Consider the following 230686-nt stretch of genomic DNA (forward strand, 5'->3'; position numbering starts at 1 on the left):
TGCAGGCGAGATCCTCACCGCCGCGCAGCGCGTCCGCGCCAGGAGGTGTAGCGCCAAGCACGGCGTCGTAGTCGTGCGCGTTAGCGAAGATCGGGCCGGGCCCGGCGCGCAGCACGGCCTTGACCGATGGCGCGGCGGCGGCGAGCTGCGCACCGATCTCGGCAAAATTTCCGTCGACGATCAGGACCACGGGGCCGGCGTCGCGGATCTGCTCGATCATTTCAGGCAGTGCAAACCGCGAATTGATCGGGACGATGACGCCGCCGCCCCACAACACGCCGAAATAGAATTCGATATAGTGCTGGCCATTGGCCGCCAGCATCGCGACCCGATCGCCCTCGCCCATGCCGAGGTCGCTCAGCGCCGCGCCAAGGCGCGCCACCCGATCGACAAAGCTGCGATAGTCGAGCCGGACATCGCCGCACACCAGCGCCTCGGCGTCGCCGCCATGCGCGACCGCCTTTCGAAGGCCCATCGTCAGGTTCATCGTTTCCCCGATATCTTCTTGCTTGTTGCGGCCAGCGTACACGCAGGCCCCACGCGACTCAATATGCGAAACTGCATTTCATTTTCCGCACATTTGCTCTAAGGCTTGCCTCCAAGCCGGATCGCAACAACCGGAACACATGCAGCGGGAGGAACAGATGGGTCCCAAGGAAAGCGGTGCCGACGCCGTCTTGATCGAGCGCCATGACGACGTTGCGCTGATCCGGCTGAACCGGCCGCGCAGCCGCAACGCGCTCGACAGCGACATCAAGGCCGGACTTGAATCGGCGATTCCCGCGCTGATGGATGACAGCGCCGTGCGCTGCCTGGTGATCACCGGCACGGACGACGCTTTCTGCGCCGGCGGTGACATCAGGAACATGAGTGATCGTAACGCCACGGCGGTGCGGGCCCGGATGCTGCGCAGCTACACCTGGTCGCAGCGCATCCTGACCGGCGAGAAGCCGGTCGTGGCCGCGGTCAACGGCGCATCGGCGGGGGCCGGATTCTCGCTGGCGCTGCTGTGCGACATCGCCATCGTCGCCGACACCGCCTATTTCCGGGCGGCCTTTCCCGGCCTCGGTGCCGTGCCGGATCTCGGGCTCGCGCTGACCCTGCCGCGCGCCATCGGCAGCGCCCGCGCCAAGGACATTCTCCTCACCAATCGCCGCATCGAAGCCGCCGAGGCCGTCGCCATCGGCATCGCCAAGCGCATGGTGCCCGCCGCCGAACTGACTGCCGATGCGATGCAACTGGCCAAAGAACTCGCCGCCGGGCCGGCGACCTCGTTCGGCCTGACCAAGATGCTGCTGAACAGCGCCTTCGGCCCCATCAACGATTTCTTTGCCCAAGAAGCCATGGCCCAGGCGGTTGCCTTCGGCAGTCCCGAATTCGCCGAAGGCGTCAGCGCGTTTCGGGACAAGCGCAAGCCCGATTTCAGGTCCAACGGCCAGACCTGACTGTGAATCAGCCTTAGTCCGGTCGGCACGGGACAGCGTCTACGCTGAAGCAATCGGCCGGCGAAGGCCGCGCCTGATCCGCGCCGAGCGCCTGACGCCGAATTCGTGGCAATCGCGAACAGTAGCCGCCGCAATCCGCGTCGTCGCCCTGACGAAACGCCACCCTAGCACCTATATCAGGACAAGCACTCGCCGCTCGGCCCCTGCTGCGTTGAGGACGTCAACCTCGCAAACATGCGCCCCGCCCGGGGCCTATCTCCACCCAGCATTCACGCCCGCCATCGACACCAAGCCGGATCGCCGGCTGTCAGCGGTCGTCCAAGCGGGCCAACCTCTCGGAAAGCAACCAGCATGGCCTATGCCACAATCAATCCCTATAGCGGCGAAACGCTCAAATCCTTCGATGACGCCACCGACGCGGAAGTCCGCGAGGCGATCGGCAACGCGCATAATGCCTTCCTGGCCTGGAAGGAGACAGGCTTCGCCGAACGGGCCCGCATCCTGCAAAAGGCCGCCGATATCCTGCGCCAGAACAGCGACGCCTATGCCAAGCTGCTGACGCTCGAAATGGGCAAGCTGTTCTCCGAGGCACAGGCCGAGGTCGAGCTGTCGGCCAAGATCTTCGAATATTATGTCCGCAACGCCGAGACGCTGCTCAAGCCGCAGACGCTGCCGGTGCTCGATCCGGCCGAAGGCAATGCGATCGTCGTGCACGAGCCGCTCGGCGTGTTGCTCGCCATCGAGCCCTGGAATTTCCCCTATTATCAAATCGCCCGCATCCTCGCGCCGCAGCTCTCGGCCGGCAACACGGTGCTGCTGAAGCATGCCTCGAACGTGCCGCAGAGTGCGGCCGCCTTCCAGGACCTGATGAAGCAGGCCGGGCTGCCCGACGGCGCGTTCCGGAATCTCTATGCCACGCGCGCGCAGATCGAACTGATCATCAACGACGAGCGCGTGCAGGGCGTCGCCCTCACCGGCTCGGAAGCGGCCGGCGCGGTGGTCGCCGCGCAGGCCGGCAAGGCGTTGAAGAAGTCCACCCTGGAGCTCGGCGGCGCGGACCCCTTCGTGGTGTTGGCTGATGCCGATCTGGAGAAGACAACCAAATGGGCGGTGTTCGGGCGGCATTGGAACGGCGGTCAGGTCTGCGTCTCGTCCAAGCGCATGATCATCGTCGATGAGGTCTATGACGATTTCCTGAGCCGCTACCGCAAGGGCGTCGCCGGTCTCGTCGCCGGTGATCCGTTCGACCCGAAGACGACGCTGGCGCCGCTGTCGTCGCAAGGCGCCGCCGACGAGGTGAAGGACAAGATCCGCGAGGCCGTGAAGCTCGGCGCCAAGGCCGAGGAAGTCGGCCCGCCGGTCCCCAATCAGGGCGCTTTCGTCCAGCCGACGATCCTGACCGATCTCGCCCAGGACAATCCCGCCCGTTATTGGGAATTCTTCGGGCCGGTCTCGATGCTGTTCCGCGCCAAGGACGAGGACGACGCCGTTCGCATCGCCAATGATTCACCGTTCGGTCTCGGAGGCTCGGTGTTCACCGGCGATCCCGCACACGGCGCTGAAGTGGCGAAGCTGATCTCGACCGGCATGGTCTTCGTCAACCACCCGACCAAGGTCGAGGCGGACCTGCCGTTCGGCGGCGTGCGCCGGTCAGGCTACGGCCGCGAACTGATCGGGCTTGGGCTGAAGGAATTCGTCAACCATAAGCTGATCGATGTGGTCGATATCGACGCGCCCTTCTAACGTCGTCCAAGGGTCCCGAACCCCAATGGTCCCGGACCGCAACGGTCCGGGACCGCGAGGTCCTCGCGCCTTGCGCCACGCATGTTCATCGCGTCGCTCGGCGAAGTGGGACGGCCGCTGTATTACATCTCGTCCATGAAGGCGCCATCGGGCGCGCCGATGCTGGCGCCGCCGCCATGGCCCTTCTATATCAAAGAGGTGTTCCTCAGCTTCCGAGTGGTTTCTCATGGCTAGCGATCTGTCCAATATGATGCTGGTGATTTCGGTATGGGCGCTTCCGCTCGTCATCGCGGTCACCTTTCACGAAGCCGCGCATGGCTATGTGGCCAGGCTGTGCGGCGACAACACCGCCTGGATGCTCGGCCGCGTCACCTTCAATCCGCTCAAACATATCGATCCGTTCGGCACCATCCTGCTGCCGCTGATCCTGTTGTTTCTGCACTCGCCGTTTCTGTTTGGCTACGCCAAGCCGGTGCCGGTGAATTTCCGCGCGCTGCGCAATCCCCGTCGCGACATGGTGCTGGTCGCCGCCGCCGGCCCCGCGATCAATCTGGTACTGGCCGCGGTCGCCGCGCTGTCCTTTCATTTGGTCGGCTATGTGCCGGGCGAGGCCGGGCAATGGCTGGCGAAAAATCTGGTCAATGCCCTGCTGATCAACGTGTTGTTGGCGATCTTCAATCTGATTCCGATTCCGCCGCTCGATGGCGGTCGCATCGCCGTCGGCATCCTGCCGCGCGCACTGGCGCGGCCGCTGCAGAACCTCGAACCCTACGGCATGCTGGTGCTGCTCGGATTGATCTTCATCCTGCCGCTCGCCGGCCTCGACGGCACCACTCAATTGATCTCCCAATCCAGCCATTATGTGGTCCAGGCCATCCTGGCTCTGACCGGCAACGCCTGACGCGCGTCGGCGGCTGCAACAATAGCCATCCCATCGCGGCAGATTAATTATCCGACACAAAGCGGGGCCGTCTGGAACCAGGCATCAGCGACGGCTTTGTCAACTCAAGGGGGCGCAGATTAGTTCACGGCGCAAAGCGATCCGAAAGATCGCAGCACGCCGCGCTACCGGGACGACAATCATGCAAAGCTCGACCGATTCCTTGCCCGCGACGGACTCATCCGATCACCAAGAGCCGACGCGGCGCGATTTCCTCTTTATCGCAACTGGCGCCTTTGCGGCGGTCGGCGCGGTGGCAGCGATCTTCCCTTTCGTGTCGCAAATGGAGCCCGACGCCGCCACCCTCGCCGCCGGCGCCCCGATCGATTACGATCTCAGTCACCTCGAGCCTGGGCAGCAGATCGTGGTGCGCTGGCGCAACCGGCCGATCTTCATCACCAACCGGACTCCGCAGAGCATCAAGACGCTGCAGGACCCCAAGCTGATCGCCCGCCTGTCCGATCCGAATTCGAGCGAGCGGCAGCAGCCGGACTATGCCGACAATTGGCATCGCTCGCTGAAGCCCGAATATGGCGTGATGGTCGGGATCTGCACCCATCTGGGCTGCATTCCGAATTTCGAGCCGCTGCCGAGCGACATGCAGGCATCGGACAATTGGCTGGGCGGCTATTTCTGCCCGTGCCACGGCTCGAAATACGACCTTGCCGGCCGGGTCTATTCCGGCGTGCCGGCGCCTTACAATCTGCCGGTGCCGCCCTATCACTTCGTCAACGCGACCACGATCCGGATCGGCGCCAATCCACCGAACAGCCAGTTCGATTTCTCGTCGATTAAGGCGCTGTGACCCCGCGCCTTGCGGCGCGCAGGCCGGTCGATCCTTAACCGGCGATTAGCCGCCGGTCACATTGATGAAGCGGCGCACCGCGCCGGGGCGCACGATCGAGAAATCGTGGCCTTTCGGCTTGTGGCGAATGGCTTCGCGAATGCTGTCGATCAATTGCCCATCGTCGGGGCTGCGGCGCAACGGCGCGCGCAGATCGACGGCGTCGTCATGGCCCAGGCACATGCAAAGCTGGCCGGTGCAGGTGATGCGGACCCGGTTGCAGCTTTCGCAGAAATTATGGGTCAGCGGGGTGATGAAGCCGACCCGCTGACCGGTCTCCTTCACGGTCATGTAGCGCGCCGGGCCGCCGCTGCGGTGCGAACTTGGCTGCAGCGTCCAGCGCGCTTCCAGCGCGGCGCGGACCTGGCTCATCGGAATGTATTGATCGGTGCGCTCGATTCCCCCGAGCGGCATGATCTCGATGAAGGTGAGGTCGTGACCGCGCTCGCCGCACCAGCTCACCAGGCGATCGAACTCGTCGTCATTGATCCCCTTCATCGCCACCGCGTTGATCTTGATCTCGAGCCCGGCATCGGACGCCGCCTGGATGCCGTGCAGCACTTTCGACAGGTCACCGAACCGCGTCACCGTGCGGAATTTCGCGGCGTCGAGCGTATCGAGCGAGACGTTGATGCGCCGCACGCCGGCGGCCGCCAGCTCGCCGGCATATTTGCCCAGCAGCGTGCCATTGGTGGTCAGCGTCAATTCGTCGAGCGCGCCGGATTTCAGATGGCGGCCCAGCGCGCGGACCAGGTCCATCACGCCGGAGCGCACCAGCGGTTCGCCGCCGGTCAGCCGCAGCTTGCGGGTGCCGAGCGCGATGAAGGTGGCGCACAGCCGGTCGATCTCTTCCAGCGTCAGCACTTCGGCCTTGGGCAGGAAGGTCATGTCCTCCGCCATGCAGTAATGGCAACGCAGATTGCAGCGATCGGTCAGCGACACCCGCAGATAGGACACAGCCCGGTCGAACGGATCGACCAACGGAGCCAAAGCGGGCGGCGGCTCGATCCGCCGCGGCTCTGGGGCGATCCGCCCCAGCGGATCGGTTGAGGGGGCGTGGCCGATCATTGGATTGCGAGATTGCCGAGCCGATCGACGCCGACATTCAAATTGATGCCGGAGCGCTCGGCCCTGCCGCGCCAGATGCCTTTGTCGTCCAATACCAGATCGCTCACATTGGACAGACCGGAGCGCATCAGACGACGCTTGGCCTGCTTCTCCGTCAACGTGTTTTCGCCCGTGGCCAATGGGCCATCATTGATCTTCGCCGGACCACTGAGATCGACTTTCGCCGCGGGAGCGGCAGGCGCGGCGGTCTGAGCGCAAACCGGGCCGGCGAGCGCGAGGCTGAGCAGCGCGGCGGTGATGGCAAGACGGGACATGGTAGGCTCCTTGCTTTGACGTCAGGGGAGTTCGGGCGCCGCCGGGAATATCTCCCGGCGGCGGTCGTAGGTGTTGACCGCGATCAAGCGTTGGTCGGGGCGTCGAACACCGTCACCTTCGGCAGGGTGCCGGTGTATTTCTCGACATCCACCAGGCAGGTGTGGGCCGAGGTCGCCTGCGCCAGACGCGAGCTGCCGATATCCAGCGTCAGCACATTGACGTCACCGTGCTTGCACAGCGTGTTCGGATCCTTGACGTCGACCGGATCGTACCAGGCGCCTTCCTGCAGCTGGATCACGTTCGGACGGATGTCGTCTGAGACCACCGCGCCGGCGAGACATTGGCCGCGACCGTTGAACACCCGCACCACGTCACCGGACTTGATGCCGCGCGCCGCGGCGTCCTTGGTGTTGATCAGGCAAGGCTCGCGATCGGCGACCTCGTAGATCTTGCGGACCCGCGTGCCATTGAGCTGCGAGTGCATCCGGTGCAACGGATGGTTCGAGTTCATGTGCAGCGGATAGGTCTTGTCCTTCTGGCCCAGCCATTCCATTGGCTCCAGCCATGAGGCGTGCGGCGGGCAGTCGTCGTAACCCATCTTCTCGATCGGTTTCGAATACAGCTCGATCCTGCCGGTGCCGGTCGGCAGCATGTTCTCGACCGGATCCTCGCGGAAATCCGCGTATTTGGTCCAGCTGAGGTGCTTGGTCGGGGTCTCGAATTCGACGATGCCCTTTTCCCAGAACTCCTCGAAGCTCGGCAGCGTCACCGCCTTCTTGGCGTCGGCGGTTTTCTTGGCCGCGGCGTAGACGTCGCGAACCATGTCCATCTCGCTCTTGCCGCCGGTGAACTCCTGGCCGACGCCGAGCCGTTCAGCGAGCGCGGTGAAGATCGCGTAGTCGGTCTTGGATTCGAACACCGGATCGACGACCTTCTTCATCGCGATATAGGCGCGCTTGGACACGGCGCCGACCATCTCGATGTCGTCGCGCTCCGTCGTCGTGGTGGCGGGCAGCACGATGTCGGCGAAGCGGGCCGAGGCGGTCCACTGGAAATCCTGGACCACGACGGTCTCGAATTTCCGCCAGGCCTTGCGCATCCGGTTGCGGTCCTGATGGTGATGGAACGGATTGCCGCCGACCCAGTAGGTCATCTTGACGTCGGGATAGATCTTGGTCTCGCCGTTGTGCTCATAGGTCTGGCCGGGCTTCTCCAGCATATCGACGATGCGGGCGACCGGGATCGATTGCGCGCCCTTCTCCTTCGGCCATGGCTTGTTCGCCTTGCGGGTGCCGCCCGACATCCCGGGCGCGAGCGCGGGCGCCAGACCCGCGGGAGATCCGAGGCTGTAGAGATGATAGTTCTGGCAGAAGCCGCCGCCGGGCATGCCGACCTGACCGACCATCGACGCCAGGGTCACGAAGGCCCAGGGCCATTGTTCGCCGTGGTGTTGACGCTGGCAGCTCCAGCCGCTGGCCAGCATGGTGCGGTTTTCGACGAACTGGTGCGCCAGCCTGCGGATGACCGCAGCGGGAATTTCGGTCACCGACTCGCCCCATTCCGGCGTCTTCTCGACCTTGTCCCAGCCCTTGCCGAGCAGATAATCGGACACCTTTTCGAAGCCGAAGGTGTAGTCCGAGATGAACTTGGCGTCGTAGAGCTTTTCGGTCAGCAGCACGTGAGAGATCGCCAGCGCCAGCGCCACATCGGTGTTCGGCCGGATCGCCAGCCATTCGGCGCCGAGATATTTGCAGGCCTCGAGATTGACCGGATTGATGAAGATCGCCTTGATGCCGGCCTTCTTCATGTCTTCGAACCACTTGTATTCCTCGTGGTCGGGCAGCGCGAAGCCGATCTGGTTGGTCTTGAACGGATCGGCGCCCCAGAACACGATGACCTTGGTGTTGTCGAGCACGGCCTGGTAGGTGGTCTGCGGGCCGGCGGCGTCGATCGAACCGACGACGTAGGGCATGATGCCTTCGAGCGCCGCCTTCGAGTAGTTGCTCGACGAGCGCACCGCGCCGCCGTTGAGGTTCATCAGTCGGGTCAGCATGATCTGCGGATTGCCGATCTCGCCCGAACTGCGCCAGCCATAGCTGCCGGCATAGACCGCCCACGGCCCCTCCTGCTCCTCCAGCCGCTTGATCTCGCCGGCGACCAGATCGAGCGCCTTGTCCCAGCTGACGCGGACGAAATCGCCATTGCCGCGGGTGTCGCGATCGGCCTTGATGCCGTTCTCGAGATAGGCGCGGCGCACCATCGGATAGCGGATACGGCTCGACGAATAGACCACGTCCTGCACGCCATCGAGCGCCTTGTTCGGATGAAAATCCTTCTCCCACGGGCGCAGGCTGGCGAAGCGGCCATTGTCGACCTTGGCGTAAAACGCGCCCCAATGCGACCCGGTGAGGATTTCCTTCGGCGCGTCGGCCGCAAACGCACTGCCGAGCACGCCCGGAAGCATCACGTCGGCCACGGCGAGCCCCGAGAGCGCCGAGGTCGCGCTGAGAAAGCGACGCCTCGACAAGGTTTTGGCTTCGAACATGGTGGTCTCCTTCAGGTTCTGGAGCATGGCGGGCTCATCCGAGCATCCATCTCCGCAGCATGATTCAGTTCGTTCGGCATGCGGCACGGCTCAGGCCGCGCGTGACGCCGTTCCGAGAATTGGCAGGTTCAGCAACCGTTCGAGCACGCCGGCCGACGCGGCGTAGAACCCGGTGGTGTCGTGCATCTGGCAGGCGGCGGCGAAATCCGGCACCCAGCGGCGCAACCGCGCCAGCAGCTCGTTGGCGACCTCGGTGTCGTCGACATTGCCGGAGGCGGCGGCGAGCTCCAGCGCCTCCGACAGCAACGACAGCTCGATGACCAGGTGATCGGGGGCCTCGGGGAAATCTTCCGCAGGGCCGCGGCCGCGGCGTCGCAGCAGCAGGGCCATTTCGCCCGCCGGCTCCTGATATAACCGCCCGCTGCCCTGATAGGCCGATTCATAGGGCGGCGCCGACATCGGCCCGCCCGAGCCCAGAAACAACCGGCAGAACGCCGTGTTCAGCACCGACTCGGCTTGCGCGATATCGGGCAGATCGCACACCGCCTTGACGGCGGTCTCGACCCCTGGACGCAACGCGTCGATACCGGCCAGCGCGGCCAGCGGCCCGGAATTCGCAGGCAGCAGCCGCAGCGCGGCGAGATCGGATTGCTCCAGCGGAGCTCCGAACAACGCCGTGACGGTGGCGATCGCCTCGGCATACGCAGTCAGGGGAAGCGAAGCGGATTGAGTGGTGGTCATGACGATCGAGCCTCGTGGGGTTTGGCGCCGCAAATCAGTGCGCGGCTTTCGGCATGTCCTTGGCGCGGAGCTGGAAGTAGGCCTGCAGCAGGCGAACCTCGTCCGCTCCGAGCGCGGTGCCGTCTTTCATCTCCTTGATCACGCCGATCCATTGGTTCGCCGGCAGATGACCGGGCTGCGGCAGGCTGTGGCAGGCCCCGCAGGCGGCGCTGGCCATCTCGGCGCCGTAGGAGCTCAGACCCGCATGGTCGCCGGTGAAGGCCGCGGCCTTGACCCAGCCGCTGATGCTGGCCTTCTGCCAGGACAGCGTGGTGTCAGGATCGATTTCGGCCTCGCCCAGCGTGACCGTGTCGGCGAGCTTGTTGCTCATGCTGAGTTCGAAGATGCGCCGCGCCTTGGCGGCAACCATCAGGCGATTGACGCCCTCCTGCACCCAGCCATTGACCTCGACCTTGATATTATCACCCTTGCGCTCGAGCACTTTGACCTCGGTGAGCGGATAGACCTTGCCATCGCCGTTGCCGGCGTCACCCTCGGGCGGCTCGGCATAGAACGGAGTCGACGACAGCGCGTAGAGCGTGTCGGCGCTGCCGCTCTTGGCCACGGCCTGGCTCTTGAGGTCGTCGAACAGCGATTTGTAGCCGCTCGACATGTCGGGCAGTTTGTGGGCAATGCCCTTGTGGCAGGAAATGCAGGTCTCGCCTTTGGCCAGCCCCTTCTGCATCACGGTCACGGCCTTCGGGCGCTGCTTGTGAATGTCCATCGCATCCTGCGAATGGCAGCTGCGGCACTCGCGCGAATCGGTGGCCTCCATCTTGGCCCAGACCCGCTTGGCCATTTCGAGCCGGTGCTGCTCGAATTTCTCCGGGGTGTCGATGGTGCCGAGAATGGTGTGCCAGACATCCTTCGCGGCCATCACCTTGGCGACCAGCTTGGGACCGAGGTCCTTGGGCACATGGCAATCCGAACAGACCGCGCGAACGCCGGAGGCGTTCTTGTAATGCGGCGATTTTTTGTATTCCTCGAAATTGCCCTTCATGGAGTGGCAGGAGACGCAGAACTCCAGCGAATTAGTCTTGTGGAGCGCCACAGAAAATGCACCCCAGCCAGCCAAAGCGCCCCCGGCTGCAACAATGGCGACAAGCGCCACCGTGCCCATTCCTACGGGTTTCTTTAACCAAACCTTCAGCCGTGCAATACGTGAGCCCATCGTCGTTCTCCTGCTCCTCGCGACGAGGAAATGCTGGGCAGGAGATACGGGCGTGATGTAAATGCCCTTGCCTTGACTTGCGAATGAGATGTTAACAGGGCATCGTGCTCACCCCCTAAGTAAAGATACGTATGGCCAGCCGAAAGCATCTAGTTGTCGTCGATGACGAGCCCGTGGCGCGCGAGTCGCTCGCAGCCTATCTGGAGCGCGAGGGATTTCGCGTGACCATGTCGAAGGACATCCGCGATCTGCGCGGCGTGCTGGATCGCGAACCCGTCGATCTGATCCTGCTCGACATCCGACTTCCGGGCGAAGACGGCCTCAGCTTCTTGCGCAAGTTGCGTTCGCGTTCGGATCTGCCGGTGATTTTCGTCACCGGCCGCGGCGATGAAGTCGACCGCGTCATCGGGTTGGAATTGGGCGCCGATGACTACGTCACCAAACCCTTCGCGCACCGCGAATTGCTGGCGCGGATTCGCACGCTGCTGCGCCGGACCTCACAAGGCTTTCGCTCCGAACGCCCGGACTGTGCCCGCCACTTCGCCGGCTGGACGCTCGATCTGTCGAAGCGCTGCCTGACTGCCACCGACGGCGAAGAAGTGCGGCTGACGCGCGGCGAGTTCGATCTGCTGGCGGCGCTGGTACGCAGTCCCGGTCAGGTGCTGTCGCGCGACACGCTGCTCGACGAGAGCGGCCATCGCGACGGCGCGCCGAACGACCGCACCGTCGACGTGCTGATCGCGCGGCTGCGCCGCAAGATCGAGGTCGATTCGGCCGATCCGCGGCTGATCGTCACTGAGCACGGGGTGGGCTATCGCTTCGCCGGGCCCGTGAGCTGAGCAGCACAGCCCAGGACCGCCGCAGGGCGGCGATCCTGATGGGGGCCCGCGCCGCCATCACCCGCGCGCAGCGCCGCATCGCCACCACATCATCCGCCGCCGCGGCGCGTTCGGCCAATTGCGCGAGCCGCGCCAGATGCGTGAGGCCGAGATTGCCCGCGGCACTTTTCAGCCGATGCGCGGCGTCGCCGAAAGCCCGCGCATCGCCGGCTTCGATCGCCTTGCTGGCTTCCTCCAGTAGCGCCGGGGCCGTTGAGACAAACAGCTCGACAATGTAGCCGGTTTTCTCCTCGCCGAGATCCTCGCAGCGCTGTTCCAAAACTGACCCGCTGGAGGCCGGTGGCGGCGGACCATCGTCCCCGGCGCCGACCGCATCGGCCAGCTCCCGTCGCAAGGTCTCCTGCCGGAATGGCTTGGCGATATAGCCGGTCATGCCGACGGCGAAGCATTGCGCGATCCGCGCCGGTGACACATTGGCGGTCAGCGCAATGATCGGCACCTCGCGGCGCGTCGGATGCGCCAAAGCGCGGATCGCCTGCGCCAGGCCGATGCCGTCGAGACCGGGCATGGCGAGGTCTGTGAGCACGACGTCGTAATCCTGCTCGGCCGCCAGCGCCGCCGCGGTGAGCCCATGGGTGACGTGATCGACGCTGTGCCCCATCTGCTCCAGCATCGCGGTGGCGACGGCGGCGTTCACCTCATTGTCTTCCGCGAGCAGGATCGACAGTTTCGGAGTCGCATCGACCGCAACGGCGTCGGACGCGGGCAAATGCGGGCGCGCGACGACGAGATCGAGCGCGACGCTAAACACGCTGCCGCAGCCCAACGTGCTTTCCACGGTGATGCTGCCGTCCATCGCATCGACGATGCGCTTGCAGATCGCCAGCCCCAGGCCGCTGCCGCCGAACCTGCGGGTGATCGAGGAGTCGCTTTGCGAGAACGCGTCGAATATATGGTCGAGCGACTGGCGGGCGATGCCGATGCCGGTGTCGCTGACGCGGAATTCCAACCGTCCGCGGTCCGGGCGCGCGACGCTGCGCAGCCAGACCACGCTCAGCACCACCTCGCCGCCGCTCTGGGTGAATTTGACGGCGTTGCCGACCAGATTGAGCAGCACCTGGCCGATCTTCGCCGGATCGCCGATCAGCGAGGCCGGCAGATCGGCAAATTCAGTGCGAAACGCCACGCCCTTTCCGTCGGCCTGCGGGGTCATCGTGGCGGCGATGGTGCGCAGCAGATCGTCGGGACTGAACGCGATGGCCTCGAGCTCCATGCGGCCGGCCTCGATCTTGGAAAGATCGAGGATGTCGTTGAGGATCGACAGCAGCAGCGAGCCTGATTGCGCGATGGCGTCCAACCAGCGCCGCTGCTGCCCGGAGAGCGGACTGCCGGCCAGCAATTGCGCCATCCCCAGAATGCCGTTCAGGGGGGTGCGGATTTCGTGGCTCATGGTGGCGAGAAACGCGGTCTTGGCGCGGCTCACTTCGTTGGCGCGCTCGATCTCGACCTCCTGGGCCTTCTCCAGCAGCCGTTGCAGGTGCTGCGCCTTCAGCGCGCCGACGCGCAGCTCCTCCAGCGCGCCGGCCATCGCCCCCATCTCGTCGGGATAGCCGGTGGCGGGTACCGGCGTTGCGAATTCCTGCCGCGACAACCGACCGATGGTGTCGACCAGCAGCTTCATCGGCGACGACAGCCGCCGGCGAACCGTCAGCAGCCAGAACCCGACCAGCAGAATGCCGATCGCCGTGACGGCGGCCATCGTCACCAGCATGATCGAGGCGCTGGTCTTGCGGGCCTCGGCCTGCGCATTGGCCAGATCGAGGGCGTCATTGCCGAGTTTCAGGATGGCGTCATAGGCCGAAATGCACAGTTGCGACCATTCGGCGGCCGGCATCGCGGGCTGGCCGGAGCCGTCGAGATTGTACAGCACGTCATCCATCTTCTTTTGCACGATCTCGGTGGCGATGCGGCCATTGGCGACGTCCGCCACCAGCTGCGGCGGCGCGCCGGGTCGGCTCAAATAGGATTCGAGCAGCTGCCAGCGCCCGGTATATTCGCCGACACCTTCGCGCCAATCCGCCAATTGCGCGCGATCGAGCGGCAGGTTCTTCTGCACATTGGCTCGCAGCGCCGAACACGGGCGGCCGTAGCGCTCGCGGATCGCGTAGGACGACTGCCGTAGCAGCACCAGTTCGGCGATCGCGGGATCGAGCATCCGAACCATGTTTCCCGCCGCGACCGAGGCATCCTGCAGCCGTTGGGCGACGTCGTACATCGCCAGCCGCCAGGGATCGGCGACGCTCATGTCGCGTTGCGCCAAAGGCCGCCGCATGATCGCCGAGAGCAGCGAACGGCTGCGCGCAAGCGCGTCATGAGCCCCGCGCAACCCCATCAGCAATTCGTCGCCGCCGTCGAGGTTGGTATCGGTGATCGCCGCGGCGGCGGAATCGTAAAGCGCATCGACCGTGCGGTTCGACTTTTCGACCGTCGGCCCCGCATCATCGCGCGACAACACCGCGACGCCGGCGACGCCGACTTCGAAACGGATTCCCGTCATGGCGTTGAACAGCACCCGGTCGGTATGCGTCAGATCCACCACCCGATCGGCATCGACAAAGGAGCACCATTCATGCACCGCCACGAAGGAGGTGATCGTCATCAAGGCAAGGATCGAGGTCCAGTGCAGCGCCAGCACCAGTTTCGCCAATGAGTGTTTGAACACGCAGGATCCTTCCGCTTGGTCCGATCATCGTTCGGGCCGTGTCGATGGCGCGCCGGCGAATTGGACTCCGGCGCAGCCAAGTCCGCCAAAGCCAAGTCTGCCCAAGCCAAGTCCGCCGAAACCGGCACTGTGTCAACGCCACAATGCTCGGTCGCGGCGATTCGCCGATCCGTCAGACCTCGGCGCCGCCAATATCCCTTTTGATATTCGGCTGATCCCCCGTAAGCTTGCGCCGAGCCCGCGAGGATTGTTGCAGACCATATGACATCACATCACCAACGAGCCAGCGCCTGGCGGGTCGGCGTGTTGTTTTCGCAATCGGGCACAACTTGCGGGATCGAACAAACCCAGTTGAACGCCACGCTGCTGGCGATCGACGAAATCAATGCCGCCGGCGGCATTCTGGATCGGCCGGTCGAGCCGGTGATCTATGATCCGGCGTCCGATCCCAAACAATTCCGGGCGCTCGCAGAGCGGCTGTTCCTCATCGACGGCGTCCGGCTGCTGTTCGGCTGCTACATGTCCAGCACCCGCAAGGCGGTGCTGCCGGTGGCTGAGGCCAATCGCGGCCTGCTGTTCTATCCGACGCTGTATGAGGGGTTCGAATATTCGCGCCATTGCGTCTATACGGGCGCCGCGCCGAACCAGAATTCGCTGCAGCTGGCCAAATTCCTGCTCTCGACCTACGGCAACCGATTCCTGCTCGTCGGCTCGAACTACATCTATCCGTATGAATCGAACCGGCTGATGACCGATTTCGTGATGCAGGACCGCGGCAAGATTCTCGACGAGATCTACGTGCCGCTGCGGGCCGAGCCGGCCGATTTCACCAAGGTCATCGCCCGCATCAAGAAGACCGCGCCGGATGTGATCTTCTCGACCGTGGTCGGCCAAAGCACCGCGACCTTCTATCAGGCCTACCGGGCGGCCGGGTTCGATCCGGCAAAGCTGCCGATCGCCAGCCTGACCACCAGCGAGGCCGAAGTGGCCGAGATGGGGGCGGAGGCCGCCGAGGGCCACATCACCGCCGCGCCGTTTTTCGAAACGCTGTCGACCGCCTCGGCGCGCCGCTTCGTCGCCAGCTTCAAGGCCAAATACGGACCCGACGCGCCGGTCACCGCCGCCGCCGAAGCCGCCTATTTCCAGGTCCATCTGGCGATGCGCGCAATCGGGCGCTGCGGCACCGACGAGCCCGACCGGGTGATAGCGCAGCTGCACGATGCCGAATTCGACGCGCCGCAAGGCCGCGTCCGCATCGACCCGTCCAACAATCACACCTATCTTTGGCCGCGCATCGCCAGGCTGGATCAATCCGGCCGCTTCCGGACGGTGTGGAATCCGGGCGTGCGGATCAAGCCCGATCCCTATTGCGTGGTGCAAAGCCTGGACGATTGGTCGGCCGACGACCTGCAGACCGCACCGCAATAGTTGCGAACCCCGGAGCACACATGGTGGCGATTCAAATTCTTCGCGACCTTCGGGGCTTGCGGGTCTGCGTTGTGCATCCGCCGGACTCCGAGCGCGTCAGCCTGATCGAACATCTGCGCCGCATCGGCTGCATGGCGGACAGCCAATGGCCGATTCCGTCGGGCTGGAGCGATAGTTACGACGTCATGCTGCTGGTGATCGAGAACGAGCTTCGCGACGATATCCAGCGCCTGTTGAAATCCACCGACCACCCGCGCCCGACCCTGATCGCCATCGTCGGCTACGAGGATCCTACCACATTGCAACTGGTGCTCGAGGCCGGCGCGATGGCAGTGGTGGAGCGGCCGATCCGGCCGTTCGGCCTGCTGACCCAACTCACCATCGCGCGCAGCCTGTGGCTGGAAAAACGCGAGGCCGAAAAGCGGACCCGCAAGCTCGAGCGCAAGCTGGCGGGCATAGCCCGAATCCAGAAAGCCAAGACCGTGCTGATGGAAGCCCAGGGCCTCAGCGAGGCCGATGCTTACGACAGCATCCGGCGCCAGGCTATGTCCAAGCGGGTCTCGATGGACGACATGGCGGCGGCGATCATCAACGCAAACGAGCTCTTGCAGTACCGTCCCAAAGATGGTTAGCTTTATGCATCGTTGCCGCAACTGATCGTTGTCGCGCGAGTTCACCGAACCACCGATGATGCTGGTTCGGCATAGGCTACGCAGCCCGAAAGATCCGCGAGGATCGTTCGGGCTTTTTTGTGTTTGGCGGCCTTTTGTGTTTGGCGACCGGAGGCCGGAGCGGCGACGACCTTGTCGGCCGACCGCCTTTGACGATTGCAATTCCGAGCAACACGCTTCGGCGTGGACGATGGCGGCTGTCATCGTTCGCCCCGCGCGTTGCCGCACCGAGCTAACAACGCAGGGAAACCCCAGGAGAGCGACATGCATCACGGCGATATTTCATCCAGCAAGGACACCGTCGGCGTTGCCGTCGTCAACTACAAGATGCCCAGCCTGCACACCAAGGCCGAGGTGCTGGCCAACGCCCAGAAGATCGCCGACATGCTGGTCGGGATGAAGCGCGGGTTGCCGGGCATGGACCTCGTCGTCTTCCCGGAATATTCGACCCACGGCATCATGTATGATTCCAAGGAAATGTACGACACCGCCTCGACCATCCCGGGCGAGGAGACCGAGATCTTCGCCGAGGCCTGCCGCAAGGCCAAGGTCTGGGGCGTGTTTTCGCTGACCGGCGAACGCCATGAGGAGCATCCCAACAAGGCGCCCTACAACACGCTGATCCTGATGAACGACAAGGGCGAGATCGTGCAGAAATATCGCAAGATCATGCCCTGGGTGCCGATCGAGGGCTGGTATCCGGGCAATTGCACCTACGTCTCCGACGGACCCAAGGGATTGAAGATTTCGCTGATCATCTGCGACGACGGCAACTATCCGGAGATCTGGCGCGACTGCGCGATGAAGGGCGCCGAACTGATCGTGCGTTGCCAGGGCTACATGTATCCGGCCAAGGATCAGCAGGTGCTGATGGCCAAGGCGATGGCCTGGGCCAACAACGTCTATGTGGCGGTCGCCAATGCCACCGGCTTCGACGGGGTGTATTCCTATTTCGGCCATTCGGCGATCGTCGGCTTCGACGGCCGCACGCTCGGCGAATGCGGCGAGGAGGAATACGGCATCCAATACGCGCAGCTGTCGATGTCGCTGATCCGCGATTTCCGCGCCACCAGCCAGTCCAACAACCACCTCTTCAAGCTGGTGCATCGCGGCTACACTGGCATGATCAATTCCGGCGACGGCGACAAGGGCGTGGCGGATTGCCCGTATGATTTCTATTCGAAATGGATCGCCGATCCGCAGGGCACCCGCGAGATGGTGGAATCCTTCACGCGGAAAACCATCGGCACCGAGGAATGCCCGATCGACGGCATTCCAAACCAGACGACGAGCCATCGTTAACGACGAGCGCCCGCGACTGATGTCGCAGGCGTTGTAGTCCGACCTTCCAACACCGTCATGGCCGGGCATGTCCCACGGCCATGACGAAGGAGAGTCACGCTGGCGCGTCTGAGAATGTCATTCCGGGGCGCGAGCAGCGTCAGCTGCGAGCGAACCCGGAATCTTGCCGCTTGTGCCGTGTCGCGAGATTCCGGGTTCGCTCGGCCTGCGGCCTCGCGCCCCGGAATGACACCATTGCCGGAATGACGCCATTGAAGTGCTTGGCCGTCGCGCCGAGCGCAATGCGTCAGCGCCGCGCCAAACGAAAATACAATTCCGACAACCGGCTCGGCAGATCCTCGACGCGGTGCACCAGCATGGTGTTGCCGCGACCGAAGATACGCGCCGCCGCGCTCATGCCGCCGGGATCGAGCACCACGCCGAAACCGTCGATCCCGCGATTCTTCAGGCCGAGCGCGGCGCGGCGGGCGTCCTCGACCAGGTCGCGCGGATCGGCGTCGATGTCGGACGGCTCGCCGTCGGTCAGCACGATGACGAGCTTGCGAAAGCTGCGGGCCTGGCTGATCACCTCGCCGCCATGGCGCAGCGCGGTGCCGAGCCGGGTCGACAGGCCGGAGCTCAGACCCGCCAGCCGCGCCACGCTGGCGCGGTCATAGCGCTCGGCAAAGCTCTTGACGCAGGTCAGTTCGACATCGTCGCGGCCATTGGAGGCAAAGGCCAGCAGGCAGAACGGATCGCCCAGCGCCTCCATCGCCTCGGCCAGCACCGCCACGGCGAGACGTTCGACGTCGAGGATGGTGGCGCCGGAGGCGAGCCGGTCGCGGGTCGATTCCGAGATGTCGATCAGCAGCAGCACCGCGAGGTCGCGATGGGTCGCGGCGGTCGAGCGGAAGATCCGCGGGTCCGGCTGCTGGCCGCTGCGCAGCGCGATGCCAGCCTCCAGCATCGCATCGACGTCAAGGTCGTGGCCGTCGCGTTGGCGCTTCAGCCGGACCGATCGACCGACGCGAACGGCGCGGACCAATTGGCGGATCCGGTTGCGCAACATGTCGGCGCGTTCCAGCGCGTCTTCGACAATGCGCGGATCGCCCGGCCGCGGCGCGCCTTCGCGCACCGTGGTCCAGTCCGGCCGCGCGCAACTCTGCGCCAGATCCCACTCCGGATAGCGCGCCATCACGCGGCCGCGCTGATCCGGCGGCACAGGCCTGGCGCGGCCGGCGGCGGCGATATCGGCGCTCGGATCAGGCTCCACCTCGCCGTCCCCGTCCCGCTTCTCGGGCCGCGCGGCATCGACGCTGAGTTCGAGCACGTCGCCGGATGGCGGCGTATTGTCGCCGAAGTCCCACAGGCCCAGCCCGTCGTCGCGATACAGCGGCTCGACCACATAGGTCCTGGCGTTGAACTGCACCCGCATCTGGCCGAGATCATTGCCGAGCAACATTCCGATCTCGCGGCTGATCGCCGCATCGGCGATCCGTGGCAGCGCCGCGTCGAACAGAAGGCGGCCCTTGGCGACAAAGCCGTCATCGTCCGCGTAGTCCGCATCGAACAGCGCGCGGGCCAGCCGCGCCAGCAGCGACGGCGCGGTGGCAACACCGCCGGCTTCTGCGACATGGTAAGGCGCCCACAACCGTCGCAAGCCGGGCAGTTCGCGCATCGCCAGATATTCGACGCGGGCGTCCTCGATCAGCGTCACCAGCGCGACCTGCAGCGGCTTCAGCTTGCCGAGTTCGAACGGCGCGCCGCCGAACACCAGATGCGCCTGCGCATGCGCGGCGGCGGCGCGGTATAGCATCGGCGTCGCTTCGGCGGCGACGCCGCGATAGAAGTCCGGCAGTCGGATCAGCGGCCCGGCAATCGACGCGCGCCGCTGCGCGCTGTGGCCCGGCTGCATCGGCAAGGGCCGCAACAGCGGCGCCCTGCCCCATAGCGCGGTGACGAAGGCCTTGGTCGGGCGCTCGGCCTCGGCAAAGCCGGGGCCGGCAGCGGCGCGCTCCAGCAGGCGGCGTGACAACTCGTCCTGCAGCGAAAAGAACGCCAATTGCCGTGGCTTGTTGCCGGCCGCCGCTTTCAGCCCGGCGGCGATGAAAGTCTCGAATGCCGCGATGTCGCCGCCGGCCAGGATCTCCGCCATCCGCGACGCCAGCGGCGCGACGCAATCCGGCGCCTCGCAAGCAAGCCGCGCCAGCGCGGTCCACCATCGCGTCAGCGCGGCGCCGTCGCCGAGCCGCTGCCGCGCGATCGCATAGGCCGCAAGCGAGGCGGTGGCGGCCTGCCCGCCGGCGTGGCGGCAAATATCGGCGGCGCCAGCGGCCGCCGCGACCAGCGCCAGCGGCTCGCCCTCCGTCTTGCTGATATCCCAAAACGCGATCAGGCACGATGCGCCGGCATTGACGTGGATCAGCGCGAGCACGCCGCCAGCCCAGCGCTGCAATTCGTCGGCGTCAAAGCGCGCCGCAAGCTCGTCGCTGGTGGCGCGAAACAGCGGCCACAGCCGCTCGCGTTGCCGCATCATCTGCGCAAGCCGGCGCATCGCGTCGCCGGCCGCGACCGGCAGCGCCAATCCGCTCACGGCAGGCACGCGTCGATCGCGGCGCTGAGCGCCTGCCTGATATCGGCATTGTCGGTGATCGGCAGGACAATGCTGGAGCGCACCGCGGCGGCGAGCGGCAGGCCGGCGCGCACCAGCCGTCCGGCATGGATCAGCATCCGGGTCGAGGCGCCCTCGTCCAGCCCGTGGCCCTGCAGATTGCGCGACCGCGCCCCGATCGCCACCAGCACGGCCGCCAGCGCCTCGTCGGTGCCGGCCTCGCGCGCCACGATCGCGGCCTCGACCGCGGCCGGCGGATAGTCGAAATCGATCGCGAGGAAACGCTGCTTGGTGGATTCCTTGAGATCCTTCACCGCGCTCTGGTAGCCCGGATTGTAGGAAATCGTCAGCTGGAAATCGGCATGCGCCGCCACGATCTCATTGTGCTTTTCGAGCGGCAGGATGCGGCGCGCATCGGTCAAGGGATGGATCACCACCGTCGTATCCTGCCGCGCCTCGACAATCTCGTCGAGATAGCAGATCGCGCCATGGCGCACCGCCAGCGTCAGCGGCCCGTCGTGCCACACCGTGCCATGCGGCTCCAGCAGATAGCGGCCGGCGAGATCGGAGGCCGTCATGTCCTCATGCGCGGCGACGGTGACCAGCGGCTTGCCGAGCCGCCACGCCATGTGCTCGACGAAGCGGGTCTTGCCGCAGCCGGTCGGCCCCTTCAGCATCACCGGCAGGCGTTCGGAAAACGCCGCCTCGAAGATCGCGATCTCGTCGCCGGCCGGCTGATAGAAGGGTTCCTGGGCGATGCGATAGGCTGCGAGGGTCATGCGTGCTCCACGATGTAAGCGTGGCAACGGCAGCCAGAGGACAGACGGCCGCGCCCAGCGAATGGGTGACGGCGGGCTCTGCCTATCGCACGCCGCAGCATCGGGGCGCGCGCTCAGGCGCCGATCGGCGCCTCGAAGCCGATTAGACGTCGGAAATGATCATCGCACAAGCCGCTTCGCCGATGCGGCGAGCTCGGCAGCGGGCAAGCCGCCCGGCAAGACTTCGATGAGGTCGGCCATCTCCAGAATGCCGACGGCGGCGCGGATCAGCGGCACCGCCATCACCGCGCCGGTGCCCTCGCCGAGCCGGAAGCCGAGATCGAGATAGGGCTCGGCGTCGAGCGCCTGCAGCAGCGCGGCGTGGCCGCGTTCGGCGGAGCGATGCGAGAACACGCAATAGTCGCGCGCCGCCGGCTGCAGCCGCACCGCGACCAGCGCCGCCGCAGCAGCAATGAAGCCGTCGATCACCACGGGGCGCCGGCGCGCGGCGGCGCCGAGCACGGCGCCCGCCATCATCGCAATATCGTAGCCGCCGAATTCGGCCAGTACGTCGAGCGGCGCGGTGGCGTTGCTGCGGCGGCTGGCGCGCTGCGCCACCGTGAGCTTGCGGGCGATGCCGGCGGCGTCGAGGCCAGCGCCGGCGCCGACGCAATCGGCCAGCGGCACCGAGGTCAGCCGGTGCATCAGCAACGCCGCCGAGGTGGTGTTGCCGATCCCCATCTCGCCGATCGCCACCACATCGGTGCCGGCATCGATCGAGGCGCCGACGATCGACGCTGCGGCCGCGATCGCTGCGCGGGCCTCCTCGATCGTCATCGCCGCTTCGCGCGTCGCATTGCGGCTGCCGCGGCGAATCTTGGCGTCGATCAGATCGGGCCGCGCCGGCATCTCGGAATCGATGCCGGCATCGACCACGCACAGCTCGACATTGGTGGCCCGCGCCAGCACATTGATTCCGGCGCGGCCGGCCAGATAGGTCTCGACCATCGCGCGGGTGACGCTGGCCGGATATAGCGACACGCCTTCCGCCGCCATGCCGTGATCGGCGGCGAACACGAACACCACGGCGCGCTCGGCGCGTGGCGGCAGCGGATGCCAGATCAGCCCGAGCTGGATCGCCAACTCCTCGAGCCGGCCGAGCGAGCCGCGCGGCTTGGCCTTGCCGTCGATCCGGGCGCGCAAGAGCTGCGCCGGCGCGCGATCGAGCGGCGCAATCGGCAAAGGAAACGGTTCGATCGACGGCGAATGGGACGGCATGGCGGTGCTCTGCGAGACGGGCGCGCGACGCTGGCGGGGGCGGATCAGGCCAAGGCGCGATTGATCAACCCTAGGAGCACGACCCTGGCGATCCCGCAAGCGCGAGCGCGCTATCCCATCGTGGGGGTTGCGTGAGCGCTGCGGCGCCTCGAGCGCCAGCGGTTGACAAGGCAAGGCCGGCCTTCCTATCAGTGCGGCGATCCGCCGACAGCGCGTGATGCGAATGCCGTCGCGGCCCAATGCGGAGAGCGCGCGTGACTATGACTTGCCCTCCGGGGCTGCTGATCGCCGCGCCTTCGACGCATAGCGGCAAGACCACCTTGACGCTGGCGCTGCTGGCGGCGCTGCGCCGCCGCGGCCGCATCGTGCAGCCCTATAAGAGCGGACCGGATTACATCGATCCCGCGTTTCACGCCGTGGCCGCCGGGCGGCCGTCCTATAATCTGGATTCCTGGGCGCAGCGCCGCGCGCGCATCGATGATTTGCTCGGTGCCGGCGCCGATGCGGATCTCTGCATCGCCGAGGGCGTGATGGGGCTGTTCGACGGCGTCGCCACCCAAGGCGCCTGGGGCAATGGCGCCAGCGCCGACATCGCCGCGGCCACCGGGTGGCCGGTGGTGCTGGTGCTGGATGTCGCCGGACAAGCGCAATCGGCCGCGGCAGTGGCGCTCGGCTTCAAACATTATCGCCACGACATCACCATCGCCGGGGTGATCCTCAACAAGGTCGCCAGCCCGCGCCATGCCGATCTGGTGCGCGCCGGCTTTGCTGACCACGGCATCACGGTGTTCGGCGCGATCGCCCGCGACAAGATGCTGGTGATGCCGGAGCGCCATCTCGGCCTGGTGCAGGCGCAGGAAGACGGCGCGCTCGCCGCACGGCTCGCGGCGATGGCCGATCTGGTCGAGCGCGACCTCGATCTCGACGCGCTGCAGGCGGCGGCGCGGCCGACCCTGCGGCTGCCTAATGCTGCGACGCCGCTGCTGCCGCCCGGCCAGCGCATCGCGCTGGCGCGTGACGCGGCGTTCTCCTTCGTCTATCCGCATCTGCTGGCCGGCTGGCGCGCCGCCGGCGCCGAGATCGTGCCGTTCTCGCCGCTCGCCGACGAGCCCCCCGACGATAGCTGCGACGTCGTCTGGCTGCCGGGCGGCTATCCCGAACTGCACGCCGGCCGGCTTGCCGCGGCGTCGCGCTTTGCCGCGGCGATGCGGGCCTTCGCGCAGACCAAGCCGGTGCATGGCGAGTGCGGCGGCTACATGACGCTGGGCGCCGGCCTGATCGACGCCGCGGGCACCCGTCACGCGATGCTCGGCCTGCTCGGGCTCGAGACCGATTTCGCGCAGCGTCGCCTGCATCTGGGCTATCGCACCGCGACCCTGCTGGCGCCGATTCCCGGCTGCGCCGCGGGCAGCGTGCTGCGCGGCCATGAATTCCATTACGCCAGCATAACCGCCCAGCCCGATCCGCCGCTGGCCGAGATCCGCGACGCGTCGGGCGCCGTGACGCCAGAAACCGGCGGACGCCGCGGCCATGTCACCGGCAGCTTTTTTCACATGGTCGATATCAGCGATTGACGCCGACCACGCGCCAGCTCTCCGCCAGCCGATCGATCCTGGTCACCGACAGCGGATCGATCACAAAGCGCAGCGCCGGCTCGGGCGCGAGCCCGAGCGCAATCGCCAGCGCCGCCCGGATCGTTCCGGAATGCACGACCAGTATCACGTCGCCGCCCGGCAGCGCGGCCAGTCCGTCGCGCACCCGCGCGATCTGATCGGCAAAGCTCTCGCCGCCGGGCGGCCGGTTGTCGGCCGGCGCCGACCAGAACGCCAGATAGGCGGCGCCCAATTCAGAGGCGAGGTCGTCATGGCGGCGGCCGGTCCAGGCGCCGAAATGCTGTTCGGCAAAGCGCGGATCGGCGACCGGCCGCAGCCCCAGCGCCGCGGCGGTCTGCATCGTGCGGCGGCTGGGGCTGGCGAATGACGGCGCCGCGGCTGGCAGCCGGGCACGTAGTGCCGCGAAGGCCGCGGCATCGCTCACGTCAGCGGGCGCGTCGGAATCATGGATCACGCCGCGCGGGCCAGCCACCGGCGCGTGGCGGACCAGCCAAAACCGCGCATCGTCACTCATGCCACCACCGCTGCCGACAATCGCGCTGCGAGCAGCACCAGCACCGCGGTCTCGGCGACCTGCTCGGCGGCGCCGAATACGTCGCCGGTCACGCCGCCGATCTGCCGCCATGCCAAAGCCGCGACCGCCGCCGCCCCGGCCGCGGTCAGCAGCAGCGCCAACAGCGCATTGGCCGTCGGCAGACAGATCAGCGCGATCACCACGGCGATCATCACGGCGGTGACGGCGCCGGCGGTTTCGGGCCGTCCTGCTCTCTTGCCGAGTCCGTCGGTCCGCGCATACGGCATGGTCGCCGCCAGCACCGGGATCGCCGCGCGCCCCAGCGCATGGGCGACGATCAGGCCGGGCACCACAGCCGCCGCCGGCAGGCTCGCCAGCGCCGCCCATCGGGTCGCAAAACCGACCAGCAGCGCGACGCTGCCATAGGTGCCGAGCCGGCTGTCGCGCATGATCGAAAGCTTGGCGGCGCGGTCGCGGCCGCCGCCAAACCCGTCGCCGACATCGGCCAGCCCGTCCTCATGCAGCGCGCCGGTGAGCGCCGCGCTAAAGCCCAGCGCAAGCGCGGCGGCGGCCAGCGGCGGCACGCCGAGCCTCAGCAACAGAACATCGACCAGACCGACCGCCAGACCGATCAGCGCGCCGACCAGCGGAAACACGCGTTGGGCGCGGCTCAGCGAAGGCGGCATCGCGCCGTCCGGATGCGGCACCGGCACCCGCGTCAGCATCCCGGTGGCGACGCGCAGATCCGCGATCCAATCCTGCAGGTGGCGGTTGATCATCAAGGACTCCGGCGCGAGATGGCTGCAGCCGCGCAGCATCACTGAGAATAAAACCTATGGGAGCCCAATCGATCTCGTCATTGCAAGGAGCTCTTCCGACGAAGCAATCCAGGTCTTGCTTACCGCCCTGGATTGCTTCGCCGTCGGACGGCGCTGCGCACCGCCCTCGGCTCGCAATGACGGAGTCAACCGGTTGATTCGATCATCCCTTGGTCAGTCTCTCAGCATGGCCGGGCGCGGCGCTCAACCCCGCAATGCGACGAACCGCGCGCGCCGTCGCATTTTCCAGAGTGGAGTCATTCCGGGTTCGCACACCTGCATGACAGCGCCGGGCATGTGGTCGGTCAATTCGGCCACATGCGCTATCCGGTCCACCAGCCGGGCTGGCCGTCCGGCACCGGGATTCGGACGTCGTCGAGCCGCGACAGCGCCACCTGCTGGTCGCTGGTCTGGGTGAACAGAGTCAGCAGCAGGCCGATGAAGGCGCCGGATTGGCTCGGATCGAAGCTGGCCTGCCAGTCGCGCAGCGCCGTGACCAGATCCTGCTTGAAGGTCGCGAGACTCGCCGGGTCCGACGGCGCCACCGTCAGGGCGATCTGCTGGTCGGCGAGGAAGATCGCCGAGCGGCTGAGCAATTGCTGATCCGGGCCGCCATCGGCGAGCGTATAGGCATAGCCGCCATTGACCAACAGCCGCATCGTCGCGGCTTCGACGCCGGGCACCGGCGGGCCATCGACGAAGGGTTGCAGCAACAGATCGACCGCCGCCGACAGCGTGGCGGCGCCGCTGCCGACGATGATCGGCGTGGTGACTTCCAGCGCCGGGCCGATCGGGTCCTTCAGCTCGGTCCAGGGCGTGGTGTAGACGAAGCCGGGATCGACGCTGGTGCCGGCCGGCATGCCGGGCGGCACCAGATTGGCGTTGCGCACCACATTGGCCATCACATGGGCGCTCTGCCCCGCCACCATGAACAGTTCGGCCAGCGCAAACGCCAGACTGGCCGGCACCTCGCCCGATCCGATGCGCTTGTAGACCGCCTTCGACTCGCTGCCCGACGGCGTGGTGTAGCCTTCGATGCTCGGCCAGGGCGGCAGCGTGCCGGACTCGTCGATGCTCCGCGTCACCGTGAGGTCGGGCCGGGTGCTGAAATCCACCACATAGCGCCAGGTGGCGCGCGGCACGCTCGCCGTCGTGGTGGCGCGTTGCAGCCGCTTGGTCAGCCGCGTCGCGCGGGCGCCGAGATGCCCCGCGATCCAGCTCGCCCAGGTCAAGGCGACGCCGCCGATCAACTCGTCGAAGCGTTGCAGCGCCTTGCGCGGCACGACCGGATCGGCGCCGTCGAAGGCGGCCGCCGGCACCTCGGCGAGGTGCGGCGATATCTGCGGATATTCGAAGGCAAAGCGCGCCAGCGCCTCGAACAGATCGGCCGGCGGCGGACGCGGCGGGTCGTCGCCGCCGACATTGGCATGCAGCGACCGCGTCGCCCGCGCCATCTGGCCGGCGAGCGGCGGATCGTTGAGCAACACCAGCAGGGTCAGCTCGTCCTGCGCCGCGCTCGGCGCCGACACCGTGAAGCTATAGGCCCATAGCAGCGCCTCGGCGATGCTGACAATGTCGGAGGACACAGCGACGGCCTGGCTGGAAATCACCGGCATCGCCGGATAGGAGCGCAGCGGCACCGGAATCGCATTGCGGCCGGTGGCGAAATTCAGCGCCGGCTTGGCTGTGTCGGCCGGCAGATAGGCCGGCACGATGAAGCTCAGCCAGGACGACGGCTCGTAGCCATAGCGTTTGCGGTCCGGCTCGAAATCGTGCTCGAGGAACGACACGTCGTAGTCGGTGTGCAGATCGAGATAGGCCGCAGCAGCGGGGTTGCGCGCCGACGCCAGATAGATCAGCGGCTCGGCGCCATCCGCCAGCGTCAGATTGGCCGAGGACAGCGTGAAGGCCTGCCGCGCCGCCGCCGACAGGCTGGGATCGCTGACCTTGCCGAATAGTTGCGGCGGCGCGCTCGGCTCATCGGTGCCGGCCAGCGCCACGGTTGCGGGAATCTGCACCACCGAGGCCAGCGCGTAGTCCGTGGTCAGGGTTTGCAGCAGCGCCTGACGGAAGCGCTCGACCGCGTCGCCGATCTGCGCGCTCTGCCCGGGGATCTGCAACACCGCGGCCAGACCGGTTGCGATCTGATCGGCCAGCGATTGCTTGTTCGCGGCGAGATCGGCGTAGCGGGCGGCATCGAGCGTGGCGGTCGCGGTCGCCATCAGCGGCTCGAAGACCGCGTCGACGGCGGCGAGGAACTGGGCGCCCCAGACATCCATGTCGATGCCGGTGAACAGATGATCCTGATCGGCGATCACGTCGCGGCCGGTGCCGGTCCAGGTCGCCGCATAGACCCGCACCTTGACGATCTCGGTGATCAGGATGGTCGACAGCGGCAAGGGCGAACAGCACAGCGGCAGATCCGCCGCGGCCGGCGTGGCAGCCGCATTGGGGAACGTCACCGCGATGCCAGCGCCGGCGCCGACCCGGACGCACCATAGCGGCGCCAGCGCCTTGGTCGGCGCGGCGTCGACCGCCGCCGCCCGCACGGCGCCGAGTTTGGCCACCCGCTTGGCGCGCGCCTGGGCATTGCTGGCGGCGACTCCTTCGGCCAGTTTCAACTGGGTACTGCCGCCGTCGAAGCCATACCAGGCGGATTCGAACGCCTGGGCGAAGGCGCTGAGCTGCATGTCCGGTCCGTCCGTCGTCGCGCCCTGCGTCGCCAGCGACACCGCCGCGGCGATCCGCGAATTGATGCGCTCAACGCCGGGCATAGCCGCAGCGATCGCCGGCACCACGGTGTCGGCGGCGCGCGCGAACACCAGATCGACCGTCAGTTCGAAAATATCGGACGGCAATTGGCCGACATAGTCCTTCTGCAGCGAAAACTCCGCCAGCAGCGGATCGGGCACCGGCGGCTTGTTGCCGGCGATGGCGCTGACCAGATAGCCGATGATGGTTTGCACATAGGCGGTGAGCACCGCGCGCAGCGCCTCACCATCCTTGGTCTGCGCCAGGGGCGCCGCCGACAGGATCGTCTCGAGCTGGATCGCGGCGCCCGGATTGCCGACCTGCAGCGGATCGCTGAGCTGATCGTAGATCTGCTGATAGGCGCCCAGCGCGTCGCCGAGCGCGACCGGATCATCGGCCGACAACGCGCCGGCGCCGAGATCGGCTGGATTGAATGTCAGCTGCAAGGTCATGGCGACGTCGCCGCTGCCGGCGGCGAAGGCGTAGTAGGAGCGAAGCCCCGGCCAGGCCTCCACCCCGAGCAGCGCGTCATTGTAGACAAAGGGCACGCCCAGATTGTTGTCGCCGGGCAGCGCGTTGCCGTAGATGTCCAATAGCTGGATCGAGAACCCGACCGTGGCGCCGATCCCCGCATAGCGGTTGCTCTGGCCGAGCAAGGCCGCCACCGCGACGCTGTTGGTGAAGATCCAGTCGGCGTCGCGCTCGGCCTGGTTGGGGCCGATCGGCAGGCTCCAATTGGTCGGCAGGCTGACGGCGCCGCCGACCAATGCGGCGACCCGCGGCGTGGCCGCCTCGATCGACACCACGCGATATTGCAGCAGGCTGTACAGCGCCTCCGCATAGGCGGCCTGCTGCTGCGGCGTCGGCGTCGCTCCCAGGCCGGGCGTCGCCGGCGGCGCCGGCCAATCGATCGAGAAGCCGACGCTGCCGGCCAGACTGGCCGGCGTGGTCGTGACCCAGTCGCCGCTCGCGTCCGACACCGTCGCCGCCACCGCGCCCTTGGCGTTGTCCGGAACCGCGTCGAGCACGAAGCAATTGCTCCAGGGCTGCAATGCGGAGGTGGCGCCGACCGGCGCGAATTGCGCCAGCAGCGCGATCTGCGCGTCGCCATTGCGGAAGGCGTCGTCCGGCACGTCGTCGATATGCAGGTAGAAGCCGTCGGCATTGACCACCGACACTTCCCAGACCAGCTGCGCGAAGGCGTCGGCATCGGCCAGCGTCGCCGAGCTCGGCGGCAGCGCCGCCGCGGCGCGCAGCATCGGCGTGGCGTCGGCCATCAGCGTCGGCGGCTCGTTCAAGGTCGACAGATTGGCCTTGGCCAGCACGATGGCGTCCTGCTTGGTCGCCGTCGCGTAGCTGCTGGCGCCGCTGCCGAGCAGCATGGTCAGCGTCGCGCCCGACGCCGCGCCGGCATCGATCAACTCGTCGAGCAACTCACGGGTGGAATCGTCGGTGCCGATCAACCGGAACACATTGCTCAACGGCGTGCTCTGGCCCTGCGGAACGATCCGGCGCAGCCCCAGCGGCACCAGCAGCGCCGCGCTCGCGGCCAGCGCAATCGGCGCGGCATCGCCGGGCAATTGCGCCAGCGCCGCCACCGCGCCGCTGCCACCGCCGGCGTAGAACAATGCGAGCCGGCTCATCAGCACGTCGGAGATCGGGCGCAGATTGCCGACCTGGCTGTCGGCCTTGGTCCAGGCATAGGTCCGCGGCAGATAGAACGGGCACGGCTGGGTGGCCAGCGGCGGTAGTGCGACGAAGCCGCCGCCGGCGCCGAGCCAGCTCGGCTGCACCATGGTATCGAGCACCAGCCCTGCCCCGAGATCGTCCGCCACCGATTGGCCCTTGCCGTCGGCGCCGAACACGATCCAGCTTGCGGCGGCGCCTTGGCCCGGCGCGTAGCCCAGCGTGAAGCCGGTGATCCATTTGCCGCTTTGCTGCGCCAGCGCGACCTGCTGCCCGGTGAGCTGGTACACGCCGGTCAGCTCACTGCCGAACGGCACGCTGCCCGGAACCGGCAGCCGCAACCCGTATAAGGCAAAGCGCGACATGAAGCCGGCGAGCTTGGCGAAGCCGGCCGGCCCCAGCAGCGTCAGCGCTTCGTCGAAACTCAGATCGGGATCGGCCTCGGCGATGTCGTCGAGATTGGAGATCAGCTGCTTGGCCAGCAGCACGATCATGTCGCCGCACACCAGCCCCGCCGCCGAGGTCGGAAAGTCCGACGTCGCCGCCGCCTTCATCGCCGCCTGGTGCAATTGCAGACCTTGCGCCAGCTGGTTGAAATATTTCTGCAACTGCTCGGCATAATCGGCCGGCAGCGGCGGCGCGTCGAACGCGATCTGCGCGCCGTTATAGCTCAGCGCCAGCTGCGGCAGCATCGGGAAGAAGGCAAAGTCTGCCGCCTCGGTCAGGTTGGCCTGCGGCAGAATCTTGAATTTCAGGCTCGACAGAAAGTCGCCGACCGCGCCGTCGAAGGTGCCGTCATCGAGCCGCAGCGTGATCGCCGCCAATTGCTCGGTCAGCGTCGTGCCGGCGCCATAGGCCTGCAGCAGATATTGCGCCAGGCTGGTGACCAGATTGGCGAAATCGTCGGGATCCTGCGACTCCGGCTCGAGCTGGATCGCCAGCCCCGCCACCGCCTGCGGCGCCGCCGCGCTGGTGCTGTTGATCACCGCCGGCTGCACGGTGAAATACAGCGTCAGTTCGACCGGCGCCGCGGCGACATCCGCCGCCGCGAAGCGCGCGGCGACCTGCGGATGGATCTGCTTGCGCAGCCGCGGAGCCAGGACCGGCTGCGGTCGAGACTCCACCATTCGCGCGGTGATCGGGGTCGGGCCAAACATCTGCGCCGGCGGACCGCTGCCGATCTTGAGCGGCGGCAGCACGTCGATATCGGCGTCGAAGCTGAACGAGATCCGGATGAAGACGATGTGGAACGAGACATAGATCGAGACCCGGAACGCGAAGCGGATGATAGTGGTATGCGCGGTCTCATAGGCGACCTGGAGTACCAGCGTGGCGCTGATCGAGATCGAGGCCGAGATGATCTTGAGATCGATCGAACCGCTGAAATAGGCCTCTAGGCCCAATTGCCCGGCGAACCATTTATATTCGACGCCGGCTTCGTCCAGCGTGCCGTGGGTCGAGGCCAAGAATCCCTCGAAGGTCACGAAGGCGATCAGGCCGGCATTCAGGGACATCGGCCCCTTCTGGAAATCCTTGTTGATGCCAAATGACAGGCCGAGCCCGAAGCGCCAGATGATCGCGAAATTGTCGCCGAGCTCGCCGGGCGCGTCGGCCGAGCGCAGCTTCGCCAGATACAGCCCGCCGGCGGCGCGCAGCGGCACGCCCTCGATCGAGAATTGCACCGCGAATGGTTGCGTCAGGCCGATGCCGTCCGGCGTGAACGGCCAGCCGATATCGATGCGGAAATCATTGTTGGTGTAGATGATCAGCCCGACGGTCGGCAGCAAGATCTGGTAATCGTCGGTGCCGATCGGCTTGGTCCAGGTGAACGAGCCCGACCAGGCGCCGAGATTGTCGCTGATGCGGCGATAGGCGATCTCCAGCACGAAGCCGCGCAGGCTGCTGAGGATGCCCTTCTTCTTCGGCGGCTCGTCGTCGACCCGCAACACGGCGCCACCGGCCGATGTCGGCTTCGGCGGCTCCGGCTCCGCGGCGATCGACAACCGCGCGCCATAGACGAACGGATCGGAGAACACGAACTGGAAGCTGACCGGGGTGAATTCGAGATCGACCGCGACGGTGACGCCGGCGGCCGGATCATAGCTCACCGGAATCATCACGCTGCCGGCGACGATATCGTCGAGCGCTGCCTTGGTCGACAGCGGCACCTGCGACAGCATGTTGATGATGATCGGAATCACGTCGTTGGACTGGACATCGTAATTGACCTTGATGCCGGCCACCACATAGACCGCCGGCACCACGCTCAGCGCCGGCGTCGTCGTGCTCAGCTGCGCCTGCGCTGGCGGCGTCGAAAGGTCGGGCTCGCCGAAGAACCACGCCAGGTTGACGCCGCCGTCACCCTCATCACCGCCCTCGCCGCCCGGAATGCCGAAGAAGGTCAGCGACCGCTCGCCGGTCGAGGGGATGTAGAGCGGAAACGCGCCGAGCGCGAACAGCACGTTGCGCAGCACCAAGACGTAGACGTAGCTCTTGTCCAGCAGCGGCCGCAACAATTCCACCGCGCCGTATTGGGTCGGCAACACGCCTTGCAGATGGAAGGTGCCGTCGTGCATCGAGGCCGGCGGCGCCAGCAGCAGCCCGACCTTGTCGGATTGGGCCGTCGTCGCCCCCGGCACCCAGCCCAGCATCAGCCGGCCGTCGAGTGGCGCCGCAGTGGTGAGCGCCCCCATGGTGCCCATCATCACTTGCAGCTCGATCGCGAAACTCGGGCTGACGCCGTCAAGCCCGGTGCCGGTGACCAGCACGGCTTTCAACGCGGCCTGATCCGGCGCCTGGCTGAAGCCGAGCATCTTCAGCGGCAGCGTCGCCATCAGGCTCTGCTGCCGCGGCGTGCTGGCGGCGGGATCGAGCAACAACCCGTCGAGATGCAGCGCGATGGCCGGCGGCGGGGTCAGGCCCTGGGCGGGGATCTGGCTGAGCAGCCGGAAGCCGTAGCCGGTATAGCCGAGCCCGCCGGCATAGTCCGCATCGAGGCCGTAGGAGAACAGATCGATCGGCACCGGGGAAATGCCGGGCTGGGTGGTGAAGCCGAGCGCGCCGTCCAGCGTGAAGCCGGCGATCAGGGTGGTGGCGCCGGCGTCCTGGCTTTCCGACACCGGCGCCAGCCCGGCGCTGTCCACGGTCAACGCCGCCAGCGCCCGATAGGCGCCGCCGTCGACCGGGAAGCTGAAGACGCGCTGCTCGCTGGTGACGAACACCACCGAGGTCTGGCCGTCGCGCAATTGCAGCGCGCCGTCGATGACGATGGTGTTGGTGGCTGGAAAATCGTTCTGTCCCGCGACCGTCAATTTGGTCGGATCGCCGAACAGCGCCGCCAGCGAATAGGCGATCCGGGATTCGAACTGCTTGATCAGGCTGTTGGCGAACAGCGCCTTGAGCGACAGGGTCTGGAAGTCGAGCGCCGTGGTCGGGGTCTCGAAGCCGTAATCGTAATAGATCAGCCCAAACAGCGAGGAGTGCTGCAGCGTCTCCTCCACCGTCGCGGCCTGTTTCGGCGCATTGGTGGTGATGCCGAAATGATGGCAACATAGCGGTTTGCTGGAGCGCATACCGCATAACAGCATAGCGATGTCGGGCGGCAGATGCTGCAATTGCAGCGGCGCGTCGAGCGCCAGAATGCCGGTCCAATTGACGTCGGTGACGCGGGCCAGGAAGTCGGCGAAGTAATCATAGCCGCCGGTGGCGCGCGCCTCGTCGCTATTGGCCTGCGCCTGCTTGATGTAGGCGAGGATCTGGGCGGAGATCGTCGCGGCCCGGCCGACGCCGACAAACAGATCCGGATCGGTCCAGCCCGACGGGTCCGCCGCCAGCTCGACGAAGGAGCGGCCCTTCGCCAGCTTGAACACCAGCACGCAATTGAGGTCGAGCCTCGGCCCGGTGTCGGCGTTCGACACCGCGATCTCGATCGGATATTCGCCGAGCTGCAGAACATTGTCGAATGCGCCCAGATAGGTCGGATCGGCCGCCACCAGAAAGGCGGACGGATTCATCAGCGCGGTCGACAGATAGGGGCTGACCACGTCGAACGGCCCGACACCGCCGGGGCAGCTCGAGGGCGTGGTGCCGTGCATGAAGCGCAGCAATTGCGCCGGGATCTGCGGGCTGCGCGCCAGCAGCAATTGCTGCCAGCTGCCGGCCGGCGTCGCGGACTCCATCGCGCCGGCATTGAGGCCAACCAGCAGGCCTTGCGGGGTCTGCACGAAGCCGCCGCTCAGCGCCTCGAGCGTCGCCATATCGAAGAACAGCGGGCCGAGGCAGCGATCCGCCGCGACCGCGTCGAACCGCGCCGGCGACAGCACCGCGGTCTCGAACCCGGTGAAGGTCGCGGCGACGATATCGGGATTGGGATTGGCGATGCTCTGATCGGAGTAATAGACATAGCCATAGGGCGCCAGCGGCAGGATTTGGCCGGCCGCGACCTGCGACAGATCCGCGATCCGCGCGCCCACGGCGATCGGAAACGGCTCGCCGGACGGCGCGGCGCTTTGATAGTACACGGTGTCCACCGCCTGCGCGCAAAAACTCTGCTTGATGTAGCCCGGAAAGGTGGTGGCGCTGTCGGGGCCAGGGATCACCTGAATCCAATTGGTGGTGAAGGCATCGGACAGCAGCGCGGTGTCGCCCTGCCCCGGTTCGACCGGGGTGTCGAGCGGCGGATAGCGCGTCGCATAGGCCGGCCGCGTGCCCTGGAAATCGAGCAGGTCATGGTCGGCCAGCAGCAGGAATTCGCTGCCGAAAATGCCGCACATCAGCGCCAGCGGATCGTTGGCGATCGGCGTCTGCGCCGCGACATCCAATAGCGGCGTGCGGGTGAGCTGATAACGTCCGGCGGGCGTCAGATAGGCAGCCTGCGTCGCACCGGCGCCGGGGCGCAGCGCCAGGCCGAATCCCGCGTCCGATTGCGGCTGCAAGTACAGCGCCGCGCCGGCGGTGCTGCGCAACGCGGCGCTGACCGGCAGCACCGGCCCGGTGCCGCCATATTGCGACAGATCGAACGCAAAGCGGGTGCGCACGCAATCCGTCGGCCGCAGCGGATCGATGGTGACCAGCATCGGCAATTGCGCGGCGATAGGCGCCCGCGGATCCGGGAACGAGCCGAGCATCACCGGAAAGCGCAGCCGGGTCGGCGCGCTCGCCGCGCCACAGAAATAGCGGATCTCGGCCGAGGCCGGTGGGCTTTCGCTGTCGTCCTCGGGCGCGAACAGCGCGAAGAAGCTGCCGCGATCGGGGGCAAAACCGAAGCTGAACGCGCCGAGCGACGCGCCCGCAAAGGGGATCAGCACCGGCCGATCATTCGGCAGCGCCAACGACGCCTGCCCCGCCCCTTGCCGCTGTAACACCAGGCCGCTGGCGCCGCTGACATTGGGTATCAGCGACAGTCCCGGCGGGGTGCCGTCGAATGACGGCGCGACTTCCAGCTCGGCGCTGATCTGCAGCGACAGATTGACGAAGGTCACGGCGGAATTGCCCTTGATCCGCCCGCTGCCGGCGCCGAGTGATTTGGCGATGGTCAGGATCTGCGCCTTGGCGATCGCCGCCGGATTGGGATCATCCGCCCACACCAGCCATTGCAGGCCGGGCGATTGCGGCTGCAGCCGTGCATTCACCGCCGCCACCGTGGCCTTGGCGTCGGCGACGCTGGCACCGGGGGCCACGAACACAAAGCCGCCGGAATAATCCGACCAGGCCGTGTCGGCGGTCAGCATCGACGGAAATTGCGCCGGATCGCCGACCAGCACGTAATACAAAGTGGGCGCCGTCAGCGGCGTGGCGCCGTCCGCCAGATATAGCGGAACGCCCGGCTGCAGCAACGAAAAGCCGGGACCAGAGCCAGACCTATCAGCACGAGGTTGTTTCGCCATGATGGCACCTCTTCCATGCCGTTCTCGATATGCGACCGCGCCGATCGCCCGGTTATCACGATCGGGACCTGTCGCGACTCCAGAGCAATTCCGGTTCTGATAGATCAGAACCGAAGCTCTGGATTCTTGTCTGACGCGTTGTCTTCACGCGAACCGGTACCCACTTCGCTCGAAAACGCTCTACAGCGTGATCGCGGTGACCGCGCCGGATTGAATCACCCTTCCCAGCGAGTTGAGCAGGTAGAAGTGAAGCTGAAAGACGTACAGCGCGAGGTCCTCGAATAGTGGATCGAGATCGCCGTCGATCGCGACGGTGAAGCTGCCGATCCGGCCAGACCATTTCACAACGATACTGTTCGTGCCGTTGAAGAACTTTCCGCCGCCATCGCTCGAATTCAGGGTCCGCGGCACCTGCAGGCCTGACGGCGAATATTTCAGCGGCGTGGGGCCAGCCCCCCACGCCGCGATCGCTGGATCGCCGCCGACCTGGCGGCCGTTGACGCTGAACGTATCCATGTCCTCACTGAAGACATTGAACACGAACACGCTGCCCGGCGGGGTGGCGAGGGCGTCGACCGCCAGATCCTCGTTCGATTCCGTGTCACTCGCTCCAGGCGAAGCCGATTGCAGCCTCACGCCTTGGCGAAGATCGGCGCCAGAATGTCGAAATCGGCGACGCCGAGCACCGGCCCGTTCTCCACCTCGATGCCGTATTGGTTGACCAGGCTCCAGCTGTTCTTGTCGATGAACAACAGCAGGTCCTGGATGATCGGATATGACTTGCCGTCGATCGGCACCTGGGCCGCGAACAACCCGTCGGCCCAGGAGATCGTCAGCGCGTTCTTGCCGTTGAAGAACCTGCCGGGACCGTCGCTAGCATTGAGAGTGCGCGGCACCGCGATGGCGTTGGGGCGATATTTCGGGGTGGCGTTGGTGAACCAGCCGGGGATCGCCCCGGCCGCGACGGTGGCGCCATTGGTGCTGAGCGTCAGCGTTTCGCTATAGACGTTGAACACGTAAACCGAACCGAGATCATCTGCCATTGCTCGACCCTTTCGTGGTCTAGGTGGGAAAACGCGTGGAGTTACCGGGAATTCCGCTCGCCGCCATGCCGAGATCGATCGCGCCGGATTCGCAATTCACGCCGAACTCGTCGAACAGGAACCAGCGGTCCCGCATCAGATAGAGCAGCAGGTTCTGGATCAGCGGATATTGATTGCCATCGACCGGCAGCGAAAACGTTCCGACGGTTTCGGTGATCACCGTGATCTTGTTCAGGCCGTTGAAGATCTTGCCCTGGCCGTCGCTGGCATTGAGCACCTGCGCCACCGGAATGTCGGAGGGCGTGTAGATCGCCGCGCTGGCGCCGTCGCTCCAGGCCGGGATGTCGGCGACCTTGGCGCCGTTGCAGCTGAAACTGAGTTTCTCGCTGAACAGATTGAAGACGAAGACCGAGCCCGGCGTGGAGTCCACGCCATGGTGCTGCGCGCGCGCGAGGGGCTCGGCCGCGCTCGCGCTCGACGACGAGATCGCTTGAAATGTCCGCAGATAGTTGCCGCTGCTGGCGATCAGCACGATCTGGGCGCGAAACAGGTAGGCGATCAGATCGCCCGGCAAGCCGGTCAGATCGAAATCATAATTCCAGATCAGATCGTTGGTGATCATCAATGTATTGCTGTCGACGAAGCTGTTGCCGGACGGCTGGTTTCCCGGAATGCGGGCGCCGGAGGTCGAGAACGGCACATAGGCAATCTGCGGCGAGGTGTTCTTGATGATGTAAGGCAGCGTGGCGTCGGAATTGACCACGATCTTCTGGCTCGGACCGTAGCGGGCACTGATCAGCGGATTGAACAAATAGACGCGCGCCATCGTCCGCCCCCTGGAGCAGCAGCGACGCGATCATGCGCCTTGCTATACCCGTATAGGTTGTATTCCTACCCAACATATCCGAATTAGAATGGATTGCAATTGATGCGGTGAAATTTTTTGACGTGCATCGACCACTCCGCAGGGACGCGGATGCGCACTGGGCACGACATCAAAGGAGCCGCCGCGGCGGCAGCCCGTCGGGTAAGCGTGGAATTGAACTCGCCCTTGCGCGGCATCCTATGTCCCGCGACGAATCCGGGACGCCGAGCGCGCCGAAGACGTCGTCGGGTGTAACGAGACGGTTCGTCGCGCTCCCGCGTTGGTGCGTGGTCCTGGCCATCGGCGTTCGTAGAACGACAAGAAGCCGACTGCTATCGCCTCACCTTCCACCCGCCGCGCATTCTGCCAAATAGTCTACGAAGCAACGCACGCGGGCGGGCGTATGGACGCCGCCGACGAAGACCGCGTTGATTTCTTCGACGTCGCCCGGATTAAACTGTTCAAGCAGGGGGACGAGCGCGCCAGACGAGATCACGCTAATCACCGTGTCGGTGCCGACCCGCGTTATGCCAACGCCTTCGGCCGCCAGTTGACCGAGCGTTTCGCCATTATTCGCCTCGACGCTCCCGCTGACCGCCAATGAATAATCGCGACCATCCTTGCGGAACGGCCATGTGGGTGCCGAGCGCTTGAAATTGAACCCGAGACAGTCATGGTCATGCAGGTCCTCTGGAATCAGAGGCGTACCGCGGCGCGCCAGATATTCCGGAGAGGCCACTATCACCTTTCGCGTCTCCCCGAGTTTGCGGGCGATCAGCGATCCATCCGGCATCGGACCGAAGCGGATGCCGACATCCGCCTGTCCTGCGGCGATATCGACAACCGCATCCGTGAGGTTGATATCCAAAAGGATGTCCTTATACCGACGCCTGAAATCGCCGAGAAGCGGCACCAGGGACATTCGGCCGTACAGGATTGACGTGGTCACTCTGATGCGGCCGCGCGGCAGGCCATTCTCGGCGATCGCCTCCTCGACCTCCTTCAGGTCGGCAAGGATGCGACGTGCAGCGGTCAGATAGGCGGTTCCCTCGGCCGTCAAGGTCAGCGACCGTGTCGATCGAAGCAGCAATCGAACACCAAGGCGGGCCTCGATCCGATCGATGATCCGTCCGACCGACGAGGGCGCCAGATTCAGGCGGCGGCCGGCGGCGGAGAAACTGCCGGCCGCCATCACCGACGAAAAAATGTCCAAATCACTCAAGCGGTCAGAAGAGAGGTTCATCTTTGCATTTTACGCACAGGTGATGACCGGCACAAGGTCTAGATCATCGTTCGACGTGACAATACGTGTAGAGCATCAATCGAGATACGACATTGTCCATACAACGCAAAAATCAAACTGTGCGGTGAGGAATGCGAAGACGATTATCTCCAGGTCTCGTCGCTCGATCGCAGTTTCGGAAGGCAATATGATCGTCCCATACACCATCGACATTCCCGACGAACGGCTCACCTCGATCAGAACCCGGATCGAGTCGTATAACTGGAGCCAGCTTCCTGATGCAGGCGGCTGGAGTGCCGGCGTTGGAGTCAGCGACTTGAAGCGGCTCGTTGGTTACTGGCAGGCCAGCTACGACTGGCGCAAGGCCGAGCGACTCCTCAATCAGCTTCCGCACTTCACCACCGTTGTCGAGGGGGAGCAAATTCACTTCATCCATATGCGCGGCGATGGTTCGAAGCCGCCGCTGCTTCTTCTGCATGGGTGGCCGGGTTCGTTCATCGAGTTTGAACGTCTGCTCGAACCGCTGGTGACAGACGGTCACGACGTTGTGGTTCCCTCGCTGCCAGGCTTCGCCTTCTCCACGCCGATCACGGGCGTGATTGGCCCGCGTCGTGCCGCCGAACTGATGCACGACCTCATGGTCCGACTGTTCGGACCATCGCGCTACATCGTCCAGGGCGGAGACTGGGGAGCCCATATCGCGAGCTGGATGGCGTATAAACAACCTGACGCATTGCTCGGTTTTCATATCAACATGGTCAGTATCTTCGCCGAGGACGCCCGTCCGACGACTCCTGAGGAAAAGGAGTTGGCGGCCAGGCGGGCCGTGATCCTCGATTGGGAGACTGGCTACAACCACGAACAAGAGACCCGCCCACAGACGCTCGGGGTCGCGATGGCCGACAGCCCGGTCGGCGCCGCCGCCTGGATCCTCGAAAAATTCGGCAAATGGGCCGACCTGCCGACACTCCCCGACGGCAGTCCGGACCTCTGGAGCAAGTTTACCGAAGAGCAGCTGCTGACCAACATCATGCTCTATGTGGCGCCCTCGTCGGTGGTCACCGCAACATGGATCTATCACGGTAAGCGTCTGGAGCGATCGGACAGGTTTCCCGTTGGAACGCGTGTCCGCGCGCCGATGGGCGTCGCGGCGTTTCCCGATCCGGTTTTTCTGCCGTTGCCTCGCTCCTTTGTCGAGAAGACCTACAATGTCGTTCATTGGACCGACATGCCGAGGGGCGGCCATTTCGCGGCTCTGGAACAGCCTGACCTGATGCTGGCCGACCTGCGGGCCTTCGTGACTACGGTATCGGGACAACGACGATGAAAGCAGAGCTGTGAACCCTCTGCGGCGCCGAACCGCGCCCCTCTGCAAACACGCAAAGATGAGTCCATGGTCGAGCATTCGGTGAAAAGCGTCGAGACCGCCGTATTGCGGATCGCCTATGTCGAGCAAGGTCACAGCACTGGTTGGCCGGTGATCCTCTCGCACGGCTTTCCTTACGACGTGCACGCATTCGATGACGTGGCTTCCATCCTGGCCCAAGCGGGAGCGAGGGTCATCGTCCCGTATGCACGCGGATTCGGTCCGACCCGCTTTATCTCCGACGACGCCATCCGGAGCGGGCAACAAGCCGCCCGCGGCGCCGACATCATCCAACTCGCCGACGGCCTGGGGCTGCAGCGACCGATCCTCGGCGGATTCGATTGGGGCGGCAACGCCGCCTGTAGTGCAGCGGCGCTGTGGCCCGACAAGATTGGCGGCTTGGTGTCATATGCGGGCTACGACATCATCGATGTCAGCGCACAACGCCATGCGAACGCGCCATCTTTCGAGCGCGTCGTCTGGTATCAGCATCTTTTTCAAACTGAACGTGGCCGGGAATGCCTGGCTGCGCATCGCCGCGATCTGTGCCGGATGTTGTGGGAGGAGTGGTCGCCCGGCTGGCATTTCGATGATGCGACGTTCGCCCGCTCTGCGATCTCCTTCGACAACCCCGACTTCGTCGACATCGTGATCCATTGCTACCGCTGGATCTTTGGCCTCGAGCGGGGCGATCGCGCGCTGCAACCGCTCGAAGACCGTCTGGCCGAGAAACCCGTGGTGACGGTGCCGACGGTGACGATTGACGGGACAACGGACCCCCTCAAACCTGGAGGGACGGCCGATCATGCACGCATGTTCGTCGGGCCGCATGAACATCGCGTCGTCAATGCCGGCCACAACCTGCCTCAGCAAGCGCCAGAAGCCTTCGCTGACGCAGTCATGAGAGTTCAGGACTGGTTGGCTTGAAGCCGCGGTGAGATCGCCGAACGACCCGCCGAGCCCGGCGCGCAATTCGCGCCTGTCGGATTGCCGACGTGATGCAGTTTGAATGCGCCACACTTATTGAGCCCGCTCAAAGCAATGTGGAATCGCCAGGCGGGCGATTCCACATTTGAACTCGGGACCGCCGCTACGGCCCCTCTCGATCGCGCATCCGCGCGCTATTGTGCGCGCTAGCGGTTAAGGCCTGGCGTTAATCGACGATCCGCACCACCTTGCGGTTCTTCGGATTGACGATCACGCGCTGGTCGTTGACCACGGCGTAGCGATAGTTCTTGTTGTTCTTGATCGGGTACAGCTTGATGCTCGGCGGCAGGCGCTCACCGAGAGCAACTTCCTGCTCCATCCGAACCGAGGGCGTATCGACGCCGCGCACCGAATTGATCACCGCATTCGGAATTTCGACGGCTGCGCCGACTGCCGCGCCGACAGTTCCGCCAACAGCTTCACCGATCGGACCGGCGACAGCGCCGCCGCTGCGGGCGCCATTTGCCGCGCCGGTTGCGGTGGTCGATTGCGCCAGCGCCACGCCGGGGGCCAGAAGCGAAAGGGCCAAAATGGAAACTGCGAAACGATTGGTCATAAGTGACTCCATATTGCTATCAGATGTAGAACTAATCGCCTGGACGCCTTGTCGTTCCAAATTTGCTGTGACGGATTGGAGGTAACAATACGGCAAAAAAGCGCCACGCGGCGTGTCGCGCGGCGCTGTCGATTTGCGATTTCATCGCAGATAGTTGTCGGATTTCATTGCAGGATTGCAGCCTAAAGCAGTCCACCGGCGGCAACGGAATGCCGCAGGCGAATTCCAAATGTCGCGCAGGCTGCATGCCCGATCACGCCGCATTGGTTGAACGTGGCGTTAGAGATCTGGTCATGGCCGGCCAACGCGGCGGCCTGCGAACTCCCGCCTTGACGCCGGCCAGTGCGCCCGGCCTTCAGCACCACGATCGGCTTCCTGTTCCTGAAACGTCCGGAGAATCGTCGAACCCCGCTGCAAGGCAGCCGACTTTGGCGTTGCGTGTGCCACCAATTCGATTGTCAACCCACGAAACCCCGTGGAATCAAGGTTTTGGGCATGTTAACACTGCTTGACAGTCTGGAATTTGGTATGCCAAAAACCACGCGAAGCCCGCTGGCGCCAATGTCCAGCGGCGGAGATATCATGGCAATCCGCACTAACCCGAAGGCGCCGTCAATCGTGGCTGAGCCGGATCTCGCGATCGTTCGGATCGCGCCGGAGACCAGCTTCAAGAACAAGGCCTATGAGGCCTTGAAGGCCGCCATTCTCAAGATGGATATCTACGCCACGCAAGAGCAGGTGATGCTGGACGAGCGCGCGCTGTCGGAACGGCTCGGCGTCAGCCGCACCCCGATTCGCGAGGCCATCGCGATGCTGGAGCAGGACGGCTTCGTCAGGACCGTGCCGCGCCGCGGCATCGTCGTGGTGCGCAGAACCAAGACCGAGATCGTCGACATGATCCGCGCCTGGGCGGCACTTGAGAGCATGGCGGCACGGCTGATTACCAATGCGGCGCGCAAGAAGGACATTTCGGCGCTGCGCGATTTCTTCAAGGATTTCGGTCCCGACCGTCGGCCGCAGGACCACATCCAGGAATATTCCGACGCCAATATCGCGTTCCACCAGGCGCTGATCTCGCTCAGCGAATCGCCGGTGCTGGTCGATATGACCAACGACATCCTGCTGCATGTGCGCGGCTATCGGCAATTGACCATCGGACGCGCGGATCGCATCGCGACCTCGCTGCCCGAGCATATGGCGATGATCGAGGCGCTCGAAGCGCGCGACACCGATCTCGCCGAAAAACGCGCGCGCGATCACACCCTTGGGCTCGCCGCCTATGTCGAGGCACACGGACAAGAACTGTTCGCCTAGGCAGGACGAACACCTCGATGACGATCAGAACAATCCGGGAGATCACGCATTGTCCGCTGTCATCACAAGCCTTGCCGCTGCGCACGACACCGAGCGGGAGCAGATCGACGGCTTGAGTCTGTTGATCGACGCTCTCAAGCTCACCAGCGCGACGTGATCGATGGCGTATCCGGGATTCCGATCACCGATTTCGCCCGGATGGCGCGGGCGACGAGGATCCGGGTGATCTCGTTCCGCCACAAGCAAAGCGCCGGCAACGCCGCCATGAATTCCAGTCGGCCGATTGATCAACGCGGTGGTCGACCCCACCGCCGGCAGCAAGAGCGGCGGCATCGGCAACCGCAACCCGCAAAGCAAACTTCGCAACAAATGAGCCCGCGGTCGCGGGATCAGAAGACAACGTTACAGGGAGCAAAATCATGACCAAGGCGCTCGAGGGCGTTCGCATTCTCGATTTCACCCACGTCCAGTCGGGACCGACCTGCACGCAATTGCTGGCCTGGTTCGGCGCCGACGTGATCAAGGTCGAGCGCCCCGGCGTCGGCGACATCACCCGCGGCCAGCTGCAGGACGTGCCCAACGTCGACAGCCTGTATTTCACCATGCTGAACCACAACAAGCGCTCGATCACGCTCGACACCAAGAACCCCAAGGGCAAGGAAGTCCTCACCGCGCTGATCAAGAGCTGCGACGTGCTGGTGGAGAATTTCGGCCCCGGCGTGCTCGACCGCATGGGATTCTCCTGGGAGCAGATCCAGGCGATCAACCCGAAGATGATCGTGGCCTCGATCAAGGGCTTCGGTCCCGGGCCATATGAAGACTGCAAGGTCTATGAGAACGTCGCGCAATGCACCGGCGGTGCGGCGTCGACCACCGGCTTTCGCGACGGCCTGCCGCTGGTCACCGGGGCGCAGATCGGCGATTCCGGCACCGGGCTGCATCTGGCGCTCGGCATCGTCACCGCGCTCTATCAGCGCACCGTGACCGGCCGCGGCCAGAAGGTCACCGCCGCGATGCAGGACGGCGTGCTCAACCTGTCCCGCGTCAAGCTGCGCGACCAGCAGCGGCTCGCCCACGGCCCGCTCAAAGAATACAGCCAGTTCGGCGAAGGCATTCCATTCGGCGACGCGGTGCCGCGCGCGGGCAATGATTCCGGCGGCGGCCAGCCCGGCCGGATCCTGAAGTGCAAGGGCTGGGAGCAGGATCCCAACGCCTATATCTACTTCATCGCCCAGGCTCCGGTGTGGGAGAAGATCTGCGACGTGATCGGCGCGCCGGAATGGAAGACTCATCCGGAATTCGTCAAGCCGGCGGGCCGGCTCAAGCACCTCAACTCGATCTTCGCCCGAATCGAGGAGTGGACCATGACCAAGACCAAGTTCGAGGCGATGGACATCCTCAACAAGGACCACATCCCCTGCGGTCCGATCCTGTCGATGAAGGAACTGGCAGAGGACCAATCGCTGCGCGCCACCGGCACCGTGGTCGAGGTCGATCACCCGACCCGCGGCAAATATCTGTCGGTCGGCAATCCGATCAAGCTGTCGGACAGTCCGACCGAGGTGACGCGCTCACCACTGCTGGGCGAGCATACCGACGAAATCCTGCGCCAGGTTCTCGGCTTCAGCGACCATGAGGTCGCGGAGATCCAGGATTCAGGCGCACTCGAACCGTCGCGCAAGGCGACCGCCGGATAGTTGCGATCGCACAATCCACGCTCGTGTGTTCTTACGCTCAACCTGGGATGATCGATGAAAGTCTGTATTTACGGCGCCGGCGCGATCGGCGGCTATCTCGGCGTGCAGCTGGCGCAGGCCGGCGCGGATATCAGCCTGGTGGCGCGCGGCGCCCATCTGGCGGCGATGCAGGCCAACGGCCTGAAGCTTTTGATCGGCGACGAACAGCGCGTGGTGAGGCTGCGCTGCACCGATCATCCCGCCGAACTCGGCCAGCAGGACATCGTCATTATTTGCCTGAAGGCCCATTCAATCACCGGCGTGATCGCGCAGATGCAGCCGCTGCTGGGGCCGAATACAAGGATCGTCACCGCGGTCAATGGCATTCCCTATTGGTACTTCTACAAGCATGGCGGTGAATACGAGGGCTCGGTGCTGGAAAGCGTCGATCCCGGCGGCCAGCAATGGGGCGAGTTCGGCGCCGAGCGCGCGATCGGCTGCATTGTCTATCCGGCCACCGAAATCGAAGCCCCCGGCGTGATCCGTCACGTCTATGGGGACAAATTTCCGCTCGGCGAGCCGTCGGGCGAGACCACCGCCGACGTCCAGAACCTGTCGAAGCTGTTCGAAACTGCTGGGCTGAAGGCGCCGGTGCTGGACCGGATCCGCGACGAGATCTGGCTCAAGCTATGGGGCAATGTCTGCTTCAACCCGATCAGCGCGCTGACCCATGCCACGCTCGACGTGATCGCTTCCGATCCCGCCACCCGCGCGCTGGCCAAGGCGATGATGCTGGAGACCCAGGCGATCGCCGAGACCTTCGGCGTCAAGTTCCGGGTCGATGTCGAACGCCGGATCGAAGGCGCCCGCAAAGTCGGCGCCCACAAGACCTCGATGCTGCAGGATCTGGAGCGCGGCCGGCCGATGGAGATCGATCCGCTGGTCACCGTGGTTCAGGAAATGGGGCGGCTGACCAAGATCCCGACGCCGGCGATCGACGCCGTGCTCGGCCTGGTGATCCAGCGCGCCAAGATGGCAGGTCTGTATTGATCGACGGATCGGCGTTTGCGCGTCATCACAACAATAACCGTCATTCCGGGGCGCGAGCCGCGTCAGCTGCGAGCGAACCCGGAATCTCGCTCAGCGCTCTGCCTTGCCGCAGGATTCCGGGTTCGCTCGGCCTGCGGCCTCGCGCCCCGGAATGACAAGCTTCGATACATCGTCGCTTGAACAAGAGTACTTCACAGGAGTTTCGTCATGACGTGTTGGGTTCGCTTTCGCCATAACGGCACCATCGGCTTCGGGACGCTGTCGCAATCGACCATCGCCGTGCATGTCGGCGATATGTTCGATGCGCCGACCTCTACCGGCCAGACGCTGGCGCTCGCAGAAGTCGCATTGCTGGCGCCGGCTGCGCCATCCAAGATCATCGCCTTGTGGAATAATTTCCACGCGCTGGCGGCGAAGCTGAAGTCGCCGGAGCCGGCCGAGCCGTTATATTTCCTCAAAGCCCCCTCCAGCGTCGCCGCGCCCGGCGCCGTGGTCAACCGGCCGGCGTCCTACGACGGCAAGGTGGTGTATGAAGGCGAGCTCGGCATCGTGATCGGCAAGCCGTGCAGCGGCATTTCCGAACAGGAGGCCGACGCCCACATCTTCGGCTACACCTGCGTCAACGACATCACCGCCGCCGAGATTCTCAACCGCGACCCGACCTTCCCGCAATGGGCCCGCGCCAAGAGTTTCGACGGTTTCGGGCCGTTCGGCCCGGCGATCGCCGCCGGCATCGATCCGGCGAAACTGAGCGTGCGCACCATCCTGAACGGCGCCGAGCGGCAGAACTATCCGGTCGCCGACATGATCTTCAGCCCGCAGCAAGTCGTGGCCAGGATTTCGCACGACATGACGCTGCTGCCCGGCGATCTGATCTGCTGCGGCACCTCGGTCGGCGTCGGCGCGATGAAGGAGCCGATCAATAAAGTCACCATCGCGATCGACAGCATCGGCGAATTGCACAACGAATTCCACGGCTGAGCGCGCAGCGTCATTCCGGGGCGCGCGCCGCGCCGACGCCACGCGAGCCCGGAATCTTGCGCCACGCCGTGTCGCGAGATTCCGGGGCCGCACGGCATCGATGTTCGCAACCCGGAATAACGAAACCAGCATTACCGCACCCCGCTCCCGCGGTGGACATTTCCACGCGCTGGCGGCATCCTGCCGCCCAATTCAAAAGCCCGAAACGGGCGCATATTGGGGAGCAACCATGATCAAGACGCGATTTACCGAGCTGTTCGGCATCGAACATCCGATCGTTCAGGGCGGCATGCAATGGGTCGGCCGCGCCGAGCTGGTCGCCGCGGTCGCCAATGCCGGCGCGCTCGGGCTGATCACCGCGCTGACTCAGCCGACGCCCGAGGATCTCACCAAGGAGATCGCGCGCTGTCGCGACCTCACCGACAAGCCGTTCGGCGTCAACCTGACCATCCTGCCCTCGATCAAGCCGCCGCCTTATGCCGAATACCGCCAGGCGATCATCGAAAGCGGCATCAAGATCGTCGAGACCGCCGGCAACAAGCCGCAGGAGCACGTCACCGAATTCAAGAAGCACGGCATCAAGGTCGTGCACAAATGCACCAGCGTCCGGCATGGATTGTCGGCGGAGCGGATGGGCGTCGATGCGATCTCGATCGACGGTTTCGAATGCGCCGGCCATCCCGGCGAGGACGACACGCCGGGGCTGATCCTGATTCCGGCCGCGGCCGACAAGATCAAGATCCCGATGATCGCCTCGGGCGGTTTCGCCGACGGCCGCGGCCTGGTCGCCGCTCTGGCGCTCGGCGCCGAGGGCATCAATATGGGCACGCGCTTCATGTGCACCAAGGAGAGCCCGATCCATCAGCTGGTCAAGGAACGCATCGTCGCCAATGACGAGCGCGAGACCGATCTGATTTTCCGCACCATGCGCAACACCTCGCGGGTCGCCAGGAACGCCGTCAGCCAGCAGGTGGTGGCGCTGGAAAAGCAGGGCGCGAGCTTCGAGCAGGTCCGCGATCTGGTCGCCGGCAGCCGCGGCAAGCTGGTCTATGCCAATGGCGATACCGATGAGGGAATCTGGTCGGCCGGACAGGTGCAGGGACTGATTCATGATATCCCGAGCTGCGCCGAACTGGTATCGCGGATCATGCACGACGCCGAAAGCATCATTCGCTCGCGGCTCGCGGGCATGATGTCGGGCGGGCAGCGCGAGGCCGCCGAATAATCCCCGCCATGGCGGCAAAGGAAGGCAGTGAGATGAAGGCCTATGTCTACGGCGCCGATGGTGCCGCGATCGCCGACGTGCCGCAGCCGGCCCCGCAGGGGCCGCAGGTGCTGGTCCGGGTCCGCGCCTGCGGGCTCAACCGTGCCGATCTCGGCATGACCAAGGGCCATGCGCATGGCTCCGCCGGCGGCGTCGGCACCGTGCTGGGCATGGAATGGGCCGGCGAGATTGTCGAAGTCGGCGACGCCGCCCAGGAGGTCAAGGTCGGCGATCGGGTGATGGGATCGGGCGCGGCGGCCTTCGCCGACTACACGCTGGCGGATTACGGTCGGCTGTTCCACATCCCCGACGACATGAGCTTCGAGGATGCCGCCGCCCTGCCCGTCGCGCTGACGACCATGCACAATGCGCTGGTGGCGATCGGCGCGCTCAAGCCGGGGCAGTCGGTGCTGGTCCAGGGCGCCAGTTCCGGCGTCGGCCTGATGGCGCTGCAAATCGCCCGGCTGAAAGGCGCCAAACTGGTGATCGGCTCGTCCACCGATCAGGGCCGGCGCGACCGGCTCAAAGCGTTCGGCGCCGATCTGGCCATCGACTCCTCCGATGCCGGCTGGGTCGAGCAGGTCCTGAGCGCCACCAATGGCGCCGGGGTCGACCTCATCATCGACCAGATCTCCGGCAATCTCGCCAACCAGAATCTCGCCGCCACCAAGATCAAGGGCCGCATCGTCAATGTCGGCCGGCTCGGCGGCAGCCATGGCGATTTCAACTTCGACCTGCACGCCGCGCGGCGCATCAACTATGTCGGGGTCACCTTCCGCACCCGCAGCGTCGAGGAGATCCGCGAAATCTTCACCCAGGCGCGCGGCGATCTGTGGCCGGCGGTGCAAGCGCGCAAGCTGAAACTGCCGATCGACCGCGTGTTCCCGTTCGCCGAGATCGACCAGGCGTTCGCCCACATGGAGGCCAATCGGCATCTCGGCAAGATCGTGGTGACGCTGTGACGCGCTGATCCCCGGCGCAGAAATTTGATTGGGAATAATTCGCAAACGCCGTCGATCAATTGATCGGCGACGGCCGGTCCATTCGGCTTTTCTGTTGCCGACCGGGCTGCTACACCGCGCCGATGAGCATCCCCCTCGCCAATGTCAAAATGCGCGTCGCCGCCATCTCGATCGTGGCCAGCGCCAGCATGGCGGCGATCAAATTCGCGGTCGGCATCGCGATCGGCAGTCTGGCGCTGATCTCCGAGGCGTTGCACTCCTCGATCGATCTGGTGGCCACCGTGATCACCTGGCTGGTGGTGCGGGTGTCGGACCGACCGGCCGACGACGCGCATCATTACGGCCATGGCAAGATCGAGAGCCTGTCGGCGCTCGGCGTGATCGCGATGCTGTATGTGCTGGCGGGCGGCATCGTGGTCGAAGCCGTTGGTCGGCTGCGCGAGGGCGTGGTGCCGCCGTCGTTCTCCGCCTTCGCCTTCGTGGTGCTGGCGATCGACATCGCGGTCAATCTGTGGCGGGCGCGGGCCCTGCACCAGACCGCGAGGGCGACCAAGAGCCAGGCGCTGGCCGCCGACGCGCTGCATTTTGCTTCCGACGTGCTGGGATCGATCGCGGTGATCATCGGTCTGACGCTGTCGGCGTTCGGCTTCGCCTGGGGCGACGCCGCCGCCGCACTCGGGGTCGCGCTGATGATCTCGCTGCTCGGCCTGCGGCTCGGGCGCTCCACCGTCGAAACCCTGCTCGACCGTGCCCCCGATGGCGCCTCGGAAAAGGCCCGGCAGGCGATCAGCGCCGTGCCCGGCGTGGTCGGGATCGAGCGGCTGCGGGTCCGGATGGTCGGCCCGACGCATTTCATCGACGCCGACGTCGAAGTGCCGCGGACATTTCCGATCGACCGCATCGACGACATCAAGCGCCGGGCGCAAGCCGCGGTCAGCGAGGCGCTCGACGACGCCGATCTGAGCTTCACCGCGATTCCGGTGGCCCGCGACAATGAGAGCGTCCGCGAGCGCATCATGGTGATCGCGCGCAATTCCGCCCTCGCGATCCATCACGTCACGGTTCACGATCTCGGCGGCAAACTCACCGTCAGCATCGATCTCGAGGTCGACGGCGACATGCCGCTGCTCGAGGCCCACGACATCGCGCACCAGCTCGAGCAGCATATCTGCGAGGAGTTCGGCCCCGACATCGAGGTCGACAGCCATATCGAACCGCTCGAACCGGAACTGCCGCTCGGATCCGACGCCGCCGCGGCCCGCGTCGAGGAAATCCGCAAGGCGTTGGTGGGGCTGGCGGCCGACGGCGTGATCTACAACATTCACAGCGTCCGGGTGCGCGACACTGACGCCGGCGAGGTCGTCAACTTTCATTGCTACGCCCCGCCCTCGCTCAGCGTCATCGCCGTTCACGACCAAGTCGATGCGATCGAGCGCCGGCTGCGCCGCGCTTATCCGAGCGTGAAGCGCGTGATCAGCCACGCCGAACCGCCGAACGCCGACTGAGATCGCGCGCGCGGCCCCGACGTTCTCGTTTCGGACTCACTTTTGCGACTTGGTACTCGGGGTTCCACGGGGATTTTCCGGTGGGAAAAGTTTATTTGAATTGCCGATTCGTTGACTCTCGACAGGCCGGCCAAACTGGATTCAAATCGGTTTGATTCGAACGGCGGGGGTGTCGTTCGAACAAGGTGCAGTCAGACATTTTTGGGGGCCAGGCATGGCGCGCGCACAAGTGGCGAGCGCCTGCGCTCAATCCGATTCGATCAAGGGATTGGCGCAGTCGATAGCTAAACCGGCCTACCATCGGCTGCTCATCGCAGAGCCCGTGCTGCGCCGTGCCGTCCCCACCCTGATCATCGCCTTCCTCATCACCATCTGCATCGGCGCGGTCGTCCAGATCGTCGACCAGAGCCGGCAGAAGCGCACCGCGACCAACCGCGACCTGTCGGCGCTGGCCGATCTGCTCGCCGAGCGCCTCAACCATGTCGGCGTCATCAGGCTGGATCGCCCGGCATCGGTCGAACGCCTGCAAGGGCTGCTGCCCGGCCTGCTGCCGGCCTGGGGCATCGCCGCCGGTCGGCACGTCATCGTCATCAGCGCCGACCAGCGCATCCTGGCGCGCATTCCCGGCGACGACGCCGCCGGCGATTCCGGCAAGTTCCTCGAGGTCGCCAGCGCAGCGCAGCCGCTGACGGCGGCCGGGCCGCAGAGCGGCATCGCCGAGATCATCCTGCCCAGCGGCGCCACCGCGCTGGCGACGCTGCGCACCGTGAAATCCTTGCCCGGCCAGATCGCCATCATCCAGGAGGACACCGCCTCGATCTGGCAGTCCGACATCGCGCTGCAGGTCACGCTGTCGTTCACCACCGGCTTCGTCGTGCTGATCCTCGGCTTTGCGTTCCACTGGCAGTCGACGCGGGCGCGCGAGGGCGATCTGATCAACGACGCGGTGCGCAGCCGGATCGACACCGCGCTCAATCGCGGCCGCTGCGGATTGTGGGACTGGGACCTGTCGCGCGGCCGGATCTTCTGGTCGCAATCGATGTTCACCATGCTGGGGCTGGAAAGCCGCAACGACCTTCTCACTTTCGGCGAAGTCAACGCCTTGGTGAAATCCGACGACATCGACCTGTTCGCGATCGCCGATCAACTGATCTCCAGCAAGCTCGACCACATCGACCACGCCTTCCGGATGCGGCACATCAACGGCCACTGGATCTGGCTGCGGGTGCGCTGCGAACTCAGCCAGGAATCCGCCGGCGGTCCGCATCTGATCGGCATCGCGGTCGACATCACCGAACAAAAGAGCCTGGCGGAGCGCACCGTCGAAGCCGATCTGCGGCTGCGCGACGCGATCGAGACCATCCCCGAGGCCTTCGTGCTGTGGGATGCCGACAACCGCATGGTGCTGTGCAATTCGCACTTCCAGCGGCTGCACAAATTGCCGGATTCCGCGGTGTCGCCGGGCACCTCCTACGAGACCGTGATCGAGGTCGGCCGGATGCCCGAAATCCGCTCGCGGCTGTGCGGCGGCGGCAACACCGAGCCGGGCGCGCGCACCTTCGAGGCGCAACTCGACGACGGCAGCTGGCTCCACATCAGCGAACGCCGCACCAAGGATGGCGGTTACGTCGCGGTCGGCACCGACATCAGCCGCATCAAGGCGCATGAGCAGAAATTGATCGACAACGATTTGCGCCTGCGCGCCACCGTGATCGACCTGAAGCGCTCGCAGACGACCCTCGAACGCCAAGCCATCGAACTCGCCGATCTGGCGCAGAAATATTCCGAAGAGAAAAACCGCGCCGAGGAAGCCAACCAGACCAAATCCAAATTCCTCGCCAATATGAGCCATGAGCTGCGCACCCCCCTCAACGCCATCATCGGCTTTTCGGAAATCATGGGCAGCGGCATGTTCGGCACGCTCGGCTCGCAGAAATACCAGGAATACTGCCACGACATCCTGACCAGCGGTCACTATCTGCTGGAAGTGATCAACGACATTCTGGACATGTCGAAGATCGAGGCCGGGCGGATGAAGCTGGAATTGGAAACGCTGGACCTCGGCAAGACGCTGGCGGAATCGCTGCGGGTGGTCGCCGGGCGCGCCGAGGACAAGAACCTGGTGCTGCGCGCCGACATCGGCGAATCCATTCCGATCATCGCCGATCGGCGCGCGATCAAGCAGATCCTGATCAACCTGTTGTCCAACGCGGTCAAGTTCACGCCCGACGGCGGCAGCGTCACCGTGCGCAGCCGGGTGCGGGACAATTCGATCGCGCTGATCATCGCCGACACCGGCATCGGCATCCCGCAGCCCTCGCTACGCCGGCTTGGGCAGCCGTTCGAGCAGGTCGAAAGCCAGCTGACCAAGACCTATCACGGCTCCGGCCTCGGCCTGGCGATCGCCAAATCCCTGACGAATTTGCATGGCGGCTCGATGCGGCTGCGCTCGACGCTCGGCGCCGGCACCGTGGTGATGGTCAACCTGCCGCGCGACGGCCAGCGCAAGCCGTCCCGGGTGCCCGCCGCGGCCTGACAGGCCGCCGTCCGGTCGCCGCCGCGACATAGCCGAAATCCGTATTGTCGATCCCGGCCCCCGCCGTGTATGAGCGCCGCTACCGTCCGCGGAGGGTTCGGCGTTGAACTGGAGCGCGTATTTTCACCTCACTTCGGTCTGGCTGTTCCGGATCGCCATCGCGGCCGGCGTGGCGGGCGTCGTCTATCTCTACCTGACCAAGCCGGATAGCGGCCGTGTCGACGCGTCGGTCGCCCCGCCGGCGATCGCCGGCCCCGACGCCCGCGCCTTTCCGCCGTGCCAGCCGCTCGGCCGCACCGCCTCCGGCAAGCTGGTCTATTCGATGGATTGCGAGACTGTTCCGGACCCGTCGCGGATCGCGGGCGCGCGCGCGCCCGACGCGGCGGATGCCGCCGGGAGATAGCGCCCGGGCTGCTGCCGCGAGGCCGTGGATGGCGCCACGCAATCGGCGGCGGGGCGCCCCCCGGACGCGCCGCGCTGTGGTCGAAGCTTTCGCCGCGACAGATACAGCAGCAAGCCGGTGACCATGAACAGCGGCATCAGCGCCGCCGCGATCATGAACAGCAGCCTGCCCGGCCAGCCCAGGATCGCCCCCCGGTGGATGTCGAGCACGCGCGCCAGCACGCGCTCGCCAAGTGGCTTGTCGGCGTAGATCTGCGCCGAGACCACGCGGCCGCTGACGCCGTCGATGCGGAATTCGTCGCGCTCGCCGCTATCCTCGGAGCCGCGCCGCCACGACCGGATCCGCAGCACCGTGCCGCGCCCCGGCGGCAGGGTCAGCTGCGCCATGGCGTAGCGTTGCCCCTGAGCCTGCAGGAACGTCGCCCAGGCGCGGTCGAAACCTGGTGCGGTCGCACCGGCCACGCGGGGCGACATCGCTTTCGGCGACGCTGCCGCCTTCGAGGAGTCCGACAACAGCCAGACCGCCCCGGCCCTGTACCAATCGAACGAATACCACAGCCCGGTGAGCGCCATGGTCAGATAGATCAGCATGACCCAGGTGCCGGCGACGGAATGCAGCGACCAATGCAGGCCGCGGCCGCGCATCGCCAGGTTCGGCTTCAGCCAGGCCTTGACGCTGCCGGCGCGCCGCGGCCATCGCAGCACCAGGCCGGAGATCAGCATCACGATCAGCCCGATCGCCACCACGCCGGTGATCTGCCGGCCGATCCCCTTGCCGTCGCCGGGCAGCAGCAGCCAGCGGTGCAGCTTGCGCACGGTGGCGAAAAATCGCTCGCCGCGCGGCGTGCCGAGAATGCGCCCGTCATAGGGATCGAGATAGAGCGAATCCGGCCGTACGCCGCTCTCGTCGCGGGCAAAGCGAATCCACGCCGCGGCCGATCGATCACGCGACAGCGTCACGGCCGACAGCTTGCCGACATCCCGCGCCGCCCGCAGCCGCGCCACCAGCGCATCCGGCGTCAGCAACGGCGCCGGGCGCGGCTCGACCCGCATGATCGCGGCGTTCAACCAGGCGCCGATCTCGTCCTCAAAGCTCATCGTGGCGCCGGTGATGCCGATCAGCGTCAGCAGCAGCCCGATGGCAAGGCCGATGATCGAATGCACCTGGCGCAACGAAGCCTTGATCGGGGTCCGGCTCATGACGTCGGCGCGTCCTGATTGCTCACCTAGAACGCCATCGTCGCCGACACCGACACCCGCCTTGCATCACCCATCGCAACCGCGAGATTGGAGACGCTCGACGGGTAGTACACGGTATCGAAAATATTCTTGATGTTGAGCTGATAGGTGACGTCGTGATTGTCGATCCTGGTGTCATAGCTGGCGAAGGCATCGGCGACCGTATAGGACGGCAGCACGAAGCTGTTGGCGGCATCGCCGGGCCGCTCACCGACATAGCGGGCGCCGGCGCCGATCCGCAAACGCCCCGGCAGGGCGTCGCGGAAATCATAGGTCAGATACAGCGCCGCGCTGTTCATCGCGACGTTCTGCAGCCGGTTGCCGGCATATTGCGTATCGGCGGTCAGCAGCGCGTCGGTGTAGGCATAGTTGCCGATCATGCTGATGTTGTCGGTGAGCCGCCCGGTGACGTCGAATTCAACGCCGCGCGAGCGCGCCGCGGCGGCGGTGCGGGCCTCGTTGGTGCTGGTCGCCGTATTGTATTGCGACAGCAGCACGTTCTTCTTGTCGATGGTGTAGAACGCCAGCGTGCCGGACAATCGCTTGGCGATATCGAATTTGACGCCGGTCTCCCAGGACACGCCCTCTTCGGGCTTGGTCGCGGAATCGAACACCGCGCCATTGGCGGCGATGGTCGAATTCGGCTTCAGCGACTGGGTGTAGCTGCCATACAGCGAGACCTCGTCGGTGAGTTTGTAGATGACGCCGCCGAGCGGCAACAGCTTGTCGCCGGTGAGATCGGTATTGGCGACGAAAGGCCGCCCCTTTCCGGCCAATTGATCGAACTGCATGTAGCGCACGCCGCCGACCACCGCGAGCCGGTTGGTCAGATGCAGCGTGTCCTGGAAGAACAGCGCCTGGGTGCGGAGCTTGTCGGTCTGGTCGCTGTCGGCGGCAGAGACGGTGGTGCCGGGCTGCACCAGGCCATAGACCGGGTTGTAGATGTTGAACGCGGGCGTCGCCTGCCGGATCATGTCCTTGCGGTAGATCGAGCGATATTGGGCGTCGCCGCCGAGCAGCACGTCGTTGCGCAGACCGCCGAGCCAGAAACTGCCCTGCAGATCCGCGGTGCCGTAGCTGACGCTGCTGAGCGAGCCGTCGGTGCCGTCGTTCCTACGGGTCTCGACGCCGGTGACCGGATTGATGCCGGTGACGCGCAGCTGATTGGCGCTGAAACTTTCGGTGTTGAAGCTGTAGGCCGCATGGGCCTTCCAGTTTTCGTTGATCTTGTGATCGACCGAGGCCTGGATCAGGTCGGACGTTCCCCACATCGCGTTGAACGGCTCATCGAGACGCCGCGTCGCCGGCAGCGCCAGCGGCTTGCCGGTGCGGGAATCGATTGCGGTGCCGCGGTCGAACGGATTGGAAAAGTCGCGATGTTCGTAATTGAGCTGAACCGTGGTGCTTTCGCCATACCAGGCCAGCGACGGCGCGACCAGGGTCTCGTGGCGGCGGCCGAAATTGCGCCAATAGGTTTCATCGAGACCATCGACGATCAGCCGATAGGCGAGCCCGCCATCGGCGATCGGTCCGGTGATGTCGACGGTGCCGTTGATGCCGTTCTTGGCGGCGCCGAAGGTCGAGCCGCCGAGCGTCACGGTGCCCTTCTGCACGAGCTGCGGGCGCTTGCTGATGGTGTTGACGATGCCGCCGGGATCCATCACGCCGTAGAGCAGCGAGGCCGGCCCTTTCAGCACTTCGACGCTTTCGACCGTCGCATCGAGGCTGCGGCCCTGGACCAGCGGCATGCCGTTGCGCATGATCGAGCCGTCGCGGTTGTCGCCGAAGCCGCGCCGCATCACCGCGTCCTGGGTGCCGGCAAGGGTGTTGGTCTGGGTGATGCCGCTGATATTGACCAGCGCGTCGTCGAGATTACGCGGCTGCTGATCGCTCAACACCTGGGCCGGGACGACGTTGACGACTTGCGCGGTGTCGAGCGGCGACGCGCCGCTGCGCAAGGTGGTCGAACTGGGCGCTGGACGATAGCCCAGCCGCGCTTCGGTCGCCGCCGCTTGCGCCGCTGCGGTCGCAGCGGCCTCGCGTTCGGCCGCGCTGGGCGCGGACGCGCGCTGTTGCGACGGCGCGGTCACCGTCATGGTTGGCAGGGTCGTCGTCTGCGCGCGCGCGATGCTCGGACCGATGGCGACACCGCCGAGCAGCAATGCCGTTCCCAGCGCAACATGCGGCTGGCGCCCGACGCAGAAAGAGCGAAGACGCACCGGCCGGCGATCTGTTTTGATTGTCACGTCGCTTCGCTTCCACGCTGGAGAGATCAGGTGGTCGCGTCTAACAGGGCAGGCTGATGGAAAGGAATACCGTTAAGGTTGAAAACAGCGGCGACGGGATTGAATCCCTCTAAACAGCCCGGCTCGCCGAAACGCCAGTCCGTTGCGTCTGCCAATTTCGTCACACCCGCTCGGGAAAACATGCCGCTTTTAATTCGGGTGCAGGGGGCCAAGGATCTCATTCTCGCTTTGCATCTTCGTCGCTTTGCATCTTCGAGCGATTGAATTTCTTATACGAATAGTCGGCTTTGACCTGTTCTGCACTGGCGCGGCAGCCGCGCCGCCAACCGCTTCAGGGAGCGTCGGGCTCGACGCTATAGATCCACGGCCGCCGCACCCGGTCGCTATCGCCGAATTCCGCGATCCTGGCCTGCTGCCGCAAGGTGAGGTCGATCTCGTCGAGACCGTCGAGCAGCGCCTCGCGGCGCCGGCGCGACACCGCAAAGCCGAGCTGTGGGCCGCCGGCGAGGCCGAGCTCATTGCGCGCGAGATCGACCACGAGCTGCCGGTTCGGCGGATCGAACGCGACGGCGGCGGCGAGCCCGGCAACCACCTCGGCCGGCAAGGTCAGCGCCAGGATGCCGTTCTGAAAGCAGTTCGCCGCGAACAGATCGGCGATGGTCGGGGCGATCACGCAGCGGATGCCCATCCCGGCGATCGCCCACACCGCGCCCTCGCGCGCGCTCCCACAGCCGAAATTCCGCCCGGCGAGCAGGATCGTGGCGCCGTCGTAGCGCGGGTCGTTCTGGAAGAACGATGGGTCGGCCGAGCCGTCCGGCAATCGCCGCAGGCTCTCCAGACAATAAAGGCCGAGATCGGCGCGCGGCACCGCATTGAACAGCCGCTCGACCCGGATGATGGAATCGGTGTCGACGTCGTCGCGCAGCAGCGGCGCCGCGATTCCCTGAATGCGCGTGAACGGTTGCACGATCAGTCTCCCATCTGCCGGAAATCGCTGATCGCGCCCCGGATCGCCGATGCGGCCGCCACTGCCGGGCTCGCCAGATGGGTTCGGGCGCCCGGCCCCTGGCGGCCGACGAAATTGCGGTTCGAGGTCGACACCGCGCGCGCGCCGGGCGGCACCGCCTCGCCATTGGCGGCCAGACACAGCGAGCAGCCGGGTTCGCGCCAGGCAAAGCCGCTGTCGATGAAGATGCGGTCGAGGCCCTCGGCTTCGGCCTGGCGCTTGACGGTCTCCGAGCCCGGCACGATCCAGGCCGAGACGTGGCCGGCAACCTTGCGGCCCTTGACGATGCTGGCGACGATGCGCAGGTCGGAGATCCGGCTGTTGGTGCAGGAACCGATGAAGACCCAGTCGACCTTCAGCCCGAGCAGCGACTGCTCCGGCGCGACGCCCATGTAGTCCATCGCCTCGCGGAACGATGCCTGCTGCGCCGCCGAGGCCGCCGCCAGCGACGGCACGGTGCCGTCGATGTCGATCACCTGCGCCGGGCTGGTGCCCCAGGTGATCTGCGGCTGCAGCGACGCCACGTCGACCGCGATTTCGGCATCGAACACCGCATCGGAATCGGACGGCAGCTGGCGCCAGGCCGCCAGCGCCTGCGCCCACAATTCGCCCTTGGGCGCGAACGGGCGGCCTTCCAGATAGGCGAAGGTGGTCGCGTCCGGCGCCACCATGCCGACCTTGGCGCCGAGTTCGATCGACAGGTTGCACAGCGTCAGTCGGGCTTCGACGTCCAGCGCCCGCACCGCTTCGCCGACATACTCCACCGCGTAGCCGCTGCCGCCGCCGGCGCCGAGCCGGCCGACCGCTGCGAGGATCAGGTCCTTGGCGGAGATGCCGGCGCCGGCGGCGCCGACGAAGCGGATCCGCATCGTCTTCAGCTTCGCCTGCACGATGGTCTGGGTCGCTAGTACGTGCTCGGCTTCGGTCGAGCCGATGCCGAACCCCATCGCGCCGACGCCGCCATGGGTGCAGGTGTGGCTGTCGGCGCAGACCACGATTGCGCCCGGGACGCTGACGCCCAGTTCGGGGCCGATGACGTGAACGATGCCGTTCCCGGAGCGGCCGACGTCGAATAGCCGGATGCCGGCCGCCGCCACCCCTTCGCGCAGCGATGCGATGGTGCGGCTGCGGTTCTCCGAGGTCGCCGGCCGGCCGGCGGCGGTCGACACCACGTGATCGAGCGTGGCAAAGCACAGCGCCGGCTGCGCCACGCGCCGGCCGCTGGCGTGGAGCCTGGCCAGCACTGGGCCGGAGCCGTCGTGCAGCAGGTGGCGGTCGACATGCAGCAGAGAGAAGCCGTCGCCGAGATCGGCGATTTCGTGCGCTTGCCAGATCTTGTGATACATCGTTTGCGCCGTCACGGCTCGATCTCCGCGTCCTCATCGGACAACGCGTCCACATGGACGATCAGCCGATTTAGAATGCTCCAGAACTGCTCGCGCTCGGCTTCGGTCAACAGCCGCAGCAGCGCGGCCTGGCGCTGCTGCGCGAACGGCATGATCTTGCGATAGGCGGCGTCGCCGGCCGCCGTGGTGCGAACCACCACCGCCCGCCGGTCGGCCGGATCCTCGGCGATCGAGATCAGCTTGCGCTGTTCGAGTTTCTTCAGCAGCCGGCCGATCAGCGCCTTGTCGCTGCCCAGATGGAGCGCGAGGTCGCTGGCGGCGCAAGGCTGTTGCTGAACGATCGCCGCCAGCGTCCGCCATTCGGTGACGGTGATGTCGAACGCTTCCGGATAAGCCTTGGCCGAATAGCGCTTCAGCGCCCGCGCCAACGTGTTGACCTTGGCGGTGAGAAAGTCGGGGGTCGACAGCGTGTGCCCGTCCGGGGCGATCCGCCGCCAGGGGTAGCGTTCGCCCATCAGGCCGCCTCCGTCCGTGCTGACGTCGTCGCCGCCGGGATCGACCAGGTGTCGCCCAGCGTCACCGACAGCGTGACGTCGCGATCGACGCCGACGTCGTTCTCCGGCGCAGCATCGACCGTGAAGGCAGTGTCGCCGACGCGGACGATCAGGGTGCGTCGCGAACCGCGGAACACGTTCTTCTCGACCCGGCCGCGCCAACTGATCTCCTGCTGGTCGACGGCATGCACCGGGCTTGCATCGACGCGAATGCTTTCGGCGCGGACGATCACCGACACCGGGCGACCCTGCGCCACGTGGTCGGACGCCTGCACGCGACCCGACCAGCCGTCGCCCTGCACCTCCAGGATGCGCGAATCCCTGCCGGCTTCCGAGGAAATCACGGTCGCCGGAATGATGGTCGAATTGGTGCAGAATTCGGCGACGTTCAGCGTCGCCGGCCGGAAGTAGATGCCCTCCGGGGTGTCGTTCTGCAGGATCGCGCCCTGCCGCATCACGATGATGCGGTCAGACAGCGCCATCGCCTCCTCCTGATCATGGGTCACGAACACGGTGGTGATCGCGAGGCGCTGCTGCAACGCCCGCAACTCGATCCGCATCTCGTCGCGCAGCTTGGCGTCGAGATTCGACAGCGGCTCGTCGAACAGCAGCACCGACGGCTCGAACGCGATCGCGCGGGCGATCGCGACGCGCTGCTGCTGGCCGCCGCTCAGCAGCGGGGCCGGCCGCTCGGCATAGGCCGACATCTTCACCAAATCGAGCGCCCGCATCGTCTTGGCGTGAACCTCCTGCCGCGACAGCCGGCGCAGCCTCAGCGGATAGGCGACGTTGTCGAACACCGTCATATGCGGCCAGATCGCGTAGGACTGGAACACCATTCCGGCGTTGCGCTTTTCCGGCGGCAGGAAGATCCCCCGGGCGGGATCGCTGACGGTGCTGTCGCCGATCGAGATCACGCCGCCGGTGTTGGACTCCAGCCCTGCGATCATCCGCAGGGTGGTGGTCTTGCCGCAGCCCGACGGCCCCAGCAGGGTGACGAAGGCGCCGTCGGGAATGACGGCCGTGACGTCCTTGACCGCGGCGAAGTCACCGAAGCGGCGGCTGACTGAGTTCAGGTGGACGCTTGGCAAGACCAGTCTCCGGGGTCGAGGATGCGCGGCGATCGACGATCGCTACTTGTAGATCTCGGTGGCGAGCTTGAGATCGGCGTTGATGGTGGCGGGGTTGCTGGTCCCGAGCAGCTTCGCCTTGACGATGTCCTTGACGTCCGCCGGGATCTTGTCGTCGAGCCCCTTGACGGTCGGGACCCGCGCCGACCGGACATAGACCAATTGCGCCTCGTCCGACAGGAAGAAGTCCATCAGCAGCCGCGCCGCGTTCGGATGCGGGGCGTTATTGGTCAGCGCGAGGTCGAACTGCGCGTAGACGTCGCCCTCGATCGGCGTGATGCCGACGATCGGTAGCCCCTTGTTGAGCAGTTGATCGGGCAGCGAGAACGGGATGTAGATCGGGAACTCGCCGCGCGCGACGCGGCGAGCGTTCTCGCGCACCGAGCGGCTGAACTGCGGCTTCTGCGCCGCCAGCTTCTCGTGAAATTCGCGGCCGAACTTGGCGTAGGTGGTGGCGAACATCGTCGACCCGCCGCCCAGCGCGCGCATGTCGTCGGACAGGATCTTGCCCTGCCATTTCGGATCGAGCAGATCCTTCCAGCTCTTCGGCCGATCCTTTTCCGGCACCAGCTTGGTGTTGACCGCGATGCCGTAGCCCTGGATGTAGATCGGCAGCCTGGTGCCATCGAGCTCGAGATCGCCGCGCAGCTTTCCGAGCGCCGGCAGCTCGCCATAGGGCGCGAGCGCCTCCTGGTTCTTCAACAGCCACAGCGCGCCGGCGCCGTTGAGGATGACGTCGGCGGAGACCCGGCCGGTGGCCTTCTCGGTGCGGACGCGTTCGGCGAGGTCGCTGGCGCGCAGGTCGAGGATCTCGACCGGGATGCCGTATTTGGCCTCAAACATCTTGGCGACTTCCGGATGGTAGGGAACGCCGACATGGCCGCTGTACAGCGTCACCTTGCCCTCGGCTTTCGCCGCCTTGACGACCTCGTTCCAGTCGGCGGCCTGCGCCGATGCCGACGTCCCGATTGCGATCGCGACGATCGCCGCGGATAGCCTGTTTGCCCAGTTGATCACGTCGCCTTCCCTTTCCTTGTTGTTATTTCGCCGCAACCCATCGGTTGACGATGAGCAGATGGAGCCCGCGGAACACCAGCACGACGATCAGCATCATCACCGCCACCGCGCTGACGTCCTCGGCCTTGCCCTCCTCCCACAGCCGCAGCACGGTGACCGGAAGCACCTCGTTGCCTACCGAATAGAGCAGGATCGACGCGCTGAGCTCGCGGAAGATCATGAAGAAGGTCAGCACCCAGCCGACCGAGAACGACGGCAGCGTCAGTGCCAGCACGATCTTCCCGAACGTCCTCAGCCAGCTCGCACCGTGAACCCGCGAGGATTCCTCGAGATCGTAGGAGAGCTGCATGAACGCCGTGCTCATGGTGCGCACGCCGAGCGGCGTGCCCAGCGACATATAGGCCAGCAGCAGCGCCCACAGCGTACCGTAGATGCCGATGCTGTGCGGCAGCAGCGCAAACCCCCACAGGAATCCCAGCCCCAGCACCATGCCGGGCATCATCCACGGCAACCACGCGATCAGGTCGATCAGGTGCCGGAGCGGCAGCCGGGTCCGCACCACCACATAGGCGATGATGCTGCCGAGAATCATCGTCAGGGTGGCGCCGATGAAGCCGAGTCGCGCGGTGTTCGATGCCGACCGCCAGAACAGATCGCTGTGCAGCACGTCGCGATAATGCGACAGCGTCAGCATGTCGACGCTGTAGAAGCCGTAATATCGCGAGAACGAACTGACCACCAGCTGCAGGACCGGCAGGCAGGTGAACACGACCACGTTAGCGACGCAGAACGCGAAGACCGGCCAACGCCACGCGCCCAATGCAACCGGCCGCGGCGCGAACGCCTTTCCGGACACCGTCTGGAAACTGCGGCCGCGCAGCAGTCGCCATTGCCAGGCAACCATCAGCGCCATCAGCAGCACGATCGCGAACGACAGCGCCGCCGCATATTGATAGTTCGGCGTCGCGCGATTGTTGATCGAATCGTATATCTCGGTGGTGACGACGTGGATCCCGGCCGGAACGCCGAAGAACAGCGGCGATTCAAACGCCTCGATGCCGCCGATCACCGACAGGATCGCGACGCTGGAGATCGCCGGCAGCATCAACGCCAGCGTGATGGTGCGGAACGTCCGCAGCACCCCGGCGCCGCAGGTGCGGCTGCTCTCCTCCAGCGAGGGGTCCATCGCGCGGAACGCCTCGATCAGCAGGATGAAGGCGAACGGCACGGTGAACTGCATCATGTGCCAGACCACGCCGCCATAGGAGTAGACGTTGACGAGCGGCCAGCTCGCGCCGGTCAGCGCCTGCCAGACCTGATTGATCGAGCCCGCGGTCGGATTGCCCAGCATCGCCCAGCCCATCGCGGTGAGGATCGGGGGAATGAAGAACGGCAATCCGATCAGCAACTCCAGCATGGTCTTGCCGGGAATGTCGGTGCGCGACACGGCCCAGGCCAGCAGCACGGCGAGCACCAGGCTGAGCACGGTCTTCACCAGCGAGATCGTCGCCGTGGTGGCGAGAATGCCGAGCGTGCGCAGGTTGAACAGCGCCGCATAGCCCGACAGGTCGAACGTCCCGGTCTCGCCGGGCGGCCGCGTGCTTAGGCTGCCGTACAGCAGCGTACCGATCGGATAGACCGTCAGCGCCGCCAGAATGACGACCAGCACCAGCGGCGCAGCCAGCCGGCCAAGCCGGCCAAGCCGGAGATTGCCGCGCGCCGTGGCGCCGATGGACAGGGCTTGCATCGCCATTGCGAGGTGGTCTTTTTTGCCGAGGACGTTTCCGGCAGCCTTCTTGCCCGAAACAAGTAGACATGTCTACCAATTAAAAGACATGTCTACGATCTCGGCCGCGGTGCGGCGCATTAACACATCGGCCTGGGAATGGCAGCAAGCGCCGGCCTGGACGGCCAAGGCACGACTCAGAGATTGATGTTGCTGCTGCAGCCTGGCGGTGAGGTTTGAAAGGCTATCGATTCGGTTCGGACCGAGATGTCCAAGCGGGGAAGTCAGGCCGACTTAGTCTGCCCGCGGACGACCTGTTGAGCCGCCACAGCTAGAGCAGGATGACTTATCTTCGAATCGTCATCCCGCTCTAGCTTCTCGTTTGAGCATGATCTTTTCCGAAAAACGGGATCCACTTTTCGGGATCATGCTCTAGCCCGCGCCCTCGATCAGCTTGAGGAACACCGCCCTCACCTCGGCCTGGGTCTCCTTGACCCGTGCCTGCAGCGCGGAGAAGTCCGGCGCGTCGCCGGCGCGCACCAGCACCCGCAACAGATCCTCGCCCGCCGTCTCCGGCTTGAATTTCTCGCTGACGCACAGCCGCAGGATCTGCGTCAAATCGTGATACAGCCGCGCCGCCGGACGCAGCACATTCGCCGCGGCATGCGGCAGCAGCCCGAGCCGCGTGGCATTGTCCAGCACCGCCAGCGTATTGACGTTGAGAATCTCCGGCGCCTGCGCGGCGTGGATCAGCTGCAGATATTGCGCGATGAAATCGATATCGACCAAGCCGCCGGCGGCGTATTTGAGGTCCCAGACATCGTCTTCGCCCTTTTCCTGCGCGATGGCGCGGCGCATCTCGGCGACGTCGGAGGCGATGATGGCGGCGTCGCGCGGCCGGATCAGGATGTCGCGAATGATGCCTTCGATCCTAGCGCGGAAATCCGGCGAAGCCGAGATCACCCGCGCCCGGGTCAGCGCCATATGCTCCCAGGTCCAGGCTTCGTGCTCCTGATACTCGGCAAAGGAATCCAGCCGCGAGGCCACCGGGCCGGCGCGCCCCGATGGCCGCAGCCGCATGTCGACCTCATACAACACGCCGTAATTGGTGCGCGTGGTGAAGGCGCTGATCAGCCGCTGGGTGAAGCGGGCGAAATATTGCGCGCCCTGCAGCGCGCGCTCGCCGTCGGAATCCGGCTGCTCATGGTCGAAATCATAGATCAGGATCAGGTCGAGATCGCTCGACGCCGTCATCTCCTGGCTGCCGAGCCGGCCCATCGCCAGGATCGCGGTCTGCTCATCCTTGATCCGGCCATGGCGCTCGGCGAATTGCCTGGCCACCAGATCGTCCACGGTGCCGACAATGCCCTCGGCGACATTGGCGAAGGCGGTGCTGGCCTGTTGGGTCGAGACCGTGCCGGACAGAATTCGGGTGCCGATCAGAAACAGGCTTTCCTGGCCGAACAGCCGCAACCGATCGAGGAATTCCTCATAGGAATTGGCGTCGGCCAGCGTCGCGGCCAGCCGCGCCGACAATTCGCCGCGGTCGGGCATCGCGCCGAAAAACCGCGGGTCGATCAGGCCGTCCATGATCTGCGGCTGCCGCGCCAGCATGTCGCCGAGCCGGGGTGCCGCGCCCAGCACCAGCGCGATCAGCGCCAGGAGATCGCGGTTCTGGCTGAGCAGCGAGATCAGCCGGCCGCCGCGATGCAGCGCCTGCAACAGCCGATCGAACGCCACGATGGCATTGTCGGGCTCCTCGGCCCGCGCCAGCCCGTCGATCAGCGCCGGGACGAATTCGACGAAGGCGCGCTGCGTGGTCTCGACCCGAAGCACGCGATAGCCGCCCGACATCCATTGCTGCAGCGTACCGGCCACCATCACGGGCTTCTTGTAGCCAAGCCCGGCCAGATGATCGACCAGCCGGCGGTCATCGGGGCCGGCCGCATAGTCGATATCCGGCAGCTTCTCGGTGCCGGTCGGATCGCCCTCGAACAGCTTGCCGTAATGCCCCTGCACGCAGTCCAGATGACCGAGCAGGTCCTTGGCAAAGGCCGCGCGGCTGTCATAGCCGAGGAAGCGCGCGAAGCGCTCCACCGCCTCGACCGTGTCGGGTAGCGTATGGGTCTGCTCGTCGGCGATCATCTGCAGCCGGTGTTCGACGCGACGCAGGAATTCATAGGCCGCGGTGAGTTCGTCGCGGGCCCGGTAGGTGATCCAGTCGCGCTCGGCCAGGATGTTCAAGGCCGCCAGCGTCGGCCGCACCCGCAATTCGGGATGCCGGCCGCCGGCGATCAATTGCTGGGTCTGGGCGAAGAACTCGATCTCGCGAATGCCGCCGCGGCCGACCTTGACGTTGTGGCCCTCGACCGCGATTTCGGTCTGGCCGCGAAACGTCTGCATCTGCCGCTTCATGTCGTGAACGTCGGTGAGCGCCGCGAAATCCAGATGCTTGCGCCAGACGAACGGCGCGATCTCGGCGACCAGCGCCTCGCCGGCCACGGCATCGCCGGCGCAGGGCCGCGCCTTGATCATCGCGGCGCGTTCCCAGGTGCGGCCTTCGCGCTCGTAATAGTTCAACGCCGACGCCATCGAGATCGCCACCGGCGTCGAGGCCGGATCCGGCCGCAGCCGCAGATCGACCCGGAACACATAGCCGTCGCCGGTGCGCTGCTGCAGCATCCGGCTGAGGCCCTGGGTGACGCGGACGAAGAACGGTTGCGGCTCGATATCCGGCGCCAGCGTATGGGCGTCGAGGTCGAAGAACACGATCAGATCGATGTCGCTGGAGTAGTTGAGTTCGCCGGCGCCCATCTTGCCCATCGCCAGCACGACCAGGCCGCTGCCCTGCTCCGGATGCTCGGGATCGGGCGGCTTGAGCCGGCCGCGCGCCGTCTCCTGGCGCAGCAGAAACCGCAGCGCGGCGCGCACCGCGACCACTGCGAGATCGGTGAGCGCCTGCGTCACCCGCAACACCGGCCAGACCCCACCGATGTCGCACAAAGCGATCAGCAGCGCCGCCTCGGCCTTCATCCGCCGCAAAGCCAGCATCGCGTCGGCTTCGACTCCGGCGGCGGCGACCTCCGCATCGGTCTTTTGCATCAGCGCCGCCAGGCCCTGCTCCGGATCGGCGCGTAGCAGCCGGATCAGGCGCGCGGCATCGGCGCGGATCAGATCGAACAGATAGGGCGAGGCTTCGGCGATCGACCGCAGAATGGTACCGGCATGCGGGAATTGGTCGGCGATCGTCCGCAGCGCATCGGCTTGCGCCGGGGCCAATTCGCCGAGCCAGCCGTCGAGCCGTTGCGCGGCCTCGACCGGCGCAAACAGAAGCGGACCGGCCGCGAACCGCGCGGCCAGTTGCAAATGGTCCGCGTCGCCGGTCGCGGAAGAAATCATGCGGAGATCTGTTCAATCATGGCTTCGGCACGTGCATCGCCCGCGCGGGCAGGAATTGCAAGTGTCGCGCGCAGACCGGGCTGCGCATCGGTGAGCCGAAGTTCTCCGCCATGCAGCGTGGCCACCGCCGACGCCAGGCTCAGCCCCAGGCCGGATCCGGGCAAGGTGCGGCTGGCCTCGAGCCTCACAAAGCGCTGCACCGCATGTCTGCGATCGACCTCGGGAATCCCCGGGCCGTGGTCGGTGACGCTGAGCAGCACCGCGTCGCCGTCGCGCCGCGCCTCGATCAGGATTCCCTGAGCGGGCGTCGGCGCGGCAGCGTCGACCGCTGTCGTGGCAGGCACGGCGTCAGGCACAGTATCAGGCATAGCGTCAGGCGCGGCGTCGGCCTCAAGCGGTTGCGCGGCGATTTGTCGCTGGCCGTATTTGATGGCGTTCTCCACCAGATTGGCCAGCGCCTGGCTGATCAATTCGCGATTGCCATGCAGCAGCGCCGGCTCGGCCTCGACCTGCAGGGTCAGGCCATTGTCCTCGGCCAGCGGCTCGTACAATTCGTGGATGCCATTGGCGATGTCGGCGGCGTCGAAATCCACCATGTTGTCGCGCGCCTGTCCGGATTCCGCGCGCGCGATCATCAGCAGCGCGTTGAAGGTGCGGATCAGCCCGTCGGATTCATCGATGGTACGCTCCAGCGCCGCGCGATACTCGGCCTCGTCGTGGGACTGCGCCAAGGCCTCCTCGGCGCGGTTGCGCAGCCGCGTCAACGGCGTCTTCAGATCATGGGCGATGTTGTCGGAGACTTCCTTCAGCCCCGTCATCAGCGCCTCGATCCGCTCCAGCATGGCGTTGAGATTTTCCGCGAGGCGATCGAGTTCGTCGCCGCTGCGCCCGACCGGCAGCCGGCCCGACAGATCGCCGGCCATGATCCGCCGCGTGGTGCCGGTCATGGCATCGATCCGCCGCAGCACGCGACGGGCGACGAAGATGCCGCCGCCGAGCCCGAGCACGATCACGATCAGCACCGACCAGCGCGCCGCATTGGCGACCACGCCGAACAGCCGCCGCCGCTCGGCGAGATCGCGGCCGATCAGCAGCCGGAAGCCATTGCTGAGTTCGGAGACCCGCACCAGCGCCCGATGATCCGGCTTCCCTTCATCGTCGAGCCGCTGATACACGGTCTCCGACCAGCCGGTGCGCGCCATCACGCCGGGCGCCAGCGCGCCGACATTGCCGGCCACCGCCTGCCCGGCCGGCGTGGTGACCAGATACAGATTGGCGCCCGGCCGCAGCGCGCGGTTCTCGATGGTGAACACCAGTCCGCGCAGACCGCGGCGGCCGAAAATATCGTCGATCTCGCCGATCTCGGCATTGACCGTGGTGGTGATCTGATCGGTGATCAGCCGATGCGTATTCCAGGCGAAATAGGCCAGGAGCGACGCGGCGAACAGCGCGAACAGGAATAGATAGACCAGCGTCAGCCGAAACGCGGTGGTGCGAAACAGTTTCCCGAAGGCGGTCACGGCAGCAGTCTGGCGGAAGGCGGCAGGCGCTCTGATAATGTCATCATGATCAATCATACGCGCTGCGCGGCGCGGCCAGAAGTGACAAATCGGTCAGGTTGCGGCGCGCAGACTTGGTCAATTGGGCTCAACCCGAAGTTTGCGCACGTCGATCCGGCGCGACGTGGCCATGACGGTGATTTCGAAATGATCGGTCTGGACAATGTCGACAATATTGCGTGGCCGATGCGCGACGATGCCGACGCCGCCGCGACGCCGCAGGCTGTCGTAGATCAGCCCCGCGCCGCCCGAGGCGCGCACGCGCTCGCCGAAAAGCTGCGCGGCGGCGTAGCGGTTGCTGGCATAGATCTCGGGAAGCCGATCCCGCTCTCCGCGAATGTCGAGATAATCGCCGCGCAGCGTCGCGCTGTAAGCCCGAAAGGTCCGGCGCATGGTCGCGACACCGCGCGCCACCGTTTCGCGGCGCAGATGATGGCCGACCTCAGCCGCGGCGGTCGGCAGCGCGTCGGCCGCATACCAGGCGCCAAGCTCCGGCCCGTTGAACCGCATCCCGCCGGGCGCGACGTGGAGAAACGCCGCCATGACGATGCTGGCATTGGCCACGCCATAGACCCATTCGCTCTGCGGCAGCCGATGGATGCGCTCGGCCACCAGCCGATCATTGGTCCAGCCGACCAGCTCCATCACCGCGGCGAGATCGGCGGCGGTCGCCACGCTGTCGAACAACCCGATCGGCGGAAAGCGCGAGGGGATCAGCCGATGCGACGGAGCTGGCGCGGCGGCGTAGCGATCGGTCACCGGATCACGATGTCCGCATCGTCATAGGGGGTGAAGGCGTCATCGATGCTGTTGGGCGCCATGTAGACGCCGCCGCGCGCGCCGTCGAGAAACCGCCGCACCGTCAGCAGCCCGTCCTGCGATCCGCTGGTGACCAGCTCCAGCGGCGGCCGGCCGCCGAACACCAGCGCCTGATGCGGGCCGCGCAGCCAGTCCACGCCCTGCCGCTCGTCGGCGAACAGCGTGCCCAGCGCCTGATGAATCCCCAGCACCGCGGAGATCCGGGTCAGCACGTCGACATCCAGCGTGAACGCGCCATGCTCGCGGGCCTGCTTGCACCAATTGTGATAGGTCGAGCGCGACGGAAAACCCAGCACCAGCAGCCGCTGCTGCTCGCTCAGCCCCCACAGATCCGCAATCGCCAAAAACGTCCGCAACGCCGGCGCGCTGAGCCGTCGACGGTTGGCCGGCGCAAAGCGCGCGGGGTCGAGAAGCTGGGCGGCGTGCCCGGCCTTCGAGGGATCGGTTTCGGGGTGATTCAGCATGGGCTGCTCCTGCGTCAGAAGCAGATATAGTCCAAATCTGGACTTTTTCAATTGGACGCACAGAGCATGCAGGCGAACTTTGGAATCCGACTGCCACTATCGACGGATGATTAGCGGCACGAGACGTGGTCCACGATGCACTGCCTGAATTTCACGAACGTCAGCCGCATCGCCGATATCCCGTTCCTCAAATTCCATTTCAGAGAATACATCCGCGAGAATAGCACGCGCTTGAGCGCCGGCGACCCAACTCACATAGCTAGCAGCAAGCAAGCCCGCGTGCGAAGCAATAGCTGCGTGACGAACCAGATCTGGATACGTTTTGAAGAAAGCCGCAAATTTCTCATCTACTACCTGACTGGATCTGGCCGGCCGCTTGTTCTGAAGCTTCCGCTTAAAGACGCTAATAATACCAATAGGCGCGTCTTTTTGAGCTATGAGAACATTCAGCCCTTCAATCAGGGAAATTATATTGGAAGGGGTGTCGGAATTCGCAACAAGTGGCTTCGCAGATGAATAGAATCGATCTGACCAATATTCATATCGAGCGAGACGATACAGCTCAGACTTAGCAAAAGCGTAGTACGCCCCGAGAACTATCAACATACAGGAAAAAATACCGACGATTGCCATGCTCATGTCGACCCTCCACGTCCATTCCTCTTACGAGCATCCAAAGCAGCATTCAAATTCTGTTGCTTGTTCTCCACCTTGTTCGGAATACGTTTCTTTTCTTTTTGATACTTTAGAATTGTTGCGAGCACTTCGTTGAATGCCCGAATGTAAGCTGGCCCCCGAAATACGAACGACACTCCCAGTCCGAGTGCCAGAATGAGTAGGACCGTATTTCCAATTCCAATCCGTTCGACCGCCGAGACCCACTGTCCCGGATCAGGCAACACCTCTTTCCCCATGAAGTTCCCCTAACAACCTTCACGGGTCAATATATATAATGCTCGCTTTGGGCAACTGAAACGTTAACGACTTCCCGAAACCTTGGGCTTATTTCGGCTCAAAGCTAAAATTGACTCCCCCCTACTTCACCCCGTCCCGCACCATATACCCCGCGCCCCGGATCGTATGCAGCAGCGGACGCTCAAATCCCTTGTCGATCTTGCTGCGCAGGCGCGAGATGTGGACGTCGATGACGTTGGTCTGCGGGTCGAAATGATAGTCCCAGACGTTTTCCAAGAGCATGGTGCGGGTGACGACCTGGCCGGCATGCTTCATCAGATATTCGAGCAGACGGAATTCGCGCGGCTGCAGCGTCAGCTCCTCGGTGCCGCGGGTGACGCGATGCGACAGGCGGTCGAGTTCGAGATCGCCAACGCGGTAGCTGGTCTCCTCGGCCGGGCCGCCATGGCGGCGTGACAGCACCTCGACCCGCGCCAGCAGTTCGGCGAAGGCATAGGGTTTTGGCAGATAATCGTCGCCGCCGGCGCGCAGGCCCTTGATGCGGTCGTCGACCTGGCCGAGCGCCGAGAGGATCAGCGCCGGGGTGCGGTTGCCGTTTTCGCGCAGCGTGCCGATCACGCTCAAGCCGTCGCGCTTGGGCAGCATGCGGTCGATCACCAGCACGTCGTAATCGCCGGAATCGGCCAGCGCCAGGCCCTCCTCGCCGTCGCCGGCGAGATCAGCGACATGACCGACCTCGCGAAACGCCTTGACCAGATAATCGGCGGATTCGCGGTCGTCCTCGATGATCAGCAGGCGCATATTGGTGTCGGATTCGCTCGAGGTCTGTTGGGGTATGGTCACCATGGCTTGCCTTCCCTCGCCATGCAAGGCGATCGGCGCGCTCCCTGATCGACATGAAACGGGCGGTGAAGCTGGGGGAAACTTCACCGCCCGCCGAACCTTTCGGCGGAGGGGGGCTTGCTCCTGCCGGAAGGTAGAGATGGGGACGAGTTTTCACTCGTCCCCTGGAAGGCGCCATCGGCTGGGGGCGATATGCCGACGGCACTTTCCAATTGGGCGATCAGCCTCGGCCGACCGGAACCGCGATGAAGCGCGACGAACCGCCGCTGCGCACCCGGATCAGCACGCTGTTCTTGTCGTCGTTGCGCGCTGACTTGATCGCATCGCGAATATCGTCGGCATTGCTGACGTTCTTGCCGCCGACTTCGAGAATCACGTCGCCTTCCTTGACGCCGCGATCGGCCGCGGCACTCTTCGGGTCGACATCGGTGACCACGACGCCCTCCTTGCCGGCGCCAGCAACCGAACCGGCCGGAGCCACGGTCAGGCCGAGTTTCGCCACGTCGCTGCCACGGCTGTCGGACTGGCCGCGATCATTGTTGTCGTTGCCGGCCTTGGCCTCGATCGTGTTCGGCAATTTGCCGAGCGTGAGGCTGACGGTCTTGTCCTGCCCCTTGTGGAAGATCGTGAGCTTGACCGAATTGCCCGGCGCGAAGCCACCGATGGTGCGCGCCAGCTCGCGAGCGTCCTTGACCGGGGTGCCGTTGACCGCGGTGATGACGTCGCCGGATTCGATCCCGGCCTTGGACGCCGGACCGCCCTGCTGCGGCTCGGCCACCAGCGCGCCTTCGGCCTGCTTCAGCCCGAGGCTGTCGGCGATATCCTTGGTCACCGGCTGAATCTGCACGCCGATCCAGCCGCGGCTGACCGATCCCTTCTCCTTGAGCTGGGTGATCACGGTCTTGACCGTATTGGCCGGGATCGAGAAGGCGATGCCGACGCTGCCGCCAGAGGGCGAATAGATCGCGGTGTTGACGCCCATCACTTCGCCTTCGGTGTTGAAGGCCGGGCCGCCGGAATTGCCCTTGTTCACCGGCGCGTCGATCTGGATGAAATCATCATAGGGGCCGTTGCCGATGTCGCGACCGGAGGCCGAGACGATGCCGGCGGTGACGGTGCCGCCGAGGCCGAACGGATTGCCGACCGCCAGCACCCAATCGCCGATCCGCGGCTTGGTTTCGGCCAGCTTGGCGAACGGGAAGTCGGAGCCGCCCTCGACCTTGATCAGCGCCAGATCGGTGCGCGGGTCGGTGCCGATCACCTTGGCCTTGTAGGTCTTGCCGTCGTCAGTTGTGACCTCGACCTTGTCGGCGCCGTCGACCACATGATTGTTGGTCACCGCATAGCCGTCCGACGAGATGAAGAAGCCGGAGCCCTGCCCGGTCACCGCGCCATGGCCGTGGCGACGGCCGTGCATGCCCGGGGGCATCCCGTCCAGACCGCCGAAGCGCTTGAAGAAGCGCTCCATCGGCGAGCCGGGCTGGAACGGCGACTCGTCATTGTCGTCATTGCTGGCGACCTTCTCGGCGATGTTGACCTTGACCGAAATCACCGACGGCTTCACCTTCTCGACGATGTCGGCAAAGCCGATCGGGTGCTCAACCTGCTTGACCTGCTTGTCGACCTGCGCATGCGCCGGCGTCGAAAACACATTGTCGAAGGAATGCGGGGTCGGGCTGAGGCCATAGCCGGCGACGCCGAGGCCGGCCACCACCGACGCCATCAGGGCGAATTTGCGCGCGGAGAACAGCGAGCGACGGACGGGCTTGGCGGATGGTAGCGAGTTCAAATCAATCGGGCGGTCGGTCATGCGTTTGGTCTCCAGAGCCAGTGAATCGGCGGTGCGGGGGCGAGCACCTTGTAGGCCTGAAGATGGGGGACGCCGCCTTACGGTGCGCTGGCTGGGGAATTAAAGATTTGTAATATTGACGGAATTTGTCGTCGCGGCGCGGCGGGGGGCGCGGCCGACCATTGTCGCCGACCTTACACGGATGTCGGGAATCCGATCCCGTTGTCGGCGCCCCGCGCCTCCCTGCGCACCCAACAACCTGATTTCCAAGCATTTTCCCTGTGGCCTGCTTCTTGCCAAGCGGCAGCCAGAGACGCCGGGGCGCGTCGATTGGGTTCGTCTAGGAAACAGGAGACTCCTCGTGGCTAATATTACCTTTTCATCACCCGTCATGGCGAAAGACGTCACGGTTTATGCCGTCGCCGGAGATCGCGGCACCATTCTGGCGGTCGCCAAGGCGCACAAGATTCCGATTCCGTTCGATTGCCAGGACGGCGAATGCGGCTCCTGCCTGGTGCAGGTCGAGCATTTCAATCCGCACGCCAAATACGCGGTCGCGTTGACCGAAAAAGAAAAAGAGATGCTGAAGCAGCTCGGCAAGATCACCAAGGAAGAGATCCAGAACGCCGAAGTCAACGACATGCCGCCGCGCTATCGGCTGGCGTGCCAGTGCTTCGTGCGCAATGAGGATATTCTTGTCAGCTTTGAGGGCGACCAGACCCTGCCGGTGCAGCGCCCGCACATCTCCACCGCCGCCAAGCGCTACAAGGGCGGCACCGAGATCAGCTCGCTGGCGGAATTCTACGGCTACGCCGCCAAGGTCGAACAGGACGCCGCGGAAAACTACGACGCTCTCGCAGCCGCAATGGCAAAGGTCGGCAATGATGAGGTGACCAAGCTGTTCACCCAGCTCGCCGACTTCTCGCGGCTGCATCTGGCCGAAGTGAAAGCGCGCGCCGGTACGATCGATCTGAGCAAGAACGTGCCGCCGGACTACGCCTGGCCCGACCACGCCACGCCGGAATCCACCGCCGTCTGGGCGGCCGATCCGTCGATGTCGCGGCTCGGCGGGCTGAAGGTGGCGCTACAGGGCGAGCGCCGTGGCTTCGAATTCTATAGCGCAGTCGAAGCCACCGCGAAGGACCCCGAGATCGCCGCGGCCGCCAAGGAATTCGTCAAGGAAGAGGCCGAGCACGTCAAGATTCTGGAAGCCTGGATCACCCAGGAAGAATGGGCCGTGAAGAACGCCAAGGCGACCGAAAACGCCTGATCGCAACCGGACACATCACAAGCGGACAGCGCCGCCGGCAGGATGCCGGCGGCCGAACAGCGAAGGACATGGAATGATGGATACGGTCGAAGAGTTTCTCGCCCACTCGATCAAGCTCGAACAGGAAGCCGCGTTGCGGTTCGGTCAATTGGCCGACGCGATGGAATCCTGCGGCAATCGCGAAGTCTCGAAATTGTTTCGGCAATTGTCGGACTATTCGCGGATGCACCAGGCCGACGCCCAGGCCCGCGCCGGCTTTCGCGAAATTCCGGAGCTGAAGCCCGACGATTTCAGCTGGCCCGGGCTGGAAAGCCCGGAGACCGCAGCGATCTGGGGCACCGATCCATTCATCGGCCGCGATCTGGCGCTGGAAATCGCGCTGGAAGCCGAGACCGGCGCCTATGAGTGGTACAAGAACGTGCTCGACACCACCACCGATCCGGAAATCCGGGCGCTGGCCAAGGAGTTCGTCGCCGAAGAAAGCGGCCACGTCGCCGAACTGCACAAATGGATCGCGATGCACAAGGCCGGCCAGCCGCTGCCGCAGGAAATCACGCCGTTCTGAGCGGCGAAGTTATCAGCTCAACCGCGTGGCCTTGCTGCACCGGGGCAGCTCGGCCAACGCGGCGAAGTCCGCCGATCCATAGCGGACACTAGAGCAGGATGACTTAATCTTCGAATCGTCATCCCGCTCTAGCTTGTTTGTTTGAGCATGATCTTTTCCGAAAACCGGGATCCACTTTCGGGATCATGCTCTAAGCCGCATAGGCCGGGCGGTCCGTCGGCGCGACCGATCAGGGGATCAGCTCGGTCGCGGCGCGTTGCATATTCGCCGACATCTCGGCGGTGACCACGCTCTGTTCTTCCACCGCGGCCGCGGTCGTGTTCACGAATTCGCCGACGCCGGCGATCGCCGCCCGGATCGACAGCAGCGCCGCCACGACGTCTTCCGAAATCCCATTGAGCAATCCGATTTCGGAATTGATCTTGTCGGTCGCGGTCTTGGCCTGGGTTGCCAGGTTTTTGACCTCGGAGGCGACCACCGCGAAGCCCCGGCCGGCCTCTCCGGCCCGGGCCGATTCGATGGTGGCGTTGAGCGCCAGCAGATTGATCTGTCCGGTGATGTGGCCGATCAATTCAACAATGCCGCCCATCGAACTGGCGGCGTCGGTGAGGCGCTTGGCCTGCAGTTCGGCGGACTCGACCTGGGACACCGCAGCGCCGGCGCTTTGCCGGGATTTTTCCATGGTCTGGGCAATCTCGCAGATCGACGAACTCATTTCCTCGCTGCCGGCGGCGACAGATTCGATGAAGCCCCGGGCATTCTCCGCCTTCTTGCGACCGACCGCTTCGGCCGTGACGTCGGCGGCGAATTTCACCACTTTGAACGGATGACCATCGAGATCGAGGATCGGGTTATAGGACGCCTGAATCCAGATCTCGCGGCCGCCCTTGCCGAGACGCTTGAATTCACCCGATTGATATAGTCCGGCCTTCAGATTATTCCAAAACTCCGCATAGGCCGGCTTCGCGCGATCCGCGGGTTCGATGAACATGCTGTGATGTTTGTTCTGGATTTCGCTCAGCGCGTAGCCCATCGTGTCGCAGAATTTCTGGTTGGCGGTCAGCACGATTCCGTCAAGGCTGAATTCGATCACCGCCTGTGATTTCTGTATCGCGGCGAGCTGGCCGTTGGCGTCGGCGGCCTTGAGGCTCTGAGCGGTAATGTCAGTGGCAAATTTCACCACCCTGAACGGTTTGCCGGACTGGTCCAGCACTGGATTGTAGGACGCCTGGATCCAGATCTCCTTGCCGCCCTTGCCGAGCCGCTTGAATGTCCCGGCCTGGTATTCGCCGCGGTTCAGACTAGCCCAGAATTCGCGATAGGCCGGGCTGGCGGCGTCTGCGCCGACGAACATGCTGTGGTGCTTGCCCTCGATCTCGCGCAGCGTATAGCCCATCGTCGCGAGAAAATTGTGGTTGGCAGTGACAATCGAACCGTCGAGCTCGAATTCGATCACCGCCTGCGATCGGTTCAACGCGGCAATCTTGCCGGCATCGGCGAGGCTCTTGATTTTCAGCTCGGTGATGTCAGTCGCGAATTTGATGACGCTGACCGGCTTGCCTGCGGCGTCGAGTACCGGATTGTAGGACGCCTGGATCCAGATCTCCTTGCCCGATCTGGTGATACGTCTGAACTCGCCGGACTGGTATTCGCCGCGATTGAGCGCCGCCCAAAACTCGCGATAGCCGGCGCTGTCCCGCAGCTCAGGGACCACGAACATGCGGTGGTTCTTGCCCTGGATGTCGGTCAGCTCATAGCCGAGCAGGCCGAGAAAATTATCGTTCGCGGTGATAATCGTGCCATCAAGCTTGAGTTCGATGATCGCCTTCGACCGCTTCAACGACGCCATCCGAGCCAGAGCAGCACGACCTTCGGCGATGCCGAAAATATTGTTCATCCGATCGTGTCTTTCCTAGGAGCCTCTGTGGATCAATTCCGAGAAATCGCATCAAGGCGACAGGCTGGACCAGATTGTGCCGCTGCATCTTCGCGAAGATGATTGTTTTCATTGTTTCACCAAAATTCCGTTAAGCCATGTCTCCCGTAGCCTCGTGCAACTACGAACTATGGATCACGTCGAGCAATCCAAGCAAGTTGTTAGCAATCGAACGACGACACGCGGCAAGCCACGAGCACCGGCCAACCTGAATATCACGCGCGCATCAAGCCGGGCACCAGCGTTCCCTCTGCCGCTCAACCTAGGCCTTCCATGCTGCGATGTGCAATTTCGCACACCTCGTACCAGCCGCGGCGCATGATCTGGATCAAGCCCCGACCTGCCCGGGCAAGCCAGATTGCGAGCAAAATCACGCGCAGGGGTGGACATGTCCAGCACACATCGTCAGAGCATTGGCGACAGCCAGCGCCATCTCACCATCCCGGCCTCGCTGGTGGCGACCTTCATGTATTCCAGCAGCGACGCCATGGCCACGCTCGACCCGGTCGGCGTCATTCAACACGCCAATCCGGCCTGGCGCGCGGCCATGGAGGTCACCTCGGACGCCGAGCTCGCCGGCCTGAACTGGCAGGATCTGTGGCCTACCGACATGCGCGGCGAAGCCGTGCAGGCGATCCAGCGCGCGCATGCGCGATTGACGACGCGCTTCACCGCGCGGTGTCAGACCCTGAAGGGGCAGCTGCGCTGGTTCGACCTGACCATCGGCCCGGTGGCCGATGCTTCCGGCAATCTGTCACAGATCCTCGTGCAGTCGCGCGACGTCACCTGCTACAAACTACGCGAAACCGACCTGCAGAATTCCGTGAGCGCCGCCGAGGCGGCGCTGGATGGGGTGACGCGCCGACTGGAGACGGAGTCGCAGCGGCTCGCGCAGGCCACCGCGCGCGCCGAACAGGCCAAGGATGTCGGCCTCGTCAACCAACACGTCGGCGATATCGTTCACGACTTCAACAATGTGCTGATGGTGCTGAGCAGCTCCTCCAGCCTCCTGCATCGCGGCGTCACACCGACCATGCAGGCCGAGATTCTGGACAATATCGATCTGGCGATCGAGCGCGGCTATCTGCTGGTGCGGCATCTGCAAGATCTGCTGCGCGACGACGCTGCCCGGCCGGAGCCGATCGATTAGCCCGAGCGGCGGCCCGACGATTCGGCCGGCGGATAGCGGCCGGGTCCGAGCGCTCAGGCCGGCTTGTCCGGCGCGGAATCGGCGCCGAGCAGCCGCTCGATCCGGGCTTCCTCCTCGGCGGTCAGCGTCGTGGCGGCTTCGCCATTCGACCCGCCCCTGGAGCGCCGACGGTTGTTCGCCCACAGCGCCGCCGCGCCACCGATCAGTACCAGCGGCGGCAGCAGCCACAACAGCAGCGTATGGGTCTCGAATCGCGGCTTGAGCAGCACGAACTCGCCGTAACGCGCCACCAGAAAATCGATCACCTGCTTGTCGCTGTCGCCATTGGCGATGCGCTCACGCACCAGCAGCCGCAGATCCCGCGCCAGCGGCGCGTTGGAATCGTCGATCGACTGGTTCTGGCACACCATGCAGCGCAATTCCTGCGACAGATTGCGCGCCCGCGCCTCCTCCGCCGGATTGGCCATGAGTTCGTCGGGCTGCACCGCAAATGCGGGTGCGGCGAGCACGACGAACCATGCCACCAGCATGAGGGCCAAACCCGGCGAACGGCCTTGACCAAAATATCGCATTATGCGATATTTTTTCGGATGGCCGATATCGTGTTCACCCCTGCCGCTCTGCGGCAATGGTTGAAATTGACGCCGCAAGCGCGCGAGCGCCTCGACGCCAAGCTGAGTGACTTTGCAGATACCGGTCAAGGCGACATCAAGAAACTGCAAGGGCAGGACAGGTTTCGCCTTCGGGTGGGCGATTACCGCATCCTTTTCTATCGCGAGGCTACGACCATCATTGTTGTCGGCGTTGGACATCGGCGTGACATATACGAATAGGCTTCTGAGATGAAGGTGCAATTCAAAGACACTCCGGAAGGCAAAATCGTCATTTTGCCGCGCGCCGAATATGAGCGTCTCAAGGCCATTGAGCAAGAAGCAATGGAAGATGCCGCGAGCGTCCGTCTGCTTGATAAGGGCATGAAGGACGTCGCCGCTGGTGCGCCGCTTATTCCATTCGCGATCGTGCGGCGGCTGGCCGAGGGAGAGAATCCGATCCGGGTGTTGCGGCAATTTCGCGGCATGACTCAGGCTGAACTTGCCGCAGCCGAGAGCGTTCAGATCACACAAAACTATCTGTCCGACCTGGAGACCGGCAAGCGCAAAGGCCCGTTCGAGTTACACCGCAAAATCGCGGCATGTCTGGACGTGCCGCTGGACTTGCTGACGACCACCGCAGCGTCGGACCCGGCAAGCAATCCGCCGCGCAGCGCCAAATCCAAGCAGGACGAGGCCAAGCGCAGCCGGCGCTGAGCGCGCCCTACTCCGCCGCCTGCAACACCCGCGACGGCTTTGCCGGCTTCGGCGCGCCGACCCGCAGGCGGCGGTCGGACAGCGACAGCAAGCCGCCCAGCGCCATCAACAGCGGGCCGAACCAGATCAGCAGCACCATCGGCTTGTGATAGATCCGCACCGCGGTGGCGCCATCGACGGCGGTTTCGCCGAGCGAGACGTAGAGCTGGCTGACACCGCGCGTCAGCAGCGCCGCCTCGGTGGTCGACGAGCCGCGGGTGGTGAAGCTGCGCTTCGACGGCGTCATCGTGGCGATCTGCTTGCCATTGAGGCTGACGTCGAAGCGGGCGATCACCTCGCGGAAATTCGGCCCCTGCCGCTGCGAGGTGCCCTCGAGCTTCATCACATAGCCGGCGATCGGCGCGACATCGCCGGGCTTCATCGTGGCGATGTATTCGCTGTTCCAGGTGGTCTCGCAGACGATGCCGATCAGCGCCACGCCGACGCCGGCATGGGCGAACATGGTGCCCCAGGTCGAGCGCGGCAGGCCCCAGGCGCGCCGCATCGCCACCGGAAAGCGGTTGCGGAACAGGCCGATCCGTTCGCCGATATCGCTGAGCGCGCCGAAGATCACGAATACCGCGAGCCCGATCGCCAGCGGCGCCAGCACCGCGCCGCCCGTGGTCCAGGCCCACACCATCGCGATCGCCAGCAAGGCGGTGATTCCGGCGGCGAGCAGGCGCTGCGCCGCGCCGGCCAGATCGCCGCGCTTCCACGCCAGCATCGGCCCGAACGGCACCGCCAGCAGCAGCGGCACGAACAAGGGGCCGAAGGTCAGGTTGAAGAACGGCGCGCCGACCGAGATCTTGTCGCCGGTGAGCACTTCGAGAGCCAGCGGATACAGCGTGCCGACGAACACCGTGGCGCAAGCGGTGGTGAGGAACAGATTGTTCAGCACCAGCGCGCCCTCGCGCGAGATCGGCGCGAACAGCCCACCCTGCTTCAGCGCCGAGGCCCGCGAGGCGAACAGCGACAGGCTGCCGCCGATGAAGATGCACAGGATCAGCAGGATGAAGATGCCGCGGGTCGGATCGGTGGCGAAGGCATGGACCGAGGTCAAGACGCCGGAGCGCACCAGGAAGGTGCCGAGCAGCGACAGCGAGAAGGTCAGGATCGCCAGCAGGATGGTCCAGACCTTGAGCGCGTTGCGCTTCTCCATCACCACCGCCGAATGCAGCAGCGCGGTGCCCGCCAGCCACGGCATCAGCGAGGCGTTCTCGACCGGATCCCAGAACCACCAGCCACCCCAGCCGAGTTCGTAATAAGCCCAATACGAGCCCATCGCGATGCCGAGCGTCAGGAAGATCCACGCCATCAGCGTCCACGGCCGCACCCAGCGCGCCCAGGCCGCGTCGACGCGGCCCTCGAGCAGCGCGGCGATGGCGAAGGCGAACGAGATCGAGAAGCCGACATAGCCGAGATAGAGCATCGGCGGATGGATCGCGAGGCCGATATCCTGCAGCACCGGGTTGAGGTCGCGGCCCTCCATCGGCGGATTGGCGATGCGCAGGAACGGATTCGAGGTCAGCAGGATGAACAGATAGAACGCGGTGGCGATCCAGGCCTGCACCGCCAGCACATGGGCGCGCAGGCTCAGCGGCAGATTGTTGCCGAACGCCGCCACCATGCCGCCGAACAGCGCCAGGATCGAGACCCACAGCAGCATCGAGCCTTCATGATTGCCCCAAACGCCGGTGATCTTGTAGAGCAGCGGCTTCATCGAATGCGAATTCTCGTAGACATTGACCACCGAGAAATCCGAACTGACGTGCAGCCACACCAGCGCCAGGAAAGAGCCGCCCGCGAAGGCCAGCTGCGCCAGCGCGGTGGAGCGCGCCACATTCATCAGCCCGCCGTCATTCAGCCGCGCGCCGATGATCGGCACCGTGCCCTGGATCAGCGCCAGACAAAGCGCCAGCACCAGCGCGTAATGGCCGGCCTCGGCGATCATCGCACCGCCCCCTGGGGTGCCGCGTCGGCGGTCTGCCCGGCCGGCGGCGCGCCCGGCTTGTCGGCGTAGTCGTCTTTCCAGTGGCCCTGCTTCTTCAGCGCGTCGGCGACGTCCTTGGGCATGTATTTTTCGTCATGCTTGGCCAGCACGGTGTCGGCCTCGAACACGCCGGCGGAATCCAGCGCGCCCTCGGCGATCACGCCCTGCCCCTCGCGGAACAGATCGGGCAGGATGCCCTTGAATTTCACCGGCAGAGTGGCGCCGCCATCGGACACTTTGAACGCCACCGCCAGATCGGCGCCGCGCTGCACCGAGCCCTGCTCGACCACGCCGCCGAGCCGAAACCGCTTGCCGGGGCCGATATGTTTTTCCGCCGCCATCGTCGGGGTCGAGAAGAACACGATCGAGTCGCGCATCGCGTTCAGCACCAGCGCCGCCGCGATTGCGAGCACGAGACCCGCGCCTCCGATCATCGTCAACCGTCGCTGTTTCCTGGTCATGCCAACCTATCAGTGTTGAGTGGGGCTCAGCCGTCGAGCCCGAGATCCTTCAGCCCGTCATTGAGCCGCCGCAATGTGTCAGCATTGCCGCCGACCGCCTGGCGGGCCTGGGTTCGCGCGTCCTTGGCCTTGTCGGCGTCGCCCAGCACCATATAGGCACGGACCAGCCGCAGCCATCCCTCGACGTCGTCGCCATTCTGCTTCAGCCGGCTCGCCAGCCGGTCGACCATGCCGCGAATCATGGCGTTGCGGTCGGCCGGGGTCATGTCCTTGGCGGCGGCGACCTTGTCGTCCGGCAGCGCCGGCACCGCGACGCCGCCGACGCGGGCCAAGGCGGCCTGCAGCATCGGCCGCCACGGCGCATCCGCCGGCGCCTTCTCCAGCAAGGCGCGCCAGATCGTGGCGGCGTCCTTGGGCCGGCCGTCCTGTTCGGCGGCAAGCCCCAGGAAATAATGCGACTTGACCTCGTCGGCGTTCAACGTCAGCGCCTTTTCGAACTCGGTCTTGGCCTCGTCGGTGACCACGCCGCCGGCCGCCATCGTGATCATCTCGCCGAGATCGGCGCGGCGCTGCGCGGTATCCCCCGCATAGGTGATGGCGTTGCGATAGGACCGCACCGCGTCGTCGAACCGGCCGAGTTTGGCCTGCACCGGCGCCAGCACCGCCCAGCCGCGGCCATCAGTCGGGGTCTTTTCCAGATGGGCCTCGACCTGCTCAACCAGATTTTCCAGCGGCTGCGAGGTTGGCGGCGCCTGGGCCCGCTGCGCCAGCGGCGCGTCATCAAGTCGCGGCGAGCCGAGCGGAAGATAGAACGCCACCGCCAGCGCCGGCAGTCCGACCAGCGCGATCACCGCCACCGCGCGGCGCAATCCCTTGCGCGACGAGGTCGGCGGCGCACGTTCGGAATCGGCGCTCGCGAGCAGCCGACGGCTGATTTCGACCCGCGCCGCGGCGGCCTCGGGCGCCGCGATCAGGCCAGCGGCGCTGTCACGGTCGATCTCGGCAAGCTGATCCTTATAGACATTGGCCTCGGAGCCCTGGCGCGATCGACGCCCGCCACGTGCCAGTGGCCACAGCACGGCAAAGGCCGCAGCAGCCGTCATCATCGCGAACACAAACCACAGCGTCATTCAAAGAGATTCCGGTGACAACGTCGGCGCAAGGCGCATCAATGGGCGGCGCCCAGGCCCGGTTACATGGCCGGAACGCAGCCGCCATTGTCAATGGCCGTACACCGCCACGGCGATCAAATCTTGATATGAATCAAGGGCGCGATCCGCCGGCGCGGACCGGCTTGCGCTCCACCACGACCATCGCGCTCTCGGCCGCCCGGCTCATCAGCGAGGCATAATCCTGGCCGAACAGCAATTCGCAGAACCGGATCGCGGTCTGCGCCTGCATCTGCCGGAACGGCTTCACCCTGGCATCGGCGCCGCGCAGCGACTGCACTAGGGATTCGGTCGATTTCTCGACATATTGCTGCAGGTCCGAATAGGTCCGCAGCGTCACCTCGTTGATCGCCAATTCGCTGGCGTAATTGCGGCACACCGCGACGAAATCGATCAGCCCCACGGCCTCGTCGATTTCCAGCTGGTCGAGCCTGGCCCCGGTGGCGATGTCCTTGTCGGGACGCTGCCGCAGCAGCCGCCGGACCCGGCCGGGAACGCTCTCGATCTCCGATTTGAGCGAATTCGAGATGTCGACCCGGATCGACGACAATTGCTTGCCCCAGGGCGAGTCGTTGCGCAGGTCGAGTTCGGTGCGCAGCCCCCGCACCCCGTCATGGATGGTCTTGAGGTGCTCGGAGACATTGAGGAATTGGCCGCGCTTGATTTCGCTGCGCAACATGCCGGCGGCCTGGGCGAGGTCGCGGATTGCCATCGTCACGGCGACGCCATAGGGGGTGGCGGCCACTTTGATTTCGTCGTCGGAACCGGCGACCTTGAGCGCCAGCCGGATGATCTGCCAGGGCGAGCTCAAATTCTGCATGACCAGCGACAGCGCAAACGGCAGCAGCACCGGCGTCTGCAGCGCCGGGACGTTCAGCGCCGCGATCGTCGAATTGACCTGGGACTCGCCGAACACCCTCAGATTATTGTTGAGCTTGCCGTTGAAAGTGTCGAGCGCATCACGGTTCTTGAGCACCGCGCCAAGCGGCACCAGATCCTCGACCACGGCCGGCGAACCGACCCGCGACAGCGCGCGCTGGCGGTCCACGCCGGGTTCGGGATTGGCGATCTTGGTGATCGCATCGGCGGCCGCGGCCTGCAACTTACGCACCAGATTGTGGATTTCGGTTGAACGGCTGGCGCCGCGCAAGCCGGCCAGCCCGGCTTCGAATTCAGCCACCTGCTGCGGGATGCCGTCGCGCACCAGCCATTGCCAGATCGGCATCAGCGAGGCGCGCCGGATCTGGCCCGGCCGGGGCGTCTGATCTTGCTCGACCAGGAACGGTTCCAGCACGCGGAAGGCGAGCCGCGCCGGGTCGTCGGTGCGGGGTGGAACGTCGTCTTCGGAACCGCGGACGATCTTGCGCAGTTCCCCGAGCACAAAATTGGCGACCGCCAGATCCTCGCCGCGTTCGATCGCGCGCTCGAACTCCCGCATCAGCAGCGCCTTTGACTGAGGCGGAAGCTGCGCGAGGTACTCCCTCAGCCGCTCGATCGATGTCTGGCTCATACGCCCAAATCTGCACGCTTTGTCCGCGCGCCGGCCGCATCTTGTGCGATTGCCACGCCACGGCGTTAGCCCAATCGATAGCAGAGACGGTGTTAAGAAGGGGTTGAAGCCGGCGCTAAAATGATCGCGACCGAGATCCAAACAGCCTCAGCTTGTTCCCGCAAACGACTGGTTCCGCTTGGGTTTTCGGCCAACCTGGGAAGATCGCGGTTGCGCTAGCCGGCCGCCGTCCAGGGACCGTCGTCGCTGCGGCAGGCGGTGCCGCGGGCGATTTCGAGGCGGCCCTCGATGGTCACCGTATGGGAAAAGCCGCGGCAGGTCGCGCCCTGCTTGGCATAGGCCGGACCCGGAACGATGTTGCCGAACCGGCCCGAGGCCGGATTGCGCCACGGCACCGGAGCGCCGGACGCGCCGGTATCGAGCGCGGCGAGTTCGGCCTGAAGCGCCAGCCGGCGGTCCTCGTCATCCAGCAAGGCCCCGATCTTGGCGTCGATCAGCCCGCCCATCGCGGCATTATTGACCGCTGCGGCAGCGCCATCCCCGGCCCGGCCGAAGCCGGTCCCGAAACCGGATCCAAGATTGCTGGCGAAGGAATCGACGCCGGTCGCAAGGCCGGTGGTGCGATCGCAGCCGGCCAGCGCCAATGCGCCTAACATCAAAAGCAGTGCCGATGGCTTGATCATAGTGTCCCGTAGCTGTCCCAGCGCAGAGTGAAGATCACACATCATGCTTTAGGTTAACAGACCGAAAAAATCGGGCGGGAACAGGGCGGCGCCTATGGGGAGTTGAATTCGGCCTTGTCCGCAACGACGGGCGGCGGTGATGGCTCGGGAACCGGATTCCCGGGCGCTTCGCGCCGCAAGCTGCCAGGCCACGATGGCATCCCTCGACTCGGCGACCGCCTGTTCCTGAGTTTCGCCGAATGCCGAGCAGCCCGGCAGGTTCGGAGCAAGCGCGATGAAACCCTCGTCCTCGTCACGATAGAACACGTGAGCTGGATACCGTTCTGCGCCGTTCTCGAACCGGCCTCCCCGCTCTCGTCAGGCTTCCAATATTTGTCGATCATCCGCTGCAACTGCAGAACCTGATAGGGTTTTACGGCCTTAGGTAGCAAATGCACCAAGCTAATTGGTGGCTTTAAGCTACCTTCCGCATTGCACAATGGCGGCGCCCGCTTGTTGCGGGTGACAGGGCAACCGCCAGACCGCATATTCCGTCCAATTTTTGCGGTGGGGAAAATATGGCGGGACGCACGTTATACGAACGTATTTTGCGGATTGAGCCAGGGGTATCTCTCAGCAGTTGGACTTACGACCGCATCAGCAACAACTGGGAGCGAATTGCCGCCGCATTCGTCGCGGGTGGCGGCATGACCTATCTATCTCAGATTACAGATTGGGTGTCTGTATGGGGGCCAGCTGGCGTTGGGTTCGTCGGGTTAGTCTCTGCGCTTTCGGTGTGGGTAGCTTTGGCTCTGGCGTCATCGTTGCGAGCAAAGGCTAAATTGCGCATGGCTAACACCGAAGTGATTCAAAAATGGAAGGATCAAGTAACTTCAGCTAACCCACTCGCGCCGGAGTTTCATAGAGAGCGATTGAGAATCGACGATGTCGCCCACCCAATTAGCAAGAGTATAACAGGTAAAAGATTTATTGATTGCGAATTGATTGGTCCGGCAAACTTGTTCATGTCAAGAGTAAACTTGAGCCATGTAGGATTCATCGACTGCGACGTTGTAGTAGCAAGAGAGCGCTCAATAATTCGAAATGCAACATTAATAGATAACGTCCAGATGGTCGGCGGTCAGATATGGAATTGTACATTCATCATCCCGCCTAACCTTGTTGAGACGTTCGCTAGCATGGGCGGGAAATTCGTCACTCTGACGGGAGTGTCAAAGATCGACAACCAACCGCCTCTAGACACTGCAGAAGAAAAGCGGCCGTGAAGCCGCCGCGACTGATCTTGTTGGCAATGTTGCGCTCGGTCTCAGGTGTGCCCATCGCCGTCAGCTTTTCGGCAAGTTCCCGGTAGCCGACGTTCCGCCGCTTCAATTCAGCCTTTAGCACCCCCTTGGCCCGTTTGGCCCAATCTGTAGTGTCCGGCACGGAATACCTCGTATCTGATGATTTTATCATCATATAAGATGTATTTATCATTGAAAATGGGGTGGTACCACATCATCATATCCGCGTAGACACATCGGATATGGCGACAATGGCACGGCATTTCCTTCTCTCGGCAAAAGCCCGCACCCTCTCGCTCAAAGGCGATTTACGCCGCTGGCGAGAATGGGGCTTACGAGACGTTCTGCAAGCTGCGCTGGCCTGCCACGGATGGCGCTCCGGTTTGCCCGTTCTGCGGCGGCTTAGACGCCTGCAGCATCACCACGCGCCGCCGGTTCAAGTGCAAGCCTTGCCTGCGCCAGTTCTCGGTTACGAGCGGGACCATTCTCGCCTCGCGCAAAATGTCGTTTGTCGACTTGCTGGCCGCGATCTGCATCATTGTGAACGGCGCCAAGGGCATCAGCGCGTTGCAGCTCGCGCGCGATATCGACTGCCAGCCCAAGACGGCTTTCGTGCTCTCGCATAAGCTGCGCGAGGCCATGGCCTCAGAAACCAAGGACGCGATGCTGGACGGCGACGTTGAAATCGACGGCATGTATCACAGCGGTTCGATCCGCCCCGCCAATGAGGCTGCAAACCGCGTTGACCGCCGCTTGGCTCAGCACCAGACCGGAACGCGCCGCGTCGTCATCGCACTCCGCCAGCGCAAGGGTCGCACCATGACGTTCGTCCGCAAGACGGAAGGCGAAGGCGTCGAAATAGCCAAGCGGATCATGAAGCGGTCGGCCGTCATGCACGCCGACGAAGCCTCACATTGAGATGTGTTGCCGGCTGGCAGGTTCACCGGATCAACCATTCGCAGGCCTATTGCACTGGCGACGCCTACACCAACCAAGCCGAGTCGTTCTTCTCTCGGCTGCGACCGTCGCCTTGACAACGGCGCGCTGGCGCATCGCGTGGTCGGGCTGGCGATGGCGCACGGGGTGTCGCGGCAGTGGAAGGGGTATTGGCAGAGGGGTCTAAGCCGCTAAGCCGACGCCAGTCGCATATGCGATAATACGCGGGCGTGTATTGTCCGAAGAAAAAAGACCAGCAACGACCTTATGGAAAAGCCCATCAGTCACGTCAGCTTTCGCAACATAGTATCTCTTATCCACCATGTTGCCGATGTGCTTTGCGTTGGGAGTTTCAGCTTGTCGATAAACCACAGAGCTTTTGAGGGTGATAAACTCATGGACGCCCGGCTCCAGTACGCAAGCCGAGTCGTAAGGTTTGTTTTCCTTGATTGATGAGATCATTACGGACAAGCACATACCTTGCCTGCATGGATCGTTCAACAAGATGAAAAGATGCGGAGAACTGTGAAACGGAATCAATAATGAAGCCCGCCTATACGGTACGTAGGCCATGCATACTACCCTGCCAGCAGATCCAATCTAAGTTTTCTCTCTGCGGCTATTTCCTCTGCCATTTCTCCAGGGTCTGACTTTTTCAGCTTCCGAAAAATTGTAGAGAACTCAATTGGAATAGAGGACTCACCTGGATTTTGCCACTCCGGGCAAAATCTGTGGGTCCATTCCGCCAACTCATATTTATCGATATCCTTGAACTGCTCCCATGTATCTTCGAGAATTTTCAGGTCAGAACGGCTAAGCTCGTCCAAAGATCCCAGCGTTACCCCTTTAGCTAAAGGAAGATCGTAACCCGCCCGATTTGATATGAAGGATGACCACTCGTTCTGACGAATGGAGCCTTTTCCGTTCATGTAATCATAGGTATTCGTATTTACCGGCCCAAACGGCATTGAAACATAACTGTCGTTCGTGATCGCATGGTCACGCCGCTCGATACTCAGGCGGTCCGCCAGGTAAACAAGCTTAGTCGCCTTGAGTATGTTAATTTTTGTGCCGAGTTTCAGCGCAAAAAAAGCCACCGCTTGGGCAGCCTTTCGCGTGTCAAACCATTCCGGTGTTTTTGGTCGATACTTTGCCATCTCACTCACGTTGCCGTCGAACCGTGGCACAAACGCACGACCCACCAAAGGCAAAGTGACGAATCGAGAAAACAAAAAGGTACTTGCTAGTTTTACAATGAGCATTTTTGTTTTGTCAAGAGCGATAAGCACGAAAGGAGAACGTATTTAAAATTCTTGTCATCCCATTTGCGATTGGATGGCCAAGCTCTGGTGGTGATCGATAGTCGCCATAGCGCTGCGGACCGATTGCCGGACTTGGTTACAGTCCGGCAATTGCATGTTTCTGGCCGCAATCTTATAGGAGAGGTGGCAATGGCAACCACCGCGTCTATGGATAAGCTGTTCTTGCATATTGAATTGGCGATGCAACATGCGCGCGGGCTCCAGCACAAGCACCTGATCTATCTGCTTTCCATGGCTGTTGTTGAAGCCGCAGAGATATCTGCAGCGTGATCTTGGGCGATCTGACAGTTTCCCGAGAGTCAGGTGTTGGCGCTCGGGGCGAACGCCCATTTAGCGGAGGCGCGGTCACCAGCCTTGCAAACGGCTCCGCGCCTATTGAGCAGGTGGGTTAGGTTCGCCCGCGCGCACCGCGCTAAAGCCGGAAGGCAATCCCCGCCGCCCCCCTTCGCCTCGACAATGGCGCGGGCAATCTCTTGATTCGACATAGGCCGCCCCTCAGCCCGCCTCAGATCGTCCAGAATGAGCCGGTTCAACTCCCCGCCGCCGAACAGCTTGACGTTCCGCAGCCGCTTGGGAGGCACTGTATCGGCCCTGTAATCCGGGTCTAGAATCCATAGGGCCGCGTCTAGGTGGGATAGCTGCTTTTCCCGGTCAGGGATGCCTTGCTTGAATTTCTCGACCTCCCCGGCCAATGTGGCGCGGCGATCCTTTAAGGCGTGGATAGCGTAGCGGTTTCCGTTCTCTGTCATGCGGACAGAGTGGCAAAATCAGCGCAAATCGGCCAGAATCCCCTTGGTGCATTTGCTACCTAAGGCCGGGGTTTTATCAAACCGTCGCGGTTCTGGAAATTCAGCAACTCACGTTCGCCCGCTCGCGCAAATGCATTGTGGTCGCCTTTTTGGCCCTTGGCGGTGAAGCCAAGCCATTCAGCGACCTTGCATGCGTCAGCGTAGCGAGCGTTTTTCGAGTTCTGTAGAATTGATGCGATGAGTTTTTCGCGACTTGCCATCGATTGCAACGTCAACAACAACGCCCTCAAGGTTCAACCGCCGGAGAGAGCCGCCCAGACTCCGCTCATGGCATGAATCTAGTTCGATTTCGGTGCGGACGGAACCAGATCCTCACACCGCCGGCAGCACCAGCTCCGCCCGCAGCCCGCCGATCGGGGCGTCGGCCAGCGTCAGTTCACCGCCATAGAGTGCGGCGAGGTCGACGACGATCGACAGGCCGAGGCCGGAGCCCGGCTTGGTTTCGTCGAGCCGCTGGCCGCGTCGCGCCACCACGGCGCGCTCGGCGGCCGATAGGCCGCGGCCGTCATCGTCGACCTGGATCGTCAGCAGCGGCGCCGGATCAGCGGCAGGACCACGCTTGACCGCGACCGCGACGGCGACCCGGGAATCGGCCCATTTGCAGGCATTGTCGACCAGATTGCCGACCATCTCCTCGAGATCCTGGCGTTCGCCGCGAAACTTGACCCCGGCGGCGACCTGCATGTCGATGGCGATGCCGCGGGCGCGATGGATCTTCTCCATCGTGCGGCACAACGCGGCGACCACCGGCTCGACCTCGGTGACGGTGCCGATGATGCTGACCCGCGCGGCGATCCGCGCCCGCTCCAGATGATGCGCGACCTGGTCGCGCATCACCCCGGTCTGCTCCAGCACCTTGGCGGCGAACGGATCGCCGGGGCGCGCGGTGGCCTCGTTGACCAGCACCGACAGCGGCGTCTTGATGGCATGCGCCAGATTGCCGACATGGGTGCGGGCGCGCTCGACGATCTTGTGATTGGCGTCGATCAGCGCGTTGGTCTCGCGCGCCAGCGGCGCGATCTCCACCGGGAACTCGCCGACCAGCCGTTCGGCGCGGCCGGAGCGGATGTCGGCGATCGAGTCCGAAATCCGCTTCAGCGGCGCCAGGCCAAAGCGGACCTGGAAGATCGTGGTCAGCACCAGGCCGATCGACAGCGCGATGAAGGTGCCGGCGAGATAATAATCGAAGGTGCGGGTTTCCTCGAAAATCTCGGTGGCGTCGCCCGCCACGGTGATGCGGAACTTGCCGTCGGCGCCGAGATCGACCGGCCGCTCGACCATCCGCAGGGTCTGGCCTTCGGGGCCGTCGACATAGCCCTGCCGCACCCCGGCGGCGCTGAGTCCGACGCCCTGATCCGCGAGTTTCGGCAGCTTGCGGTCCCACAGCGACCGCGACGCGCGCGGATCGACCTTGTCGGTGTCGGTGCGGACGATCTGCCAGTACCAGCCCGACAGCGGCAGATCGAACAAGGGTTCGCCGAGCGACTGGAACTGGTCGGATGGAGCATCAGGGGTGGCGACGTCGGCCACGATGGTGCGCAGATAGAGATTGAGCCGGCGGTCGAAGGCGCGCTCGGAGGCCTGGCGATATACCGACGACAGCACGATCCCGGTAATCGCCAGGATGATCACCACCCAGGCGGTCGCCGACAGGAACAGCCGCGTCGCCAGCGAGCTGGCGCGGCGGTTGGCGGCGTCCTGGGCGGATGGCGCGTCCATCAGGCCGGCTTGTGAACCCAAGCCGCGGCGGGCCTATGGTTCATGGCCGCGGCCCTGTTGCGCATCGACCGGCGGGGTCAGCAGATAGCCGAGCCCGCGCACGGTCTGGATGATGTCGACGCCGAGCTTGCGGCGGATGCGGCCGACGAACACCTCGATGGTGTTGCTGTCGCGATCGAAGTCCTGGTCGTAGAGATGCTCGACCAGTTCGGTGCGCGACACCACCCGGCCGGCGTGATGCATCAGATAGGCCAGCAGCCGATATTCGTGCGAGGTCATCTTGATCGGGTTGCCCTCGACGCTGACCCGGCCGGTGCGGGTGTCGAGCACCACCGGACCGCAGGTCAGTTCGGATTGGGCATGACCGGCGGTGCGGCGCAGCAGCGCCCGGATCCGCGCCAGCACTTCCTCGAGATGGAATGGCTTGGCGACGTAATCGTCGGCGCCGGCGTCGAAGCCCTGCACCTTGTCGCTCCAGCGGTCGCGCGCGGTCAGGATCAACACCGGCATCGCGCGTTGATTGCGTCGCCACGCCTCCAGCACCGAAATCCCGTCCATCTTCGGCAGGCCGATATCGAGCACCACCGCGTCATAGGGTTCGGTGTCGCCGAGGAAGTGCCCCTCCTCGCCGTCGAAGGCGCGGTCGACCACATAGCCGGCGTCGGTCAGCGCGGTGGTCAGCTGGCGATTGAGATCGGGATCATCCTCGACGACAAGAAGGCGCAAGATCAACTCCGCAGGCTCGCGCATCGGCGCGGGTTCATCGCAAGCTGAGCCGCCGGGGCGTGAATGCCCGATGAACGACGCTGCCGCGATGGATTACTTTTTCTTCACGACCGCCTTCACCAGCTTCTCGATCACGCCGGGGCTGTCCTGACCGGTGGCGGCGCAGACCTTTTCGCGGGTGCGGCCGCTGATATAGACGCCTAGCACGCCGAATCGGAAGCCCCAATAGCTCACCAAGAGCGCGGTGGCGCCGACCAGCGCGTTGATGGTGGCGACGTCGCCGGTCCAGAATTCATGCACCATGACGCCCCACAGCGCCGCGCATTCCAGCGTCAACTCCCAGGCATAGGCCGGTCGCCACCAGCGCTGCACCGGATCGTTGCTTGCGATCTCGGCGCGGATCGTGGTCTGGGTCTCGCTGATCGCGGTGCGCTGGGTCTCGGCCTCGGTTCGGATCGCCTCGGCCCAGCGCGCTTCGGCTTCGGCCAATTTATCCGGCTCGGCGGCCGGCAGGCTGGCCTGCACCGCCGCCGGCGTCGGCGCCGCGGCGCCGACCACCTCGGACAGGATCTGTCCCGCGGCGCCGCCGAGCGGCCCGCCGAGCGCGGTGCCGAGCAGCGGCGCGCCGAGTTGAATCACTTGTTTGGCCAGATCGCCCCATTCCATGGTCAGCTCCTCTTGAAGGCCGCGACCAGCGCGGCGATGATTGTCTGCAGACGCGACGGTGGCGACGCCGATGCTCCCGGTGCCGGCGTCGGAAGCTCCGGCGCCAGCGGCGGCGACGTCACGTCCGGCACCTCGTCGAGCGCGGCCCGCCATTTCGCCAGCCAGACGCGGCGCTGCTTGAGCCCGATCGTGCCGCCATTCAGCCGGCGCGTGACGCCGACGATGTCGTCGGCCAGGGCGAAAGGCAGGCAGCCGCAATTGATGAAATCGGCGACGCCGCACAGCAGGAAGTGGCGCGGGTCGTTGACGAGGTCCGGATCGTCGACCAGGTCGAGCCCGGTGGCCTTGGCGAGGCGCTGATAGCCTTCGCGCCCGGTGGTCTGCACCGCGCCGCGACCGCGGAAATTCCAGCCGTCGTCGGAGCCGGCACGATTGCCCATCCGGCCGTTATAGACCTTGTTGGCCAGGGCCTTCGGATTATGCGCATAGGGCTGCGCGCTGGCCAGGGTCGGAAACCGCGACGGCCACACCTGCATCATCCGGGCCGCGGTGTAGTTGAGGTTCTCGACCACATCGCGCCCGGCCCCGCATTCGTGGGAAATCTGCGCCATCACATGGGCGGTCAGCAGAGGGGTGGTGATACCATGGTGCGCGAACACCTCCGGCGCCGCGGCGATGATTCCAGCGCGCAGTCCGGAAATCTTCTGGTTCCCATTGGGCCACAGGCGCGTCAAAGCACCATCGAAAGACGTCATGCCGGATTCTCCGATGTTGATGAGCTGAACTATTGCGGATGACGCTCGGAGCGGAACTACTTCAGCTGTCGGACTTCCTCGCCCGGGGACGGCACAGGCCTGAAACTGCGCCCAGCTCCAGCTTGACCATCCCTGCGGTCAGCCCTGAGGCAGACACGCACTGGAGGTGAGAGCTCACCCGCGCGCCCGCTAATTTTTCAAACTGTGGCGGAATTGCGCTTTACACGCGAGGATTGCCTACCTACGAATGGTAGAAATAGTGGAGCGACGCAGGAAACAATGAGCAATCACCACCCGAGAATTGCGGTGCTCGTGCCCTGCTTCAACGAAGCGGCCACCGTTGCGGATGTCGTCTCGGCATTCTCGAGAACACTCCCCACTGCAACCATCTATGTTTACGATAACAACTCGACAGATGAGACCGCGGCCGCTGCCAGAGCTGCCGGCGCGATCGTCCGATCCGAAACCAGGCAGGGAAAAGGTTTCGTTGTTTCCAGAATGTTTTCCGACATCGAAGCAGATATTTATGTGATGATCGATGGCGACAACACATACGATGCGAGCGCAGCGCCCAAGCTGGTCGACTATATGGTCGAACATCGGCTCGACTTCGTGAATGGTCTGCGCCAGTCCGAGGCGGAAGACGCCTATCGAAAAGGCCACCGCTTCGGCAATTGGGCCTTGAGCCGGTTGGTCCAGGCTTTTTTCGGCCGTCAATTCGACGATATGCTGTCGGGCTATAAAGTTCTGTCTCGCCGCTTCGTCAAAACTTTCCCGGCAATTTCGCGCGGCTTCGAGACAGAAACCGAATTGGCAATCCACTCGCTGCGACTGCGCATGCCATGCGCGGAGCTGCCGACGCAGTACCGAGAGCGTCCCGCAGGATCGGAAAGCAAACTAAACACCTACCGGGATGGATTTCGAATCCTCATGTTCATCGCCCAGTTGGTGAAGGACGAGCGCCCGCTGATGTTCTTCGGCATGACCGGGATCTTGCTCATGACCATCGGCTTCCTTTTGGGAATCCCGGTGGTGATCGATTATGCCGAGATCGGCCTTGTGCCCCGGCTCCCCACGGCGATTTTAAGCGTCGGCGTCGTGATTATCGGTGTGCTTAGCCTGTTCATGGGGCTGTTGCTCGACATGATGACCCGGTCACGCGTCGAAGCCAAACGGCTCGCCTATTTGGCAATCCCTGCCTTTGCGACTCCACCCAATTCCAAATCCGAACAGAAAGCCGCTTAGTGACGCGCGGGCACAGGACGCTGGGCCCATGACGCCAAATGATTGAACGCAATCATTGGTGGCACGTCGGACGCATCCGCCAACCCGGCGCGATATACGGAACATCTTCAACTGAGGAGCCCGGGCCAAAGAGCATAAAGCGATTAACCATCGCGGCTTTTCCAGGACTTCGACTTGGCCCGTCTCCATCGTCCCCGCTCTTCAGCTTCAGCCGAGATCATCCATGTCATTCCACGCATCTGTAGACTCATCTGCGAATCCAGAAACGGGCGGCGCGCAGGCATCACACCTTCGCACGTCAGCGTCTCGCCAGATCGCCATTGCGACCGGCCTGATCTGTGCGCTGATATTTTTAATACAATATGCCTTCAACGCGGCGACGCCCCATGCTGGCATTCCCGGCTGGACAGGGTGGGCCGATCAGGGGGCGTACCTCAAAAGCACCATCGATTTCGCCAAGCTCGGGTTCAATCCCGCGGAGCACCGATATCCGCCGCTTTATTCCCTGCTGGCGCTGCCGTTCCTCCGACTCTACCCCACCGATCCATTCCTGTTTGTGAACATCGCTTGCGTGGCTGCCTCAGCCTATCTGCTGGTCCGGATTTTTGCGAAAGTCGCACATCCGATCGCCGCGGCGGTTCTCGCCACACTCCTTCTGGTGGTCGAACCTCGGATCGCGTCGGCCTACGTCATACCGTGGACGTCCACCATCGTCAGCCCGTTGGCATTCGGCTGCATCTATATGCTGCAGCAATCCGAGCAACGACAGCCGAGCTACCGGCACTCGTTCTTCTTCGCCCTGCTGATCGGATTGGCATTCCTGGCCAGGCCGCTTGACGGCGTCATCCTTGGCGCCGCGCTGCTTCCGTTCTGGTGCTGGCCCTTCCGCCGATCCTGGCGGGAAGCGATACGTCACGCCAGCGTCCTGGCCGCAGGTGGCTTGATCGGTCCCTTCCTGCTGCTCCTGAATAATTTGATCATTTTCCGATCGCCGATCTCGCCCTACATGGTGGAATCCAACGACCGCCTCAGACTTATGGACATTCCGGAAAAGTTCGTTTCGCTCTTCCTGGATAGCGCACCGCTTTACTTCGACGGCGGCCAGACCGTCCTCAATGCGTTTCCATGGTTCGTGATTTCGATGGCGATCATCGCCAGCCTGCTTGTGTTCGGCAGCCGGTGGGTTCGGGCAACGGCAATTCTCGTCGTCCTGATGTCTGCGATCTACCTGTCCTATGACGACCTTTTTCCATCTGGACTGTTTCACTTCGGAAACTACCACTACTTGAAATGGCCGCTGGTGCTCGGCGGAATGCTGGTGCTTCCGTTCCTCGCCGCGATGCGCAGGGCCTCCGCCCTGCGGATAATCGCCACCCTGGCAATTTTCGCCGGGGTCGCAGTCACCGCCTGTCTCCACCTTGAAACGGCCAACACCCCGGTTGCATTCAATCGCAGCGGCGGCGACATCAGCGTCGACATATCGCAGATGGGGAATATCGACTATGTCGACATTTCCCACGTTCGAGGCGATTGGCTCCAGAATTACTTTTTCGGAGACCGCGCGGCGATCGACGGCAGAGCGCTGCTATATAGTCGCGAAATGAAGACAATGCCCGCGACCCCGTTCCTGCAGCCGCTCGACGGCGGGCCGCAATCGACAGCCCGCATTCTCTTCATCCGCCCCAAACACGGAAACCACCTGGTCCTGAACCTGGAGAGGCTGCAACTGACCGACAGCTCTCAAATAAGCGTTGGGCACTACAGCTTCGGCCTCGGTTTCCCGAGGTGGCTGCAGCGACCTGGGCCCCCTTGAGGCATAGCCCGGCACCGAACTACCGCGCATCACGGAATTTGGAACCGATCGTCCGAAGTACCAGCGCTACGCTATTTCTCCCCGCTCCTGACGTCTAGCTTTACTCCAATAGGTTGTGAAGCTAGAAATGCCCCCTGGCACCTAAAGTCCCAGGACAATTAGAAATGCCCACTGTGGATCGGCAATATTATCAAGTTGTTCGGCCAGGTGGGCTCATCGAAGCCACCCTTGTTGCAGCTCGCGACAAGATCTTCGCTGATTTCATGACCTTTATGAACCCCAGTGCCGACACCACACTCATCGATGTTGGCGTGTCGGACGTCGTCTCCGAGGCGGCAAACGTTCTCGAACGTAAATATCCATGGCAGAACATGATAACCGCCTGCGGACTGGGAGAAGGCGTCGATTTCAGCGAGGCGTTCCCGGCGGTGAGGTATAGGCAAATCGAGCCGAATATCCGCCTCCCCTTTGACGATCTATCTTTCGATATCGCCACGTCGAATGCCGTTCTCGAGCACGTCGGCAGCAGTGACAATCAGAAAAACTTTGTGAGAGAGCTTCGCCGCGTGGCAAGGCGCGTTTTCATTACTGTTCCAAACCGTTTTTTCCCCATCGAACACCACACCTCCATTCCGATTGTCCACTATACAAATTCGGGGTTCCGCCTGGCCTGTGCGGCATTGGGGAAAACTGCCTGGACCGATCCCGCCAACCTGATCCTCATGAGCAAGTCACGGCTTCAGGACATCTCCAAATCCGTCGATGGCAAAAAGTCGATCGGATACACCGGCTTGAGGATTGGCCCTCTGTCGTCGAATCTCTTTCTGGCGATCACCTGAGAGGCTGAAGCGCTCATCACCTCAAACAATGCCTGCGTGCTCATCCGCTCAAGATGAAGTTTCTCGCATAGCCGCGAACCATCAGAAAGCGGCGCAATCCCCCGCGGGATTGACAGGATCACTAACTCAACATTTTCTGAAATCCGCCTAGGGGCCGCACGCATGGTTTCAAGAACCGCCTACTCCATTGACCGGACTATTTCTCCGGAAATTAGTCCTCGCATTCTCTTCTGCGCAGGATTTTTGTCCACCATGCTGGTCTATTATTTCCGCAGTCGGCTGGGCGTTGACTATAATTGGGATCTGCAAAACTATCACCTGTCCTCGTGGACGCTTCTGTGGCGAGGGGGATATTTTGAAAATATATCCCCCGGCGGACTGCAATCTTTCCTGAGCCCTTTCGTCAATGGCTTCGCGGTGGCTCCCTATACCGCTTTTGGCTTAACGGCGGGCGGCTGGGTCATTGCTATGATCCACGCGGTCGGCTTCGCAATCTCCGTCAGCCTGCTAACTTTCTTGCCTATCAGGGGAACGCCGGTCGAGAGATTTCTGACGGTAGTCGTTGCCATTTACCTCACTGTCACGGCCGCAATGCCCGCCGGCATTCTGGGAACCAGCTTCGAGGACAATACGATCGCTGTCCTACTCGCCTTGGCGGCATGGATAGCGCTGCACGGAGGCTTCCGGCAGAATTTTCGGCGCGGAATTCTTGTCGCTTTCGTTCTGTCATTGGCGGTGTCCTTCAAGGCCACCGCCTGCTTCTTTGCGCTCGCCCACGGCCTGGCCTTCTACATGGTCCTGATCTCCACAACAGAAAATCGGGGCGGCGCTATCCGAGAATTCCTGCTGTTCGGACTCTGTTCCGTCTTTTTCACTTTGGCGTTGTCAGCACCTTGGATGATTGAGGTCTATTCCCAGACCGGCAATCCCCTGTTTCCGTTCGCAAACAATCTTTTCAGGTCGCCATTCTATTACTTCAGCTCCTTCATGGATACGCAGATGTTACCGAAGACATTTGCTGATTTCATCGCATATCCATGGACGATGGCTATTGGAACGGCGCACACATCCGAGGCGCCACAGACCGACTCGCGATACCTGATCGCCTGCATCATGCTCGTCGTCGCCGGCACGTGGTGCACTCGCAGTTGGATGAGAGGCAGTCTTGAAAAAATCGATCAGGCGACGCTGTTCCTGGCGATCTATTTCCTGATTGCCTTCCTGCTATGGCGCACGTTCTCATCGGTTCAGCGCTATTTTGTTTTTGGCGACCTCCTGCTAGCGGTCCTGATCGTCCGCGTTGCCGCGGAACTGCCTTGGCGGCTGATGACGCCTGCTTTGCTGCTGGTCGCGGGCGTCCATGCAATGACTGTTCACTTCCCGGAGTACGGTCGCCGCATCCCCCCTGGGGGCATAGATCAGGTCCTCGCCGAGCCGCCCATCGTCGACGACGCATTCGTCATCTTGTCGGAAAAGCCGATGGGCTACGCCGTCGGCCTGTTTGGTGCCTCCAGCCGCTTCACTGTCATTCAGCCCGGCGCACCTGGCGTAGATCTCGATCTTTCGGCGACGGGTCCGTTTTCCGGCCGCGTCAGCAAACTTATCCATGCCAAATTCAAGGATGGCGTCTGGATCGTGCTTCGTCGCGCCCCCACCGACTATGTCTTGGGGTATTTACGGAAATTCGACCTAAGTATTAGCTCTGATTGCCGCGACGTCGAGACATTTGCCGAAACACTAAAGTTGTGTCGCCTGGCAACGCGATCCGGCTAGAGTGGCTCTTAACTCTGGATGGCAAACGCTGCATCAGCGGCTAAAGAGGGAACTCAAATGAAACTCCATGAGATCAGCTAATAGGGAATTAAGATGTCCACTAAGCAGATTCAAATTGATGCAATCAACCTGAACCTAGAGGGAGTAACCGATAACGACCCTTATTTTTCTGAACTGGCTGACGACTTTGGCGGGGACTATTACCGCCTTTGCAGCAAAGTATTCAAAGATAATTTCATTTCCCTTGACATCGGTGCAAACATCGGAGTCACATCACTGATCGCAAGCCGCTTACAAACGAAGGGCATTGTGCACGCGTTTGAGCCGGCTCAGAGCGTCTATTCGGTCCTCAAGCGCAACATCGAACGCAACAAGGCGTCGAATGTTGTACCTCACAACATAGCCCTGTCCGATCGGGAGGGTAGCGCCAAGTTCATTGACGCATCAGCCTACGGGCACGTTTCAGAAACCGAAGGGCACGACGTTCAACTTACTACGGTAGATAATATTGTTTCTTCGCTCGACCTGCCGCACGTCGATTTCATCAAAGTCGACGTTGAGGGCCATGAGCCCTTGGTATTAAAAGGCGCAGCAAACACGATACTTCGCCATTCACCACTCATCTATATGGAATTCAATTCATGGTGCCTGACAGCTTATGGCAAGACAAACTCGCTGGAATTCGCTGAATCCATCTTGCGAGACTTTGCCTTTGTTGGCATCGCGACAAGTGGCGGCATCAGAAAACTGAACCAGAACGGCGCGTTCGACTTTGCCAAGGAGAACATGGTGCTTCACGGTTGCGTCGACGACCTCCTGATCACTAACGATCCCCAGAAGTTTGGGCTATAGTATTATTGCCAAAAATTAATTCGTAAGATTAGAATTGGAACTACTTCAAACCATTCGCTACTGAATCAGCGTTGCAGAAGCACTTCGCTACCTATCCTAAGGTAAGCAGCATTTAATTACCTGTCCTAAGGAATGACGAGCCTTTTAATTTCTTCTTTCTGATAGCGATTCCTCATTCGTGTGCCCCTAAGGACCGTCATCGCGATGAGCTTTTTAAAGTCCGCGACCTTTGATCAAGCCTCCGAACGGCGTGAGCCAATGGTGGCATAGCCTCCCAACGCCGGATGGCAGCCGTATCGAAGGGATGAACCAGGATAAAGAACTCCAGTCAAAATTATGGAATGCGCTCAAGATAGAGCGAGGTTCATTGGCTGGAAAGGCCGTTTTGGATATTGGCGCGAACGATGGATATTTCACAGTTGCGGCGTCGCTGAGTGGGGCAGCAAGCGTCACGGCGATTAATTCGGCGGATTGGCCGACCTTCCCTCAGAATATTGAATTTTCCTGTGACCTTTGGAATGTTGAGGCAGAAATCATCACTGCCGATTTTCGGAGTTACGAGTTTGGACAAAAGTTCGATGTGATATTATTTCTTGGAGTACTATATCACCTGGAGAACGTTTTTGATTGTATCAGAGATCTTCGTAAATTGCTTAATCCAGGTGGAAGTATCTACATCGAAACTCAGATGGCAAAATCGACCTCGGATCTTCCTATTTTTGAGTATGCGAGCGACATCTATCCTACCTCCGCAATTGCCGGAAAATCATCAACAGGGAAAGTAGGGATTTCGAATTACCTGTTTCCGAATGTTCCGGCGATTCTGAATCTTGCCAATTGCTATGACTTCAAATGCACCGATATTGGCGAAGGCAGCGTCTATGTAAAAGAAAATCCGTACCGAAGTGTATTTTTGTTTTCAATTTGACTTGTACTTTCCATCACGGTGCCAAACGGAGACGTGACGTTGTGTGCGAAGTGAACGTACTCCCGCCCGAGCCGGGCGTTTGCTGATCAATGATGCCACGCCCGCTCGCACTCTTGCCGACTGTCACATTTCTCCAATCGGCACAAATTCAGGCGCTCGGCGAATGGCTCGAGTTGTCGACAATCCGAACTGATTGCGAGTTTGAAAGTCCTGAGATAATTCAAGGAACGGACGTCAACTTGACCCCAGCCTAAGTGTAAAACGTCCCCGCAGCCAAAATCACATACCCGTTCCCTCCCAGAAATCCCCCGTCATACCGCTGCACCAAACCTCCGCCGGGATTGATCGCCACGCTCGCCCCGTGCCCCGTCACCGCGGCTTCGCGGCCGCAGCCGGTGTAGGAGCCGTTCGGGGTGGCGGGCAACGAGAAGGTGAGCGCGATGGCGGCGCTACCGACATTGGCGACGTTGATCGTGACGGTCCAATCGACCTTGTTGCCGGTGATGGTATAGTTGCCGGTCGCCGACGCCGCGCCGAGCGAGCCCGCCAATGCGCCGAGGGTCGGGGTCCAGCTGCCGTGAACCGGTCGCGGGCCGGCCGCGATCGCGAACCAGCGCTGCGCGGTGCCATCATAGCGCAGCACCGCGGCCTGCCTGGCGGGCAGCGCCAAATTGCCGCCGAGCGCGAAGCGGTTCGCCGCCAGCGACGCCGCGCTGTCGTCGCGCAGCGTCAGCGTTTGACCGCCGACATTGATCACGGTGATTATGCGCCCCTCGGCGCCGCCGGCCAGCCCGGTGATGTCGCGCGCCGCGGCGGACGAGATCTGTAGCAGCGACGCCGCGCCGAGCCCGGCCGGCGCGTAGTCGTTCTGGTCCGCGCTCAGCGGCGGCGGCGCGACCACGCCGGTCAGCGACAGGCCGCGCGGCAACGCGAGGTTGCCGCTGGCCTGATCGATCACCAGCGCCTCCGCCCAGCCCGCGCCGTCGGCCGAGACCTTGAGCTTGAACGCGTCGGAGCCGACCAGGCCGAATTCGGCGCGCCCCGAATAGGCGTCCGAGAACACCACCGACGCGGTGTTCGCCATGCTCTCCTTGGACAGCTGCACGCGAATGTCACCGCTGCCGTCAGCGCCGGCCCCGATCGCGGCGAACAGCGCGGCGTTGGATTTGACGCTCAGCAGATTGGCGGCGTCGGCGGTGGTGTTGACGCCGAGAAACGGCGCGTTGGCGAGCGATACCCGCAGGTCGCGCAGATCGCGCCAGCTCGCCCCGTCGAACACCAGCAATACGTCGTCGGCCACCGACCAGATGCACCAGCCGGCGCGCGGGGCCAGAAACGACCAGGCGCCGTCCTGCCAGGTCGCGATCGCCTGCGCCTGCCCGGCCCAGGCCCCGGTCGCGGCGCTGGCCACGACATGGCGGTCGCCTTGCGCAGGGGCCGGGGGCGGCGCGGTGCGATCGCGGTCGGCGACAGCGATCTGGATCGCGGCGTCGAGAATCCGCAGCGCCTCGTTATGGGTGACGTGCTTCTGCGCCTGGCTGGCTTCGATCAAAGGCAGGCCGAGATTGGCTGTGTCGGTCATGGCGTCTCACAGGGTGACAGTGATGTCGGCGGGGAATCCGGCGCCGACCGTGGCGGAGATTTGCGAAACCCGCAGGCGCAGGCTGGGCTGCGGCGCGCCGAAATCGGCGATCTCGTCGGCGGCCGCATAGAGCGCCTGCGGCGCCGCGCAGGCGATGGCGCGCGACACGCCGCCGCCGCCGGACAGGATCTCGAGCCGATAGGCTTCGATTTCCTCGCCGAGCGGCACCTCGACGCCCCAGCCGTCGCCGTCGATCCGAGAGCGGCGGATCCATGAAATATGAACGCCGTCGGCTTTGCGGATCGCCGCCAGATGCACCGGCGCCAGCGGCATCAGCGCGGTCGCCCCCGGCGTCACCGTGATGGCGACCGCCGAGGCATCGTCATGGCTGCGGTTCGAGGCTGCGATCCGCAGCTGCATGGTCCGGCCCAGCGCATCCAGCCCCTGCGCCAGCGTCACCAGATTGCGGTCGAGCAGCACGAACGTCGCTCCGGCCGGCAACGGATCGCCGATCGCCGCCTCGCTGCCGGCCTGGCCGCGCAGCAGCCGCGACAGCCGATAGGTGTGACCATCGACCAGTTCGGCATGAGCGAATTGCACGATCTCCCACGCACCTTCGGCATTGCGCAGCGCCGCCGCGTTGCCGCCGGCCAGCACGTTGGCATCCGGCAGCGACGCCAGCGCTCCGCCGAACAGCCGCACCCGAAATGCGTTGCCGCGATCCCACAGCGCGGTCGGCCCACGCGGCAAGGCATCGAGGGTCTCACCGATAGTGGCGCGCGCCGCCGCAATCGCCACCGGCTGATAGCTCGCGCCATCAGCGGAATTCCACACCGTCACCGAACCCGGCCACGGATTGGCGAAGATCGCCAGCCGGGTCAGCACCGACGGCGCCGCCGCATCGATCACCGGCAGATCGAGCCATAGCGCCTGCACCGGGCCAAGCGCCGGCGGAATCCGCGCCACCGCCCGCTGTGGCGCGCGCTGCGGCGTCGCGAACACGTCCAGATCGATGCTGCGCGCGGTGACCTGGCGCGCCGTGGTGTCGACCAGGCCCTCGATCTCGAACAGCCGCCGCCGCTGATTGAGCGTGAGCGCCACGACATCGCCGGGCGCCAGCGCCAGCCGGTCGAGCCCGAGCGCGAAGCTGGCGCGCTCGCGGCCGGCCCACAGATCCTGCAACAGAATGTCAGCGCGCCGCGCCGCCGCGCCGTCATGGGTCACCACCGTGAGGTCGGAACGCAAGGTGCGATTGGCGCCGCCGACCAGCCGGCGCGAGGTCGCAGCCGAGCGGCGGTAGTCCATCAGCGCATCGGTGAAGCCGAAGGCGATCTCGTGCGGCAATTCGGTTTCCTGGGCGCGCGTCAGCCGCGACGGGGCACCCTCGTCGGGCGCCACCAGCTCCTCCTCGGCGATCTCCATCACCAACGTGCCGCCGCGCTGGATGAAGCGCAGCGTGCCATCCGCCGCCGTGGCGTTGAAGGCATAGGCCAGCGCCAGCGGCTCGATCATCGCCCGCGGCGACATCGCGCGGTCGACCACATAGCCGTCGCAGCCGTCGCGCAATGCGCTGGTGTCGACGCCGCCGACGCCGGCATCTTGCAGCAGCCTTCCAACCAAGGCGTCGAGCGGCGCGCCGCCGAGCCGGCCGGTGAGCCAATGGCCGGTCTGCCAATTCGGCGCGTCGCTCCAGACCTCATCGGCGGCGGGAAACACCGGATAGGGCCGCGCGTCCCAGGTCCATAGATGGATCGCCGAGACCTCGATCATCCGCCCGCCATAGACCGGCGATACCGGATTGCGCGCCTCGGCGGCGCCGAACGCCGGATCGAACGCCGCGATCAGGGCTTCGAGATAGCGCCGCTGCATCAGATCATCGCGCTCGCCGCTGGAAAAATACGGCGCGAAATTCTCGCTGGATTTCGGATCGGGAAACACGCTGGGCTGGTTGGCGCCCTTGTCGACCGCCGGACACCCCACTTCTGTCAGCCAGATCGGCTTGCTCATCGGGCTCCAGGCGGTCGGCGGCAATTCGGCGCCGCCGACGCGCTCGTGATGCGGCTGCGACCACCAATTCCAGATGTCCTTGACCCGCCAGACCCACGGCTTGCCGAGCCCGTCGGTGATGGCGGAGCGATGTTGCGCGGCGCGCGCCGAATCATCGGCGTAGTACCAATCATAGCCCTCGCCGGCGGCGACATTGCCGGCCAGATAAGCGCGGTCATAGGTCGAAGCCGCCAAGGCCTGGTCGAGATGGCCGGCATCGTCGCGCCAATCCGCCAAAGGCGCGTAGTAATCGATCCCGACCGCGCCGATCGCGCTCGAGGCCCATAAGGGATCGAGCGGAAACCGCAGCTCGGAGCCGTCGGGCGTCACCGCGTCGGCGCCATATTCGGTCCAGTCCGCGCCGTAAGTGACCAGCGTGCCGCCGACGATGGCTTTCACCTCGGCGGCAAGCGCCACCAGCGCGTCAACCGCCGGATAGGTGCCGGGCCCGGAGCGCACCCGCGTCAGCGCCTTCAATTCCGAGCCGATCAAAAACGCATCGACGCCGCCGGCGGAGGCGCATAGCCGGGCATAATGCAGGATCATGCGGCGATAATTCCACGCCCCGCCGTTGAAGAAATTGGCCACCTGCGCGGCCGCCGTCGCGGTGCCCTGCGGCGAGCCGCCCTGCCCCGGCGCCGGATCGCAGGTGATGCGGCCGCGCCATGGGTAAGGTGGCTGCGAAGGCGCGCCGGTCCAGGGATTGGGCAGCGCATTGCCGGCGGGCACGTCCATCATCACGAAGGGATAGAACGTCACCTTGAGGCCGCGCGCCTTCAATTCGCCGATCAGATGCACGACGCTGTCGTCCGACGGGGTGCCGCCAAAGGCCGGCCGACCGCCGACCTGCGACACCAGCCAGGCGTCGGCGCGGCTGGTGCCATCGACCGCCCAGACCGTGCGGCTCACCAGCTTGTCGCGGTTCTCGACGCCGGGCCGCACCGTGCAATGTTGCGCCCGCAGATCGGAGCCGAACCACGCCACCACGACGGCGACGCGCTGCAGCCCCGGGCAGATGCCCTGCAGATCGTCGAGCGATTCGATGAGATCCGAGGCCGCATTGGCGACGTGGCGGTTCTCCGGCGCCGAATGTCCCGGATCGAGCCATCGCACCCGTGTCGCCGGCTCATAGCCGAATTCGGTGGTGCCGGGGATCAGCGTCACCGCCCGCACCATCTGTTCGAGCTGCCCGACCGGCCGGATGATCTCGAACGACAATTGCGGAATCCGGTTGCCGTAATCGGCCAGCGGCAGCCGCTCGAACACCACATAGGCCGTGCCGCGATAGGCCGGCGCGTTGGCGGCGCCTTCCTTGGCGACGATCAGCTCATCGGCGCCCTGATCCTCTGTGCCGCGATGGACCCGATGATTGACGCCGGACAGATCCAGCGGCTTGCCGTCGGCCCAGATCCGCGCCACCCGCCCGATCGCCCCCTCGCACAGCGCCACGGCGAAATTGGCGAAGTAGCTGTAGGTCGTGGTGGTGGTGGTCGGGCCGCTGCCGCCGCCCTTGCCGCCCGACGACGTGGTCTCGGTCGAGATCACTTCCTCGAGCTCGGTCGCCCAGATCACCTGGCCGCTCAACCGCGCCCGGCCATAGACCCGCGGGATCGGCGCGCCCTCGGTCGAGGCCATCACGTCGAGATCGGCCAGCCGCGGCCCCTCGACGCTGCGATTGCCCGAGCCGCCGAATAATTGCTGATCCAGCGCATTGCCGATCAGCGCGCCGGCGAGCCGGCCGGCCAGCGCGCCGACCGGGCCGAACAGCGCGCCGACCGCGCCGCCGGCGACGGACAAGACCAGGGCTGCCATCAGCTCACTCCGGGAAACGAAAACGCATAGGCCAGCCGCCGCCGCCACCACGGCGCCAATTCAACCTCGCAGACCGCGGCGCCGTCATGCGCGTGGATCATGCTGGCGGCGCCACTGGCGATCGCCACATGCTTGGCGACGCAGCCGTCGCGCCAGCGAAACAGCAGCACGTCGCCGGCGCCGAACGCGTCGGGTCGGATCGGCACCAGATGCCGCATCGCCGCCTGCGCCAGCGTCTCCTGCCCGCGCGCCTCGGCCCAGTCCGGCGCATAGGCCGGCGGCCTCTCCGGCTCGTCGCCGATGCAATTGCGCCAGACCCCGCGCACCAGCCCGAGACAATCGCAGCCGACGCCTTTGAGCGAGGCCTGATGCCGATAGCGCGTGCCGATCCAGCTCCGCGCCTCGGCGACGAGCACGGCACGGGTGAGCGGTGTGGTCATGGGATTCTCCTTCACCCTCCCCTGGAGGGGGAGGGTCGGCGAGCAACGCGCGAAGCGCGATGCGAGACGGGGTGGGGTGAGCCGCGAGCACAGCGGAAAACTCTTCTCCACCCCACCCCGCTCGCTGCGCGAGCGACCCTCCCCCTCCAGGGGAGGGTGAAAAAGCCGTCGACTGAGAGACTGTCGCAGCGTGATTGAACGACATCGACGCTCATTCATCCCACAGCGCGAGCGGGTTGCCGTCATGGCCGGGCGTGCCGGCGACCGGATAGCTGATGACGAAATCATTGCCGGGGATCTGCGGAAAGCCACGGAAATTCGCGCCATTGCCGAAGCGGTCGCGGCAGGTGGCAAAGCGCTTGTCGCAGCCGGCCGTCACCACGAACTGATCGCCGGCGGCGATCGGCTCGGCCATCGCCTGCCACAGCGACAGCCGCACCTCGCCGCCGACGATGGCGTGCTGCTTGATCTCGATGGCGCTGCCGGCATTGGGGCCACCCGTCCAGCTCAGCCGGCCGCCGCTGAACAAATCCGCCGCAAAGCCGCCGAGACCGGACACCGCGACGCGCGAGGCGCCGAGCGCCGTAGTGACGACGCCGCTGCCGCGCCACGCCGGATTAGCGAGATTGACCCGGCAACTGCCGTCGCCGAGATCGGCGCCGCAGCTCGCCGTGTAGTACCGGCCGCTTTCCTGCGACAGCAGATCGGCCAGCCCGCGCAGCTCCGCGGTGAAGGCCTGGCCCTCGCGCCTGACCTCGCCGAGCGTGCCGCGCGCGGTCAGCACCTGCAGCGCCGGTTCGCTCCAATCCACCAGCCAGGTCTCGACCATGGCGGCGTCATAGCGTCCGGCGGCGAGGTCGACCTCGTTGAGGGCGGCGTCGCTCAAGGCGCCGGAGATCTCGCTGCCGTCGACCGACAGGTCGAAGCGCTGTGCGCCCTCCGACGCCGTCAGCCCGGTGCCGGCGCGGCACGGCACGCCGCCGATCGCCAGATCGCGATCATGATCGGTGAAGCCCAGCACCGCGCCGTCGCGCCGCCGCAGCACCCAGCATTGCGCCAGCGTGGTCACACCGGAATCGAGTTTGGCCTGCAGCGCAGCGGGAATCGAGCGCATGACATTTCCTTTCTGACCCTCCCCTGGAGGGTGAAGATCACAGCCTGATCTCCACCAGCGGAATCTTCGGGATCGCGCCGGCCGCAAACGCCGACAGGTCGACTTCGAGGTAATCGGTGTCGAACCGCACCGGCACGTCGAACCAGAACCCCGCGGTGACCGCGGCGCCCGGCGGCGGGATATGGCCGGCGGCGAAACTGACCACGCCGGTCGCCGGATCGCAGCCGAAGCTGCCCGCCGCCTCGACGCCGCCGACCGCGACCCGCACCGTGCCGCCGACCGGCTTGACGATCGGCCGCGCATAGGGCGCCAGACCCGCGCCATAAGTCTTCTGCAATTGAAACGTCGCAGTGACGCCGTCGCCGATGCCGATGCCCTGATCGAGCGGCGACACGCTCTGCCCCGGTGGATGCGAGGCATGATCGAGCCGGTCGCGCCAGCGAAAGCCATAAAGCCTTCCGCGCCGCTCCTCGAAAAACGCCACCACCGCCTGCAGCGCCTCCAGCGTCTTGACGCCATAGCCGGCGTCAAAGCGCCGCCGCGACTGCGCCCAGCGCGCATTGCGCTGCTCGCGGCCGGAGCCGAACGAAACGATGTCAGTGCGCCGCTCCGGCCCGCCGGCGCTACGCAGCGCGATGTCGAGCGGAAACAGGATCTCGTGAAATGCGGTCATTGATGGGGGTCCCATAGCTCGTCCCGCCAGCCTGCGCATCGGCGTTTCGTCATTGCGAGCCGAGGCGGCGCGCAGCGCCGTCCGAAGGCGAAGCAATCCAGGAGCGCCAAGCAAGGACTGGATTGCTTCGTCGCAACAGCTCCTCGCAATGACGGCTCAAACGCGGGCGCGCCGGCCGCTCACCCTCACAGCCCGCGCTGGCCGCGCGACACCGCGCGCGCGATCTGGCCGGTGATGTAGCTTTCGGAGCGGCGGAAACTGTCGGGATCGGGCGTCGCGATCTGGATGTTGATAGTGGCGCCGCCGCCTGCGCCTGCGACGCCGAGCCTTCCGTCGGCGCCGCGCTGAAGCGGCATGATCGCCTCGGGCCCGGCCTCGCCGGCGAGCCCGACGCCGCCCTCCAGCATCGGGAAGTAAGTCGGCGTGCCGATCACGCCGCCGGAGGCGAACGGCTTGATCATGCCGAGCGCGCCGGCCTGCACGCCGCCGCTGCCGCCGAGCAATCCCGACAACAGGCTGCTGATGCCGCCGGACAGGCTTTGCTCCAGCGGCTTGAAGGCCAGCCGCACCGCCAGATCCGAGATCCGCAACGCCAGCGATTTCAGCACGTCGTCGAATTGCTTGCCGCCGCTGATCGAGGACGAGAACGCGCTGGTCATCGCCCGGGCGAAGCCATTGGCGGAGCTCGCCAGATCGCGGGTCTTCAGATTGAGGCTGTCGAGCGTGGTCGCGCTGTCGAGCAGGCTACTGTCGTCAGTCATGGGGGGGCGCCTTCCGGTCGGGGAATTGTTGCATCAGTTGGTCGAGCGCATTGCGTTCGAGCGGCGCCGCCTGCCCGCCACGCCGGGCCATGATCGCCGCCGCCAATTCGCGCGGCGTCATCCGCCAGAACGCATCGGACGACAGCTGCAACACGCCGAAACCGAACTGCATCGCCTCGGCGAAGGGAAACGGTTTGGCGAGCGGTTTGGCGGCTAACGGACTCATTCGGCGCGCTCCTCGAAACTGGCGGCGATCAGTTCGGCGGCGATCCGCACATAGCCGGCCGCGCCGCCGTCGACCGTCATCGCCGCGACCTCGTCATCGCCGACCGCCTCGCCGGCGCCGCGCAGGCCGGCGCCGATGATCCGGATCAGATCGCGCGCACTCAGCCGCCCGCTGCCAAAGCGCTCCGCCAGCGCCACCAGATCGGTGGCCTGCAGCGCGGATTCCAATTCGGCCAGCGCCCCCAGCGTCAGCACCAGCACACGGCGCCGCCCGCCGATCTCCGCCTCGATCTCGCCGCGATATTTGTTGGGCATGACTGCTCCTCTTTCTTCTCCCTCCCCCTTGTGGGGAGGGTGGCCCGGCGAAGCACCCGGATCGTCGCTCCGCGACGTCCGAGCACAGGCTCCGCGAAGCCGGGTCGGGTGGGGGTCGCGACAAGCGCCGTGCTCGCCGCCCCCCACCCGGCTGGCCTGCGGCCATCCACCCTCCCCACAAGGGGGAGGGACGGACTCGCGGCTGCCGCCGATCCTGTGTCGATCATCAATGCACGTGTCCCGGGCGCGATGCGGCACGCAGTGCCGCTTCGCAGAACCGGGACCCCGGTTCACGCGCCAAGATCAGCGGGGCCCCGGCTCTGCAGCACACCCCGCCGCGAAGGGCGGCGCGCTGCGCTGCGTCCGGGGCACGTTCGTCACATCGCCGTAAAGCTCAGCGCGCCGGCGCTTTCCAGCGCCAGGTCGAAACTGACCTCGCCATTGTGCTCGCCGGAAAATTCCAGGCTGGCGATCTGGAACGCGCCCTCGATGGTACCGAAGTCCGGCACGATCACTTGCGCCCGGTTGATCGCGCCGTCGAAAAATGCCTGCCGCACCAGCGCGTCGCTTGCGGCGTCCTTGAACAATCCGCGGCCGGAAATCGAGGCGCGGCGCACCCCGGCGCCGGCCAGCAATTCGCGCCAGCGCTCGGCGGATTCGGCGTGGGTGATATCGACCAGCTCGGCGTTGAAGGCGATCTTGCGGCTGCGCAGCCCCGCCACGGTGACGAAGCCCGCGCCATTGTCGATCTTGACCAGCAGGTCCTTGCCCTTCTGTGCACCCATGAAAATCTCCAATCAGTCTGCGGGTTCGGTCACGGCGCGAAACCGCACCAGTGCGTGATAGGTGCGGCCATCGGCCTCGCGGCGGATATCGGCGATGGCAAAACGTAGATTGACCAGGCGATGACCATTGGGCGTCAGCGCCGCGTCGTCGAGCGCCGACAGCAGCGCGCCGGTGATCACATGGGCCTGCCTGTGGCCGCCCTGCCGCGACCAGGCGTGCAGCGTCAGCTGATGCTCCTGGGTCGGGCCGTCATCGGCGGAAGCGTCGATGATGCGCGCCTCGCCCAGCGTCACATAGGGAAACGCCGCATCGCGCGGCGGCTCGTCATAGACCCGCGCGCCGCCAAGCGCGGCGATCAGCGCGCCATCGCCGATCAACGCATGATGAATCGCAGCGCGCAGCGCCGCCGGTGCGGTGGTCATGAGGATGTCCTTCTTGATGCCAGCACGATGCGCCGCGGGAATCCCTCCCCCTTGCGGGGAGGGTCGGCCGAGCGAAGGCAGCGATGCGCAGCATCGCCGCCGCAGCGGAGGCCGGGGTGGGGGTGCCGCGGGCACGGCGGCTACCCCCACCCGACCCGGCTTCGCCGGGCCACCCTCCCCGCAAGGGGGAGGGAAAGAGCAGCGCTCACTCCAATCGCAACTCAGCCTCGATCGCGATGAAGCGGCGGTCGTCGATCTCGCGGAAGGCGACGATGCGGTAGACCGCCGTGCCATCGACCAGGCGATGCCGCAGCGTCAGCGCCACGCCGCGGCGGATCACGATCCGGACCCGCAGCGCGGCGCCGGCGGCATCGGCCTCGACGCTGTCGCGCGCCGCCAGCGGCGTCACCGCGGCCCACACCACCGCCTGCGTCGCATAGCTGCGCGTCACCCCGCCCTGGCCGTCATCGGCCTCGACCGGCGCCTCGATCGCCAGCCTTGATTTCAACCGCCCCGGATCGATCATAGCGACAACACCCGAAACGACGCGATCATCGCGTTGACGCTGCCCGGCAGCATCGCCACGCTGGAGCCGATCGCCGCCAACCCGCGATTTTCGTACCAATGCGCCACCAGCACGCGAACCGCATGGCGCAGCAGATCGGGCACCTCGGTCGGCTGCGCGCCATAGCCCAGTTCGAGATCGAGTTCGATCCCCGCCACCGCGCGGCCGGGCGCCGGCAGCGCCGGCGCCGCGATGACATCGGCGGCCGCGTCGATCACGAAGCGCCCGGTGTCGATCGCGCTGGCATTGCCGGCGGCGTCGAACAGCCGCGCCGCGCTGACCGCGCGCAGCGGACCGATCCGGCAGCGGATCCGGCCGTCGGGAGGCCAGCGATCCAGCACCAGCCGCCAGCTCTGCGTCAGCAGCGCGCGGCGGGTCATCGCCTCGATCTGGCTGCGCGCCGCCGCGATCAAAGCGGCGATCACGGTGTCGTCGTCGTCATGCGTGACCCGCAGATAGGCCTTCAGCTCGGCAATGGTCCACGGCTCGGCGCCGGGCCCGTTCAGAAGCATGGCAGACATCGATCATCCTCGATCTTGCTGTGGTGTTGACAGCGCGGCCCGGGACGGGCTGATGCTGGGCGATGTCCTGCCCGCACCGCATCCTGTTGCCGCTCATTGTCGCTCTGTCGGCGATGCCTGCCGCCGCGATGGTCGGCGGCGCCGCGCCCGACGCGGGCGGCCTCGGCCGCAGCGTGGTGACGATCGTCGGCTCGCGCGGCAATTTCTGTTCCGGCACGGTGATCGCGCCCGCTTTGGTGCTGAGCGCGGCGCATTGCGTGACGCCCGGCGCCGACTACAAGATCGTGCTGTATGACGCTCAGCGCCAGCCGACGCTGCGCGACGTGGCGCGGGTCGCCGCGCATCCCGACTTCCATCCCCAGGGCATCCGGGCGCATCGCGCCAGCGCCGATGTGGCGCTGCTGCAGCTCGCCGAGCCGCTGCCGCGATCGCATCCGCCGGCGCCGCTCGGCGTGCCGGACGAGCCGCTCGCCGCCGGGCAGAGTTTTCGCGTCGCCGGCATCGGCGTCGCCCAACGCGGCGACGGCAAGAGCGGCGGCGTGGTCCGCGCCGCAACGCTGATCTCGATCAGCCATCCCGGCCGGCTGCAGATCCGCCTGGTCGACCCGGCCAGCCAAAATCGCCACCCCGGGCTCGGCGCCTGCACCGGTGATTCCGGTGCGCCGGTGTTTCAAGACCAGTCCGGCGGCTCGGTGGTGATCGGCGTGGTGTCATGGTCGACCGCCGCCAAAAATGCCGCCGGCTGCGGCGGCCTCACCGGCGTCACCCCGCTGACGCTGTATCGCGACTGGATCCGGCGCACCGCCAAGGCCTGGGGCGCGGCGTTGTGACCCGCCGCGGGCGCTGACGCCACGGCCCATCGCCACAAACATCCGACCGCGGCGGAACCTTTCGCCCGGCTCGCGACTTCGTTTGACGAGACCATTGGGCCTTTCGGGGTATTCGCGCGTCGTCTGCTGTCCCATTCCGTCATTCCCAAACAAGGAGAACTCCATGCGCAAAGCATTGATTCTGCTGGCGACCACCGCCCTGATCAGCACCAGCACGCTGGCCTATGCCCGCGATCGCGACCGCGATCGTGACGATCGCCCCGCGCAGACCACCAACCAGATGATCAACGAGGCCGCCGCGCGCACCGCGCGGATGAAGGTCGAGCTGCGTCTGACCACCGACCAGGAAAAGAACTGGCCGGCTTTCGAGTCCGCGATGCGCGACCTCAACAAGAATCGCATCGATCGCTTCATGACCTTGCGCGGCGACGGCAAGGATGCCGACGACAGCGACAAGACCGCCGCCAAATCCGACGATAACAAGTCCAGCGAGAACACGTCCGTCGACAACAAATCCGCCGAGACCAAGACCGATGACAACAAGACCGACGACAAGACCACCACCGGCATGGCGTCCGGCAAGTTCGATCTGCTCGACCGCGTCAACCGCGAAGCCGACATGCGGATCGCCCGCGCCAATGACTGGAAGAAGCTGAGCAACGCCGCCAAGCCGCTTTACGACAGCCTCGACAAGGATCAGAAGCGCCGCTTTGCCGAGATCCTGTTTCATGGCGCCGGCGAACGTCATCACGGCCGCAAATACAACAGCGAGCGCCGCTACGATCGCAACCAGGACCGGGACCACGATCGTGACAGCTATCGCGATCAGTGGGACTATTGAGCCACCAGCCTAAGCAACACGACGGCACCTGAGCAACACGACGGCAATGGATCGCGCGGCGCCTCGACGGGCGCCCCGCGCGCCCAGCCAAATGGCGCCCGCGCGCCCAGCCAAGGCCTGTCATTCCGGGGCGCGAGCGGCGCCAGCCGTGCAAGCACCCTGTCATTCCGGGACGCGAGCAGCATCGCTGCGAGCGAACCCGGAATCTCGCGGTCGCGCCCTGCCTTGCCGCAAGTTTCCGGGTTCGCTCGCCACAGGGCCCAGTCATTCCGGGGCGCGCGCAGCACAGCTGCAAGCGAACCCGGAATCTCGCCGAAACGCTCTACCTTGCCGCAAGATTCCGGGTTCGCTCGTCCTCGCGCGAAATCGCGCGACGGGCGAACGCCCCGGAATGACCACAGCGGAGAAGCCGCGGCCGCAATCCTCCAAGGTTAACCTTTGTTAACCATGTTGCGGCAGGATGCCGGATCAACCGGAGCCTCGCCATGCCGCGCCTTGCGATCCTGTTCATGCTCGCCTTGGCGTTCGCCGCGACGGAATTCGCCGCGCCGACGCAGGCCGCCGACCTGGCGGCCCGTCACGCCCGCCCTCGCCCCAGCAGCATCGGCATGATCTTCGCCGACCCGGTCGTGGTGGTGGCCGAGCCCGCCGGCACGCCCTTCGTCTACGCGCCGCTGGTCGACATTCCGCCGCTGGTCAATGGCTATTACGGCAAGGTCAATTCCTATTACTACAGCTCGTATTACGGCACCCCGTCGCAGGCGATCTATGGCCGCCTGCCCTATGCCTGCGGTCTCTACGGCTATTGCTGAGCGCCACGCTCAATGGCGGCGGTGACGGCGGTCCTTGGCGCGGTGCGGCTTGCGATGCCCAACGGCGTCGCGCGGGGCCGCCTGCGGCCGCAACGCCTGGTCGCGCAGCTGCTGCCGCGATTCCTGCAGCCGGCGCTGATAGCCCGGCGAATTCATCAGATTTTCCGCGCCGCCACGCGCCGAGGCGGCGTCGATGGCGGCGCATGTGAACGCACTGGCACACATCACCAGGGCAGCAATCAGTGTCGCGATGCGTGGCATGATCTCGGACTCGCCTGTGGTGGATCTCACAGCCTGACGGAAAACAAACCGATCAAACCAAACATGATTTCGTCATTGCGAGCCGAGGACGGCGCATCGCGCCGTCCGACCGCGAAGCAATCCAGGGGGCATCAAGCAAGACCTGGATTGCTTCGTCGCAACTGCTCCTCGCAATGACGACCTGAAGGCCTGACTTGTTGATCCCATTTCAAGTCTGACTGTCAGTCGATCCTGCCCGATCCGCAACGACAAGTCGATGGCGGGGCGCGCAGTTCCGCCGCTGTCAGCCGCCGTCGTCCTGTTCCGCTCCTGCGGCTCAGTTCGGCTTGAACACGCCGCGATCGAGATTCCACAGGCACATGCCGGCTTCACCAGCCTGCGGATACCATCGGCTCGACGCGATCGCTTCGAGTTGCTGGCGCGCTTCGACCGGCGCGACGGCCAATGTGTGTTTCGCGGCCTTCAGCCGAACCTGCATATTGGGATGATCATACAGCGCCATCAAAGCCCGCCGCTGATCGCCGTCGCGACGCTTCAGCTCTGTCGCAACGCCGCCCATCTCGCCGAACAGCCGGTTGAATTTCGCTATTTCTCCCCCGAGCAACGCATCGTCTTGTGCCAGGCAGATCTCGGCGAACCGTGCGACGAGATCAGCAACCGTCATATCCTCGAGACCGCGCCTGCGCATGGCTTCATCGCCCCGCCCGTCTCATCACCGTTCATGTCAGAACAAATGTACCATCGTCCAGCGCGGCCAGCATCCCCCTGGCGTCAGCCGCTTGCGGAAAATAACCATCGTCGCGCACGCTTTCCAGCGCCTGCCTGGCAGCCTCCGGCGATACAGATAGCACAGTGATCGCGGCCTTCAGTCGGACCTGCATGTTCTCCGACTGCAGCAGCGGAATCAACGCCCGCCGTTGATCCCCCTCGCGCGACCTCAATTCGTTCCGGATTTCATCCATCTGCTCGTAAAGCCGATTGTATCGCGCGGTCCGATCCTTCCAGATCGCTTCGTCCTGCGCCAATGCAATCCTCTCGAAACGCTCGACCAACTCCTGGGTGCTGGCTGTCTGATTTCGAGGCTGGACGATCATGTCAGCACCTTGTCTCGCGCGGATCGCCTGTTCAATTCGGCACAAATACGCCGCGCTCGAGATTCCACAGGCACATGCCGGCGTCGAGGGATTGCACAAGCCATTTGGCATCGGCAATTTCGCGAAGCAGAATGCGAGCATCGATCGGCGCAATGGCAAGTGTCGTCTTCGCTGCCATCAACCGGACTTGCATGTTGTCGAATGCATAGAGCCGATGCAGCGCGCGGCGCTGATCGCCGGGCCGCTGTTTCAGTTCCTCAGCGACCGCCCGCATCTTCCTGAACAGCCGGTTGTATTTGGTTGTATCGCCTTCCAGACAGGCGTCGTCCTGGGCGACACCGATTGCAGCGAACAGATCGACGAGATCGTCGACGCTCATTTTTTGCAAGCTGCTGCGGCGCATGGTTTGAGAACCCGACATCAATCAAGGCGCGAAGGCCGACCCATCTTCTCTCGGCCCAGCTCTTGTCACTAAGATACTTCCTAGGCGACAGACCGCCGAAATCCGGATTTTCCTTCATGTACCAAGCATTAATATCCCAATGCTTCATCCGTGGAATACTCACCAGATTCGACGGGTCATTAATGTCGGCGCGAGCAAATCCGAACCGCTCTGCAAGCGTCTTCTCGACAATATGATGATCGTCGTATCCCGGTCTGCCCAGACCGACATCCGCCTGCAATTCCTTTAGCGTTCTTGGCGGATCCTGATAAGTTTTAATGACAGCGTGATAGTCGTCAAGCCATTGCCTGCTGTTCATGGCGCCGAGATAGATGTCGACCGGCAGACCGAGGCCGGTGATTCGCCCGAGCCATGACGCAACTGCTCTCACATAGCGCATCCGGACCGCACGACGTTTGGGACGATTTTCCGGGACTTGCGGCAGGCTGTCGCGCGGCGTTCCAGGTCTCGGATCGCTTCCGTCGGGCAAGTCGCCCGCGAGTTGAACGCCGGCGGTAAACTCCTCCTCCGGAGTAACCTCGATTTCCGGTAACTCTGCGTCATCGGCGATTTCGGGCTGCCCCATCGGGAGCGCCAGACCCCCGCCCCCGTCGGTCCACTGTCCGCCGTCCGGATTGCCCGCCGGCACCCGCGGCTGGTCCGGGCTGTATTTGAATGCAAGCGCAGGAAACGCTGCGATCGGATCCTACCGGGAACGAGAAAGCGCGCGACGTCCGGGCGCACCCAGCGGTCGCCGTCCGGCCGCAGCCATCGCGTCTGCTGATGGCGCAGCCAGGCATCGTCACGTTGCGACATGCGACGTGGCTCCGGTGATATGGCTTAGTGATGATGTGATTGGCGGCGCGGCCGCCTGGTCATGCAGCTACTGGGGACCCTGGATGCCGCGCAGCGCGGCGGGTTTGGCGGCGTGCTACGCTGCTGATCCGGCTCCGTCACACCGGCCGCATCTCGTCACGGGTTCTGCGGCGCAGCGTTGCCCGCTGCACCGCGCCCCGGGACACGCGCTCGGCTTTCTCAGCTCGCCGCGAATTTCAGCAGCTTGATCGCGTCGAAATCCTGCACCCCGCCGCCGACCCGCTTGGTGGTGTAGAACAGCACGTAGGGCTTGGACGAATAGGGGTCGCGCAGCACCCGGACGCCGAGACGGTCGACCACCAGATAGCCGCGGCGGAAATCGCCGAAGGCAACGCTGAGCGAATTGGCGGCGACGTCCGGCATGTCCTCGGCCTCGATCAGCGGGAACGTCATCAGCGAGGCGCGGCCGCCGGCCTGTGCGGGCGGCTGCCACAGATAGCTGCCCGAGGCATCCTTGAACTTGCGGATCTGGGCCTGGGTCTTGCGGTTCATCACGAACACGCCGTTCTGCCGGTAGCCCGCCTTCAGCGCGTAGATCAGGTCGACCAGCACGTCGGACGGATCGTCGGCCGGAAAGGCGCCGGCGGCGCCGGTGGCGAGATAGCCGAGATTGCCCCAGCTCCACGCCGCGTTGGCGGCCGTGGGATAGCTGAGAAAACCCTTCGGCTTATTGACGCCGTCGCCATTGACGAAGGCCGCGCCCTCCTGCACCGCGAAGGTGAGCTCGACCTCCGAGGCGATCCACTCGTCGATATTCACCGCCGAGTCGTCGAGCAGCGTCGCGGTCGCCGCCGGCATCGCGTAGAGCTCCATCGCCGGAAACGACAACGCGTCGAGCGTCGGCGATGTGGTCTGGGTCCGCGCGTCGGTCTCGCCGACCCAGCCGGTGGCGGGGCCCGCGGTCATGAACGGCTTCTTGTAGACGCTGCCGGAAATCTCCCGCACTGAGGCGATGGCGCGGATCGGCGAGATCGCCGTCAGCCGCGCGCTGATGCTGTGCTCGAGTTCGACCGGCACCAGATAGCCGCCGTCGGGGTTGGAGCCGACCGACAGCGCCTTGCTCTCGAGCGCGCGCAGACTCGCTACGTCGCCGCTACGCACATAGGCATCGAACGCGCTCTTGTGCTCGCGCGCGGCGGAATCCGCGACGATCCGCGCCCGGCCCTCGAGCGCCGGCCGCGCCTGCTTCAGCGCGAATTCCTCGATCCGCCGCAACCGCGCATCGATCGCGCCGTTGATGCGATCGACCTTCTCCTCCAGCAGCACGTCGGCCTGGCGGCGCTCCAGGGCATTGAGTCGCTCGTCATTGGCGGCTTTGAATTCGTCATGGGTGCGCAGCAGGTCGTCATGCGCGTTCACGGATGCAAAGCCGGCCTTGTGCTCCGGCGCGGTATCGTTGATGTCGTAGTCCATCAAGTTCTCCTGGGTGAGAGGTCTGTCAATGCGGCAAACAAAAACGCCGCGGCGGACGGCCACGGCGGGTGGGAGATGCGGAGATGGCAGTTAGATCAGCTGAGCACAGCGTGGGGTGCCGTCAGCGTCAGCCGAATACAACTTGAATGTGCTCGGGCTCTGTCGGATGGTCCGTCCAGACGCGAACGCGCGTGAAGTGCGTGCCTACCTCACATCGTAACAGCACCTCCCGCTCCGACGTTGAGACTTCGACGGTGCCGGTCGGCGTATCGAGAATGCCCTCAAAAGCAACTGGGGCGGACGGCGCGTCCGCGGCCGAGGTCGACGCGACGAGCTCTGTCTCGCCGTCGACAAAACACAGACAGGCCACGATGATGCACGAGCGCGTCGACCAAATTCTCACCGGCCGGGTGTCGACCTCGACCTCTGGCGACTTGCCGCCGGCGGGGTCCTCCAGAAAGAACAGCGAATTCGGAGGCGCGATACGAACTGACTGCTTCATCTGCCACCCTTGAGATCTCTGACGAATGGTCCTTGTCTCGCGCTGCAACTGATGCAATGGGGAAAGAGCCGCTGCGCGCGCCCGGAAGGATTGATCGCATTCGGAAATTGATGGTCGATATAGAAATTTCCTGTTGTCGTTCCGGGATCACGTGTACCACAACTATGGCATCCAGTCTCGGCACCGATGCGGTTGATCTCGCGTCTCTCGGCGGCGGTAAAATTCCGCCCAGGCCCTCGCGCTGGAATCGACTCTCCAGAGTACGGCCCAGGCAGCGCACGCCCCGCCGCCAATTCGCTCGCGCGCATTTCTGCCGCAAGCGCAACGGCTTCGTTTTTCTGTATCATTCCCTCTGGCGTGCGGTATGCGCTTTCGGGCGGCTTCCAATTCGGATCGACTTCGCGAATGCGGGCGATTGCAGAATCGGCGCGTGCCTCTGCGGCGGTCAGACGCGCCCCCTGTGCGGGCGTCAGTTCGAACCGCTGTCCATTGATAAGTACGGTGCCAACACCGGAGCGACCGCGCGCCTGGGCATATTGTTCATGGGGCTTGACGCCTTCAGGGTCAGCGTCCGACAGGACGCGAGGATCGTTGCGTCCGGTTCGGGCGGACAGGACACGAGAATCGTTGCGTCCGGTTCGCGCGCTGGGACCACCGCCTCCCCCATCCGTCCATTGCCCGCCGTCCGGATTGCCAGCCGGTACGCGCGGTTGAGTTGGGCTGTATTTGCGATCCAGTGCCGGAAATACCTCCGCGGGATCGGTGCCCGGGATCAGGAACCGCGCGACATCGGGCCGGATCCAGCGCGCCGCATCCGGGCGCATCCAACGCGCGGCATCGGGGTGCATGAAACGCGCGCGCTGCTTCGCGGCGTCAGCCTCGGCGGAACTACGCATCGACGGGCCTGCGATGTTTGGATTGCGATCGGTGTCCGCGGCGCTAGGAGCGCCGGCGTGCCGGGTTCAAAGTCCGCAGCGCGCGACACCCGCCAACGCCAGCTTGCGACCGGCGCGGGAGGCCAGCGTCACCGCCGCCCTCCCGCGCCGCGCAGGCGGCGCCGGTGCGTCCGCGGCGCTGCCCGATGGCTGCGGGCCTGGGCCCTGCAGATTGCGCCATTGGCGCTCGGCGGCCGCGCGCAGCCGGGCCTGTGGCGTCTGCTTCACTGCATTGACCCGCGCGCCATTGAGCAGCGGAAAGGTGACGATCGAGATCTCCCACAGATCGACCTGATACAGCCGCCGCACCCGGCTCTTCGGATCGATCTGCCCGCGCACGGTGCGATAGCCGATCGACAGTCCGTCGACCGCGCCGGCGCGCAGCAGCGCCAGCAATTCGCGGCCGCGCGCCACGTCAGGGATGAGCCGGCCGCGGGCCCGCAAACCGCGAAAATCCTCGGTGAGTTCGAGCCAGACGCCGACCGGCTCGGCCGGATCGTGCTGGAACAGCATCGGGATCTTGCGTAAGCCGCGCTGCTGCAGCGTCCTGGTAAACGCCCCCGGCATCACCATGTCGCGGGCCTGGTCGATCTCGCCGAACAGGCTGGCATAGCCTTCGATCGACCCGTCGACGCTCAGCGACAGCCGCGATTGAGTTGGCAAAGGAGCATGCATCGGCGGCCTCGCAATGGCGGGGGTGACGGATCCGAATGAATGACTTGGTGTTCGGCCGCGGCGCGCTCCTCACCCTCCCCTCGAGGGGGAGGGTCGGCGGGACACGCGCGAAGCGCGGGGCACGCCGGGGTGGGGTGAGCCGCGCGCACGGCGGGTGACCTGTTCGCCACCCCACCCCGCTCGCTGCGCGAGCGACCCTCCCCCTCCAGGGGAGGGTGAAGGTCGCCGCGACCGCCAACGTCCCAGGCAATGGCAATGCACGCGCGGGAAGACCAGCAACGAGTTACTTCGCCCGCTTGCTGACTCTTCGGCGATGCGGCTTGGCGCGCGGGCGCGGCGGCTTGCGCTGCGCCTGATCGAGATGGGCGAGGAATTCGCGGAACACGTTGAGCGGTTTGCTGCCCGATTTGGTTTCGGTGCGGATCGCGCGCAGCACCTGATGCAAGCTCTCCATCGTCATCTCCTCAATCCGCCCGGTTGTCGGCGCCGCGGTGATCGGCCGAGCGCCGGGCGCGGCGGTTGAAGGCTTGCAGCTCGCGGACGAAATCGTCGAACCGCCGCGCCGCCGCGGCCCATTCGCGCAGCACGAACCACAGCGCCGCCGACGCCGCACCAGCCCACAAGAGCAGCGCCAGATGCGCCAGATCACCGCGCTCGGTGAATGTCTTGACCAGATCGGACATCGCTCACTCCCGTTCAGCCGAAGCGCCGGCGGCCTCCCCCCTGCGGGGAGGGTCGGCCGAGCGAAGCGATGCGTCGCCGAAGCGGAGGCCGGGGCTTGCCCCGGCGAAGCGCAGCGAAGCCGGGTGGGGGTGCCACGAGTCGCAGTGCCGGTGGCCCCCCACCCGACCCGGCTTCGCTCCGCTACACCGGGCCACCCTCCCCGCAAGGGGGAGGGAAAAGACGCCGCCTCGCTCGCGGTCACTTGATCGCGCGCCCTACCCCTCGGTCGATGCTCGGCCAGGTGCCCGATCGGTTCAGCGCGACAGATGTTGGTAGCAGGCACCCCGGGGCTGCGAGGGGCGCGGCACATTCATGCGCCGCGCCGGCTTCTCTCTTCAGCCTAACCCCACCGTGACAACGTCCGGCCAGCGCGGGTGGCTGTGCCAAATCCTGATCGGGGTCATCGCGCCGGGCACGTCGTGGGATAGCAGCGGACGATCATCTGCGACGGCGGTGATCGTCACAATCTTGTGCGGCGTCTCCAGCGTGCCCACGAAAGCCGGTGCGCCGCCGGGATCGACCTCGGCGGCCAGCCCCAGGATGATCTTGGTCGGCCCCTCCACCTCTGGAAAGCAGGCCGTCGCGACACAGCTCGCCGTCGACCAGATCAGTTGCCCATCGACCGGCAACGGCGACTGCCAGCCGCGCGGCCCGTGAATGAAGACCAGCGAATTGACGGGTGAAATAATCGTGGAGACAGCCATCCTAACGGCGTCCTTTCAACGCATTGACATACCCACCTTGCTTCAGGCTACACGACAGGCACTGCGGGTAAAGTCGTTGAGCAAGGCCTGCATTATTTAGGGCCGTTGGAGGCTGATGGTCGATCACGAAATTTCCGCGCAGGGTACCGGGTTCGCGGCTGCGGCATGTTGAATTGTCGCTTTTTCAGGACAGCAACGACCCGCAGTCACGCGCTGTTCGAGCGCGCGCAGCGCCTCGGATTGGTAGAGCAGGAGCGCCGCCCTACTCCAGCCGGTCGCCGCCCTCGATCGGGGCGTAGCCGGTGGCTTCGCGCTTTTCGTTCAGCGTCAGGAACGGCGCGGCGCTGACGCGCTCCCACAGCGCGGCGCGGTCGGCGGCCAGCGCGTCGATGCGGTCGGCGTCGATCACCGCGCGGAGCTGATCGCCGAATTGCGGCGCCAGCCATTGCGCCACCGCATTGCCGACCCGCGTCGCCAGCGGCAGCACGGTCTGGCGGATGAAGCTGCGATTGGCTTCCTGGTAGTTGGCGAAAGTGTTGTCGCCGGGAATCCCGAGCAGCATCGGCGGCACGCCGAAGGCCAGCGCGATCTCGCGCGCCGCGGTGTGCTTGGCCTCGAGAAAATCCATCTCCTTGGGCGACAGCGACATCGGCTTCCAGTCGAGCCCGCCCTCCAGCAGCAGCGGCCGGCCGGCATTGAGCGCGCCCTGATAGGTGGCTTCGAGCTCGCGCTTGAGGCGGTCGAATTGCCCGTCATTGAGCACCGCGCCTTCCGGCCCGGCATAGACCAGCGCGCCGGAGGGCCGCGCCGAATTGTCCAAGAGCGCCTTGTTCCAGCGCGCCGCGGCATTGTGGGTGTCGACCGCCACCGCCGCGGCCTCGATCGGCGCCAGCCCGTAATGATCGTCGAGCGGATGAAAGAACGTCAGATGCAGGATCGGCGGCACCGCGCCATGCTGATCGAACCGCACGCTGCGCGCGCCGACGCTGTACTCATAGGCCTCGGCCCAGCCATCGGCGCCGGGCACGACTTTCATCCGGTCCGGGCGCAGCGCGTAGAGTTCGCGCAGCTGATCGCCGAGCGCCACCGCCTCCACATAGGCGTTGCCGGCGAGCAGCAGATGCGCATAGAGCATCTCGAAAAACACCCCGCCATCCTGGCGCGGATTGGGCCGCGTCAGCAGCTGCGCCAGCGGATGGCCGTCGCGCTCCTGCGCGCCGTCGAAGATCAGATAGTGGCACGCCGCCGCGTTCTCGGCGATCAGCCGGACGCAGCGATGCACGATGGCGTTGCCGACATAACCCTCGCGCGCCAGACCCGTGTAGTCCCGCGGCGTCCACCGCGCCCGCCCCCCGGATTCCAACGCCAGCAATCGCGCGGTGCGGCTGGATTTGATCTCGGGCGGAGTGAGGAAATGTTTGAGGCGATCGAACATGATGAGATTTCCAATGGGTTCGTGTCCCGGGCGCGGTGCGGCGGGATCGCCGCAGGCGATGCTGCCGCACCGCAGAACCGGGACCCCGCTTTGCTATGACCGGCGGCTTGCGCAGCGCGTCCGGCTTAAGATACCGGGGTCCCGGTTCTGCGAAGCGGCATAAGAATGCCGCATCGCGCCCGGGAAACCGGGGCTTTGACTCATTCGAACTCGGCGATATTCTCTTCCGTGTCCCGGGCGCGGCGGGATCGCCGTAGGCGACGCTGCCGCGCCGCAGACCCGGAACCCCGCTTTGTTCGAGTAAACGATGAGCAGACGGTTCTTTGTCTACATTCTGGCGAGCCGTTACCGTGGCACGCTTTATGTCGGCGTCACCAACGATCTGGTCCGCCGCCTCGGCGAACACAAAGCCGGCCTTGTTGAGGGTTTCACCAAGACCTACAAGATCGACATCCTGGTTCACGTCGAACAATTCGGCTCGCTCATCGAAGCCCGTGCCCGCGAGCATTCGCTCAAGCGATGGCGGCGCAGCTGGAAATTCCAGCTGATCGAGCAGCTCAATCCGGACTGGCGCGACCTGTCGCAGGATCTGTCGCCTGCGTGAACGAAGTTGAACTGAGCGATAGTCTCCGGTGTCCCGGGCGCGGTGCGGCGCCATCGCCGTAGGCGATGCTGCCGCGCCGCAGACCCGGGACCCCGCTCTGCTATGACATGCAGCTTAGTCAGCGCATTGCGGCCCAAGGCAGCGGGGTCCCGGTTCTGCGATGCGGCATCAAGAATGCCGCATCGCGCCCGGGACACGGGGCGGTTTTGACGAAGTTGAACTGAGCGATAATCTCTCGGTGTCCCGGGCGCGGTGCGGCGGAATCGCCGTAGGCGATGCTGCCGCGGCGCAGAACCGGGACCCCGCTTTGTGATGACATGCGGCTTAAGCAGCGCAGTGCGGCCCAAGGCAGCGGGGTCCCGGTTCTGCGAAGCGGCATAAGAATGCCGCATCGCGCCCGGGACACGGGCGGCTGTCGCATCGGGACACGGGCGAATGACACCCAGCGCAAACGCCCCCGCGCAAACGCGCCCCCTCACAAACTCCTGATCCGCGGCCCGTCGCCGCGCGGGGCGAGTGCCAGGGATGCGACTGCCCAGACCAGGGCGTCGAGGCGGTCGGGCGAGCGGCCGCCGGACAGGCCGGTGCTGGCGAAGTCGCACATTTCGTCTTCGAGCGCGGCGAACAGGCCGGCATGTTTGACGCGGCCCTGCTCGTACAGCATCGCCACCGGCTCGGCGCGCAGCCATTTGCCGCGATGCGCCCGCACCGGCGTCACCGGCACCGCCTGGTCAACCTCGCCGATCACCGCGCGCACCATCTCGCCGCCCTGGTTCACTTCGACCACCAGCGCGTCGGCCTCCAGCCGTCGCCATAGCGCGATCGCCTTATTGGCCCAGAGCGACGGCGTCGCCGCCGCCACGCTGTCATCGGCCAACACATAGACGATGCCGGCGGCGCAAATCCCCGCCGCCACGATGCCGCAGCAATCGGCGCGCTTGCCGCTCGACACCGGCGGATCGACCGCCACCACGATCCGTCGCAGCGCCGGCGCCGCCTCCACCCGGCATTGCTCGAGCAAAGCGCGCGACCACAGCGCGTCGGGGCGGTCCTCGATGATTTCGCCGTCGAGTTCCTGGCGTCCCAGCCGCGTGCCCTGATAGCGCGCCATCACGCCTTGCAGAAAGGTCGGCGCCAGATTGAGCGCATTGGCCCGGGTCGAGGCCCGCGTCGTCACCGAGGTCGGATCATCGATCAGCCGCTTGAGCAGCGCCGTCGAACGCGGCGTCGTGGTGATCAATTGGCGCGGCTGCGGCCCCAGCCGCAGGCCGAATTGCAACATGTCGAACGCCGCCTCGGCATAGCGCCATTTCGCCATCTCGTCGGACCAGGCGCAGCCGAATTGCGGCCCGCGCAGGCTTTCCGGATCGTCGGCCGAGAACGCCTGCGCCACCGCGCCATTGGGCCATTCCAGCCGCTTGCGCGACGGCAGCCACGCCGGCCGCTCCTGCGCCATATGCACTGCCAGCAGTCCGGAGACGCCCTCGATCATCACCTCGCGAACGTCGTGCTCGCTCTCGCCGACCAGCGCGATGCGCTCCACCGGCTGTGTGGCGAAGGGCGGCAGCCCCAGCGCCTGGCAGCGGATCCATTCGGCGCCGGCGCGGGTCTTGCCGGCGCCGCGGCCGCCGATCAGCAGCCAGGTCAGCCAGGGCTCGCCATTCGGCGCCAGCTCCGGCGGGCGCTGGTGATCATGCGCGAAGATGTCCCATTGGGCGTCGAGGAAGGCCAGCTCGGCCTCACTCATCCCCTGCAGCAGATAGCTGCGTTGCGCCCTCGACCATCTGCTCCAGTCGTCGCGAAAGCGCGCGCCGCAGCTCGTCGAGATCGCGGGGGATGGCGTCGACATCGGGCGACCTCTTGGGAGCTTCCTCGGCGCGCAGCTTGCGCACCGCGCCGAGCGTGCGCGCCAGCGAGGCCAGCGTGCGGGCGCGGCGCTCGGCCTCGCTGCGCTGATCCTTGGCCACGTGACCGCCGCCGACGATCCGGTCGATCTGGCTCAACTCGCGCTCGATCGAATTCAGCACGCTGTCGATCAGCGGCAAGCCTGAGGCCGGCGGCGGATCGTCGAGCCGTTCGACGGCGCTGCGGATCCTGGGCCGCGATGTGGTCTTGGTATTCGTCTTCTTGGTATTTTTGGCTTTCTTGGCGATCGCCGCCTGCGCCGCCGCGTCGTCCGGCGCGGCCACCGCATCGATGTCGCCGCAGATCAGGGTTTTGTCCTTCGTCGCCCGGGCCGCCGCGCGCGACGCCACGGCTCTATCCCGCTCGGCCTTCAGTGCCCGGCGCTCGGCCATTGTGAGGTTTGGCGCGGCACTGGTCTTGCTACCCGTCGCCTTGGCGACAGGCTTCTCGCTGACAGATTTCTTGCTGACAGATTTTTTGGCGGCGGGTTTCTTGGCAGCGGGTTTCTTCGAAGAAGATTTTTCAGCAACCGCTGTCTCGGCTGACCCCGCGGATTTTGTCCGCGTCGCGGAGCTGGCTGAGGACACAACGCGCCTCCCCGCCGGGAGACGCGCCGGCCGGGTTGTCCGCGCTGTGGCCATCTGAATCGCAAGTCCTGTGCCAGAGCGTTTTCGAGCGAAGTGCGTACCGCTTCGCGTCAAGAAAATGCGTCAAATGAGTTCCGCATCGGGCGGCGCCGCTGGCGCCGGCCCCGGCTTGATGCGGGCAATTTTGCTTCGAGCACCGTCACTGGACCGGCCGCATCGATCACGGTCCGTAATACCCGCGATGCTCAGACCCGGAACCAGACGAACCAGATCACTCCGAGGATCACCACCGCCAGCCCGGTACTCGCCATCAGCAGCGCCAAGACCGACAGACCGGGTTCGGCTTGCCTTGCCTCGGTCGGAGTTTCGACGATTCGACCGTTTTCCTCGACTGGCATGCTGCACCTCTCATTTCGGTTCGGGCCTTGCGGCACCCTGGCAAACGCAACGCATGATTTCATGCGGGGTTCCGGTTCCGCGCTACCTCAGCGGGCACCGCTCAGCCTCAACCCGCCGCGCTGGGCCGGCTTGTCTCGAACCCAATTGTGGAGCATGCCGTCACCCTACCCCGGCAGCGTCCCGCTGTCAAGGCATAAAATCCTATTTTTGGCCAGCTGCGTCGGGCCTGCCATCCTTCGCCGCGATCGAGGAGCCACCATGAGCGAGACGCCAGTGCCGGACAACAGCTTCCAGGCGATCCACGACCTGCCGAGCGCACCGATCATCTTTTTCGAATTCTGTCCGACGCTCGGCAACAATAACGGCCTGATCAACATCATGCTGGCCGCCGGCATCGTGCTGCCGACCGCCAGCACCGCGACCAATGTGGTGCCGGTCGCGGTGGCGCATCTGCGCTGCAGCAGCATCGCCGCCAAGCAATTGCGCGACGCGCTCGACAAGGCGCTGCTGATGGGCCAGCTGGTCGATAACCCGCAGGGCAAATCAAACTGAGGGATACGTCGTCATTGCCAGCGGAGGGCGGCGCGCAGCGCCCCCCGAACAGCAACGCAATCCAGGGGCGTCATATTCGGTCCTCGCGAGCAGCCCTGGATTGCTTCGTCGCAAGAGCTCGTCGCAATGACGAATTCAAACGTCGGATTCAATCGCCAAGTGAGCGATGCCCGATGGGTGCCCTTGCCTCAGCCGACCAGCAGCATCACAAATCCGACCACCGGCATGAGCAACAATGCCACCGCGGTCAGCGCCAAGGCATCCACGATGTCGGCGCCTGTAAGCGCGCCCGCCCGCTTGCGCGGTTCGAATTCCATCAATGCCATCGTGTCCCCGCCTGGTGATCGCTCCGGTGGGACAGTGATAGCGCGCGCACACTAACAAGCCGGTCACGAATCCGCTTGGATCCGACCACAGCCGTTACCACGGATTAACCATCCGTGACCGATGCGTCGTTGTTACTTGATCTGGGTTTTGACCGAGGCGAATGTGCCGTCGAGCGTGCTGCCGATACTATTCACCGCCACGAGAATCACGATGCTGAGGCCGACCGCGATCAGCGCGTATTCGATCGCGGTGGCGCCGGTCTGATCGGCGCGGAATCGGGAAAGCAGGCGTCGCACCGCATCCTCCTGGCACAGGCTCGCGGTTTCTTCCGCTTTGAAGCAATGCCAAGTTAGAGCCGAATGGTTTCCGGATCGTTGACCGGCGCGATAAAGCATCTGTCAGGGGAGTTGACCCGCCTGATTAGTTTATCGGTCATTCCGGGGCGCGAGCCCCGCAGCGCGTTTACGCGTGCTTCGACGCACAATGGGGCGAGCGAACCCGGAATCTTGCGGCAAGAACTTGGCAAGGCACGGCGCTTCAGCGAGAATCGGGTTCACTCGCAGCGGAGCTGCTCGCGCCCGGAATGACGGCATTTTTCCAATGAATCAACTGACCTGACAGATGCGCCAAACGACATCCGACGCCGCCTCAAGCTTCGGCCGGCGACGACGCGCCGCCCTGTTGCAGCGTCGCCCGGCGCTCGGCCACCGCCTGCTGAAACTGCTCGAGCACCAGGCCGAAGGCCGACAGATCGTCGATCGCGCCGTCGTCGAAACAGGCCAGCGTGTCGCGCAGGATGCTATCGACCTCGCGCTGCATGCGGTCGAGGTCGTCCACCGAGGCGGCCTGCCGCGCCTGCCCGATCAGCTCCAGCGCCCGGTCCCGCAAGGCCGTGCCGCTACTCGTCTCGTCGCGATTGAGATAGCCGCGCAGCCAGGCGCCGACCGAGCCGAGGCCGGACAGCAGCAACACCACGCCCCAGATGTAATCGCTGTAGCGCTCCAGAAAGGTGCGCTCGGTGCCGTCGATGAAGGCCGCCGCGCCGCGATGCGCCGGCACCGCGGCGTCCTTGTCGGTGTCGGGTGCCTCGATCTTGGTGACGCCGGGCGCCTCATGGGCCAAAGATTGCCGCGCCGCGAACAATTGCCGGGTCAGATTGGCGACGGTGACCTCCGATAGGGACTTTCGCGCCATGATCAGATGGTTGACCGCGACGGTGTCGACCTTGTCGTCAGGCCGCGCCGGCTTGGCGCTGAAAATGCTGCCGGGAATTTCTTCGGACTCGTATAGCGGAAACTTCTTGGCGATCGCATCGCCGACATCGATCGGCAGAAATGTCGGCTCGCCCCTGGCGCGCACCGTGGCGGCGATCGCCTCGATGGTGATCTTGCTGTCGAGCGGCCCCACCGCCATGAAGGCGTCGAGGCTCGGGTCGCGCGCCATCTCGGCCAATTGGGCGGTGCCGAACTGCGCGATCGTGACCTTGTCGGGCGCCACGCCGGATTCGGCCAGGATCACCTTGAGCAGCTTGATATTGGCGCTGGTGCGCCCGACCACGCCGATCTTGCGCCCGGCCAGATCGGCGATCGTCTTGACCCGGCCGGCCGGCTTCTTGTCGCCCTTGTTGGCGCCTTTGGGCGGCGACGCCGGCACCCATAGCACGGCGACGTTCTTGCGCAGGATCGCCACCGATTGCGCGTCGGCGGGCAGATCGAGATCGCCGCGGCCGACCGCGAGGTCGGTCTGGCCGGCGGCCAGCAGCGCGATGCTCTCATTGGCGCCCTTGGTCTGGATCGGCGCCAGCCGCACCGCGCTGCGCTCGCGCGCAAAACCCTGCGCCAAGGCCTGGATCAGCCGCTGGTCGTCGCTGCCGGGCGGGCCGACCGCGATCCGCAGCGTCACCGGTTGCAGCGCGTACCACACCGCCGCCGCGGCCGCGATGATGGTCATCACCGCGCCCAGCACCAGCAGCAGCGTCAGCCAGCCATGGCGGCGCGGTTTTCGGGCGGTTGGGACCGAGCCGTCGGAGTGCACCATCTGACTTGACCGCGCCCGTTGTGGCCGCTGGGGCCAGCTTCCTTAATTTCGCCTGGCGGTGTTAGCACGCCGTCGCTACGGCTTGAAGAACGCCGGATTGTTCAGCGCCTTGATCATCGTATCGACCATGTCGGCGGCGCCGTGGTCGTCGCGGGCTTCCAACAGCTCCCACATCGTGCGCAGATTGGCGCGCATCGGCGCCTTCAGCGAGGGGTCGCGCTCGATCAGGGTGCGGGCGATGCAGAAGGCGACCGCTTCGGTCCCCATTTTGGTCTGCTCGATGGTCGGCTTGCTCATGGACTGTCCTGTCTGAGGGATGCGGCCGGCGCGGGCGCGCGCTTGGGCGGCGCGGGGCGAGGCCGCTCGGGTGATGCCGCGCTTTAGACCACCTCGCTGCGCATTGACAGCATGGCGACAGCCCTATTCGGCCAGTTCCACCGGCAGCGCCGGCCCCGCCAGCGGGCGTTCTTCCATCACCACCAGGCAGGCGGCGGAGGTCGCCAGCATCAGCGCCGCGGCGCCGAACACGTAGCGGAACGCCATCACCAGGTCGGCCGCCGGGATCGCGCCGACGACATGGCTGTGCTCGCCGGCGAGCGAGACATTGCCGGGCAGCGTCAGCAACAGGATCGTGGCGAAGGCCGCCACCGTGAACGAGGCCATCAGCGCGCGAAAGAAATTCATCGCCCCGGTGGCGGTGCCGATCTGCGGCCGCGCCACCGCGTTCTGGATCGACACCACGCTGACCGGAAACACCGTGCCGAGCCCGATCGAGAACGCCGACAGCAGCGTCAGCAGCGCCCACAGCGGCAGCGGCGCCAGCACCGCCAGCGCGCAGGCCATCAGCGCCGAAAACGACGTGCCGAGCAGCGCGATCCGCTTGTAATGCACCATATGGGTCATGGCGCGGCCGGCGAAGGCGGCGCCGCCGACCGAGACCGCGGCGATCGGGATCAGCGCCAGGCCGGATTCGCTGGCGCTGAGATGGTAGACCACCTCGTAATACAGCGGCATGTGTACGGTGAGCCCGATCATCGCCCCCATCGCCAGGCCGCCGGCCACCATCGCGTAGCCCACCACCGAGCCGCCGAGCAATGGCAGCGGCAGGAACGGCTCGGCGGTATGCAGCGCATGCCAGACGAAGCTGACGCCGAGCACAATGGCCGCGCCGGCCAGCGCCAGGATGGTCGGCGACAGCCAGGAAAACCGATTGCCGCCCCAGGTCAGCACCAGCATCAGGGCCAGCGCCGAGGCCATCAGCAGCAAGCCGCCGGCCCAGTCGACCTTGCGGCGGCGGTGGAACAGCGGGATCTTCTTCATCTTCGGCAGCAGTAGCGACAAGGCGCCGATCGCCAGCGGCACGTTGATCCAGAAGATCATCGACCAGTGCAGATGCTCGGCGAACAACCCGCCGAGGATCGGCCCGCCGATCCCGGCCGAGACCCACACGGCGGAGAAATAGGCCTGGTACTGGCCGCGCTCGCGCGGCGTCACCACGTCGGAAATCACGGTCTGGACGATCGGCATGATGCCGCCGCCGCCCAGCCCCTGCAGGGCGCGGCCGAGGATCAGCACCGTCATGCTCGGCGCCAGCGCGCACATGATCGAGCCGGCGACGAACAGGCTGAGCGACAGGATGATCATGGCACGGCGGCCATAGATGTCGCTGAGCGTGCCGAACACCGGCGCCACCGCGGTCGAGGCCAAGAGATAAGCGGTAATCACCCAGGACAGGCTGGTGACGTCGTTGAACTGGCGGCCGATGGTCGGCAGCGCGGTGGCGACGATGGTCTGGTCCAGCGCGGCCAGGAACATGGTCAGCAGCAGGCTCATCAGGATGGCGCGGACGTCGCTCTTGGACAGCGCCGCCGGCGCCAGCGGCGGCGCGTCGCCGATATCGATCACCTCGGTCGGGATCAGAGTGAGTTCGGCCGCGGCCTCATCGGACAACAAGGGCTCGCTGGCCGGTTCGCGGCGGTGACTCTCGGACGTGCTCATGCGGCGCGGAAGACTCGTCGGGCTGAATCGGGGAAATGTCGGTGGCCAACGCATAGCCTGCGAATGATTGGCAGCCCAGCCATGTTGATGCATGGGAGGGGCGCGTCGATCACGGATCGGGCGGGAACAAGAAGGAGAGGCTGAGAGGCTTTGGAACGAGGCAAGGAAACGGGGCAAGAAAAAGGCCCGGTCGCTGAGCGGCCCGGGCCAAGTCTAGGGAGGAAACGCCCCAAGGAGGGGGCCCACGGCGCAACGCGCCGCGACCACCTTGTGTCGCAGATTCGTCGCTCCTCGGCTACAGCGTGCGATCCCGAGGGGGACAACTACGTAGGTGAGAACCCGACACCGATCATCCTACTTATCCGTTACCAGCGCCGCCAGCCGCGATGCCAATCGCGATGCCAGCGCGGCGGACCGTAGAATCGCGGGCGCGGATAGTAGCCATAGGCGCCATAGACGCGATAATGATTGGGGCGCCACCAGCACCGCCCGAGATCGTTGCAGACATAGCGCACCTGCTCGATGGTCGCGGCCTGATCGGCGGCCGCCAATCCGATCGGCATCGCCGACGCCGCACCGGACGTCAGCGCCACGCCGCCAACAGCCGCGATGCCGAGAAGCGCAATTTTCAATTTCATCAGATGATCCTCCTGAGAATCCCAAGCCCCGCGGATTCATAGGACCTTGCGTCTGAACGGAAACTGACAACGCGGTTCATCTCGATGAATGGCGCGCGTTCGAAGGTGGAATTCCCTTTTCGGGAGCCTCGCGCGCTTCATCGATTGATAGAAGCGGATTTGATCGTTCCCAAGGGTACTCCGTCCTCATCCTGAGAGTCTGACTGAAAAAACGATCAATAGAACCAAGACTTCAAGGTCGTCATTGCGAGGAGCACTTGCGACGAAGCATTCCAGTCCTTGCTTGGCGCCCCTGGATTGCTTCGCTCTCGGACGGCGCTGCGCGCCGGCCTCGGCTCGCAATGACGAATCAAGCCTTGTTTCAATGGTTTCTTTTTCAGTCAGACTCTGAGGAGCCCGGCAAAGCCGGGCGTCTCGAAGGATGAGGAGCCGCATGGTCTGCGGCGCATGGTTCGAGACGGCGCTTCGCGCCTCCTCACCATGAGGCCGCGCCTGTTGTCAGCGCTCCGAAGCGCAGTCCTGATTCCATCAAAAACAGAGCTGCTCTAGCCGCCCACCGCCATGCCGAGGCGGCCGATGCCCGGCAATTTCAGCGCCGGCCGGCGCAGATCGAAACCCAGCACCGCGCCGAAGAAATTGATCTCGAAGCCTTCCACCCAGCCGATGGTGAGGCCGAGATAGCCGCCGAGCGAGGCGAACACGCCGCTGCGCGACGGCGTCAGGCCGAACCAATGGCCCTGATACGGATAGTCCTTGCCGATCGCGGTCGGCGGCAGCACCGCCTTGATCTCGGGAATCGCCGCCAGCACCGCTTGCACGAAGGTATTGGAATTGGGGCCCGGCCAGGCGCTGTAATCGCCATAGGTGCGGAATTTGTAGTTGGCGATGACGTCGCGGACCACGGGGATCAGCCGGCTCGCGGCTTCGCCATCAACCGCGACGATCGGTTCCGGGGTTGCGCCGAACCAGCGGGCGTCGGCCGCGAAGCCGTTGCTGCGGATCGGTTCGCCCCAGGCGGTGTAGTCATAACGGCTGTAACTCTTGGCGCCGCGCTCCTTGATGACGATCCAGCTGTGAACTGCGAAAATGCTGCGCCAGCGCACCGTCCGCGCCGCATAGACCCGGATCAGCGCCTCGGGATGCGCGGCCGGCGCCGGCAGCAATCCGGCGCTGGAGCGATCCGCCGTCTGCCAATTGCCCCGCGCCTCCCCGCTCCAGAAATAGCGCGCGGCCGATGCGCCGAGCGGCACGAAAATAAACAGCAGGAAGATGATCACGAGTTTTCTCAAGGTGGCGCGGAACGGCTCTGAGGGAGGCGGTAACGATAATTATATAGTCGCGGCCACGCCCAATGCCAGTTGATCGCGCAAATGTGCGCGTGGAACCGGCCGACGGCGATGCGTCAACGATCATCAGATCGCGACACGGCCGCAGCCCCTCGCCTCGTTCCAATCCTGTTACATCGGGTCGAGCAGCTCGATGAGATGAGGCGCGCCGTCGTCGACGATCGCCACTTTCGCTTTGAAATCCGGATTGGCCGCAAAGAACGCCATCAGGCCATGGTCCTCGGGCGACCAGTCCGGCCTCACTTTCTTGGCGCCCCGTTTCTTTTCCTTGGCCTGCTGCTTGATCCAGTCGGCTTCGCGCTCGCGGTCGATCTGGTCGATCGGATAGGTCAGGTGAATGGTGTAGTCGGGCTCGGTCCCGCGCGCGTCCAGCAGCATCTGCAGCGTCTTGCGCTCCGGATTGCCATGCTCGCCATCGCCGGAGAACACGTAGTGATCGGCGGTGACCCGCTCGAAGAACACGGTTTCCATATTGTTGTCGCTGCCGTGATGCGGCACCTTGAGGATGTCGACATGGATCTTGCCGTCCGGCTTGTCGAGCCGGCCGACCAGTTCGAGCCCCTCCAGGATCTTGTCGCCGCGGGCGTCGCCGGTGAGCAGAATGCTCGTCTTCCCACATTCGACCAGCACCACGATGCTGGACAGGTTCGGCACCGACTGATCGGTGAACGCCGCCAGCATCGCTTCCGGCGACATTTTGCCTTGCGCCTGCTGCTCGGCGATCCATCTGTCGTGGGCTTCCTGCAACGCCAGCAGTTCCGGCTGCATCGGCCCGACCACCGTCACCAACAAGCCGTCGAGCTTGACCGGCTTGCTGTCGGCGCTGGCCAGGATCAGCTTGCCCTTGAACTTGTGGTTGGGTTTCCAGCCCAGCGCCTGCGCGTCGTCGCGCAAGGTGCGGCCCTGCGGAATGCTGGCCAGCACCTCGACGGTCTGGTGTTGATCCTCGCAGTCTGGATCGAGCTGATTGAAGGCCTGCGCCGGATCGAGTCCGGCCAGCACCGAGGCGGCGCCGGATCCCGCCATCAATTCGTCGGGCCTGGTCGACAGCAGATCGTCGAAGCTATTGTGCCACAGGCTGGTAACGTCGAGCCGAAAATCCGCTGCTTTGCGGCGCTGTTCCTTGGTGAGGTCGAGAATGCCCTTGATATGGTCGTCGTCGACATGGCTGACCATGACCACGTCGACCGGCAGCGGATCGGCCTGGTCGAGTCCACGGTCGGCGCGGACCGCGAGAATGGCGGGCTTCAGTTGCGGATCGTAGACGCCGGACGGCCCGCCGTCGATCAGCATCAGATGCGGGTCGTCATCGGACCCGTAGTGCAACATCAGGCAATCGCCCTTGCGCGCGCGCAACACAGCCAGGCTGAAGAACATCCGCACCCTCCTCGAAATGACAGCTTCGTGAAATGACCGCTTCGTTCAAATCGACTGAAAGGCGCGCAGCACGTCGAGCATGCCGTGGCCCTGAAAACTCCGCTCGCGACCGAGATCGGTGGCGCTGTCGCACAGGATCTGCTTCACCCGCCGCGGCTGCCCGACCAACTCGTCATAGCGCGCCAGCAGCATCGCGGCGGCGCCGCTGACATGCGGCGCCGCCATGCTGGTGCCAGATTCCGGCGCCCAGTCGTGGCCCAGCACCGTCGATTGCACCCGCTCTCCGGGCGCCACCAAATCGGGTTTGAGCCGGCCGTCGCCGGTCGGCCCGCGGCTGGAAAAGAAGCTGACGCCATAAGTCTGCGGCCAATTGCCATGGGTCGAGCCCACCGTGATCACGCCGTCGCTGTTGCCGGGATCGGTGATGCTGAAGGCGGCGTAGTTCTCGAACGGACCGTCCTTGGTCTCGAATTTCTGATAGCCGCGATTTCCCGCCGCTGCGACCACCACCACCCCGCTCTCGATCAGCCGTTCGCACTCATTGCAGACCGGGGTGCGTCCGCAGGCGAAGTTGCGGACATTGTGCAGGATCGACAGGCTGAGATTGGCGCCGTGGATGGTGATGAAATTGTGCCGCTCGTTGACATAGCGGATGTATTGCAGCGCGGCGATCACCGCGAATTCGGTTTCCTGCAAGGTCTTGCCCAACACGCGAAAATCATACAGCCGGATGTCGGGACACATGCCGTCGAGGTATTTTCTGTTGTGGTCGATTTCACCATCGCTGTCCGCCGCGATGATCTCGGCGACATGGGTCTTGTCCGCGCCGATGATGCCGGCGACGTGGGTGCCGTGCGGATTGCTCGGCGGCGACGGATTCTTCAGGGTGATGAGTTTCTCCACCAGCGCCCAGTTGATCGGGCGTTTTGCCTGCGCGTCTGCTGCGATAGCTGCGAGATGATCTCTTACCTTGGGCTCGGGCACACCGGTCACGCTGGCGAGCTGAGCGATATCCCGGTCGTCGACGTCGTCCGGATCGTTGCTGACGATTTCGCGGATATTGGTGAAATCGAACGTCTTGCGGACCCGCGAGACGAATTGCCGGCCTCGTTTCGGATCGGTCGGTTCAACCAGCATCTTGAATGCCGGGTGCTGGTCGTCGATCCCGGAATCCAGCACCGCCCAGATGATATTCTTGCAGTTCACCTTGAACAGCGAATGGGCGGCGTCGGCTTTCACCGCCGGCACCGAACGATCGAGCGCGGCGGACGCTGTCCTGTTCAACGAAATCTGGAAGATGTAGCCTTCGGCCTTGGCGTCGGCCTCGTCATCGCCATCGTCGCGATCGGCCGACATCAGCTCGGCGAGATTGCCGCAGACCTTGGGATACAGCGCCAGCATCCCGCCGACGATCTCGTCGACATAAGGCTGATACAGATCGAATGCCTGTCGGGGGCTGATCGGCGGCAGCGGTGGCAGCGTCGGCAACCGCATGCCGGGCGCGGTCCGCGGTCGGCGGAATTTGTCGGGACGCTGCAATTTGCCGACCCAATAGATCAGACCGGCCAGCGCGATGTATCGCTCCAACGACGAAAAATTGTCGTCCGTCGCGGCGGCCGGCGTGGCGGCCGTGTCCGGCGTCGACCAAGCTTGATTGCCGGTGTGCCGTTGCAGCAGCCTTTTCAGCTTGCCGGGATCCATTTTCTCGATCCGGTCGGCGACCTGCGGTTGCCGCCACCATTGCGTCAGCGGCACCAGCACGCAGAGCACCTCATCGAACAGCAACCTTGCTCCCACCAGCCCTTGCAGGTAGGCGATCTTGGCGTGATCCGGCCGATCCTTCTCCCTCCTCGGCGGATGATCTTCGGCATCGAGATCCCGCTTTCGCTGCTCCAGGCCTTTGGGAATGATGCTTGCGACTCCGGCCGCGGTGGCCTTTCGGTGCGGCGTGATCAACACGTCCTGGACCACGCCGGGGTCGAGCGCGTAAGCCGCCCAGACGTCGCCAAGCAAAGGAGAATCCTGCAGCACGCGGCGATCGTCGGCGGGGCCGAGCAAGAGGAATTCGACCAGATCGGCGGGCAGCGAGAATTGCATCGGCCGTCCGTCTTCGGATCTCGGCCAATCGGGCTTCGCCGGCCCGGATGTCGTATCGTCCGCCATCGTCGCTGCTCCTCCGGCCGCCGGCGTCTTATGCGCCGTCCGCTGTGCTGACCGCGCCTACACCGCCGCCGCCGGATAGGGAAATGCGGGCCTTGGCGTCAGCTTTGCATCACCCATTTGCGCAAGGCTGCGTCGCAGACCGCGTAACCCCAGTTGATCAGCCGGTCGAGGGTCTGGTCGTCGAGCCGCTTCAGCCGGGTGGCGATGTCGGCGAGTTGCAGCGTCTTGTCGAACGGGCACGGCAGCGCATCGGGCAAGTGATAGTCGGCGATGTCGGTGCGGATGCCCCAATAGGCGCCCGCGCGCGCGCCCTGCTCGAATGAGTCGATGACCTGGCGCTTGCGCAGCGACCGCACCTGATTGTCGACCAGACTCAGCACCCGATAGGAATGCCGCGCCCAATCGGTCTTCGGCTCTTCCTCCGGCGCCATCTTGCCGCCGGCGTCGCTGACCAGAATGGTCTTATAGCGCTTCCACGCCGTCTCCAGCCCGAGATTGTCGTAGACGCCGCCGTCGGTCAGCACCACCTTGCTGGTGTAGGGCGGCTTTTGCAGATCGGTCCCGGAATTCGGCGTGAAGCTCGCGGGGTCGAGCCGCAGCTGGCATGGCGACAGCACCGGCGGAAACGCCGACGACGCCGCCACCGCCTGCGCCAGCGGCAGTTTCGGATCGACCACCTCGCCGACGCGGTAGTCGCGCATATAGCGCTTGGAGAACCGCCACAGCGCGCCGGACTGCACATTGGTGGCGTTGATAATGAAACGCGGCGCATCGGTCAGGTCTTGCAGCGTGGCGCCCTTGAACAGCGCCTTGTCATAGGCGGCGGCGATCCGGTCGGCGATGGTGCCGGGCATCAGCACCCCGAAGATCACCGATTCCGCGTCGATGGTTTCGCCCGCCAGCGCGCGCAGCGGCGCGACGATCCGGGGCACGAATTCGGTCGTGGTGCTGTTCGGCTTGAAGCTGAGGTCATGCCATTTCAGCGCGAGAAAACCCGCGGTGATCGAGCCGCCCGAGACGCTGGAAACGCGTTTGAGCTGATGCAACAACCCAGTTTCATGCAGCCGCCACAGCACGCCGATATGAAACACCATGGCGCGATAGCCGCCGCCCGACAGGCACAGTGCCATGCCGTCTTCGGGCTGCCTGGTGGCGAGATCAGTGGGAATCGATTCAACAGGTGAGCTGGTCATAATGTGACCCCCGGCAAATCTTTGCGCCGCATAATCTGCGGCCTAAAAGCGCCAGACTAACTCCTCAACCCTGCGTTGTGAAGCAAGAAATGCCGGAGACGCTGATCAGGCCGGCCGCTTCTTCAGCTTGGCCCGCTTCGGCAGCAGCATCGGCCACGACACGATGTGGTCTTCGAGCTCATGGTCGGGAATGTCAGTCTCGCTGCCCTGCACCCGGCCGCGCACCGAGACCCCGGCCTCATGCACGGTGTTGGGATTGCCGGAGATCAGCGGGTGCCACCAATACAGATCGCGCCCCTCGGCCACCAGCTTGTAGCCGCAGCTCGGCGGCAGCCAGTTCAGGGTCCGGACATTGGCCGGCGTCAGCCGCACGCAATCCGGAACCTGCTTGGAGCGATTCGGATAGTCCTTGCAGCCGCAGGTTCCGGCATCGAGCAGCCGGCAGGAGACATGGGTGAAATAGATCCGGCCGGAATCCTCATCCTCGAGCTTTTCCAGACAGCAGCGCGCGCAGCCGTCGCACAGGCTTTCCCATTCGGACTTCGACATCTCTTCCAATGTCTTGGTTTTCCAGAAGAAACCCTCTTGTTCCGAGGGCCGTTTGCGAGGCGCTGTCATAGGGTGGGTGCTGTCCGGGGGCTGGGCCAAGCCCTTCTAGGGGCAGGAATGCCGATGGCGCAAGCGGTTCGCCCCGCTGGCGCCGCCGCGGGATCCGCCGGGATTCACCGTCCCGATCAAAATCCCTTTACGACCATTGGTTTATCGACGGCGCTCGGCTAGAACAAGACAGATTCCCCGAGGTCGCGATCGGCGCCTTGGGTTTGCCGCAACATTGCCGCAAGACGTTCCATCGGCGCCGTTCCGGCTCCCGAACGCTGCAAAATGATCAAGGGCCCCGGTGCGCAAGATCGTGCCAACCGCATGGACGACAAAGATCCGGCACTGGCTGCTGGATCTCGATGCGCGCATCGATTCCACGCTGTTCTCCTCGGCGGTCGGTCTGCGCGAATTATACGAGCGCTTCTCCACCTTCATGGACCGGTTCTATGTCGGCCGCTGGAAGCGCTGGGTGTTCATCGAACCGTTGTCGGAAGCCGCCACCATCGGGCTGTGCGGCTTGATCCTGATGCTGGCGCTGGCCGTGCCGGCGTTTCGCGAAACCGCCAATGACGACTGGCTGAAGAAATCCGATCTGGCGGTGACGTTCCTCGATCGCTACGGCAATCCGATCGGCAACCGCGGCATCAAGCACAATGACTCGATTCCGCTGGAAGAATTTCCCGACAACCTGATCAAGGCGACGCTCGCCACCGAAGACCGCCGCTTCTACGATCATTTCGGCATCGACGTGCCCGGTACGCTGCGCGCGCTGATCACCAATGCCCAGGCCGGCGGCGTCCGCCAGGGCGGATCGTCGATCACCCAGCAATTGGCCAAAAACCTGTTCCTGTCCAACGAACGCACCATCGAGCGCAAGGTCAACGAAGCCTTCCTGGCGATCTGGCTGGAAACAAGGCTGACCAAGAACGAGATTTTGAAGCTCTACCTCGACCGCGCCTATATGGGCGGCGGCACCTTCGGCGTCGACGGCGCGGCGCATTTCTACTTCAACAAATCGGTGCGCGACCTCAACCTCGCGGAATCCGCGATGCTGGCCGGGCTGTTCAAGGCGCCGACCAAATACGCCCCGCACATCAACCTGCCGGCGGCGCGCGCCCGCGCCAACCAGGTGCTGGACAATCTGGTCGAGGCCGGATTCATGACCGAGGGTCAGGTGTTCGGCGCACGGCGCAATCCCGCCACCGCGGTCGATCGTCGTGACGAGAATTCGCCGAACTACTATCTCGACTGGGCGTTCGACGAGATGCGCAAGCTGGTCGATACCTTTCCGAAATCCTATTCCGAGCGGGTGTTCGTTGTCCGCACCGCGATCGACATGAACGTGCAGCACGCCGCCGAAGACGCGATCGAAAACCAGCTGCGCCAGTTCGGCCGCGACTATCACGCCACCCAGGCCGCGACCGTGGTGGCGGATCTCGACGGCGGCGTGCGGGCAATGGTCGGCGGCCGCGACTACGGCTCCAGCCAGTTCAACCGCGCGGTCGACGCCTATCGCCAACCCGGTTCGTCATTCAAGCCCTACGTCTACACCACCGCGCTGCTCAACGGCTTCAAGCCGGATTCGATCGTGGTCGACGGTCCGGTCTGCATCGGCAATTGGTGTCCGCAGAATTACGGTCACTCTTATGCCGGCCGGGTGACCCTGACCCAGGCGATCACCCGTTCGATCAATGTGGTGCCGGTGAAGCTCTCGATCATGCTGGGCGGCAAGAACAAGAATCCCGCCAAGGTCGGCCGCGCCATGATCGTCAAGGTCGCGCGCCGCTTCGGCATCACGGCGCCGCTGCCCGACACCCCCTCGCTGCCGATCGGCGCCGACGAAGTCACCGTGCTCGAGCACGCCGTCGCCTTTGCGACCTTCCCGAACAAGGGCAAGTCGGTGACGCCGCACGCGATCCTGGAAGTCCGCACCGGCGCCGGCGACCTGGTCTGGCGCTTCGACCGCGACGGCAAAAAGCCGATGCAGGCGATCCCGGCGCCGATCGCCGCAGAGATGGCCGGGATGATGAGTCACGTCGTCTCCGAAGGCACCGCACGCCGCGCCCGGCTGGACGGCATCCCGACCGCCGGCAAGACCGGCACCACCAATAATTATCGCGATGCCTGGTTCGTCGGTTACACCGGCAACTTCACCTGCGCGGTGTGGTACGGCAACGACGATTACTCCCCGACCAACCGCGTCACCGGCGGCTCGCTGCCGGCACAGACCTGGCACGACATCATGGTGACGGCGCATCGGGGCGTCGAGGTCAAGGAGATCGCCGGCATCGGCGCCGGAACCAAGCTGCCGCCCGACGCCGCCGCGGCCGCCCGTCAGGCGGCGAACGACCCCGACAGCAAGCCCGGTCCGCCGCCGATCCTCACCAACCGCGGCGCCGACATTCTGGTGCGCGTGGAAAAAATGCTCGACGAAGCCAGCAAGTCGCTTCCATCCGTGTCCGAACCGATTAAGCCGGTGTCGTCAAATCCGGCCGTATTCCCGGGCAGCTTCGCCGCCGCCGCGCCCGGCGATGCGGCTGCCGCCTCGCCGCGCAAGAATTGAGTCTTGCGGTGAGCATCAGGACGGGTCGAACGTGCGCTTGATCTTCTTCACATTGTTGGCGCTGGTGATCGCCGCCGGCATCGGCGTCGGTGCGACCTGGATGACGGCGACGCGCGGCGTCGATCTCGACACCCTGACGATCGGCGCCTGGACCGCGCGTCCGGAAAACGGCACCGCCGATATCGATCCCTATGCGCGCGCCTCGATCGCCCGCAGCGGCGAACTGCCGATCGGCACCGGCGACGGCATCGCCTTTACGGCGACGATGGACGACAACAACCGCCCGCTCGACGGCCGCTGCGACGTCGCCGTCAGCGGCGTGACGCCACCGGCGCGGTTCTGGACGCTGACAATGTACGATCCCAAGGGCTATCTGGTGGCCAATTCGCTGCAACGCTACGGCTTCACCAGCCAGGAGATCGTGCGCGTATCGGACGGCGCCTTCGACGTCCGGCTGGCGCCGCGCGCCCGATCCGGCAATTGGCTGCCGACCGGCGGAGTCGATCGCTATATCCTGGTGCTTCGGCTCTACGATACGCCGGTCGGCGTCGCCACCCGCTCCAGGCGCGAAGCCCCGATGCCGGCGATTACCACGGTGGGCTGCCCATGATCCGGCTATTGTTCGCGATCATCGCGGGGATTGTGCTGGGTGGGGTGGTCCATCTCGTCAGCGTGCTGGCGCTGCCGCAAATCGCAACCCAGGACGCCTATGCGCGGCTGACGCCGCTGACCAAGCTCAATACGGTGACGCCCTTGCCGCAGGTCGACCCCGGCAATGCGCCGATGCCGTTCCTCGATCCGGCTTTCGCGATGGCAGTGTGCCGCTACGACCTGTCGGGCGGTCCGATCAAGCTCAGGGTGCCGGTGAGCCAGGCCTATACTTCGGTGTCGTTCTACACCCGCAGCGAAGTCGCCTACTACGCCATCAACGATCGCTCGGCGGGCCGCAAGGTGATCGAACTCGACCTGATGACCGCGGCCCAGCATGGCGAGCTGCCGGAAGACGAAGACGTCACGGCGGCCGATCGACTGATCATCGATTCCCCAAGCGCGACCGGGCTGATCGTCTTGAAGGCGCTGGCGTCGGAGCCCGGGCTGATGCCGCAAGCCCGCGCCGCGCTGGCCGCTTCGACCTGCCAGATCCAGACCGAACCGGCGACGAAAAGCTGATCGCAGCGATCGACGTGGAGTTTAGCCGCGCACGCTAAGCACGTGGCCACGCCGGGATTGGGCCGCAAGCGAGGCACTGTTGGCACGGGCTTCAAGCTCGGCGATCAGACGGTCGGCGTCGGCCGCAATGTTGTCGGGGGCCTGAATCACCAGTCGCTGCAGCGCCCAGCGATAGGAGGCCACCCGCCGCTGCAGGCACTGTTCGACCCATTGCACGATCAGGGCATTTTCCTGCATCCGCGCCACCGCGTCGGCGCGTTCGCGCGGCGACAGATCGGAAATGAATTTCAGACTGGCGTTACGCTTGGCGTCGAGTTCGACCACCCGCGCGGCATTGGCGTAGAACGGATCGAACCGGGTGAGGTCGTCGCGGACATCGTCCATCAGCACGGCGTAACGCGAGGTATGCGATCGGTGCGGCTCGTCGATCAGCATCCGGCCATAGGCGGTGCGATCGAACGGCGGCGCCTGCCGCCACGGCGCCGCGATCAACTGATAGTCGCCGAACACGCTCTTCCAGGCCGGCCGCGAATGCGGCGGCTCGATCAGCGGATAGGCCAGATCGCGCAGGCTGCGTTCGTTGTCGGTCAGCTGAAATTGCGATGCGTGCAGCCCGACGCTGCCGGTCGCCTCGGCGCCGATCCAGCGATGCATGTCGTCATTGACGAAATTCTGCCGGGTGCGACCGAAATCGCCGCCGCTGCAACCGCCAAGGGTCGCGCTCGCCAGCAGCGCCACGGCCAGCTGCCAGACAGCCCCGCGATCTGTGTTGATCGGGGCCGGATAAGTATTCGCCGGCATCGAGGCGTTTCCCGCAATCAGGAACGGGCCCTGCGACGTCGACCGCGGCGCGGCGCAGTCCCCTGCTCGGGTCCGCCCTCGCCATCGGATTCCGAATGGCGTTCGATCCGGACCACCGGCAGGATCACCACCGTGCCCCCGCCCTGGCGCGGCGCAACCATGGTTGACCCCGAGCGACGCGACGCCGCATCCGCTGGAAATTCAATGATGGTGCCCATTTCAGTTCTCTCCGCGCCTATCGCCTCGGTCCGGCCGGCGCAGCCTCATTAAGGACAAGCATGGTTAATGGCATGTTAATGGTGGACAGCTTGCTCACCCGTTGCTCACCCGATCGGCGGCGCTGTTACCCGGTCGCGGTCCGCGTCTTGCAAGGAACTTTCCGCAGCGTTAATGTTTTGGCTACCATGGCGGATTTTCGGTTCACCAGTCCAGGCAACGCCGCCCCGCGCATCGGCTCACACCCGATTGCCATCGCGGCGGCAACGCTGATCCTGATCATCGTTGGGATCGTCGCGGTCATGGTGTGGCGCAACGCCAACGGCGGCCTGCCCGAGCAGGAGCGGATCACCAAGGCCCAGCTGATCCAGGCCCGGGTGGTCCAGGTCTCCGAAGAGATGCGGGCCAAGGCCAAGGGGCTCGAACAAGCCCAACAGCAGTCGATTGATCAGCTCCAGGTGATGCAGGATCAGCTCAAAGAGCTCCGCCAAGCGCTGGCGGCGGAACGGACCAAGACCAAGCAACTGTCGGACGAAGTCGTCAGCCTCACCGAAACGCTGGATGGACTGCGGCAATCCTTTGCCAGCACCCAAGCTTCCGAAGCCAAGCCAGCGCTACGCCGCAAGCCCGCGGCGCGGCAGAGCCGCAGCCATGGCACGAAATCACGCAGCGGCGCGGCGGCGCAAAAGCGCGGGAAGCCGCGCAGTTAGCCGAGCAGCGCCCCCTCCGGCCAGCAGAGCGTCTGGCGAAGCGAACTTTCTTGCCAAAAGAACTTAGGCTTAACCAATTCCGAGGATCGTCGCTCGCATTGCGGTGATCATTTTCAGGAGTTGGTAATGCGTAAAGGTGTGGTTCTGGTTGCGGGCTGCAGCGTGCTGGCGGTCCTGATCGGACTGGGCGCAGGCCGTTCCTATTTCAGCAGCAGACCGGTTGCGGTCGACACGCGGGCGACAGCCGGCCAGGCCGAATTGAGCACCGGGACGATCGCGTCGCGATGGCCTGGTGCGCCCGAAGCCGGTGACACGGCCACGGCGGCACCCAGCATCCAGCCCGTGGCCGCTACTGCCGCGCCCGCCAGGACTGACGTCGCCGCCACCGCTTGCGCCAATCCCGATGCGCTCGGCATTTCCAGGACCGTCGAGATCGACACCACCGGCGGACCGGGACTCGGCCTGTCGCAGTACAAGGATTACGATTTCCTGCAGCCCGGCGAAGTCGCCCTCACCTTCGACGACGGTCCGTGGCCGGTCAATACGCCGGCCGTGCTCGCAGCTCTGGCCCATCAATGCGTCAAGGCGGTGTTCTTCCCGATCGGCAAGCACGCCTCCTGGCATCCCGAGATCCTCAAGCAGGTGGTGGCCCAGGGCCACACCATCGGCTCGCACACCTGGTCGCATCTCAATCTGGCGATCAAGCCGCTGGCCGAGGCCAAGGCCGAGATCGAGAAGGGCATCAGTTCGGTGGTGCGGGCCGCCGGTCGACCGACGGCGCCGTTCTTCCGCTTCCCGCAGCTGCGCCAGAATGCCGAGCTGAAAGCCTATCTGCGCGAGCGCAACATCTCGGCGTTCTCGATCGATGTCGATTCCGAAGATTTCCGGATCAAGAAGCCCGAGCAGCTCGTCGCCTCGACCATGGCAAAGCTGAAGAAGACCGGAAAAGGCATCATCCTGATGCACGACTTCCAGCATTCCACCGCATTGGCGCTGCCGGAGCTGCTGCTGCAGCTGAAAGCCGGCGGCTACAAAGTGGTGTTCATCACCGCCAAGGACCCGATCGTGACGCTACCGGAATACGACGTCGCGGTCGCCGCCGCGGCGCAGCCGGCGCGCGCCAGTAATACACGCCCAATCAGCAGCGTGATCCGCACCGTCGGCGGCGCTACCAACTAATCCACCAGGACGATCAGTACGGCGGGGTTCGGGCCATATTGGCCCGAACCCATTTACCAAGTATTTCCCTTAACGGCCTGTTAAATCGACCGCGCTAGATTCTGGCGATAGTTCCTCAATCGCGCATCGCCCCCATGACCGCACCACCGATGTTTCCGGGTTTCGACGGCTTGATGACGCTCTCGCGCCGCGAGGGCGTCGACATTCGTCCGACGCTGCTTCGCGTGCTGACCGATCTGTATGTCCAAAGCAGCGTCCATAGCATCGACGAGGAAAAGCAATTCGTCGAACTGACCTCGCGGCTGATCGACCAGGTCGACGATGCGACCCGCGCCGCCGTGCGAGCCAGGCTCTCGATCTATCCGAACACCCCGAACGCGATCGCCCAGAGATTGTCGCTGCGCACCACCGCTCCCGGACAGCGCGTCCCGCAGGCCGAGCGGATCGAAGCGGCTGAACCAGCCGCCTCCCCGGCGAAGCCGCAATCCGACGCGCAGTTGCGCTCGTCGAACCTGACGATGCAGCCGGACGACGCCGCACAGATCAACGAGATGTTCTTTGCCGCCAGTTCCAGCGAGCGCACGACGATCCTGCACAATCTCGATGCCACACCGCTGAAGCCGGCGGCGCGGATCTATCCGCCGCGCGCGGCGCGCGCGATCGAGACCCTGCAAATGGCGGCGTTCGCGGCCGATGCGGAGAATTTCGTCCGCGAACTCGGCGACGCGCTGATCCTGCCGGCCAAGGTCGCCGAGCGGGTGGCCAGCGATCCCGGCGGCGAACCGCTGGCCTGCGCGGCGAAAGCCCTCGGCATGGACGGCGAGTTGTTCGAGCGCGTGCTGATGTTCCTCGACCCCGCGCTCGGCGCGTCGGTCGATCGGGTATACCGGCTGTCGCGGCTCTACGACAATCTGAGCGAGCGCTCAGCTTTGATCATGCTGGCGGCATGGCGTGGCGCCACCGTGGCGGCGACCCGCGCCAAATATCGCTCGACCCTGCATGACGACGAGCGGCATCGCGCCCGCGCTTCGCAACCGCTGAGCCGGCCGACCGTACAGCCCGGCGCAAGCATTTTGCCGCGCACCGGCACCGGGCAGAAATCCGGAAGCTAGTTTTTCGCCAGATCGAGAAAGTGCCGGCCGGCTCTGTCCTCGATCTCGACGATCCAGACATCGGGATCGAAGCGGATTTCCTTGGCCAGTCGCTCCTCGATCGCCTGGTCGGCGACCGGCGTCGCCGAGACGGGCGTGAACACCCGCTCGAGCGGGCGTTCGTCATCGTAAGCGGTTTGCGGCGCCGGCATGTAGAGCATGGCAGTGCCGTCGAGCAGCGCGACTTTGATGAACACCGCGCCGGCGTCCTCGGCCCCGCGTCGGCAGACCGCGCCGAACACGCCTTCGGTCTGGCACCGTCGCAGATAGGCGGCGACCCAGATGCTACTTTTCAATCTCATGGATTCGACATTAGGCCAGCTGGGAAATCGATTCTAGTCGATCGGACGGCCGGTCATCGCGCTGAGCTCGCGCACCAGCCGGTCCGACATCTTGCCGGTCACCGGAATCCGGCGCGCGCGTTCGAACCGCTGGATTGCCGCCTGGGTATCGGAGCCGATCGTGCCGGTCGGCTTCAGCTGTCCGTAGCCGTAATCGGTCAAGGTGCGCTGCACCGCGGCGATCCGGCGCGACGATTGGATCATGTCGCCGAGTGGATCGTGCTGGGCTGACGGGATCGGCGCCGGCGGCCGCGCCACCGGAATCGGCGCTGCCGGGGCGGCATTTGTCCGCATCAGAGCGGCGAGCGGATCGGCTTTGCGCGGCTCCGCCGCATGATGAATCTCGACGCTGCGCGGCTCGGCGGCGCTCGGCTGGGCCGCGGTCGGCTCGGGCCTTGTCGCCGCCACGGTCGGGCGCGGTCGCGGCAGCGGGCTTTCGGCCTCGGCCGCCAGCGGCAGCATGATGGTGGTGGTGCCGAACATCGGCGACGGATGGCGACCGGCCTGCATGAATATCGCGTTGGAGATGATGGCCACCACGGCAGCCGACGCGATCATCGCCGCCACCAGATCCTTCGGGCTGCGCAGCAGCAGCCGCGCCACGATCCCGCGCTCGCTTTCGTCCATGATCGCGACCGGGCCGCCGCGGCGCGATCCGTCGGCTTTCTTGGTCTTGGTCTTAGGCACTCTTCTTCACCTGATAATCTTGAACCTGGGCCGCTGACGACGCCGGCGGATTGAGCGTCGCGATGTTGTTGTTCGGGGCCGGCCTGACGGCTGCCAGAGGCAACGTGACCGTGACGGTGGTGCCCTCGTCGATCTTGCTCTGGACGTTGATCTCGCCGCCATGCAACGCGACCAGGCTCTTGACGATCGACAGGCCGAGCCCGGTGCCCTCGTGGCGGCGTTGATAGGTCTTGCCGGCCTGGAAGAACGGATTGCCGAGCCGCTTGAGATCATCCTCCGAAATGCCGACGCCGGTGTCGGTGACGCGCAGCGCCAGCCGCGTGCCGTCGACCGCGGCCGACACCGTGACGGTGCCGCCGCGCTCGGTGAACTTGATCGCATTCGACACCAGATTGAGCACGATCTGCCGGAACGCGCGCGGATCGCCATTGATCTGCGGCAGGTCCTCCGGCGCGCGGGTGACGAGCTCGATGTCGTTCTCGCGCGCCTTCAGCGCCAGCAGGTTGCAGCAATTCATCAATGCCGGGCGCGGCGCGAACGGCTCGGGCGCAATCTCGAAATTGCCCGACTCCATCTTCGACATGTCGAGAATGCCGTTCACCACGCTGAGCAGGTGCTGACCCGAATCATTGATCAGCTGCGCATATTCCTTGCGGCGCTCCGCGGTGATCATCAGCGAGTCTTCCTGAACGATCATTTCCGAAAAGCCGATGATGGCGTTCAGCGGCGTGCGCAATTCATGGCTCATGGTGGCGAGGAAGCGGCTCTTCGCCGCGTCGGCGCGCGCGGCTTCGCCGCGGGCATCGGCCAGCGCCTGTTCCTGGTTCTTGCGGTCGGTGACGTCACGCATCACCGCCACCACTTCGGCTTCGCCGGCGGCGACCTGATGGTTGGCCTGTTCGAGCGGTCGGCAACGCATTTCCAGCCAGATGAATTCCATCGGCGCGCCACGTCCGCGCTCGCCGCGGGGCAATTCGCGGCGCACCCGGAATTCGACGCTGCCGGCCTGACCACGCCCGGCGTCCGACAGCGCGGTCAGAAACGCCGGCCGGTCGGCAACATGGACGCGGTCGAACAGGCCATGCCCGATCAGCCGCGACGCGCTGGTGCCGAGCAGCGGCTCGACCGCGGGCGAGATGAACTGCACCGCGCCGTTGCGGCTGTGCCGCGAAATCACGTCGCTCATATTGCGCGCCAGCAGGCGGTAACGGCCCTCCTCGTCAGAGAGCAACGCCACGCTGATACGCCCCAGCGATTCCGCGCCGAATGCAAGCACCGCCGCATAGAGCGTCGCCGTGGTGACGCCCAGCGCCATCAGCAGATTATGCTGGTCGACGTCAGCCATCGACGCCGGCAGCATTCCAAAGTGATTGATTGCCATCAGCGCGACGATGCAGCTCAGCGACAGCGCCAACGCGAAGGCCACGACGCGACGCGACGCCGATAGCGCGGCTTCGAGCGGCACCACGATCAGCCACACCACCGCGAACGATCCGATGCCGCCGGTGGTCACCGACACCACCATGATCAGACTGGTCAGCGCCAGCGACGACAACAGATGCGCGCTCTCGTAGCGGCCTGTTCGCGACAGGAAGTACGCCAGCAGGATCGGCGCGATCAGCCAGGCGAAGATGGCGACCTCGATCGCGCTGGGAGCGCCGCGTAGCGCCAGATAGATAGGGAATGCCGCGAAGGCCGCGAGGCTTCCGATCAGCCGCGGTGCGATGAAGGCGCGATGCCGCGCGCTGGCCAGCGCATCGGACCGCGCCGACGGATGGAGTAGCGCATCAAGACATTCGTTGATGATTTTCGACACGGCCAATTTTTCTGCGCTCGCTCGTCACAATCGACGGGACGGAACGCCCCCTTATCGTCGAGTCACCGTGTCAGAGCCGAATTAAGCGAACGCTAAGGCCCACGCGGCGCCGGCTGATCCCGGTGCATTCGGGCTGTTTTGACGCTTTACGGCCCGGCTATTCGATACTGATGGTGAACGTAAGGTTTCAAAGTCCGGGGATATTATGGTTTCGAAATGGTGGCCACGCCAAAGCGTCGCTTCAAATTGCGCGAGCTGCATCAATCGAAAATTTACGGCGAATCGCATCGTTCGGCTTTTCCGCAAATCTTGCGTGAATTGAACCCGGCACGAAAAGGTCGCGTTTATCGACCGCTGCTAAGACCCGGTCGGATTGCGAGAGATCAATCGCAACGGGATAAAGGACGGACGGGGTCGCGAGATGTTTTTTCTGCTTCGCATGGTGTTCTGGCTCGGGCTGGTGTTGGTGTTACTGCCGCGAGAGAAGTCGCCCGACACGGATAAACGTCCTCAGCTCGACGCGTCGGAGGCGGTCTCCGCGGCGACCGCGGCGGTGTTCGATATGAGCCAATTCTGCACCCGCCAGCCCGCGGCCTGCGAGGTCGGCGGCCAGGCCGCCAGCGCGATCGGTCATCGCGCCCAGGAGGGCGCGCGGAGATTGTACCAGATCATCACCGACAAGAAGTCGAACGATCACACCGGCTCGATCGGTCAGGTCGACCATGGCGACGAGGCCTCGAGCGGTCTGGCGCCGCATGACACTTTGCTGCCCGAGGATTTGAAGGCGGAATGGCAGATGCCGATCGAGCATGCGGACGCCGCGAACTAGATCGCGAGTGGAACTGACGAGTTTAGACCAATCGCCCAATTTCTGCGCTTTCGAGCCAGCGCGATCCCCTATATCTGTGGGGCTTGGTTCCGCCGCGGTGGAACCGCAGCGAACAGATGCGGATCACGATGACGATTGACGAGATCAAGGACAATTTCGCGCTGCTGGAGGACTGGGACGATCGCTACCGTTATGTGATCGAACTCGGCCGTACGCTCGATCCGATGCCGGAGGATGAGCATTCGGCGGCCAACAAGGTGCAGGGCTGCGCCAGCCAAGTCTGGCTGTCGCGTCAGCTGACGCGCAACGACAAGGGCGAGCCGGTGCTCAGCTATCTGGGCGACAGCGACGCCCATATCGTGCGCGGGCTGATCGCCATCCTGCTGACGCTGTGCTCGGGCCGCACCCCGACCGACATTCTCGCCACCGAGCCCGCCGCCTTGTTCGACGAGCTCGGATTTGGCGAACATCTGACGCCGCAGCGCTCCAATGGATTGCGCGCGATGGTCGAGCGGATTCGCAACGACGCCCGCGAGACGCTGGCGGCCTCGACCTGAGCCAAGCTCAGCGCGCGGCGACCTCGGCATCTTCGGCCATCCAGCTGCGCATCCGCGATTGCCCCTCGCCGCTCGGCTGTGCGATCCCGTAATGCCGCGCCAGCCGGTCGAGCGCCAATTGCAGCACGATCTTGCCCGACCGCGCCGGCCAGCCGCGCTCTCGTTCGACATCCTCGAGCCCGCGCAAGAAGCAGCAGACGTCGAGCAGGATCCCGGAGAATTCCGGACCGCAAGCCTGCAACGCCAGCTGAACCCGCTGGCGCGAGGCCACCACCCAATCGGTCATCTCCCCGGCACCGGCGCCCGACCGTCCGGTCGGCGCGCCCCAGTTCGAGGTGACGCGCGGCGACAGGTTGCCGCGGGTGAAGTCGGCGCGCAGCCGTTCGCCGGCCGCGAACTGGTTCGGGGTGATCAGGCTGCGCCCGTCGCGACCCTTGCGCCGCGCCAGCCACGCCAGCGGACTCTCGCTGTCATTGACGGTGACACGGGCGACGCCATCGGCGGTCATGATCTCGCGCGTCGCCAGATCGAGGTGCCGCGCGCGAAAGCCGTCGATCTCCGCGGCGGGGTCGGCCTTGACGCGGCGCCGCGCGGTCTCCTTGCGGTCCTGACGTTTCATCGCGCCGCCCTCCGCGAACAGGCGGATTGACCGGCATCGGCGCGGCACACCTGTTCCAGGGTCGCCAGCCGGCAATCGAGCCAGATGTCGTCGCGGCTATCCTCGACGACGCGGCAGGCATGGGCGACGGTGGTGCGATCGCGCCCGAAACAGCGGCCGATCGCCTCGAAGCCGAGCGCGAAGCCGACATGCGCGAGATACATCGCCACCTGCCGGGCGAATGCCACCCGTGGCGGTCCTCTTGTGGCGGCGGTTAGGGCGCCAGCGTCGAGATTGAAATCGGCGGCGACGCAGGCCACGACGAATTGGCAGATCAGCTCCGGCGTGGCCTGCAGCTCGCAAGCCTGCCGGGAACCAGACAGCTGGGAAGTCGAAGCGGTGATGGCAGCGGATTGGAACATTGCGGGCCTCTCTAGGAATATTTTCACATATCCTAGACGGCATTCCAACCCCGGGGATAAGCATCCGCAGGAATTTTTTCAGGCCCCGGCGTCGGACCGGTCAGGCGCCATGGGTGATTATTTCCGACGGCGACGCTGCTGTCCAAGTCCCATTTTCTTGGCGAGGTTGGACCGGGCCGCCGCGTAATTCGGTGCCACCATCGGGTAATCGGCCGGCAAACCCCATTTTTCGCGATATTGCTCCGGGGTCATCTTATACTGCGTCCGCAAATGCCGTTTCAGCGATTTGAAACGTTTGCCGTCTTCCAAACAGATCAGATATTCGGGCGTCATCGACTTTTTCAGCGGCACCGCCGGCTTGACCGGCTCCACAGCGGGTTCGGCACTGCCGTTGGACACCCGCAGCAGCGCAGCATGAACTTGGCCGATCAATCCGGAAATGTCGGACGCCGGAACCGGATTATTGCTGACATAGGCCGACACAATATTGGCGGTCAATTCGATGAAACTTTTGCCTGAAACATCACTCATCAAACGGGTCTTTCGAGACTCCGACCAGCCCACGTCATGGCTTTGCCACGCGACACCGATCGAAATCCAGCTTGTTGCTAAAAAATGGCGGATCCATTGCGGGCGGATGACTCAGTCGACCACGCATTTACCCATACTATTTCAAATTTTACAGTCGCAGCAAGCTAGACCAACAGACTATGGGCGCTGATCGAGATGCGCGCGCAATTCTTCGATCGATGCGAAGCGCATCATTCCTTCCGGCATCTGCGCCTCGATCGATCCATCGGAGTACAGCGAATAGGCCATGCCATCGACCACGCCGGATTTCAGCACGGTGACCTGGTCGATGTCCTCGTTCGCGGCCTGATCGAGCGGGGGAGCGGTTTCGCTCGCGGGCTCGGCGGGCGGCGCAAGTCCCCGGCGGTGCCCGGGATCGGCGCGCGGCCGCTCGATTTCCGGCCATGCCTCCTGGAATGTCAGCGGCAGCGTTCCGGCAGCCAAGGCAGGCGCGGGCTCGGCCGTATCGGATTTGCGATCACGCTCCTTGCGCGAGGTCGAGGCGAACAACAGGTTGCGCCGCGCCTTGGCCGGGGGCTCGGGCGCCGGTTCAACCGGCGGCTCCGGTTCAGGCGGCCGGGCGATCTCGCGCTGACGACCTCGATCGCGCGCGGCGGCCTCCTGCTGCCAGGGCGGCAGCGACGGTCCTGGACCGGACGGAGCCGGAGATGCGACGTCGACGCGCGGCTCGACCGCGCGATCCCGAGCAAACAACACGCTGTCATTGCCGGCTGCCGGCGCCGGCATCTCCTCGGGAACCGCAAGCCGTGGCGCCAAAGGCATCCGTTCGGCCGATTCCACGACTTCGGCGGCGATCCCGGCGGCAATCAGCTTCAATTCGCGCAGCACGGCGGCCAGCGCGAGCAGGATGGCGCCGGTACCGATGGCGAACACGCCCGATATGATCAGGGTGTTGCCGAAGCTGAATTCCTTGACCGGAACGCCAAATGCGATCGCAACGACGCCAGCCAACAGAAAGGCTATTCCCGCCAGCAACAGCAACATCATTCTCTACTCCACTCTCCGTAGCTTGGACTACGGCCGTCATTGCAACGATAACGTCATCTTGTCCGGATCGGCAATTGCCATTCCGGATTGCAAACAACTTGTTCTTGCAGCCTTCCGCCGCTCGCTCAGCACGAAAGGCAGGCCGCGCGGCAGGGTAGTCGCATTTGCGTGATGCCGCCACGCTGCTGCGGGCTTATCCCGCGTCGTCGTGACCGCGCATTGTTCCGCGCTGCGGCATCAGGCCCTGGACAAGACGGCGCCGCGGGACAGCAAGACGTCCGGCTGAGCCCGGTTTGGCAAACATGACTGCCCCGCCGCTGCGGCGGCTTGCTGCGAAGCAATCGCAGGACTAGGCTATAATGTGAAAATAACACCATCAGGGAAGGAAACGACAATGTCGCCAGCCGAAGCGCGGTTGAAGGAAGTGCCGTCGGAGATGACCGAGGCCGAATGGGCCCAGCGGGTCAATCTCGCCGCCTGTTACCGGCTGGTCGCCTATTACGGCTGGGACGATCTGGTCGACACCCATATTTCCGCGCGCGTCCCCGGACCGGACCATCACTTCCTGATCAATCCCTACGGGCTGATGTTCGACGAGATCACCGCCTCGAGCCTGGTCAAGGTCGACCTCGACGGCAATCAGCTGACCCAGAGCGATTACAAGATCAACCCCGCCGGCTTCACCATCCATTCCGCGGTCCACGAGGTCCGCGAGGACGCCGGCTGCGTGATGCATCTGCACACCCCGGACGGCACCGCGGTGGCGAGCTGTATGGAAGGTCTGCTGCCGCTGAACCAGACCGCGCATTTCGTCACCGGCGACCTCGCCTATCACGATTATGAAGGCGTCGCGCTCGATCATGATGAGCGGCCGCGGCTGCAGCGCGACCTCGGCACCCACAACCACATGCTGCTGCGCAATCACGGCACGCTGACGGTCGGCCGCTCGGTGGCCTCGGCATTCGAGCGGATGTATCATCTGGAGCGCGCCTGCACGATGCAGGTTCGCACCCGGATGCTGGGCCCGACCGCCTATCCGATCGAGAATATCGTGGTCGACAAGAACCACAATCTGATCGCCAATCAGGACGCGATGGATCTGCGCTCGACCAAGCTGGTATGGCCGCCGCTGCTACGCAAGCTCGACCGGATCGATCCGAGCTATCGGAATTGATTTTCGCGCGGATCTGATTTAGCTTCGCGCTACATACCTCTACACGCCGATTCAAAACGCCGCCCAATTCCGGGCGGCGTTTTTGCGGGTCGGTGCTACGGCGGCGGCCACCCTATCGCTACCGCGGCTCTCGGGCGCCGAACCGAGCGTAGCCGATCAGCGCGCAATACACGACGCTGGCGGCCAGCGTGGTGAGCCCGCTGAACATGACCAGGCCAAGGCCCCAGCCCTGCCGGCCGACGAGCAGGCCGAGCACGATCAGCAGCGCGGCTCCGCCGGCGGCGCGCAGCAGACGGGTCGCGGCCGGCGCCAGCGGCCGGCCGACCAGTTCGCGCTGCTGGCGGCGCGTGGCCAGCACCAAGGCGGCGAATCCGACAAGGCAAAGCGCGAAGGCGAGCGCCTGGTTCATCGCGCGCCCTCCCCGGAAGCCAGCGCAACCGTCGGGGATCGCTGCGTGCTGGATCGAACCCCGGCGCCGTGCCGGGCGGTGCGCAGCGCCAGCACGGCGTGCAGCAATGCGAGCGCCCAGCACATTAGATCGACCCCCGCAAACACCCAGTCGCCGTCAGCCAGGCTGCGCCACAGTGGACGCGCTGTGGTGAGCGCATTCAGAATCGGCAGCAAGCCCAGCAACACGGCGGCGCCCCAGAGTTGCTCGACCCAGGCCGACCTCGCCGGGCGCAGCAGCGCGTGCAGCAGCGTCGCCGCCCAGACGATGAAGAACGCGTTGATCTCCCAACCGGCGCGCGCCGGCAACGCCACCGGCAGCAGCCGGTTCGCCCATAGGAACCCGGTCATGGCCACCGACAGGCCGGCGATGGTGGCGATATTCAGCCGCTCGACCAGACGGAACCCGATATGCGGCCGATGCGGATCGGGCAGCTTCTGCCGGCGCTTCACCGTCCACATCACCAGCCCGGTACCGACCATCGCGGTGCCCATCAGGCTGACCAGGAAATACAGCCATCGCATGACGGTGTCGCTGAAGCGGCCGAGATGCAGCCCGTACAGCACGCCGCGGGTCTCGGCGGCTGCCCCGACGTGATCATGCACCGCCAGCAACTCGCCGGTGGTGCCGTCGAATTCCATGGATTGGGGACTCATCGACACGCGGCTTGCATCCGCCCGCGTTACCGCCACGCGTGCGGCGGCGTCGCCAGGGTGAACGGCGTTGACCCGGCCGATCGCATCGTGGCCCCAGCGCTGCTGCGCCTGCCGCACCATCGCCTCGACCGATGCCAGCGGTACCGGCTGGCCGCTCGGCTTGCCCGGCTGGAGGAAAGCGCTGAGCTCGGCGGCGAGCTGCTGGCGCTCGGCCGGCGTCTTGAACGCCGCGCGCTCGCCCCACGGCATGTACAACGCCATCAGGGTCACCAGGCCGGTATAGGTGATCATCGCATGAAACGGCAGCCCGAACACCGACAATGCGTTATGCGCATCGAGCCAGGAGCGTTGCCCCTTGCCCCAGCGGAAGGTGAAGAAGTCGACAAAGATCTTCTTGTGAGTGATCACGCCGGCGACGATGGCAACAAGCATGAACATCGCGGCAACTCCCGCGAGCAACCGGCCCCACAGCACCGGCATGTAGTAGAACTGAAAATGGAAGCGATAGAAGAAATCCCCACCCAGCGTGTCGCGCGACGACACGCTGTGGCCGGTCGCGGGATCGAAGTGGCCCTCGGCAAAGCCGCGGCGACCGGGGCCACGGGTGGCGCCGAGCCAAAACGCGTAGACGCTGTTGTTCCGCGCGTCGGGCAGCCGCAGGCTCCATTGCGAGGCACCGGGCGCGATAATGCCGAGTTCGTCCGCAACGCGCTGCGCCACCACCGCCTGATCGGGAAGCTGCTGCAGGCGCGGCAGCTCCGGCCGCATCCATTGCGACAGCTCGTCCTTGAAATACGACACCGTGCCGGTGAGGAACATGGCATAGAGGATCCAGCCGAGCAGCAGGCCCGCCCAGGTATGCAGGCCGGACATGCTCTGGCGGATGCCACGGCCGGCACCGCGCGGATCGTCTTCCACCTCGACGCCTCGGCCGGTCATCGCGCGCCCCACCAAGCCAGCGGCAACAGCGCGAGCACCACGACGACGAGCCCCGTCCAGGCCTTTGCAGCGCTACGCACAGCGAACACCCAGATCACCGCGCCGGCATAGACCGCGAAGCTCGCGAGTTGGCCGACTAGCACGGCTTGCGGTCGGCCGATCGGCAATGCCAGCACGGCCACGCTGACCAACGCAGCCAGCGCGTAGCCGCCGACCAGGGCGGCGACGATGCGCGAGATCAGCGGGACCGTCGAGCGCGCCCGGTGGACGAGCGAGGTCATCGACCGGGCGTTGCCGCCGGACCCGGCGGAATCGGCGGCAAGCCGTCGGGCTTCACATAGGTGACGGTCGTGGCATAGCTCACGGCGTCGTACTTCTCTCCCGCCCGCTCGCCCGCGGTGCGATCGTTGACGCTGACTTCGGCGACATAGAGCCCCTTCCACGGCATCTCGAAACTGACGAGACCCTGCTCGTCGGTATGCGCCTCCTTGGTCCAGCCCGATTGCGTCGTCAGTGCCACCTTGGTCTTCGGCTTGGGCTGATCCTTGAACACCAGCTTGAATTGCCCCGCCTTGCCGGTCGGTACCAGGTCGAGTGTCAGTTTCGGCTGCTGGGCGGAGAAATCCGTGATCAGGCGCGCGGCCGGATGGAACCAGTTGCGAACCTCCTTGTCCTGCTGCTTCCAGGTGTAGAGCGGGTAGTTCGCATCCTCGGCGACGATGCTGTCGCCCGCCTTGGCGGCGAACGGCAGCGTGAAGCCGGTCGCGGTCTTGGCAGCGTCGGCCGACTGCTCGCCTTTCGCGGCGATCAGCGTGGCGGTCGGCTTGCCGAATTTGTCGAGCAGGCCCGGCGAGGCTTCGCGCAAATTCTCGCCGAACTCGCCGAACCGCACCACTGCGCTCTGCCCGTCCGCCTGCTCGATCCAGATCTGATGCGCCTGCGCGGACGTCGCCACGCCGAACAACGCGATCAGTGCGAGAGAGAGTTTTTTCATGTCGGCACCTCGTTAGCGTCCTATTGAAACATGCTCATGCCCGGCGCGAGGCCGGGCATGACGCGTCGATGGTCGCAACGATCAGAAATCGAACGCTGCAGAAAGAACGTAGGTGCGTGGCGCCCCCACGGTGACGTAGGTGCCAGTGGTCAGCCAATAATTCTCGCCGGTGACATTCTCGATATTGGCGCGGAACGTGACCGGCTTGCCGGTGAGCGCGGTCGTGGTGTAGCGCGCGCCGATGTCGAGCCGGGTCCAGGCCGGAAACTTTACCGTGTTGGCGGTGGTGAGATAGGAGCTTCCGGTGTGGATCACCCGACCGTTGAGCGAGAGACCCCGGACCCACGGCGTATCCCAGTCGAGGCTGGCGGAGAGCGTCGTCCCCGGTACGCCGGCGGCATCGTTGCCGCGTTGCGACGCGATGCTCGGGTTGGTCAGTTCGGGCTTGATGAAGGTCGCACTGACCATGCCGCGCAGGCCCGGCAGCAACAGGCCGTAGGCGTTCAGTTCCACGCCGCGGTTGCGCTGCTCGCCGTCATAGGCCAGCGAACCAAGGGTTCCGCCCGACGTCCGGATCGAGTTCGGCCGCATGATCTGAAACACTGCCGCGGTGGTGGTGATCATACCCCAATCGACCTTGACGCCCGCTTCCTGCTGCTTCGACTTGTAGGGCGCGAGCACCTCGCCGACGTTGTCGTAACCGGCACCGACGATGGTGCCGCGGGTGAGGCCTTCGGCGTAGTTCGCATACAGCGAGACGTTGCGCCAGGGCTTGACGACGATGCCGGCCAGCGGCGTCGTCGCGCTGGTGTCGTAGCCACTGGTGAACGCACCGGTGCTGGTGCTGAAGCTGTCCACCTTCACGTTCTGCTGGCGGACGCCGAGCGTGAGCAGCACCGACTCGTTCAGAAACGACATCGTGTCGACGACCGCGGCGCTGGTCAGGGTCGATTCGGACGCGAGCTGCGGGTCTGTCCGCGCCGCCGTGATCGCAGGAAGCGGCGACGGGTTGTAGATGTTCGACGCCGCCCTGTTGCCTGTAATGTAAGCATTGCCGGCCTCCTGATAGAAGCCGGTATAGGCGACGTTCACCTTGTGGTTGATGAAGCCGGTGTCGAACTGCGAGCGGAAGCCGGCATTGCCGCTGACGGTCTTGGTGTAGGAGTCGTAGTAGTTGTTCTGCACCGTGAAGTTGCCGAGCGCGTCGACGGCGACGGCCGACGACGGGAAGGTCTGATCGTTGGTGCCGTCGCGATAGCCGACGCCGGCATAGGCCGTCAGCCAGCTGGTCAGGTCGTATTCGAAACCCGTCGCGATGGTATTATCCTTCTGGCGAAGTTTCGTGCCGGGATACCAGTTGCTACGCGCATCGGGCGCGGCCGGAATCGAGGTCAGTGTCGACAGCAGGCTGATCTGCGGACGGAAATTGTCGGTGTTGTCGTTCTGCGAGATCGCATCGAGCGTCCAACGCAGCCGGTCGCCGCGATAGTCGATCGCCAGCGCGCCCAGGCCGGACCGGAAATTCCCGTCCTCGATCGAGGCCTCGCCGTTGCGGCCGACGCCGTTGAAGCGGACGCCCCACTCCTTGTTGGCGCCGAAGCGCCGGCTGGTCTCCAAATGCAGGCCGTAATTGGCCCCGCTCATGAAGAACGGCGTCAGGCGCGAGAAATCGGTCTCGGTGGCGCGCTTGGTGACGATGTTGATGCCGCCGCCGACGGTGCCGCTCGGCGCGATGCCGTTGATCAACGCGCCGGGGCCCTTGAGCAGTTCGATCCGCTCGATGATCTGCGCCGGGATGCGCTGCGACGACGACAGCCCGTAGAGGCCGTTGAGGCCGACGTCGGTGGCATTCACGGGGAAGCCGCGAATGACGAAGGTGTCGTCGAAGCCGTTGCTGCCGGTGCTGGTCCGCACCGACGCATCGTTGATCAGCGTGTCGGCCGCGGTGCGCGCCTGCTGGTCCTCGATCAATTGCGAGGTGTAGTTCACCGTCGAGAACGGCGTATCCATCACGCTGGTGGAGCCGAGTAGGCCGAGCGTTCCGCCCTGCGCCACCTGACCGCCCGCATAGGCCGGCGCGGGAATTCCGATCGTTCGCGTCGTCCCCAAAGTGGTCGCCGGCGCGACCGGCTCGGGAGGCCGCTCGTTCCGCCGCGGCGCGACGCGGGCGGAACGCCGCGGGGTACCGCGAGGCCGAACGGCGCGCGTCGTCCGCGCTCTCTGCTGCGGCGCATCGACGGACACCGGCGGCAACACGCGTGGCTCTGTGCTCTGCGCCGCGCTCGGCGACGCCGTCATTGCAGTCAGGCACATCGACACGACGCTCGTCGCGACGCCGAAGCACCAACGGTTTTTGTTGTTCTTGAAATTTTTCACTCAACGTCCCCAGTTCATTCACGACGCGTGACTAGGGGATCGAAATTGAGGGGGCAACGGACCCAGTTTAGAATCCGTTGACGCAATCGCCATCTGCTGCATCACGCCAACGACGACAGCCGCGACGATTAGAACGACTCCAATCGCGCCGGCGGCAAGATCGTTCGACGCGATCGGCGCAGCGCGATCTGCAAAAGGACTGAAAACTCTTGCGCGCCCGCGCGTTCTAAGCCGCGCAGCGCGAAGCAATCAGATTGCCTCGCACCGTGGTCGGACTTAGAACGATTCCGCATTTACGCGGTTATGGGGTACCGCGAAAACGGCTCGCGTCGTGCGAGGTGACGCTATGACGCGGCCAGCTCACCGCGGCGCGACCGCCAAGGCATCGATAATCCGCGCCCACGACCTGATGCCCTTGTGGAAGCTTTGCAGGTCGTATTTTTCGTTGGGCGAATGGATATTGTCGTCATCCAGCCCGAAGCCGACCAGCAGCGTATCGACGCCGAGCGTGCGCTTGAAATCGGCGACGATCGGGATCGAGGCGCCGGAGCCGATCAGCAGCGCGTCCTTGCCCCATTCGTCGGTCAGCGCGCGCTTGGCCGCCGCCAGCGGCTTCATGTTCCAGTCGAGCGCGATCGCCGGCGCGTTGGAGTGATCGAGGAATTCGGCGCTGCAGTCGCCCGGTAGCTGCGCGGTGACAAAGGCGCGGAAGGCGTCGCGGATCTTCGCTGGGTCCTGCCCCTCGACAATGCGGAACGAGACTTTCGCCGAGGCTTCCGCGGCTATCACCGTCTTGGAGCCCTCACCGATATAGCCGCCGACGATGCCGTTGATGTCGCAAGTGGGGCGCGACGAGATCTGCTCGATCAGCAGCCGGTCATCCTCGCCGGCCGGAATCGACAGCCCGATCGGCTTGAGAAAACTCTCGGCCGTGAGATTCAGCTTTTTCCACTGCTCCAGGATTTCGGGCGGCAGATCCTTCACGCCGTCGTAGAAGCCCGGGATGGTGATGCGGCCATGCGCGTCATGCAGCCCGCCGAGAATCCGCGTCAGCACCCGGATCGGATTCTGCGCGCCGCCGCCGAAAATGCCGGAATGCAGATCGCGGTTGGCGGCCTTGATCTTGACTTCCTCATAGACCAGCCCGCGCAGCGAGGTGGTAATCGCCGGCGTGTTCGGGTCCCACATTCCGGTGTCGCAGACCAGTGCGAAGTCGGCGGCGAGATCGGTCTTGTTGGCCTCGAGGAACGCCACGAAGTTCTTCGAGCCGACCTCCTCCTCGCCCTCGATGACGATGGTGAGATCGAACGGCAGCGAACCGGTCACCGCCACCCAGGCGCGGCAGGCCTCGACGAAGGTCGAGAGCTGACCCTTGTCGTCCTGCGCGCCGCGCGCGACGATGATCTTGCGGCCATCGGCATGGTCGGTCACCACCGGCTCGAATGGCGGCCTATTCCACAGCTCCAGCGGATCGACCGGCTGCACGTCGTAATGACCATAGAACAGCGCGTGCGGCCGCTTTCCAGTGTTGCCCTTGGCCTTGGCGACGATCGCCGGATGGCCGGCGGTCGGCTTCACCTCGGCGGCGAAATCCAACGATGTAAAGTCGGCGGCCAGATGCGCGGCGGCGGCCTTGCAGTCGGCGGCGAAGGCCGGATCGGCCGAGATCGACTTGATCCGCAGCAGCGTGAACAGCCGCTGCAGCGAATGATCGAAATCGGCGTCGACGCGGTCGAGCACCGCTTGCAGTGGCGAGGTCGTGGACATTGGAGTTTCCTTGCGTGAGCTGGTTACAGCATGATCCCGAAAAGTGGATCCCGGTTTTCGGAAGAGATCATGCTCAAACAACAAGCTAGAGCGGGATGACGATTCGAGGATAAGTCATCCTGCTCTAGCGACGTAGCAAGCCGCCGAGCGCGCCGCGCACGATGGCGCGGCCGACCGAGCCGCCGAGCGCGCCGCCCATTGATTTTCCCAGATCGGCGACGATGCCGCCGACCACTTTGTTGGTGACCGTGCGGGTGACATCGCGCGCGATCACCTGCCCGGTCGAGAGCTTGCCGCGCGGCGTGTTGGTGCCGAAGATGGTGCCGACGATCGAGCCGATCTGCCCGAGAATGCCGCCTTCGGCGGGCGCGTTGCCGCCGGTCGCCGCGTTCTGATCGATGCGGGCCAGCAGTTTTTCGTAGGCGGATTCGGAATCGATGGCGGTATCGTATTTGCCCTTTACCGGGCTCGCATTGATGATCGCCTGGCGCTCGTCCGGCGTGACCGGCCCGATCCGTGCCGACGGCGGCCGGATCATGACGCGCTCGACCATCGCCGGCGTGCCATTGCCTTCCAGAAACGACACCAGCGCTTCGCCGGTGCCGAGCTCGGTGATGACTGTCGCGGTATCGAGCTTGGGGTTCGGCCGGAAGGTCTGCGCCGCGGCGGCGACCGCCTTCTGGTCGCGCGGCGTGAACGCCCGCAGCGCGTGCTGCACGCGGTTGCCGAGCTGGGCCAGCACCTTGTCCGGCACGTCGATCGGATTTTGCGTCACGAAATAGACCCCGACGCCCTTGGAGCGGATCAGCCGCACCACCTGTTCGATCTTGTCGAGCAGCGGTTTCGGCGCATCATTGAACAACAGGTGCGCCTCGTCGAAAAAGAACACCAGCTTGGGCTTGGCCGGATCGCCAACCTCGGGCAGTTCCTCGAACAGTTCCGACAGCATCCACAGCAAGAAAGTCGCGTAAAGCCGCGGGTTCGACATCAGCTTGTCGGCGACCAGGATATTGACGATTCCGCGCCCGTCGCGGTCGGTGCGCATGAAGTCCTGCAATTGCAGCGCCGGCTCGCCGAAGAATTTGGCGCCGCCCTGATTTTCCAGAACCAGCAGCTGGCGCTGGATGGTGCCGACGGTCTGCTTGGTGACGTTGCCGAGCGCTTGCGCGGCCTGACGAATGTCGGCGTTGACGTCGCCATTTTCGGCTACCTTCTGCGCGATCGGCACGATGGCGTCGAGCACCGCGCGCAGATCCTTCATGTCGATCAACGGCAGGCCCATGTCGTCGGCGACCCGGAAGGCGACATTGAGCACGCCTTCCTGCACGTCGTTGAGATCGAGCATCCGCGACAGCAGCAGCGGTCCCATCTCGGTGGCGGTGGCGCGCACCGGATGGCCCTGCTCGCCGAACACGTCCCAGAACACCGTGGAGAATTGGTCAGGTTGAAATGTCAGCCCCATCGACTTAGCGCGCTTGAGGATGAAGTCCTTGGCGACGCCGACCTCGGCGATGCCCGAAAGGTCGCCCTTGATGTCGGCGGCGAACACCGGCACGCCGGCGCGCGCGAAGCCTTCCGCCATCACCTGCAGCGACACCGTCTTTCCCGTGCCGGTCGCGCCGGTCACCAGACCGTGGCGATTGGCGAGACCCAACGTCAGCCAGGCCGGTTGCTGGTCCTTGCCGATGAAGAGCCTATCGTCGGTATCGCCGATACCCGTCTCGGTCGTCGTCATCGTATCTCCGCACGTCAGCCGCAGGGCCGCGAAGCGTCCCGCCGCGGCCATATCCTGCACATCGGTTGCATCTGTTCAACGAGGATTGCAATCGAAACCGACAACAAGAACTAAATTCACGATACAAATTCCATTCAATTCGCGATGCAAAAACCCGCTGCGCGGCGCGGATCGCGTCATGCTTTGGCATTGTTGCAACAGTCGCGATGCGATGATGCCGAATCGATCCGGCGCACGCGACCGTCGCTTGTGTTTCGCTTCACGTCGGATCAGGATAAATCCACGATCAAGATCCGGTCAAAACCGGCAGCGTTGCGGCGGGGGCGTTATGGACGAGTTGGTTGAGCGGCTGGCCCTTAAGGCCGGCTTGGAGAAAGCTGTTGCCGGAAAGACGATCGGCATCATTCTCGGTTTCCTTCGCAGCGAAGGACCGCCCGACCAGGTTCAAGCACTGATCGATACTATTCCGGGCGCAGAAGCCGCGATCGATTCCGCAGGCGCGACACGCGGCGGGATCGGCCGGCTGATGGGCGGCGGCGTTATGGCGCTCGGCGCCAAGCTGATGGGCCTAGGCCTCGGCGTGGCAGATATTCAGAATGTCGCGCGTGAACTTTTCAAGTTCGGACGTGACAAAATCGGGGCCGACCAAATGAGCGCGATCATATCCGGCACACCAGGCCTGCGGCAATTTACCTGAATTCCATTTCTTGAACCTTTGTACTTAGAGAACCATGACATATTCCATCTCCAAGATCGACGGCATCACGGCCGCCGCCGCCACCAAGTTGAAATCGACTGGAATCCGCACGACGGACGCATTGCTCGAGGCCGCCAAGACCGTGAGGGGCCGCAAGGAACTGGCCGCCAAGACCGGCATCACCGAACAACAATTACTGGAATGGGCCAATATCGCCGATTGCATGCGGGTTCCCGGCATGGGCAAGGCCAAGGCCAAGCTGCTGCGCGCCGCCGGCGTCGCCACGCTGCGCGAATTCACCCATCGCAACCCGTCCCGTCTGGCGCAACACATGAAAGACGCCAACACCACGCGCAAGCTGGTGCGGGTCCTGCCTTCGGAAAAATCGGTCGGGCAACTGATCGAAAAGGCCCGCAAGCTGCCCCTGAAGATCAGCTACTAACGGGTCCCGCGGCCCTTGCCGACCCGCTTGACTCCGATGCGCCGACCGCGCAAAGCGCTGCGCATGACCGCAAATACGTCCATCGAGCCCGCGGAACCGGATCATCCGCCGCTGCGGGCGCTGCTGACGCAGCCGCTCCCGGCGGTGATGGGCGTGCTCAATATCACCCCGGACTCGTTCTCCGACGGCGGCCAGTTCCTGGCGCCCGAACCCGCTCTGGAGCAGGCGCGCCGGATGATCGCGCAGGGCGCGGACATCATCGATATCGGCGCCGAATCCACCCGGCCCTATGGCGATCAACGGCCGGTCTCCGCCGAACAGGAATTGCAGCGGCTGCGGCCGGTGCTGGCGCAGGTCGTGGCGCTCGGGACGCCGGTATCGATCGACAGCATGAAGGCCGACATCGTGGCGTGGGCGCTGGATGCGGGCGCGGCGATCGCCAACGACGTCTGGGGCCTGCAGCGCGATCCGCAGATGGCGGCGGTCGTCGCCTCGCGCGGCGCCCCGGTGATCGTCATGCACAACCGCGATGCGGTCGATCCGGCGCTGGATATCATCGCCGACATCAAGGCATTTTTCGAGCGCTCGCTGCGGATCGCCGCGCAGGCCGGAATCGCGCGCGACAACATCGTGCTCGATCCCGGGATCGGCTTCGGCAAGACCCCGGAGCAAAGCATGATGACGCTGGCGCGGCTCGCCGAATTACGCGACTTCGGCCTGCCGCTGCTGGTCGGCGCGTCGCGCAAGCGTTTTATCAGCACGGTGTCGCCGTCGGAGCCGCAAGACCGGCTCGGCGGCTCGATCGCCGCGCATCTGATCGCCGCGCGCCATGGCGCGCGGATCATTCGCACCCATGACGTGGCGCAGACCGCGCAAGCGCTGCGGGTCGCCAGGGCCATCGAGGACCAGCAATGAACGACACCATCTTCATCAAGGGCCTGGTGATCCATGCGCGCCACGGCGTGATGGAACACGAGACCGAAGTCGGCCAGCGCTTCGTGATCGACCTCGAACTGACCGTCGACCTCGCGGAATCCTCGCGCACCGACCGGCTCGCCGACACCGTGTCCTATTCCAACGTGGTGGCGAGCGCGACCGCGGCGTTCAAGGATGCCAATTACCGGCTGCTGGAACGCGCAGCCGGCGCCGTCGCCGACGCCATTCTGGTGGCGTTTCCGCGCATCGATGCGGTCAAGGTCACGGTGCACAAGCCGCACGCCCCGATCGCGGCGATCTTCGACGATGTCGGCGTGATCCTCAGCCGCAGCCGAGAGCAGCCGTCGCATGGCTGAGGTCTTGATCGCGCTCGGCGGCAATGTCGGCGACGTCCGCGCGACGTTTCGCAAGGCGATCTCCAATATCTGCGGCATGACCCAGGCGGCGCTGCTGGCGCGCTCGTCGGACTACGCCACGCCGCCCTGGGGCGACGAGAGCCAGGCCCGCTTCGTCAACGCCTGCATCGAAATCGACACCAGCCTCGATCCGCACGCGCTGCTGTTCACGCTGCACAAGATCGAGAAGAAGTTCGGCCGCGACCGCGCCAACGAGACCCGCTGGGGCCCGCGCACGCTCGATCTCGATCTGCTCGCCTATGACGACGTCACGCTCGACAAGCCGGAACTGACGCTGCCGCATCCGCGGTTGTTCGACCGCGCCTTCGTGCTGGTGCCGCTGGCTGAGATCGCCCCGGACCGGATGATTGCCGGCCAGACCCCGCTTCAAGCGCTGGCGAAACTGTCGCGCGCCGGGATCGAGCGGCTGCCCGATCTCGACAGCTAGCCTTTTGGCCCAAAACAACCGTTTGGCTTGAGCCTCGCTACGTGGCATTTTCGGCCCAAACAGACCACAACGCCCCGGGAGCGATTTTCCAGCAATGCCCACTGCAACTCAAGAGCCTGCACCCCAAGCGCCTGTTGCCAACCCAGAGCTCCGGCTCGCCGCCGACTTCGCGCCTGCGAGCTATGATGATTGGCGCAAGCTGGTCGACGGCGTCCTCAAAGGTGCGCCGTTCGAGAAGCTGATCAGCAAGACCTATGACGGCGTCAAGATCCAGCCGATCTATCCGCGCGCCAAGGATGCCTCACCGATCGCCGGACGGGCCGCGGCGCCGTGGCAGATCATGCAGCGGATCGACCATCCGGAGGCCGCCAAGGCCAATGCGCAGGCGCTGCACGATCTGGAAAACGGCGCCAACGGCCTGACCCTGGTATTCGCCGGCGCCAATGGCGCGCGCGGCTTCGGCCTGCCCGCCACCGAGGAGGCCGTCGCCAAGGTGCTGGATGGCGTGTTGCTCGATGCCGGGATCGCGATCGAATTGCAGGTCGGGCCGCAGGCGCGGATGGCGGCGATCTACCTCGCCGAGCTGATCAAGCAGCGCGGCATCGATCCGGCCAGTTGCGAGATCCGGTTCGGGCTCGATCCGATCGGCGCCTGCGCGGTGTGGGGCTCCAGCGCCTATAATTGGTGGGAGATCGCCCCGGCCTTCACCGACGCGATCAAGAAGGTCGCGGGCGCCGGCTTCAAGGGCCCGTTCGCGGTCGCCGATGGCCGCGTCATCCACGATGCCGGCGGCTCGGAAGTGCAGGAACTGGCTTATGTGCTCGCTGTCGGCGTGGCCTATCTGCGCGCGCTGGACGACGCCAATGTGCCGCTCGATGCCGCGCGCGGCATGATCTATGCCCGGCTCAGCGCCGATGCCGACCAGTTCCTGACGCTGGCGAAATTCCGCGCCCTGCGGCTGCTCTGGGCGCGGATCGAGGAAGGCTGCGGCCTGACGCCGAAGCCGCTGTTCATCGCCGCCGAAACCGCGTGGCGGATGCTGACCCAGCGCGACCCTTACGTGAACATGCTGCGCGCCACGGTGGCGACCTTCTCGGCCGGGCTCGGCGGCGCCAATTCGATCAGTGTGCTGCCGCACACTTTCGCGCTCGGCCTGCCCGACGCCTTTGCGCGCCGCGCCGCGCGCAACACCCAGCTGGTGCTGCTGGAGGAATCCAACCTCGCCAAGGTCGCCGATCCGGCCGCCGGCTCCGGCGGCATCGAGGCGCTGACCCAGGAATTGTGCACGGCCGCCTGGGCCCAATTCCAGGAGATCGAGACCGCCGGCGGCGCGTTCCAGGCGATCGGCAACAATCTGATCCAGCCCAAGGTCGCCGCCACCCGCGCGGCCAGGCAGGCCGCGATCGCCAAGCGCCGCGACGTCTTGACCGGCGCCAGCGAGTTCCCCAACCTGCACGAGGCCCGCGCCATCGTGCTGAAGATCAAGCCGGTCGCCACCGGTCCTTACGGCAAGGACAAGATCAAGTTCAACGCGCTGGAGCCAATCCGGCTGGCGGTGCCGTTCGAAGCGTTGCGCGACAAGTCCGACCACCTGCTGGCGCGCAAGGGCGCACGACCCAAGGTGTTTCTCGCCAGCCTCGGCACCGCGGCGGATTTCACCGCCCGCGCCGGCTTCGCCAAGAGTTTCTTCGAGACCGGCGGCATCGAGGCGATCGACACCGAGGGGTTCGCCGACCCCGACGCCCTGGCCGCCGCCTTCACCGCCTCGGGCGCGGCGCTGGTCTGCCTGTGCTCCTCCGACAAGTTCTATGCCGGCCATGCCGCCGCCGCGGCCAGCGCGCTCAAGGCGGCAGGCGCCAAACATATCTATCTGGCCGGCCGGCCCGGCGAGCTGGAAGCGCAGCTGCGCCAAGCCGGCGTGCAGGACTTCATCTTTGCCGGCGGCGACGCGCTGGCGCTGCTGAACGCCGCCTATCAGCAGATCGAAGCAGCATGACCCAGACCGTCAAACCCCTGTTGACCGGCGGCTGCCAATGCGGCGCGATCCGCTTTGCGCTGACAGCTGCGCCGTTGCGGATCACGATCTGCCATTGCCGGATGTGCCAGAAGGCCACCGGCGCGCCATTTGCGTCGCTGGCCGAAGTGGCACGGGAGAATTTCGCCTGGACTCATGGCAAGCCGGCTTCGTTCCGCTCCTCCTCGATCGCCGAGCGCGATTTCTGCAAGGCCTGCGGCACGCCGCTGAGCTACCGCCAGAACGAGGGCAGCAGCATCGAGATCATGACCGGCGCGTTCGACCGCCCCGACCGGGTGGTGCCGACGGTGCAGCTCGGCGCCGAATCCCGGCTCGGCTGGGTCGGCTCCATCGCCAATCTGCCCAGCAAGACCACGCAGCAGATCTACGGAACCGAGAAACTGGCGCAGGTCTTCAGCTATCAGCAGCCGGATCATGACTGAGCCCCGGCCCAATGACGATGTGTCGCTTATCTGATATGATTGATGTTCCAACAACAGCCCGTCATGCCCGGGCGAAGGCGCGAAGCGCAGCTTCGCAACTGAAGTCCCGGGTATCCACGTCTTTCGTGGATCAAGACGTGGATGGCCGGGACGAGCCCGGCCATGACGGCAGAGGCAAATAGCATGAGCAAGATTCCGAATTTCGCCGATCTCGCATTCCGCAACGCGGCCGCTTCGCCCGCGGTCGGCCAGACCGAGCCGTGGCTGACGCCCGAAGGCATCCTGGTCAAGCCGGGCTACACCGAGGCCGACCTCGACGGCATCGACTTCCTTGAGACCTGGCCCGGCATCGCGCCGTTTCTGCGCGGCCCCTACCCGACTATGTATGTCAATCAGCCCTGGACCATCCGGCAATATGCCGGCTTCTCCACCGCGGAAGATTCCAACGCGTTCTATCGCCGCAACCTTGCCGCCGGCCAGAAGGGCCTGTCGGTGGCGTTCGATCTCGCCACCCATCGCGGCTATGATTCCGATCATCCGCGCGTCACCGGCGATGTCGGCATGGCGGGCGTCGCGATCGATTCGATCTACGACATGCGCACGCTGTTCTCCGGCATTCCGCTCGACCAGATGAGCGTGTCGATGACCATGAACGGCGCGGTGCTGCCGATTCTGGCGCTCTACGTCGCCGCCGCCGAGGAACAGGGCGTGCCGCCGGAAAAACTCACCGGGACGATTCAGAACGACATTCTGAAAGAGTTCATGGTGCGCAACACCTATATCTATCCGCCGGCGCCCTCGATGCGGATCATCTCCGACATCTTCGCCTACACCTCGCAGAAGATGCCGAAATACAATTCGATTTCGATTTCCGGCTATCACATGCAGGAAGCCGGTGCCACGCAGGATCTCGAGCTGGCCTATACGCTGGCCGACGGCGTCGAATATCTGCGCGCCGGCCTTGCCGCCGGCATCGACGTCGACCGCTTTGCGCCAAGGCTGTCGTTCTTCTGGGCGATCGGCATGAACTTCTTCATGGAAGTCGCCAAGATGCGCGCGGCGCGGCTGCTGTGGGCGAAGCTGCTGACCCAGTTCAATCCGCAAAATCCGAAATCGCTGAGCCTGCGCACCCATTGCCAGACCTCGGGCTGGTCGCTGACGGCGCAGGACGTCTACAACAATGTGATGCGCACCACCATCGAGGCGATGGCCGCCACCCAAGGCCACACCCAGTCGCTGCACACCAACGCGCTCGACGAGGCCCTCGCCCTGCCGACCGATTTCTCGGCGCGGATCGCTCGTAATACGCAATTATTCCTGCAGCAGGAAAGCGGCACCAACCGGATCATCGATCCATGGGGCGGCTCCTACTATGTCGAACGGCTGACCCACGATCTGGCGACAAAAGCCTGGGGCCACATCCAGGAAGTCGAGGCGCTGGGCGGCATGGCCAAGGCGATCGAAGCCGGCGTGCCGAAGCTGCGCATCGAGGAAGCCTCGGCCAAGACCCAGGCGCGGATCGACGCCGGGCGGCAATCGGTGATCGGCGTCAACAAGTACAAGCCGGTCGACGAAGCGCCGATCGACGTGCTCAAGGTCGAGAACTCGACGGTGCGGCGGCTGCAGATCGACAAGCTGAAGCGGCTGAAGAGCGACCGCAGCCAGGCCGATGTCGACGCCGCGCTCAACGCGCTGACCCGCTCGGCCACCGAAGGCAATGGCAATCTGCTGGCGCTGGCGATCGACGCGGCGCGAGCCAAGGCGACCGTCGGCGAAATCTCCGACGCGCTGGAGAAGGTCTATGGCCGCCACCGCGCCGAGATCCGCTCGATCAGCGGCGTCTACAAACGGGAGACCGCGACGATGTCGAACCGGGTGGAAAAGGTGCAGGCGCTGATCGACGCCTTCGAGGACGCCGAGGGCCGTCGCCCGCGCATCCTGGTCGCCAAGATCGGCCAGGACGGCCATGACCGCGGCCAGAAGGTGATCGCCTCGGCCTTCGCCGATATCGGCTTCGACGTCGATATCGGGCCCCTGTTCGCCACCGCCGACGAAGCCGCCAGGCAGGCGGTGGAAAACGACGTGCATATTCTCGGCGTCTCGTCGCTGGCCGCCGCGCATCTGTCCGCAGTGCCGGAGCTGAAGGCGGCGCTGAAGAAGCAGGGTCGCGAGGACATCATGATCATCATCGGCGGCGTGGTGCCGCCGCAGGATTACGAAGCGCTGTACCAGGCCGGCGCCGAGGCGATCTTCCCGCCCGGCACCGTGATTGCGGACGCCGCCGAGGAGCTGATCCACAAGCTCAATGCAAGATTGGGACATAGCGAGGCGGCGGAGTAGCTGCCCGCCTCAAACTTATGTGGCGATATGAGCAATGACCGACCTCGCAGACATCTCCTTGGATTCGATCCTTGCCAAGCTTCGCGCGCGTTCCGGCGAGTTGCGGCAACAGGGCGTCGGACGGCTGTTTGTGTTCGGTTCGCGGGCGCGCGGCGATCATAGGCCGGACAGCGACCTTGATGTGCTGGTGGAGCTTTCCCCCGATCACAAGCTGACCTGGAAGACGCTGCTGGACATCGGTGCCATTTGCGAGGAAGCCACCGGCATTCCGACCCAGGTCACGCTTCGCGACGGATTGAAACCGCGCATCGCCGAACGCATCGCCGACGACCTGAGCGAGGTGATCTGATGCCGCCGACCCTGGAAGACCGGCTTCGGGATGTCCTTGAAGGCATTTCGGACATCGATGAATTGCTTGCCGGCCGTGACCTGAATGCATTTCGCGCTGACAAAACGCTACGCGCGGCAACCGAGCGATATCTCGAAATCGTTTGCGAAGCGGCACGCAAGATTCCGGATCACGTCAAGCAGGAGGGGGCGGAGATCGATTGGCGCAAAATGACCAATTTCGCCAATCTGCTCCGGCATGCCTATCACTCGACGAAAGTCGAGACTGTCTGGGACATCATCCAGAATCACCTCCCACTTCTAAAATCATTCGTCGAACGCCAGATCGTTGGATCCTTGAAATAATCTCATATCAGATCTGGTTATAATCTCCTCTCAAGCCTCGGTGCTCGAAATGACCTCCGCCGCGCGGACTCCCTTATCGCTCGTTCTTATTAGTTTCCTGTTCGTCGTTCCCGCCTTCGCGGCCGACCCGACACCAGATTTTTCTGTCAAGACCAAGGCGTTCGACGGCAGCGTCGTGCTCGATGCCGGGATCAAGGCCGACCCGGCGCTGGCGGCCGATGATCTTGCCGAGGGCAAGAAGTGGATCGCCCAGAACAAGATCGACGCCGAGCAGGAGTACAAGGACGACCGCAAATCGTTCAGCAACGGGCCCTGGACCTATGAGCGCAAATACGCGATCCGCTCGGTGGTCGGCGACCGCTATGTCAGCATCCTGCGATCCGATTACAGCAACACCGGCGGCGCCCATCCCAATTCCGACGTCGACACCATCCTGTGGGACAAGAGCAGCGCCAAGCGCATCAGCATCCGGCCGTTCTTCACCGAGACCGCCGATGGCGGGCCGACGCTGACCGCCATCGCCGCCAGCATTCTGGGGTCGCTGAAGGCCGAGAAGGCGGCGCGCGGCGCCGACGCCGGCGACACCGACTACGTCAAGAGCATCCAGCCCACATTGCTGAAACTCGGCGCGGTGACGCTGGCGCCCTCGACCGAGGCCGGCAAGAGTTCGGGCCTTGCCTTCCACTATCCGCCCTATGCGGTCGGCGCCTATGCGGAGGGCAGCTATCTGGCCTTCGTGCCGTGGGAGAAGCTGAAACCCTATCTGACGCCGGAAGGCGTGGCGATCTTCGGCGGCGCGCGGCCCAAAGCGGACGAAGGCGACAAAGGCGACAAGGGCGGCGATGCCCCCAAATAGGCCGATCGCGATCACCGCCTTGGCGGACGATGTCCGCGCCGGCTCCCGCGCGGCGCTGGCGCGCGCCATTACGCTGATCGAGAGCCGCCGCGCCGATCACCAGGCCGCGGCGCGCGATCTGGTGCAGGCGCTGCTGCCGCGCACCGGCCAGGCGCTGCGGGTCGGCATCACCGGCTCGCCCGGCGTCGGCAAATCGACCACGATCGACGCGCTCGGCATGTATCTGATCGACCAGGGCCACAAGGTCGCGGTGCTGGCGGTCGATCCGTCCTCGGCGCGCACCGGCGGGTCGATCCTCGGCGACAAGACCCGGATGGCGCGGCTGTCGGGCGAGGACAACGCCTTCATCCGCCCTTCGCCGTCTTCCGGCACGCTGGGCGGCGTCGCGGCCAAAACCCGCGAGGCGATGTTGCTGTGCGAGGCGGCGGGCTTCGACGTGGTGCTGGTGGAAACCGTCGGCATCGGCCAGTCCGAGACCGCGGTCTGCGACATGACCGATTTCTTTCTGGCTTTGATGCTGCCCGGCGCCGGCGACGAATTGCAGGGCATCAAGAAGGGCCTGGTCGAACTCGCCGACATGATCGCGATCAACAAGGCCGACGGCGACAATGTCGCGCGCGCCAATCTGACGGCGGCGGAATATCGCGGCGCGCTGCATATCCTGACCCCGCGCTCCGAGCATTGGCACCCGCCGGTGCTGACCTATTCGGGACTGACCGGCGCCGGCATCGCCGAGCTGTGGCACAAGATCGTCGCGCACCGCATCGCGATGCAGGCCTGCGGCGATTTCGCATCGCGGCGCCGCGAGCAACAGGTCAAATGGATGTGGACCATGCTGGACGATCGCTGGAAGGCAAGGCTGCGCGCCGATCCGGCGATCCGCGCCAAGGTGAAATCCACCGAATCCGCGGTCGCCGACGGAGGGGTCAGCCCGGCGCTCGGCGCCGATCAGATCGCCGGACTGCTGGCGTGAGCGACGGGGCCGGCATCGCACCCTGCGGATGACGCCGACGCCATCTGTATCGAATGTCAAACAGCCACGACGAAACCGGGACGCGCTTGCGCAATCTCGCGGCTCCGCTGAGCCCGAGCTGTGGCAGGGACCGCCCCGATGAGGGGCGGGGGCGCGCCGCGCGGCGCGAGGATGGAGCTTCGCGATCGGCTATGGGCCAATCGCGTATCGCCTTGCGGCGCGCCCCGCAGGCCGGCGAACCGGCCTGGCATTTCGCGGCGATTTTGGGCCTCGGGACCGTGCTTCCGGGCGCAGGCGCGATGCCGTTGCACCGCTTGATCCAGGCGGTTTCCCGCCCTTCGCCTGTGCCGCGTCCAGCCAACTAACAAGTGGCAGGCTCTCCTAGTGGAGCCGGACGGCGACCCAAGGCCTCCCGGGGCGTGGTTGCGAGCCACGACGCGCAGGACGCCGCATCGACCTTGACGGGAGCCTCCCGCCGCGGCCAGCATGGATGCGGATCGCTCCGCATCGCTCTGTCCCGCTTCACAAGCGCCCTCGAGAAGCGCCCCTCACGGACAGGACGTTTAGGAAAATAATCGGATTAGGAATATTGTCAAGCCCCCTCCGCATCCTGATTACCGGCTTCGGGCCGTTCCCCGGGGCGCCGTATAATCCGACGCCGGCGCTGGTGGCGCGGCTGATGCGGCTGCGGCGGCCGGCCTTCGCCGAGGTCGAGCGCGTCAGCCACATCTTCCCGGTCAGCTATCGCGCGGTTGACAGCGAGCTACCGGCGCTGCTGGCGCGACACAGGCCGGATGCGCTGCTGATGTTCGGGCTGGCGGCGCGCACGTCCTATCTGCGGGTCGAGACCCGCGCCCGCAATGCCGTCACCATGCTGTGGCCCGACGCCGAACAGAGCAAGCTGCGCACCGCCTCGATCGAGCCCGGCGCCGGCGCGCAAATGTTCGGCCCGCATACCCAGCGCCTGCTGCGCGCCGCCCGCGCCACCGGAATCGACGCCCGCGCCTCCCGCGACGCCGGACGCTATCTGTGCAACTATCTGAGCTGGCGCGCGATCGAGGCCACCGCCCGGCCCGACGGGCCTCGGCTGGCGACTTTCGTGCACGTGCCGGCAGTGGCGCGCGATCCGACGCCCCAGACCGCCGGGCGGATCAGCGCCGAGCAGCTGGTCGATGCCGGCGAGGCGCTGCTGCTCGAATTGGTCAAGTTGAGCCGCCGCACGGCCAAGGATTGAACCACCATTCGACGACGAGCAGCCATCCCGCAGCGAGGGTTGTGCGGCGCAATATATTGCCTCACCTAAGGTATCGCCCCACCGCCGCTCATGGTGCCATTTCACCGACACCGAAGGACTCTTGTGTGACAGACGTGAACGCCGACGCCTGGGTGTCATCGACCCATCGCCCGATGGGATTTCCCGAATTCGTCCTGATCGTCGCCTGCATCATGGCGCTGAATCCGCTGGCGATGGACATGATGCTGCCGGCGTTGCCGCAGATCGGCTCGGTGTTCAACATCGCTTCCGGCAATCGGCTGCAGGGCGTGCTGTCGGCCTTCATGATCGGCTTCGGCGTCGGCCAGTTCGTCATCGGGCCACTGTCGGATCGCTATGGCCGGCGGCCGATCCTGCTCGCCGGCATGGTGGTCTATACCATCGCCAGCGTGCTGGCGGTCGTCGCCCCCTCCTTCGAGACCCTGCTGATCGCCCGCGTGGCGCAGGGGCTCGGCACCGCGGCGACCCGGGTGATCGCGGTGTCGATCGTCCGCGATTGCTATGCGGGACGCCGCATGGCCAGCGTGATGTCGCTGGTGATGATGATCTTCATCGCGGTGCCGGTGCTCGCGCCGGCGCTCGGCCAGGTGGTGATGCTGGCCGTGCAATGGCGCGGCATTTTCGTCTGCCTGATGATCTATGGCCTGCTCGCGCTGCTGTGGTGCGCATGGCGACTGCCCGAAACCCTGCCGGCGTCCGAACGCAAATCGCTGGCTCTACGCGACGTGCTGAGCGCGTTCCGCCACACCCTGACCAACCGCCAGACGCTGGGCTATGCGCTGGCGGCCGGCGGCATCCAGGGCACGCTGTTCGCCTATGTGTTCGAGTCGCAGCAGGTGTTTACCCAGATCTATCATCTCGGCCATTATTTCCCGCTGGCCTTCGCGGCGATCGCGATCGGCATCGCGCTGGCGGGCTTTCTCAACGCGCGCTTCGTCGGCCGGCTCGGGATGCGGGTGATCTCGCACGGCGCGCTATGCATGTATGTCGTCGTGGTCAGCGTGATGCTGGTGGCGGCGCGCCACGGCCAGGTCTGGTTTCCGCTCTACATGGTGCTGTCGGCGCTCAGCATGTTCGGCTTCGGGCTGATGTTCGCCAATTTCACCGCATTGGCGATGGAGCCGCAGGGCCATATCGCCGGCACCGCGTCGTCGCTGTTCGGCTCGATCACCACGCTGCTCGGCATCGCCATCGGCTACACCATCGGCCAGGATTTCGACGGCACACTGCTGCCCTTCGCCACCGGCTCGTTGCTGTGCACCCTGGCGACGCTGGCGGTGGTGATGTTCGTCGAAAAGGGCCGACTGTTTCATCCTCACCGGCCCGCGCAAAGCTGACCGCCGAATTGCTGCATTGCATTTTTGGGGGACGATATGAACTCCCGGACGGATATAGCGTTTAGCTTCCCAAGCGGAGGTTTTTCGATGCCGTATGCTTTGTTCTGCGACGATGCCAAGGTCAGCAAGACCTACCCGACCAAGGACAATGTGTGGGAACACGCCAAGGAAAGCGGGTTGGTGATCGATATCGCGCCAACCGACGACAAGCCGACGTCAAGTCAGGCGCTTGACAATGGTTATGAAATTCGCGCCTGCCGGCCGGATCCCGGGGAAAACCCCGAAAAGAATGAGCGCGACGCCCATGCGCAGCGGGATTTTCAAGTCCCCGCCAGTTCGTGACGTCGCCACCCGGTTAACCCTAGCGTCAAACATCGCGCTGCGCGCTGCAGCGCCCGCGTCACCGCGCCGGCATTTCTGCGCTAATTAGAGCGTTTTCGAGCGAAGTGGGTACCGGTTCGCGTGAAGAAAACGCGTCAAAACAAGAATCTTGAGCTCCGGTTCTGATCTATCAGAACCGGATTTGCTCTAATCCGCAGATAGCAGCCGGAGCGCGCGACCCATGATCAGCCGACGGCATTTTTTCGCCGCATCCGCCGGCGCGGTGGCGCTGTCGGCGGCGCCGCTGCGGGCGGCGCCTTTGACCTCGCGCCTTGGCCGCGACGCCAGCCATTATGGCGTGCGGCCCGACAGCCCGGACGACCAGACCGCGGCTTTGCAGCGCGCGATCGACGCGTCGGCGCGAGCGCGTCAGCCCTTGGCATTGCCGCCCGGCCATTACCGCACCGGCCTGCTGCGGCTCTCCGCCGGCTCGCAACTGATCGGCGTGCGCGGCGCGACGACACTGATCTTCACCGGCGGGGCGTCGCTGTTCGAAAGCCAGGGCGCCGACGCCATCGGCCTGTCCGGCCTCACGCTGGACGGCGCCGATATCAAGCTGCCGACAAGGCGCGGGCTGGTGCATTGCCTGCAAGGCCGCGAATTGCGCATCGAGGACTGCGTCCTGACCAATAGCGGCGGCAGTGGGATCTGGCTGGAGAATGTCGCAGGCCAGATCAGCGGCAACACGCTGACCGGCATCGCGGTGACCGGCGTGGTGTCGTTCGACGCCAAGGGGCTGACGGTGGCGCGCAACACGATTCTTGGCACCAACGACAATGGCATCGAGATCCTGCGCAGCGCGATCGGCGACGACGGCAGCATCGTCACCGGCAACCGCATCGAGGACATCAAGGCCGGGCCCGGCGGCTCCGGACAATACGGCAACGCCATCAACGCGTTTCGCGCCGGCAATGTCATCGTCAGCGGCAACCGGATCAAGAATTGCGATTATTCCGCCGTGCGCGGCAATTCGGCCTCCAACATCCAGATCACCGGCAACAGCGTCAGCGGCGTCCGCGAGGTGGCGCTGTATTCGGAATTCGCCTTCGAGGGCGCGGTGATCGCCAACAACACGGTCGACGGCGCGGCGGTCGGCGTCTCGGTGTGCAATTTTAATGTCGGCGGCCGGCTCAGCGTGGTGCAGGGCAATATCATCCGCAATCTGTTGCCGAAGCGCCCGATCGGCACCGCGCCCGACGACGACGCCGGGATCGGCATCTATGTCGAGGCCGATACCGCGGTGACCGGCAATGTGATCGAGAATGCGCCATCCTTCGGCATCGTCGCCGGCTGGGGCAAATATCTGCGCGACGTCGCCATCACCGGCAATGTGATCCGTAAGGCCTTTGTCGGGATCGGCGTCTCGGTGGCGGACGGCGCCGGCACCGCGCTGGTCGGCGACAATACTATCGCGGAAACGCCGCGCGGCGCGGTGATCGGCCTCGACCATGCCAAGCCGGTCACCCCCGACCTCACCGCCGCGGGCGCGGTGCGCTACAAGCAGATCGCGCTCGGCACCAACGCGGTGCGGTGACGCCATAACAAGCCGCGCAGCCGAACCAGATCGCCCGCGGGTCGGCTGCTAAACGCTAGAAGGCGTTGCGCAGCAGCGGATAGCGCTGCTGCAACAGCTCGGGATCGAGCGCCAGCTGCCATGATTCCTGGTCCACCCGCCCGTTTGCCGGTGCCGGCACCGTCGCTTCCGGCCGCGGTTCGAAGGTCGGAGCTTGGCGGGCCCGGGAGTTGTCCGCAGCAATCCTGATCGGGCGGCGCTCGGGCGGTTCCGGCAGCGCGATGGCGCGCGGCGGCAAGGTCGAGCGGCGACCAAGCCAGGACAGATCGATCGGCCGGTTGTCCGGCGATGCTTCGCTATTGAGCAGGCCCTGCCAGGTTTGCACGGCCTGTTTGGCTTCCCTGATGTTCTCGAGGAACGCCGCCTCGCCGAAAAAGCGCTGCCAGCGGCCGGTCTCGAACAGTTCGGTGAGGTAGTCCAGGCGCTGTTCAGCAAGCGTACACCACCGCTCGATGATGAGCCGGCCACGCGCCGCGTCGGTCAATTGCATAATGATTAGTCCGCCAGAGGAGGGACAGACGCGGACGCAACACAACGAATCGATTTAAATGTAGGTAGATATTGTTAACAAAAGTTTACCACGTCCAGCTGGCGGCTTTACGAAGCCAATAGGCGCGTGACCCGCGATGGCAACGGGCGCCCGCGCCATGGCTCCGCAAGGAGCCGCGGCGGCGCGGCGCCGGCGGATCACGACCTCAGGTTGTGAAGATGGGTGGTGCCGATCGCCCGAAGGGTTCGCCGAGTCGGCGCAGCGACGGCACAACGAGAGACCCGCCCGGGGGGACAGCCGGGCGGGTCAAGCCATATTGGCGCCGGATGGATGGGCGCTCGCGCCGATACAGCCTCGTCGGGCGGGATGATTTCCGCTCCCACCTCTATTGGTATTGAGACCAACGCAAAACGTTCAAACCGGTTGCCGAATTTTTTCAGGTCGAGATGCAAAACCGTTGCGCCGCAGCGCTCCCCGCCGCGCTACGGCGCCGGCAAGGCAAGGCTGACGGCTTGTTCGTCCCGCAGCCTGTTGACCAGTTCGGTCAGGTCCTGCTGCGGTGGCTCGGGAAATTGCAGCTTGAAGATGCCGCCCTTGCTGCTGTCGATCACCGAGGCGCGGTAGCGGTCCAGCAACGCGGCGATCTCGGCGGCGCGCGCGTCGGGCGCGAAGCGAACGAAGACCCGCGGCGCCGGCGCGGCGCCAAGGCTGCGGGTGATGGGCGCTGGCGCGTGCGTCGTCTGCGGCTGAACCGAGGCGTGCCGGACGGCTGCCGTCGGCGGCCAGGCCAGCATCGCGCCGATCAGGGTGGCCTGCAGCAGCAGGGCAAACCCGGCCAGCGCGGCCGACCAGGCCAGCGCCCGCGGCGACAGGCCGGCGAAAAAACCCGCGAACCGTCGCGGGAGCCCGCTCGCCGCCGCCGTGCCGCGCGGCGGCTCGGCGTCGATGGCGGCGAACAATTTCTGCATCACCCCTGGCGAGGGCGCACCGAGGCCGTCATTGAGGGCGATGATCGCGGCGTGTTCCTCCTGGATCAGCGCGTATTGCCTGGCCAGAGCGGGATCGCGTGCGATTGCATCATCGACGCGGCGGCGATCACGGGGATTCAAACGATCGGCGGCGCGCCAAGGCAATAGCGCCTCGATCTCCCCGGGATCCTGCTCCGGCATTTTCTTGCTCGTTGCCATCACGGCCAGCCTCGCTCCACGCCGGCTGCCCGCAGCAGTTCGGCCAATTTCCTGCGCGCCTCGAACGGGCGCGTCGTCACGGCGTTCTCGGGAATTCGAACGATCGGGGCGACCTCCCCGACCGATTTGCCGTGGTCACAAGATCGACGATGACCCGATACTCTGGCGCAAGCGCACTCAGCCAGTTCCGCAACGCGTCACCCCTATCTTCGTTCTGGGCCACCACGCATCACTCGGCCTATGATTTCCTGGCCATCTCGCAAGGTTGGTCGGCTCGGGCCGGCGGAAGGTTCGAAAGACAAAAGCAAATTCTTGATGTTAGCCGATCGGCCGGCGCCGATATGTGCTGTGCGGCATAGAACTGATCGTCGGTGCTGCTGGCCACAGCTGCCTATCGCCGACTTGCGACCTGGATGGCGCCCGGACCAGCCATGCCCCGCTTGGCGCCGGGTTCCATTAAGGGATTGTGCGACATAACGGCATTTTTCACGGCCGCAGGTCCGGCGCCGCTGCCGCCGCCTCCGCAAAAGGATATTTTAATAGGTAAAACAATGCGGTAATCCTGCCAATCGGCACCCCGTCACCTCCGGAAAGATACGAAACCTAAATGCTTCGCGATTAGATTTCACGCTCTGTTTCGACCTCGCGGGGGCCCATGGGCACGACGGCCGCACTTGCTGGCGCCATTGCAGACGAACTCGACGGCGGCGCCAAGGTGCGAACGCTGGCGGTTCGCGCACGCCGGAGCCAACAGCGTCGGCAGATGCTCGACCTCATCGGTCTCAGCTATGTGATCGATGCCTGCATCCTGCTGATCTACGCCTATGCCGGAACCGTGCCGACGGCGGCGGGCCCGGCCTTCGCGGCTTGCGGCCTGATCACCGTGGCGGGCTTCATCGCGCTGTCCGAATCCGGGATCAGCGAGCGTTTCCGCGACCACTACTGCGTGGTTCAGCAGGCGACGGTCAGTCTGGTGATCATGCTGGCCTTCGCTTACGCCATCCCGCAGGTCGGCTTCATGTTCCTGTGCACGCTGTTCGTGGTGTTCAGCTTCAGTTCGCTGCGATCAACCGCCCGCCAGACCGCCGTGGTGTGGACCGTGACGACCGTGGCGCTGGCTGGGCTGTTCATGCTGACCGACCGGCCATTCGCGATGCCGTTCGGCTCGCCGTCGGAACGGCTCGCCACCGCGCTGGTCTTCGCCCTCACCATCGGGCGCTGCATGTATATCGGAATGCTGTCCAGCAAGTTGCGGGACACGCTGTACAAGCGCGGCCTCAAGCTCAAGGAGGCCTATGAGCGGATCGAGCAGCTCGCCGAACTCGACGAGTTGACCGGCTCGTTCAACCGCCGCTGCATCATGCGTATGCTCGACAGCGAGATCATGCAGGCCGAACGCACCGAAGCTACGCTGTCGGTGGCGTTGATCGATCTCGACCTGTTCAAGCAAATCAACGACACCCACGGCCACCCCACCGGCGACGAGGTGCTGCGCACCTTCGCCATCACCATCTTCGCCAATATCCGCAACATCGATAAGTTCGGACGCTATGGCGGCGAGGAATTTCTGCTGGTGATGCCCAACACCTCGAACGACGAGGCCGTTGACATGCTCGAGCGGCTGCGCGCGATCGTCGCGGAGTTGGACTGGAGCGCATTCTCGGTCGGCATGAGCGTCACGATCTCGGCGGGGGTCGCCACCCTGGCGGCTGACGAGTCGCCCGATGCCATTCTCGCCCGCGCCGACAACGCGCTCTACGCCGCCAAAAACCGGGGGCGAAACCGGATTGCAAGCGCCTGAAGAAAACAGACGCAGTTAAATGATGCTCTAGGACAGGGTGATGAGTTCGCGACCGAATAATTCCGCAAAGGATCTGCTCGACGATTTGCAGACCACGTTGGCGCACGGCACCGTGGCGCGCCGGGTCGAAACCCTGCGCCGCGTCACCGACCTGTTCGTCGACGGCGTCGCCCATTATTCCGAAGACCAGGTCGCGGTGTTCGACGACGTCTTCGACGCCCTGGTCGCGCAGATCGAAACTCAGGCCAAGGCCCTGCTCGCGCGACGTCTCGCGCCGATCGCCAAGGCGCCGCCGCGGATCATCCGTCAGCTGGCGTTCGAGGACAAAATCGAAGTCGCCGCTCCCGTTCTGTCGCAATCCGAGCAACTCGACGATCACACGTTGATCGCCAATGCGCGCAGCAAGAGCCAGAGCCACATGCTGGCGATTTCGATCCGGCACCAGCTGAGCGGCGCCGTGACCGACGTGCTGGTCGAACTCGGCAACGAGGAAGTCGTCCACAGCACCCTCAACAATCCCGGTGCGGAGTTCTCCGACAACGGCTATTCCGCGCTGGTCGCACGCGCCGAAACCAATGACGAGATCGCGCTCGATCTCGGGCTGCGGCCGTCGATCCCCCGCGCGCAATTCCTGAAACTGATCGCGGTGGCCTCGGCATCGGTGCGCTCGCGGCTGGAAGCCGCCAATCCCACCGCGGCCGCCGACGTGACCAGGGCGGTCCGGCAGGCCACCCGGCTGGCACGCTCGGCTCCCGGCGCGATCAGCCGCGAGACCACCATCGCCCACGGTCTGGTGCGTTCGCTGTATGAAGACGGCAGGCTCGACGAGAACATGATCGCGAATTTCATCGAGAACCGGAAGTTCGACGAGACCAACGCGGCGATCGCCTGCCTCACCCATGTCACGGTGGATTCCGCCGAAACCATGATGGTGGAATCCCGTGACGAAGGCGTGCTGATCCTGGCCAAGATCGCGGGCCTGTCATGGTCGGTGGTCAGGGCGCTGATCGAGATGCGCGACGAAATCGCGGGACAGCAATCGCCCGACCTCGACGAGTGCCGCGACATCTATGAGCGGCTGCGGACCTCGACCGCGCAGCAGGTGCTGCGCTTTCACCGGATGCAGCAGAGCGCCGCGGCGACGGCGCCGGCGGCGTGATCCGCCGACGCCAACCTGACTACCATCGCGCCTTGATGCCGGCATAGATCGCCCGACCGCTGCCCGGCTCGAACAGCGCCGATCCGGCATTGGCCCGGTCGATGATGCTGGCGGAGGCGATATAGGCCTTGTTGGCGATGTTGCGGGCCTCGATATAGCCCGAATAGGTGCCGCCATTGTCGACCCCGGCCTTCAATCCGATCAGCGCGTAGGGTTCGGTCTTCAGGGTGTTGGCGCTGTCGACGAAATAGGACTGCGGCACCCATTCGAGGTTCGGGCCGATATAGAAGCCGTTCGGGTGTTTGTAGAGTAGCTCGGCGCGCAGATAGTGCCGCGGCGCGCCGGGCAGCAGATTGTCGCCAAAACGGGCGTCGTTGTCGAAGCGGAAATCGTTCAGCGTGTAGGCCAGGTTGAGCCAGATCTTGTCCGGCGCCGGGCCGTGCTCGAACAGGCCTTTGAAGATCGTCGCGCCCAGCGCCGCCTCGATGCCCTGATGCACGGTGCGGTCGGCATTGGTGACGTTGCAATTGCCGAACGCGCTGTAGAGACAGAGCAGCTCGTCCTTGATCTCGGCACGGTAGCCGGTCAGCTCCCAGGTCAGGTCGGGCCGCTTGCCGCGGGTGCCGATCTCATAGGTCGTGGCACGCTGCGGCCGGATACTGGTGAAGGGAATCGTCGGGATCCCCTGCCCCGACGAGCTTTCGCCGAAGCTCGGCGCCTCGGCGCTACGCGAGATATTGCCGAACGCCTGCCAGCTTGGATCGATATCCCACAGCAAGCCGGCTTTCGGGCTCCACAGATCGAACGAGGTCGATCCCGATTGATCGCCGTCGGCGAGGAAACGGTCGCGCCGGTCGCGGCCGGCATGCAGAAACTGGGCGCCGGCCACCGCCGCCACGCTCGGCAGGACGTAGAACGAATCCTCCAGATAGAGCGAGGTATTCTTCGAGCGGTCGATCGACGACGACGCCAGCGCGCCCTTGCTGCCGGCGACATTGACATATTGCTTGTTGTCGATCCGGCCGTTGACGACGTTCACGCCGGCGATCAGCACGTTGCGGAAGCCGCCGAGGTAGCGATCGTCCGTCAGCTTGGCGAAGCCGCCATAATCCTCGTAGTGATAGTCGAGCCATTGGAAGATCGGATGCATCAGATGGCGGTCGAGGCCGAACACGCCGAAATCGACCGTGGTGTTTTCGAAGCGGATGGTGGTCTTGTTGGCCAGCCGCACGGTGTCGATGTTGCGCTGCTGATCGAGCGCGATATTGCCGGCCGCGGCCGTCTGCGGCGAGCTCAGCGCCGCGTCCTTGGTGACGGAGCCAGGAATGCGCTGCCGTACATTGTTGGCGTTGAGATAGAAGCGCGTCTCGATGTCGGGCGAGATCTGGTAGCCGACATTGCCGCTGAAGCGCGTGGCATGGCCGTCGCTGTGATCGCGAAAGCCTTCGGCGGCCTGGGTCGAGGCGGTGGCGAAGCCGTCCCAGGCGCCGTTGCTGCCGCCGGCGCTGGCCTGCAGGCGGCGAAATCCGAACGCGCCAGCGTCGACGCTGACGCCGTTGACGAATGGATCGCGCCCGCTCGGGGTGACGAAATTGATCGCACCGCCCAGCGAATTGGCGCCGAACTGCAAGGCGTTGCCGCCCTTGTAGACCGCGACATATTTATACGCGGTGGCATCGATCTCCTGGAAGTCGCCATAGCCGTCGGCGGTGTTGATCGGGATGCCGTCCATATAGAGCTGCACGCCGCGCAGATGGAAATTGCGCGATAGGCTGGAGCCGCGGATCGACAATCTTGTGTCATCGCCCCATTTCGGCTGCGCGAACACGCCCGGCACGTAGTCGAGCACGTCCTTGATGGTGTTGGCGACGGTTGAGTTTTTATAGGCCTCGGCGGGCACCAGCGCGACGCCGCCCGGCGTCTGCCGGATCTCGCGGATCGCCTGCTGCACGGTAAGCACGGTGAGCGCCGGCCCCCGCGCCGCCTCATTCGCCGATGACGCCACCGGCGCAGCGGTAGGACGGGCTACCCGCGCGCCACGCGCGGGCCGCGCGGTAGACGGCCGGCTCTGCGGCGCGACCACCGTCATGACGGGCAGTTCTTGCTGCCGGGTCTGTGCCGATCCGGAAGCCGGCACGAGGATGGCGGCGGAGGCGAGCAGGACGCCGCGCAGCCGGAGTGAAATGGACAGCATCAGTTGCTCCCAGCAAAAGTGAGGGATTGAACAAGGCGAGCGAATGGCATCGCGACGCCGCGCGTCAGGCGAGCGGCGACCGCGGCACCGGTGATGATGGTGATGGTGATGGAGGGCGTTGCGTTCGACACGAGCGGCCTCACAACCGGTAGCGCAGGCCGCCATAGATGGCGCGGCCGGTGCCGGGATTGAACAGCTCCATCGTCGGCGTGGCCCGTCCGACGGTGATGGTGGTCGAGATGTAGCGGGTGTCGAGCAGGTTGCGCGCCTCGACATAGCCGGACCAGCCGATGCCGCGGTCGTAGCCGATCTTGAAGTTCAACAGCGCGTAGGGGTCGACCGTCAGGGTGTTGGCGTTGTCGGAGAAGAACGCCTGCGGCATCCACTCGACATTCGGGCCGGCATAGAAGCCGTTCGGATTCTTGTACATCACCTCGGCGCGGAGGAGGTGCGGCGGCGCGCCCGGCAGTCGGTTGTTGCCCCATGCCGGATCGTTGTCGAAGCGGAAGTCGCTATAGGTGTAGCTGGCGTTGAACCAGACGCGATCCTCTTGAGCGAACACTGATTTGAGGAACGCGACGCCGAATCCCGCCTCGACGCCCTGATGCACGGTGCGGTCGGCATTCACCACCGAACAGGGAGAGTATGGCCCGGTGGTCAGGCATTGCAGCTCGTTGTGCAAGCTGGCGTAGTAAAGCGCGACGTCCCTCCGGCGGCCGCGGGTGCCGATCTCATAGGTCGTCGCGGTCTGGGCGTTGATGTTGGTGCTCGCCGGCGTCGCAAAGGTGGTGACGTCGAAGGTCGGGACCTCGGCGCTGCGCGACACATTGGCGAACACCTGCCATGTCGGATCGACGTCCCACAGCAGGCCCAGCTTTGGGCTGAAGATGTCGTAGCTGCGGCTGCCCGACTGGTCGCCGTCGGTGAGAAAGCGATCCTGCTGGTTGCGAACGGCGTGGAGGAACTGGCCGCCGACGACGGCGGCCACGCTCGGCAGAAAATAGAACGAGTTTTCCCCGTAGGCCGACAGGTTCTCCGACTTCCAGATGTAGGACGAGGCGAGCGGCCCCTTCACGGCGCCGTCGAGATTGACATATTGGTCGATGTCGATGGTGCCGTTGTGCAGATTGACGCCGGTGACCAGCCTGTTGCGGTGGCCGCCGATCAGGCGGTCATCGGCCGCCCGGACAAAGGCGCCATAGTCCAGCGCCTTGAAATCGAGCCACTGGAAGATCGGATGCATGACGTGGCGGTCGAGGCCGAACAGGCCGAAATCGACCGTGGTGTTGTCGAAGCGCAGCGTGGTCTTGTTGGCCAGACGCAGCGAGTCGATGTTGCGCTGCTGGTCCTGCCGCACGAATTCCGGGTTCGCGGCACGCGGCGAATTCAGCGCCGCGTCCTTGGTCACCTCGCCGGGAATCTCGGCGCGCCAGCGGCCGGCGTTGAGGTAGAACCGGGTTTCGGCATCGGGCGAGAAGCGATAGCCGATATTGGCGTTCAGCCGCTCCGAATCGGTCTTGCTGTGGTCGCGATAGCCGTCCTCGCGCTGCGCCGAGGCGGTGACGAACCAGTCCGCCGGGCCGGCCACGCCGCCGGTGCTGGCCTGGGTCTTGACGTAGCCGAAGCTGCCGGCGTCGATCCGGCTGTCGAACGCCGAGGCGTCGCGGCCGGTCGGCATCACGAAGTTGATGGCGCCGCCGAGCGAATTGGCGCCGAAGCGCAGCGCGTTGGCGCCCTTGTAGACCTCGACGTAGCGGTACGCGGTCGGATCGACCTCGAACAGATCGAACAACCCGTCCGCGGTGTTGAGCGGCATACCGTCCATGAAGACATTGATGCCGCGGTTGCCGTAGTTGCGCGTCAGCCCGGAGCCGCGGATCGAGACGCGGCCGTCCGGTCCCCATCTGGTCTGGATCAGCATGCCCGGCACCCAGCCCAGCGCGTCCTTGATGGTGCTGGCCGGGCTGTTCTTGAATTCGGTGGCGGGCACGAGCGCAACGCCGCCCGGTGTCTGCTGGATCTCGCGCAGCGCCTGCCGCGCGGTGAGCACGGTCAGTGACGCCGCGCGCTCATTCGCCGATGACGCCACCGGTGCAGCGGCAGGACGAATTGCGCTCGCCGCCGGCGCCGGGCGACGGGCCACGGCGCGACTGGACTGCGGAGCCTGCACGACGATGGTGGGCAGCGGTTCGGGCGAACCCGTTTGAGCCTGGGCCACAACGGACACCAGGCTCGCGGCTGACGCCAGCACGAGGCTGCGCAGCCGCAAGGATGCGGACGACATGGACGTACTCCGACAACGATATGACGAGGATGCGGTTTGCGCCGAGGCGCGGATCGTCAGATCAGTCGCGGAGGGCCGCGGGCACGATGGCTGCGGGGGCGTTCATTGGCAACGAACGGCGCCGCGAAGGCGGCAACAGGCGCAATGGCCACCGCGACGCGATCGAACGCCAGCGCGATCGTCGGCGGCAACGCCACAGCGACGTGATTGCTGACGCAGAGCGGGCATCGAACGGCGGCCGGCTTGCCGGACTTCTGCGCGTCGCCGGGCAACGCCGCCGCATTGGCGCTGTTGAAGCAAAGCTCATGACTGGCGGCGAGCGCGGTCGGCGACAGCGTGGCCAGCAACGCGCTGGACAGGATCACGTTGAGAACAAGCGCATAGGCGGCGGCAAAAGCCGCAGCCGACCCGATCATTCGTTTACGCTGAAATGGTCCCAAGGCACCCGTCCCCACCATGTGGCTAGCATGGCGGACGTGCGAGTCAATGTCATTTGCGGAATGCCACCAAGAAACACTTCAAGGAGCACGGCCGCGGTCAGTAACGCAGCCATCTGGCGCCGGCCAGCGCGCCGATGGCGGCCACCAATGCGGTGGCCAGCGTGTACCAGGTCGCCACGAACAGCGGCGAATCGTCATTGCAATGCGCGGCATAGAGCGTCGCCGCCAGTCCCGCGGACAAGATTCCGGCCAGCGCACCGGCCAGCGCCGGTTTGGCCGGCGCGCCGCGGCGCAAGGCGATCAGCACTGCCGCCAACAATGGCAGCGACAGCAACGGGATCAAGCTCAGGCACAGCATCGCATTATTGCCGATCAGCCGCGCCATCATCGGCTTGCGCTGCGGCAGCATCATCTCGGCGCCGATCGCCAGCGCCAGGATTGCGACGGGAGTGAGCAGCAGCAGGATCCAGCGATGCGCCGAGGCTTCGGGCCGCGACAGATGCAGGCTCACCGCCAGCGCCGACAGCGCCAGCGCCAGCGTCACCACGAATTTCAGATCGAAGAACGGATTATGCATCGCCGTCATGATGTCGGGGCGCAGGCCGACCGTCGACAGCAGCATCGCCGCCGCCACCGGGATCGCCACCAGCAGCGCCGCCGCCAGTGTGGCGCCGACCGGCCGCGCGCGATGCCCGGCATCGGCCGCCAGCGTCTGAATCAACCTGTCCGTGTCCATGCTCATGCCGATCTCAATTTGGCCGCGAGCGCCGACAGACCGCGATGCAACGCGACCCGCACGGCGCCCTCGCTCATCGATAGCCTGGCCGCGGTGGCCTTGATCGACGCGCTCTCCACCGCGATCGATTGCAGCACGTCGCGTTGCCGCGGCGGCAGCGCCTGAAGATGCTTGGCGACCTCGCCGGCCGGCAAGGTCTCGGCCACCGGCTCGCTCGGGATCGTCTCGGCGAAATCGTCGATGTTGACGAACACCCGCCGGCCGCGACGGCGCAGCGCATCGATCAGCTTGTTGCGCGCGATCGCGAACAGCCACGGCGCGAACGGCGCTTCCGGGTCCCAGGTCTGTCGTTTCAGGTGCACGGCCAACAGAATATCTTGCACAATGTCCTCGGATTGATCGATCGGCTGCCCGGCCCGCGCCAGCCCGCGGCGCGCACCGGCCCGCAGCACCGGCGCGACAGCCTTGAGCAGGCGGTGATACGCGCCCGTGTCCCCAGCATTCGCCGCCCGCATCAGGTCGGTCCACTCGTTGTCACGTCCGCGCACACGTGCTCCTGATAGCCAGTTCGGCTGGATTGCCCGAACGTTACCGACATCGCGCCCGATCACGTGATTGTGAAATCAAGCCCGATCTCGGCCGGCGACACATATGCCCCTCGGCAGCCGCCTGACGTCCATAGCATCGTTCCACCGGCCGCATCCATCCTCGCCGGGCTGTGCCGCGTTTTTGCCGTGGATCGACGAAGATTCCCCTTGTTTCGGCCGCGCTGATGCCACGCCGCGCGGTCTCTGTTCGCGCTTGGGACTGGGCAAGAGGAGTTTGCCATGAACATCAAAGCCAGCGGGCACGCGGCATTGATCATCGCGGCTGGATTATGGGTTGGTCTGGCCGGCCCGATGCAGATCACCGCCAGCGCGGCGGCGTCACCGGACAGCGCTCAGGCAGCCAAGGACGGCCGCGCCAGCGCTGCGAGCGCAACCCGGCCCGTCGCCAAGAAAAGCGTCAAGAAAGCCGTCAAGCATTCACGCCGTCATCGCAACAAGGCTGCCTCGGCGAAGCCGGCAAAGGCCGTCGCGAGCAAGCCCGAAACGCCGGACGCCAAGGCCGGACCGGCCGCCACAACCGCACAATTGCCCGCCGCGATCGCCGACGCCAAGGCGGAACTGCCGGCCGCCGACGCTCCCGCGGTGCCCGAACCGGCGGCCGAGCTCGTAGCCAATGAAGGTGACGTCGCGCCAACCACCCAACCGCTCGGGACGGCGCCGGCCAGTGCCGAAATCGTCCCCCCCGACCAGCTCAACGCCATCGATCTGGCGGCCAGCGACGACAAGGCCGGCCCGGTCGCCCAATCGGACAGCTCCACCGCAGAGGTCAAAGCAGCCACCGACGACAGCAGCGCCTGGAGCCAATCCTCGCTGATCGGCAAGATCTTCATCGCTTTCGGCGGGTTGCTGACGCTGGCCTCCGCAGTGCGGATGTTCGTCGCTTAGAGGTGAGCCAAGATCGCCCAGCTTGAACCCGGTGCCGGCAGCGGGCACATTGCGCGGGGTCGCGAACGGCCGCGCAGCTTGGGAATGACACATGGGCAGCTACGAATACATCATCGTCGAACGTCAGGGCGCGGTCGGCATCCTCAAACTCAACCGGCCGAAGCAGCTCAATGCGCTGTCGTTCGGCGTGTTCGGCGAGATCGCCGCGGCGATCGACGATCTCGAGGCTGACGATGCGATCGGCTGCATCCTTCTGACCGGCAGCGACAAGGCGTTCGCCGCCGGCGCCGACATCAAGGAGATGCAGCCGAAAACCTTCATCGACATGTTCAACAACGACTTCACCGGCATCGGCGGCGACCGCGTCGCCAAATGCCGCAAGCCGACGATCGCGGCGGTCGGCGGCTATGCGCTGGGCGGCGGCTGCGAATTGGCGATGATGTGCGACATCATCATTGCGGCCGACACTGCCAAATTCGGCCAGCCGGAAATCTCGCTCGGCACCATTCCGGGCATCGGCGGCACGCAGCGCCTGACCCGCGCGATCGGCAAGTCGAAGGCGATGGATCTGTGCCTGACCGGCCGGATGATGGATGCCGCCGAGGCCGAGCGCGCCGGGCTGGTCAGCCGCATCGTGCCCGCCGACAAGCTCATGGAGGAAGCCGTCGCCATCGCCGACAAGATCGCCGCAATGTCGCGGCCGGCGGCCGAGATGGCGAAAAGCGCAGTCAACCGCGCCCTCGAGACCACTTTGACGGAAGGCCTCGCGGTCGAACGCGACCTATTCCATGCCACCTTCGCGCTGGAGGATCGTGCCGAAGGGATGGCGGCCTTCATTGAGAAGCGCAAACCGCACAACAAGAACCGCTGAGACGCGCTGACCCAGTTGCTGACCGCGCGCTTCGTCGCGGTCAGTGCAGCTTATGGCAATGATCCGACGCTGCCAGCGACGGCGACCTGAGGCCGCCGACATAGCGCGGCATCGCCGCTCGCTCATGACACATCTGGATCTGCTTGGGCGGAAATGCCGGACCGCGCAGCTTGGTAACCACCCCGGCGCTGTCGCCCAAGGCGCGGCCGGTCGCAACGCAGATAAAATGCTGCTGCGAGCAGGCCAGACAGAACACCGCCTCATAGGTCAGCCGATCGCCCGACACGGGCTCGGCCAGCCATGTCTGCGTCATCAGACCGTTTTGCGGGCATCGGTAAACTAATAAAGTAGCCATGTTTGAAGCTTCGCATGCCCCGGTGGTGACGAGGTTGACGCACGTCAATCCAGCTCTGCGTTCAATTGCCGCGAAATTCGTCGTATTTCTGTCGCGTTCCGAGCGCGGCGCAATCGACATGGAGAAATCGTTAACCTCGTAATTCTACGCGGTACAAAGTTGGTTCAATGTTAGTGCTTGGGGCCCAAACACTTAGCCTGGCAAGTGGTCCGCAGGGTCTTCCAATGACGACAACCATGTCAGGCTCTGACACGCGGCGTGGCGGCGCTGATCCGTCGCGCCCATCCGGCTGGCTCGCCGGCCTGATCGCGAGCGCGATGCTGCTCGGCCTTGCGGCCAGTGAGGCGCGTGCCGTCACGCTGCGCACCGGCGGAACGGGCGCCGCGATCGGCATGCTGGAGCGACTGGGCACCGCCTTCACCGCGCGCAATCCCGACATCACCCTCGAGGTCATTCCCGGCCTCGGCAGCTCGGGCAGCATTGCCGCCGTGGTCGACGGCGCGCTGGATTTCGCGGTCGCGGGCCGCGCGCTGAAACCCGAAGAGGCGGGCAAAGCCCTGACCTCGACGCTCATGGCCCGCACCCCTTTCGGGCTGGTGAGTTCGCATCCCGCCCCCGGCAACATCGCCAGCCGTGACGTCGCGGCCTTGTTCGTCAATCCGTCCGCGACCTGGCCGGACGGCACCAGGGTTCGCGTCATTCTGCGCCCGAAAAGCGAAGCCGACACCGCCAATCTGGGCGCCGCCTTTCCGGGGATGGCGGCGGCCATCGTCGCGCTCCGGGACCGCCACGAGCTTCCCGTCGCGACCACCGATCAGGACAATGTGAGGATCGCCGCGCAGATCGAGGGTTCGCTCACCGCGGTCAGCCTGTCGCAGATGGTGACCGAGGCGCCCGATCTGCATTTCCTGTCGATCGATGGCGTCGAACCGACCCTGGAGAATCTTCGGCGCGGCGACTACCCCTTCGTCAAGAATTTCACCATCGTATTCCCGGCGCGCCGCTCCGCCGCCCTCGACCGTTTCGTCGCATTTCTGCGCTCGCCCGAGGGCGCAATGGTGCTGAACGCCAGCGGCAGCCTCGCCGTTCAGCCATGACCGACGCCGCAAATCCGTCGATCGATCTTGATGGCAGGTCCTTACGCAAGACCGTCAAGGCGGTGGCGCTGGTGGTGGCGCTGGCCATCACCCTGTTTGCGCCGGTCGGCTACGGATTGATCGGGTATCAGATCGAAAGCATGCGCGCCACGTTCCGGGCCCAGCTCAGCGCTAACCGGTTGGCACGCTACATCTATCGCAGCCCCGAGATGTGGCACTATCAGCGGGTCCGGCTGCGCGAGATCATCGAACTCGCCGAGGCGCCCTTCAAACTTGGGCGAAATCGCATCCTCGACAAGGACGGCAAGGTGATTCTCGTCGAGGGCAACAGCGCGCTCGATTCACATTTTCTGCTGACCCGAAGCTTTCCGATCGTGGTCGCGGGCGAGGCGGTCGGATCGGTCGAGTTCGACGTCCCGCTCGATCCGCTGCTGCGGCGCATCGGAATTTTCGCGCTTTTCAGCCTACTGCTCGGCGCCTGCACCTATCTCGCCGTCCGGATTTTGCCGCTGCGCGCGCTTGACCGCACCTTGCGCGACCTCGACCGGGCCAACGCCACCATCCGCGAGCGAAACGCCGAGCTGCAGACCCAGAACGACGCCCTTAACGAACGCGAGCAGGCGTTGAGGGCCACCAAGGCGAGCCTGAGACACCGCTCGGATCAGCTCGTCGAAGCGCAATTGGTCGGCAAGATCGGCGACTGGAGCTACCGGCTCGGCGATTCCCAGGTCCATTGGGCTCCGGAGATCTACGGCCTGCTCGGCTACGACCCGAGCTTCGGCTCCAGCCACGCCGCGGTGATGTCGCTCTATGTCGGCGACGGCGCGCGCCGGGTGCTGGAGGCGCAAGCCGAAGTGATCCGCACCGGCCAGGTCAGGACCGTCGACGTCAAGGGCCGGCGCGGCGACGGATCGATCATGGATTGCGCGGTGACCAGCAAGGCGATGCGCGATGCCGAGGGCCGCGTCATCGGCTTCCACGGCACCATCCAGGATATTTCCGAGCGCAAACGCGCCGAGGAGCAGCTGGAACAGCTGGCCTATTACGACCCGCTCACCGGGCTGGCCAATCGCGCCTTGTTTCATCGCCAGATCAACGACGTGCTGCAACGGCGCGGCCGCAACGACACCGAGGCGGCGCTGCTGCTGCTCGACCTCGACCGCTTCAAGGAGGTCAATGATTCGCTGGGCCACGCCGCCGGCGACGAGTTGCTGGCCAAGGCCGCGCATCTGATCTCGCGGGTGCTGGACAGCAGCCATTTCCTGTCCCGCCTCGGCGGCGACGAATTCGCCATCATCCTGACGGCCTGCGCCGACAGATCGACGGCCGAAGCCATTGCCAACGCCGTGGTCGGGGCGCTGTCGGGCGCGATCCAGCTGGAGCGCGGCGAGGTCAATGTCAGCACCAGCGTCGGCATCGCCATGATCCCGGGCGATGGCGCCAACGTCCACGATCTGCTGCGCAATGCCGATCTGGCGCTGTACCGCGCCAAGGAGGACGGCCGCGGACGCCTGCAATTCTTCGAGGCCGGCATGAGCGAGGTGGTTCAGCACAAGATCGCGTTGAGCCGCGACCTGCGCCGTGCCGTCAACGAGAACAACGGGCTGTTCGTGCACTATCAGCCCCAGGTCGAAGTTCTGACCGGGCGCGTCTGTGGCTTCGAGGCCTTGATGCGCTGGGCGCATCCGACGCGCGGCGACGTCGAGCCGTCGGAATTCATCCCGATCGCGGAAAGCTCGCATCTGATCTGCGATCTCGGCCTATGGATTCTGCGCGAGGCGGCGCGACAGGCCAAGGCCTGGATCGAGGCCGGCGAAACGCCCCGCCAGATCTCGGTCAATGTCTCGGCGGCACAGATCTGGCACACCGATTTCGTCGGCGACGTCATGCGGGTGTTGGCGGAGACCGGATTGGCGCCGCATCTGCTCTGCCTCGAATTGACCGAGAGCCTGTTGGCCGATCACGCCGAGGGACGGGTCCGGCGGGTGCTGACCGAGTTGAACCAGCTCGGGGTGACGCTGGCGCTCGATGATTTCGGCACCGACTATTCCTCGCTCGGTTATCTGACCCAATTGCCGTTCGACAAATTGAAGATCGACCGCATCTTCATGCAGGGGATCACGACTTCGGACCGCGCCCGCAAGCTGCTGCAGGGCGTCATCGCGCTGGGCCGCGGCCTCGGCATGGCGATCGTGATGGAAGGCGTCGAGAGGCCTGAAGAGATCAACATCCTTCGCGACCTCGATTGCGACATCATCCAGGGCTTCGTCTACGCCCGCCCGACCAATGCCGCCTCCGCCCTCGCCTTCGCCCGCGACTGCGAGCCCGGCCGCGCCGACCAGGCCAGGCTGCAGGCCGCCTCCGCCTGAGATTCTGAGCGGAAAAGAGACCACTCAAATCAAAGTTGATTTCGTCATTGCGAGCCGAGGACGGCGCGCAGCGCCGTCCGACAGCGACGCAATCCAGGGACATCAAGCAGGGACTGGATTGCTTCGTCGCAAGCGCTCCTCGCAATGACGACCTTGTAGGCCTCGTTTTGTTGATCGCTTTTTCCGTCAGGCTCCGAGAGGCTCGACCAAAGAACGTCTGCCGCCCCTGGATTGCTTGCCATCCGACGGCGCCGCGCGCCGGCCCGCAATGACGAGCAATTGGCCAGATCTATTGCTTTTCTGCTTTGGTCGGATTTTGACGTGGCGCGTCGGCTCTTCCGAATATTGCCGCCACACCGTCCTGACATCAACGATCAGCCCATGCTCAACCGGCAAGAGCCGCGCCGGCCAGACCCGGCCGGCGCGCGCTCGTCACGCCTTCTTGGCGTAGAGCCGGCAATAGCCACTCGGGCTGATCGAGCCCTCGACCGTGATGCAAGAACTCGGCGGTTTGAATTGACGGCAGGTCGCGCAGCTCTTGCCGCCACTGGGCGAAGTCTGGTAGCCCGCGTCGCGCTGCGACGCTTTCTTCGCCACCTGAGCCTCGACCGCCGTCGCGGCAACGCCGAACAACGCCGCCGCACCGGCGGCGTAGGCACCGCGTCGCAGCAGGCGACGCCGGCTCAACGCATCATTGCTGAGGTGTGATGGATGTTTCATTGCTGTTTTCCTCCCTTGGATTGACGATCGCGATGAATTCGACGCGCGGACATGCTGCCGCCGCCGAAGGAAGGCCGATGCCGCGGACGCACCGCCCCATCGGACCTCTTGCTGTCAGCGGCGCGCGCGATCAGGCGCCCCGCCGATTTCTTCGGCCTACCATTTGGCGTTGAGCGACAGCTGCACGAATTGCGCGTCGTAGTTCGGGTTGGTGGCCCCCATCTCGATCAAACGCGAGATCGACGTATCGCTGACATAGAGGTATGGCGACATCAGCTCCTGTTGCCAGTTCTCCACCTTGTTGCGCTCCCAGATGTAGCGGAGCTTGACATAGACCTCGCCGGCCCAGCCGAGTTTGGTGACAATCGACGGATCAACGGTATGCTTGAGCGTGGCGTCGAGCCGCTGAAAATTGGTCTTGACTGTCGGAAATCCCGAGCACGGCACGGCGCCGCAAGACGCCATCGCAAAATCGCGGTATGGCGCGAAGGTCCAATCCTCGTCGGAGAGCGAGATCGAGTAGCCGAGTTTGAGATCGAGCGAGCCCGGGATCAGTTCGACATTTCCAGCAACGATGACGGTGTTGACCGCCTCGCCGGTATGGCTGATGAAGGCGTTGGTGACCGCCGGAAACGTCGTGTTATCGACCGAGTTGTTGATAGTGCCGCTGCCGACCAGGTCGCGATCGAACTCCTCGCGCATATAGGACACCGAGATCGAGTTTCCGGGCCGGAACGTATAGGTGGTATCGAGCCCGACATTCCAAGAATTGTTCTTGCGCAGCCCGAAGAAATTCGGATCGTCGGCGTAGTCTTCGAAGCGCAACCCGCCGGTCGGCGACAAGACCAGCCCCTTCAGAATCGTATTCTCGAACGGCGTCAGGTCGACCATCAGATTGGCCTTGGTCTGATCGCGATCGGCCATGTCGAATTTGCGCATGCGGAAATTGGTGACCTGGGTGCCGGCCGGATCGGTCCAGACATATTGCGCCAAGGCCTGGCCGTCATATTTGTTGTAGCGCCGCTGCGAATATTGCAGGCTGGATCGCAGGGTGATGATATCGGAGGCCCTGAAATCGGCGGTGCCGCGGCCGATGAATTCATTGGTGACGTTGACGTCGCGGCGGGTGCGGTCCCATCGTTCCCAACCGAAGCTCGACCCCAGCGTCGCCCATTTGGTCGGCCGCCATTGCAGCTCTTCGCCGGCGTTCTGCTTGGTGTAGGAATAGGCGAGCGATCGCCGCGGCCCGCCCGCGGCACGATACAACCCGCCGGCCAGTGTCTGCGAAGAATCTTCGACGGTGTAGCTTGGCAGCAGCAATTCGGGGGTCTGGTTGTCGCTGTCATAGATCCGGTAACGGGTCGTGGCGCGCCATTCCGGCGAGAACGGAATCATCAGGCTGGTGTTGTACAGCAGGTTATTGATCTCGCCGTTCAGGCTGGTGGCGGGCAAGCCTGCGGTGGTGAAGGCCGCCGTGCCGCTCGGCAGATAGATGTTGGTATTGGAGGTGAACGGCATGAACGGATCGTTCTGCCGCATCGTGGTGTATTGCAACGTGCTGTTCCAGCGCGCCTTGCGGGGCAGATCGATTCCGCTTGTGACCACCGCGTTATAGGCCTCGTTACTCGGCGCCAGGCTGACGCGGGCAAATTGCGGATAGGAGGCTCGGGTCGCTGCGGTGCTGCTGTCGTAGAACGGATTCTGCACCGTGAACGAGTTGAAGCTGTTGTCGAACACCGACACACCGCCGCCGATATTGATGTTGAAATGGCCGCCCCACGGCGTCGGCCCGAAATACTGGCCGTTGAGCTTGCCGATCTGGGTGGTGTCGTCGATCGGACGCGGCATCTGCACCTGCTGCATCGCCGCGAACGAGCCCATTACCACGCCGGCGGTCTGGATTCCCTCGCGCTTCTCATGCGAATAGCTGGCCTTGACGTCGACATTTTGATTGGGAGTCCAGCGATAGGCGACGGTGCCCTTGTCGCGGCGGATGCCGACATCGATGGTGTTGAATTTTCCCGCCAGGGCATTGGTGACCATCGCCTTGCCGGCGGCGTCGGCGCCGACGGTGGAGCCTGGAATCTGCACCGAAGTCGTCAGCGCGTTGCTGCCGACGCCGTGCCAGATGCTCTGCGCGCTGGTGCTGTAGAGGTGCGGAATCTGGTCCCAGATCAGCGTCAAGTAATGTTCGCCGGTCTTCGACGCGTCGAAAATGTAACGCTGGTTGTTGTTGCCAAGATTGTCGGCCTGCAATTCGCCGGCGTAGATGCCGTCCTTGCCCTGCGCGCTGAGGCGCAGATATTCGGCATAGGGCCCGGGCGGGATGTCGCCGTATTCCTCGAATTTCGAGCGGTTGTTGCGATTGTCGTTGCCCGCGCTGGTCGGCGTCACCCAGGGCGAGGCCGATTTCGGCGGCCGCTTGATAAAGGCGCGCCAGCCGACATCGATCTCGCCCGAATACTCATAGCCCTCCGGCTCGGCCCCGATATCGGCGGGTGGATCGGCCGTGGCATCGGCCGCGTTGGCACCGACCGGCACCGTCAATGCCGCCGCCAGCAGCAGTCTGTAGGTGATCGTCATGTCCAGCCCCCCTCACCAAGATTGACGCGTTGTCGTTTCATCCCTGTTGTTGGCATCGCGAGAGACGGCCGCGCTGGCCGCTCGCGACACGTCAGCGGTGCCACCGCGATCCCGATGGCGCGTTCGATCCGTGAATGTTGGTGTGACAATTCTGACAGGCGTTGCCGACCGCGTAGCGCAGCGTCGCCGCGCCCAGACCCGGCTGGTTATGCGGGTTGGTGTGGCACTGCTGGCACAGCCGTTGCCGGGCGACGACGAGAAGCGATTCGTGGTTCGATCCGTGCGGCTCGTGGCAGTTCAGACAATTCTCGCGCACCGGCGGATGCTCGAACAGGAACGGTCCGCGCTTGTCGGCGTGACACTGGAAGCAGGTGTCGTTGATCGTGGCTTCCTTGAGCAGCTTCTCGGTCGGGCTGCCGTGCGGATTGTGGCAATTGGCGCAGGTGATCTTGTCCTCGCGGATCGGCATGTGCGAGGTGCGCTGCGCCTGCGCCTTGCGGTCCTTGTGGCACTGGAAGCAGGTATCCATCACCTTCTCGGTCTTCAGCTGCTTGTGCAGCGACACCTTGCGCATCACGGTGTGGCAATTGACGCAGGCCAGTCCGCGGGTCTCGTGCGGCGAGCCCTGCCAATAGGTCTGATCGCTCTTCTCGTGACAGGTCAGGCAGACGCCGTTGTAGTCGGCGACGTCGACGCCGCGGCTGTCATTGAGCCGGAACGAGCGGATGCCGCCCTTTTCCCGACCGCCACCGCCATTGACATGGGCGGAGCCGGGACCGTGGCAGGTCTCGCACTCCATCTTGCCTTGCGGCGTCACCTTGCCGGACTTGATGGTGCGGCCCATCACGGTCAGCTGGAATTCATCGAACAGGCCGGCGTGACAGGTCTCGCACGGCTTGGAGCCGACGAAGTAGCGTCCCAGCGGATCGCCCGGCGCCGGCGCCACCATCGGCGCGCGAGTCCCCGTGCCGCCGGACGTCTGCCGTTGCTTCTGCACCGCGATCAGCACCGGCCTGGTTTGATCGCCCCTGGCGGACAGGATATCGACGAAATTGAACTGCGGCGCGGTCTCCGGATTGGGATCGAGATCTTCCAGCGCCACCCAGGTTTTGACGATCTCCTGCTCGCTGCTCGCCTGGCCGCGGCTCGGCGCGCCCGCCGCTGGCGCGACCTCCGGCATCACCGCGACGAAATCCGGCTGGCGCGTCGCCCGGTCTTGGCGAGCGCGCAGGCTGTGCTGGGCGTGAAAATGCAGGATGCGTTGCTCGGCCGTCGTCGCCGCCTTCATCGCCAGGATGACGCGGCTGTATTCGGCGATCTGCTTGATCGCCAAATTGGTGGGAAGCTCGAGCCGCGGCGGACCGTCATGCTGGGTGATGAAGCGCGAGAGCCCGTGCGTCGCGCCAAGTGGTGCGCCGTGCGCGACGCCAAGTGTCGCGCCATGGATCGACCCGCCATGCCCGGCGTCACCGCCCCCTCGCTGCGTGAAGCCGGCATGGGCGGCCGCCGCAGCCGCCGAGCCATAGCCGGGCGCGATCGGCGAGAAATTGGACGTCGCGCCGGCAGGGCTCAAGGCGCGGCGGGCATAGTCGGCGAGTGCGGCGACATCCGGATCGAGCGGCGCGGCAATCGTCGGCGTGAAATCGAGCAGGCCATTGTGGCTGGTCGGCTCCGACGCGAAGTCGGTCGCGATCTGGCCCGCCGCCATCGGCTTGACTTGGTCACCTGCGTCGGCCGGAACCGGCAGCGTCCACAGCGCCACAATGGTCGCTGCCAACAACCAGCCGCCGGCAAGCTTGCCAATGAGGGAGCTGCTCGTTGTGATCCGACTGACGGTAATCCGGCTGAACAACCGCGGCCGATCTTGCGTCGTCGTCGACGAATAAGGTTTGAACGAACCAAGCTTGCACGGATCGGGCTTGTTGATCGCGTCGGGCTCGACCGCCCCACGCTCCACCGAGCCACGATTCATCTCCGGCGCGCCACATCGTGACGCGGCCCGCCGAGAGCCCCCCATCGCAATCCCCCCCAGATCACAACACGCTCGCAGCGTGCTTAACTAACTACCAGGCTAGTTAGTTCGCAGAGCGGCGATCATTGATCGACATCAAATCGTTATCCTCTGCGACAATTTGACATGCGATTAAGCGATGTTTTCAGACCGACAGGCTGGTTTTCACTGCAAGTAATCACCGCCGGTCCGAACAGTCACCAGGACCGCCCGCCCTCGCCGCCGCGCCGGCGCCCCGCAGCAGACCAAAGCAACCGGCAAGTAATCGACGCCAACGAATGACGGAACGCAAAGCACGGCGAGCCGCGTTGTTTGGCATTTACGCTGATGATCGGCCGTGACAAGCCGTCCCAGGCGCCGGCGATCATGGCCGCAGGCGAGGCAAGACATCGGCGGTAATAACAACCGAGGCTACGCGGTTCGACGCGACTGCGCCGCGCTGCAGTGCGAAACGATGCGATCAGCACCAGCGACTCGGACTAAGCACGTCCTCGCCGCCGAAAATTGGCGACCAACCGGCGATTGCCAAGGCGGCGCGACGATCCGACGATCGCCAAGGCGGCGCGACGATTCGGTCGCGGCGGTGCCGCCGCCGGCCGGACCTGTTAGCGCGACGGCCAGCGCGGCGGATGGCTGCCGAGCGGGACCGCGGGGCGTTCCCACCGCGCCGGCGTCCGCGACAGAACCGCCGCATGGCGCACAGCTGATAGCACGCCGAAGCCGGACTCCATCTGGTCGACAAAGCCGCTCGTCGCCTCGGGCTTGATGTCGTCGGCGGCAAGGCCATCTGTGAGCCGTCCCATCTCCCACAGCCATTGGCCGGTGCGCGCCAGCGACACCTGGACATGCCAGCTGCCGCCCTCGCGCGCCTGGCGCGCCTTCGCCATCATCGCGCCCAGCGCCATCAGATAGCCGGTGGCGTGGTCGAGGATCTGCGCCGGCAATTCCTTCGGCCCGGCGACGCCCGCCGCCTGCCCCTCGGCGTGATTGAACCCGGTGGCGCATTGCACCAGCGAGTCGAAGCCGCGGCGCTGTGCCCATGGTCCGGTTCGGCCATAGGCCGACAGCGACACATAGACGATGCCGGGACTGATCGTTGCCGCGTCCTGCGGCGCAAAGCCGAGCGCCGCGAGCGCCTGCGGACGATAGGCTTGCGAGAACATATCGGCGTCCTTGAGCAGGTCGCGCAGCGTGGCGCGGCCGGGCTCGGTTTTGAGATCGGCAAAGCAGGACAGCTTGCCGCGGCCGGTGTCGATGCTGAGCCACGGGATCGCCGGCAGATCCGGACCCGAGACCAGCATGACATCGGCGCCATGCGCCGCCAGGGTGCGCCCGGCGACGGGGCCGGCGATCACCCGCGACAGATCGAGCACGCGCAATCCGGACAACGGCCGCTCCCCGGCCGGCCATGGTTTTGGCGCGGCCTCGCCGATCTTCTCGATCTCGATCAATGGCAGCGCATCCAGCGCCGCAGCCTGCGGCAGCGCCTGCCATTCGTCGCGCGAGCGCATCAGCGCCACCACGCCGCCGGCCGCATAGGCCGTGGTCTCGAAGGCTACGCCGTCCCATCGCATCAGCGCGGCCTGCACCGCGTCGCGCTCCGGCGCGCAGTCGAGCACACGGCAGACGGCGTCGCGATGCTGCGGAAAATTGGTGTGCAGACGGACGTAGCGCCCGCCGCCGACCTGATAGACGCCGGCGATCGGATCCCACAGCGGCGGCGGCGGATCGCCATCGCGGCGCAGATAGCGCTCGGAGCGGCATTCCACCACGGCGTGGCGCATGTCGACCGCGACCTGCTGCGATGGCCCGCCGCGCAGCCGCCCGATCTCCGCGGCCGCCAGCCCCGCCGCGGCGATCGAGACCTGGGCCGCAGCACCGACCCGGAACGACGACGGCAATTGCGGCTCCGCGCCGGTCAGCGTCACGGCATCGAGCGCCGCGGCGTCGCCGCCGACGGAAGCCCAGAGATCGGCGAGCAGGTCGTGTGGGCTTTGCATGAGATGATCCGATGAATTGGTGGCAGACTATAGCGCAGCGGGGTTGTCCTGCGAGAGCTATCAGCAACTTTCGACCGCCGCCAAAACATAGCGTCATTGCGAGCGAAGCGAAGCAATCCAGAGCCGCAAGCACAGACTGGATTGCGTCGTCGCTTCGCTCCTCGCAATGACGCCGTCCCTCAGTGAAAATCCCGCGACGGCGGCAGGATGCGGACGTCGCGCGGGTGGCGGATTCGCTGCGCCGGATTGTCGGGATGCTCGCGGCGGTCGTCATTGAGCGGCTCGATCAGTGCCGGCCCGGTGGGGATCGCCGGCCGCGCCGCCAGATTGTCGGACAAGCGCGCCATCTCGAAACTGCGATCGCTCATCCGCTCGGCGACCAGATGCACCACGCCTTCGGGGCTGGCCTGGATTCGGCCCTCGACCAGCAGCAGCCGCGCGCCCATCACCTCCTTGCGAAATTTTTCCATCACGCTCGGCCACACCACCACATTGGCGATCCCGGTCTCGTCTTCCAGCGTCATGAAGATCACGCCCTTGGCGCTGCCCGGCCGCTGTCGCACCAGCACCACGCCGGCGCAGCGCAGCCGCCGTCCGTTGCTACGCATCGCGGAGACGCTGCGGCAGGTGACAACCTTTTCGGCATCGAACATCGCGCGCAAGAATTCCATCGGATGGCCTTTCAGCGACAGCCGGACGGTCTGATAATCGGCCACCACATGTTCGGCGACCGGCATCTGCGGCAAGGGTTGCGCCGCCTCATCCGGCTGCTCGCGCGCGGCAGCCGCCTCGAACAGCGGCAGCGCCACGTCGTCGGGCAGCCGCCGCACCGCCCATAGCGCGGCGCGGCGGTCGAGCCCGAGCGAGCGGAACGCATCGGCATCCGCCAGCAGGATCAGCGCCCGCTTCGGCAAGGCGGTGGCGCGGGCGAATTGCTCCAGCGACGTGAACGGCCCCCGCGCCCGCGCCGCTTCGATACGCGCGGCCCAGTCCTCCGCTGCCGGCTTGCCGGCGGCGCGCCGCGCCCGCTCCTCGTCGGGATCGGCCCAGACGAAGCCGTCGATCTGGCGGAAGCCGAGACGCAGCGCGCAATACTTGCCGCAGCGTTCCTCCAGCGTGGACTGGCCGTGGCTGAAGCCGATATCGACCGGGCGCACCGTGACGCCATTGGCACGGGCATCGCCGACGATCTGCGCCGGCGCGTAGAATCCCATCGGCTGCGAATTCAGCAGCCCGCAGCAGAACGCGTCGGGATGAAAATGCTTCAGCCAGGACGAGACATAGACCAATTGGGCGAAGCTCGCGGCGTGGCTTTCCGGAAAGCCGTAGCTGCCGAACCCCTTGATCTGCTCGAAGCAGTTTTGCGCGAATGCCGGGTCGTAGCCGCGCGCCACCATATTGCTGACCATGCGGGCCTCGAAGCTGCCGATGGTGCCGACATTGCGGAACGTCGCCATCGCCCGGCGCAGCCCGTTGGCCTGCTCCGGGGTGAATTTCGCCGCCTCGATCGCGATCCGCATCGCCTGTTCCTGAAACAGCGGCACGCCGAGGGTCTTGTGCAGCACTTTGCGCAACTCATCCTTGTCGCCGTGCAGCGGCGACGGCGACGGATACTCGACCTTTTCGAGATTGTTTCGCCGCCGCAAGTAAGGATGCACCATGTCGCCCTGGATCGGCCCCGGCCGCACGATCGCGACCTCGATCACCAGATCGTAGAACCGGCGTGGCTTCAGCCGCGGCAGCATGTTCATCTGCGCCCGGCTCTCGACCTGGAACACGCCGAGCGATTCGCCCCGGCACAGCATGTCGTAGACCGCCGGCACCTCGCGCGGCACGCTCGCCAGCTCCCACCATTCGGCCTTGTGATCGGCGATCAGGTCGAAGCATTTGCGGATGCAGGTCAGCATGCCGAGCGCCAGCACGTCGACCTTCATCATCTTCAACGTGTCGATGTCGTCCTTGTCCCATTCGATGAAGGTGCGGTCTTCCATCGCCGCATTGCCGATCGGCACATAGCTGTCGAGCCGGTCCTGGGTCAGCACATAGCCGCCGACATGCTGCGACAGATGCCGCGGAAATTCGAGCAGTTCGGCGGCCAGCTCCACCGCGCGGGCGATCATCGGATTGTGCGGATCGAGCCCGGCCTGCCTGATCTGGGTCTCGTTGAGGCCGGGCCCCCAGCTGCCCCACACCGTATCGGCCAGCGCCGCGGTGACGTCCTCGCTCAGCCCCAGCGCCTTGCCGACGTCGCGGATCGCCGAGCGCGGGCGATAATGGATCACGGTGGCGACGATGGCAGCGCGGTGGCGGCCGTAGCGGCGATAGACATATTGCATCACCTCCTCGCGGCGGATGTGCTCGAAATCGACGTCGATGTCGGGCGGCTCCAACCGCTCCTTGGAGATGAAGCGCTCGAACAACAGGTCGATCTCGGCCGGATTGACCGCGGTGATGCCGAGCACGTAGCACACCGCAGAATTCGCCGCCGAGCCCCGGCCCTGGCACAGGATATTCTGCGAACGGGCGAAGCGGACGATGTCGTGCACGGTGAGGAAGTAATGCGCGTAGCGCAGCTTGCGGATCAACCGCAGCTCCTTGCGCAGCACCTTCTTGGTGCGCGGCGGAATCCGCGCCGGAAATGCCTGATGCGCGCCGGACCAGGTCAGGTCCTCGAGATGCCGCTGCGCCGTCTTGCCGGCCGGCACCGGCTCGTCGGGATATTGATATTTCAGCTGATCCAGCGAGAACGCTATCCGATCGGCAAAGCGCATGGTTTCGGCGATCGCGTCTGGGGCGTCGCGAAACAGCCGAAGCATCTCTTGCGCCGGCTTGAGGTGGCGCTCGGCATTGGCCTCGAGCCGCTTGCCGATAGTGTCGATACTGGCCTTCTCGCGGATGCAGCTCAGCACGTCCTGCAACGGCCGGCGATCGGGGTGATGATACAGCACCTCGTTGCTGGCCAGCAGCGGCACGCCGGCGGTGACGGCGAGGCGCTGCAGGCGGGCCAGCCGCCGGCGGTCGTCGCCGCGATACAACAGGCTGGCGCCGAGCCAGACCCCGTCGGCGCGGCTTTGCCGCAACTGCGCCAGCACGTCGAGTGCCGCGGTGTTGTCGAAGCGATGCGGCAGCGCCAGCACCAGCAACTGGCCCTCCGCATAGGCCAGCAGATCGGCCAGCGTCAGGTGGCATTCGCCCTTGCCGGCCAGGCGCTTGCCATGGGTCAGCAGCTGGCACAGCCGGCCATAGGCGGCGCGGTCGCGCGGATAGGCCAGGATGTCCGGCGTGCCGTCGCAAAACACCAGCCGCGACCCGATCAGCAGTTTCGGTTTGGATTGGAGTTCGGGATCGTCGAGCGCCTTGTAGGCGCGGACCACGCCGGCCAGCGTGTTGCGGTCGGCGATGCCGATCGCGGCCAGCCCCAGCACGGCGGCCTCGTGGACATAGTCCTGCGGATGCGAACCACCGCGCAGGAAGGAGAAATTGGTGGTGACGCCGATCTCCGCATAGGCCGGGGCGCTCATATAAGCCTCCTCAAATATGAGCAGTTCAATTCGTCATTGCGAGCGTAGCGAAGCAATCCAGGGGCTCAGTGCACGACGCTCCTGGATTGCTTCGTCGCTTCGCTCCTCGCAATGACGTTGAGGGAGTGCTCATGCGAACAGCCCGTGCATGAACCAGTTCGGCTGGCCGGCGGATGCCTCGACCTCGCGGCCGTAGAGGCCGTCGCGATACAGCCAGAACCGCAACCCGGTCTCGTCCTCGACGCGGAAGTAATCGCGGGTCAACGCCGCGCCGTCGGCGCGCCACCATTCCATCGCGACGCGCTCGGGGCCTTCGGCGCGCACCACCGCGTGGTGGGCGCGGCGCCAGCGGAATTGCGCCGGCGGGCCGTCCGGTACCCCGGCGATCACCTGGATCGGCTCCGGATGTTCGAACAGCCGCAGCGGCCGCAGCGGCGGTTCGTCGGCGATGCGCGCCGGCCACACCGCCTGCGCGGCGGCGGTCAGATGCCGCTGCGCCGACAGCGCCAGCGCGGCGCGCTCCGGAATGTGGGTGTCCTGCGGCAGATGCACCACGACGCGGCGGGGGCCGAGCCGCGCCGCGAGGCGGTCGAGCAACGCCGCCAGCTCATCATTGTCGTGCACATGGGCGTCGAGATCGCTTTGCTGCTGCACCACGATCTCGGTGCGGCTGGCGGACAGCCGGATCAGATCGAAGCCGAAGCCGGGATCGAGCGGGTCGGCGATGGCGGCGAGCCGCTCGGCGAACAGCCGGTCGATCATCGCCGCCTTGGTGACCGGCTGGCCGGTGTCGACCGCGATGGTGCGTACCGCGCCGTCGGTGCGGAAGAAACTGGCCTGCAAGCGCCGCGCGCCCTTGCCCTGGCGGTCCATCGCGGCGACCAGCATCTGCGCCAGACCAGACAGCGTCGCGACGATCACGCCGTCGGTGGCGATGGGCTCGGCGAAGCGTTTTTCCACGATGTAGTCCGGCAGCGGCTGGCGCGGCGAGATCGGCGCCTCGCTTTGCCCCAGCGCCTGCTCCAGCCGCGCGGTGAAGGCGGCGCCGAACCGCGCGGTGATCTCGTGGCGGGCGCGCGACGCGACGTCGCCGATGCTCTTCAACCCGGCGCGGCGCAGCCCGCCGACGATCGCCGCATCGACGCCGAGCGCCGCCACCGGCAGCGGCGCCACCGCCATGGCCTCATCGCCATCGGGGACGATATGGCCATGACGCGCGCGGCTAAGGGTGCGGGCGCATACCGAGGTCGAGGCGATCGCCGCGCTGACCGCAAAGCCCTGCGCGGTCAGCGCCGTGCATAGCATCCGCAGCAGCGCGGCCTCGCCGCCGAACAGATGGGCGCAGCCGGTGATATCGAGCAGCAAGCCGTCCGGACCATCCAGCGCCACCAGCGGGGTGAAGCGGTCGCACCAATCGGCGATATGATCGCGCGTGCGCGCATCGGCAGAATCGTCGGCGTCGAACACCTGCAGCTCGGGGCAGATCGCCCGCGCATTGGCGAGCGGCACGCCGATAGCAAGCCCGATCACGGAGGCGGCGTGATCCAGCGCCACGACCTGCAGCGCGTTATTGTGTTTGGCGACGACGATCCACGGAGGGCTCGCCGCGCTAACCGGCGCGGCGTTGCCATGCGATTGCAGCCGCCGCAGGCGGTCGGTCGGCAGGCGCGGCAGCCACAGGCTGAGGATGCGCCGGCGCGTCACGGAAAAGGCACTCATCACACTTCCATTCCATGATCCAGCGGCCGTTCGGGCCATGACGATTGCGCACCAGCGCGGTCTCCAGCACCGGCGCGCCCCAGATCTGTTGCCAGGGCGGCGTGCCGGGCCGCGGCGGCGAATGCGCCGCGCGCACGATCCATCGGGTCTCGGCGCTGGACGGCAGCGGCGTCGCCGCCACCCGCAGCACCAGGCCGGTGACGCCGGAGCCGCGCGCCGCCAGCGTCAGCTTGCGCGAGGCGACCAGATCGAGATGCCGGCTCTCGCCCCAGATCTCGAGCACCACGCAGCCCAGCGCGTCGCAGGCCAGCGCATCGGCGGCGGCGCGCAGCGCGGCTTCGGCATCGGGCGCGTGCACGGTGACCAGCAGACGCGGATCGAGACCGAGTTCGCCAAAGCCGTTCGGCGACAGCGCGCCGGATTCGCGCTCGGCGAAATCCTGCCGCACCCATAGCAGCGGCCGCGTGCCGATCCGCCGCGCCAGGCCGGCGACGAAGCCGGTCGCCGCCGCGCCATGCCGGCCGGCCTCGGCGAACACCTCGTGCAGCGCGCCCCGCGCCAGCCCGCCCTGCAGCGCGGCATCGGCCTCGGCATGGCCCAGCGCCACCCGGCGCAGCTGCTGCGCCTCGCTGTTGCTCTCGATCCGCTCAATATCGCCGCGCAAATCCGCAAGCGCGCTCAGGCGTGCGCTCATCATGCGCCGCTCCTTTGAATTGTCTGCCGTCACAGGTTTGGGTGAACCTGCTTCCGGCTCATTTGTTCATGGTATGTTCTAATATAAAGCTAACCCCGGCCGCAGAGTCAATCGGCATCGCGAGCCAGATTTTTTGCCGAGCTGAATCAACATCTTCGCCCTGGCGCGCGGCGCCGCGCGATCGCCCGCGGCTTGCTGGCGGCGGCCAAGCCCGGCATAAAGCGCCATGACTGACCAACGCCAATTGCTGCGCGCGATGTTCGACGCCGCCGTCGCCGCCGCGCATCCCGACCATGTGCTCGGCCCGCATCTGCCCCCGGCGCCGCGCGGCCGGGTGATCTGCCTCGCCGCCGGCAAGGGCGCCGCCGCGATGGCGGCCGCCGCCGAACGGCATTATCTCGACGATCTCGGGCTCGAACCATCGCGGCTGGTCGGCATCGCCACCACCCGCCATGGCCATCGCGTGCCGACCCGGCGTATTGAGGTGATCGAGGCCGGCCATCCGGTGCCGGATGCGGCCGGATTGCGCGGCGCCGAAGCCAGCCTGGCGCTGGCGCAGGAAGCCGGCGCCGACGATCTGCTGCTGGTGCTGCTGTCAGGCGGCGGCTCGGCAAACTGGATCGCGCCGGTCGCGGGCGTGTCCTTCGCGCAGAAGCAGGAGTTGACGAAGGCGCTGCTGCGCTCCGGCGCGCCGATCGGCGAGGTCAACACCGTGCGCAAACATCTGTCGCGGATCAAGGGCGGTCGGCTCGCCCGCGCCGGCCAGCGCGCCGAGATCGTCACCCTGGCGATCTCCGACGTGCCGCGCGACGAGCCCTCGGCAATCGCCTCCGGCCCGACCGTGCCGGATCCCACCACGCTGGAGGATGCCCGCGCCATCGTGGCGCATTACGGATTGTACGTCGACGACGCGATCCGCCGCGCGCTCGACGATCCCGGCAATGAAAGCTGCAAGCCCGGCGACGCCGCCTTCGCCCGCGCGCGGTTCGAACTGATCGCGCGGCCGCGACAATCGCTCGATGCCGCGATCAAGCTGGCCTGCGACGCCGGCTACACCATCGTCGATCTCGGCGCCGATCTCGAAGGCGAGGCCCGCGATGTCGCCGCCGCGCACGCCCGGATCGCGCTGCAGGCGCGCGCCGACGGCCAGCGGCTGGCGATCATGTCGGGCGGCGAGCTAACGGTGACGGTGCGTGGCACCGGCCACGGCGGCCCCAATCAGGAATATGCGCTGGCGCTGGCGATGCATCTGAAGGACACGCCCGGAATCGCCGCGCTGGCCGCCGACACCGACGGCGCCGATGGCGGCGCCGGCAGCGCCAGCGATCCGGCCGGCGCCATCATCGACGACGCGACATTTGCGAAAATCAATTCGCTCGGCCTCGACCCCGCCGCCCATCTCGCCAATAACGACGCCACCGCATTCTTCGCCGCCACCGGCGATCTTTTGCTCAGCGGACCGACGCTGACCAATGTCAACGATATCAGGGTGATTTTGATTTGATGGCCGGTGCCGCTGCGAAACATGCGTGCCCCGCTGTGGCGGCAATGAAGCGCTTTGCCTGACAGCGAAGCGGGGTCCCGGTTCTGCGGAGCAGCACTACGTGCTGCACCGCGCCCGGGACACGGTGGTTGGGCAGCTGCGATGAGGCACGCTGCGTCGCGCGCCGGCCTTGGCTTGCAATAACAAGCGCCGCTACACCGCCGGCTTCGGCTGGCTGCGCTCCAGCGACGACAAGGCCTTCTGCAGCACCGAGCGCACGCGTTCGCTGTCGGCCGGGGTCACGGCCGCGGGATCGAGATAGAAATCCAGCCCCGGTATCCGCTCCATCACCACCTCGCCTTCGCCCGATGAGCTGTCGATCAGCGCGTCGACCGAATACGGCACCACCTCGCGGCTGATGCCCTTCATGGTGATCGACGGCAGCGTGTGCGCGGCGATCACGTCGTTGACCAGCGCGAAGGTCTCGTAGCTGATGACGATGCCGCCCGGCTCGGCGATCGATTGCAGCCGTGCCGCGAGGTTGGCCTCGGCGCCGATGATGGTGTAGTCCATCCGGTCGGCGCTGCCGAAATTGCCGACATTGCAATAGCCGGAATTGATGCCGATCCGCGCCCGGAACGGCTGTTCGATCCCGGCCGCGCGCCATTTCGCATTGAGCTCGGCGAGCCGGCGCTGCATCGCCCAGGCCATCCGCAGGCAGGCCTGCGCGTCGGCGCGGTCGCCGTTGGTTTCCGGATCGCCGAAGAAGATCAGCATCGCATCGCCGATGAATTTGTCGATGGTGCCGCCATGCTGATGGGCGATCGCCGACATTTCGGTGAAATATTCGTTGAGCAGCTGGGTGATCAGTTCCGGCTGCAGGCGCTCGGTGGTGGCGGTGAAATTCTGAATGTCGGAAAAGAAGATCGTCAGCTTCTTGCGCTCGGTATTGATGGTGACGTCCTTCTGGCCGCTGAAGATGCTCTTGTAGACCTGCGGCGAGATGTAGCGCGAGATCTTCATCGACAGCGCCGCCAGGAAATCATTGTTGGTTTCGAGCTCCTTGTTCATCGCCACGATGCGCCGGGCCTGACGCCGCTGCATCCCTAAGAACGAGATGCCGCTGATCGCGGCGAACACGAAGTAAGCCAGCAGATATTTGAACGAAAACAGGTTGGCGGCGATCGGCTGGGTGACCGTGACCTCCTGGATGCCGCGCACGTCGCCGACCTTCCAGTCCCGCTTCGGGCTCTCGGGATGGACGTTGTGACACGCGACGCAGGCCTGGCCCATCACCACCGGCGCGACCAGCCGGACGCTGTCGGAGAGCAGCGACGTCGAGGTGTCGACAATGTCCTGGCTGGCGTCCTTGCGCAGGCTGTCGAGCGCGCCGCGCTCGAACGCGTCCAGCTGATGCGGCTTGCGGTTGGCAAAGGGGAAATCGGACACGAAGCGATAGCTGATATTGGCCTGCTGCGCGCCGATCACCTTGCCGAGCTCGAGCGACAGCGTGGCCGGAATCGGAATAGCGCCCGGGACGCTCTCGTAATCATGGATCACCTTGACCGATTCCGGGTGAGCCAGCACCCGTCCAACCACGTTGCTGGCGTAATAGCCGCGAACGCTGGTGATGATGGAATTGAGATCGGCGGCCTGCCGGCGCAGCCCCACCTCGGCCAGATTGGTGAGATCGAGCCACACCGCCAGCGGCAACGCCAGCAGCAGGACGACGATCAGAAACCCGGTCAACCATCCACGGGCGCGAAGATTCTCGGGATTTACGTTGTTCATCTGCCGCTATGCTCACGCTGATGGGGTCGGACCGGGTCGGAACCTAAAGCGGGAGCCGCTCGAAGGGAAGTTTGGCGGTACCGACACACAGCCGGCGCGGGCGATCGAAGGCGCCGACGGCCCCCGGACCGTGTCGGATCCGCAGACAGCACCATCGATTGGTGGCAGGACGATCAAAATGCTATCGGCGCTTGTGGGCCAATGCCGGACCGTCGCCGGGGCGACACCCCTCACTTCCCCGCGGGAGTCGCGGGAGCCGTGGGAGTCTTGTCAGGAGTTTTGCCGACCGTCTTCACCGGCCGGCCCTGGGTGATGAAGGCGTAATGGCCGCTGGCGATGCTGCCGATCATCAGCGCCTCGACCACCGGCTCGGCGATCTCGCCCGACGCCGCCCAGTCGACGACGAAATTGGCGCCGGTGCCGCCGCGGATATCGGTGGAGGCGACATAGGCCTCGATGGTCGAAAACGGCTTCAGCGCCACCGGCGCCTTGAGAAAGCTCTCGACCAATTGCCCCGCGGTGTCGAAATAGGCGATCCGCCGGATCACCAGCGGCATAGTCTCCGAAGCGTTATGTACGCTCAGCGTCACCGAGAAATCGGCGCGCAGTTTGCCCTTGCTCATCGAGACGCTCGAATAGGCCGGCACGTAGAACGATCCCGTCACGCCGAGCGGCGGCGCCGGCATGGCGGTCAGCGAGGCGGCGAAATTCTGCGCGATGTCGAGCGGCTCGGCGACGGCGGGCGGCGTCGCCAGCAGACAAATCAGGCCCAGCGCGGCCACAGCGGCGCGACTACGGCGGATCGCTCGGCGGCGCGGTGCAATTAGGTCTTTGATCGGCATGGCCCCACCTTATAGTCTGCAAAAACGTCTGCGAATCTTGGGATACGACAACGGTTTTGGTGCATGCACGAGCTTATTGCCGACATCACATTATGCATCCTGTTCGCCTGGATGCTCGGGCTGTTGGCACATTTCTTTCGACAACCACTGATCCTCGCCTACCTTATCGCCGGCTTCGCGATCGGTCCATTCGGCCTTGGATTGATCAAGTCGCAGGATTCGATCGCGGTGATTTCCGAACTCGGCCTGATCTTCATGCTGTTCATGATCGGGCTGGAGATCGACCTCAAGAAGATCGTGCGGGCCGGCAGCGTGATCCTGGTCGCCGCCGGCGGCCAGCTGGTCGGCGGCTGCCTGCTCGGCGCGCTGTTCTTCTCGGCGATCGGCATGTCGTTCAACGGCGCCGGCTTCGACGCGGTCTATCTGTGCGTCGCCTGCGCACTGTCCTCCACGGTGATCATCGTCAAGGTGTTGTACGAAAAGCGCGAACTCGACACCCTGCCCGGCCGCATCACGCTCGGCATTTTGGTGCTGCAGGATATTTTCGCGATCCTGTTCCTGGCGGTGCAGCCCAGCCTCGCCGACCTGCAGATCGCCGTATTCCTGCTGTCGATCGGCCGGGTGGTGGTGCTGGTGGCGACCGCGCTGGTGCTGTCGCGCTACGTGCTGCCGCGCCTGTTCCACCGCATCGCCCGCACCCCCGAACTGGTGCTGCTGGGCGCGCTGGCCTGGTGCTTTTTGATCGGCGAGATCGCCGAGCGGCTGCATCTGTCGCGCGAAATGGGCTCGCTGGTGGCCGGGGTGTCGCTGTCGACCTTTCCCTACGCGCTCGACGTCACCGCCAAGGTCACGACGCTGCGCGACTTCTTCATCACGCTGTTCTTCGTGGCGCTCGGCATGACCATCCCGATTCCGAACGGCTCGGTGATCGGGCTGGCGCTGGCGATCGCCGCTTTCACCATCGTCAGCCGGGTGCTGACCACCTTCGTGCCGCTCTATCTGATGAAACAGGGGCTGCGCGCCAGCCTGCTGCCCGCGCTCAACCTGGCGCAGATCAGTGAGTTTTCGCTGGTGGTGATCCAGACCGGCATCGTCGCCGGCCACATCACCACCCAGACCGCCAGTGCGGCGTCATTCGCCTTCGTGATCCTCGCCGTGCTGTCGACCTTCGCGATGGTGCGCAGCGACCAGATCACCCGGCTGGCGATCGGCGGCCTGAAGCGGATCGGGCTGCGCGATCTCGACCATGCCGCCACCGCCGAAGCCGGCCATGAGTCCGGCCACGCCGCGCGCCGCATCGTCATTCTCGGCTTCTTCCGCGCCGCCAGCGCGCTGCTCAGCGAGATCGAACGCCAGAACGAGGAATTGCTGAAGCAGATCACCGTCATCGACTTCAACCCGAACGTATTCCGGACGCTGCTGCAGCGCGGCGTGCATGTGATCTATGGCGACATCAGCAGCGTCGATACGCTGCTGCATGCCGGCGTCGCCAATGCCGAGATTATCATTCTCAGCGTGCCGGATGCGCTGCTCAAGGGCGCCAGCAACGAGAAGCTGGTGCGCCATGTCCGCAGCCTCAATCCGACCGCGCGGATTGTCGCCACCGCCGAGCTGCTGTCGGATGTCGGCGACCTCTACGCCGCCGGCGCCGACTACGTCACGGTGACGCGGATCACCGACGCCCATGAATTGTACACGGTGATCGACGCCGCCGATCAGGGCCTGCTCGACGACAAGCGCGCCGAACTCGACGCCCGCTTAAGCGAACGGCGCGAGGTTTTGCCATAGAGGCTGACTGAAAAAAGCGATCAATAGAATCAAGACTTCAAGGCCGTCATTGCGAGGAGCACTTGCGACGAAGCAATCCAGTCTGTGCTTGGCACACCTGGATTGCTTCGCTTTCGGACGGCGCTACGCGCCGGCCTCGGCTCGCAATGACGAATCAAGCCTGATTTCAGTGATTTCTTTTTCAGTCAGACTCTTAGGCGGCCGATCGACGACCGCGGCAAACGCGACCGATCGCGGCTTCAGAAATCGCGTGCGATGGTGGCCAGCATCGCCAGCAATGCGTCGCGGTTGGCGGGGCCCAGCACCTCGCTCAATCGCGCCTCATGCTTGGTCGCGACCAATTTCTTGGCCCGCGCCAAAGTGGCGCGGCCCTTGTCGGTCAGCATCAGGATGTGCGAGCGGCGGTCATTGGGTGAGCGGGTGCGCAGGCATAAGTCCCGGCTCTCCAGCGCATCGAGCATCGCCACGAAGTTCGGCCGCAGGATGCCCAGCGTGGTGGCGATCTCGGTCTGGTTACGGCCCGGATTGGCGTCGAGCAGCAGCAGCACGGAGAATTGCGCCGGCGTCAGCTGCAGCGGGGCGACGCAATGCAGGAAGTCCTCGAACACCCGCAGCTGCGCGCGCTTGAGCGCATAGCCCAGCAGCTCGGACAATTCGCCCAGCGCCAGCGCCCCGCCGTCGGCGACCGGCTCGACCGCCTTGCGCCCGGCCCGCGACGCCTTGACAATAGCGGGTCTTGAAGCAGTCATCGCCCGGTGCTCGCGATCCAGATAAAGTGTCTCTCAAGGCCCGCGCGGCATCGCGGGCCTTGAGATTATAATCGATAATTGTTATGCACCATACCAAATACGCCGCGCAGAATTCAACTGCCGGAAGGCGACGGACAACCGGGCTCGCGGCCCGCAGCAGTCCGCCGCGTGAGGGGAGCGCCAGGCTTTGAACACCACGATTTTGCTGTTCCTGCTGCAGGACGGCATCACCACCGGCGCGATCTACGCGCTGCTCGGCCTGTCGCTGGTTCTGGTGTTCGCGGTGACGCGCGTGATCCTGATTCCGCAGGGCGAATTCATCACCTATGGGGCGCTGACCTACGCCACGCTGGCGACCGGCAATGTGCCGGGCACCGCGCGGCTGGCGGTGGCGATGGGCGTGGTGGCGTTCGTCTTCGACATCTTCGCCGCGCGAAAATCGCTGCACGCCAAGCGGATCGCCCGCGCGGCGCTGGTCGATCTCGGCTTTCCGCTCGCGGTGCTCGGCCTGACCATGGCGCTGGCCGGCCCCCACACCCCGATCGCGGTCAATATCGCGCTGGCGCTATTGATCGTCGCGGCGATCGGGCTTTTTCTCTACCGGATCGCGTTTCAGCCGCTGGCCCATACCTCGGTGCTGGTGCTGCTGATCGCCTCGGTCGGCTGCCATCTCGCGCTGCAGGGCTTCGGGCTGGTGTTCTTCGGCGCCGAGGGCCTGCGCGGCCCGCCGGTCTCCGACGCCGCGGTCACGCTCGGCCCCCTGCGCTTCACCGGCCAGAGCATCGCGGTCTATGCCATCACCATCGCGCTGATCGTGGCGTTGTGGCTGTTCTTCGGCTTCACTTTGTACGGCAAGGCGCTGCGCGCGACCGCGGTGAACCGGCTCGGCGCCCGGCTGGTCGGGATCCGGACCTCGCTGAGCGGCCAGATCGCCTTCCTGCTGGCCTCGGTGATCGGCGCCGTCTCCGGCATCCTGATCGTGCCGATCACCACCTTGTATTACGACACCGGATTCCTCATCGGCTTGAAAGGCTTCGTCGCCGCGATCATCGGCGGGCTGGTCAGCTATCCGCTCACCGCGATCGCCGCGCTGGCGGTCGGCATCGTCGAGGCGTTCTCGTCGTTCTACGCCTCGAACTACAAGGAAGTGATCGTCTTCACACTGATCCTGCCGGTGCTGGTGCTGCGCTCGCTCGCCGCCCCCGCGGTCGAAGAAGAGAAGGATTGAGCGCGATGTCCCGGCTCGTCCCGATCGCCCTGTTCGCGCTGCTGATGGCGGCGCTGCCACTCATCCCCGGCATGCCGCCGTTCTGGATCGTGCTCCTGGACAATATCGGGCTCGCAGCCCTGGTGGCGATGGGCCTGGTGCTGCTGACCGGCGTCGGCGGCCTGACCTCGTTCGGCCAGGCGGCGTTTTGCGGCTTCGGCGCCTATACCACCGCGGTGCTGACCACGGCTTACGGCGTCTCGCCTTGGCTGACGCTGCCGCTGGCGCTGATCGTATCGGGCGGCGCCGCGGTGCTGCTCGGGCTGATGACGGTGCGGCTGTCCGGCCATTATCTGCCGCTCGGCACCATCGCCTGGGGCATCAGCCTGTATTATTTGTTCAGCAAGCTGGAATTCCTCGGCCGCAATGACGGCATCTCGCGAATTCCGCCGCTGCAGATCGGCAGCCTGAAGATGCTCGATCCCGGCACGATCTATTACGTGATCTGGATCGCGGTGCTGATCTGCGCGCTGCTGAGCATGAACCTGCTGGATTCCCGCACCGGCCGCGCGATCCGGGCGCTGCGCCGCGGCCATATCGCCGCCGAGGCCTTCGGGGTGCAGACCGCGCGCGCCAAGCTCTTGGTGTTCATCTATGCGGCGGTGCTGGCCGGGCTGTCGGGCTGGCTCTATGCGCATTTCCAGCGCGCCGCCAACCCGACCCCGTTCGGGCCGCAGGCCGGCATCGAATATCTGTTCATCGCCGTGGTCGGCGGCGCCGGCTATGTCTGGGGCGGCGTGCTCGGCGCGGCGCTGGTGGTGATCCTCAAGGAAATCCTGCAGGGCTATCTGCCCTTGCTGTTCGGCGGTCAGGGCCAGCTCGAAATCATCGTGTTCGGAATCATGCTGGTGGTGCTGCTGCAGCTGGCGCCGACCGGCGTATGGCCGTGGTTGACCGCGCTGCTGCCGTTCAAGTCGCGCCGCGCTGTGCCGGACGCCGCGGCGTCGCTGCCGCCGCGCGCGCGTGGCGCCGCCCGATCCGGTGCGCTGCTCCAGGTCGATGGCGCGCGCAAGCAGTTCGGCGGCGTGCTGGCGGTCAACGACGTCTCGTTCGAGGTCGGCGCCGGCGAGATCGTGGCGCTGATCGGCCCCAATGGCGCCGGCAAGAGCACCACCTTCAACCTGATCACCGGCGTCCTGAGCGCCAGCGGCGGCAGCATCGCCGTGCAGGGTAAGACCATCGACAACGCACCGCCGCAGGAGGTGGTCAAGCTCGGCATCGCCCGCACCTTCCAGCACGTCAAGCTGGTGCCCGACATGACCGTGCTGGAGAACGTCGCGATCGGCGCGCATCTGCGCGGAACGGCCGGCGTGTTCGCCAGCATGTTGCGGCTCGACCGCGCCGACGAAGCGCGCCTGCTCGCCGAGGCAGCGCGGCAGATTGACCGCGTCGGCCTGTCGGCCGAGATCGATCAGCTCGCCGGCAGCCTGTCGCTGGGCCAGCAGCGCATCGTCGAGATCGCGCGCGCGCTGTGCGCCGATCCGATCCTGCTGCTGCTGGACGAGCCCGCCGCCGGGCTGCGGCATATGGAAAAGCAGCAACTCGCCGCGCTGCTGCGGCAATTGCGCGACGGCGGGATGTCGGTGCTGCTGGTCGAACACGACATGGGTTTCGTGATGGATCTGGCCGACCGCATCGTGGTGCTGGATTTCGGCACAAGGATCGCCGAGGGCACGCCGGAGGCGATCAAGGAAAATCCCGACGTGATCAAGGCCTATCTGGGAGCGGTGGCATGACGACCGACAAGCCCGCGCTGTTGCAGGTCACCGACGTGTCGGTCGCCTATGGCAAGGTCGAGGCGGTGCGCGGGGTAACGCTCGAGGTCCGCGCCGACGAGATCGTCACCATCATCGGCGCCAATGGCGCCGGCAAGACCACGTTGCTCAACGCCGTGATGGGCATCCTGCCGCTGAAGGGTGACGTCCGTTTCGGCGGCGACACCATCGCGCAGCAGGATATCGAGGACCGCGTCGCCGCCGGCCTGTCGCTGGTGCCTGAGCATCGCGAATTGTTCGGCACCATGAGCGTCGAGGACAATCTGCAGCTCGGCGCGTTCCGGATCGCCAAGGCGGTCGCGGCGCAATCCTTCGAGCGGGTCTACACGCTGTTTCCGAAATTGAAGGAACGCCGCAGCCAGTTGGCCGGCACGCTCTCGGGCGGCGAGCAGCAGATGCTGGCGATGGGTCGCGCCCTGATGGGCGCGCCGAAGCTATTGATGCTCGACGAGCCGAGCCTTGGGCTGGCGCCGATCATCGTCGCCGATATCTTCCGCACCGTCTCCGAGCTGAAAGCCGCCGGCGTCTCGGTGCTGCTGGTGGAGCAGAACGCCAAGGCGGCGCTGCGGATCGCCGACCGCGCCTATGTGATGGAGCTCGGCGAATTCGTGCTCGATGGCACCGCGTCCGAGATCGCCGCCAACGCCGCCGTCGAAGCGAGCTATCTGGGATTCACGCCGGCCGGGTGATCACCGTGATCGGCATCGCGCGAGCATGATGCACATAGCCCGTCATTGCGAGCGCAGCGAAGCAATTCAGGGGCGCCGTGCACTGCGCCCCTGGATTGCTTCGTCGCTACGCTCCTCGCAATGACGGCTCAAACGTTTTCTCGTCCAGCTTTCGGATCCATCGCCAGCCTCACGCGGCTTTGGCGGCGGTTTCCGGGGTGACGTCGATCTGCACCACGCGGTTGCGCCCGCGATCCTTGGCCTGATACAGCGCCTGGTCGGCGAGCCGCATGATGCTGGACAGATCGATCTCGCCGACATGCGACGTCAGCCCGATGCTGACGGTGATCTGCACGGAGGCCTCGTCCACGGCGACGGCGGTGGCGCAGAGATCGCGCAGGGCTTCGGCGCGGCAGACCGCGTGTTCGGCGTTGGCGCCGACCAGCAGCGCGGCGAATTCCTCGCCGCCGTGGCGCGCGATCAGCAGATCATTGGCTTCGGCAAAGCGGCGCAAGATGCCCCCGATCTCGGCCAGCACCCGATCGCCGAACTCATGGCCGAACTGATCGTTGATCGATTTGAAGCGGTCGATATCGCACATCAGTGCGACCACTTCGTGGTCGGACTGCGCCTGCTCCAGAATCGCAGTCGCCGCCTCGTCGAAGCCGCGCCGGTTGAGCAGACCGGTGAGCGGGTCGGTGCGGGCCGCGCGCGCCAGCTCGGTCCGCGCCAGCGTCAATTGCTGCTGCACCAGCGCCGAGCGATAGCTCAGCGCGGCAGACAGCGACGCCGAGACAATCACGCTGACCAGGATCGAGGACAGGATGACCTGACCGACCGGTACCGTCGCGCTGAGGTCACCCCCCAGATGGAGGACGACCGTGATCGCGGTCACCAGGCCGGTCAACGAGACCGTGATGGCGACACGGCCGGCCGTGTAGCGAACAATATCCCGACGGGTGAGGACCTGGCTCGTCATGCTGCCCCATTGCTGCCCGGCAAATATACCAGGCAAACTTTTCATGGAATGTTAAGGGGGCCCCGTCCACCGGACTGGTTGACCAAGTCTTAACGGCGAAAGCCGGCCTCCTTGCGAAGGCCGGCTCCGGAGAAGCCGATCGGCAAGCTGAGTGGCGCTTACTTCGCCATCACGTATTTGCCGTTCTTGACCGTCAGCAGGATGCGCGAGCGGTCGTCGAGGCCGTAGCGGTCCTTCTCGGTGAAGTTGTAGACGCCCTGGCTGGCGGCGATGTCCTTCTCGGTGATCAACGCCTTGCGGATCGCGTCGCGGAATTCCGGCGTGCCGGGCTTGGCCGTCTTCAGCGCCACCGGGATGACGCGCTCCAGAACCAGGAAGGCGTCGTAGGAATGGCCGGCGAACTGGCTGCGGCTGTTCGGGCCGTATTTCTCCTCATAGGCTTTCACCAGCGCCAGTCCGGGCTTCTTGGTCAGCGCGCTGTCGTCCTGATCCTCCGGATCCATCACCGGACCCGACGCCATCAGCACGCCTTCGGCGGATTTGCCGGCGATGCGGATGAAGTCCATCGAGGCGGCGCCGTGGGTCTGGTAGATCAGGCCCTTGTAGCCGCGATCGCGCAGCGCGGTCTGCGGCAACGCCGCCGCGGTGCCGGAGGCGCCGACCAGAATGGCGTCCGGATTGGCGGCGACCAGCTTCAACACCTGCCCGGCGACCGAAGTGTCGGGCCGCGCGAAGCGCTCCTCGTCGACGATCTTCAGGCCCATCGCTTCACCCTGCTTCTTCAGGTCGTTGAACCACAAATCGCCATAGGAATCCGAATAGCCGATATAGCCGACGGTCTTGATGTTGTGCGCCTTCATGTGCTCGTACAGCACCTTGCCCATGATCGGGATCGGCTGCGGCATCGCCACGCTCCACTTGGCGCGCTCCGGCGTGATCGGGAACGGGGCCAGACCGATATGCGGAATTCCCGCCTCATTGGCGACGTTGGACACCGCCACGGTCGGCGGCGTGGTCGACGAACCCATGATGACGTCGGCCTTCGACTCGGTGACGAAGCGCCGCGCATTGGTGGTGGCGGCGGTCGGATCGCCGCCATCGTCGAGCACGATCACTTTCAGCGGCACGCCGCCAATTTCCTTTGGCACGAATTCAAGCGCGTTGCGCTCCGGAATGCCGAGCGCTGCCGCCGGACCCGTGGTGGTGACGGTGACGCCGATGGTGATCTCGCTGGTCTGAGCCAGCGCGACCGATCCCGGCAGCGCCAGCGCCGCAGCGATCGCAACGGCAGACATACCAAATTTCTTCATACGTTCCTCCCTCAAGGTTTGTTCTGGTTGGTGTCGAACAGACCGGCTTTTGCCAGCGTCTTTGGTTGGTCGTCTATTCTTATGTCAGGCGGAGGCTCAAGTCAGCCCCTCGTGGCTCGAACTCAGCCCCGCATGAATTTCGCAATAATGTCCTGTGGTACCGGAGCCGATTTCAACCGGGTCGGATCGTCGGGGTGGCGTCCGACCAGAACCCTGGTCTCGAACGCCTCGATCGCCAGCTGGTCGCCCTTGAACACCTTGTGGGTGACCTCGAAGCTGGCGCGCTTGAAGCTCTCGACCCGGCTTTCGATCGTGATCCAGTCGCCATGGGTCGAGGGGATGTGGAATTTCGCCCGCGTGTCCACCATCGGGATTCCGACCAGCCCGTAGTGCCGGATGATGTCCTGCTTGGAGCATCCGGCAGCCTCGAACAGGATCGAGGTCGAATCGTCGAACATCGCAAAGTAGCGCGGGTAATAGACGATATTGGCCGGGTCGCAATCACCCCACTGGATCTGCACGTCACGGCGATTGCTGAACATGAGCGGTTGCTGAGGCATCAGGTGCTCGTCGAACCGAGACATCGCGGCATTGGAAGCGCGCACCCTCTCCCGCGGGGAGAGCGCGCGAGGTCTCTCGTTACGTCCAAACCCCTCACCCGGCGCTTCGCGCCGACCTCTCCCCATGGGAGAGGTGAAGCCGCATGCGCTGCGGATGCAAACCTAATCACCATGGCCCGACCCCACTGCGATGACATGCGCCGGCGGCGCCGCGGCGTAGAGGTCGGCGATCAATGCGGCGCGACAATCCAGCACCGCACGCTGGTTGACCGAGCCCTTGTCGGTCACCTCACCGCGATCGATCGACAGCGGCTCGGCAAGCAGAATCGCGCGGGTGATCCGCGTCGACGAGCCGGTCGCCTGGGCGAGGAATTTCTCGAAGCGCTCGGCGAAGGCTGCGCGGATCAGCGGATCGGCCGCCATCGCGGCAAGATCGTCGAGCGGCAATGTCGGATTGATCAGCTTGCAGCCGTCGAGATCGAGCACGACCAGCGCCGAGACCTCGTCGCGGTCGATCCCGGCGATCACCACGTCGCGCACCAGCGGCGCGCAGGCGGCGATGAATTTCGCCCGCAACGGCCCGACGCTGACCCAGGTGCCGCTGGCGAGCTTGAAGTCCTCGGAGATCCGGCCATCGAAATCGAACCCCGCGGTGAGATCGTCGGGGTTCGACGGCTTCAGCGCGTCGCCGAGCTTGTAGTAGCCCTCTTCGTCGAACGCTTTCGCGGTCAGGTCCGGCGCGCGCCAATAGCCCGGCGTGATGTTCGGCCCTTTGGCGCGAATCTCGAGCTTGCCGTTGTTGGGCACCAGCTTGGCCTCGTTGCCCGGCACCGGCAGGCCGACATGGCCGGAGCGGCTGGTCTGCGGCGTCACCGACATGAAGAACGGCGCGGTCTCGGTGGAGCCCAGCCCCGTCAGCATCGGCACCCGCGCGCCGGTTTCCATCGCGCCCAGTTCGTCGAGACCCTTCCAGACATGCGGCGCGAGACTGGCGCCGGAGAAGAACATCGCGTGCAGCTTGCTGAAGAACATTTTTCGCAAAGCAGCGTCTTCGCGCAGCACCGGCAGCAGCGACTCGTAGCCCTTCGGCACGTTGAAATACACCGTGGGCGCAATCTCGCGCAGATTGCGGATCGTCGCCGCGATGCCGGCCGGCGTCGGCTTGCCGTCGTCGAGATACATCGAGCCGCCGTTGAACAGCGTCAGCCCGATATTGTGGTTGCCGCCGAAGGTGTGATTCCACGGCAGCCAGTCGACGATCACCGGCGGCTCGTCCTTCAGAAACGCCATCGCCTCGCGGATCATCACCTGGTTGGCGCAGATCATCCGCTGGGTGTTGATCACCGCCTTGGGATTGCCGGTCGAGCCCGAAGTCAGCAGGAATTTGGCGATGGTGTCGTGGCCGATGGCGTCATGCGCCGCCGCCAGGCCCGGATGCTCCGGCGTGGCCAGCAGATCCGAGAGCTGCGTGACCCGGCGACCCGGCAACTCGCCGCGGCTGGCGGCGATCTCGACATCGGCCGGGACCTTGGCGAGGATCGCCGGCGCAAACGCCGTCACGTCATCGGCGAACACCAGGCCCGGCGTCAGCAGCTTGACGATATGGTCGAGCTTGGAAAAATCCTTCGACACCAGCGAATAAGGCGGCGACACCGGACAAACCGCGATGCCGGCATAGAGCGCGCCGAACATCACCAGCGCGTGGTCGATCGAATTGCCAGACAGGATCATCACCGGCCGCTCGGCGGACAGCCCGCGCGTCAGCAGTGCCGAGGCGATTTTTCGCGCAGCGTCGAGCATCTGCGCATAGCTGAATGTGCGCCAGCCGCCCTGCGCGTCGCGCTCGGCCATGAACACCCGATCCGGCGTCTGCTCCGCCCAGTGATGCAGCCGGTCGGTGATGCGAACCGGATAATCCGCCAGCGTCGTGGTCGACCGGACATAAACGATGCCGTCGTCGCGACGCTCGGTCGAGATCCCGATCTCGCCAAACGAAATATCCCGCAGCGGATGGACGCCACCTTGCGTAGCCTCAGCCGGAATCGCTGTCGGGTTTGTCATCGCATCCATCTCAGGTCGGACGAACCTTTGCAGTCTTGTGATCGAGAAACGCGCGAATCCGCGTCTTGGCTTCCTGGTCGCTCTGCGCCACCGTCGCCATCAATGATTCCATCAGCAACCCGGTCTGCGGATTGGCCTCGGCGATCATCGGCAGCGCCTGCAGCACCGCGAAATTGGTCAGCGGCGCGTTGGTGGCGACCCGCGCGCCGAGCTCCATCGCCTTGTCGAGCGCGCCGCCGGCTTCGGTGAGATATTGCGTGAAGCCGTGCACCACGCCGTCGGTCGCCGAGTACACCCGGCCGGTCAGCATCATGTCGGCCATCCGCGCCACCCCGATCAGCCGCGGCAGCCGCACCGAGCCGCCGCCGCCGACGAAGATGCCCCGGCTGCCTTCCGGCAGAGCGAAGTAAGCCGACGGATCGGCGACGCGGATATGCGCCGCGCAAGCGAGCTCCAGCCCGCCGCCGATCACCGCGCCCTGCAGCGCGGCGATCACCGGCACCCGGCAATATTGAATGAGGTCGAACACCCGGTGCCAGGTCTGCGAATGCACCAGCCCTTCGGTGGCGTCGCGCTCACGCAATTCGGACAGATCGAGGCCGGCGGAGAAATGCCCGCCAACGCCGTGGATCACCACGGCGCCGACATCCGCGGGAATGTCGGTGAAGCATTGCCTGATCGCCAGCATGATGCCGTCGTTCAGCGCGTTGCGCTTGGCCGGGCGATTGAGGCCGACACTGAGCACCGCGCCGACCCGGGCGATGGTCAATAGCGCGGACTCCGCGTCTGCGGCTGATGGGGCGTTTCCTGAATGCACTTTGTTAGGTCCTGTGCAGAATAGTTATAGCGTATAACGATTTCACCGGAAGTCAATGCGCCGGCGGCCTGCGCCGATCCGTCTACAATACCTGATGCACGTCGATCACCACGCGATCGGCGTGGCGCGCGGCCGAGCCGATGAACAGGTGCTGCATCAGCCATTGGTATTTCGGATGCCCGGTCTCGAATTTCGGCCTTGTGCGGAAATAGATCAACGAAGGATCGACCGGCTCGCCGCGCTTGAGCTTCTGCAGCAGTTCCACCGGCCCGAACCGGATGCCGATATTCTCGACATAGACCACCGCGCCATCATCGGTCTCGAAGGCGTATTTGGCCTCCAGCTCGATCAGCTCGTTGGGCCGCACGATCTGGAAGTCTGCCCCGAACGGCAACACCCTGCCGTTGACGCCCTCGCCTTTCACCTCGCCGCCATGGATCGGAATGATCCGCCGCACGCCGTGGCCGATCTCGCCGGCGCTGGTCACCTCGCCGATATGGGCGGTGATGGTGAAGACGTAACGGGTCTCGAGTGTCGGAGCCATGCAAACTTTCCTTTCCCTCGTCATTGCGAGCGCAGCGAAGCAATCCAGGGCTTCGTGCACTGCGCTTCTGGATTGCTTCGTCGCGGAGCCTGTGCCGGACGGCGCGGAACGCGCCGATCCGGCGCTCCTCGCAATGACGTTCAACTGGCTCATTATCCTATCATCCGTTGCGGCAGCCAGGTGGCGATCATCGGGAACAGGATCAGGATCACCAGCCGGATCAGATCCGTCACCACGAAGGGCAGCACGCCTTTGAAGATAGTCGACATGTTGACGTCCTTGATCACGCTCTTGATCACGAACACATTCATGCCGACCGGCGGGTGGATCAGCCCGAGCTCCACCGTCATCACGATAATGATGCCGAACCAGATCGGATCGAAGCCGAGCGCCATCACCACCGGGAATACGATCGGCACGGTGAGGATCACCATCGCCATCGCATCCATCAGGCAGCCGAGCACCAGATACATCAGCAGGATCAGCGCCAGCACGCCATAGGGCCCAAGCCCGAGGCCGGTGAGGAATTCGGTGACGTGCTGCGGGGTCTGGGTGATGGTGAGGAAATAGCCGAAGCACAGCGCGCCGATCAGCACGGTGAACACCGCCGCGGCGGTGCGGGTCGCCTGCAGCAGCGATTGCAGGATGCCGTCGCGGCTGAGCTTGCCGCGCGCGATCCCGATCGCGAAGGCGCCGACCGCGCCGACCGCGCCGGCCTCCATAGAGCCCGCCGATCACGAACAGGAACAGAAGCAGCGGCGACCACACGTCGCGAAACGCGATCAGCCGCTCTTTCCAGCTCGAGCGCGGACCCGCCGGCAGGAAGCCCGGCTGCACCACGCCGATAATGGCGATGGTGGTGATATGCATCGCGATCGCCAGCAGCCCCGGCAGGATGCCGGCGATGAACAATTTGCCGATGTCCTGCTGGGTGATGATGCCATAGACCGCCAGCACGGTGGACGGCGGCAGCATCGCGCCCAACGTGCCGCCGACCGCGATCACCCCGGTCGCGAAGGATTGCGGATAGTTGTAGCGCCGCATCTCCGGATAGGCCACGGCGGAGAACGTCGCGGCGGTCGCCACCGAGGAGCCGGAGATCGCCGCGAAGCCGCCGCAGGCGCAGATCGTGGCGATGCCGAGCCCACCCTTCCAGTGCCCGACAATGGTGTTGCCGGCGCGGAATAATTCACGGCTGATGCCGGACACCGAGACGAAGGCGCCCATCAGCAGGAACATCGGGATCACCCCGAAGGAATAGTCCGTCACGGTGCGCATCGTGGTCTGGCCGACCAGCTTCAGCGCCGGTTGCAAGCCGGTGAGATAGCCAAAACCGGTGACGCCGACCAGGCCCATCGCCATGCCGACCGGCACCCGCAACAGCATCAGCGCGAACAGGCTGACAAAGCCCACAAGGGCCACGACTTCGTTGCTCATCGCCTATTCCACCGGTTTGACTTTGGCGTCGTGAATATCTTCCGGATGGAAGATCAGGCGATAGGTTCTGATCGCGATCAGCAGCACCGCGGAGACGTCACCGATCCACGACACCAGAAAGAACGGCCAGATCGGGATCTGCAGATCCATGGTGACGATATGGTCGGCGCGGGTCGTCACCACCTTGTCGAACAGCGTGTAGGTCTGCACCGTCACCACGAACAGCAGAACCAAAGTGGCGAAGATGTCGATGAAGCGCTGATATTTCGGCGTGGCATTGGCCCAGACCAGATCGACGGTGATGTGGGTGCCGCGATAGCTGGTCGCCGCGATGCCCCAGAAGATCAGAATGCCGAGCATGAACTGGCCGAAATTATAATAGTCCGGAATCGTCACCGCGAAGAATTTGCGCATGAACACCGCGACGAAGGTGTTCAGCGCGACGATGCCGACGAAGAACGCCGCGATCCATTCGATCGCATCGATGAAGCGGTCCATGCCGGATTTGCGCGCGGGCGGCGCAGGCTCTGTCAACCCGATCGCGGCGTCACCGGGAATTTGCGGAGTGGCGGTCATGATTTGCTCTGCGCGAAATCGAAGAGAGCCGTCACCCTGAGGTGCCGTCGCACTCGCGGCGGCCTCGAAGGGCGATGGCGATGGCGGTCATCCGTCGCGGCTCGCGCAAGCGCGCGAGCACCGAAGAGCCTGACTGACAAAGCGATCAACATAGCGAGGCCTTCAAGGTCGTCATTGCGAGGAGCTGTTGCGACGAAGCAATCCAGTCTGTGCGCGGCGCCCCTGGATTGCTTCGCGGTCGGACGGCGCGATGCGCCGTCCTCGGCTCGCAATGACGACATCAAGCTCGATTGTGCTGGCTTCTTTTTCAGTCAGACTCTCAGAATGACGTCGTCAGGTCGCCCACCATCACAGCCCGGCGTCGTATTTCTTCAACGCCGCCTTCAGGTCGGCGTCGATCGCCACCGGATCGCCGCCCGCCTTCTTCACCGCCTCCGCCCAGCTGGCATGCAGCGGCTCGACCGCCTTCTTCCATTCGGCGAGTTGCGGCGCGGTCAGCGGATAGACCTCGTGATCTTTCAGCGCCTTCATCTTGACCCGGCCATTGGCCTCGAAATCGGTCCACGGATCGGTCACCCGCGAGGCCCATTGCGGCGTGCAATGATCGTCGATGATCTTCTTCTGGTTCGCCGACAGCGCATTATAGGCGTTCAAGCCGATATTATAGGTGAACACCGTGGTGTAGAGCGGCACATCCATGTGATACTTGACCACCTTGTCGATCCCGAACAGGAAGATCGACCCCCAGGGAAAGGTGATCGCGTCGGCGACGCCACGCTCGATCGCGTCGCGCGATTCCGGCGCCGAGGCCTGCACATTGGTGCCGCCAAACATCGTAACCATTTCGCCGATCGTCGACTGCGCCGGCCGCACCTTGAGGCCTTTGAGATCACCCGGAACCACGATCTTCTTCTTGCTGTGCAGCGTGCCGGGATCGTGGATGAAGGCGAAGCACAGCTTGGTGTCCTTCATCTCGGTCGGCGCGTATTTGTGGTACCATTCGTTCAGCGCCAGCGTGCCCTTCTTGCCGTCGGCGAACACGAAGGGAAGCTGGCCGGCGGCGGCGATCGGAAACCGGCCGGGCTGATAGCCGGGATTGACATAGGTCACCTCGGCAATACCGTCGCGCGCCATGTCATAGTGATCGAACGCCTTGCCGAGCTGTTGCGAGGGGAACACCGACATCTTGATGGTGCCGCCCGAGGCTCTCTCGATATCCTCGGCCCATTCCTTGGTGGCCGGCACCAGCGGATGCGCCGGCGGCACCCAGAGCGACACTTTCCAGTTGACGGTCTTGTCCTGCGCCAAAGCGGGCGTCACGCTGGCGGCCAATAGCAGGGCCAAAATGGCTCTTCTCATCGACGTCTCTCCCTGTGGTACGGGCTTCAAACGGCCCTTTGCAGGTATTGTTATATGATATAATCATCATTGCAAGTCTGAGCGGCGAGCCGGTTAACGGTCGCCGGGGAGACGGCGGTTGACCAATCTGAAGGCCAGCGCGATCCACGGGGGGAAACAATGCGGACACAGATCGCAATCATCGGCGCGGGGCCGGCGGGACTGTTGCTCGGGCAGTTGCTGCACCAATACGGCATCGACAACGTCATTCTCGAGCGCAAGGATCCGGACTACGTGCTGTCGCGAATCCGCGCCGGCGTGCTGGAACAGAGCGCGGTCGCGCTGCTCGACGAGGCCGGCGTCGGTGGGCGATTGCACCATGAAGGCCTGGTGCATGACGGCATCGAGATCGCGTTCGGCGGCACCCGCCATCGCATTGACCTGAAACAGGCCTGCGGCCAGAGCGTCACGGTCTACGGCCAGACCGAGGTGACCCGCGACCTGATGGAGGCGCGCGCGGCGGCCGGGCTGACCACGATTTACGACGCCGCCGATGTCAGCCTGCACGATTTCGACGGCGAGCATCCCACGGTGCGCTATATCAAGCACGGCGTCAGCCATGAGCTGTCCTGCGATTTCATCGCCGGCTGCGATGGCTTCCACGGCGTCAGCCGGCAGAGCGTGCCCGCCAGCGCAGTGCACAATTTCGAGCGGGTCTATCCGTTCGGCTGGCTCGGCCTGTTGTCCGAGACCCCGCCGGTGTCGCCGGAACTGATCTATACCAATCATCCGCGCGGCTTTGCGCTGTGCTCGATGCGCTCGACCCATCGCAGCCGCTATTACGTGCAGTGCTCGCTCGACGACGACATCGCGCAATGGTCCGACGACCGGTTCTGGGGCGAGTTGAAACGCCGGCTCGATCCGCAGGCCGCCGATCACTTGGTCACCGGCCCCTCGATCGAAAAGAGCATCGCACCGCTGCGCAGCTTCGTCGCCGAGCCGATGCGGTTCGGAAAACTGTTCCTGGCCGGCGACGCCGCCCATATCGTGCCGCCGACCGGCGCCAAGGGGCTCAACCTCGCGGCCTCCGACGTGCATTATCTGTCGACGGCGTTGCGCGAATTCTATGGCGAGAAATCCTCGGCCGGGATCGATGCTTATTCGGGCCGCGCGCTCCAGCGGATCTGGAAGGCCGAACGCTTCTCCTGGTGGATGACCTCGATGCTGCACCGCTTCCCCGACAGCGACGGCTTCAGCGGCCGCATCCAGAGCGCCGAACTGGACTATCTGATCGGCTCGCAAGCCGCGACCGCCTCGCTGGCGGAGAATTATGTGGGACTGCCATATTGAGCACGGCGCCTGAGATGTCCTCGCGTCAACCACCGCCCTCATCCTGAGAGTCTGACTCAAAACGCGATCAAGAGATCAAGCCTTCAAGGTCGTCATTGCGAGGAGCACTTGCGACGAAGCAATCCAGTCCTCGCTTGGCGCCCCTGGATTTCGCTTCGCTCGCAATGACGAACTCAAGGCACCCATTCAACGATCGAGAATCATCTCACCGCGAAGCCCTCTTCACCTCTCCCCACCGGGGAGAGGTCGGATTGCGCAGCAATCCGGGTGAGGGGTTACGGCGTCACGAGAGGCTTTACCCCTCCCCCAGCCCTCTCCCCATGGGAGAGGGAGC

The 230686-nt window shown here is 65.0% G+C and carries 208 protein-coding genes and 3 pseudogenes (1 of these 211 cut by a window edge); 77 read left to right on the forward strand and 134 right to left on the reverse strand.

The window, feature by feature from the left end; translation table 11 throughout:
- Window positions 1-487, reverse strand: partial view of a long-chain-fatty-acid--CoA ligase gene (locus tag RBJ75_RS10335; protein ID WP_044407528.1) — the 5' end (the start) only. Its footprint begins 1070 nt before the window's first position; only the first 487 of its 1557 coding nucleotides appear in the window; it begins with the start codon at window positions 485-487; its stop codon lies off the left edge, out of view.
- A gap of 157 nt (window positions 488-644) precedes the next feature.
- Between RBJ75_RS10335 and RBJ75_RS10340 the strand changes: the two genes are divergently transcribed.
- The 5 genes from RBJ75_RS10340 (at window position 645) to petA (ending at window position 4933) form a co-directional block, all read left to right on the forward strand.
- Window positions 645-1445, forward strand: coding sequence for an enoyl-CoA hydratase/isomerase family protein (locus RBJ75_RS10340; RefSeq protein ID WP_044407527.1), 801 nt, complete (start codon window positions 645-647; stop codon window positions 1443-1445).
- A 351-nt stretch (window positions 1446-1796) separates the two neighbouring features.
- Window positions 1797-3188, forward strand: coding sequence for an NAD-dependent succinate-semialdehyde dehydrogenase (locus RBJ75_RS10345; protein WP_276156495.1), 1392 nt, complete (start codon window positions 1797-1799; stop codon window positions 3186-3188).
- A gap of 81 nt (window positions 3189-3269) precedes the next feature.
- A complete protein-coding gene (locus RBJ75_RS10350) occupies window positions 3270-3422 on the forward strand; it encodes a hypothetical protein (protein ID WP_160297955.1) in 153 nt (50 codons plus the stop codon).
- Window positions 3415-4089 (forward strand): site-2 protease family protein, encoded by a 675-nt coding sequence (locus RBJ75_RS10355; protein WP_044415087.1) that lies wholly within the window; start codon window positions 3415-3417, stop codon window positions 4087-4089. Before RBJ75_RS10350 ends, RBJ75_RS10355 begins: the two co-directional genes overlap by 8 nt.
- A 181-nt stretch (window positions 4090-4270) precedes the next feature.
- Window positions 4271-4933, forward strand: coding sequence for a ubiquinol-cytochrome c reductase iron-sulfur subunit (petA, locus tag RBJ75_RS10360; protein WP_044415089.1), 663 nt, complete (start codon window positions 4271-4273; stop codon window positions 4931-4933).
- Between the two features lie 45 nt (window positions 4934-4978).
- Here the strand turns inward: petA and moaA are convergent, their stop codons facing one another.
- The 5 genes from moaA to RBJ75_RS10385 form a co-directional block, all read right to left on the reverse strand.
- A complete protein-coding gene (gene moaA, locus RBJ75_RS10365; protein ID WP_080901154.1) occupies window positions 4979-6040 on the reverse strand; it encodes a GTP 3',8-cyclase MoaA in 1062 nt (353 codons plus the stop codon).
- Entirely contained in the window at window positions 6037-6354 is a 318-nt protein-coding gene (locus RBJ75_RS10370) for a hypothetical protein (RefSeq protein ID WP_044415091.1), read from the reverse strand. Before RBJ75_RS10370 ends, moaA begins: the two co-directional genes overlap by 4 nt.
- 83 nt (window positions 6355-6437) lie before the next feature.
- Window positions 6438-8927 carry a trimethylamine-N-oxide reductase TorA gene (torA, locus tag RBJ75_RS10375; protein WP_276156412.1) on the reverse strand — a complete coding sequence of 830 codons (2490 nt, stop codon included), beginning with the start codon at window positions 8925-8927 and terminating at the stop codon, window positions 6438-6440.
- Window positions 8928-8990: 63 nt separating this feature from the next.
- A complete protein-coding gene (locus tag RBJ75_RS10380; RefSeq protein WP_052629059.1) occupies window positions 8991-9641 on the reverse strand; it encodes a molecular chaperone TorD family protein in 651 nt (216 codons plus the stop codon).
- Between the two features lie 34 nt (window positions 9642-9675).
- Window positions 9676-10851, reverse strand: a complete 1176-nt coding sequence (locus tag RBJ75_RS10385) for a NapC/NirT family cytochrome c (protein WP_052629058.1) — start codon at window positions 10849-10851, stop codon at window positions 9676-9678.
- 131 nt (window positions 10852-10982) lie between these two features.
- Here RBJ75_RS10385 and RBJ75_RS10390 point away from each other — a divergent pair, with 131 nt between their 5' ends.
- Window positions 10983-11690, forward strand: a complete 708-nt coding sequence (locus RBJ75_RS10390; RefSeq protein ID WP_044417722.1) for a response regulator — start codon at window positions 10983-10985, stop codon at window positions 11688-11690.
- On the opposite strand, the gene RBJ75_RS10395 is transcribed toward RBJ75_RS10390, so the two are convergent.
- Window positions 11644-14412 carry an ATP-binding protein gene (locus RBJ75_RS10395; RefSeq protein WP_152647887.1) on the reverse strand — a complete coding sequence of 923 codons (2769 nt, stop codon included), beginning with the start codon at window positions 14410-14412 and terminating at the stop codon, window positions 11644-11646. The genes RBJ75_RS10390 and RBJ75_RS10395 overlap by 47 nt on opposite strands.
- Before the next feature lie 261 nt (window positions 14413-14673).
- Between RBJ75_RS10395 and RBJ75_RS10400 the strand changes: the two genes are divergently transcribed.
- The 3 genes from RBJ75_RS10400 (at window position 14674) to RBJ75_RS10410 (ending at window position 17813) form a co-directional block, all read left to right on the forward strand.
- Complete coding sequence (locus RBJ75_RS10400; RefSeq protein ID WP_044417720.1) at window positions 14674-15840, forward strand: transporter substrate-binding domain-containing protein; 1167 nt, start codon at window positions 14674-14676, stop codon at window positions 15838-15840.
- Between the two features lie 23 nt (window positions 15841-15863).
- Window positions 15864-16472, forward strand: coding sequence for an ANTAR domain-containing response regulator (locus RBJ75_RS10405; RefSeq protein ID WP_044417728.1), 609 nt, complete (start codon window positions 15864-15866; stop codon window positions 16470-16472).
- Between the two features lie 303 nt (window positions 16473-16775).
- Window positions 16776-17813, forward strand: coding sequence for an aliphatic amidase (locus tag RBJ75_RS10410; RefSeq protein WP_044417718.1), 1038 nt, complete (start codon window positions 16776-16778; stop codon window positions 17811-17813).
- Between the two features lie 286 nt (window positions 17814-18099).
- On the opposite strand, the gene RBJ75_RS10415 is transcribed toward RBJ75_RS10410, so the two are convergent.
- The 3 genes from RBJ75_RS10415 to cobT form a co-directional block, all read right to left on the reverse strand.
- Window positions 18100-20394 (reverse strand): nitric oxide reductase activation protein NorD, encoded by a 2295-nt coding sequence (locus RBJ75_RS10415; protein ID WP_044416355.1) that lies wholly within the window; start codon window positions 20392-20394, stop codon window positions 18100-18102.
- A complete protein-coding gene (locus RBJ75_RS10420) occupies window positions 20382-21182 on the reverse strand; it encodes a CbbQ/NirQ/NorQ/GpvN family protein (protein WP_044416353.1) in 801 nt (266 codons plus the stop codon). The genes RBJ75_RS10415 and RBJ75_RS10420 overlap by 13 nt, the downstream gene beginning before the upstream one ends.
- Before the next feature lie 159 nt (window positions 21183-21341).
- A complete protein-coding gene (gene cobT / locus RBJ75_RS10425; protein WP_276156708.1) occupies window positions 21342-22439 on the reverse strand; it encodes a nicotinate-nucleotide--dimethylbenzimidazole phosphoribosyltransferase in 1098 nt (365 codons plus the stop codon).
- Between the two features lie 260 nt (window positions 22440-22699).
- Here cobT and RBJ75_RS10430 point away from each other — a divergent pair, with 260 nt between their 5' ends.
- Window positions 22700-24013, forward strand: a complete 1314-nt coding sequence (locus RBJ75_RS10430; protein ID WP_044406625.1) for a cobyrinate a,c-diamide synthase — start codon at window positions 22700-22702, stop codon at window positions 24011-24013.
- Here the strand turns inward: RBJ75_RS10430 and RBJ75_RS10435 are convergent.
- From RBJ75_RS10435 to RBJ75_RS10465, 7 genes are all read right to left on the reverse strand, one after another.
- Window positions 24003-24566 (reverse strand): histidine phosphatase family protein, encoded by a 564-nt coding sequence (locus RBJ75_RS10435; RefSeq protein ID WP_044406623.1) that lies wholly within the window; start codon window positions 24564-24566, stop codon window positions 24003-24005. The genes RBJ75_RS10430 and RBJ75_RS10435 overlap by 11 nt on opposite strands.
- The gene (cobS, locus tag RBJ75_RS10440) at window positions 24563-25345 is read right to left on the reverse strand and encodes an adenosylcobinamide-GDP ribazoletransferase (protein WP_044406630.1); all 783 of its coding nucleotides are present in this window, start codon (window positions 25343-25345) and stop codon (window positions 24563-24565) included. Before cobS ends, RBJ75_RS10435 begins: the two co-directional genes overlap by 4 nt.
- 362 nt (window positions 25346-25707) lie before the next feature.
- Window positions 25708-35706 (reverse strand): hypothetical protein, encoded by a 9999-nt coding sequence (locus RBJ75_RS10445; protein WP_152647611.1) that lies wholly within the window; start codon window positions 35704-35706, stop codon window positions 25708-25710.
- Window positions 35707-35886: 180 nt separating this feature from the next.
- Window positions 35887-36252: a hypothetical protein gene (locus tag RBJ75_RS10450; RefSeq protein WP_317528949.1), complete on the reverse strand. Its 366-nt coding sequence runs from the start codon at window positions 36250-36252 to the stop codon at window positions 35887-35889.
- 86 nt (window positions 36253-36338) lie between these two features.
- Window positions 36339-36749, reverse strand: a complete 411-nt coding sequence (locus tag RBJ75_RS10455; protein ID WP_044406616.1) for a hypothetical protein — start codon at window positions 36747-36749, stop codon at window positions 36339-36341.
- A gap of 19 nt (window positions 36750-36768) precedes the next feature.
- Entirely contained in the window at window positions 36769-37575 is an 807-nt protein-coding gene (locus RBJ75_RS10460) for a hypothetical protein (protein WP_044406614.1), read from the reverse strand.
- 379 nt (window positions 37576-37954) lie between these two features.
- A complete protein-coding gene (locus RBJ75_RS10465; protein ID WP_044406611.1) occupies window positions 37955-38857 on the reverse strand; it encodes a LysR substrate-binding domain-containing protein in 903 nt (300 codons plus the stop codon).
- A gap of 187 nt (window positions 38858-39044) precedes the next feature.
- On the opposite strand from RBJ75_RS10465, the gene RBJ75_RS10470 reads away from it, so the two are divergent.
- Both RBJ75_RS10470 and RBJ75_RS10475 read left to right on the forward strand, forming a co-directional pair.
- Window positions 39045-40184: an epoxide hydrolase family protein gene (locus RBJ75_RS10470; RefSeq protein WP_044406608.1), complete on the forward strand. Its 1140-nt coding sequence runs from the start codon at window positions 39045-39047 to the stop codon at window positions 40182-40184.
- Between the two features lie 66 nt (window positions 40185-40250).
- Entirely contained in the window at window positions 40251-41150 is a 900-nt protein-coding gene (locus tag RBJ75_RS10475; RefSeq protein ID WP_044406605.1) for an alpha/beta fold hydrolase, read from the forward strand.
- 226 nt (window positions 41151-41376) lie between these two features.
- On the opposite strand, the gene RBJ75_RS10480 is transcribed toward RBJ75_RS10475, so the two are convergent.
- Both RBJ75_RS10480 and RBJ75_RS29480 read right to left on the reverse strand, forming a co-directional pair.
- Complete coding sequence (locus tag RBJ75_RS10480; RefSeq protein WP_044406602.1) at window positions 41377-41766, reverse strand: DUF1236 domain-containing protein; 390 nt, start codon at window positions 41764-41766, stop codon at window positions 41377-41379.
- Window positions 41767-41948: 182 nt separating this feature from the next.
- Window positions 41949-42131, reverse strand: a complete 183-nt coding sequence (locus RBJ75_RS29480) for a hypothetical protein (protein ID WP_160297915.1) — start codon at window positions 42129-42131, stop codon at window positions 41949-41951.
- A gap of 217 nt (window positions 42132-42348) precedes the next feature.
- Here RBJ75_RS29480 and RBJ75_RS10485 point away from each other — a divergent pair, with 217 nt between their 5' ends.
- The 9 genes from RBJ75_RS10485 (at window position 42349) to RBJ75_RS10530 (ending at window position 53457) form a co-directional block, all read left to right on the forward strand.
- Complete coding sequence (locus RBJ75_RS10485; protein ID WP_044406629.1) at window positions 42349-43080, forward strand: GntR family transcriptional regulator; 732 nt, start codon at window positions 42349-42351, stop codon at window positions 43078-43080.
- Between the two features lie 419 nt (window positions 43081-43499).
- The gene (gene frc / locus RBJ75_RS10495) at window positions 43500-44777 is read left to right on the forward strand and encodes a formyl-CoA transferase (RefSeq protein ID WP_044406599.1); all 1278 of its coding nucleotides are present in this window, start codon (window positions 43500-43502) and stop codon (window positions 44775-44777) included.
- Between the two features lie 54 nt (window positions 44778-44831).
- The gene (locus RBJ75_RS10500) at window positions 44832-45806 is read left to right on the forward strand and encodes a 2-dehydropantoate 2-reductase (RefSeq protein WP_044406596.1); all 975 of its coding nucleotides are present in this window, start codon (window positions 44832-44834) and stop codon (window positions 45804-45806) included.
- Between the two features lie 207 nt (window positions 45807-46013).
- Window positions 46014-46787, forward strand: a complete 774-nt coding sequence (locus RBJ75_RS10505; protein ID WP_044405515.1) for a fumarylacetoacetate hydrolase family protein — start codon at window positions 46014-46016, stop codon at window positions 46785-46787.
- A 229-nt stretch (window positions 46788-47016) separates the two neighbouring features.
- Window positions 47017-48012: an NAD(P)H-dependent flavin oxidoreductase gene (locus tag RBJ75_RS10510; RefSeq protein ID WP_044405517.1), complete on the forward strand. Its 996-nt coding sequence runs from the start codon at window positions 47017-47019 to the stop codon at window positions 48010-48012.
- 32 nt (window positions 48013-48044) lie between these two features.
- The gene (locus tag RBJ75_RS10515) at window positions 48045-49013 is read left to right on the forward strand and encodes a zinc-binding alcohol dehydrogenase family protein (RefSeq protein WP_044405523.1); all 969 of its coding nucleotides are present in this window, start codon (window positions 48045-48047) and stop codon (window positions 49011-49013) included.
- Between the two features lie 122 nt (window positions 49014-49135).
- Window positions 49136-50518, forward strand: coding sequence for a cation-efflux pump (locus RBJ75_RS10520; RefSeq protein ID WP_044405525.1), 1383 nt, complete (start codon window positions 49136-49138; stop codon window positions 50516-50518).
- Between the two features lie 214 nt (window positions 50519-50732).
- Window positions 50733-53054 (forward strand): PAS domain-containing sensor histidine kinase, encoded by a 2322-nt coding sequence (locus RBJ75_RS10525; RefSeq protein WP_044405519.1) that lies wholly within the window; start codon window positions 50733-50735, stop codon window positions 53052-53054.
- A 103-nt stretch (window positions 53055-53157) separates the two neighbouring features.
- Window positions 53158-53457: a hypothetical protein gene (locus tag RBJ75_RS10530; protein WP_044405521.1), complete on the forward strand. Its 300-nt coding sequence runs from the start codon at window positions 53158-53160 to the stop codon at window positions 53455-53457.
- Here RBJ75_RS10530 and RBJ75_RS10535 read toward each other — a convergent pair.
- The 16 genes from RBJ75_RS10535 to RBJ75_RS10610 form a co-directional block, all read right to left on the reverse strand.
- Window positions 53370-54656: a PepSY-associated TM helix domain-containing protein gene (locus tag RBJ75_RS10535; protein ID WP_080900848.1), complete on the reverse strand. Its 1287-nt coding sequence runs from the start codon at window positions 54654-54656 to the stop codon at window positions 53370-53372. The two genes, RBJ75_RS10530 and RBJ75_RS10535, sit on opposite strands and share 88 nt — an antisense overlap.
- A 26-nt stretch (window positions 54657-54682) precedes the next feature.
- Complete coding sequence (locus RBJ75_RS10540; protein WP_411194501.1) at window positions 54683-56941, reverse strand: TonB-dependent siderophore receptor; 2259 nt, start codon at window positions 56939-56941, stop codon at window positions 54683-54685.
- Window positions 56942-57272: 331 nt separating this feature from the next.
- A complete protein-coding gene (gene leuD / locus RBJ75_RS10545) occupies window positions 57273-57908 on the reverse strand; it encodes a 3-isopropylmalate dehydratase small subunit (protein WP_044414645.1) in 636 nt (211 codons plus the stop codon).
- 2 nt (window positions 57909-57910) lie between these two features.
- Window positions 57911-59293: a 3-isopropylmalate dehydratase large subunit gene (gene leuC, locus RBJ75_RS10550; protein ID WP_044414644.1), complete on the reverse strand. Its 1383-nt coding sequence runs from the start codon at window positions 59291-59293 to the stop codon at window positions 57911-57913.
- An 11-nt stretch (window positions 59294-59304) separates the two neighbouring features.
- The gene (locus RBJ75_RS10555; protein ID WP_044414643.1) at window positions 59305-59808 is read right to left on the reverse strand and encodes a MarR family winged helix-turn-helix transcriptional regulator; all 504 of its coding nucleotides are present in this window, start codon (window positions 59806-59808) and stop codon (window positions 59305-59307) included.
- Window positions 59808-60938, reverse strand: a complete 1131-nt coding sequence (locus tag RBJ75_RS10560) for an ABC transporter ATP-binding protein (protein WP_044414642.1) — start codon at window positions 60936-60938, stop codon at window positions 59808-59810. The genes RBJ75_RS10555 and RBJ75_RS10560 overlap by 1 nt, the downstream gene beginning before the upstream one ends.
- Before the next feature lie 42 nt (window positions 60939-60980).
- Entirely contained in the window at window positions 60981-61994 is a 1014-nt protein-coding gene (locus tag RBJ75_RS10565) for an ABC transporter substrate-binding protein (RefSeq protein WP_152647790.1), read from the reverse strand.
- 22 nt (window positions 61995-62016) lie between these two features.
- Window positions 62017-63747 carry an ABC transporter permease gene (locus RBJ75_RS10570; RefSeq protein WP_052629000.1) on the reverse strand — a complete coding sequence of 577 codons (1731 nt, stop codon included), beginning with the start codon at window positions 63745-63747 and terminating at the stop codon, window positions 62017-62019.
- A 405-nt stretch (window positions 63748-64152) separates the two neighbouring features.
- Complete coding sequence (locus RBJ75_RS10575) at window positions 64153-67119, reverse strand: bifunctional [glutamine synthetase] adenylyltransferase/[glutamine synthetase]-adenylyl-L-tyrosine phosphorylase (protein ID WP_044409382.1); 2967 nt, start codon at window positions 67117-67119, stop codon at window positions 64153-64155.
- Window positions 67116-68639: an ATP-binding protein gene (locus RBJ75_RS10580; RefSeq protein WP_044409391.1), complete on the reverse strand. Its 1524-nt coding sequence runs from the start codon at window positions 68637-68639 to the stop codon at window positions 67116-67118. The genes RBJ75_RS10575 and RBJ75_RS10580 overlap by 4 nt, the downstream gene beginning before the upstream one ends.
- Window positions 68640-68756: 117 nt before the next feature.
- Window positions 68757-69437, reverse strand: a complete 681-nt coding sequence (locus RBJ75_RS10585; RefSeq protein ID WP_044409379.1) for an RES family NAD+ phosphorylase — start codon at window positions 69435-69437, stop codon at window positions 68757-68759.
- A complete protein-coding gene (locus tag RBJ75_RS10590; RefSeq protein ID WP_044409376.1) occupies window positions 69434-69961 on the reverse strand; it encodes an antitoxin Xre/MbcA/ParS toxin-binding domain-containing protein in 528 nt (175 codons plus the stop codon). Before RBJ75_RS10590 ends, RBJ75_RS10585 begins: the two co-directional genes overlap by 4 nt.
- A gap of 96 nt (window positions 69962-70057) precedes the next feature.
- Window positions 70058-70600 carry a hypothetical protein gene (locus tag RBJ75_RS10595; protein WP_152647679.1) on the reverse strand — a complete coding sequence of 181 codons (543 nt, stop codon included), beginning with the start codon at window positions 70598-70600 and terminating at the stop codon, window positions 70058-70060.
- Window positions 70597-70875 (reverse strand): hypothetical protein, encoded by a 279-nt coding sequence (locus RBJ75_RS10600; RefSeq protein ID WP_152647678.1) that lies wholly within the window; start codon window positions 70873-70875, stop codon window positions 70597-70599. The genes RBJ75_RS10595 and RBJ75_RS10600 overlap by 4 nt, the downstream gene beginning before the upstream one ends.
- A gap of 121 nt (window positions 70876-70996) precedes the next feature.
- Window positions 70997-71677: a response regulator transcription factor gene (locus RBJ75_RS10605; RefSeq protein WP_044409388.1), complete on the reverse strand. Its 681-nt coding sequence runs from the start codon at window positions 71675-71677 to the stop codon at window positions 70997-70999.
- A gap of 262 nt (window positions 71678-71939) precedes the next feature.
- Window positions 71940-73529, reverse strand: coding sequence for a Do family serine endopeptidase (locus tag RBJ75_RS10610; RefSeq protein ID WP_044409369.1), 1590 nt, complete (start codon window positions 73527-73529; stop codon window positions 71940-71942).
- Window positions 73530-73869: 340 nt separating this feature from the next.
- Between RBJ75_RS10610 and RBJ75_RS10615 the strand changes: the two genes are divergently transcribed.
- Both RBJ75_RS10615 and RBJ75_RS10620 read left to right on the forward strand, forming a co-directional pair.
- The gene (locus RBJ75_RS10615) at window positions 73870-74778 is read left to right on the forward strand and encodes a 2Fe-2S iron-sulfur cluster-binding protein (protein WP_044409366.1); all 909 of its coding nucleotides are present in this window, start codon (window positions 73870-73872) and stop codon (window positions 74776-74778) included.
- A gap of 76 nt (window positions 74779-74854) precedes the next feature.
- The gene (locus RBJ75_RS10620; protein ID WP_044409385.1) at window positions 74855-75343 is read left to right on the forward strand and encodes a ferritin-like domain-containing protein; all 489 of its coding nucleotides are present in this window, start codon (window positions 74855-74857) and stop codon (window positions 75341-75343) included.
- A gap of 229 nt (window positions 75344-75572) precedes the next feature.
- Here the strand turns inward: RBJ75_RS10620 and RBJ75_RS10625 are convergent, their stop codons facing one another.
- The gene (locus RBJ75_RS10625) at window positions 75573-77240 is read right to left on the reverse strand and encodes a PAS domain-containing protein (RefSeq protein ID WP_044409363.1); all 1668 of its coding nucleotides are present in this window, start codon (window positions 77238-77240) and stop codon (window positions 75573-75575) included.
- Window positions 77241-77667: 427 nt separating this feature from the next.
- On the opposite strand from RBJ75_RS10625, the gene RBJ75_RS10630 reads away from it, so the two are divergent.
- Window positions 77668-78429: a PAS domain-containing protein gene (locus RBJ75_RS10630; protein WP_044409362.1), complete on the forward strand. Its 762-nt coding sequence runs from the start codon at window positions 77668-77670 to the stop codon at window positions 78427-78429.
- A 53-nt stretch (window positions 78430-78482) separates the two neighbouring features.
- Here the strand turns inward: RBJ75_RS10630 and RBJ75_RS10635 are convergent, their stop codons facing one another.
- Window positions 78483-78959, reverse strand: a complete 477-nt coding sequence (locus RBJ75_RS10635; RefSeq protein WP_044409361.1) for a cytochrome c-type biogenesis protein — start codon at window positions 78957-78959, stop codon at window positions 78483-78485.
- Between the two features lie 60 nt (window positions 78960-79019).
- Between RBJ75_RS10635 and RBJ75_RS10640 the strand changes: the two genes are divergently transcribed.
- Together RBJ75_RS10640 and RBJ75_RS10645 are read left to right on the forward strand one after the other, a co-directional pair.
- The gene (locus RBJ75_RS10640) at window positions 79020-79262 is read left to right on the forward strand and encodes a type II toxin-antitoxin system RelE family toxin (RefSeq protein WP_044409360.1); all 243 of its coding nucleotides are present in this window, start codon (window positions 79020-79022) and stop codon (window positions 79260-79262) included.
- Between the two features lie 9 nt (window positions 79263-79271).
- Complete coding sequence (locus tag RBJ75_RS10645; RefSeq protein ID WP_044409358.1) at window positions 79272-79736, forward strand: helix-turn-helix transcriptional regulator; 465 nt, start codon at window positions 79272-79274, stop codon at window positions 79734-79736.
- A gap of 7 nt (window positions 79737-79743) precedes the next feature.
- On the opposite strand, the gene RBJ75_RS10650 is transcribed toward RBJ75_RS10645, so the two are convergent.
- From RBJ75_RS10650 to RBJ75_RS10675, 6 genes are all read right to left on the reverse strand, one after another.
- Window positions 79744-81726, reverse strand: a complete 1983-nt coding sequence (locus tag RBJ75_RS10650) for a heme lyase CcmF/NrfE family subunit (protein WP_276156934.1) — start codon at window positions 81724-81726, stop codon at window positions 79744-79746.
- Window positions 81723-82226: a cytochrome c maturation protein CcmE gene (ccmE, locus tag RBJ75_RS10655; RefSeq protein WP_044410675.1), complete on the reverse strand. Its 504-nt coding sequence runs from the start codon at window positions 82224-82226 to the stop codon at window positions 81723-81725. The genes RBJ75_RS10650 and ccmE overlap by 4 nt, the downstream gene beginning before the upstream one ends.
- A 26-nt stretch (window positions 82227-82252) precedes the next feature.
- On the reverse strand, window positions 82253-83356 hold the full coding sequence (gene ccmI, locus RBJ75_RS10660; protein ID WP_044410678.1) for a c-type cytochrome biogenesis protein CcmI: 1104 nt from the start codon (window positions 83354-83356) through the stop codon (window positions 82253-82255).
- Between the two features lie 133 nt (window positions 83357-83489).
- On the reverse strand, window positions 83490-84905 hold the full coding sequence (locus RBJ75_RS10665; RefSeq protein ID WP_044410681.1) for a hypothetical protein: 1416 nt from the start codon (window positions 84903-84905) through the stop codon (window positions 83490-83492).
- Between the two features lie 215 nt (window positions 84906-85120).
- Window positions 85121-85561: an RT0821/Lpp0805 family surface protein gene (locus tag RBJ75_RS10670; protein WP_234707400.1), complete on the reverse strand. Its 441-nt coding sequence runs from the start codon at window positions 85559-85561 to the stop codon at window positions 85121-85123.
- A gap of 75 nt (window positions 85562-85636) precedes the next feature.
- Window positions 85637-85894, reverse strand: coding sequence for a type II toxin-antitoxin system HicB family antitoxin (locus RBJ75_RS10675; protein WP_044410688.1), 258 nt, complete (start codon window positions 85892-85894; stop codon window positions 85637-85639).
- A gap of 251 nt (window positions 85895-86145) precedes the next feature.
- On the opposite strand from RBJ75_RS10675, the gene RBJ75_RS10680 reads away from it, so the two are divergent.
- Window positions 86146-86853 carry a hypothetical protein gene (locus RBJ75_RS10680; RefSeq protein ID WP_276156936.1) on the forward strand — a complete coding sequence of 236 codons (708 nt, stop codon included), beginning with the start codon at window positions 86146-86148 and terminating at the stop codon, window positions 86851-86853.
- Here RBJ75_RS10680 and RBJ75_RS10685 read toward each other — a convergent pair.
- Window positions 86783-87064 carry a DUF6471 domain-containing protein gene (locus RBJ75_RS10685; RefSeq protein ID WP_317528958.1) on the reverse strand — a complete coding sequence of 94 codons (282 nt, stop codon included), beginning with the start codon at window positions 87062-87064 and terminating at the stop codon, window positions 86783-86785. The two genes, RBJ75_RS10680 and RBJ75_RS10685, sit on opposite strands and share 71 nt — an antisense overlap.
- 58 nt (window positions 87065-87122) lie before the next feature.
- On the opposite strand from RBJ75_RS10685, the pseudogene RBJ75_RS10690 reads away from it, so the two are divergent.
- Window positions 87123-88002, forward strand: a pseudogene (locus tag RBJ75_RS10690) (IS1595 family transposase).
- On the opposite strand, the gene RBJ75_RS10695 reads toward RBJ75_RS10690, so the two are convergent.
- Together RBJ75_RS10695 and RBJ75_RS10700 are read right to left on the reverse strand one after the other, a co-directional pair.
- Entirely contained in the window at window positions 87991-88380 is a 390-nt protein-coding gene (locus RBJ75_RS10695) for a hypothetical protein (protein ID WP_152647621.1), read from the reverse strand. The pseudogene RBJ75_RS10690 and the gene RBJ75_RS10695 sit on opposite strands and share 12 nt — an antisense overlap.
- A gap of 5 nt (window positions 88381-88385) precedes the next feature.
- Window positions 88386-89069: a Panacea domain-containing protein gene (locus RBJ75_RS10700; RefSeq protein WP_152647622.1), complete on the reverse strand. Its 684-nt coding sequence runs from the start codon at window positions 89067-89069 to the stop codon at window positions 88386-88388.
- Window positions 89070-89258: 189 nt separating this feature from the next.
- On the opposite strand from RBJ75_RS10700, the gene RBJ75_RS10705 reads away from it, so the two are divergent.
- Entirely contained in the window at window positions 89259-89399 is a 141-nt protein-coding gene (locus RBJ75_RS10705; RefSeq protein ID WP_160297917.1) for a hypothetical protein, read from the forward strand.
- A gap of 538 nt (window positions 89400-89937) precedes the next feature.
- On the opposite strand, the gene RBJ75_RS10710 is transcribed toward RBJ75_RS10705, so the two are convergent.
- The 5 genes from RBJ75_RS10710 to RBJ75_RS10730 form a co-directional block, all read right to left on the reverse strand.
- Window positions 89938-90153, reverse strand: coding sequence for a hypothetical protein (locus RBJ75_RS10710; RefSeq protein ID WP_201776299.1), 216 nt, complete (start codon window positions 90151-90153; stop codon window positions 89938-89940).
- A 97-nt stretch (window positions 90154-90250) separates the two neighbouring features.
- Complete coding sequence (locus tag RBJ75_RS10715; protein WP_044406952.1) at window positions 90251-91657, reverse strand: sensor histidine kinase; 1407 nt, start codon at window positions 91655-91657, stop codon at window positions 90251-90253.
- A gap of 33 nt (window positions 91658-91690) precedes the next feature.
- Window positions 91691-92383: a response regulator transcription factor gene (locus RBJ75_RS10720; protein ID WP_044406978.1), complete on the reverse strand. Its 693-nt coding sequence runs from the start codon at window positions 92381-92383 to the stop codon at window positions 91691-91693.
- 93 nt (window positions 92384-92476) lie between these two features.
- On the reverse strand, window positions 92477-93049 hold the full coding sequence (locus RBJ75_RS10725; RefSeq protein ID WP_044406954.1) for a 3TM-type holin: 573 nt from the start codon (window positions 93047-93049) through the stop codon (window positions 92477-92479).
- Between the two features lie 2 nt (window positions 93050-93051).
- A complete protein-coding gene (locus RBJ75_RS10730) occupies window positions 93052-93804 on the reverse strand; it encodes a glycoside hydrolase family 19 protein (protein WP_044406957.1) in 753 nt (250 codons plus the stop codon).
- A gap of 279 nt (window positions 93805-94083) precedes the next feature.
- Here RBJ75_RS10730 and RBJ75_RS10735 point away from each other — a divergent pair, with 279 nt between their 5' ends.
- From RBJ75_RS10735 to RBJ75_RS10760, 6 genes are all read left to right on the forward strand, one after another.
- On the forward strand, window positions 94084-95049 hold the full coding sequence (locus RBJ75_RS10735; RefSeq protein WP_044406960.1) for a glycosyltransferase family 2 protein: 966 nt from the start codon (window positions 94084-94086) through the stop codon (window positions 95047-95049).
- A gap of 223 nt (window positions 95050-95272) precedes the next feature.
- Window positions 95273-96862: a hypothetical protein gene (locus RBJ75_RS10740; RefSeq protein WP_044406962.1), complete on the forward strand. Its 1590-nt coding sequence runs from the start codon at window positions 95273-95275 to the stop codon at window positions 96860-96862.
- A 164-nt stretch (window positions 96863-97026) separates the two neighbouring features.
- Window positions 97027-97701, forward strand: coding sequence for a class I SAM-dependent methyltransferase (locus RBJ75_RS10745; protein WP_044406965.1), 675 nt, complete (start codon window positions 97027-97029; stop codon window positions 97699-97701).
- Window positions 97702-97953: 252 nt separating this feature from the next.
- Window positions 97954-99474: a hypothetical protein gene (locus tag RBJ75_RS10750; protein WP_044406967.1), complete on the forward strand. Its 1521-nt coding sequence runs from the start codon at window positions 97954-97956 to the stop codon at window positions 99472-99474.
- A 93-nt stretch (window positions 99475-99567) separates the two neighbouring features.
- A complete protein-coding gene (locus RBJ75_RS10755) occupies window positions 99568-100326 on the forward strand; it encodes an FkbM family methyltransferase (protein WP_044406968.1) in 759 nt (252 codons plus the stop codon).
- Between the two features lie 229 nt (window positions 100327-100555).
- Window positions 100556-101254 carry a class I SAM-dependent methyltransferase gene (locus tag RBJ75_RS10760; RefSeq protein WP_152647623.1) on the forward strand — a complete coding sequence of 233 codons (699 nt, stop codon included), beginning with the start codon at window positions 100556-100558 and terminating at the stop codon, window positions 101252-101254.
- A gap of 250 nt (window positions 101255-101504) precedes the next feature.
- Here RBJ75_RS10760 and RBJ75_RS10765 read toward each other — a convergent pair whose 3' ends face one another.
- The 12 genes from RBJ75_RS10765 to RBJ75_RS10820 all read right to left on the reverse strand — a co-directional run bounded on the left by RBJ75_RS10765 (window position 101505) and on the right by RBJ75_RS10820 (window position 112516).
- Complete coding sequence (locus RBJ75_RS10765; RefSeq protein ID WP_080900903.1) at window positions 101505-102836, reverse strand: DUF2793 domain-containing protein; 1332 nt, start codon at window positions 102834-102836, stop codon at window positions 101505-101507.
- 6 nt (window positions 102837-102842) lie between these two features.
- Window positions 102843-106694, reverse strand: coding sequence for a glycoside hydrolase/phage tail family protein (locus tag RBJ75_RS10770; protein ID WP_044406970.1), 3852 nt, complete (start codon window positions 106692-106694; stop codon window positions 102843-102845).
- Entirely contained in the window at window positions 106694-107134 is a 441-nt protein-coding gene (locus RBJ75_RS10775; RefSeq protein WP_044406972.1) for an NlpC/P60 family protein, read from the reverse strand. Before RBJ75_RS10775 ends, RBJ75_RS10770 begins: the two co-directional genes overlap by 1 nt.
- A 211-nt stretch (window positions 107135-107345) precedes the next feature.
- Window positions 107346-108248 carry a DUF2163 domain-containing protein gene (locus RBJ75_RS10780; protein ID WP_044417686.1) on the reverse strand — a complete coding sequence of 301 codons (903 nt, stop codon included), beginning with the start codon at window positions 108246-108248 and terminating at the stop codon, window positions 107346-107348.
- 37 nt (window positions 108249-108285) lie between these two features.
- Entirely contained in the window at window positions 108286-108921 is a 636-nt protein-coding gene (locus RBJ75_RS10785; RefSeq protein ID WP_276156215.1) for a DUF2460 domain-containing protein, read from the reverse strand.
- Window positions 108922-109106: 185 nt separating this feature from the next.
- Entirely contained in the window at window positions 109107-109682 is a 576-nt protein-coding gene (locus RBJ75_RS10790) for a phage tail tape measure protein (protein WP_044416993.1), read from the reverse strand.
- A complete protein-coding gene (locus RBJ75_RS10795) occupies window positions 109675-109908 on the reverse strand; it encodes a rcc01693 family protein (protein WP_044416992.1) in 234 nt (77 codons plus the stop codon). The genes RBJ75_RS10790 and RBJ75_RS10795 overlap by 8 nt, the downstream gene beginning before the upstream one ends.
- Complete coding sequence (locus RBJ75_RS10800) at window positions 109905-110222, reverse strand: gene transfer agent family protein (protein WP_044416991.1); 318 nt, start codon at window positions 110220-110222, stop codon at window positions 109905-109907. The genes RBJ75_RS10795 and RBJ75_RS10800 overlap by 4 nt, the downstream gene beginning before the upstream one ends.
- A gap of 377 nt (window positions 110223-110599) precedes the next feature.
- Window positions 110600-111007 carry a phage major tail protein, TP901-1 family gene (locus RBJ75_RS10805; protein WP_044419022.1) on the reverse strand — a complete coding sequence of 136 codons (408 nt, stop codon included), beginning with the start codon at window positions 111005-111007 and terminating at the stop codon, window positions 110600-110602.
- Between the two features lie 12 nt (window positions 111008-111019).
- Complete coding sequence (locus tag RBJ75_RS10810; protein WP_044419024.1) at window positions 111020-111430, reverse strand: DUF3168 domain-containing protein; 411 nt, start codon at window positions 111428-111430, stop codon at window positions 111020-111022.
- 205 nt (window positions 111431-111635) lie between these two features.
- Window positions 111636-111956 (reverse strand): head-tail adaptor protein, encoded by a 321-nt coding sequence (locus tag RBJ75_RS10815; protein ID WP_044414255.1) that lies wholly within the window; start codon window positions 111954-111956, stop codon window positions 111636-111638.
- Window positions 111953-112516 (reverse strand): head-tail connector protein, encoded by a 564-nt coding sequence (locus tag RBJ75_RS10820; RefSeq protein ID WP_044414258.1) that lies wholly within the window; start codon window positions 112514-112516, stop codon window positions 111953-111955. Before RBJ75_RS10820 ends, RBJ75_RS10815 begins: the two co-directional genes overlap by 4 nt.
- Before the next feature lie 62 nt (window positions 112517-112578).
- Here RBJ75_RS10820 and RBJ75_RS10825 point away from each other — a divergent pair, with 62 nt between their 5' ends.
- The 3 genes from RBJ75_RS10825 (at window position 112579) to RBJ75_RS10835 (ending at window position 114999) form a co-directional block, all read left to right on the forward strand.
- A complete protein-coding gene (locus RBJ75_RS10825) occupies window positions 112579-113346 on the forward strand; it encodes a S1 family peptidase (protein WP_234707455.1) in 768 nt (255 codons plus the stop codon).
- Window positions 113347-113509: 163 nt separating this feature from the next.
- Window positions 113510-114187 carry a Spy/CpxP family protein refolding chaperone gene (locus tag RBJ75_RS10830; RefSeq protein WP_052628982.1) on the forward strand — a complete coding sequence of 226 codons (678 nt, stop codon included), beginning with the start codon at window positions 113510-113512 and terminating at the stop codon, window positions 114185-114187.
- A 485-nt stretch (window positions 114188-114672) separates the two neighbouring features.
- The gene (locus RBJ75_RS10835; RefSeq protein WP_052628983.1) at window positions 114673-114999 is read left to right on the forward strand and encodes a hypothetical protein; all 327 of its coding nucleotides are present in this window, start codon (window positions 114673-114675) and stop codon (window positions 114997-114999) included.
- Between the two features lie 9 nt (window positions 115000-115008).
- Here RBJ75_RS10835 and RBJ75_RS10840 read toward each other — a convergent pair whose 3' ends face one another.
- The 13 genes from RBJ75_RS10840 to RBJ75_RS10900 all read right to left on the reverse strand — a co-directional run bounded on the left by RBJ75_RS10840 (window position 115009) and on the right by RBJ75_RS10900 (window position 124059).
- Window positions 115009-115260, reverse strand: a complete 252-nt coding sequence (locus tag RBJ75_RS10840) for a hypothetical protein (RefSeq protein ID WP_044414262.1) — start codon at window positions 115258-115260, stop codon at window positions 115009-115011.
- Between the two features lie 316 nt (window positions 115261-115576).
- Complete coding sequence (locus RBJ75_RS10845; protein WP_044414662.1) at window positions 115577-115948, reverse strand: DUF2019 domain-containing protein; 372 nt, start codon at window positions 115946-115948, stop codon at window positions 115577-115579.
- 31 nt (window positions 115949-115979) lie between these two features.
- Window positions 115980-116354: a DUF2019 domain-containing protein gene (locus tag RBJ75_RS10850; protein WP_044416418.1), complete on the reverse strand. Its 375-nt coding sequence runs from the start codon at window positions 116352-116354 to the stop codon at window positions 115980-115982.
- A 31-nt stretch (window positions 116355-116385) separates the two neighbouring features.
- Complete coding sequence (locus tag RBJ75_RS10855; RefSeq protein ID WP_317529041.1) at window positions 116386-116709, reverse strand: DUF2019 domain-containing protein; 324 nt, start codon at window positions 116707-116709, stop codon at window positions 116386-116388.
- A complete protein-coding gene (locus RBJ75_RS10860) occupies window positions 116612-117382 on the reverse strand; it encodes a hypothetical protein (protein ID WP_276156524.1) in 771 nt (256 codons plus the stop codon). Before RBJ75_RS10860 ends, RBJ75_RS10855 begins: the two co-directional genes overlap by 98 nt.
- A 449-nt stretch (window positions 117383-117831) precedes the next feature.
- Entirely contained in the window at window positions 117832-119085 is a 1254-nt protein-coding gene (locus RBJ75_RS10865) for a phage major capsid protein (protein WP_044416414.1), read from the reverse strand.
- Between the two features lie 127 nt (window positions 119086-119212).
- Window positions 119213-119587 carry a hypothetical protein gene (locus RBJ75_RS10870; protein WP_044416412.1) on the reverse strand — a complete coding sequence of 125 codons (375 nt, stop codon included), beginning with the start codon at window positions 119585-119587 and terminating at the stop codon, window positions 119213-119215.
- A complete protein-coding gene (locus RBJ75_RS10875) occupies window positions 119584-120483 on the reverse strand; it encodes a hypothetical protein (RefSeq protein WP_152647846.1) in 900 nt (299 codons plus the stop codon). Before RBJ75_RS10875 ends, RBJ75_RS10870 begins: the two co-directional genes overlap by 4 nt.
- A 66-nt stretch (window positions 120484-120549) precedes the next feature.
- Entirely contained in the window at window positions 120550-121197 is a 648-nt protein-coding gene (locus RBJ75_RS10880; RefSeq protein ID WP_044416410.1) for an HK97 family phage prohead protease, read from the reverse strand.
- Between the two features lie 283 nt (window positions 121198-121480).
- Window positions 121481-121651: a hypothetical protein gene (locus tag RBJ75_RS10885; protein WP_173427402.1), complete on the reverse strand. Its 171-nt coding sequence runs from the start codon at window positions 121649-121651 to the stop codon at window positions 121481-121483.
- A gap of 10 nt (window positions 121652-121661) precedes the next feature.
- Window positions 121662-121880, reverse strand: coding sequence for a hypothetical protein (locus RBJ75_RS10890; protein ID WP_044418671.1), 219 nt, complete (start codon window positions 121878-121880; stop codon window positions 121662-121664).
- 375 nt (window positions 121881-122255) lie between these two features.
- The gene (locus tag RBJ75_RS10895; RefSeq protein ID WP_044418669.1) at window positions 122256-122624 is read right to left on the reverse strand and encodes a hypothetical protein; all 369 of its coding nucleotides are present in this window, start codon (window positions 122622-122624) and stop codon (window positions 122256-122258) included.
- A gap of 262 nt (window positions 122625-122886) precedes the next feature.
- Window positions 122887-124059 (reverse strand): phage portal protein, encoded by a 1173-nt coding sequence (locus RBJ75_RS10900; RefSeq protein WP_044418667.1) that lies wholly within the window; start codon window positions 124057-124059, stop codon window positions 122887-122889.
- Between the two features lie 307 nt (window positions 124060-124366).
- On the opposite strand from RBJ75_RS10900, the gene RBJ75_RS10905 reads away from it, so the two are divergent.
- A complete protein-coding gene (locus tag RBJ75_RS10905) occupies window positions 124367-124663 on the forward strand; it encodes a GIY-YIG nuclease family protein (protein ID WP_044419072.1) in 297 nt (98 codons plus the stop codon).
- A gap of 475 nt (window positions 124664-125138) precedes the next feature.
- Here RBJ75_RS10905 and RBJ75_RS10910 read toward each other — a convergent pair whose 3' ends face one another.
- The 3 genes from RBJ75_RS10910 to RBJ75_RS10920 form a co-directional block, all read right to left on the reverse strand.
- Entirely contained in the window at window positions 125139-126410 is a 1272-nt protein-coding gene (locus tag RBJ75_RS10910) for a DNA-packaging protein (RefSeq protein ID WP_044412242.1), read from the reverse strand.
- Window positions 126403-127209, reverse strand: coding sequence for a hypothetical protein (locus RBJ75_RS10915; protein ID WP_276156418.1), 807 nt, complete (start codon window positions 127207-127209; stop codon window positions 126403-126405). Before RBJ75_RS10915 ends, RBJ75_RS10910 begins: the two co-directional genes overlap by 8 nt.
- 191 nt (window positions 127210-127400) lie before the next feature.
- Entirely contained in the window at window positions 127401-127553 is a 153-nt protein-coding gene (locus tag RBJ75_RS10920; RefSeq protein WP_173427361.1) for a hypothetical protein, read from the reverse strand.
- Between the two features lie 259 nt (window positions 127554-127812).
- Between RBJ75_RS10920 and RBJ75_RS10925 the strand changes: the two genes are divergently transcribed.
- Complete coding sequence (locus RBJ75_RS10925) at window positions 127813-128106, forward strand: hypothetical protein (RefSeq protein WP_044412236.1); 294 nt, start codon at window positions 127813-127815, stop codon at window positions 128104-128106.
- A 188-nt stretch (window positions 128107-128294) separates the two neighbouring features.
- Here RBJ75_RS10925 and RBJ75_RS10930 read toward each other — a convergent pair whose 3' ends face one another.
- The 11 genes from RBJ75_RS10930 to RBJ75_RS10980 all read right to left on the reverse strand — a co-directional run bounded on the left by RBJ75_RS10930 (window position 128295) and on the right by RBJ75_RS10980 (window position 139803).
- Window positions 128295-128423 carry a twin-arginine translocation pathway signal protein gene (locus tag RBJ75_RS10930; RefSeq protein ID WP_152647733.1) on the reverse strand — a complete coding sequence of 43 codons (129 nt, stop codon included), beginning with the start codon at window positions 128421-128423 and terminating at the stop codon, window positions 128295-128297.
- 141 nt (window positions 128424-128564) lie between these two features.
- Window positions 128565-128729: a Flp family type IVb pilin gene (locus RBJ75_RS10935; RefSeq protein WP_044412244.1), complete on the reverse strand. Its 165-nt coding sequence runs from the start codon at window positions 128727-128729 to the stop codon at window positions 128565-128567.
- A gap of 352 nt (window positions 128730-129081) precedes the next feature.
- Entirely contained in the window at window positions 129082-130470 is a 1389-nt protein-coding gene (locus RBJ75_RS10940; RefSeq protein WP_044412233.1) for a TAXI family TRAP transporter solute-binding subunit, read from the reverse strand.
- 75 nt (window positions 130471-130545) lie between these two features.
- Window positions 130546-130767, reverse strand: coding sequence for a hypothetical protein (locus RBJ75_RS10945; RefSeq protein WP_044412230.1), 222 nt, complete (start codon window positions 130765-130767; stop codon window positions 130546-130548).
- A 123-nt stretch (window positions 130768-130890) separates the two neighbouring features.
- Window positions 130891-132468: an MDR family MFS transporter gene (locus RBJ75_RS10950; RefSeq protein WP_044412227.1), complete on the reverse strand. Its 1578-nt coding sequence runs from the start codon at window positions 132466-132468 to the stop codon at window positions 130891-130893.
- 365 nt (window positions 132469-132833) lie between these two features.
- Window positions 132834-133106, reverse strand: a complete 273-nt coding sequence (locus RBJ75_RS10955; RefSeq protein WP_044412224.1) for a hypothetical protein — start codon at window positions 133104-133106, stop codon at window positions 132834-132836.
- Between the two features lie 545 nt (window positions 133107-133651).
- Entirely contained in the window at window positions 133652-134383 is a 732-nt protein-coding gene (locus RBJ75_RS10960) for a DUF3750 domain-containing protein (RefSeq protein ID WP_044411857.1), read from the reverse strand.
- Between the two features lie 180 nt (window positions 134384-134563).
- Complete coding sequence (locus tag RBJ75_RS10965) at window positions 134564-135829, reverse strand: hypothetical protein (protein WP_044411855.1); 1266 nt, start codon at window positions 135827-135829, stop codon at window positions 134564-134566.
- Window positions 135830-135874: 45 nt separating this feature from the next.
- Window positions 135875-137992 (reverse strand): S8 family peptidase, encoded by a 2118-nt coding sequence (locus RBJ75_RS10970; protein ID WP_044411854.1) that lies wholly within the window; start codon window positions 137990-137992, stop codon window positions 135875-135877.
- A gap of 98 nt (window positions 137993-138090) precedes the next feature.
- Complete coding sequence (locus RBJ75_RS10975; RefSeq protein ID WP_052628939.1) at window positions 138091-139185, reverse strand: patatin-like phospholipase family protein; 1095 nt, start codon at window positions 139183-139185, stop codon at window positions 138091-138093.
- 105 nt (window positions 139186-139290) lie between these two features.
- Window positions 139291-139803, reverse strand: coding sequence for a YcgN family cysteine cluster protein (locus RBJ75_RS10980; RefSeq protein WP_044411853.1), 513 nt, complete (start codon window positions 139801-139803; stop codon window positions 139291-139293).
- A 280-nt stretch (window positions 139804-140083) separates the two neighbouring features.
- Between RBJ75_RS10980 and RBJ75_RS10985 the strand changes: the two genes are divergently transcribed.
- From RBJ75_RS10985 to RBJ75_RS10995, 3 genes are read left to right on the forward strand one after another with little or no spacing between them, the layout of a single operon-like run.
- Window positions 140084-142348, forward strand: a complete 2265-nt coding sequence (locus tag RBJ75_RS10985; RefSeq protein ID WP_044411851.1) for a transglycosylase domain-containing protein — start codon at window positions 140084-140086, stop codon at window positions 142346-142348.
- Window positions 142349-142379: 31 nt separating this feature from the next.
- Complete coding sequence (locus RBJ75_RS10990) at window positions 142380-142958, forward strand: DUF1214 domain-containing protein (protein WP_044411848.1); 579 nt, start codon at window positions 142380-142382, stop codon at window positions 142956-142958.
- Complete coding sequence (locus RBJ75_RS10995) at window positions 142955-143518, forward strand: DUF1254 domain-containing protein (RefSeq protein ID WP_044411845.1); 564 nt, start codon at window positions 142955-142957, stop codon at window positions 143516-143518. The genes RBJ75_RS10990 and RBJ75_RS10995 overlap by 4 nt, the downstream gene beginning before the upstream one ends.
- A 21-nt stretch (window positions 143519-143539) precedes the next feature.
- Here RBJ75_RS10995 and RBJ75_RS11000 read toward each other — a convergent pair whose 3' ends face one another.
- Window positions 143540-144319, reverse strand: a complete 780-nt coding sequence (locus RBJ75_RS11000; protein WP_044411842.1) for a hypothetical protein — start codon at window positions 144317-144319, stop codon at window positions 143540-143542.
- A 17-nt stretch (window positions 144320-144336) separates the two neighbouring features.
- Window positions 144337-144537, reverse strand: coding sequence for a hypothetical protein (locus RBJ75_RS11005; protein ID WP_080901039.1), 201 nt, complete (start codon window positions 144535-144537; stop codon window positions 144337-144339).
- A gap of 72 nt (window positions 144538-144609) precedes the next feature.
- Between RBJ75_RS11005 and RBJ75_RS11010 the strand changes: the two genes are divergently transcribed.
- From RBJ75_RS11010 to RBJ75_RS11020, 3 genes are all read left to right on the forward strand, one after another.
- Entirely contained in the window at window positions 144610-145245 is a 636-nt protein-coding gene (locus tag RBJ75_RS11010; RefSeq protein WP_234707422.1) for a hypothetical protein, read from the forward strand.
- Between the two features lie 126 nt (window positions 145246-145371).
- Window positions 145372-146424: a polysaccharide deacetylase family protein gene (locus RBJ75_RS11015; protein WP_052628938.1), complete on the forward strand. Its 1053-nt coding sequence runs from the start codon at window positions 145372-145374 to the stop codon at window positions 146422-146424.
- A gap of 134 nt (window positions 146425-146558) precedes the next feature.
- On the forward strand, window positions 146559-147536 hold the full coding sequence (locus tag RBJ75_RS11020) for a DUF2336 domain-containing protein (protein WP_044411836.1): 978 nt from the start codon (window positions 146559-146561) through the stop codon (window positions 147534-147536).
- Here RBJ75_RS11020 and RBJ75_RS11025 read toward each other — a convergent pair.
- From RBJ75_RS11025 to RBJ75_RS11035, 3 genes are read right to left on the reverse strand one after another with little or no spacing between them, the layout of a single operon-like run.
- On the reverse strand, window positions 147533-147877 hold the full coding sequence (locus RBJ75_RS11025) for a DUF1491 family protein (RefSeq protein ID WP_044411833.1): 345 nt from the start codon (window positions 147875-147877) through the stop codon (window positions 147533-147535). The genes RBJ75_RS11020 and RBJ75_RS11025 overlap by 4 nt on opposite strands.
- A 33-nt stretch (window positions 147878-147910) precedes the next feature.
- Window positions 147911-148603 (reverse strand): peptidoglycan-binding domain-containing protein, encoded by a 693-nt coding sequence (locus RBJ75_RS11030; protein ID WP_411194502.1) that lies wholly within the window; start codon window positions 148601-148603, stop codon window positions 147911-147913.
- On the reverse strand, window positions 148596-150425 hold the full coding sequence (locus RBJ75_RS11035; protein ID WP_044411830.1) for a PAS domain-containing sensor histidine kinase: 1830 nt from the start codon (window positions 150423-150425) through the stop codon (window positions 148596-148598). Before RBJ75_RS11035 ends, RBJ75_RS11030 begins: the two co-directional genes overlap by 8 nt.
- Before the next feature lie 415 nt (window positions 150426-150840).
- On the opposite strand from RBJ75_RS11035, the gene RBJ75_RS11040 reads away from it, so the two are divergent.
- A complete protein-coding gene (locus RBJ75_RS11040; protein ID WP_044411825.1) occupies window positions 150841-151248 on the forward strand; it encodes a DUF5330 domain-containing protein in 408 nt (135 codons plus the stop codon).
- Window positions 151249-151376: 128 nt separating this feature from the next.
- Window positions 151377-151805, forward strand: coding sequence for a SufE family protein (locus tag RBJ75_RS11045; protein WP_044411859.1), 429 nt, complete (start codon window positions 151377-151379; stop codon window positions 151803-151805).
- A 7-nt stretch (window positions 151806-151812) separates the two neighbouring features.
- Here the strand turns inward: RBJ75_RS11045 and RBJ75_RS11050 are convergent, their stop codons facing one another.
- From RBJ75_RS11050 to RBJ75_RS11065, 4 genes are all read right to left on the reverse strand, one after another.
- Window positions 151813-152424 (reverse strand): DUF6456 domain-containing protein, encoded by a 612-nt coding sequence (locus RBJ75_RS11050; RefSeq protein ID WP_044411822.1) that lies wholly within the window; start codon window positions 152422-152424, stop codon window positions 151813-151815.
- Window positions 152421-152825 carry a helix-turn-helix domain-containing protein gene (locus RBJ75_RS11055; protein ID WP_044411820.1) on the reverse strand — a complete coding sequence of 135 codons (405 nt, stop codon included), beginning with the start codon at window positions 152823-152825 and terminating at the stop codon, window positions 152421-152423. Before RBJ75_RS11055 ends, RBJ75_RS11050 begins: the two co-directional genes overlap by 4 nt.
- 117 nt (window positions 152826-152942) lie before the next feature.
- Entirely contained in the window at window positions 152943-153356 is a 414-nt protein-coding gene (locus tag RBJ75_RS11060) for a MucR family transcriptional regulator (RefSeq protein WP_044411817.1), read from the reverse strand.
- Window positions 153357-153533: 177 nt separating this feature from the next.
- Entirely contained in the window at window positions 153534-154403 is an 870-nt protein-coding gene (locus tag RBJ75_RS11065; protein ID WP_276156498.1) for a hypothetical protein, read from the reverse strand.
- A gap of 394 nt (window positions 154404-154797) precedes the next feature.
- Between RBJ75_RS11065 and RBJ75_RS11070 the strand changes: the two genes are divergently transcribed.
- A complete protein-coding gene (locus RBJ75_RS11070; RefSeq protein WP_044415386.1) occupies window positions 154798-155577 on the forward strand; it encodes a class II aldolase/adducin family protein in 780 nt (259 codons plus the stop codon).
- Between the two features lie 118 nt (window positions 155578-155695).
- On the opposite strand, the gene RBJ75_RS11075 is transcribed toward RBJ75_RS11070, so the two are convergent.
- The 7 genes from RBJ75_RS11075 to RBJ75_RS11105 form a co-directional block, all read right to left on the reverse strand.
- Window positions 155696-155986: a DUF3325 domain-containing protein gene (locus tag RBJ75_RS11075; protein WP_044415388.1), complete on the reverse strand. Its 291-nt coding sequence runs from the start codon at window positions 155984-155986 to the stop codon at window positions 155696-155698.
- Entirely contained in the window at window positions 155983-157620 is a 1638-nt protein-coding gene (locus RBJ75_RS11080; protein WP_234707493.1) for a PepSY-associated TM helix domain-containing protein, read from the reverse strand. Before RBJ75_RS11080 ends, RBJ75_RS11075 begins: the two co-directional genes overlap by 4 nt.
- Window positions 157617-157901, reverse strand: coding sequence for a DUF3649 domain-containing protein (locus RBJ75_RS11085; protein WP_044415389.1), 285 nt, complete (start codon window positions 157899-157901; stop codon window positions 157617-157619). The genes RBJ75_RS11080 and RBJ75_RS11085 overlap by 4 nt, the downstream gene beginning before the upstream one ends.
- The gene (locus RBJ75_RS11090; RefSeq protein ID WP_044415391.1) at window positions 157898-158614 is read right to left on the reverse strand and encodes a cobalt ABC transporter substrate-binding protein; all 717 of its coding nucleotides are present in this window, start codon (window positions 158612-158614) and stop codon (window positions 157898-157900) included. The genes RBJ75_RS11085 and RBJ75_RS11090 overlap by 4 nt, the downstream gene beginning before the upstream one ends.
- An 81-nt stretch (window positions 158615-158695) precedes the next feature.
- Entirely contained in the window at window positions 158696-160990 is a 2295-nt protein-coding gene (locus RBJ75_RS11095; RefSeq protein WP_044415393.1) for a TonB-dependent receptor, read from the reverse strand.
- A gap of 360 nt (window positions 160991-161350) precedes the next feature.
- Window positions 161351-162757: a M20/M25/M40 family metallo-hydrolase gene (locus RBJ75_RS11100; RefSeq protein ID WP_044415395.1), complete on the reverse strand. Its 1407-nt coding sequence runs from the start codon at window positions 162755-162757 to the stop codon at window positions 161351-161353.
- A 124-nt stretch (window positions 162758-162881) separates the two neighbouring features.
- Window positions 162882-164492, reverse strand: a complete 1611-nt coding sequence (locus RBJ75_RS11105; RefSeq protein ID WP_276156213.1) for a helicase HerA-like domain-containing protein — start codon at window positions 164490-164492, stop codon at window positions 162882-162884.
- Window positions 164493-164820: 328 nt separating this feature from the next.
- Here RBJ75_RS11105 and RBJ75_RS11110 point away from each other — a divergent pair, with 328 nt between their 5' ends.
- The 16 genes from RBJ75_RS11110 to RBJ75_RS11185 all read left to right on the forward strand — a co-directional run bounded on the left by RBJ75_RS11110 (window position 164821) and on the right by RBJ75_RS11185 (window position 179254).
- Window positions 164821-165189, forward strand: a complete 369-nt coding sequence (locus tag RBJ75_RS11110; RefSeq protein WP_044413937.1) for a hypothetical protein — start codon at window positions 164821-164823, stop codon at window positions 165187-165189.
- 34 nt (window positions 165190-165223) lie between these two features.
- Complete coding sequence (locus tag RBJ75_RS11115) at window positions 165224-165631, forward strand: DUF4332 domain-containing protein (RefSeq protein ID WP_044413934.1); 408 nt, start codon at window positions 165224-165226, stop codon at window positions 165629-165631.
- Window positions 165632-165694: 63 nt separating this feature from the next.
- Window positions 165695-166546: a dihydropteroate synthase gene (gene folP / locus RBJ75_RS11120; RefSeq protein WP_044413940.1), complete on the forward strand. Its 852-nt coding sequence runs from the start codon at window positions 165695-165697 to the stop codon at window positions 166544-166546.
- Window positions 166543-166923, forward strand: a complete 381-nt coding sequence (gene folB, locus RBJ75_RS11125; RefSeq protein ID WP_044413930.1) for a dihydroneopterin aldolase — start codon at window positions 166543-166545, stop codon at window positions 166921-166923. Before folP ends, folB begins: the two co-directional genes overlap by 4 nt.
- A complete protein-coding gene (gene folK / locus RBJ75_RS11130) occupies window positions 166916-167410 on the forward strand; it encodes a 2-amino-4-hydroxy-6-hydroxymethyldihydropteridine diphosphokinase (protein WP_044413926.1) in 495 nt (164 codons plus the stop codon). The genes folB and folK overlap by 8 nt, the downstream gene beginning before the upstream one ends.
- Before the next feature lie 94 nt (window positions 167411-167504).
- Window positions 167505-169406 carry a methylmalonyl-CoA mutase subunit beta gene (locus RBJ75_RS11135; RefSeq protein WP_044413924.1) on the forward strand — a complete coding sequence of 634 codons (1902 nt, stop codon included), beginning with the start codon at window positions 167505-167507 and terminating at the stop codon, window positions 169404-169406.
- Window positions 169403-169867 (forward strand): GFA family protein, encoded by a 465-nt coding sequence (locus tag RBJ75_RS11140; protein ID WP_044413922.1) that lies wholly within the window; start codon window positions 169403-169405, stop codon window positions 169865-169867. The genes RBJ75_RS11135 and RBJ75_RS11140 overlap by 4 nt, the downstream gene beginning before the upstream one ends.
- A gap of 183 nt (window positions 169868-170050) precedes the next feature.
- Window positions 170051-172207: a methylmalonyl-CoA mutase gene (gene scpA, locus RBJ75_RS11145; protein WP_044413920.1), complete on the forward strand. Its 2157-nt coding sequence runs from the start codon at window positions 170051-170053 to the stop codon at window positions 172205-172207.
- A gap of 34 nt (window positions 172208-172241) precedes the next feature.
- Window positions 172242-172556, forward strand: coding sequence for a nucleotidyltransferase family protein (locus RBJ75_RS11150; protein ID WP_044413917.1), 315 nt, complete (start codon window positions 172242-172244; stop codon window positions 172554-172556).
- Window positions 172556-172900: a DUF86 domain-containing protein gene (locus RBJ75_RS11155; protein ID WP_044413914.1), complete on the forward strand. Its 345-nt coding sequence runs from the start codon at window positions 172556-172558 to the stop codon at window positions 172898-172900. The genes RBJ75_RS11150 and RBJ75_RS11155 overlap by 1 nt, the downstream gene beginning before the upstream one ends.
- Before the next feature lie 49 nt (window positions 172901-172949).
- Window positions 172950-173756, forward strand: a complete 807-nt coding sequence (locus tag RBJ75_RS11160; protein ID WP_044413911.1) for a DUF3298 and DUF4163 domain-containing protein — start codon at window positions 172950-172952, stop codon at window positions 173754-173756.
- Window positions 173743-174729 (forward strand): methylmalonyl Co-A mutase-associated GTPase MeaB, encoded by a 987-nt coding sequence (gene meaB, locus RBJ75_RS11165; RefSeq protein ID WP_044413908.1) that lies wholly within the window; start codon window positions 173743-173745, stop codon window positions 174727-174729. Before RBJ75_RS11160 ends, meaB begins: the two co-directional genes overlap by 14 nt.
- 589 nt (window positions 174730-175318) lie before the next feature.
- Window positions 175319-175963, forward strand: a complete 645-nt coding sequence (locus RBJ75_RS11170; RefSeq protein ID WP_044405692.1) for a pyroglutamyl-peptidase I — start codon at window positions 175319-175321, stop codon at window positions 175961-175963.
- A 125-nt stretch (window positions 175964-176088) separates the two neighbouring features.
- Entirely contained in the window at window positions 176089-177339 is a 1251-nt protein-coding gene (locus RBJ75_RS11175) for a multidrug effflux MFS transporter (RefSeq protein ID WP_044405694.1), read from the forward strand.
- Window positions 177340-177375: 36 nt separating this feature from the next.
- Window positions 177376-177681 (forward strand): hypothetical protein, encoded by a 306-nt coding sequence (locus tag RBJ75_RS11180; RefSeq protein ID WP_317528984.1) that lies wholly within the window; start codon window positions 177376-177378, stop codon window positions 177679-177681.
- A gap of 220 nt (window positions 177682-177901) precedes the next feature.
- Complete coding sequence (locus tag RBJ75_RS11185; RefSeq protein WP_044413614.1) at window positions 177902-179254, forward strand: TIGR03808 family TAT-translocated repetitive protein; 1353 nt, start codon at window positions 177902-177904, stop codon at window positions 179252-179254.
- 55 nt (window positions 179255-179309) lie between these two features.
- Here the strand turns inward: RBJ75_RS11185 and RBJ75_RS11190 are convergent, their stop codons facing one another.
- From RBJ75_RS11190 to RBJ75_RS11200, 3 genes and pseudogenes are all read right to left on the reverse strand, one after another.
- The gene (locus RBJ75_RS11190; protein ID WP_044413612.1) at window positions 179310-179783 is read right to left on the reverse strand and encodes a TIGR03809 family protein; all 474 of its coding nucleotides are present in this window, start codon (window positions 179781-179783) and stop codon (window positions 179310-179312) included.
- Between the two features lie 482 nt (window positions 179784-180265).
- Complete coding sequence (locus RBJ75_RS11195; protein WP_044413610.1) at window positions 180266-180973, reverse strand: hypothetical protein; 708 nt, start codon at window positions 180971-180973, stop codon at window positions 180266-180268.
- Window positions 180970-181193 (reverse strand): annotated as a pseudogene (locus RBJ75_RS11200) (RNA polymerase subunit sigma); the annotation flags it as partial. The gene RBJ75_RS11195 and the pseudogene RBJ75_RS11200, both read right to left, overlap by 4 nt.
- Before the next feature lie 432 nt (window positions 181194-181625).
- On the opposite strand from RBJ75_RS11200, the gene RBJ75_RS11205 reads away from it, so the two are divergent.
- Together RBJ75_RS11205 and RBJ75_RS11210 are read left to right on the forward strand one after the other, a co-directional pair.
- Window positions 181626-182771 (forward strand): GGDEF domain-containing protein, encoded by a 1146-nt coding sequence (locus tag RBJ75_RS11205; RefSeq protein WP_044413608.1) that lies wholly within the window; start codon window positions 181626-181628, stop codon window positions 182769-182771.
- 40 nt (window positions 182772-182811) lie between these two features.
- Window positions 182812-183930, forward strand: coding sequence for a DUF2336 domain-containing protein (locus tag RBJ75_RS11210; protein ID WP_044413607.1), 1119 nt, complete (start codon window positions 182812-182814; stop codon window positions 183928-183930).
- 19 nt (window positions 183931-183949) lie between these two features.
- Here the strand turns inward: RBJ75_RS11210 and RBJ75_RS11215 are convergent, their stop codons facing one another.
- From RBJ75_RS11215 to RBJ75_RS11235, 5 genes are all read right to left on the reverse strand, one after another.
- Window positions 183950-186124: a TonB-dependent receptor family protein gene (locus RBJ75_RS11215; protein ID WP_044413606.1), complete on the reverse strand. Its 2175-nt coding sequence runs from the start codon at window positions 186122-186124 to the stop codon at window positions 183950-183952.
- Between the two features lie 139 nt (window positions 186125-186263).
- Entirely contained in the window at window positions 186264-188408 is a 2145-nt protein-coding gene (locus RBJ75_RS11220) for a TonB-dependent receptor family protein (protein ID WP_044413604.1), read from the reverse strand.
- 56 nt (window positions 188409-188464) lie between these two features.
- The gene (locus RBJ75_RS11225) at window positions 188465-188824 is read right to left on the reverse strand and encodes a DUF2946 family protein (RefSeq protein ID WP_052628972.1); all 360 of its coding nucleotides are present in this window, start codon (window positions 188822-188824) and stop codon (window positions 188465-188467) included.
- Window positions 188825-188945: 121 nt separating this feature from the next.
- On the reverse strand, window positions 188946-189584 hold the full coding sequence (locus RBJ75_RS11230) for an NrsF family protein (RefSeq protein ID WP_044413601.1): 639 nt from the start codon (window positions 189582-189584) through the stop codon (window positions 188946-188948).
- A gap of 2 nt (window positions 189585-189586) precedes the next feature.
- A complete protein-coding gene (locus tag RBJ75_RS11235; protein WP_044413600.1) occupies window positions 189587-190132 on the reverse strand; it encodes a sigma-70 family RNA polymerase sigma factor in 546 nt (181 codons plus the stop codon).
- A gap of 279 nt (window positions 190133-190411) precedes the next feature.
- Here RBJ75_RS11235 and RBJ75_RS11240 point away from each other — a divergent pair, with 279 nt between their 5' ends.
- The gene (locus tag RBJ75_RS11240) at window positions 190412-191077 is read left to right on the forward strand and encodes a hypothetical protein (protein ID WP_276156211.1); all 666 of its coding nucleotides are present in this window, start codon (window positions 190412-190414) and stop codon (window positions 191075-191077) included.
- 91 nt (window positions 191078-191168) lie between these two features.
- Window positions 191169-191948, forward strand: a complete 780-nt coding sequence (locus RBJ75_RS11245) for an enoyl-CoA hydratase (protein ID WP_044414837.1) — start codon at window positions 191169-191171, stop codon at window positions 191946-191948.
- A gap of 40 nt (window positions 191949-191988) precedes the next feature.
- Here the strand turns inward: RBJ75_RS11245 and RBJ75_RS11250 are convergent, their stop codons facing one another.
- Window positions 191989-192423, reverse strand: coding sequence for a hypothetical protein (locus RBJ75_RS11250; RefSeq protein ID WP_276156210.1), 435 nt, complete (start codon window positions 192421-192423; stop codon window positions 191989-191991).
- Window positions 192424-192539: 116 nt separating this feature from the next.
- Between RBJ75_RS11250 and RBJ75_RS11255 the strand changes: the two genes are divergently transcribed.
- Entirely contained in the window at window positions 192540-193400 is an 861-nt protein-coding gene (locus tag RBJ75_RS11255; protein WP_044414835.1) for a PstS family phosphate ABC transporter substrate-binding protein, read from the forward strand.
- A complete protein-coding gene (locus RBJ75_RS11260) occupies window positions 193397-195769 on the forward strand; it encodes a putative bifunctional diguanylate cyclase/phosphodiesterase (RefSeq protein WP_276156209.1) in 2373 nt (790 codons plus the stop codon). Before RBJ75_RS11255 ends, RBJ75_RS11260 begins: the two co-directional genes overlap by 4 nt.
- A 432-nt stretch (window positions 195770-196201) precedes the next feature.
- Here the strand turns inward: RBJ75_RS11260 and RBJ75_RS11265 are convergent, their stop codons facing one another.
- From RBJ75_RS11265 to RBJ75_RS11295, 7 genes are all read right to left on the reverse strand, one after another.
- Complete coding sequence (locus tag RBJ75_RS11265) at window positions 196202-196489, reverse strand: hypothetical protein (RefSeq protein ID WP_044416878.1); 288 nt, start codon at window positions 196487-196489, stop codon at window positions 196202-196204.
- A 156-nt stretch (window positions 196490-196645) separates the two neighbouring features.
- Window positions 196646-199072, reverse strand: coding sequence for an MtrB/PioB family decaheme-associated outer membrane protein (locus RBJ75_RS11270; protein WP_044416880.1), 2427 nt, complete (start codon window positions 199070-199072; stop codon window positions 196646-196648).
- A 91-nt stretch (window positions 199073-199163) separates the two neighbouring features.
- Complete coding sequence (locus RBJ75_RS11275) at window positions 199164-200849, reverse strand: DmsE family decaheme c-type cytochrome (RefSeq protein ID WP_234707519.1); 1686 nt, start codon at window positions 200847-200849, stop codon at window positions 199164-199166.
- An 839-nt stretch (window positions 200850-201688) separates the two neighbouring features.
- Window positions 201689-203083 carry a CoA transferase gene (locus RBJ75_RS11280; RefSeq protein WP_044416882.1) on the reverse strand — a complete coding sequence of 465 codons (1395 nt, stop codon included), beginning with the start codon at window positions 203081-203083 and terminating at the stop codon, window positions 201689-201691.
- 179 nt (window positions 203084-203262) lie between these two features.
- Window positions 203263-206604, reverse strand: a complete 3342-nt coding sequence (locus tag RBJ75_RS11285; RefSeq protein ID WP_276156799.1) for an error-prone DNA polymerase — start codon at window positions 206602-206604, stop codon at window positions 203263-203265.
- 129 nt (window positions 206605-206733) lie between these two features.
- Window positions 206734-208323: a Y-family DNA polymerase gene (locus tag RBJ75_RS11290; RefSeq protein ID WP_044410105.1), complete on the reverse strand. Its 1590-nt coding sequence runs from the start codon at window positions 208321-208323 to the stop codon at window positions 206734-206736.
- Window positions 208214-209020 (reverse strand): ImuA family protein, encoded by an 807-nt coding sequence (locus RBJ75_RS11295; protein WP_044410108.1) that lies wholly within the window; start codon window positions 209018-209020, stop codon window positions 208214-208216. The genes RBJ75_RS11290 and RBJ75_RS11295 overlap by 110 nt, the downstream gene beginning before the upstream one ends.
- 223 nt (window positions 209021-209243) lie before the next feature.
- Between RBJ75_RS11295 and RBJ75_RS11300 the strand changes: the two genes are divergently transcribed.
- Window positions 209244-210521 carry a glycerate kinase gene (locus RBJ75_RS11300; RefSeq protein ID WP_044410111.1) on the forward strand — a complete coding sequence of 426 codons (1278 nt, stop codon included), beginning with the start codon at window positions 209244-209246 and terminating at the stop codon, window positions 210519-210521.
- 192 nt (window positions 210522-210713) lie between these two features.
- Here RBJ75_RS11300 and RBJ75_RS11305 read toward each other — a convergent pair whose 3' ends face one another.
- Together RBJ75_RS11305 and RBJ75_RS11310 are read right to left on the reverse strand one after the other, a co-directional pair.
- Complete coding sequence (locus RBJ75_RS11305; protein WP_044406211.1) at window positions 210714-212291, reverse strand: adenylate/guanylate cyclase domain-containing protein; 1578 nt, start codon at window positions 212289-212291, stop codon at window positions 210714-210716.
- Between the two features lie 230 nt (window positions 212292-212521).
- Entirely contained in the window at window positions 212522-213133 is a 612-nt protein-coding gene (locus RBJ75_RS11310) for a DUF3124 domain-containing protein (protein WP_044406208.1), read from the reverse strand.
- 63 nt (window positions 213134-213196) lie between these two features.
- Here RBJ75_RS11310 and RBJ75_RS11315 point away from each other — a divergent pair, with 63 nt between their 5' ends.
- Entirely contained in the window at window positions 213197-214921 is a 1725-nt protein-coding gene (locus RBJ75_RS11315) for a cation:proton antiporter (RefSeq protein WP_044406205.1), read from the forward strand.
- A 239-nt stretch (window positions 214922-215160) separates the two neighbouring features.
- Here the strand turns inward: RBJ75_RS11315 and RBJ75_RS11320 are convergent, their stop codons facing one another.
- Window positions 215161-215670, reverse strand: a complete 510-nt coding sequence (locus RBJ75_RS11320) for a MarR family winged helix-turn-helix transcriptional regulator (protein ID WP_044414635.1) — start codon at window positions 215668-215670, stop codon at window positions 215161-215163.
- 187 nt (window positions 215671-215857) lie between these two features.
- On the opposite strand from RBJ75_RS11320, the gene RBJ75_RS11325 reads away from it, so the two are divergent.
- The 3 genes from RBJ75_RS11325 to RBJ75_RS11335 are packed head-to-tail and all read left to right on the forward strand — an operon-like array spanning window position 215858 to window position 219401.
- Window positions 215858-216898 carry a branched-chain amino acid ABC transporter permease gene (locus RBJ75_RS11325; RefSeq protein WP_044414634.1) on the forward strand — a complete coding sequence of 347 codons (1041 nt, stop codon included), beginning with the start codon at window positions 215858-215860 and terminating at the stop codon, window positions 216896-216898.
- A gap of 5 nt (window positions 216899-216903) precedes the next feature.
- A complete protein-coding gene (locus RBJ75_RS11330; RefSeq protein ID WP_044414633.1) occupies window positions 216904-218673 on the forward strand; it encodes an ABC transporter permease subunit in 1770 nt (589 codons plus the stop codon).
- The gene (locus RBJ75_RS11335; protein ID WP_044414632.1) at window positions 218670-219401 is read left to right on the forward strand and encodes an ABC transporter ATP-binding protein; all 732 of its coding nucleotides are present in this window, start codon (window positions 218670-218672) and stop codon (window positions 219399-219401) included. The genes RBJ75_RS11330 and RBJ75_RS11335 overlap by 4 nt, the downstream gene beginning before the upstream one ends.
- Before the next feature lie 169 nt (window positions 219402-219570).
- Here the strand turns inward: RBJ75_RS11335 and RBJ75_RS11340 are convergent, their stop codons facing one another.
- From RBJ75_RS11340 to RBJ75_RS11380, 9 genes and pseudogenes are all read right to left on the reverse strand, one after another.
- The gene (locus tag RBJ75_RS11340; RefSeq protein WP_044414631.1) at window positions 219571-220359 is read right to left on the reverse strand and encodes a GGDEF domain-containing protein; all 789 of its coding nucleotides are present in this window, start codon (window positions 220357-220359) and stop codon (window positions 219571-219573) included.
- 158 nt (window positions 220360-220517) lie between these two features.
- On the reverse strand, window positions 220518-221669 hold the full coding sequence (locus tag RBJ75_RS11345) for an ABC transporter substrate-binding protein (RefSeq protein ID WP_044414630.1): 1152 nt from the start codon (window positions 221667-221669) through the stop codon (window positions 220518-220520).
- 122 nt (window positions 221670-221791) lie between these two features.
- Window positions 221792-222211, reverse strand: coding sequence for an acyl-CoA thioesterase (locus RBJ75_RS11350; RefSeq protein ID WP_044414636.1), 420 nt, complete (start codon window positions 222209-222211; stop codon window positions 221792-221794).
- A gap of 180 nt (window positions 222212-222391) precedes the next feature.
- Window positions 222392-224299 carry a feruloyl-CoA synthase gene (locus tag RBJ75_RS11355; protein WP_276156663.1) on the reverse strand — a complete coding sequence of 636 codons (1908 nt, stop codon included), beginning with the start codon at window positions 224297-224299 and terminating at the stop codon, window positions 222392-222394.
- A 1-nt stretch (window position 224300) separates the two neighbouring features.
- Window positions 224301-225107 carry a crotonase/enoyl-CoA hydratase family protein gene (locus RBJ75_RS11360; protein ID WP_411194503.1) on the reverse strand — a complete coding sequence of 269 codons (807 nt, stop codon included), beginning with the start codon at window positions 225105-225107 and terminating at the stop codon, window positions 224301-224303.
- Between the two features lie 82 nt (window positions 225108-225189).
- Window positions 225190-225651, reverse strand: a complete 462-nt coding sequence (locus RBJ75_RS11365) for a DUF3237 domain-containing protein (RefSeq protein ID WP_044418987.1) — start codon at window positions 225649-225651, stop codon at window positions 225190-225192.
- Window positions 225652-225803: 152 nt separating this feature from the next.
- Window positions 225804-227088 (reverse strand): annotated as a pseudogene (locus RBJ75_RS11370) (TRAP transporter large permease).
- A 3-nt stretch (window positions 227089-227091) separates the two neighbouring features.
- Entirely contained in the window at window positions 227092-227586 is a 495-nt protein-coding gene (locus tag RBJ75_RS11375) for a TRAP transporter small permease (RefSeq protein WP_044414668.1), read from the reverse strand.
- A gap of 426 nt (window positions 227587-228012) precedes the next feature.
- Window positions 228013-229023 (reverse strand): TRAP transporter substrate-binding protein, encoded by a 1011-nt coding sequence (locus RBJ75_RS11380; RefSeq protein WP_044414584.1) that lies wholly within the window; start codon window positions 229021-229023, stop codon window positions 228013-228015.
- Window positions 229024-229182: 159 nt separating this feature from the next.
- On the opposite strand from RBJ75_RS11380, the gene pobA reads away from it, so the two are divergent.
- Window positions 229183-230352, forward strand: a complete 1170-nt coding sequence (gene pobA, locus RBJ75_RS11385; protein ID WP_044414585.1) for a 4-hydroxybenzoate 3-monooxygenase — start codon at window positions 229183-229185, stop codon at window positions 230350-230352.
- Window positions 230353-230686: the final 334 nt, after the last annotated feature.

It is taken from the genome of Rhodopseudomonas sp. BAL398 (genome assembly GCF_033001325.1).
GTDB lineage: Bacteria > Pseudomonadota > Alphaproteobacteria > Rhizobiales > Xanthobacteraceae > JARJEH01.

Bases quoted from the DNA above. Each gene is read 5' to 3' on its own strand.
- RBJ75_RS10455 (WP_044406616.1), bottom strand. From the start codon at position 36,749: ATGGCAGATGATCTCGGTTCGGTTTACGTGTTCAACGTCTATAGCGAA.
- RBJ75_RS10830 (WP_052628982.1), top strand. From the start codon at position 113,510: ATGCGCAAAGCATTGATTCTGCTGGCGACCACCGCCCTGATCAGCACC.
- RBJ75_RS11020 (WP_044411836.1), top strand. From the start codon at position 146,559: ATGACCGCACCACCGATGTTTCCGGGTTTCGACGGCTTGATGACGCTC.
- petA (WP_044415089.1), top strand. From the start codon at position 4,271: ATGCAAAGCTCGACCGATTCCTTGCCCGCGACGGACTCATCCGATCAC.
- RBJ75_RS11105 (WP_276156213.1), bottom strand. From the start codon at position 164,492: ATGACGACGACCGAGACGGGTATCGGCGATACCGACGATAGGCTCTTC.
- RBJ75_RS11000 (WP_044411842.1), bottom strand. From the start codon at position 144,319: ATGCCGGCGAATACTTATCCGGCCCCGATCAACACAGATCGCGGGGCT.
- RBJ75_RS10785 (WP_276156215.1), bottom strand. From the start codon at position 108,921: ATGACCGCATTTCACGAGATCCTGTTTCCGCTCGACATCGCGCTGCGT.
- RBJ75_RS10805 (WP_044419022.1), bottom strand. From the start codon at position 111,007: ATGGGTGCACAGAAGGGCAAGGACCTGCTGGTCAAGATCGACAATGGC.
- RBJ75_RS10700 (WP_152647622.1), bottom strand. From the start codon at position 89,069: ATGCTCATTGTAAAACTAGCAAGTACCTTTTTGTTTTCTCGATTCGTC.
- RBJ75_RS10995 (WP_044411845.1), top strand. From the start codon at position 142,955: ATGATCCGGCTATTGTTCGCGATCATCGCGGGGATTGTGCTGGGTGGG.
- RBJ75_RS11040 (WP_044411825.1), top strand. From the start codon at position 150,841: ATGTTTTTTCTGCTTCGCATGGTGTTCTGGCTCGGGCTGGTGTTGGTG.
- RBJ75_RS11340 (WP_044414631.1), bottom strand. From the start codon at position 220,359: ATGACGAGCCAGGTCCTCACCCGTCGGGATATTGTTCGCTACACGGCC.
- RBJ75_RS11215 (WP_044413606.1), bottom strand. From the start codon at position 186,124: ATGCTGTCCATTTCACTCCGGCTGCGCGGCGTCCTGCTCGCCTCCGCC.
- RBJ75_RS11135 (WP_044413924.1), top strand. From the start codon at position 167,505: ATGCCCACTGCAACTCAAGAGCCTGCACCCCAAGCGCCTGTTGCCAAC.
- RBJ75_RS10400 (WP_044417720.1), top strand. From the start codon at position 14,674: ATGACATCACATCACCAACGAGCCAGCGCCTGGCGGGTCGGCGTGTTG.
- RBJ75_RS10500 (WP_044406596.1), top strand. From the start codon at position 44,832: ATGAAAGTCTGTATTTACGGCGCCGGCGCGATCGGCGGCTATCTCGGC.
- RBJ75_RS10965 (WP_044411855.1), bottom strand. From the start codon at position 135,829: ATGTTCTTCAGCCTGGCTGTGTTGCGCGCGCGCAAGGGCGATTGCCTG.
- RBJ75_RS10825 (WP_234707455.1), top strand. From the start codon at position 112,579: ATGTCCTGCCCGCACCGCATCCTGTTGCCGCTCATTGTCGCTCTGTCG.
- ccmE (WP_044410675.1), bottom strand. From the start codon at position 82,226: ATGACCAGGAAACAGCGACGGTTGACGATGATCGGAGGCGCGGGTCTC.
- RBJ75_RS11260 (WP_276156209.1), top strand. From the start codon at position 193,397: ATGACCGACGCCGCAAATCCGTCGATCGATCTTGATGGCAGGTCCTTA.
- RBJ75_RS11280 (WP_044416882.1), bottom strand. From the start codon at position 203,083: ATGCAAAGCCCACACGACCTGCTCGCCGATCTCTGGGCTTCCGTCGGC.
- RBJ75_RS11300 (WP_044410111.1), top strand. From the start codon at position 209,244: ATGACTGACCAACGCCAATTGCTGCGCGCGATGTTCGACGCCGCCGTC.
- RBJ75_RS10525 (WP_044405519.1), top strand. From the start codon at position 50,733: ATGGCGCGCGCACAAGTGGCGAGCGCCTGCGCTCAATCCGATTCGATC.
- RBJ75_RS10775 (WP_044406972.1), bottom strand. From the start codon at position 107,134: ATGACCACACCGCTCACCCGTGCCGTGCTCGTCGCCGAGGCGCGGAGC.
- RBJ75_RS11335 (WP_044414632.1), top strand. From the start codon at position 218,670: ATGACGACCGACAAGCCCGCGCTGTTGCAGGTCACCGACGTGTCGGTC.
- RBJ75_RS10685 (WP_317528958.1), bottom strand. From the start codon at position 87,064: ATGATAAATACATCTTATATGATGATAAAATCATCAGATACGAGGTAT.
- cobT (WP_276156708.1), bottom strand. From the start codon at position 22,439: ATGCCGTCCCATTCGCCGTCGATCGAACCGTTTCCTTTGCCGATTGCG.
- RBJ75_RS10385 (WP_052629058.1), bottom strand. From the start codon at position 10,851: ATGGGCTCACGTATTGCACGGCTGAAGGTTTGGTTAAAGAAACCCGTA.
- RBJ75_RS10850 (WP_044416418.1), bottom strand. From the start codon at position 116,354: ATGATCGTCCAGCCTCGAAATCAGACAGCCAGCACCCAGGAGTTGGTC.
- RBJ75_RS10795 (WP_044416992.1), bottom strand. From the start codon at position 109,908: ATGAGTCCGTTAGCCGCCAAACCGCTCGCCAAACCGTTTCCCTTCGCC.
- RBJ75_RS11190 (WP_044413612.1), bottom strand. From the start codon at position 179,783: ATGCAATTGACCGACGCGGCGCGTGGCCGGCTCATCATCGAGCGGTGG.
- RBJ75_RS10790 (WP_044416993.1), bottom strand. From the start codon at position 109,682: ATGACTGACGACAGTAGCCTGCTCGACAGCGCGACCACGCTCGACAGC.
- folK (WP_044413926.1), top strand. From the start codon at position 166,916: ATGGCTGAGGTCTTGATCGCGCTCGGCGGCAATGTCGGCGACGTCCGC.
- RBJ75_RS10410 (WP_044417718.1), top strand. From the start codon at position 16,776: ATGCATCACGGCGATATTTCATCCAGCAAGGACACCGTCGGCGTTGCC.
- RBJ75_RS10705 (WP_160297917.1), top strand. From the start codon at position 89,259: ATGGCAACCACCGCGTCTATGGATAAGCTGTTCTTGCATATTGAATTG.
- RBJ75_RS10520 (WP_044405525.1), top strand. From the start codon at position 49,136: ATGAGCATCCCCCTCGCCAATGTCAAAATGCGCGTCGCCGCCATCTCG.
- RBJ75_RS11110 (WP_044413937.1), top strand. From the start codon at position 164,821: ATGGACGAGTTGGTTGAGCGGCTGGCCCTTAAGGCCGGCTTGGAGAAA.
- RBJ75_RS11350 (WP_044414636.1), bottom strand. From the start codon at position 222,211: ATGTTCAGCAATCGCCGTGACGTGCAGATCCAGTGGGGTGATTGCGAC.
- RBJ75_RS11160 (WP_044413911.1), top strand. From the start codon at position 172,950: ATGACCTCCGCCGCGCGGACTCCCTTATCGCTCGTTCTTATTAGTTTC.
- RBJ75_RS11255 (WP_044414835.1), top strand. From the start codon at position 192,540: ATGTCAGGCTCTGACACGCGGCGTGGCGGCGCTGATCCGTCGCGCCCA.
- RBJ75_RS10465 (WP_044406611.1), bottom strand. From the start codon at position 38,857: ATGAACCTCTCTTCTGACCGCTTGAGTGATTTGGACATTTTTTCGTCG.
- RBJ75_RS10515 (WP_044405523.1), top strand. From the start codon at position 48,045: ATGAAGGCCTATGTCTACGGCGCCGATGGTGCCGCGATCGCCGACGTG.
- RBJ75_RS11090 (WP_044415391.1), bottom strand. From the start codon at position 158,614: ATGAAAAAACTCTCTCTCGCACTGATCGCGTTGTTCGGCGTGGCGACG.
- RBJ75_RS10595 (WP_152647679.1), bottom strand. From the start codon at position 70,600: ATGAGCATGGCAATCGTCGGTATTTTTTCCTGTATGTTGATAGTTCTC.
- RBJ75_RS10770 (WP_044406970.1), bottom strand. From the start codon at position 106,694: ATGGCAGCCCTGGTCTTGTCCGTCGCCGGCGGCGCGGTCGGCGCGCTG.
- RBJ75_RS10350 (WP_160297955.1), top strand. From the start codon at position 3,270: ATGTTCATCGCGTCGCTCGGCGAAGTGGGACGGCCGCTGTATTACATC.
- RBJ75_RS10460 (WP_044406614.1), bottom strand. From the start codon at position 37,575: ATGGCGCGCGTCTATTTGTTCAATCCGCTGATCAGTGCCCGCTACGGT.
- RBJ75_RS11265 (WP_044416878.1), bottom strand. From the start codon at position 196,489: ATGAAACATCCATCACACCTCAGCAATGATGCGTTGAGCCGGCGTCGC.
- RBJ75_RS11015 (WP_052628938.1), top strand. From the start codon at position 145,372: ATGCGTAAAGGTGTGGTTCTGGTTGCGGGCTGCAGCGTGCTGGCGGTC.
- RBJ75_RS10840 (WP_044414262.1), bottom strand. From the start codon at position 115,260: ATGCCACGCATCGCGACACTGATTGCTGCCCTGGTGATGTGTGCCAGT.
- meaB (WP_044413908.1), top strand. From the start codon at position 173,743: ATGCCCCCAAATAGGCCGATCGCGATCACCGCCTTGGCGGACGATGTC.
- RBJ75_RS10505 (WP_044405515.1), top strand. From the start codon at position 46,014: ATGACGTGTTGGGTTCGCTTTCGCCATAACGGCACCATCGGCTTCGGG.
- RBJ75_RS10915 (WP_276156418.1), bottom strand. From the start codon at position 127,209: ATGGCCACAGCGCGGACAACCCGGCCGGCGCGTCTCCCGGCGGGGAGG.
- RBJ75_RS10865 (WP_044416414.1), bottom strand. From the start codon at position 119,085: ATGGACTACGACATCAACGATACCGCGCCGGAGCACAAGGCCGGCTTT.
- RBJ75_RS10980 (WP_044411853.1), bottom strand. From the start codon at position 139,803: ATGACAGCGCCTCGCAAACGGCCCTCGGAACAAGAGGGTTTCTTCTGG.
- RBJ75_RS10950 (WP_044412227.1), bottom strand. From the start codon at position 132,468: ATGAGCACGTCCGAGAGTCACCGCCGCGAACCGGCCAGCGAGCCCTTG.
- RBJ75_RS11230 (WP_044413601.1), bottom strand. From the start codon at position 189,584: ATGGACACGGACAGGTTGATTCAGACGCTGGCGGCCGATGCCGGGCAT.
- RBJ75_RS10875 (WP_152647846.1), bottom strand. From the start codon at position 120,483: ATGCGTAGTTCCGCCGAGGCTGACGCCGCGAAGCAGCGCGCGCGTTTC.
- RBJ75_RS11150 (WP_044413917.1), top strand. From the start codon at position 172,242: ATGACCGACCTCGCAGACATCTCCTTGGATTCGATCCTTGCCAAGCTT.
- RBJ75_RS11075 (WP_044415388.1), bottom strand. From the start codon at position 155,986: ATGAACCAGGCGCTCGCCTTCGCGCTTTGCCTTGTCGGATTCGCCGCC.
- RBJ75_RS11320 (WP_044414635.1), bottom strand. From the start codon at position 215,670: ATGACTGCTTCAAGACCCGCTATTGTCAAGGCGTCGCGGGCCGGGCGC.
- RBJ75_RS10485 (WP_044406629.1), top strand. From the start codon at position 42,349: ATGGCAATCCGCACTAACCCGAAGGCGCCGTCAATCGTGGCTGAGCCG.
- RBJ75_RS11310 (WP_044406208.1), bottom strand. From the start codon at position 213,133: ATGCCGATCAAAGACCTAATTGCACCGCGCCGCCGAGCGATCCGCCGT.
- RBJ75_RS10635 (WP_044409361.1), bottom strand. From the start codon at position 78,959: ATGCTGGTGGCATGGTTCGTCGTGCTCGCCGCACCCGCATTTGCGGTG.
- RBJ75_RS10510 (WP_044405517.1), top strand. From the start codon at position 47,017: ATGATCAAGACGCGATTTACCGAGCTGTTCGGCATCGAACATCCGATC.
- RBJ75_RS11050 (WP_044411822.1), bottom strand. From the start codon at position 152,424: ATGAAACGTCAGGACCGCAAGGAGACCGCGCGGCGCCGCGTCAAGGCC.
- RBJ75_RS10670 (WP_234707400.1), bottom strand. From the start codon at position 85,561: ATGTTAGGCGCATTGGCGCTGGCCGGCTGCGATCGCACCACCGGCCTT.
- RBJ75_RS10765 (WP_080900903.1), bottom strand. From the start codon at position 102,836: ATGACCGACACAGCCAATCTCGGCCTGCCTTTGATCGAAGCCAGCCAG.
- folP (WP_044413940.1), top strand. From the start codon at position 165,695: ATGACCGCAAATACGTCCATCGAGCCCGCGGAACCGGATCATCCGCCG.
- leuC (WP_044414644.1), bottom strand. From the start codon at position 59,293: ATGTATCACAAGATCTGGCAAGCGCACGAAATCGCCGATCTCGGCGAC.
- RBJ75_RS10970 (WP_044411854.1), bottom strand. From the start codon at position 137,992: ATGGCGGACGATACGACATCCGGGCCGGCGAAGCCCGATTGGCCGAGA.
- RBJ75_RS10860 (WP_276156524.1), bottom strand. From the start codon at position 117,382: ATGGGGCAGCCCGAAATCGCCGATGACGCAGAGTTACCGGAAATCGAG.
- RBJ75_RS10640 (WP_044409360.1), top strand. From the start codon at position 79,020: ATGGCCGATATCGTGTTCACCCCTGCCGCTCTGCGGCAATGGTTGAAA.
- RBJ75_RS10605 (WP_044409388.1), bottom strand. From the start codon at position 71,677: ATGCGCCTGCTGATCATCGAGGACGACCGCGAATCCGCCGATTATCTG.
- moaA (WP_080901154.1), bottom strand. From the start codon at position 6,040: ATGATCGGCCACGCCCCCTCAACCGATCCGCTGGGGCGGATCGCCCCA.
- RBJ75_RS10945 (WP_044412230.1), bottom strand. From the start codon at position 130,767: ATGAGCAAGCCGACCATCGAGCAGACCAAAATGGGGACCGAAGCGGTC.
- RBJ75_RS11185 (WP_044413614.1), top strand. From the start codon at position 177,902: ATGATCAGCCGACGGCATTTTTTCGCCGCATCCGCCGGCGCGGTGGCG.
- RBJ75_RS11085 (WP_044415389.1), bottom strand. From the start codon at position 157,901: ATGACCTCGCTCGTCCACCGGGCGCGCTCGACGGTCCCGCTGATCTCG.
- RBJ75_RS10815 (WP_044414255.1), bottom strand. From the start codon at position 111,956: ATGATCGATCCGGGGCGGTTGAAATCAAGGCTGGCGATCGAGGCGCCG.
- RBJ75_RS10340 (WP_044407527.1), top strand. From the start codon at position 645: ATGGGTCCCAAGGAAAGCGGTGCCGACGCCGTCTTGATCGAGCGCCAT.
- RBJ75_RS10345 (WP_276156495.1), top strand. From the start codon at position 1,797: ATGGCCTATGCCACAATCAATCCCTATAGCGGCGAAACGCTCAAATCC.
- RBJ75_RS11025 (WP_044411833.1), bottom strand. From the start codon at position 147,877: ATGAGATTGAAAAGTAGCATCTGGGTCGCCGCCTATCTGCGACGGTGC.
- RBJ75_RS10480 (WP_044406602.1), bottom strand. From the start codon at position 41,766: ATGACCAATCGTTTCGCAGTTTCCATTTTGGCCCTTTCGCTTCTGGCC.
- RBJ75_RS10555 (WP_044414643.1), bottom strand. From the start codon at position 59,808: ATGGGCGAACGCTACCCCTGGCGGCGGATCGCCCCGGACGGGCACACG.
- folB (WP_044413930.1), top strand. From the start codon at position 166,543: ATGAACGACACCATCTTCATCAAGGGCCTGGTGATCCATGCGCGCCAC.
- RBJ75_RS10730 (WP_044406957.1), bottom strand. From the start codon at position 93,804: ATGACGTCTTTCGATGGTGCTTTGACGCGCCTGTGGCCCAATGGGAAC.
- RBJ75_RS10745 (WP_044406965.1), top strand. From the start codon at position 97,027: ATGCCCACTGTGGATCGGCAATATTATCAAGTTGTTCGGCCAGGTGGG.
- RBJ75_RS11070 (WP_044415386.1), top strand. From the start codon at position 154,798: ATGTCGCCAGCCGAAGCGCGGTTGAAGGAAGTGCCGTCGGAGATGACC.
- RBJ75_RS10715 (WP_044406952.1), bottom strand. From the start codon at position 91,657: ATGGACGCGCCATCCGCCCAGGACGCCGCCAACCGCCGCGCCAGCTCG.
- RBJ75_RS10820 (WP_044414258.1), bottom strand. From the start codon at position 112,516: ATGTCTGCCATGCTTCTGAACGGGCCCGGCGCCGAGCCGTGGACCATT.
- RBJ75_RS10940 (WP_044412233.1), bottom strand. From the start codon at position 130,470: ATGGTGCACTCCGACGGCTCGGTCCCAACCGCCCGAAAACCGCGCCGC.
- RBJ75_RS11220 (WP_044413604.1), bottom strand. From the start codon at position 188,408: ATGTCGTCCGCATCCTTGCGGCTGCGCAGCCTCGTGCTGGCGTCAGCC.
- RBJ75_RS10780 (WP_044417686.1), bottom strand. From the start codon at position 108,248: ATGCGCTCGATTCCCGCTGCGCTGCAGGCCAAACTCGATTCCGGTGTG.
- RBJ75_RS10750 (WP_044406967.1), top strand. From the start codon at position 97,954: ATGCTGGTCTATTATTTCCGCAGTCGGCTGGGCGTTGACTATAATTGG.
- RBJ75_RS10665 (WP_044410681.1), bottom strand. From the start codon at position 84,905: ATGAGCCAGACATCGATCGAGCGGCTGAGGGAGTACCTCGCGCAGCTT.
- RBJ75_RS10370 (WP_044415091.1), bottom strand. From the start codon at position 6,354: ATGTCCCGTCTTGCCATCACCGCCGCGCTGCTCAGCCTCGCGCTCGCC.
- RBJ75_RS10800 (WP_044416991.1), bottom strand. From the start codon at position 110,222: ATGCCCAACAAATATCGCGGCGAGATCGAGGCGGAGATCGGCGGGCGG.
- RBJ75_RS10430 (WP_044406625.1), top strand. From the start codon at position 22,700: ATGACTTGCCCTCCGGGGCTGCTGATCGCCGCGCCTTCGACGCATAGC.
- cobS (WP_044406630.1), bottom strand. From the start codon at position 25,345: ATGATCAACCGCCACCTGCAGGATTGGATCGCGGATCTGCGCGTCGCC.
- pobA (WP_044414585.1), top strand. From the start codon at position 229,183: ATGCGGACACAGATCGCAATCATCGGCGCGGGGCCGGCGGGACTGTTG.
- RBJ75_RS10930 (WP_152647733.1), bottom strand. From the start codon at position 128,423: ATGGAATTCGAACCGCGCAAGCGGGCGGGCGCGCTTACAGGCGCCGAC.
- RBJ75_RS10895 (WP_044418669.1), bottom strand. From the start codon at position 122,624: ATGGCTGTCTCCACGATTATTTCACCCGTCAATTCGCTGGTCTTCATT.
- RBJ75_RS11285 (WP_276156799.1), bottom strand. From the start codon at position 206,604: ATGAGCGCCCCGGCCTATGCGGAGATCGGCGTCACCACCAATTTCTCC.
- RBJ75_RS10890 (WP_044418671.1), bottom strand. From the start codon at position 121,880: ATGTCCGATCTGGTCAAGACATTCACCGAGCGCGGTGATCTGGCGCAT.
- RBJ75_RS11060 (WP_044411817.1), bottom strand. From the start codon at position 153,356: ATGAGTGATGTTTCAGGCAAAAGTTTCATCGAATTGACCGCCAATATT.
- RBJ75_RS10470 (WP_044406608.1), top strand. From the start codon at position 39,045: ATGATCGTCCCATACACCATCGACATTCCCGACGAACGGCTCACCTCG.
- RBJ75_RS10925 (WP_044412236.1), top strand. From the start codon at position 127,813: ATGAGCGAGACGCCAGTGCCGGACAACAGCTTCCAGGCGATCCACGAC.
- RBJ75_RS10975 (WP_052628939.1), bottom strand. From the start codon at position 139,185: ATGACCAGCTCACCTGTTGAATCGATTCCCACTGATCTCGCCACCAGG.
- RBJ75_RS10870 (WP_044416412.1), bottom strand. From the start codon at position 119,587: ATGAAGCAGTCAGTTCGTATCGCGCCTCCGAATTCGCTGTTCTTTCTG.
- RBJ75_RS11245 (WP_044414837.1), top strand. From the start codon at position 191,169: ATGGGCAGCTACGAATACATCATCGTCGAACGTCAGGGCGCGGTCGGC.
- RBJ75_RS10835 (WP_052628983.1), top strand. From the start codon at position 114,673: ATGCCGCGCCTTGCGATCCTGTTCATGCTCGCCTTGGCGTTCGCCGCG.
- RBJ75_RS11315 (WP_044406205.1), top strand. From the start codon at position 213,197: ATGCACGAGCTTATTGCCGACATCACATTATGCATCCTGTTCGCCTGG.
- RBJ75_RS11225 (WP_052628972.1), bottom strand. From the start codon at position 188,824: ATGATCGGGTCGGCTGCGGCTTTTGCCGCCGCCTATGCGCTTGTTCTC.
- RBJ75_RS11295 (WP_044410108.1), bottom strand. From the start codon at position 209,020: ATGATGAGCGCACGCCTGAGCGCGCTTGCGGATTTGCGCGGCGATATT.
- RBJ75_RS10420 (WP_044416353.1), bottom strand. From the start codon at position 21,182: ATGACCCTCGCAGCCTATCGCATCGCCCAGGAACCCTTCTATCAGCCG.
- RBJ75_RS11250 (WP_276156210.1), bottom strand. From the start codon at position 192,423: ATGTCGATTGCGCCGCGCTCGGAACGCGACAGAAATACGACGAATTTC.
- RBJ75_RS11010 (WP_234707422.1), top strand. From the start codon at position 144,610: ATGTTAATGGTGGACAGCTTGCTCACCCGTTGCTCACCCGATCGGCGG.
- RBJ75_RS11155 (WP_044413914.1), top strand. From the start codon at position 172,556: ATGCCGCCGACCCTGGAAGACCGGCTTCGGGATGTCCTTGAAGGCATT.
- RBJ75_RS10910 (WP_044412242.1), bottom strand. From the start codon at position 126,410: ATGAGTGAGGCCGAGCTGGCCTTCCTCGACGCCCAATGGGACATCTTC.
- RBJ75_RS10390 (WP_044417722.1), top strand. From the start codon at position 10,983: ATGGCCAGCCGAAAGCATCTAGTTGTCGTCGATGACGAGCCCGTGGCG.
- RBJ75_RS10900 (WP_044418667.1), bottom strand. From the start codon at position 124,059: ATGTTCGATCGCCTCAAACATTTCCTCACTCCGCCCGAGATCAAATCC.
- RBJ75_RS10620 (WP_044409385.1), top strand. From the start codon at position 74,855: ATGGATACGGTCGAAGAGTTTCTCGCCCACTCGATCAAGCTCGAACAG.
- RBJ75_RS10590 (WP_044409376.1), bottom strand. From the start codon at position 69,961: ATGCTGAATCACCCCGAAACCGATCCCTCGAAGGCCGGGCACGCCGCC.
- RBJ75_RS10600 (WP_152647678.1), bottom strand. From the start codon at position 70,875: ATGGGGAAAGAGGTGTTGCCTGATCCGGGACAGTGGGTCTCGGCGGTC.
- RBJ75_RS10475 (WP_044406605.1), top strand. From the start codon at position 40,251: ATGGTCGAGCATTCGGTGAAAAGCGTCGAGACCGCCGTATTGCGGATC.
- RBJ75_RS10905 (WP_044419072.1), top strand. From the start codon at position 124,367: ATGAGCAGACGGTTCTTTGTCTACATTCTGGCGAGCCGTTACCGTGGC.
- RBJ75_RS10695 (WP_152647621.1), bottom strand. From the start codon at position 88,380: ATGGCCTACGTACCGTATAGGCGGGCTTCATTATTGATTCCGTTTCAC.
- RBJ75_RS10625 (WP_044409363.1), bottom strand. From the start codon at position 77,240: ATGAACAATATTTTCGGCATCGCCGAAGGTCGTGCTGCTCTGGCTCGG.
- RBJ75_RS11100 (WP_044415395.1), bottom strand. From the start codon at position 162,757: ATGTCCACGACCTCGCCACTGCAAGCGGTGCTCGACCGCGTCGACGCC.
- RBJ75_RS11375 (WP_044414668.1), bottom strand. From the start codon at position 227,586: ATGGACCGCTTCATCGATGCGATCGAATGGATCGCGGCGTTCTTCGTC.
- RBJ75_RS10445 (WP_152647611.1), bottom strand. From the start codon at position 35,706: ATGGCGAAACAACCTCGTGCTGATAGGTCTGGCTCTGGTCCCGGCTTT.
- RBJ75_RS11240 (WP_276156211.1), top strand. From the start codon at position 190,412: ATGAACATCAAAGCCAGCGGGCACGCGGCATTGATCATCGCGGCTGGA.
- RBJ75_RS11290 (WP_044410105.1), bottom strand. From the start codon at position 208,323: ATGAGTGCCTTTTCCGTGACGCGCCGGCGCATCCTCAGCCTGTGGCTG.
- RBJ75_RS11045 (WP_044411859.1), top strand. From the start codon at position 151,377: ATGACGATTGACGAGATCAAGGACAATTTCGCGCTGCTGGAGGACTGG.
- RBJ75_RS10920 (WP_173427361.1), bottom strand. From the start codon at position 127,553: ATGCCAGTCGAGGAAAACGGTCGAATCGTCGAAACTCCGACCGAGGCA.
- RBJ75_RS11210 (WP_044413607.1), top strand. From the start codon at position 182,812: ATGAGTTCGCGACCGAATAATTCCGCAAAGGATCTGCTCGACGATTTG.
- RBJ75_RS11330 (WP_044414633.1), top strand. From the start codon at position 216,904: ATGTCCCGGCTCGTCCCGATCGCCCTGTTCGCGCTGCTGATGGCGGCG.
- RBJ75_RS10740 (WP_044406962.1), top strand. From the start codon at position 95,273: ATGTCATTCCACGCATCTGTAGACTCATCTGCGAATCCAGAAACGGGC.
- RBJ75_RS10610 (WP_044409369.1), bottom strand. From the start codon at position 73,529: ATGACCGACCGCCCGATTGATTTGAACTCGCTACCATCCGCCAAGCCC.
- RBJ75_RS10845 (WP_044414662.1), bottom strand. From the start codon at position 115,948: ATGCGCAGGCGCGGTCTCGAGGATATGACGGTTGCTGATCTCGTCGCA.
- RBJ75_RS11055 (WP_044411820.1), bottom strand. From the start codon at position 152,825: ATGTTCCAATCCGCTGCCATCACCGCTTCGACTTCCCAGCTGTCTGGT.
- RBJ75_RS10355 (WP_044415087.1), top strand. From the start codon at position 3,415: ATGGCTAGCGATCTGTCCAATATGATGCTGGTGATTTCGGTATGGGCG.
- RBJ75_RS11345 (WP_044414630.1), bottom strand. From the start codon at position 221,669: ATGAAGAAATTTGGTATGTCTGCCGTTGCGATCGCTGCGGCGCTGGCG.
- RBJ75_RS11080 (WP_234707493.1), bottom strand. From the start codon at position 157,620: ATGACCGGCCGAGGCGTCGAGGTGGAAGACGATCCGCGCGGTGCCGGC.
- frc (WP_044406599.1), top strand. From the start codon at position 43,500: ATGACCAAGGCGCTCGAGGGCGTTCGCATTCTCGATTTCACCCACGTC.
- RBJ75_RS10380 (WP_052629059.1), bottom strand. From the start codon at position 9,641: ATGACCACCACTCAATCCGCTTCGCTTCCCCTGACTGCGTATGCCGAG.
- RBJ75_RS10885 (WP_173427402.1), bottom strand. From the start codon at position 121,651: ATGGAGAGCTTGCATCAGGTGCTGCGCGCGATCCGCACCGAAACCAAA.
- RBJ75_RS11115 (WP_044413934.1), top strand. From the start codon at position 165,224: ATGACATATTCCATCTCCAAGATCGACGGCATCACGGCCGCCGCCGCC.
- RBJ75_RS11205 (WP_044413608.1), top strand. From the start codon at position 181,626: ATGGGCACGACGGCCGCACTTGCTGGCGCCATTGCAGACGAACTCGAC.
- RBJ75_RS11365 (WP_044418987.1), bottom strand. From the start codon at position 225,651: ATGGCTCCGACACTCGAGACCCGTTACGTCTTCACCATCACCGCCCAT.
- RBJ75_RS11065 (WP_276156498.1), bottom strand. From the start codon at position 154,403: ATGATGTTGCTGTTGCTGGCGGGAATAGCCTTTCTGTTGGCTGGCGTC.
- RBJ75_RS10535 (WP_080900848.1), bottom strand. From the start codon at position 54,656: ATGAGCCGGACCCCGATCAAGGCTTCGTTGCGCCAGGTGCATTCGATC.
- RBJ75_RS10725 (WP_044406954.1), bottom strand. From the start codon at position 93,049: ATGGAATGGGGCGATCTGGCCAAACAAGTGATTCAACTCGGCGCGCCG.
- RBJ75_RS11380 (WP_044414584.1), bottom strand. From the start codon at position 229,023: ATGAGAAGAGCCATTTTGGCCCTGCTATTGGCCGCCAGCGTGACGCCC.
- RBJ75_RS10755 (WP_044406968.1), top strand. From the start codon at position 99,568: ATGTCCACTAAGCAGATTCAAATTGATGCAATCAACCTGAACCTAGAG.
- torA (WP_276156412.1), bottom strand. From the start codon at position 8,927: ATGCTCCAGAACCTGAAGGAGACCACCATGTTCGAAGCCAAAACCTTG.
- scpA (WP_044413920.1), top strand. From the start codon at position 170,051: ATGAGCAAGATTCCGAATTTCGCCGATCTCGCATTCCGCAACGCGGCC.
- RBJ75_RS11180 (WP_317528984.1), top strand. From the start codon at position 177,376: ATGAACTCCCGGACGGATATAGCGTTTAGCTTCCCAAGCGGAGGTTTT.
- RBJ75_RS10575 (WP_044409382.1), bottom strand. From the start codon at position 67,119: ATGATTTCTTCCGCGACCGGCGACGCGGACCATTTGCAACTGGCCGCG.
- RBJ75_RS11270 (WP_044416880.1), bottom strand. From the start codon at position 199,072: ATGACGATCACCTACAGACTGCTGCTGGCGGCGGCATTGACGGTGCCG.
- RBJ75_RS10735 (WP_044406960.1), top strand. From the start codon at position 94,084: ATGAGCAATCACCACCCGAGAATTGCGGTGCTCGTGCCCTGCTTCAAC.
- ccmI (WP_044410678.1), bottom strand. From the start codon at position 83,356: ATGACGCTGTGGTTTGTGTTCGCGATGATGACGGCTGCTGCGGCCTTT.
- RBJ75_RS10955 (WP_044412224.1), bottom strand. From the start codon at position 133,106: ATGAAATTGAAAATTGCGCTTCTCGGCATCGCGGCTGTTGGCGGCGTG.
- RBJ75_RS10880 (WP_044416410.1), bottom strand. From the start codon at position 121,197: ATGCATGCTCCTTTGCCAACTCAATCGCGGCTGTCGCTGAGCGTCGAC.
- RBJ75_RS10650 (WP_276156934.1), bottom strand. From the start codon at position 81,726: ATGATCGCCGAGGCCGGCCATTACGCGCTGGTGCTGGCGCTTTGTCTG.
- RBJ75_RS10680 (WP_276156936.1), top strand. From the start codon at position 86,146: ATGGCGGGACGCACGTTATACGAACGTATTTTGCGGATTGAGCCAGGG.
- RBJ75_RS10435 (WP_044406623.1), bottom strand. From the start codon at position 24,566: ATGAGTGACGATGCGCGGTTTTGGCTGGTCCGCCACGCGCCGGTGGCT.
- RBJ75_RS11305 (WP_044406211.1), bottom strand. From the start codon at position 212,291: ATGAACAACGTAAATCCCGAGAATCTTCGCGCCCGTGGATGGTTGACC.
- RBJ75_RS11355 (WP_276156663.1), bottom strand. From the start codon at position 224,299: ATGGATGCGATGACAAACCCGACAGCGATTCCGGCTGAGGCTACGCAA.
- RBJ75_RS10810 (WP_044419024.1), bottom strand. From the start codon at position 111,430: ATGACCACCGCACCGGCGGCGCTGCGCGCTGCGATTCATCATGCGTTG.
- RBJ75_RS11140 (WP_044413922.1), top strand. From the start codon at position 169,403: ATGACCCAGACCGTCAAACCCCTGTTGACCGGCGGCTGCCAATGCGGC.
- RBJ75_RS10630 (WP_044409362.1), top strand. From the start codon at position 77,668: ATGTCCAGCACACATCGTCAGAGCATTGGCGACAGCCAGCGCCATCTC.
- RBJ75_RS11005 (WP_080901039.1), bottom strand. From the start codon at position 144,537: ATGGGCACCATCATTGAATTTCCAGCGGATGCGGCGTCGCGTCGCTCG.
- RBJ75_RS10570 (WP_052629000.1), bottom strand. From the start codon at position 63,747: ATGGCGATGCAAGCCCTGTCCATCGGCGCCACGGCGCGCGGCAATCTC.
- RBJ75_RS10645 (WP_044409358.1), top strand. From the start codon at position 79,272: ATGAAGGTGCAATTCAAAGACACTCCGGAAGGCAAAATCGTCATTTTG.